We start from the raw sequence: 230,686 nt of genomic DNA, 5'->3' as shown, positions 1-230,686 counted from the left end.
ACCGTCGGCGAACTTCAAAATATAACGACCGGTTAATGATGAAAAGCGCGCACTTTTAAGCTCACTCCATTGACCACTTTGCGGTTTACGCCAGGGGGTGGAGTAGCTTATGGTTCGCTCATCAAATGAACCTTTGACTAATACTGACTCAGCAATTAAATAGCCGAGTAAGAGAACGGCCAATACTAAAAGACTAATACCGATACCGCTGTCGGTAACGAAGGCTTCAGTCACCGAGCTCATGTTCACAATCGCTAAAGCGACCACGAAGATGAGTAAACCGAGAATAACGTTAGAGACGAGGCCTGAACGGAGCTCTCCATACTTAACGCTATAACGTCGTTGGTGCGCAATAGCATGGAGCAGTGGCGTGCAGGCTATCAGGAGCAACGCTGTAATTATTAGAATCATTGTGACATACCCAGTGTGCAAGCAACGAGAAAACGATCCAGTAGAGAAAATACTACTAGTCACGGGGCGCGCTAATATACATAGCACACTTTAGTATAGCAAACATTAAAAAAAAGACTCGCTATATAATGTGTTATAAAACGAAAGTCGACGTCAAAGGTCGTCAATTTCTTGAGTTTAGGTTCTGTAAACGCCTCGCCGTTGACTTGTCGCGTTATGGCAATGATGGTATTTTGTCACGCCTTAAAATTGCTGTCGGTGGCTAGAATGAATCAAGATGCACGGGAATTCGCCTTTGAATCGTAAACTGATCCTACTTGTAGCGATTGTGACGTTATTAGGTGTTTGGTTAGTTGATGACCCTCACCCGTCATTCCAATCCGCATCTATTCCCCAACCGATCACGCCTTTTTCTGCCGAGCTTGACGCCGAATATGGGCAAGCTCCCACCAATACGATCCGTGGCTCACGTTCGGGGACGCTAGTGACATTAGCCCCAGGTCAGAACCTCACAACCTTGTTAGGTAAGCAGGGTATTTCGCAACGGCAGGTTGCGTTGTTGGCGATGGAGGCTGAATCTGTGATTGACTTGGGACGACTACAGGTTGGCATCAATATTGCGGTCGCACAGCCCGCTCCGGGTCAACATCGTGTCCGGCTGGCGCGTGAGTACGGTGAGCTGGTGCAAGCCACTTATGTCGAGGGTCAATGGCATGTCGAGCTATTGCATGTGCCAACCGAGCAATTGGCTGAAGAGCATGACTTGGTGATCCACAATAGCCTATATCAAGATGCCGAACAAAATGGCATACCGAATGGGGTGATTAATAGTTCAGTGATGGCGCTTTCGCATTTTGTTGATTTCCAACGCCAAGTGCAGCCCGGGGATCTGATGGAAGTGCGCTTTGAACGCACAGAGGTGGTGAGTTTTAAACCGCTTTTCAGCCATTTACAAAACCCGCTACTACTGACTTATTTGCGGTTTACTAATGCTGGAGAAGACTATCGTTTAATTCGCTATAAGGGCTCGTTTTATTTCCCCGATGGCCGTTTAGCACAGAGTTTCTTGTTGAAAACACCTCTTAATGGTGCGCGTCTATCATCGTATTATGGTAATCGTCATCATCCGGTATTGGGCTACGATAGGATGCACAAAGGCATTGATTTTAGTGCCCCCATTGGCACCCCTATCATGGCTGCGGGTCGCGGCGTGGTTAAGCGCGCGAGTCGATACGGGAGTTTTGGTAATGCGGTGGTTATTGACCATGGTGATGGTTACGAGACCTTATACGCTCACTTGAATGGTTTTGCCGAGACACTCAAACCCGGTGACCACGTTCAACAAGGCGATGTGATTGGCTACTTGGGGAGAACCGGTCTCTCCGCGGGTCGACATTTGCATTACGAGGTACACCATAATGGTCGAGCCATCAATCCTCTCGATATCAAAGCGCCGGCTCAAGCGCGGTTACAAGGTTCCGCGCTTGAGGGCTTCAAGCAACAGCTGGCACAACTTAAATCTTCTGACAGTCAATTGGCCAGCTTGGCGCCTTAGTAAGCGCCATCGCTGTAGGTTAACCGAGTACTTCAGTATAAAACTCTACCGCTTTATCGAGATCGGGAACAGACAATCCAATATGTGAGAAAGTTCTGGGAAATACGTTGCTCATTATTACCTCATTCATCGATTACCACGGCCCGTGACTGAACCCATCTACTGTGTAACGCGCAAAGGTCCGCAGCTGCCTAGTCGTATTTCGCGCGTGGTGCGCCATATTGAAAGAAGTTTACAACGCTAAATAAGGGTGGTACCCGCATTCGTTTGGTTACCTGCGTTGCCCCTCTCGACCATTAAAGTCGCGAGCGGTATTATAGCTTGGGTGCCACGGTGCGTGCGAAAAATAATACTGCTGCGGCGATATTAAAGCGTGCTGACGAAAATCTTTACAGCGTCAAGAAGGCTGGACGTAACCGTGTTGTATTGCGCTAGATTTTTGCTCGGTGGATAATGCGACCTCGCTTTTCTAAAAGGAGAATGTTGTGCAACTAACTGTAACGGCCCTGGTAACCACTTTAAGTCTAACTTTATTGAGTGCCTGTAGTACAAAGCCAAACCACGAGGTAAGCTCGGCGTCGGCCGTTTTGCCTCCGTCAGTAAAGTGGCAAACGCAAAGCAAAGAATACCCACTCATCACTCGAGCCATATACCGAGACGCAGCGTTACAGCTTATGCAGCGTGAGCTACCGACAAACTGGGTTGTGGTGATGGATGTCGACGAGACGGTGCTGGATAACAGCGGCTATCAAGCGATGCTGAGTCAATCAGGGCAATCGTATTCGACAGCAAGCTGGAATCAGTGGGTTAAAAGTAAACAGGCGAAACTGGTGCCTGGCGCGAGTGACTTTATTACGTCCGTGGTGAGCGCGGGAGGCAAAGTCGCGTTGGTTACCAATAGAAACAAGCAATTGGATAGTTATACCTGGCAAAACCTTGAAGCCATGGGGTTGCCGATTAACACTGACAATACGTGCCTGATGGGGCGTAGCCAAGCGGACAAGGACGCGGTCGATGGTCAGCAGATTGTGAATGACAAAGATCTGCGTCGCCAACAGCTAATGACCGGCGATGTTGATTGTTATAACCCTTCTGATGAGGCGGTCGCCGAATGGTCACAGCCGCATAACATCGTGATGCAAGTAGGCGACAATATTGAAGATATTGCGAAAACTACGCAAGCGTCTGCGGATCCGAGCGCCTTATTGCCTCGCTTTGGCAAGGATATCGTTATTTTACCTAATCCGATGTACGGCTCGTGGTAGGTCGCGCATTACGCGCGACTCCGTCGTTTAATCGATAACGCGCAGTGAACGATATTCATCATATGCAAACTGGTCGGTCATACCGCTAATATAATCTTGAATTAAGCGACAGCGATAGTAGCGTTCCCAAAGTGGCGAGACGTCGGCATCGGTTGCTTTGACATAAGCGCGCACGTGTTTACCTGATAGTTTATGACATAAACGGCTTGCTAGTGGGTAAGCGCGTTGTATTTTAGCCTCTTCACGCACCAGCCCTTGAAAGTCTTCCATAGAGAGTTTGAGTAACGGGGCATAGATATCGAGTAAGCCGAGAATAATGGTATGACCGCGTAGCTCCTGTTGCTCGACTTCGGGTTGATTAAATACTCGTTTGAGGGCGAGGTTTTGCAGCGCTTCGCTAAGCCGGTGAGCAGGGCTGTCATCCTCCAATAAAGCCTGATTAAAGTGACCATCAACTACAGCGTCAAAGTTGTCGATAAAGCGCTGCGCAGCGTGATTGACCAATATATTATGGATGTAGACGCGTAGCCAGATAAAAAACTGATTATCGGTATCAATGCTATCGTTTGCCGCGTATTGGTTGGCTTTTTTTAAAATGTCGTTTACTGAAATCGCTTTACCGTTGTACAAAAGTTCGGCTTGGTCGGGATCGCCGCCTAAGCGGCTGAAGTGTTCTCGAATGCCTTCGGCAACTTGTTCGCGGTTAAGAACGTGTTTTTCGACGGCATCCTCAAGATCCGCGATGCCGTAAGAGATATCGTCGGCCGCCTCCATTATGTAGCTTAGGAAGTGGCGGTGCCCTTGAGGAAGCTCGAGCACCTGATAGAGATCTTTAATAAGTTGTTGCTCTGCTAAGTAATAGCCGGGCTTTTTGCCCAAATAACTCAATGGGTCATTTTTACTGGGCTTCGGCTGGCTCGCTAAGCGTGTGTATTTTAAAACCGCCGCGATCTGGGTGTACGTCAGATTTAGACCCATGAGTGAGTGAATTAAACGAATCGCCTGGGCGTTACCTTCGAAACTCTGCAATTCATTTTTAATATCGGCGGCATCCGGTTCATCGAAATTGGCAAATAGTTCATCATTATGCGTCGCAAACCAGCTACTGATTGCTGCCTCGCCAAAGTGACCAAAAGGCGGATTGCCGATATCGTGCATGATACACGCCATTTCGACACAGCTCTCCATCACTCGAAATAGTTCATGGGGTGAAAAGCCTTGTTCTGTTAACGTCTCAAAGTGGCCACCTTGTTTGAGCCGCTCACCTATCTCGCGCGTAATATAACGCCCATTTTGTTGGACCTCGAGTGAGTGCGTTAAACGGCTACGTACCGCTGCGTTGCGTTCTAGCGGAAAAACTTGTGTTTTCTGTTGCAAACGGCGTACCGCCGCCGAATTAATAATCCGACCGCGATCACTTTCGGCTGCGATGACCCAGTTCCCCGCGTGGCGGGAGTAGGGGCGGTCGGCTTTCATTCGGGTGACGAGACGGGCTAAATTCACGGTGACTCCGCAGTTAAACGACTAAAGCCCCGTTTTATCAGCCCGCTTAACGCGAAGCAAGCATCGATGATTAGTTGCATACGTCCTCTACCAGCGCTTTTAGACGTTTGATACGTTTTGCATCACCTTCACTTTCCGCTTTGGCAAGGTCGATTTGTGCTTGTTGGCAGGCTTCAGATTTATCTGTTTTCATCCGCTCGAGTTCATCTTTTTGGTACTGATCCATGCCTTCGAAACCGTTGTATTCATCTCGAGACTCGACCGAGCGGTCTTTTTGATATGGCTCAGCTTGATGGCTTTCGCAAGCTGATAGACTGGCGAGCAGTGCAAATACGAAGATGACTTTTTTCATTGGACGTCCTTGATTTTGTAATCTGATTCCTACAATATGGATGATTGTTATTTTAATGTAAACACGATCTGGTTGCTCGCTCAACTATTTACTCGATGTTTACAATGGTCTGTGTGATTACAACAATAATAATGTCGTATGTTGAATTTAAAAATTTTAATGGTCGCGCTTAATGCGATAAAAGGCGAGCTGATGCTCGTTTCTTTAGCGCTGTGCTGCGTACTTACTCTGAGTGTCTACCCTTTACCACTGATTACTTTCATGATTTTGCTGCCTGTTTTAACGGCGGTCACCCTCGCTGCTTACATTTCTGTTAATATATTTTTGCTTCGACGTAAGTTGATTAAGCAAAACCTCTATCAATTGTTTTTAGCGCAAAGCGAACATGAACGAGGTGAAGAAATCGCGGGTTACTTTAAAGGCTATTAATTTAGGGCTGTTAGTGATGATGGCTTGTGGAGAGGTGGTATGGCTGACCAGGAAAAGGGTGCGTGGGTAAAACGTGCTTTGTTTGAACTATTTGTTGTTTGTTTTCCGTTGATTATTTTTGGCATGGTGGTGCTGGCCGATGGGTCTTTCCCAACGATGGCGGGCTACATGTTGGTGCAGTTGATAACGCTCATCGGCTATATTCTATTTAAAAATAAGTCGACTGCACGTGAACACGAGTAGGAGGCGAGTGAGTTAAAGTAACTTTAAAATAACCTTTTACTCATTGTAATAATTTTTGTAATAAAGGCATCAGTCGCAGTTTTAAACGTATGCTTCAAAATAATCGAAACTTGGGTGAGCATTTGGTGCCGGTGTGAAGAAACAGCAGTACATAGTTAGTATCATCATTTTTATTGTCTACATGCTCGCCGTGATACAAGCGACTGATATCATCGTCGGTTTGTTAAAAGAGCGCGAGCAGACCAAACAAAACGAGCGCCTACGCGAAGTGGTCTCGTTGGCAAAATCAAAGTTAGAAGCCGAACTTTTTCGCGATGTCTTCTTGGCCGATAGCCTCGCCACCGTTATCACCATTGACCCCCAGATTGCGATTGAAAATTGGACCTCGCTTGGTAAAAAATTAATGGGTAAGTCGACTCATGTTCGGAACGTGGGTATTGCGCCTAATGACGTCATTTTATTGAATTACCCACCCAAAGGTAACGAGAAAGCGATAGGGCTTGATTTTAGAACCGTACCTAAACAGTACCGAACGGTGCTTAAGGCGCGCCAATTACAAGACGTGTTTCTATCTGGGCCATTGGAGTTGGTGCAAGGTGGGATGGCGGTGATTGCTCGATTCCCCGTTTTCAACGACTATCCCCAAAATAAGGACTATTGGGGCAGTATCAGTGTTGTTATCGACTACCAATCGCTCATGCGCGTGTCGGGCTTTTCTGCGTTGTCTAACGCGCCTATTGCTATTCGAGGTGTTGATGCAGAGGGGGACAACGGCGAGGTGTTTTTTGGCGACAAGCAGATTTTTCAAAATGCCGACTTCACAACCTCGATTAATATCCCTAATGGTGAATGGATTGTCGGGGCCCAGTTTGATCGCGGTGTTCCTTTAAATCTCTCTCGACAGCTGTTGGCACTGCGTATTGGTTTGATTTCACTGGGTTTACTGATTTTCGCCGCCGTTTTTGCCTTATGGCGTTCATATCGCGTGGTGCGTCGATTTGCGCACGAGGATGAACTGACCGGCTTGTATAACCGTCGATATACGATGAACCACTTAAATCAGCTGACTGCAGGCAGTTATAAACGTCAGTCGTTTGCCGTATTGAATATCGATTTAAATGGTTTTAAAGCAGTCAATGATATCTACGGGCATGAAGCAGGCGATCAATTGCTTAAGTTGGTCGCTAACGAAATTTTGAATGGCGTGCGTATGACCGATGTAGTTGCAAGAGTTGGGGGCGATGAATTTATTGTAATTATGCATCGTGTAAAGCATGAGGATAGCGCACAACGTCTCGCTGATTGCTTGCGCCAAAAAATTGAACATCGCGTTTTACATTGGGGCACGGCGACGATTCAACCCTCACTGAGTATTGGCGTAGCTGTTTTTAATGCATCCGAACACACAGTTAAAGATGTTTTGATTCGCGCTGATGAAGCGATGTATCGGGACAAAGCTCAGCAACGAACCTCTTAGTCATTTTCATCTGATTTGAAGTTGCCCTGACTCTTGCCAAGCCCCGCGCTGATCGTTAATTGCAGTGCATCAGCCGGCTTCATATCGATCGATTGAACGCAATCTTTTGGCACCATAATCATATAGCCACCGACGTTGTAAGCCATTGGTAGGAATACGGCAACGTGGTCGTCTGGCATGATATTCACTAACTTATCGTTATTGTCCTTGGCTTTTTTATCACTGCGTTTGGTGACGATACCGATCAGTTGCATTTTACTGCCCGGCATCGTCACTAGCACGACCGACTCATCGGCAAAGTCTTTGCCCTGCATCATATCGAACACATCGTTAATGGTGCCGTATAAGTTGCGCAGGAGGGGTAACTTATTCATCAACTTGCCTGGTAATTGCCAAATAGACTGCAAAAACGACCACTGAGAGGTGAAACCGATGAGTACTGCAAGTAATAGAAAGCTAGCAAACGCGAGCCCCGGAAAATAATAGCTTTCGCCTAACAATGCTTTCCAAATCGGGCTCAACCAGGTTTCTACAGTGACCAGCAACCAACGCGCTAACATGATGGTCACGATAATCGGTAGCAGAATGGCTAACCCCTTGAGGAGGAACTGAAAAATACGCTTCATAATTGGGTGACTTCCTTAATTTGTAGACCATTCGATACTAATGGCTAATCAAAATCGTTCGTTATACGTAGTACACTGACACTACTTAGCTCGTTTTGGCAAATATTAAGGTGTAAATATGACACAGATTGCATTTTTAGGCTTAGGTGCGATGGGTATTCGCATGGCGCAGCATCTCATTGATGCAGGACATTCTTTGACGGTTTGGAATCGCACTGAATCCCGAGCTAAGCCGTTGCTTGAACAAGGCGCGCAATGGGCTGATACGCCGGCTGAGGCAGCACAAGGCGCCGAACTCGTGATTACGATGGTGCGTGATGATGATGCCTCTGCAGCGGTTTGGTTGGATGAGCAAACCGGCGCTTTTAAAGGTATGAGCGACAATGCGATAGCGATTGAGAGCTCTACTTTGTCAGTGGACTGGGTAAAAGAGCTGGCACAGCAGGCTCAACAACGCGGTAAACAATTGATTGAGGCGCCCGTGTCAGGTTCGCGTCCGCAAGCACAGAATGCAGAGTTGGTCTATTTAGTGGGCGGTGATGCCCATTTGGTAAACCGCGCCGAACCTGTCTTATCGCTGATGGGTAAAAAAGTCAATCACACCGGAGAGATGGGCTCCGGCGCACTTGCCAAATTAGTCACTAACACCTTAATGGGTATTCAAGTAACGACGATTGCAGAGTTGATTGGCATGCTCAAGCGACAAGGGCAAGACCCGGATGCGATCCTCGAGGCGGTATCGACGACACCGGTATGGAGCAAAACCGCAGGTATCGTGCGCAAATCCATGGTAAGCGAAGCGTACGATCCTCAGTTTCCGGTTGATTTGATTGAAAAAGATCTGGGCTATTGTTTGCAAGCAGCCGACCAAGTCGCACCGATGACCTCAGCAGCACGCACGGTGTTTAATGAGGCGCAAGAGCAACAGTTGGGCGAATGGAACATGACGGTGGTCGCCAAGCTGTATGAATAGCAGCTGTACCAGCGACTTCGGTTAAGAAGTCGCTGGTTTTTTCTGTAACGCCCAGCTTTGCCATATCAGTGGTGCAACAATCATCGCTGAGCCAATGTAAAAGTTAAGCCCTGGCTGTTCAGCGAAAAACACCATACCAATCGCAACGGCGCCAATCAGACCTGTATATTCGGCGCTGGTAACTTTTGCGCTATCGACCGCCCGATAAGCGTAGATACAGGTAGCAGCATAAATCATAATAAACAGTGTTGAGCCGGTGGCAAATAATATACGTTGCCATTCAAACGCTGCACCTTCCCAAATTGCCATCGCGATGCCGACTGGAAGCCCCAGCAGGTTGGTTAGGAACAAGGTCTGTAAAATACCGTGCTCGCGCGGTAGCTTCTTGATCAGTAGGTTATTAACGGCCAAGCTCCCCGCCACCAGTAACGCCGCGACGGCAAATGGGTTAAATTCAGTGGGGTTCACAATGACCAACACGCCCAGCATGCCGAGCCCGACAGTGACGGTACTGTGCCACGTAACGCGCTCTTTAAATGCCATGCGTGCGATGATGACCGTCAGCATGGGCGCTGCGTAAAATAACGCATTGGCGGTAGCAAGCGGCAGAGTGGTGAGTGACAGTACCATCAAGGCGGTGCCGAACAGCCAAATGTGAGCGCGCGCTGCATGCCAACGCAAACCTTTGGGTGCCAAGCTTTCGCCACGCAGTTTGATAAACGGCAGCAGGATGAGTACCGCACTGACTTGCCGTAATAAGACAAATTGAAACGGCGCGTCGAAGCTGTCCAACATCTTAATCAGTGAGTCGGATAGAATCGCTACATTATTGCCTAACACCAACCATAACACTGCAGCAATTAACGCTTTATCCATGATGAACCCCCTGATGAGTTGTTGAAGATGGGGTTAGGATAAAGTGTGTTTGATATTATTAAAAATGATATTAAAATCTAGTAACTATGAGTAATTTAGATACTAGTGTATGAGTGTACCTTTTAGAGCGATCCATTATTTTGCCATGGTAGCTCGCCGTGGCAGCTTTTCTAAAGCCGCTGAAGAGTTATTCGTATCGCAAAGCGCCGTGAGTCACCAAATTAAACTGTTGGAGGAGCGGTTAGGGCAAGCTTTGTTTATTCGGAAAGGGCGGCAATTGTTGCTCACCGCAGCGGGGGAAGCCTTTTACCAAAATATCGAGGAGCCGCTCGCGCAAATAGAGCGAGAGTTTTCGCAACTTCAGCACGGTGATGCAGGATTCGTGCGCCTTGCTTCTTATGGTTCACTGGCGGTTAAGTGGTTAATCCCAGCGGTTGATCGCTTCCGGCAACGCTACCCAAATGTGGATTTAACGCTAACCATGCTCACCGAAGACGGTGGCTTCGAACGCGCGTTAGCGGATTGCTTTATAACGACACAACCGCCTAAGAGCGGTTTTGAAGTGACACACTTGTACGACGAATATTTATATCCGTATTGCTCTTACGATATTCGTTCGCGACTCAGTGATCTGCGCGATCCAAGTGCTTTACTCGCCTTTCCATTACTCTCAGCCACTTATACGTTTGCCCATGCAACGCCTGGCTATGATTGGAAAATGTGGTTTAAACAAGGCGGGAAGCGCTTACCTAGCAGTGCCAAGGTGCATCATTTTAGTCATTTATTATTGGCCGCTGAGGCTGCTAAACATAGCCACGGTATCGCGCTATTGAATGAGTTTATGACGACCCAGCGGGAGCGTGAGCAAGAGTTAGTCAGGTTACCGATGCATGGACTTAAAACGGGCGATAGCTTCTATTTCGTGGTGCCTAGCACGCTTTCCAATCGCAGTTCTATTCAAGTTTTGAGAGACTGGCTTGTTGAACTGTGTCAGTCGCAACAAGCCATTAGTGCATCGTAATGCTTAACGACGCATTAGGTCGGGCTGTGACTCCCAATCGATCTCTTTACCGAGCTCGTTGGTTGGAATTGAGTCACGCACAGCGAAACGTTTAGGTAACTCATGCGGTTCAAGCTTATCGGCAAGCCACGTACGCACTTGTGCGATCAACGTTTCTGCCTGACCTGAGCGTTGCTCTGGGTCGGCTATCAGCAGTGCTTTGAGGGAGTGGCTCTCTTGAGCATGATTAAGCCGCACCCGTGCATCACTGATATTGGGATGTTGACGGATTACGTCAGCGATAGCTTCTGGATGGACTGACTTTCCGCAGATTGAAAGTACCTCATCGTTGCGGTTTAGCGGCTCAAATAAGCCGGGGCCATGCCATTGAATGCTGTCGGGTAAATCAATGAGTTCGCGCGAGAGATTATCCATTAATTGTTCTTTGCCTTGCTTGATCCAGCGAGGCAACAGTTGGTAAGGCTGATTGGGGTCGTTACGAATACCAACGCCCCCAGTTTCGGTACTACCATAGACCTCGAATACACTGTTGAGTCCATTACGAGTCAGTGTGCTTAGTACTGCAGGTGCGCAGGGCCCCGTTGAGCAGACTGCATTGGCGGCTGGGGGAAAGGCCGTGTCCATCTGTACAAACTGTTCAAAAGCGGCGGGAAACCCAATCAGCAGGTCATTGTTTTTAAGCTGCTGTGCTTGGGTCATTGAAAACGCCTTGAGGCCTCTTACGACCGGTATATCCAGGAGTTCGGGTATGAGTACTGAAAAGATAAAACCGTAGATATGGTGCGGTGGTACAAAACTAACGACGCGCTCAATTTCGACATCATGACGCTTAATAAAATCGACGAAAAATTGCGCTTCGGCAAGCAACGCCATCCAATCATGGCGGTGATGTGACACCTGTGCGACCGAACCCGAGGAACAAAACGTAATATCGAGTCGATGATCTTCTCGACTCGTTTCTATTACCTCTGCCCATTGTTGTAACGTTGAAAAACGCAACAGGTAATCTTCTAATCCACTGCTGTCGAGCTGAAAAAACTCAACGACGCGGCTAGCAATGGACATCCATTCAAACGAGTCAACGATGACTTCTTGTGCATCGCCCGTTGCTTTGCTGGCAAAGACTATTTGGGTGTTAGATTGCCACTGTCGACCTTTCCAAAGTTGTTCATCGCCCATGCGCAGACGTCCAAGTTCATCGGCGATAATGGCACCGAGAATATCTACGATAGAGGAAGAGGTTAGTTTTGCCATCTTGTTATACTCAGTTAAAGCGCTTCTTATTGTTCGATTTTTTTTTGAACAACTTTAAAAAAGCTTGTTGAACTTACGATTTTTAAGAACGATTGAGTAATAGTTTAGTGAGTACTACGTTTTTTAGATCACAGAAGTTAAGAAAAAATTAATGTTAGTTCCAACGGCAGCAGTTTCGACCGTCTGATTTGCTTTGATAAAGCGCCTTATCAGCCCGTTTATACGCAAGGTTAAAGCTGTCTTGCTCTTGTAATTTAGTCACACCAATCGATACCGTCGTCGTAATGATTTCGTCATCATGTTCTATTTTTAGGTTTTCTATATTCTTACGAAGGCGCTCAACGACATTTGCGATATCGACTTTGTCGTCAGCGTGGATAAGTAACATGAACTCCTCACCGCCAACGCGGGCGCATACATCATCACTTCGTAGACTATCGGTGAACTCAATGGCGACCGCTTGCAATACACTATCGCCGGCATCGTGACCAAACTGATCGTTGAGCTGTTTAAAGTGGTCAATATCGACTAATACGCAGTAGTAATGGTTAAGGCGTTCACGATTTTGATAGACCAAACGCTCAAAAAACTCATTAATGAATAAGCGGTTACTGAGTCCAGTGAGGAAGTCGGTATAGGCGAGGCGCTCTAACCTATCGGTTTTTGAGTTGTTGATAATCAACGTTTCGATGGCCGAGCAGAGGAGCCCCATGAGTTCTTTATCGAGATCGGTAAAGGGTGTGCCACGCGAGGTTTTGCTGGAAAAATTGAGCGTGCCCCACACTTTTCCGTTGATACGGATTGGTAAACCGAGATAGGTCTCTAATTGAAAAGCGGTATAGCAGGGGTGTCCGCTGAATTCCTTACTCGTTGAGGCGTGACGTGTGGCAATAACGTCACTCGCCGCCAAGGTGACTGAGCAGTAGGTATTACCGAGTTCAAACTGTGTTCCCGGGGGAATTGGATCACCGGTGGACCACGCGTATTTTACGGTGTACTCATTATCAATCACGCGGCTTACAATACCGATATCGGTATTTAAGTATTCACAGCCGAGCTTGAGTAGTTTAGTAATGCGATCGGTGGATAACCCCATGGATTGTCGATTCATCACATCATGGACGGCGCGCAATACTTCGGATGCCGATGCGTAATGAGTGACGTCGTTAATAATGGCGAAAAATCCGTTAATTTGCCCCGTACGTTGGTTTTGGTTTGGGACATACTTAATTTCAAGCTGCAACACACGTCCATTACGGAGCGTGACTTTTTCTCGCAAGGAGACATCCTCACCGGCCAAAACACGTGAGTGGATCTGCGAGATACGCGTGTAAGATTCGTCACCGAGTACTTCAGCGACACGTTTTCCTTTAATATCGGCAAACTGGATATCAAAAAACTGCTCATAGCGCTCGTTGACGAACTGATAGCGACGTTCGTTATCCACGAATGCCATCATAAAGGGGAGCGTATTCGCAAGCTTTCGGAACACACGGTCAATGCGCAACTGGATGACTCCACCAATAGGTTATATGCGCAGAGTAATCAAAACGAGCGACGTTGGCTAGTCCAATTTATATTTGTTCGCCTATCCATTGTGGCGGTAATGACCAGGACTGAACATGTTGACTACCATCCCAGTTCTGCAGCGTTAGCCAGACCTTGTCGGACGCCGAGAAGTTTGGCGATGCAATCGCATGCACATGTTGTAAGCTTTCACTGCCGTGTAGAATACCCACATCGTCTTGTTCCAATTGGTTCAATGGCAATGGGCGTGGGCCAATATTGATATAGGCTTGGCGGATATTTTTGACGGCGCCATCATTGACCCAAACTGAAAAATCTTTCACCCAGTCTTCATGGTGCGCGTAGGGTGGTTCATTGTTCATTGGCTGCAATGCCAGCTCAAGCTGCCCCACAGGTTTTGATTCCCATACTTCGGGAAATTCCGGTGGTTGTAACGACTCGTACAGAAAATAGATGGGGAGTATGAGTATCAGACCCGATAACTTGAATTTGTTACGATGCCAAAATGTATTCTTCAAACGTGCCATATCATGCTCCTTGCTCTGACAGCTTTTGCTCACGTTTAGCCGCTTTTTTAGCGCGCGCTGCCTGTACTATTTTTGAGCTCCAAATCATAAACCCTGTGATCGACATCGCTGACAAAATGAGACCGAAAACAAACCAAATCGCTTTGGTCCAGATACCGCCGATAGTGCCATAGTGCAATGGATCAACGACATGCATGACGGTTTGTAAGGTCGACATGTTGGCAGGCGAGTCGGCTTGCGCGACTTCGCCCGTCCATGGATTGATGGCTAAGCGGTAGGCATACTGATCATAGAAGATGAAGTCACCACCCCCCATGATTTTATACATATCTCGATTGTGCTCGGGCATCATGACATAACTGGGTTGTAGATCACTGAATTGTGCTTGGGCAATCTGCATAGCTTGGTCAAAGCTGACCTTTGGTTCTGTTGGCGCTTGACCTTGGGGAACGTCGTCGATATTCACGACCGGCGCATGGGGCTCAATATCAATATCGGCATGCCAAAGCACTTGTTGGGTGAAGTACCACAAGCCGGTCAAACTCATGATCATGATGAACCAGATAGACCATGCGCCTGCGTGTTTGTGTAAATCGGAGAGAATCGATTTCTTGCCTTGTTTCACGCGAATCTTGGGTTGGGTATACGCGCGCCAAAAGCGTTTGTAGATAACCAAGCCGCTGACTAAGGCACCCATCATCACAAAGGACATCGCCGATACTAGATAGTAGCCGACGCTGTAGCTACTTTGCCATGGGAATAGTAACCAACCGTGTAATGACCGCATAAAGTTGATAAAGGTAATACCTTGATTGACTTCCTGCACTTGGCCTGTGTATTGGTTGACGTAAGCAATGCCCGCTGGGACTGAATCGGCAGAAAACATCACCGCATTGGTGAGGTAGGACTCGAATGTCATGACGGTGGTGATGTGTGCGGATGGATACAAGGCTTTGACCGCGGCGACGCGCTCGGACATGGCGATAGGGGCGAGGTCGTTCGGGTTTAAGGCGCGAGCGTTCTCGTTAAACAGCCAGGTTAACTCGTGGCTAAATACCGCAATGGTACCCGTGATACAGATAAAGCAAAACAAAACCCATATCGGTAACGAGCACCACCCGTGAAGTTTAAACCATTGCCTTTGCGTCATAGGGCATTCCATTATTCATTAACATGGCCTGAATGATATTGCTAATAAGAACAATTATCAAATGTATTTGACCATATTAATGAAAAATGAGGAATTCCTAGTGACCTGAATCGCACTTAAATTGTGCAACGGAATCGCCTAACTCGCGCGCGAAGCGGCTTAGTTGCTCGGCTGTCTCTGCATTGGTGCGTGCATCCGCCAAAATGTCATTGGTTGCGTCTTTGATGCGTACAACATTTTGCGAGGTGTCATCGACTACTTTTGACTGTTCCTCCACGGCGGTGGCAATGGATGCGGACCGATCGTTAACTTTCATTAATTGCGTGTTGATATCGGTAAAGAGCTCACCTGAACGGGTTGCTTCTTGGCGACTGTCAGCGCCGAGTTCGTTGCATTCTTCAAGAGAGCGCACAATAACGGACGTTTGCTCTGTCAGCTGTGTTGCTATTTGCTCAATTTCGTTAATTGACTCTTGGGTACGTTGAGCCAAGCTACGCACTTCATCGGCGACTACGGCAAAGCCTCGCCCTTGCTCCCCAGCGCGTGCCGCTTCAATTGCGGCATTGAGTGCCAGCAGGTTGGTCTGCTCAGCGATACCATTGATGACCGCGACAATGTCTCTGATCCCTTGACTACGTTTCGCCAGTTCTGACGCGTGTTGGTTGCTGTTGGCAAGGCGCTCGGCCAAAAAGTTGACCTTTTCAACGGCTGAGTTAATCACACTGCGACCGGTTGAGGCTTGTTGCGCGATTTCATCGACTTGCTGAGCCGTACTCTCAGCATCCTCAGCGATGGTGTGTGCGGTTGAACCGACTTCATTGACGGCGGCTGCGACCTGTTCGATTTCGCTGTTTTGCTGTTCTGTTTTGTTTGATGAATGGGAGACGGTGGCTGATAATTGCTGCGAAAGCTCACCGACATTGCTGCTTGTTTGTCGGATGTTTGCTATGACCCGTCTGAAGTAAGCGAGCAATTGGTTGACATGATCAACGGCGGCTCCAAATTCGTCATCTTGGTGCTTATCGAGTTGCAGCGATAAATCATTCGTTGCTTGAATATGGCTGAGCTGTGACTTCAACGTTTGCAGTGGCTTATTGATTGACCGGGTCACCCAATACAACATGACTATCATCAGTGTGATAATCAATACAGTAATAGCGATAGGCAGCCATGTCGCCTGGCGTTGTTGTTGGAGTAGCTTTTTATTGAGATCGCGGCTTAACGCATTCAGTTCGCTATTTATTTCATCGCTTTGCGCGCTGAGCTTGCCTTTTAGCCCCTCGGTTAGCGTATAGCCTATTTTTCGTGATAAGTCAGCAAAGCGATTAAATTGTATTAAATAGCCTTCGACCTTGCTTTGGTCTGCCGTCGAGCCAGCCAATTGACTATTAAGCTGCTGAGCAATTCGCGTTACTTTTGCGACATAGTCATCCTCCCAACGCAGCATGAAGTCCTTTTCTGAGCGTCGAAGTTGAAGCAGGGTCACTAAGGTCTTGTTATCGTCGCGTTTGTCGAGCACCGCCTCGAGTTGGTGGGTCGCCTCGCGCAATGCGCCGTAAGCGCCGAGTTTTCTTGTTAAACCGCGTTCTATCATCGCCTGCTCAAGCGCTGAAAAACGCTGTTGGTACTCACTTACGGTCGTCTCGATGCGTTCTAGTCGACTCAAGACCGTGGGATAATCAACGGTCTGTTTGAGTTGTTTCAGAGTCTCTTGAATATGGTTAATTTGTTGCTTGGCTGATTCGCTGTATTTGAGGTCGCTATCGAGCAAGAAATTTTTCTCGGCGATACGTAGCTCGCTGATGAGGTGACTGAGCTTTGCCTGTTGCTGCTCGGCGTTGTTGATGGTTTTGATTTGAGCTTGGGAGAAAAGAAATATTCCCATTAACACGAGTAGGGCAACGATAACCCCGGTGCCGAGTAGGTATAACTTCTGCTTAATCGACATTGAAATCCCATTATCTAAGAGTGAACGACGCATGGCGATAGATCTAAGGGTTGAGTATTTTATAACTATCGACCGTTCATTATAAGGATTTAAATGAAACTTTTATGACAAAACCGTGCGGTAGTTCAATTCTTCTAAGCTGACAGGGGGAGAAATTAAGTAACCTTGGATCAGATGACAGCCCAGTGCTTGCAGATGATCAGCTTGCTCTTGAGTCTCGACACCTTCTGCCACTACGTCGCGATTGAAGCGTCGTGACAGGTAAATGATACTCTCGACGATCGCCTCGTCATTGGTATTTGGCTTGAGGTTGGTAATAAAACTGCGATCGATTTTGATTTCATCCACCGGTAAGCGTCTAAAGTACGTCAGTGAGGAATAGTGCGTACCAAAGTCATCGAGCGCGGTGCGATAACCGCACTCATGGCAACGGTTCAGTATTTCTACTGCTTCATCAAGATCGTCGATGGTTGTGGTTTCTAGTATTTCCAGCGTGATGCCATTGTTTCGCCCCGTGTTGGATTCTGCCATTGCTTCGAGACGACGCTTAAATAATTCACTCGTAAAGTAATCACCGCCGATATTCACGCTGAGATTCAGGTCTTGACCGGAACGCCGCCAAACGGCCTGTAACTGATGCGCTTCGTTAAGTACATAATGATCGAGCGCGATAGCCGCTTGTGAGCCCTCAACTTGAGGAATGAAGGCGCCGGGCATCAGCAAGCCGCGTTTTTTGTGACGCCAGCGACTCAGCACCTCCACACCAACCACGGTATTTGTGTTCATATCAAACTTGGGCTGGTAGACACATTCAATTTGTCGATCATCAATGGCGTACATGAGCTCTTTGATAAGTTCGATCTTGTGCTCGCGCGCCGATGCCTTCTGCGCATCGTGAATACTGACTTGGTTTTTACCTTCGCTTTTTGCTTGGTACATGGATTGATCGGCAAAACGGATGAGTTGGTCCGCATGCTGTGTATCATTGGGGTACACCGCTACGCCCATGCTTGCTGACAAGTTAATCATGATATCTTCGACGGCGTAGGGCTGAGCAAGGGTATCGATTATTTTTTGATAATTCGTCTCGTTAGCTGGCGTATCAAGAACGATGACAAACTCATCTCCGCTGATCCGTGCAACAGAGTCATGAGTGCTTATCAGATGCTTGATACGTTTGGCAACTAACTTAAGTATCTTGTCGCCGACCTCGTGACCATAATTGTCGTTGATAGGTTTAAAGCCATCTAAGTCGATGTAGCACACTGAAAATTGACGGGGTTGCTGTCGGTACGTAAGTGATTTAATTTCTTGATCGAGTTTACGGCGATTGGGCAGCCCTGTTAGTTCATCGTGGTAGGCGGCATGTTGCAAACTGACCGTAAATTGTTTGCGTTCCTGCACCATACGGTTGCGCTCGATTAATACCCCAACGACAGAGATGAGCGCATGCAGTGAATCAACGAAGGTGCTGGTGTACTCGTTGATACCGTTGGCAAGGCCGATTAAACCCACCATGGTCTCGCCCGAATAAACCGGAATCCCGACGTAGTTTTTGATTGGCGGATGGCCGTAAGGTGTGCCGCCTGAACGACTGTCTTCGGTCGCGTTATTAGTAATGACGATATCGCCAGTTACAAGCGGTTTACAGAGTAAGTTATCGAGGTTTCGAAACTCAAGTCCAACGGATTATTGACGAAGCGACTGTCAGTAAGCGCGTCATTAATAATAAAGGGTTCGTCGCTTTGAATGGTAAATTGGCAAATTGAGATATCAACGGGTGTTTCGCATAGTGAAAGCCCGATTTTGGCTTTGAACCACTGTTGGTCGTCATCGATGAGAGAAATTAAAACGATATCGGTGTTGAAGATAAGTTTGGCTAAGTAGGCGATATTATCAAAAGCGCGCTCCGAGACAGAGTTCAATAACCCGGTTTGATGTAACGTGAATGCACGCGACGATGACATAAATCACACCTCTAATACCTAGAATATAATAACTGGCGTAGTTTTATATTTAGTGATTAACAAATATAAAACAAAATGTATAAGTGTCTAGTCTAGTCGACTGTCGATTCAGCGACGCGGCGAAAGTTTTTGTAACTTACGTTGTAATGTGCGGCGGTGCATGCCCAATGTTTTGGCTGTCGCACTGATATTTCCTTGGTGAGCGAGGAGGGTTCGCTGAATGTGCTCCCATTCGAGCTGTGCGGGTGTCAGCGTGGTCTGTTCTTCGACGTCGCTGTGATACGTTTGCTCAGGCATCAACCGTTGAATAAGCGCATTAAGTTCGATGGGCTTGGCTAGATAATCAGTCGCTCCGCGCCGCATCGCCTCAACGGTTGTGGCAATGCTTGCGTAGCCTGTCAGCATGATTAAGTGAGCGGGCGAGAAGTGATGGTTAAGTCGAGTAATTGCATCCAGACCTGACTCATCTGACAGCATCATGTCGAGAATAATGCCGTGGCACGGCGTTGCCGTTTGCTCGGCGAGTGCCGCTTGCGTCGAGGCAAAGGCGAGTATCTCGAAAATCGTTTTTTGTGCCAGTCTGCGCTGTAACACACGACGATAACTCGCATCGTCGTCTATGATGATGACGGTAGCGTGATCCAAGTGATTACCTCATGGTTAACGTGTTCCCAGCGTAAAGTGCCGCCAAATTTCTCGAGCGTTGCATTGCTTATAATCGCGCCTGCGCCGTGCCCTTTACTGCTTGGTAGTAAACGTTGGCCGAGTTGCTCGAGGTTTTCTGTATGACCCGCATTACGGATTTCAATGAATACCGTGTTATTTTTATGGCTACACGAGACGCTAACGGGCTCATCATTGACACGTTTTTGAGCATCGCACGCGTTGACAATTACATTACTCAGCGCGGGTAACAACGTACGATCAGCATTGACTTTAAGTGTGTCAAGTTGCGCCTCGATATGCCAGTTGATTGCAACCTCGGGTCGCACCAACTGCATTAAATGTTGAATCTCTGACGCTAACTCACGCGCGTTCACCGCCACCGTGCGTTGGTGACGGACGTCATCAGTGACCTGCCGCCACTGTGTCAATTTGTGTGTTATGTGCGAGAGCTGTGCACTGAGCTCGCTGAGCCATGCTGGCGTTGGTTGCGTTTTCTCTACCCCCTCCTCAAGTAACCATTGCGCCGCCTGTGTCGGGGTTGCCAGTTCATGGGTCAGTTGTGCTGCCGCTGTGCCTATGGCGAGTAGTTGCTCGTTTCGCAATTGTTTTTCGCGTAAAGCATGTAATTTTTCCTCTTGCTGGGCAAGACGATGGCGTAGATAAAACACCACCGTCATGATTAACACGCTGGTGATCGTAAAGCTGACTAACATGCCTTGCGCGTGAGCCAATAGCGCATGGCTGGTATCCATGTGAGTAAATTGCCACTGCGTCCATTGCGCGGCGATACTTAATCCGACGATGGCGACGGCACCTGCATGGGGTAGCCAAACACACGCCATGATGAGCGGAATTAACAACACCGCGCTGAATGGGTTGCTTGCGGCCCCGTTAAAGGCTATCAGTAAATTGAGCAGGACGATTTCAACGAGTAAGCACGCAAACATACCCAGCAATGATAGGCGGCGATTACGTAGCGCCGCCATATAGAGAAGCAAGATCATCAGTTATCTCGGTAACGCTTAGCAAGGTATCAGCTTACTTAAAATGTATAACGAACGCCAAAGTTAATTGAGCGTCCTGCGCCGGCCACATTCTCGAAGCCTTGAGTTTGTCCGGCCTTTTGCGCTGCGATGCTCACGCCGCCTAATGGTTGTCGATAAAATTCATCAAGTAGGTTGGTGATACCCAAGTTAAGTTGCCAGTTTGCTCGAGTATAGTTCACTTGCCAATCGACAACCTGATAGGCGTCGGTACGATTTTCGAGGCGCTGCTGGTCGACACGATCTTTCTGCTCAACGTGTTCAACGCGAAGTGTTTGGCGCCAATGACCCCACTGTTGACTCAGCTCGACGCGGATGGTGAGTGGTTGAATCTGATACAGCTCACGGCCCGAGGCTTGCTCACCGTGGGTATATTTTGCGGACGAGCGTAACTGCCATTCATCGGCACCAAGTACCTGCGTCCAACGATATGCGTAGTGTGCACTGATACCTTTTAAAGTGGCATCGACATTGGTCATTTGCAGAATATTGCGCGCCGTGCTGGGTTGGGTGCCGCGATTAAATGTATCGATAACGTTGGCATCGATGTAGTCATCAACGCGTGAGTAAAAAGGACTGACACTGAATTGCCAGGCGTTGTTGGCATCGTCACGTTGGTAGGTTGCTTTTAATGTTGTCGCCGTTTCAGGTTGCAAGTCGATACGACCCACATAACCATTACCATCGCCAAACCAGCCGATCATTGTCGTGGCCATGATACCGCGACCCCAGCTGTAACGTTCATATAAATTAGGTGCACGATTCTTTCGAGCGATGCCCAACTCCAAACTTTGCTGCGGATCGATGGTATATTTTGTTGCCAGGGTCGCATCGACTAAGTTATCTGTTTGCTCTCGGTCTGCCTGATTAAAGGCGGTTGCCGCCGTAGCGTCGACATTCGGCATCCCCATCATTGGACTGTCGTTGTAGGGTTGAACTTCGTCGGCATCGGTACGTACATGTTCAATGCGAATACCGGCATTCAACACCCAGTTGTCGGCGATCTCCGTATCAGAATCGGCGAATACGGCGATGCGCTGCCGTTGTCCATTGTTGATATTGATGTACGGATTTGGACCCATCATCATTGACCCCGCCAATGCCGGCCAGTAATCATCTAATTGGTAATCGAACAGTTCATGACCCAGCGTGATTTGACTGCTATATGCGGCTATCTGTTGCGTTGGTAAGTGCCAATGAAGTTTGTAACTGCGATCGGTGGCATCGGTCACCATTGGCATCATGCCAGGTTTTTCTGGGCTGAAGAAGCCCATCTCGTGTTCAACTGACTGCCAGTTAACATAGCCGGTCAGTTGGCCGCCTGTGGCGAGTTCACGCTGATATTGAATATGTGCGCCCAGACTTTGATTATCTGTCATATCCATGTATTGGTTGGGAAAGCCTTGATACGGGATCATTTGCGCTGTGATTTTGGTGCTCAGTTGTTGCTGACTATCGCGCCATGCCATCGTCAACGCATGATTTTGTGACTCATAAAGCGTATCGAGTACTTTATCTCCGTTGCCATCATCGTAGCTTTTTGACTGCTCGTAAGCGCCTTGATAATCGATAGACCAAGTGTCACTCGCCCAATGCGCACCGATACCGGCAAGCCATTGGTCACCGTTACTTTGATACTCACCCGCGACGTAACCGCGTTGCCAAGAGAGGCTTTCGGTATCCACAAACTGTGCCCGCATTTGTTGTAAGTTGATAACGCCAGCGATGTTGTCGCCACCGCTGCGGACGGGGGTGAGCCCCGCAATCACTTGGGTTGATTTGACTTGGTTGGCGGAAACATAAGATAGAGGAGGGTTCATTTGGTTGGCACAAGCCGCAGTGAGCTCTGCACCATCGATAATGACTTTGATGCGATCGCCCATCATGCCGTTCATCACCGGTAACGCCGAGACACCGCCTGCGGCCGAGAAGTCGACGCCTTGTTCGCTCAGTTGGCGCGATAAATTGCCTAGCGCATCGTGCGGCTCGTGACCTTTTATTTTTATGACTTCGGTGGGTGCGTCCGTTGTTTGCGCTGAACTGTTGAATATGGCGAGTGCCGAAATGAGATAAGCCGTTATGCGTGTCATTTTAAACGTCGATTGCATGATTAAGGTTTCCTAGCGTCACACGTAAATTTTTGACCTAGTTTACGTCTCGGATGGGATTTGACCATGCGACAAATTGTCGCACCTAGCCAATATGAGAGAGACGGTATGTTGGTAAGTACTCACCTTTACGAACCTTTTACGCGCAACCACCTTGTTGAATACCAATTCAAGACCTATTGTTGATACATCGCTGAACGGCTCGAGTGACCCCCCGAATAGCTCAGAGCCTTCGGCGAAATTCTTTAGGCTGAGGATAACGTGATGACTATCGATTGGACCTCAATAAACCGACAACTTGATGAGACATTAAAGGACAGAGCGCACATGCGTTATTGTCATTCTCCGAAGACGCGGAATATACAGCAACTATTGACCAAAGCTGAGTTGGAAGCGTTACGTCGTGAGTTTGTGCGTAATCGAACACGTTAATCAGTCATAGCGCGCCAACAGCCGACTGAGCCACGGATGTTGGAACGGTTGTTTAATGGTAATCGCATAAAACTGCTCGAATAGGTTGGGAAGCGTGACATAGCGTTGTAAGCGCTGACTATCAAGCTCGTCTTTCACCACAACATCAGGAATGACTGCAAGCGCACCACCATCGCGCGCTAATAATCGCAACATTGCCATATCGTCAGCCTCGGCTATCACGCGAGGTGCCCATTGATACTGAGTCGCTAGCATGTCGAACCCTGATCGCAACGGCGCACTCGTTGGCGGGAGTACCCAGGCGCGTTCCTTTAGTGCTGGATCGCTGAGTGATTGAATGGGTAAGCCTGGCACACCGATAATCGATACCGGCTGGCGCGCTAATAAACGGCTTTGCCAAATATCTTCATCATGACCCGCCACATCGGTATTTGCCAGTGCAATATCAATCCGATGTTCGGCAAGTTCGGTCAGCAACTGATGAGTCGACATTGAGTGTAAACGAAAGGGTTGCGGTGAAGGACTCATGAGCGACGCAATAAATTGTTCTACAAAGTTACGTGACATGGTCGATGCGTGTCCAATACGTACGACACTGGTTTGACTGGTCTTACCTTGTTTGAGTTGCTCGACCAAGCTTTGTCCTTCTGCGAAAATGCGATCGGCATATTGCTTAGCGATGTAGCCTGCTTGCGTCAGTTTTAATCGTCTCCCTTCGCGCTCAAATAGAGTTTGTCCGAGCCACTCCTCTAATTGCTTAATTTGACTGGATAGCGCCGATTGCGACACATGCAGTTGTTGCGCGGTGTGTGTCAAATGACCTGTTTTTGCGACCGACCAAAAGTAATACAGATGACGATAATTCATGGTGAGGGCAATCGTTCTTTTAAATAGAATAGTATAATAGTATATATCTATTTTACTTAATTATGACAAGTCGAGATACTACGGCGCAGTTAAATAGAACGAGGGGAGCAACCACGTTGAACTGGATTCAAGTCGATGAATTGCGTGTGACGTTATTGGTGATGGTGGCTTTGTTGAGTTGGGTGGTGTTGCGGTACACCTGGCGAAACTTTGCGCTTGAGCCGAGTCGACCGCGCGCGATGGGATGGATGATTGGCTGTTTAGCGAGTGTGACGGTCACCTTGATTGCCAACCATTTTATTCTGTTTTGGTTAAGCTGGGTGAGCATCAGCGTGTGTTTGCACCGCTTGTTGTTGTTCTATCCGGAGCGCTCGCGCGCTGTATTGGCAACCCATAAACGCATGATTACGGCGCGCATCACTGAAGCGCTGTTGGCGGTCAGTTTTATTCAGTTATATCTATGGTCAGGCGATCCGACCCTTTCGGGGACGCTAGATTACTTCTCGGCAACGGGCGTGGTGCCACTGGGTGGCATGATAACCTTGGTCATTGCCGCGTTGCTGAGTTGTGCTCAGATGCCATTTCACGGCTGGTTGATGCAAGTTGTCGAGTCACCGACTTCGGTGTCGTCGTTATTGCACGCAGGCATCGTTAATTTGGGCGGCTTTTTGCTGCTGAGTTTTGCGCCCTTGCTGACCGAGGCAGAAGCGGCGCGTTGGTTACTTGGCGTATTGAGCGCGGTTTCGTGCGGGTTAGCCATTTTAATCATGTCGACTCGAATCAGTATTAAAATTCGTTTGGCATGGTCTACCTGTGCGCAAATGGGATTGATGCTGTTAGAAATCGCGTTAGGTTACTATAGTCTGGCGCTCCTGCACTTGGTCGCACACTCCTTATATAAAGCTTACGCATTTTTATCATCGGGTACGGTACGTCCCATTCATAATGTGTTGGTTCGTAACAGTTGGGTGACGTTGGGCTGGTTCCTGGTCAGTTTAGTCATGATCAACTTAGCGTTGTGGTTTAGTTTTGGGCACTTTAAGCCGACCGCGGCTGTTTTACTGAGCCTTTCTATTACTTTATTGATGTCACAAGCGCATAAATTTAGTTGGCCAAAGAGCATTCTGCTGGCGCTTGTCTGGGTGGCTATCTACACCGCATTGACACTGTCTGCCGCCCAAATTATGCAAGATGGACGGGTGCATATTGGACTCGATTTAGCTGTTGCTGCTTGGTTTATTATGCTGGTCGCGTTGTATTGGTGGTTAGAACAACATGTGGCTCATGCGGTGAGTCAACGCTGGTTTATTCGTTTAAACGCGGGTCTTTATATCGATGAGTGGTTTACGCGCTTGGCTTTATGGCTGTGGCCACGACCTGAGGATCGGCATCGCTATGATTCAGTAGATGAGGAGAAGTCGGCATCATGAGTGAGTTTATCCAACTGGCCCGTCAGCAGTGTGCGCGCGTTGCGCCGATGTGGCCGCTCGCCGAATCGATTGCGGTAAATCCATGCTGGTTTTTTACCGACAAGCCCGTCGAGCGCGTGTCAGCGATTTGGAAGTATGTGTCAGATATCGATTTAGTGATGGACCGCGCATTTTATCGTCAGCAACTGTTGCAAGGTCATCTTGATGAGCAGATGCTGCCCACGGATGCGACAAAATGTTTATCTGAGCCACAACGATTGCCGCGCTGGTTTAATGTCACAGACATTGTCGATCAGCTACAAGCACGGCAGCGCAAAATGCTCTGGAAAGATGAGGTGGTACTGCAAATTAGTCAGTTTTGTGGTTTACACACCGAGTTTCCTGAGCGGTTTGTCGACGAATCACAGCCCGACAATGGTTTGTATCGTGGTTGGTTGACGGTTGTACGAGAGGATAAAGGCATCGCGACGTTGATGGCAGAAAGTCAGCTACCCGATTACTTCGATCCCTTACCGGATGATATCGATGCGCTTTTTCGCATGTTGGCGGATGATTGGTTACGACATTACAGCGAAGACGCGCTGAATTATTACTTGTTTGCGCTATTGATCGATGTCCTCGGGTGGTCCTCGGCGCTGCGTTACCGTGATTGGGATCCTTCTGCGCCGCACCATAATATTGAGCCGGTGCTGTCGCTGCTGGGCATTCGTTTGGCATGGGACTACGTTTTATGGCAGTGGGCTAAGGACACTTCGACTGAGCTATTTAATCGACTCAGCCAACGCTTTGCTCAACAAGCGGCGCGTTGCCAACGCGATTGTGAGCGTGTTGAGCAATCTCAGAAAATACTTTGGCAATGTCAACGTGCTTATGAGCATAAACAGCTTCTCAATTATCGCTTGGTGTCTAAATCTGAGGGCGCGCAGCAAGCGTATCCTACAATGCAGGCGGCTTTTTGTATTGATGTCCGATCTGAGCCGCTAAGACGCGCGCTTGATGCCCAACCAGGGGTTGCCAGTATCGGGGTTGCTGGCTTTTTTGGTCTACCGATTGGCTTTCGCTCGCAAGGACAGCAGCGTCCCCAGTTACCCGGGCTCTTAACTCCACAACTCTGGGTGACTGAGAAAGACGTGGCGACCCCCAGTGCAACGATTACAGCCATCGGTGAACTGTTGGACACGCCAACCTCAAGTCTCAATGCGGTTGAGGTGCTCGGTTTAGCGAAAGGCATTGGCTTATTTAGTGCTCATAATGAGGTGGAAGCGACTGACACGCCGCAGTCGGACTTGACTATCAATTTAGCCGACAATGAGCAACCGCTGCTTGATGCATTGGCGGGTACGTTAACCAGTTTGGGAATTACGCACTTTGCAGATCACTTTGTTTGGGTTGGACACAGTTCGCATCATGAAAATAATCCGCAACGCGCAGCGATGAATTGTGGTGCCTGCGGGGGACAGAGTGGCGCCATTAATGCCCGACTCATGTGCCAGTTGTTGAATCAGCCGGACATCCGGCAAGCACTGTCGACGCGAGGCATTGATATTCCAGAACGGACGCGATTCTATGCGGGGTTACATGAGACTGTGACGGATAGAATTTTGCCCCTCAGTGAGGCGTTTCCGGACGCTGTAAGACAAACCTTTGAACAGGCGAGTGCAGCGGTTCGGGACCGCAAGCAGTATCCGCAAACGCGCTCGGGTTTGAACCGCTTGGCTGGTCTGTTTAAGAAAACGCGTGATTGGGCCGAGGTTCGACCGGAATGGGGGCTGGCAGATAACTTTATGATGATTATCGCGTCACGGCAACGTACGGCTTCGATCGACTTAGACGGACGTGCGTTTTTGCACGATTACGATGCCCAGCAGGACCCTGATGCGAGTATTTTGGCCGCCTTAATCAGTGCTCCGGGTGTCGTGGCTCACTGGATAAACTGGCAGTATCTCACGTCGGTGACTGCACCGACGCGGCTCGGTAGTGGTAATAAGTTATTACATAACCGTGTGGCGCAAAATGTCGGAGTTTTTGAGGGCAACAGTGGCGATCTGCGTATCGGCCTGTCATTGCAGTCGGTTTGGGATGGCACGCAATGGCGGCACCGGCCGTGTCGGCTTCAGGTGGTCGTTGAGGCAACAGAATCACAGATCAAGCAAGCGCTGGACGCGAGTCCGAGTTTTAAACCATTGGTTCAGAATCGATGGCTCTATTTGTATCGACTGGCGGAGGATGGTCAGCTGATTCAAATGTACGCTTGAACTTACAAATCAGTTCGCGTAAAAGGGGGGCATCACTGGACTATGGCGTTGTCCCATGCGTGTTGCCCCCATTATTATCATTTCACTGGCGTTATGGTTAACGAGTTATAGCTTTTTGGCGAGTGCACAGACGTCGGTGGACGATGTTGTTAAACAGTCCCAGTCTGGTATCTGTCATACGCCAAGTAGTCCCTACTATGATCGCACAAAGCGGTTTACCGCTTATCACAATTTAAAAGATTGCTTAGCCGATGGCGGACGATTGCCAAAAGGTTATAAGCCGGCAGCGTCTGCCAGCTCAAATGAATCAAAGGCTTATCAACGTAACGCGTTTGGCCGTTGGAACGACGATGATAACGACTGTATGAACACGCGTCATGAGTTACTCGCACGGTTATCGAGTGTCGCGGTTACCTTGAGTGAAGATGGCTGTCGTGTGGTGCGAGGACACTGGCTGGACCCGTATACGGGACGCACATTCCTAAGTGCGGACGACTTAGATGTTGACCACTTAGTACCGCTCAAATGGGCCTGGACGCATGGCGCGGATCGGTGGGATCGCGCTCAACGTGAGCGTTTTGCTAATGATCCTATTAATCTGTTTGCCGTCGATGATAGTACCAACCGTCGTAAAGGCGCTCAGGGTCCGATGGACTGGCTGCCGCCTAATCAAGCATTTCAGTGCCAATATTTAACACGATTTCAACGTGTACTCAGGATCTATTCGTTTCAGGCTGCAGCGCGACAACGCATCGACGCACAGCGACAACGCGTTTGTGCGGAGACAACCGTTGCAGAGCGTTAATGATTGAAAATCTTTGTTTGCTAATAATGCAAAAATCAGACAATCAGATATACTATCCATAATACACGGTTTTATTATTTATTTTAGCCAAGTGTCGGCTTACAATAGCGTCTCGTTGCATAAAGGGATTTTTTGAGAATTGAGGATTAAGCGTAATATGCTGGTTCAACTTTTGGCTCTGCCAAGAAATTTAAAGCGGGTGGTCGCTGCAACCGTTGATGTGCTTGGCATTATGCTGGCACTGTGGTTTGCCGTGAGTGTTGATGCTCGAGTGTTCTACTTGCCGAGCAATTGGAACGATGTTGCTTTTGCTTTTGTGCTCTCCGTAGCTTCAGTATTTTTGTTTTATAAATTAGGTCTTTATCGTTCAGTAACCCGCTATATCGGTTCGAAAGCATTGCGAGCGGTTGTATTTGGTATGCTCGCCTCTTCCTCGGCGTTGGTGCTTTTTAGTGCGCTGATGGATGCTCGCGTTAACCTCAACGTTGTTGTTATTTATAGTTTGTCAGCCTTTATTTTTATCGCCGCTTCGCGTTTTGGGGCGCGTTCTGTGTTTCGTCAGGTGCAGTCGCGACCGAAAGACAACGTCATTATTTATGGCGCGGGTGAGGCAGGGCGCCAACTGGCACATGCGCTGATACATGGGCGTGAATATCACGCGGTTGCCTTTGTCGACGACGATGAAACGTTGCAAGGTGCAATGATACAGAACTTGTCTGTATTTCCTGTCAGCAAAATTGGCGAACTGACGCACAAGCTTGACGTCAAACGGATACTGTTGGCATTTCCAAGTGCATCGCGTTCAACACGTCGGAACGCACTTGAAATGCTGTCGCACTTACCCGTAACTGTACAAACCATTCCCGGTATGGCCGATATTATTGCCGGGGATGCAAAAATTGATGAGTTGCGCGAGGTGAATATTGAAGACCTGCTCGGACGAGATGCGGTCGCGCCGCAAATGGATCTGTTGACCCAGAACATCCGCGGTAAAGCGGTGATGGTCACGGGCGCAGGAGGGTCGATTGGCTCAGAATTGTGCCGTCAAGTTGCTGCACAGAAGCCCAAGGCACTTATTTTATACGAGTGGTCAGAGCCTTCGCTGTATTATATTCATGAAGAGCTCACACAAACCTATCCAGACGTTGCTATTTTCCCATTTGTGGGTTCTGTGCAAGATGAGATTACCCTGAAATCGGTGATGAATTCGCATCGTATCGATACGATATATCATGCCGCTGCGTATAAACATGTCCCCATGGTGGAGATGAACATTATACAGGCAGCGAGAAATAATGTACTGGGTACTTTATACACTGCGCAAGCAGCGATTGACGCAGGTGTCGAGAAGTTTGTCTTGGTTTCTACCGACAAAGCCGTCCGTCCTACCAATGTGATGGGGGCGACAAAGCGTTTGGCTGAGCTGATCCTACAAGGACTCGCTAAAACGACCCAAAAAACTGCGTTTTGTATGGTGCGGTTTGGGAATGTGCTGGGTTCGTCGGGTTCTGTTGTGCCTAAATTTAGAGAGCAGATCAAGAAAGGCGGACCCATTACGCTCACTCACAAGGATATTACGCGTTACTTTATGATTATCCCTGAAGCCGCCCAGCTCGTTATTCAGGCAGGTGCTATGGGCGATCAAGGCGATGTGTTTGTTTTGGACATGGGCGAACCGATTAAAATCTATGACTTGGCGAAACAAATGATTCGGTTGTCGGGTTTAACTGTTAAAGATGAGCAAAACCCTCATGGCGACATCGAGATCAAAATCACCGGGCTGCGACCGGGCGAAAAGCTATACGAAGAGTTAATTATCGGCAATACCGATCGCCTCACTCCTCACCCTCGTATTCGTCGTGCATCTGAACATTCGCTTGCTTGGACGGAGGTTGAGTCGCTATTAAATGATGTGATTGCGTGTTGTGCAGAAATGGATGGACAGCGCTTACGTGATATTTTAAAAGACGCTCCTTTGGACTACACGCCGGATAGTCGCTGTGTTGACCTGCACTACCCGGTACAGATCACAAAAAAGATTAAACATTCTTTGAGCCAGCCTCAACAGCCTCACTAGTTTACACTTATACAACTTGCAGTCTCGCGGAATCATCGCCGCGGGATTGCAAATCTATTTTTTCTCACCATAATCGTTAAATACAGTCCAAATATGGTGAAAACAATATGAAAAAACTTTCCTCCGTGACTCTCGGTCTTGGTCTGCTATTGGCGGGTGGTGTTCAGGCTCAAGATGCTATCACATACAACGACCAGCAAAAATTACACGACATTGCCGATGCCGTAAGTGCTAAACGAATTGAACAGGATATTCGTAAGTTAGTGAGTTTTGGCACTCGTCATACCTTATCCGAAACGGAATCTGATACTCGTGGTATTGGTGCTGCAAGACGCTGGGTTTACCAAGAGTTTCAACGCATTTCCGCTGACTGTGGTGGTTGTCTTGAAGTGATGTACGTATCGGATATTGTCGAGGGCGAAGATCGTATTCCTGATGCGACCGAAGTAAAAAGTGTGATTGCGATTCAGCGTGGCTCAACGGATCCCGACCGTTATGTGATGATGTCCGGTGATATTGACTCGCGGGTCAGCGATGTGATGGATGCGACTTCCGATGCGCCAGGGGCTAATGATAACGCTTCGGGTGTGGCGGGTACGCTCGAAGCCGCGCGAGTGCTCAGTCAGTATAACTTTGATGGCTCGATAGTTTATGCGGCGCTGTCTGGCGAGGAGCAAGGCTTGTTCGGTGGTAAAATTCTTGCGCGCAAGGCAAAGCAAAATAAATGGCGCATCATGGCCGTCCTGAATAACGACATGATTGGCAATATTGAAGGTATCAATGGGGTGATCAATAACACCACCGCCCGCATTTTTGCTGAGGGAACTCGAATGGATGAAACCGATCGCGAGGCGACCATGCGACGGTTTTACGGTGGCGAAAATGACTCGCCTTCACGTAATGTAGCGCGCTATATCGATACCATGGCTGACCGTTATATTGCCAACTTAGATACCATGATTGTTTATCGCTTGGATCGCTTCGGCCGTGGCGGTCACCATCGACCGTTTAATGACCTAGGGTATCCGGGTGTACGTATTATGGAAACTAACGAGAATTATAATCGTCAGCATCAGGACTTGCGCACGGAAAACGGGATTGAGTACGGTGACACTATCGAGGGTGTGGACTTTGATTACGCGGCTAAGTTGACGGCGTTGAATGCGGTTTCATTAGCCGGTATGAGCTGGGCGCCTGAACCGCCGCAGAACGTAGATATTCGCGGTGCCGTGCAACCCTCGACCACACTCACTTGGAACGACGCTCGTGGCGAAGAAAATGTTATGGGTTACAAAGTGTACTGGCGTCTTACCTCTGAACCACAATGGCAGTGGAGTCGCTACGTGGGTGATGTGAACGAATATACGCTTGAGAACGTAGTGATTGATAACTACATTTTTGGAGTTGCCAGTGTGAGCCCCGATGGATTCGAAAGTCCAGTGGTTTTCCCGGGGCCAGCAGGTGAGTTCTCAATCGAGTTCGAGGATGACACAGACGACAACTAATCAATTTAAACCGTTGCAGCGGCCAGAAACTGATTCTGGTCAGCTGCGCACCATTGGCTTCGAAATCGAATTCAGTGGGCTATCAGTTCAGCAGACGCTCGAGGTACTGCAATCCCATCTTAAAGGTCAAGTCGATCATATATCCCTCGCCGAACGCAGTATCCAACATGAACAACTCGGTACCTTTCATATTGAGTTAGATTGGAGTTATTTAAAACGTATCGCACGAGAGCAGCCGACCAGTGGTACAGCTGAACATATTTGGCTAGAAGAATTGCACGCCTTGGCCGAGCGTATGGTTCCCATGGAAATTGTTTGTCCACCGATGACGTTACAACAATGCGAATGTTTGTTTCCGATTATTGAGGCACTCAGAGAGGCGGGTGCTAAAGGTACGGATGAATCTTGGATAGCTGCCTACGGAGTGCATATTAATCCTCAAGTAGCGAGTGAAGACAGCACTGATGTATTACGTTATTTGCAGGCATTTTCGTTACTACAGTGGTGGTTGTTTAAAGCGCTCAAGGTGGATACGACTCGTAAAATGAGCCCTTATATTGATAAGTATCCTGAGGCGTACATTCGGCATTTGTGTCAGCAATCTGAGGTCAGTGAAGGGCAATTAATTGATGATTACCTAAAATTTAATGCGTCCCGTAATCGCGCGTTAGATATGTTGCCGCTTTTTGCGTATTGGCGGCCCGAGGTTGTAAGCAAAGCCGTGGGCGATGCCAAAGTGGGTGCGCGACCTACCTTTCATTTTCGTCTACCCAACTGTCATATTGAGCGAATAGGCTGGCAACTCGACACGGCTTGGCGTAGTTGGTGGGTGGTCGAGCAGTTAGCAAATGACACGGCTGCACTGACGTATTGGAAGGATGCCTTTTTGGCGGCAGATAGGCCGTTATTAGGTGTTGATGAATCCGCATGGATCGATAGGGTAGCATCATGGCTGAACGACCGCGCGTGGTGGTAACGGGCAATGCTCGCCGCTGGTCTCCTTCATGGTGGTGTACGCAGCTCACGTTGTGGTTGTTGGGCGCACAAGCCATCCGCGTGAGTACTCGGCATCACGTATCACGTAATGCTGATGTCGATGCACTGATCATTGGTGGGGGAGATGACATCAGCCCCAATCATTATGGTCAGAGCGCAAAGCCGGATGGTGACTATGATCCGGCTCGTGATGCATTAGAAATTGAGTGGATTCGGTGGGCGTTAAAGACCGATACGCCGATGCTTGGAATATGTCGTGGCGCACAATTAATTAATGTCGTGTTGGGTGGGGAACTGAACCAAAATATCCGCTCCTTGCGTAAACGAACCTACAACCGTCCGGGTCTATTGCCGACCAAGCAAGTTTGGTTAAAGCATCACTCGAGACTGCGTCAGGTAGTGGGGCATCGTAAGTTGCGAGTGAATAGTTTGCACTATCAAGTGGTGACACGACCAGGCGACGGAATGCAGGCGGTTGGTTGGGACTTGGACGAGTTTATTCAAGCCACTGAGCATGCTGAGCGTCCTATTATCGGCGTGCAGTGGCATCCTGAGTATTTATTTTACTTATCCAGTGAACGGCGCATTTTTGCGTGGTTACTTCGCTGTATTTCTGCACGATAGGAGCGTCTGTGAAAAAGGTGTTGATCGGTGTTTTGGCGTTAATGGCTGCGGCGTGCAGTAACAACGAAGACATACATATTAATAAACAAGTGCCGCCGCATCATACCGAGGATGGCTTTAAAAATTTGCACGGTCCTGAAAAGCAAAGTGGATTTTTTGATTATTGGTACATGCGTTGGTTTGGGGAAACGGAATGGGCCGATCAATCGGAGCAAGTTGATGCGATTCCTTTTATGCAGGCCGATTTGAATAAAATCTCTAACCCTAACCCCGAGGATCGGCAAGTTACGTGGATAGGGCATTCGACATTTCTACTTCAATACCAGGGGATGGCGGTGCTTACCGATCCGATTTTTAGTGAGCGAGCATCGCCCGTGAGCTTTATGGGGCCTCAGCGTTTGACTGAACTGCCTGTACAGTTATCAGACTTGCCTCCGATTGATGCCGTGATTATTTCTCATGACCATTATGATCATTTAGACGCTGATACGATTGAAACACTGGGCAACTCGACTCATTACTTCGTTCCGCTTGCCTTGAAGCCGTGGTTTCTTGAGCTAGGCATTGCAGAAGACAATGTTACCGAACTTGATTGGTGGCAAGGCGCAGCGACTAACGACCAGCTGCGTGTTCATGCAACTCCTAGTCAACATTGGTCTGGTCGAAGTCTTTGGGATCGCTTTGAGACCTTATGGGCGAGCTACGTGATTGATATTGGCGATTGGCGCGTATGGTTTGGCGGGGATACGGGCTATAACGCCATACAGTTTAAAGAAATCGGCCATGTGTTTAATGATATTGACCTTGCGTTGATGCCTGTGGGTGCCTACTTACCCCGTTGGTTTATGAAAATGCCTCATGTTGATCCGGAGCAAGCCACTCTGATTCATCAAGATATTGGTGCTAAGCAAAGTATCACGATGCATTGGGGGGCATTTCAATTAGCGGCAGAGGGTATTCCGCAAACCATCGATGATATTAAGCACGCGCGTGAAAAGGCGCAATTGTCGGAAAACGAGTTTCGCATTATGCCAGTGGGTGCGACTGAGATTTTAACGTCCGATAGCGTGAAGTAAGTTTCGATAATACTGATCTTAAAACCTCTCTCGGATGTATTTCTATTCGAATATATTGAACAATCGTTTTTACAGGATTATTTATGACCATTGCGCAGCGGCTTTATGCGGGATTTGCCTTTATTATATTACTGATTATCGGGATTACCGTTGTTGGTACTTATCAAGTTGGCCAAATCGATCAAACGTTGAGACAGGTGAATGGAGTCGGTAGCGAAAAGCAACGCTATGCGATTAATTTCCGCGGTAGTGTGCATGACCGTGCGATAGCATTACGCGATTTTGTGTTGACTGAACAGGCATCGAAGCGACGCGAATATCGCGCGCTTATTGATAAGCTTCAAGGCGATTATGCCGATGCGCAGCAAGGACTGGATCAACTTATTGCCGATCCAAAATACGTTAATGATAAAGAAAAGCAGTTATTAGCGCGTATTAGTGAGATCCGTGAACAAGCCTTAGCCACTTCTGATCGTGTCTATCAGCTGTTGGCGCAGGATCTGCGTCAGCAAGCTCAAGATTATGTTTTAAGCGATTTATCGCCGGCCTATGCGGAATGGTTGGTAAGGATTAACGACTTTATCGATTATGAAGAGAAGATCATCGCCGACGGTGTTGATGGAGTGCTTGAACGCAGTAATGGATTTGCGGTTCTGATGTGGTGTGTGGCTGTGATTGCTGCACTTGTTGCGGCAGCCATCAGTTATTACATTGTACGTCGGCTAACACATACCTTAGGCGGCGAGCCAGAAGCGGTTGTTGAGGTCTTGGAAACCATCGCGGCGGGTGATTTAACGGTTGAGACTCGTTCGAAATACGAGGGTAGCTTGATGGCGCAGGTCAACCGTATGGTGCGGCAGCTACGAGCGCTGGTAAAAGAGGTCGATGAAACGTCCGATCAACTGCTGAATGCCTCTGGTGAACTGAGCGAAACCAGTGATAACAACACGCAGATGGTGATTCGCCAGCAGGATGAAACGACACAAGGAGCCACTGCGATCAATGAAATGTCGCAAACGGTATCTGAGGTCGCTTCACATACAAATGAGGCGGCACAGTTAGCGGATGAGACTGATCGCGAAACGCAAACAGGCAGTCGTGAGGTGGCGGCAACAATTAGCTCAATTGAGCAGCTTGCCGATGAGGTTGAGAGTGCGGCCTCGGTGATTGTTGAGTTGAGCGATAATACGGCTGAGATCGACAAAGTGTTGGAAGTGATAGAGGGTATCGCCGACCAAACTAACTTGCTTGCGCTAAATGCCGCTATTGAAGCTGCACGGGCGGGTGAGCATGGGCGTGGATTCTCGGTTGTTGCTGACGAAGTTCGCGCGCTTGCGAATCGTACACAAGAGTCCACGCAGAGCATTCAAGATCTGATTGAGACGATGCGTAACAGTGCTTCTCAGGCGGTTGATGTGATGCAACGCGGTCAGGAGCAAGCAGGTAATAGTGTTGAGCAAGCTCGCCGAGCGGGTAAATCGTTGGATACGGTCAATCACGTGGTTAAGCAAATGACCGATATGAATGCGCAAATTGCCACAGCAGCTGAGGAACAAAGCTCGGTCGCGGAAGAAATCAATCAGAACTTTCATAAAATTACCGAAGCCACTGAAGAGACAGCAGCGGGCTCTGAGCAAGTCAGTGAGTCGAGCCGTCAGCTTAACGAGCTTGCACGCAATTTAAGTGAGCGTGTCAAACGTTTTAAAACGGCGTAGATTTAGCCACTCGGTGTTTTGGCTCTTGATTTACAAGGCTAAAACACCTAGTATACGCGCCTTATGGAGAGGTGTCCGAGTGGCTGAAGGAGCACGCCTGGAAAGTGTGTATACGGCAACGTATCGAGGGTTCGAATCCCTCTCTCTCCGCCATATCCAAAAAAACCGCCTTTACGGCGGTTTTTTTATGCCCGCGTAGCTTGCGCCTTTGGCGCAAGGGCGGTGGTTGTTGTCGCGCAAAATGCGCGACGTACGGTGGGTCGGATGTGGCGTAGCTTGCGCCTTTGGCGCAAGGGCGATGGTCGATGTCGCGCAAAATGCGCGACCTACCAAAGGACGGCGATTATCCCAAGCGGTAGCGTGAGCAGGAATAACAACCATAGAATCAATGCGCGGCTCAAGGTCCGCACGAGACCAGGCTCTATCAACCACAAAAAGCTCCGGTAGCCCGACAGCTGGTGTTTGACTATCTTGAATTGGGTTAATGCAAGTGTGGTGGTGAGAAGCGTAATGACCCCTGCAAGGACGGTATTGAATAAGGTGCTTTCAGTAAACCACATCAATGACAGCATGGCTAAGGCGAACAAATAGGCTAAGTAGTGCATGCCCGCAGGGGATACTATCTGTAACATCATATGTAGGCGTGGGTGGCGCTGGACAGGCCTACTCAATTTCTCAAAACGGCGTGTAGCGGCATAGCTGTATGCGAGTACGTGAACAGCAATGACCAATAGCATGAACACCAGTGCTTTGCCAAACGACTCAGTTTTAGCGAGTCCCAGTGCGAGCAGTAGCAACGTTGGAGCCGCGAACAGCAACTGACCGCGACAATAGCCGATGTAAAAATGCCTATAACCAGCCACGTGAATTACCCAGGCCGTGTGCCTCGGTTTTACAATCGTGTTATAGATGATGAATGATAGGCTGCTGAGTCCGATGATTATCAATGCGGCCAGCCAAAAACCGGGGTTACCGATGTCAAATGTGTATAAAAGGTAACCCGGAAGTGGACCGAGTATGAGCAACACAGGTTGGATCATGAGCGCGAATACTGCGGCGATTTTTATTAGTGTGCGATTACTTTCTGAAAAAGCGCGCAGTTGATGTTTTTCACATGTGCGGTACATGTTTGCAGGGTCCCTGGGTCATCGTCATCGTCGCGCAAAATGCGCGACCTACACCAATGCAATGGATTTGTCGCCGATCTGTAGCTTGCGCCTTGGGCGCAAGTTGGTGAGCTGCTCACTGTGATCAATGACAATTAAAGGTCGGTTTGTTTCGGCCAATATATGATTCAAAGTGGCGGCACTAGTGGAATCTAAGCCGTTAAACGGCTCATCAAGTAATAGCCAGTGCCCGTTGCCTGAGAGTGCCAGTATCAATTTGAGCTTTTGCTGATTTCCTTGCGAAAGCTTGCCTACCGTTGCCGTTAAACAATCTGAAAACTGAAAAGCTTCAATCAATTGATTGCGTTGTGTTATGTCGCAACGTTGATACTTGTCGTATAGCGAAAACACTGTAGTTATGGTCATGTTGTCGGGGATTTGAATACTATCGGCAACGAGGTCGGGGCGATCGTCAACGTTCAACGAGCCCGAACTGGGCGTGATTAACCCGCTGAGAAGCTGTAAAAAGGTAGATTTTCCAGCACCGTTTTTACCTGTGAGCTGATACTGCCCTTCTGGCAGCGCGAGCGTAACGGAATCTAAGATTAAGTTATCACCGAGCTTTACGCTGACATTATTCAATTCAATGTTGGTCATTTATATGCATCTTGTAAGCGGATATCTGCCGCCATGTTACGGTAGCTTGCGCCTTTGGCGCAAGGTGCAATGCCTGATGTCGCGCAAGATGCGCGACGGTATTGAATTTTTGTTTAGAAATAGTAAAGAGACTGTTTAGCAGAAAGCATATTGTCTATTGTAACAAAGTGTTTCAAATTGAAGTTTCATTTTGTTTGGAGGTAGTTATGTTTAAACGTTCCTTACTTGTTATTGCGCTGAGTAGTGCGCTCGCCGCTTGTGGTGGATCTGACTCAAGCACCGACTCAACAACCGGTGATAATGGCGGCGGTAATGAAACCGCATCATCTACAATTGTGACCGAAGGGGTCATCACGGGTTTTGGTAGTGTTTACGTAAACGGTGAACGTTATCGTTCTGACAACGCCACCATTGCGCTCGATAATGCTCAATCTGGCACCGAGAGTGACTTAAAGGTCGGTATGGTGGTGAAAATGAAAGCCACACGCTCCGGTAATGAAACACCTGAAGCCAGTGAGATCGCGTATGAAGAAGAAATTCAGGGTCGCGTAGACTTCATCGATATCGATAATCAAGCGTTTACTGTATTAGGTCAAACCATAAACTTTGATGATGTCACGGAATTTGTAGGAGTAACCGACAGTACGCTCGCCGTAGGTAACTTTGTTGAAATCAGTGGGTATTTAAACGAAGACGGTGAATTTTACGCGACCTTGGTGGAGCTTGAGAGCGACGAGGATGAGCTTAAAGTAAAAGGCAATATAGCTGGGCTCGATACGGACGCGCAAACCTTCATGCTGGGCGAACTCACCATCGACTATTCGCAAGCGAATTTCGAAGAGATGACGGCTGATGATTTGCAAGATGGGTTAGCCATTAAAGTTGAAGGAAGTCAGTATGATTCAACCACAGATACGTTGATTGCTGATTCTATTGAGCAAAAAGATAGCCGCTTGGACGACGATGTTGATGAGCTGGAAGTCGCGGGTGTTGTCGGTAATTATGATGCTGAGGCGGGTACCTTTATCATTAAAGGTTACCAAGTTGCCCTTGATGACGATACTGAATTTGATGAGGGTGAAGAGGTCGATCTAAGTAACGGTGTTCGTATCAAAGTTGAAGCACGTAATGATGGCGAGTCTTGGATTGCTGAAGAAATAGAATTTCAAGAGTACCGTGCGGTAGGGCGCACCGAGGGTGCTGTCAGTGAAATTGACGTGGATAACGGATTGATTACTGTAAACGGCATTGAATTCTTAACCACCTCGCAAACCCGTTATAAAGATGATTCGGATGCTGATTTGCGTCAATTCACGTTCGACGATATTGCCGTCAACGACGTATTACGTGTCATTGCGCGTGAAGACCAACAGGGTCAAGCGATTGCTCTGAAGATTAAGCGTTTAGATGAAGAAGATCGTGACGGTGAGATTAAGGGCGTACCCAATGATATTTCGGAGTCGGGTTTCACGCTTGCTGGAGTTGAAGTCATTATTAATGACGAAACACGCTTTAAAACCGATGATTCACGGATTTCGCTCGATGAATTCATTGCCTTGTTCGACGGCGATACTGAGTTGCGCGTTGAGGTTGAAGGCGAGTGGGACGGTGACCAACTGATTGCGCACAAAGTCGAGGTCGACCTCGAAGACGAAGGTGATGCCGGCGATGGTGACGATGAGGGTGATGAGCGTCAGGGCTATACCGAATATGAAGGTGAGGTGACGGACGTCAATGGCGAAGCTTTTACGGTTAATGGCATCGAGGCGCGTTTAACCTCTGATAGCGAGCTGAAAATTAACGACGAAGAGGTCACATTGCAAGCGTTTGTTGATGCATTAGCTGAAGGTGTTGTGGTTGAGGTCGAAGGCCAGTGGCAAGAACAAAGCTACGTGCTTGTCTACGAGGCAGAAATCGACGATTAATCGTAGCTTGCGCCTTTGGCGCAAGGGCGGTATCTGTTGTCGCGCAAGATGCGCGACGTACGGCGGTGGGGTGTTCGATGTCGCGATGGTTGTTGTCGCGCAGAATGCGCGACCTACGGTGGGTGGGGGCCGATGTCGCGATGGTTGTTGTCGCGCAAGATGCGCGACCTACGGTGGGTGGGGGCCGATGTCGCGATGGTTGATGTCGCGCAGGATGCGCGACGTACGGCGGTGGGGGGCCGATGTCGCGATGGTTGTTGTCGCGCAAGATGCGCGACCTACGGTGGGTGGGGGCCGATGTCGCGATGGTTGATGTCGCGCAGGATGCGCGACGTACGGCGGTGGGGGGCCGATGTCGCGATGGTTGTTGTCGCGCAAGATGCGCGACCTACGGTGGGTGGGGGCCGATGTCGCGATGGTTGATGTCGCGCAGAATGCGCGACCTACGGTGGTGGGGTGTTCGATGTCGCGATGGTTGATGTCGCGCAGAATGCGCGACCTACGGTGGTGGGGGCCGATGTCGCGATGAATGATGTCGCGCAGAATGCGCGACCTACGGCGGGTCGGATGTGGCGTAGCTTGCGCCTTTGGCGCAAGGGCGATGGTTGTTGTCGCGCAAAATGCGCGACCTACGGTGGTGGGGGCCGATGTCGCGATGGTTGATGTCGCGCAGAATGCGCGACGTACGGTGGTGGGGGCCGATGTCGCGATGGTTGTTGTCGCGCAGGATGCGCGACCTACGGTGGTGGGGGCCGATGTCGCGATGGTTGATGTCGCGCAGAATGCGCGACGTACGGTGGTGGGGGCCGATGTCGCGATGGTTGATGTCGCGCAGAATGCGCGACCTACGGTGGTGGGGGCCGATGTCGCGATGAATGATGTCGCGCAAGATGCGCGACCTACGGCGGTGGGATGTTCGATGTCGCGATGGCTGATGTCGCGCAGGATGCGCGACGTACGGTGGTGGTGTGTTCAATGTCGCGATGGTTGATGTCGCGCAGGATGCGCGACGTACGGTGGGTGGGATGTCCGATGTCGGTACGGCGGGGCGATGTTTGATGTGGCTCAAGATGCGTGGCGCACTTCGACCTAAGTCGAATGTTTAATTTTTATTGGCTTGCATATGCTTAAACCAAATCTATTTGGTTGCGGAGTATGTATATGCAGGCCTATCACCAACTTTATTCTGATGCTCAGCAAGATCCAGAGGGATTCTGGCTTGAGCAGGCGCATCGTTTACATTGGTTTAAAGCGCCTCAACAGGCGGCTAATTTAAAAACCAATGGCTTAGCCGATTGGTTCCCCGATGGCGAGTGCAATATTAGCTATCAAGCACTGGATGCGCAGATAGAAGCGGGGCGAGGCGAACAAGTTGCCCTGTACTACGACTCTCCCGTTACGCAAACTAAACAGCAGTGGACATTTAACCAGTTGCGGGACGAAGTGGCGCGCTGCGCGGGTATGATCCAAGCGGCGGGTGTGAGTAAAGGCGATCGCGTGGTTATTTACATGCCGATGATCCCACAGGCAGCCATTGCGATGCTGGCGTGTGCGCGACTGGGCGCGATTCATTCCGTTGTGTTTGGTGGTTTTGCGGCACACGAACTTGCAATCCGAATTGATGATTCGGAGCCTGCATTGCTGATTACCGCCTCATGCGGTATTGAGGGGCAGCGTGTGCTCGACTATAAACCTATTGTCGATAAAGCATTACACGAAGCTGAACACCCGCCACAACATGTGATTGTGTATCAACGCTCACAAAGCCACGCGTCGATGCAGTCACCTCGCGATATTGACTGGACAAACGCGATAAAAGACGCACCTGCGGTTGATGCGGTGCCGGTGAATGCCACTCATCCACTGTATATTCTATACACGTCGGGAACCACGGGACGTCCGAAAGGGGTGGTACGTGACCATGGTGGCTATGCTGTGGCACTGAACTTCTCCATGAATTACGTTTACGGTATGCATCCCGGAGAGACCTTATTCACTGCCTCAGACGTGGGCTGGGTCGTCGGCCATTCTTATATTGTATACGGTCCGTTGTTGTTCGGTTGCAGTTCTATACTCTATGAGGGAAAGCCGATTAATACACCCGACGCGGGTGCGTTTTGGCGAATTATCCAAGACTACCAAGCATCGGCTGTATTTTCGGCACCGACGGCGTTTCGTGCCATTAAAAAAGAAGACCCTCATGGTGAGCATTTAGCCAAATACGATATTAGCGCGTTAAAGCGCATTTACATGGCCGGTGAGCGGCTCGACCCCGCTACGCTCGAGTGGACTGAGCATCTGACCGATCGTCCGGTGTATGACCACTGGTGGCAGACTGAAAGTGGTTGGCCAATGTGCGCTAACCCCGTGGGAGTAGGCGCTACCCCTGTCAAGCCGGGCTCTTCAAGCCTGCCTGTGCCGGGTTATGAATTTGCCATCCTCGATCCACAAGGTCAGCCATTAGGCGCTAATGAAGAAGGTTCCGTGTGCTTGCGTCTGCCGTTGCCGCCGGGCTGTTTACCGACGGTGTGGGGCGATGAACAACGTTTACAGGATAGCTACCTGAAGGCGTTTCCGGGTTATTACTGCAGTGGCGACGGGGGGTACATGGACGACGATGGCTATGTATTCATTATGGGCCGTACTGATGACGTGATTAATGTGGCAGGTCACCGACTGTCGACCGGTGAAATGGAAGAAGTATTAGCGCAACATACTGCTGTCGCTGAATGTGCGGTTGTTGGTCAACCTGATGAACTCAAGGGCGAGTTACCGGTGGGGCTGGTGATTTTGAAAAATGATGCGCAGATCTCAACAGAGGAATTGCAGGCGCAACTTATTGCTCAAATTCGCGAGACGATCGGTGCGATTGCATGCTTAAAAACGCTCTACGTTGTGCCCAAGTTGCCCAAAACGCGCTCAGGGAAAATTTTGCGCCGGTTGATTCGACAAGTATTACAGGGCGACACCGTGGCGGTTCCTTCGACCATAGACGACCCGGATAGTGTTGAGATGATTCAAACAGTGGTAAAGCAGCAAAATGAAGCTAGGAAAGTCAGTTGAAATCCCGTTAGAATAGAGGCTTTGTAAGTTAATTTAACGGGTATTGAATGACACTTTCTATTGTCGCAGTTGTTTTGGGTTTAATTGTCTTAGTCTGGAGTGCTGATCGCTTTGTCGAAGGTGCTGCCGCAGTTGCCAAAAACTTAGGGATGGCGCCGCTTGTTATCGGCATGGTGATCATTGGCTTCGGTACTTCAGCGCCAGAGATGGTGGTCTCGGCGTTGGCATCATCACAAGGTAACCCAGCGCTCGCACTGGGTAATGCATTTGGCTCAAATATCACGAACATTTCGCTGGTGTTGGGTGTCACGGCCGTGTTGGCACCGATTGCAGTGCAGTCGGGGGTGATTAAACGTGAGTTACCCGTGCTGATTGCGATTACTTTACTTACGGCTGCGTTCCTGTGGGACTACCAAATAACCACGATTGAAGCCTGGATCCTTTTAGCGATATTTGCTACCTACATGGGTTGGTCAATCTGGTTAGGTAAAAACAGCAGCGACGATAGCTTGGCCGCTGAGTTTACTCAGGAAGTCGACGCTAATCCGATGTCGATGAAGCCTGCGGTTATCTGGTTGATGATTGGTTTAGTGTTATTGGTTGCGAGCTCCAGAGCACTGGTTTGGGGGGCTGTAAACATTGCTACCGCGCTTGGTGTGAGTGACTTGGTGATTGGCTTGACTGTGGTCGCTATTGGTACATCGCTGCCAGAACTCGCCTCTGCCATTGCTGCGACGCGCAAAAACGAGCATGATTTGGCGTTGGGTAACGTGATTGGTTCAAACATGTTCAATACCCTTGCGGTCGTGGGTATTGCTGGTGCCATCCATCCGATTGATTTAGAACCGTTGGTGCTTTCGCGTGATTGGGTCGCAATGGCCGGTCTCACACTATTGTTGTTGCTGTTTTCTTTGCGGGTTAATCGTTTAGGTCGAATTAACCGTGTACATGGTGTGACGTTCTTAGTCCTTTACGTTGCTTACACGGTTTATCTGATAAGCACGGGGTTCACTCCCGCGTTAACCAGTTAAATAGACTGACGATAGACATGAGCCGCGCGAGTCGCGGCTTTTTTATTCATTATTGTTGAAAATCGTTCGCATTAGCATTACACTCGTTGATAGTTAATTACGAGGTGATGTTCAGTGTACGTTTGTTTATGCAAAGGCGTTTCGGATAAAACCATTGCTAAGTCAGTTGCTACTGGCGAGGTATCAAGTATGCGAGAGCTCCGTCAGCAGTACGGTGTGGCTTCGCAGTGCGGTTGCTGTAAGCAATGCGCTAAGGAAGTCTTGAATGAGGCTTTAGAAAAACGTAACGATCATGTGCTGCCAGGCACTAAAATTCCTACTACGGTGTGCTACACTTAACTGAGTTTCTAATTTTAGAACCAGCTTAAGGAGCACATCCCGCATGAAAGGTGACGCAAAAGTCATTCAGCAGCTTAATAAGGTGCTGACGCTCAAACTGACCGCTATTAACCAGTACTTCTTACATGCGCGCATGTTTCGAGACTGGGGTTTTGAATCCCTCAACAATGTTGTTTATAAAGCGTCTATCGAAGAAATGAAGCACGCTGACGTGCTCATTGAACGGTTGCTGTTTTTAGAGGGCATGCCGAACTTACAAGAGCTTGGCAAGCTTTATATCGGTGAAGACCCACGCGAGATGTTAGAAATGGACCATAAGGTTCAGTTCAACGACATTAATGCTATTCGTGACGCCGTTAAAGTTTGTGAAAGCCACCAAGATTACGTCAGTCGAGATGCGCTGAATAAGATTCTTGATAAGCAAGAAGAGCATTTAGACTGGTTAGAAACACAAATCGATTTAATGTCGCGCCTAGGTACAGAAGTATACCTTCAGTCGATGTTAAAAGAGGAGGACTAGAATGAAAGCCGAGAACAAAGTCGTCGAGCAGTTAAACCGTTTACTCGCTTTCGAACTGACCTCTATTGACCAATACACATCCCATTCGCGCCAGTATGAAGATATGGGTTTGATGAAACTGTATGAACGTATCAATCATGAGATTGATGATGAGCGGGGTCATGCTGACCTATTGATTCGTCGTATTCTATTTTTGGAAGGTAAACCTAATATGTCCAACCGCGAGCCTCACAATATCGGCTCGGACGTGCGTGAAATGTTAGAAAATGACCTACAGCTGGAATACAACAACGCTAAAACCCTGCGTGAAGTGATCGACTATTGCGAGCAAGTGGATGACTATGTCACACGTGATATGTTGGTGGGAATTTTACGAGATACGGAAGAAGACCACGCCTATTGGCTGCGTATCCAATTGAACCTGATGGATCGCTTGGGTGAGGCGCTTTATTTGCAAGGCATGAAGTAAAATTAACCTCTTTCAATCATAGAAAACGCGGCAGAGTTAGCCGCGTTTTTTGTGTTGCTTGCTCTGGCAGGGTTTACCAAAACCGCAGACGTCTTAACAATAAAAACTCGACCACGGCGATCCCCAGTAGAATCCAGCAAAAAATCTCAAAGGCACTGGTGTTCTCGACGCCTGGCATGCCACCAATGTTGATACCAAACACCCCAGTTAAAAAGCTCAATGGCAAAAATACGCCTGCAATGACTGACAGCCAGTAGGTATTTCGGTTCATCTTTTCGGCGACCGCTTGTTGTATTTGCTCGCGCTGCATCCACACTTGTTCAAGCATCAGGTCGATTTGCTCCAATAACCGCTGGGTGGTATCGCGCTCGTTCAGTAGCCATTGGTGCAACTCCGCATCAATCCATTTCTCGCTCTCACTGGTAAACTTATCAAGCGCGGCTAATTGCGGACGAATAAAGCGGTTTAAGCGTAGTAAGCGTCGGTGCATTACGGCTAGTTTCTTTTGCTGTTCAGCCGTATTGTCAAAGCCTTCTGCTTCCATTTGCTCGACGTTGAGTTCAATATCGTCAATGACATCTTCGATCTTTTGGTTTAACTGCTCGACAAGGTGCACCAAAAAGTCATTTAAGCTTTCAGGTCCTTGTTGGTTTTGCAGATCATCGCGTATATGAGCTACCGCTTTGAAATGATGCTTGCGAAACGTGTACACGGTCTCTTTATAATAGAGGATGCGTAAGCTCATCATATCTTCAGGTTGAGCCCCTTCATTGAGGTTTACGCCTCGCAATAACAGAACAAAGCCGTCTTTGAGTCGCTGAAAGCGTGGACGCGTATCTTCTTCAAGCATGGCGTCAATAATAGGCTCGGGAATATCAGCGGCTTTCAGCCATTCATTGATACCTTCCACGTCACGCTGAAAGTGAAACCAACAACCGGGGCGAGACTTAACAGTGTCGTCGTTGGTGATTGCTTGCGCAGGGTGCTGGTTAAAATCCCAAGCATCGATTAAAAAGTTCATAAAGCGCTCCAATAATAAGCGCCCAAATCACATAAGTGATTGATTGTTGAGCGCTTAGTCAGGTAATTGACATATATTGGAATCAAACACCACTAAATGGTCGAAGTCAACATTTATCCCTACCATTTGACCCGATGGCAAGGGTTGGTGTGAAGGACCGACTGCGAGTACATGTTCATGGTTGTCTAAGGCAAGCGTATACAGGTAATGCGATCCGCGAAAGCCACGCCCAACAACTTTAGCCTGCAGGCGGTGGGGTTGATCGGTTGAGACAATCAGCACATCGTCTGGGCGCACGAGGAACGTAACGTCGTGATCGTCTTGATCACAGAGAACCTCATGGTCGATAACGCCCAAAGCACTGTGCAGTTGGTGCGATTTAATCTGGCCATTCAGTAACACTCCGCGACCGATAAAGTCGGCGACCAGTTCATGCTCGGGTTGATGGTAAAGCTCGTAGGGGGTATTCCACTGCAATAACTGACCGGCATACATGACGCCCGCTTTATCCGCCATAGCAAAGGCTTCTTGCTGATCATGGGTGACTAACAGTGCGGTAATACCTTCTTCCTTTAATAAGTTACGCACATCTTGCGCTAACAGTTCGCGCAGTTCTGCATCAAGACTCGAAAAAGGTTCGTCTAACAGCATGAGTTTTGGCTTGGGTGCCAATGCTCGGGCAAGCGCAATTCGTTGTTGTTGCCCACCGGATAGTTCGTGTGGGTAACGGCTTTGGTAGCCGGCGAGGTCGACCCTTTGTAATAATTGCTGAATGCGGTCTCTTTGCTCAGTTTTAGACCAGTGATTGATGCCAAAGGCGATGTTTTCTGCCACTGTTAAATGTGGAAATAAAGCAAAGTCTTGGAACATCATGCCGATTTGACGTTGCTCAGTGGGCATTTGCACTTTCGTTGAAGCGACTTCCTCACCATAGAGACGTATGGAACCACTGGTGACCTCAGAAAAACCGGCAATGGTGCGTAGCAGTGTTGTTTTACCACAACCGCTCGGTCCCAATAAGCAGCCGATATCGCCCTCATTCAGTGAGAACGAGAGTTGCTCAACAATACGCTCCTTACCTAACTCAATGGACACTGAATCAAGTTCTACTATCGGCTTCATTTAGTCTCCCGTTTTAATCGTTTGAGTGCGCAACGCACGTGACAACATCAATACTGGAATTAAGCCCACCAGGACAATCATCAGTGCAGGAGGCCCCGCATCCGCAAGTCGTTCATCCGAGGCCATTTCGAAGGCTTTGACCGCTAAGGTATTAAAATTAAAGGGTCGCAACACCAAGGTCGCGGGTAGTTCTTTCATTACATCCACCAACACCAATATCAGTGCGGCTAGAATTGAGCTTTTAAGTAACGGCAAATGTATCCGGGTCATGATGCGACGTGAACTCGCGCCCAACGTGCGTGCGCTATCATCCATTTGGGGGGTGATTTGCTCTAAACCCGAGCTTATCGTCTGCAAGGAAATAGACAAAAAGCGCACCGTATAAGCAAATACTAACGCAACGACGGTGCCGCTTAATAATAGACCAGGGTTGACACCGAATAGCGATTTACTGAAATCGATAATGCGGTGATCAAGCCACGCGAGTGGAATCAAAATGCCAACGGCAATGACAATACCTGGAATCGCATAGCCAAGCCCTGCGGTTGTTATTGCTGTGCGGATCGCTCGGGTTGGATGACGACGGCGACCATAGGCGAGCCAAAGCGCTAAGGCGACCGTGATGGTAGCGGCTAATAAGCCCAGCCAGAGCGTATTGAGTGTCAGCGTCCAAAAAGACGCTTGGGTCCAGGTATCAGCACGTTCGATCGACCACATCAATAACTGACTTGCGGGAATAGCGAAGCCGAGCACAATGGGGAGCCAACATACCGCCGACGCGAGCCACGCCGCTTTGCCACGTAACGGTTTTCTAAAGTTATTATTTTGGCTGCGGCGCTGATAAAACTTAGCCTGACGCCTTGAATAGCGCTCAATTAGAATGAGTACAATAACAAACAGCAGGAGAATAGACGCCAATTGCAACGCGCCTTGAGCATCACCCATACCGTACCAGGTACGGAAAATACCTGTAGTAAATACGGTGACACCGAAGTACTCCATGGTGCCGTAGTCGGCAAGTGTTTCCATCAACGCAAGCGTGACGCCGGTTGCGATAGCCGGTCGTGCTAATGGCAACGCGATACGGAAGAAACTCCGGATAGGGCCTGCACCGAGCGTACGAGCGCTCTCGAAAGCGGCGGTTGATTGCTGCATGAACGCCGCGCGAGTAATCAGATACACGTAAGGGTAAAGCACTAAGCTTAATACGAAGATAGCGCCTTCGATGCTCCGGATACTGGGAAACCAATATTCACCAATGTTGAGGTCGAAGGTATCGCGTAGTGCTTGCTGTACGGGTCCGGCGTAATCGAGTAAACCGGTATAGGTATAGGCTGAAATATAGGCAGGCATGGCTAACGGAAGTAGTAGCCCCCAACTCACCCAGCGCCAACCCGGGAAATCGTATTGGCTCACGCACCATGCGGTGCTGACGCCGAGGATAGTCACGCCAAACCCCACCGATACCAATAGTATCAGTGAATGAGAAATGTACTCGGGTATCACCGTTTGCCAAAGGTGATTTAATATATCCCAATTAGGATTTAACAAAGATAAGGCCACCACAATAAGTGGTAGCCCTACCAATGCCGCAACGCCGAACAACACGAGCGGGCCGCGGGTCATAGCTGCTCCTTAACGCTTAGTGCGGAATTAACGCCAGCCTGCCGAGTTCATTAAACGGACGGCTTCTGCGTTATTCTCACCTAAAATATCCATCGAAATATCGTCTTGTTTGAAGTCACCCCATTGCTTGAGGGTTTCACTCCACTCAACGCCTTCACGTACAGGGTACTCATAATTGGCTTCAGCATACCATTTTTGTGAGGCTTCTGAGAGTAGAAATTCGATTAATTGTGTGGCTTCATCGACATGTTTCGCGTGTTTTGTAATGCCGATACCGGATACGTTCACATGGGTTCCGTTGCCATTTTGTGCTGGCCAGAATATTTTTACTTTTTCGGCCGCTTCGCGTTCTTCAGCTTGGTCAGAGTTCAGCATATGACCAAAATAGTAAGTGTTTGCTACGGCGATATCACACACGCCGTATGCGACCCCTTTAATTTGGTCACGATCGCCGCCGACGGGCGTGCGGGCAAAGTTGTCGACTAAATCTTTTGCCCAGTCCATGATTTTTTGTTCGCCGTAGTGGTCGAGCAACGCAGCGACTAATGACTGGTTATAGATGTTATTCGACGAGCGAATACAAATACGGTCTTGCCATTGGTCGTCGGCTAAACTCATATAATTTTCGAGTTGGCTCGGATCAACACGGTCAGGTGAATAAAAAATAGGGCGCGCTCGCAAACTTAAGCCAACCCATTGGTCGTCACCATCGCGGAAATGTGCAGGCACGGTTTTGTGGGCGAACTCAGAGTCGATCGCTTGAAACACATTTGCTGTGACGGCACGGTGCAGCGCGCCGGCGTCAACGGTTAAAAATAAGTCTGCGGGCGTGTTTTCGCCTTCAGCCTTTAACCGCGACAATAAGGCATCCGAGTTGCCCGTGAGCAAGTTGACTTCAATACCTGTTTGCTCAGTAAACTTATCGAGCAGAGGCTTGATCAATGCTTGCTTCCGCGATGAATAAATATTAACTTCAGCCGCTTGCGCAAAAGAACCTGCTAATGTGCTGGCACTGATAATGGCAGCCATTGCAAGCTTGAGGGGAGTAATTTTTATTGCCATATTCAAACCTCTTACTAATAATTCGCGTAGATTACATACTTAAGTGTATCAAAATTAAAATTTAATGATAGCCATTCTCATTTGAGTGGGTGTCAATGTCAAATAAAATAATAGAGCAGATGCTCATACTTTACTGGAGACCCTATGTCTGACTTATCCATGTTAGCGCTTATCGGTGTGCTATCGATTTGTTGCCAATGGTTAGCCTGGCGCATTAAACTGCCGGCGATTTTGCCGCTGCTGGTGTGTGGCCTCTTGGTGGGACCTACGTTAGGTTGGCTGCAACCCGATCAGTTATTCGATCATTTGTTATTCCCTGTGGTTTCCTTAGCCGTTGCAGTTATTCTTTTTGAAGGCAGTCTAACGCTTAAGTTTGACGAAATTCGTGGTCATGGTCGTATGGTAACCAACCTCGTCAGCATTGGGATGGTGGTTACTTGGATAACCATCAGTGTCGCGACGCACTTTATTATGGACTGGCGCTGGGAAATTGCATCGCTGTTTGGCGCATTGGTGGTGGTAACCGGACCGACGGTGATACAGCCGATGATCCGTTCAATTCGACCGATCAATAAGTTAGCTAATATTTTGCGCTGGGAAGGCATTATTATTGATCCACTGGGCGCCTTACTCGCAGTATTGGTCTATGAATTTATTATCGCCAGTCAAGATGTCGCAATGCTACACGCGTTGCAGGCTTTTGCGAAAACCATCGGGATCGGTTTCTTCTTTGGTTGGGCGGCGGCTAAGCTGCTAGGCCTCGCGCTAGGCCGTGGCTGGTTTCCACATTACTTACAGAATGTCGCGACCCTGACCATCGTTTTGGGTGTTTTTGCATTGTCGAATGCCATTCAACATGAATCAGGTCTACTCACCGTCACCGTTATGGGGATGGCGATGGCGAATACCAAAAATCTTAATCTTGATGAGATTTTGGAGTTCAAAGAAACCCTCTCTGTGCTGTTGATCTCGGCATTGTTTATTCTACTCGCTGCGCGATTGGATTTTGCTGATTTTGATGCCTTGGGTGTGCCGTCTATTATTTTACTCGCTGTCATTATGTTCCTTGTGCGTCCATTAAGCGTATGGCTGTCAGCTATCGGCACCGAGTTGCGCTTTAAGGATAAGTTGCTACTGTCATGGATTGCTCCCAGAGGTATTGTTGCCGCAGCGGTATCGGCTTTGTTTGCGTTGAAGATGGAACAGTCGGGATGGACTGATGCATCGGCTATCGTGCCCTTGGTGTTCTTAGTCATCATGACAACGGTGGTGTTACAAAGCTTAACCGCTAAACCGCTAGCGCGACTGCTTGGATTAATTGAACCTCCGGCGCGTGGATTCTTGATTTTTGGTGCCAACCAGATGGCTCGTGCGGTGGCATCGGTTCTTAAAGAACATGAAATCCCTGTCCGATTGGCTGATACCAACTGGGAGAATATCCGTCTTGCGCGGATGGATAACTTACCTGTTTACTTTGGTAATCCCGCTTCGGAGCATGCTTCGAATAATATCGACTTAACCGGTATTGGCCGCTTGTTGGTGATGTCACCGTACAAGCAGCTCAACCCACTGGTTTCTGTTTATTACCAGGACTGGTTTGGCAGTTCAAAAGTCCACGGCTTGAATAGTGGCGAGTCGGATTTCAGAGCTAGCCATCAGTTATCAGAAAACTATAAAAATACGCTCAATTTATTTGGCGATAGCATTACTTACTCTAAATTGGCGAGTTTGCACTTCCAAGGTGCCAAAGTTAAGTCAACGCCGATTACTGAAAACTTTGGTTTTGAAGAGTATCAACATCAGTATGGTGCGCGTGCGGTACCGATGTTTGCGTTGGATGATCAGAAAAAGATCCATATCTTTACGACTGAGCGCGAGCTTAAACCGGCACCGGGTTGGGTTGTTATTGCAATGATCACACCGGAGAAAAATACGGATGAGGGAGGCGAGTAACGCCGAGGATGTGCGAGTTTGTCCCGATTGCGATCAGATCAATTGGGTCAGTGGCCGCACATCCATTCGTTGTAAGCGTTGTGGCCACCTTCTTGGTGGTCACCCGCTGAGTGCTCAACACACGCTTGCGCTGATCATCGCTGCACTTATTTTACTCATCCCCGCGACAGAAATGACCTTTGTTGGTTACCGTGTTTCCGGTCAAGGTCAGCAAATCACGCTCCTTGACAGTAGCTTGACGTTATCTGCCTTTCATGAACAGTGGTTAGCGATTGTTGTGCTTCTTTCGGTCGTGATTCTACCGGCGCTTTTTTTGCTTGCTTCTGGCGTCATCCTCATTTGGCATAATCGAACTGACTATAAAATGGGACGCTGGCTGGTGCGAGCGGTTAAGTACATTCGCGTTTGGATGATGGCCGATGTGTTTTTGATTGGTGCGCTGATCAGTTTTATAAAGCTAGCGGGCTATGCCACGATTGACTTTGGTTTTGGTGTGATTGCGTTCGCTGGCTTCGTGACGTTGTTGATAATGGTGGTTGACCGTATGAAGCGTCATCCATTATGGCCTGCGGATGAACGGGCGCTTAATTACCGTGCCATCGTCGGTGAAAGTGCGCGACAACATCAGGTGGTGGGATGTCCGGTCTGTTATGCGGCGAACCCAGCGCATCAGACGACATGCTGGCGTTGTCATGAACCCCTTTGGACTGTTCAATTTCGGCGCACCTCGCTGACGTTCGCGTTGTTGCTTGCGGCAGCATTAATGCTTATTCCTGCTCAGGTGTTGCCCATTATGGAGACCGTGGCGCTGGGTTCGACACAACCTCAAACCATCGTAGGAGGCGTATTATCGTTGTGGCAAAGCGGCGATATACCGATTGCGATTATTGTATTTGTCGCGAGCCTGGTCATTCCAATCGCTAAAATCCTTATTTTGGCGACACTCGCTATCTTGGCACGACAGGATACTTCAAAGCGCCCTAAAAGCGCGCTATGGTTGTACCGTATAACCGATTGGATCGGGCGTTGGTCGATGATCGATATCTTTGTTGTCGCAGTACTTGTTGCTTTAGTAAGAAACGGCGCCTTGATGTCGGTTTACCCGGGACATGCCGCAATCGCTTTCGCGAGTACAGTCATACTCACCATGCTGGCTGCGATGAGCTTTGATACCCGACAATTTTGGGTAAGGAAATCAACTGAATGACACATTGGACACGCAAACTTGCTTCACCGATTTGGCTAGTACCGATTCTGGCCGCATTTATTGCCGGCTGGATGGTGTGGCAAGAGCGTGATCAGAGCGGGCCGGAAATTACTGTCCAAATAAAGGACGCAGAAGGCCTGCAAGCAGGAAAAACAGCGGTGAGAGTGCGTAATGTTGATGTCGGTCAGGTCACTCAGATCACATTATCGGACAATTTTGAGGCCGCTGAATTACACATTGAAATGAACGCCGGCACAGCGGACATGTTAGTCGAGGACTCGCAGTTCTGGGTGGTCAAACCGCGTATCGGGCGGCGTGGCATCTCTGGCCTTAACACCTTGCTGTCGGGCGCTTATGTTCAGCTCGAACCGGGCGAGTCGTCGCAGTCGCGCGATCAGTTTACCGCGCTTGAGCAACCGCCAGTAACGGATGCGGATACGGACGGTAAACGTATTGTATTAGAGAGTGATAGTGCCGCTAATATTGTGGTGGGAGATAGCGTTCAATATCGTGGTGTTACCGTCGGTATTGTTGAACAAGTTGACTTCTCGGTTGAGGCGCGAGCAACGACCTACCATGTGTTCATTAAGTCCCCTTACGATGAGCTGCTAACCGAAAATACCCGTTTTTGGCTACAGCGCGGCGTGTCGTTCCGTTGGAAGCCGGATGGCGTGGATGTCTCCGTGGGATCGATAGAGTCGTTATTGGGGGCGGGCATCAGTTTTGGTGTGCCTAATGGACAGCCGTTAGGAAAGCCGCTGCAAGCGATGGCTGTTTTTGAGCTGTTTGCGAGCGAGGAAGAAGCCGAACAACAAGGATACTCACGGGGTATTGATTATGTGTTGTTGTTGGATGAGTCTGTCGATGGTTTGGCGGTCGGCTCGCCGGTCATGTTCAAGGGCATTCGCGTGGGAACTGTGGTCGAAGTGCCTTTTCGTTGGCAACCGGATGAGAACTCCGGTCAACCCTTACGTTTGATTCCCGTATTGATACGCTATGAGCCTGATCGTCTAGAGGGCTTGGTCGCTTCAACGGAATTAGAGCAATGGCGACAACATTTGCAGCACTTTTTCGAACAGGGTCTGCGCGCTTCGATTCGCGCCTCGAATATTTTGACCAATACGTTGTACGTGGACTTGCGTTTCTATCCAGATGAGGAAGCGGTAAAGCAAGACACCTTCGCGGGTTACCCTGTGATGCCGACGATAGTAAGCAACTTTAGTAGGCTCGAAGAGAAGCTCAATTCGATTTTGGATACCTTAAATAGTTTACCACTGAATCAAAGTGTTAATCAGTTTACTGAAGCGATGGCATCCACGGATGAAACCGCTGAAGAAATAAAAGTGCTCACCGAGCAATTGAAAAAGATTGTTGCGCAACCAGGTTGGGAAGCGCTTCCGCAATCTTTAGCGCAGTCCGTTGAGCGGCTTAACAGTATCCTCGCTGATTTTGATGCCGGCTCAACAAACCGAGATCAGTTAGAGCGAACGCTACAAAACCTTGAGCGTATGTCACGAGACCTCCAGCCATTAGTCGAAACGCTTCGACGTAAGCCCAATGCATTATTGTTTAATACGGAAACAGAAAATGATCCAGAGCCTAAAGCAAAAGATTAATGTGCTATGCATTGCCGTCAGCACGGTGCTGCTTGTCAGCGCTTGCAGTGCGGTACCTGCCGATCAGGTAAAACACTATCGACTGCCTCATTTAAATCAGTCAAGCAACGGCTATTGCGATGCTCAGTCGCGTCGTGTGCGTATTGACGCTGGCATTGGACAAGATGGTGTGATGGTTCAAAAATCAGATTTACTGATGGTGGAAGCTAAGAATAATCGTTGGTTAGGTGGCTTGGATTCGCAGTTACAGAATAGTTTGCAGCGGAGATTAACGGAGCAATGTGGGCAGACGCTGCAACTATCGCTCATGCAGTTTTACGGTAATAATCAGGGGGAAGCCGTGGTGGCTGGCTATTGGCATTACCGTGCTGAGTCGAACGATGTTTTGAGTGGTCACTTTGAACAACGAATTCCGCTCTCGAGCGACGGTTACGATGGCTTAGTGCGTGCACTTGATCGTGCATGGTTAGCCAGTTTGGACGAAATCGAGCAAGCCATTAATAACCAGTAACCATTGATATCGGCATCAATGGAATACGGCTGAAGTATATAGGGGTAGTTGCTATACTCCTGTTAGACATATCTGATAGGAGTGTATCTGTGCATCCAGCATTGATTCGATTAGGGGTTCTCATTTTAGCTATGAACACGGTCGTGCTAACGGCCTGTAGTCCATCCTCTTCACGCACAGTCGCGCAAAATAATCCAATTGCGCAACTCGATTTAAAACAGTTACCCAATGCTGAATGGCGTTTAAGTCGTGCCGTGATTGAGGTAAGCTTCTGCCGCGATCGCACCAATGAGGCGTTATTGGCAAGCGAGTCAGAACTTAATGGTTGGCGTTTAACGGGCGATATCAGTGCTTTTCCGCCTTACCGACAAGAAGGGTTAAACGCACTGAATGAAGTCATGGGTGAGCAACCCTTTATTCTGTATCAAATTGATGGTTCGGTGAGTGCCTCTCGCTATCGATTAGCGATGCCTGCATCGAAATCCGCGGGGGCGGTGGCAGAGCAGGTGTTCCCTGCTGTTGCAACCTTAGCCGGATCCGAACGCGTGTGCTTAAGTGCAGTTGACGAAGGAGCGACGTATTAATGAGTCAAATTAAGCCAATGATTGAGAATGCGCTTAAAAGTGCATTTCGACCCAAGTTATTAGATGTTAAAGATGAGAGTTACATGCATGCAGCGGGTGCTGATGCACAGTCACACTTTAAAGTGACTATCGTAAGCGATGAATTTGAGGGTAAGCGACTGATTCAGCGTCATCGTTCAGTGAATCGCGTGTTGGCCGAGGTACTTGGGCAGATACATGCTTTGGCGTTGCATACGTACACCGAGAAAGAGTGGCAAGCGCAGGGGCAAGCGCCTGATTCTCCTCATTGTATGGGCGGAGGCGGTTCAGTTTAAGCAGGTAAGATATGTTCTTGATAGCAGAACCCGTACAATAGCGAAAAATTTAAATTAGGGAATCACTATGATCATTAAACCAAAAATTCGTGGATTTATTTGCACCAACGCACACCCGGTAGGCTGTGCAGAAAACGTTCATCGTCAAGTGGAGTTTGTTAAGCAACAAGGCTCAGTTGCTGGCGGCCCGAAAAATGTTTTGGTCGTGGGTTGCTCAACAGGATATGGGTTGGCATCACGAATCACCGCCGCTTTTGGCAGCGGTGCACATACGTTAGGTGTGTGTTTTGAGAAGGAGCCTACCGAAAAGCGTACGGGTACTGCGGGTTGGTATAACACGGCGGCGTTTCATCAAGAGGCTGAAAACGCCGGCCTGCAATACCACAGTATTAATGGCGACGCGTTTTCTGATGAAATCAAGCAAGAAACAATCGATTACATCAAGCAAAACATGGGCAAAATTGACCTGGTTGTTTACAGTTTGGCGTCGCCAAAACGTAAAGACCCAGAATCAGGTGAGGTGTACAGTTCGACACTGAAACCCGTAGGACAGGCTTATACCACCAAGACTTATCATACCGACAAAGATGAGGTGCATGATATTTCGCTCGAGCCGGCTAACGACGAAGAAATCGCCAACACCGTTAAAGTCATGGGTGGCGAGGACTGGGAACGTTGGATTAAACAATTGCATGATGCCGGTGTACTCGCCGAGGGTTGTCAAACCACCGCTTATACTTATATTGGCAAGAAGTTAACGTGGCCGATTTATGGTCATGCCACTATTGGTCGAGCTAAAGAAGATTTAGACCGTGCCGCAGCAGCGCTTCGTGAGCAATACAGTGATATTGACCTGTCTGCCTATGTGTCTTCTTTAAAAGCGTTAGTGACGCAAGCAAGTTCCGCTATTCCTGTGATGCCCCTTTATATTTCGCTTATTTATCGCGTAATGAAAGAAGAGGGGACTCATGAAGGCTGTATTGAGCAGATTTATCGTTTGTTCACCGAAGGCTTGTATCAGGACAACCCAACCTTAGATGAGGCGGGGCGACTGTATATGAATGGTTACGAAACCAACGAAAAGACCCAAGCCAAAGTGGAAGCCTTGTGGGATCAGGTGACACAAGACAACTTCCATGAGCTGGCTGACTATGCGGGCTATCACCAAGACTTCTTACGCCTGTTTGGCTTTGGTTTTGACAACGTCGATTACGACGCAGATGTAAATCCCAAAGTAAACTGGTAAGCGGAGTGTAAAAAGTGTTAAAATCCAGACGATAAGTGTGGATTACGTTTTCTAGTCACTGGTATCGGTTTTACTAGAAGTGAGCCCTTATCAGTAACTTATTGATTTCTCAGGTTTCCAGTTATTATAGCTGGTTGTGATGAATCTTCCCTAACGAGTAGTGCAAACGCATATGATTACGATCAAAAAAGGGCTGGATATCCCAATTAAGGGTGCTCCCCAGCAGCAACTATCCGACGGTAAGGCCGTGACGACGGTCGCTACCTTGGGTGAAGAGTATGTCGGTATGCGCCCGACCATGCACGTGAAAGTGGACGATCGTGTAAAAAAAGGTCAGGTGATTTTCGAAGATAAAAAGAATCCAGGCGTGAAATACACTGCCCCTGGCGCAGGTAAGGTGAAAGACATCCTTCGTGGTGCTCGCCGTGTGCTGCAGGCAGTTGTAGTTGAGCTTGATGGCGATGAGCAAGTGACCTTTGAGTCGTTTGACAGTGCCAAGCTTGATGGTTTGGGTCGCGAAAAAGTGCAAGAGATTCTAGTCGAATCGGGTCAATGGCCAGCATTGAGAACGCGCCCATTCAGCAAAGCACCTGCTTTAGACGCTGAAGCTACCGCAATCTTCATCAATGCAATGGACACGAATCCATTGTGTGGCGATCCGACTGTTTATATTAATGAGCATAAACAAGCATTCATCGATGGTTTGAAAGTGCTTTCAAACCTGACTGAAGGCAAATTGTTTGTGGTTAAAGCTGCCGATGCAGAAGTGGATATCGGCGACACTAACGCACAGTTAGAGTCGTTCAGTGGTCCACACCCAGCCGGATTGGTGGGTACTCATATGCATTTCTTGAACCCAGTCAGCTTGAAGCGTCCCGCTTGGCATATTGGTTATCAAGACGTGATTGCCTACGGTAAGCTGTTTACAACGGGTGAAATTTTCACCGAGCGCTTCGTTGCGTTAGCGGGTGAAGGTGTTAAAGAACCTCGGTTGTTACGTACCCGTTTAGGTGCTGATATCGTTGAGTTAACAGACGGTGAGCTTGCCGGTGACAACAACCGCGTTATTTCCGGTTCTGTATTGAACGGTCACACAGCAGATGATGCGCATCGTTGGTTGGGTCGTTTCCACAATCAGGTGAGTGTTATTCCAGAGGGCAATCATAAAGAATTGTTCGGCTGGATCCGCCCTGGTTCAGATTTACACTCGGTCACGCGTGCTTATGCGGGCCACTTCAATCCGAAGAAGCTATTCAGCATGACCACTTCATTGAATGGGTCTGCGCGCTCAATGGTACCGATTGGTAACTACGAACGCGTGATGCCGCTGGATATCGTACCAACGCTATTATTGCGTGACTTATTATCAGGCGATACTGATGAAGGTCAGCAACTTGGCTGCTTGGAGCTGGATGAGGAAGATCTGGCATTGTGTACCTACGTATGCCCTGGAAAGTATGAATACGGACCAGTGTTGCGAGACTGTCTCACTAAGATTGAGAAAGAAGGCTAACCATGAGCTTGAAAGATACACTCGAGCGTATTGAGCCGCAATTTGAAAAAGGCGGCAAATACGAGAAGTGGTACGCGCTTTACGAAGCGGTAGCCACTATTCTTTATACACCAGGCACGGTGACTAAGTCGACGACTCACATTCGTGATCGTATCGACTTAAAACGCATCATGATCTTGGTATGGATGATGACATTCCCAGCGATGTTCTGGGGTATGTATAACGTGGGTAACCAAGCCGCGATGGCGTTGGCTGAAGGTTATCAATTAGGTGACGCATGGCAGGTGGGCTTATTCCACTTGTTGGGTGGCGACTTTGGCGGCGATGCTGGCTGGGGCACTAAGATGTGGTACGGCGCGTGCTGGTACCTACCTATCTATGCTGTTACCTTTATTGTTGGTGGCTTCTGGGAAGTACTATTTGCTTCTGTGCGTAAGCATGAAGTAAACGAAGGCTTCTTCGTCACCTCGGTACTGTTCTCGTTGATCCTGCCTGCGACCACGCCACTGTGGCAAGTTGCACTTGGTATCACCTTTGGTGTTGTCATTGGTAAGGAAATCTTCGGCGGTACGGGCCGTAACTTCTTGAACCCTGCGTTAACAGGTCGTGCATTCTTGTACTTTGCTTATCCAGCAAGTATGTCGGGCGACTCTATCTGGACAGCTGTTGATGGCTTCTCTGGTGCCACTAACCTAGGTAAAGCTGCGATGGGTCAAATCGACTACAGCAACACCGCTCTTTGGTGGGACGCTTTCTTAGGTAACATCCAAGGTTCAGTGGGCGAAGTCTCAACTCTGATGATTTTGATTGGTGGTCTTGCACTGATTTACTTCCGTATCGCCTCTTGGCGCATCGTCTCAGGCGTGTTCCTCGGTATGGTCGTATTCTCAAGCCTGCTTAACCTGATTGGTAGCGACACCAACCCAATGTTTGCAATGCAGTGGTACTGGCACTTAGTACTGGGTGGTTTTGCCTTTGGTATGATGTTTATGGCAACCGATCCGGTTTCAGCGTCATTTACGAACAAGGGTAAGTTTGCCTACGGTTTCTTGATTGGTTTCATGACCGTGATGATTCGTGTCGTCAACCCGGCGTTCCCTGAAGGCATCATGCTGGCAATCTTGTTCTCGAACGTCTTTGCACCATTGTTTGACTACTTCGTAGCACAAGCCAACATTAAACGGAGGTTAGCACGTAATGTCTAAGAAGAATGAAAGTTTAGGCAAAACGGTCGGTGTAGTGCTGGCGCTGTGTTTGGTTTGTTCTATCGTTGTATCAGGTGCGGCGATTGGTCTTAAGCCAATGCAAGAGCGCAACGCTGCGCTAGCTATGCAGGAAAACATCCTTGATGCAGCCGGTATTCTAGAAAAAGGTATGGATGTGCCAGCTGTTTATAAAGAGCGCATTCAACCACTGGTTGTGAGTCTGAAAGACTATCAAGTCATGCAGGATGTTAACCCATCAGACTTTGATAACCGTAAAGCGGCGGGCGATCCTGAGCGTAGCACTAAACTACCAAAATCAGATGACCCTGCTGGCTTGGGTACGCGCGAAAATATGACCGAAGTTTACCTTATCAAAGACGGCAACGGTGGCACTAATGGTGCCGTGTTACATATCCGTGGCCAAGGCCTTTGGGGTACTATGTACGGCTTAATCGCGCTTGAAGACGACTTTAATACAGTTAAAGGCGTTAAATTTTACGAGCACTCGGAAACACCTGGTCTCGGTGGTGAAATCACCAACCCGGCTTGGGTTAAAACTTGGCAAGGTAAAGAGCTCTATGGCGATGACGGTCAAGTCCAATTCGACTTGGTGAAGGGCGGCGCTTCAGGCGAACACGAAGTAGACGCGCTGTCGGGTGCAACGTTAACCAGTAACGGTGTAGACGCACTGATTCAATTTTGGATGGGCGACGACGCCTACGGTCCGTTACTCGACAAATTGCGCAAAGGAGAGCTGACCAATGGCTAATGCAAAAGAAGTGAAGTCCGTACTCTTTGGACCGATATTTGCAAACAACCCAATTGCGTTACAGATCTTAGGTATCTGTTCAGCATTGGCGGTCACATCAAAAATGAGCAATACACTGGTTATGTGTATTGCTTTGACCGCGGTTGTTGCGTTTTCAAACTTTTTTATCTCGATTATCCGAAACCACATCCCTTCGAGCGTACGTATCATCGTTCAGATGACCATCATCGCGAGTTTGGTTATCGTGGTTGACCAAGTGCTGCGTGCTTACGCATACGAAATCTCGCGCGAGCTTTCGGTATTTGTTGGCTTGATTATTACCAACTGTATCGTCATGGGTCGCGCCGAAGCGTATGCAATGAAAAGCAGTCCAGGCATGTCGTTCTTAGATGGTATCGGCAATGGCTTAGGCTATTCATTAGTATTGCTCGTCGTTGGTTTTGTGCGTGAACTATTTGGTTCAGGTAGCCTGTTTGATGTGCAGATCTTACCTTTGGTTTCAGAAGGCGGTTGGTATGAGCCTGTGGGCTTGTTGTTAATGCCACCGAGCGCGTTCTTTATCATTGGCGGATTTATCTGGGTACTGCGTACCTTCCGCACTGAACAAGTCGAACCTAAGGAGTAAGCACAATGGAACAGTATATTAACCTGTTTATTCGTGCCGTATTCATTGAGAACTTGGCACTGTCATTCTTCTTAGGTATGTGTACCTTTTTGGCGGTATCTAAGAAAGTTAAAACGGCTTTTGGTCTGGGTGTAGCGGTTATTGTTGTATTGGGTATTTCGGTACCTGCTAACAATCTCATCTATCACAACATTCTTGCACCTGGCGCGTTGGGCTGGGCAGGATTTCCTGATGCAGACCTAAGCTTCTTGCGTTTCTTGACCTTTATCGGTGTTATTGCAGCGATTGTTCAGATTCTTGAAATGGCATTGGACAAATTTGTGCCTGCACTTTACAACGCGCTCGGTATTTTCTTGCCGCTGATCACGGTGAACTGTGCCATCTTTGGTGGCGTATCGTTCATGGTAGAGCGTGATTATAACTTCGGTGAATCGGTTGTTTACGGCATCGGAAGTGGCGTGGGCTGGGCACTTGCAATTGTTGCTTTGGCCGCAGTGCGTGAGAAACTGAAATACGCCGATGTGCCTGATGGCCTACGTGGTCTCGGTGCAACGTTTATGTCAGTGGGTCTGATTGGTTTGGGCTTTATGTCGTTTTCCGGCGTATCTCTATAACCAGTGTGTTGAATCGATAAAAGTTAAAGGTACGAATCGATGGATATTCAACTGATTTCACTCAGTGTAGCGATGTTCACCATCATCGTACTAATTTTGGTCGCGATTATTATGTTTGCGAAATCAAAATTGGTACCTCAGGGTGATGTGGAAATCCTGATTAACGACGACGAAGACAAGAAAATCGTGACCCAGCCTGGCACTAAATTGTTGGGCGCACTCGCCAATGCTGGCATCTTCGTTTCGTCTGCGTGTGGTGGTGGTGGTTCATGTGGCCAGTGTCGCGTAACCATTAAAGACGGCGGTGGCGATATTCTACCGACCGAGCTCGACCACATTACTAAGAAAGAAGCGCGTGAAGGCGTGCGCTTGTCTTGCCAAGTCAATGTTAAGCAAGACATGAAAATTGAATTGCCAGAAGAAGTCTTTGGTATTCGTAAATGGGACTGTGTTGTTAAATCAAATGATAACGTGGCGACCTTTATTAAAGAGTTCGTTGTACAGTTGCCAGAAGGCGAAGAAGTACCGTTCCGTGCCGGTGGTTATATTCAAATAGAATGCCCGCCGCACCACGTGAAGTATAAAGACTTTGATATCGCTCCAGAATACCGTAGCGATTGGGAACGCTTTGGCTTCTTAGATGTTGAGTCTAAAGTCGACGAAGAAGTGGTACGTGCATACTCCATGGCGAACTACCCTGACGAGAAGGGTATCATCATGCTGAACGTACGTTGCGCAACACCGCCACCGAACGATTTAAGCTTGCCAGCAGGTAAGATGTCTTCATACATCTTTAGCTTGAAGCCAGGTGATAAAGTGACAATTTCAGGACCGTTTGGTGAGTTCTTCGCGAAGGAAACTGAAGCGGAAATGGTCTTCGTTGGCGGTGGTGCAGGTATGGCGCCGATGCGTTCGCATATCTTTGACCAACTGCGTCGCTTGAACACCGATCGTAAGATCTCGTTTTGGTACGGTGCACGTTCTAAACGTGAGATGTTCTACACCGAAGACTTTGACATGCTACAAGAAGAAAATGACAACTTCGAATGGCACGTTGCATTGTCGGATCCGCAGCCTGAGGACGATTGGGATGGCGACACAGGCTTTATCCACAACGTTCTATATGAGCGCTATCTGAAAGATCATGATGCGCCAGAAGACTGTGAATTCTACATGTGTGGTCCACCAGTGATGAACGCTGCGGTCATCAACATGCTCAAAGAGTTGGGCGTCGAAGATGAAAACATTATGTTGGATGATTTCGGTGGCTAATTAATGAACGTTTCTACAGTGAAACATGCATTAGCGAGCAAACTGTGGCTAGCCCTTTTGGGGCTAGCCTTTTTGGTTTCTTGCTCTGATGCGCCGCGTGTTATCAAAATGCAGGGCGCGACCATGGGAACCAGCTATCACATTACCGTGTTTAGTAAGGATCCTCGCTATGGTAAAGAAGAGATTCAGCGTCGTGTGGATACGGTGTTGGAGCAGGTCAATGCTCAGATGTCGACTTATGATCCTACATCAGAGTTGTCGCTATTTAATCAGCACCAGTCGACTGACCCTGTTGTGATTTCTCGCGCGTTGGAAAAAGTCGTTTCTCGCGCAATTGAGATTGCCGATGAAACGGATGGAGTGCTTGATGTAACTGTCGGACCTTTGGTGAACCTGTGGGGGTTCGGTCCGCAAAATCGTCCCGAGCAAACGCCAACAGCGGCACAGCTGGAACAAATCGAAGCTTATGTGGGCTATAAAAAGCTCGCGATTGAGAACCATCAGTTGAGTAAGTCGCATCCTAAGGTTTATGTCGACTTATCGACTATTGCTAAAGGCTATGGCGTTGATAGGGTCGCGAGTTTGCTAGAAGACCTTGGGATCAGTCAGTACCTGGTTGAAATCGGTGGCGAAATCGTCGCTTCGGGTGGTAAGCCTGATAATGAGTCTTGGCGCCTCGCAATAGAAAAACCGGTTTCTACGGAACGTGCGGTGCAAGAAGTTGTCTCATTTAAAGAGGGCGCGTTAGCTACCTCGGGTGACTACCGAAATTTTTATGTTGAAGATGGACGTCGGTACTCGCATATTATTGACCCAAGAACTGGCGAGCCGATTCAACATAAACTGGTTTCAGTGAGCGTCTATGCTGATGATTGTATGTCTGCAGACGCCTATGCGACCGCACTCATGGTCATGGGACCCGAGCGCGCCAAAGCGTTTGCTCAGCAACATAAGCTGGCGGTGATGCTCGTATTTAAAACCGATGACGGTTTTCAGGAGTTTGTCAGTCCACAGTTTGAGCCTTTGCTGCAAAAAACGCACTAAGGACTGAGAAGGAGTACTCATGCAAACATTTTTACTGGTATTTGTTCTATTTGTGGTTGTCGTATTGGCAATGGCAGTCGGTTATATCATGCAGAAGAAGTCCATTTCGGGAAGTTGCGGTGGTATCGGCGCACTCGGGATGGAAAAAGCCTGCGACTGTGACGAACCGTGTGACAAGCGAAAAGATCGTATGCGTAAAGAAGCGCAATGGAAAGAAAACGAAATTCGTTGACCCTCAACAGTTATATCGTTATAACATTATGTGATTAGGGGCGCGGCAAGCGCCCTTGTTGTTTCGAAGGAGGGCTCTCAGTGAAACCGTTTGCACTAAATAGCGACAGTAAAGAAATTTATCTCGATTGCAATGCCACCACTCCTGTACTTCCGCAAATTGCGGATGCGGTGTCGCATACGATGGAGACGATATTTGGCAACCCCAGCAGTAGCCATGTAACCGGCCTCAAAGCGCGCTATATCCTCGATACAACTCGTCAGCTTGCCCGTCGTGTCGTCGGCGCATCTTCTGGTAAATTGATTTTTACGAGTGGTGCAACAGAGGGTATTCAAACGGCCGTCGTATCGGCGATTCGAGCGGCTGTCGATAACCCACAATCGCCACGTAGTTACCTCCTGTATGGCGCTACCGAACATAAAGCCGTGCCGCAGGCGCTGCAACATTGGAACCAGTTGCTCGGTCTTAATGCCGAGCTGAAAGCGATACCTGTGAATGAGCAGGGTATTCTTGACCATGAATTTATTGCGGAACATGTTGGACAGGCTGCAATGATATGCACCATGGCGGCTAATAATGAAACCGGTGTAAAGCAGGATCTGAGCGCACTTGAGCAGACTATTCGAACTCATGCGCCCGAAGTTCCTTGGATGGTCGATTGCGTACAGGCGCTCGGTAAGTTACCCCTTGCGCTCGACGATATCTCGATAGACTATGCACCATTTAGCGGACATAAACTGTATGGCCCTAAAGGTATCGGTTTCATGGCGGTGCGCGAAAGTGCGCCGTTTACACCGCTTATTATCGGTGGTGGTCAGGAGTCAGGTTATCGCTCGGGTACAGAAAACTTGCCTGGTATCGCGGCGCTTCATGCACTGTTTGAATTGATGCTGGACCCGACGCAAACCACGTTTGTTGATCCGACAACGCTGGAGCACTATCGAGAGCAATTAGCGCGTACTTTGCGACGAGCTTTCCCGAGTATCGTATTTAACCATGACTTTTCGGTGTCGGTACCGACAACCCTTAATTTTTCGGTAAAAGGTGTGTCATCTAAAGATATTATGGATGTCTTGGATGCCAGCCATATCCGAGTGAGCTCTGGCTCCGCGTGTAGCTCGAAAGTGACGCGCAGTTTTGTGTTAGATGCGATGGGCTTAAGTGATTGGCAGAGTGAGTCTGCGATTCGCATGTCATTTGGCCCAGCGACAACTCAAGCAACCGTTGATAAGGCGTGTGAGCGTATTCAATTGGTTGCTCAAGCGCTTCAACAATCTTGTTTGATCGTGGCTGATACTAATAATGATCACGATGCGCAATTGGACGGTGTGGTTCAATTGAAGTATGACGATCATTGTTGTTATGTATTGATTGATCGAGAAGCCCGAGAAGTGGCTATTATTGATCCGCATCCCGCCTTAGCGGGCCGGTTAGAAAACCTTGTACGGTGTCAGAACTATGATGTACAAGGTGTATTGGTTAGCTCTGATGACAGCGATGTTCAACAAGCAGCATCGATGCTCCGGGCGATGTTGATCGGTGCTGAGCCGAACACCGATATGTGGGGTTGGCCTGAACATGCCATTGCAGGATGCGACGCGGTGCCGGCGGAGTGTGACTGCGGTGTTCAGGGTTGCTTGTCGGTCGGTCAACGACGTTTATTTAAACTCGGTGATGAATTGCCGACATTTTTACTGAGTGAGCCCGTCAAAGCCGCTGAGAGTTTGCGTGTTGATTTTGCGTTCTTAGGTGGACATCAAGCTATCCGTGATATTCAGCATTGTATTAGCGATACGACTTTGGTGTGTCCGCGCAAAGATGGCGAGCATCAATTGGTGTTAGCAAAGTCAATGCAAAGCGGTGCGGCGAGTATAGTAGAGGATACCCAAGCGTTATGGGAACGAGATGACATCACGATTATTGATGTACGTGAACGGCAAGAGCACGTTGTCGATGACTTACCGGCGCACGCGAGCGTCGTTAATGTTCCACTCACCGAAGCGATTCAGTTTATTCATGAGCATCCGCAGCTAAAATCGTCGCCTTTAGTGTGTGTTTGCCGCTCAGGTCAGCGCAGCGGCGTGATGGCCGATGCGCTTACGCGATTAGGTTTTACTAAGGTACAACATTTGTCGGGGGGGCTTGCGCTGGCTTCCACACCAGTTTAGCAATGTAGCCTTCTTTACCCGCGAGCCAACATGCGGCATCACCGTGACACTGGATGTTCCAAATGTTGGCATCGCTGAGTTTATGCCATGTTTTACTTTGTAGATGAAATGCGGCAGCGCCCGAGGGGTTTGATGTGAGTAACCACTCTCCGTTATGGTCGACCTTATCAAGGCTGTATAACGTCCCGTCTAACGGCGGCTCTGGTAAAGCAGTAAACTTTCCTGACTGATAATGCCACAAGCGAGGCTGGTCATTTTGCTCTGCTTGCAGATGCCCACCAGCGATATAAAAGTTATCTTTACTTTCGGGATATACTGCAAAAATGCCAGCGCCAGGTCCTGATTGCATCGGCGTCTCGATAACATCAAAACGAATACCAAAACGGGCTTTAATGAGCACTCTTGCCACATCGGCATTGCCCGTCCCGATCATCCAAGTATCGTTGTGATAACGCACACAACTGCCGCTTGAGGCAAAGCCACCCTCGTTACTTTGCGGTTTTGCGCTCACTGCGCTGTTGGTTTTGATCCAGTTGCGGCCACTTGGACTGCGTACCATCCGCCATTCATCTCCTACGCTGTCCCCGGTAACCCAAGCTTCGCCCTGCGGTGAAATAGCCATGCAGTTTAAAAATGTATCGTTAGCGGCACCATAACGTAGGCGCCAATCGGCACCACCATTTTCCGTGAAGTAGATACGCGACTGACCATTGTCACCGATGCTGAGCGCGTAAGCACGTCGGTCGTCGATGGCTTCAATATCACGAAACTGCAAATCGCCGGGGCCCGGTTGTGAGTAGTCCCAACTGAAGCCCGCATCAGTTGAACGGGCGACACGGCCATCGACTCCGGATACCCAAATCGTGTTGCGACTTATCGGGCTGATGCCTATCCATTGTTGCGATTCAATCGATGTGACGACTTCAACTTTGGGCGGCTCCGGCGCATTAGACTGCGCGAAAACGGTCGTAGTAACAAAGGCGAAGGGCAACATTGATTTCTTGGCTATCGAAGCAATCATACTAACCTCAGGTTGCATTACTGTGCGTCAAAGCACAGATTATTCTCATTTTTACTATCATCGCCCATGAGATACAAATAAGTTGGCATAATATCTAACGCTGTCTTTAACGTTTTTGGATCTTCAGCCGGATACGCTTTAGAGCGCATCTTTGTACGGGTCGCTCCGGGATTTATGACGTTGGTGCGTACCGATGTGGTTTCATATTCATCCGCTATCACCTGTGCTAAGCCTTCAGTCGCAAACTTTGATACCGCATAGCTGCCCCAATAAGCGCGACCTTTACGACCTACACCCGATGACGTAAATACCACTGACGCAAATGGTGCTTTTTCTAATACCGGCATTAACGCCTGAGTCATTAGCATTGGGCCGGTGACATTGATTTGCAGCGCGTCATTCCAATCGTTTTCGTCAATATGAGTAAAGGGTGACAGAATCGAAAGAATACCTGCGTTGTGCAACACGCCGTCGAGATGGCCAAACTGCTGTTCGATGGTAGACGCCATGTCTTTATAGTGCTGTGCGGTAGCTCCTTTCAAATCGAGCGGCACAATCGCGGCCTGCGCATAACCGGCGGCTTCAATTTCGTCATAGACAGCTTCAAGCTTGGCGGTGGTGCGGCCTAGTAGAATGACAGTCGCCCCATGTTGGGCAAAACTTAATGCGGCCTGGCGACCAATACCTTCACCTGCACCTGTGACCAATATCGTTTTGTTCGCCAGTAGATCAGCCGGCGCCTGATAGTCGTGTACCGTTTTGATTTGCATATTTACTTGATTCCATTGGACTGTTTGTAGATCGTTAAGCTATTGTACGTATATTCGAGTAACTTCTCAGCAAACGAATAGAATTTCTGGAAAAAACCTTTCATATTGATTCATACAGGTGTATAAAAATCGTTAAGCTGAAAGCGAATAACAATAATGCAAAAAAGGACTGGGGAATCCACATGAAAAAATTATTACTCCCATTGGCGATAGGCAGTGCCTTAGCACTTGTCGGCTGTGGTAGCGGTGACAGTGCACCGGTTTCTGAACAAGAAGTCAGTGTCGCAGCGACGCGTGTCGCTTTTGATCCGTCTAACAGTGTTATCCCTGTACCAACAAATATCCTATTGAGTGGTACAGTTGACGGCACCTTGAACATTCCAGTTGCCGATCCATCCGACATCAGTAATCCGCAAGTTGCTTTAAATGGTCTCGATGGTTGGGGCACTCACTCAACACTCACGTTTGATTTTTCTTTGCCGGTTGACGAAAACGGCGATTCTGTCACTGTGACGCCTGCTAGTTTGGAAGCGCAGGGTTCCATTCGTATTTTTGAAACGGTGCAGGGTGGAAGCGCAGTATCAGAAGCTTGTGCGGCGGCAAGCCCTGCGGCGGCATGTGCCGTTGTTGGAGAGCTTGAACACGGCACCGACTTTACCGTAAAAGCCGTTGATAGCAATACCGTGGCTATTGTTCCATTGCGTCCACTGAAGCCTAAAACCGGTTACATTGTCGCGTTAACAAATAATATCCAAGATTCTTTAGGTCGTGATGTAAAAGCCTCACAGACCTATACGCTGATGAAGCGTAATGCTGACGAGAACCCGGTGTCTGGTGATGCGTCGGCAGTGTCACTGCAACGTCTGATCAATAGCTATGAAGGCGCGCTTGGTCAATATGGTGTCGATACCGACGGCGTTATTTATACGTCGAACTTCACCACTCAATCCGTTGGGGACGTGCTAAACGTCACTAAACAGTTGCTTGCACAACAAATCGCAGCACAGAATCCACCTGCGTTGGTTGCGCAAAATCAGGGCGTTTCGCTTGCTCAGGTATTGCAAGGGAACGGTGTGACTGATCCGCAAACCCTACAAATTGCTGCAGCTGCGCGCGTTTACGGTGGTCAGGTTACATTACCTTACTACTCGCCACTGCCTTCTCAATCGAATCCTCAGGCACCCGTTAATGGACGCTGGCGCGCGCAGTGCGATAGCCCCGCTTCAATTTTAGGTGCGATTCAACAGGGTGTGATTGACCCCGCTGGAGCGGGTATTCCAGCCGGCGCTATTGAAGATCCCAGTTTGTTGTTGCCACCCAACGCTTGCTTTGATTTCCCTGGGGTTGATGAAGAGCGCCACTTAACTAAGTTTAACCCCGTACCAGAAAAGCAGGATGATGTTGATGTACCGGCATTTGTGACTATTCCAGACCTCGCCGTTGTTAATCAAATTCGTCAGGCACGCGGTATGCCAACGCTTGATGGGGTGCCAGCGGGCGGCTGGCCTGTGGTCATCTTCCAACACGGTATTACAGGTAATAAGTCGAACGCAGCGGGTATCGCCGGTTCGCTAGCTGCTGCCGGTTTCGCGACGGTAGCGATTGATCATCCGTTACATGGTGACCGTGGCTTTGATTTGAACAATGATGGTACCGATGAAATCAATGCATCGGACAACGTGACTGCGTACATGAATCTGTCTAACTTATTAGCGGCTCGTGACAACGTTCGTCAGTCGATTGCTGATTTGATGGGTCTTCGTGTCAGCTTGAATTATTTCCAAGCAAGCGATGGCGCGCAGATAAACGGTCGAAAAGTGTTCTTCGTTGGTCACTCGCTAGGTGCTATCGCTGGTGTTGGCTTTACGGGTATCACTAATACACCGTTCCCTGAACAGTCGCCTCTCAGCGCACTGAATGGTCAATTTGCTGTACAAGCCACCTCACTGGCTATGCCAGGTGGCAGTGTTGCTAACTTCTTGCTTGCATCTCCGGCGTTTGAGAAAACAATTAAGAGCCAGTTGCTTTACTCAGGTAGCGAAGAGTTTGCCGCTGCGGTAAACGCTCAAGCAGAGCAGGCGGGTATTATTCCTGGCGGCGAAGGCTTCGACGCATTATTAGCGCAAGTTTATGATGGCTTTATTGCGCAAGCCTCTGAAGCTCAATTGGCGCAGATTAACTCAACCTTTGAACAGTTTGCTTTTGCAGCGCAGTCGGTATTGGATTCTGCAGATCCGGTCAACTACTCAGCAGCGGTTGTCGCGAATGACTCACCTGTTCACCTGATTGAGGCGGTCGGTGATAGCGTAATTCCGAATAATGTAGCTGGTAAGCCGTTAGCAGGTACTGAGCCACTGATTCGTTTGATGGGCTTGCCGAGTGTATCAGCGACAGTGACTTCAAGCGATGGAACGCCTGTATCCGGCGCGGTTCGTTTCCCAGAGGCGACTCATGGTTCAATTGTTGACCCATCTGCTTCACCTGCTTCAACGCAAGAAATGCAAACGCAGATCTTTAGCTGGTTTGGTTCGGGAATGTTACAACTTCCTGTAACCAACGAAGAAGTGGTACAGTAAGCGACTGGTAATGAGTCGACTAAACTGAACGCAGACATTTGCGTATAATAAAGGCCAGCAACTTTGCTGGCCTTTTGTTTTGGAAATAGGAGAAGTTATGGAGTTTCTCGCCGATATTGGTGGCTTTATTATAAAAGCAGGTGTCATCGTTGTCGCACTTGTAATTATTTTAGGTGTTGTGGCACAGACTGCACAAAAGCAAAAGCGCGGTAAGGGTGAGCTTGATGTCACTGACGTGTCGAAAGAACTTAATGAAATGCGAGATAGCTTGCGTATTGAGCTTCTTGACGGTAAGGCGCAGAAAAAAGCACAAAAGGCGCTGAAGAAGGCCCGTAAAGGCGAGCACAGTCCGCAGTCAAAACTGTTTGTTATTGACTTTAAAGGCTCGGTTGATGCCAAAGAAGTTGATAGCCTCAAGCGTGAAGTAAATGCGATCGTTAGTATCGCGACTGATCAGGATGAAGTGCTTGTTCGCTTAGAGAGCGGTGGTGGTGTTGTCCACGGCTACGGTTTGGGGGCTGCACAGCTACAACGACTGATTGACCATGGTTTAAAGGTGACTATCGCGGTTGATAAAGTCGCTGCTAGCGGTGGTTATATGATGGCCTGTGTGGGCAATAATATTCTATCGGCGCCGTTTGCGTTCATCGGTTCGATTGGTGTAGTTGCGCAATTACCGAATGTTAACAAGTGGCTTAAAAATCATGATATCGACATTGAGCAGATCACGGCTGGTGAATATAAGCGAACATTAACGGTACTGGGTGAGAACACCGAAGAAGGACGTCGTAAATTCAAGCAAGACTTGGAGTCGATCCATCACCAGTTCAAAGAGCATGTCCAGCGTCACCGTCCTGAATTAGATATAGAAAAAGTGGCCACGGGAGAAGTTTGGACAGGTACTGAAGCGCTTGAATTGGGTCTGGTTGATGAAGTGATTACCAGCGATGCGTGGATGTTGAAGCAATTGGACACACACCGTATTCTTAAAGTGGAATACAGTATTAAGAAACCTCTCAGCGAACGTTTTGCAAAAGGCGCCGCGACGTTGGTCAATACGCTGAAATCTTCGTTTACACGCAGCGACGTGTAACCACTCGGCAGTTGCTGTGCGTTTAACGCATGGCAACTACCCCTTGATTTGCTTTTCTGCTAGGCTATGGCGGTTTTTTTAGTCCGATAGACAACAAAAAGGACGCTTATGAGCGATAATAAAAAATTAAGTCTGACGACCCGCATTGTCATCGGTATGGTGGCAGGTATCGTGCTGGGTATGGCGCTACGCTATTTTGCAGGTGATTCGGCATGGGTCGATAGTTATTTGACCAATGGTTTGTTTAATGTCATTGGTCAAATATTTATCACATCATTGAAGATGCTAGTGGTACCACTTGTGTTGGTGTCCTTGGTAGTGGGCACGTGCTCGTTAAGTGATCCAAGCAAATTGGGACGTTTAGGCGGTAAAGCGGTCGGTATGTATTTAATAACCACCGCTATTGCGATTTCGATTGCTATTTTCTCGGCGATTTTGATTCAACCCGGTAGTGGTGTCGAACGTGCAAGTGACGCGACCTTTGAGCCCTCTGAGGCGCCTTCGTTGTCGCAAGTGATTATTGATCTATTCCCGGATAACCCAATTACTGCGATGGCAGAAGGCAATATGCTGCAGATTATCGTGTTTGCCTTATTACTGGGTATCGCGATGGCATTGGTAGGGAAGCCTGGGGAGCGCATCAAGGGACTGTTTGAGGACTTTAATGAAGTCATCATGAAGCTAGTGGTGATTTTGATGAGCATTGCGCCTTATGGTGTTTTCGCTTTGATGGCTAAGCTCTTCACCGAAACCGGACTGGGCATGATATCCAGTCTGGCGAAGTACTTCTTCTTAGTGCTCATCGTGCTACTGATTCATGGGTTTATTATTCATCCATTCTTATTAGGCGTGCTGGCGCGTGTTAAACCGGGCATCTTTATTCGGAAAATGCGTGATGCACAACTCTTTGGTTTTAGCACTGCCAGTAGTAATGCAACCATGCCGATTACGCTTGAAACCGTGACTAAGCGTTTAGGCGTGAGTAACTCTGTCGGTTCGTTTACCGTGCCGCTTGGAGCAACCATTAATATGGATGGCACTGCCATCATGCAGGGCGTGGCGACGGTATTCATCGCCCAAGTGTATGGACTGGATCTGTCAGTCGCTGATTATCTCATGGTGATTCTCACCGCAACACTCGCATCGGTGGGTACGGCGGGAGTGCCTGGGGTTGGCTTAATCATGCTCGCGATGGTTTTACAGCAGGTGGGTCTGCCCGTCGAGGGGATCGGCTTAATTATCGGTGTTGACCGCCTATTGGATATGACTCGTACCGCAGTCAATGTGACCGGCGATGCCATGGTCAGTTGTGTGGTTGCTAAGTCGGAAGGCGACTTCGACGAAGAAGTCTTCTACGACAAAGAAGCTGGCAAAAAATTGGAAGAACTCTAGGTCGCGCCATTGGCGCGACAGCCCATCTCATTTATTTAGATGGGCATACCACTATGAAACTTAAAGTCGCCATCCGGCGACTTTATTAATTCCGCCTCAATATTTGCGAAGAAAGCAATTCGCTCACTGATATCCTCACCGGCAATTTGCTGTGCCAAGGTTAGATAGTCTTGATAATGACGTGCTTCAGAACGCAACAGTGAAATATAGAACTGCCCTAAGCGCTCGTCTACGTGGGGTGCGATGGCGGCAAAGCGCTCGCAGGAACGCGCTTCGATGTAGGCACCACAAATTAACTTATCGATCAGTGCGGCAGGTTCGTATGTCCGTACGTGTGTCAGCAGGCCACGCGCATAACGACTCGAAGTAAGCTTGTCGTATTCGATACCCAGTTCCTGTGCTATCTCCAATACTTGGTAAAAATGATGCAACTCCTCCTTGATCAACATGACCATTTTGTCGATCAACTCCTGACTGTATGGACGGTCTGATTTTGGCACCATACGCTTATTGAGTTTGTTATGGTCAGCCAGTGCTCGCCAGTCACCTACAAGACGATAGGTGTAGTCTTCATAAGGTTTAAGCCATGCCAATAGCGCTTGACCACTGGCTTCATCAACCGCGTAGCGGCGGATCAACAACATGGCACTTTGGGCCGCTTTCAACTCGCACACCATGTGATCACGCAGTAGCACAGGGAGTTGTTCAGGAGCCTTTGCTTTTTCTATCCATGCTTGCGGTGTGGCGCAAGGCAGGAAAGCGTGAATCGGTTCGAGTAACTGGGCAATATCGGGACTCATGTGAGACATGTTAAAGGCTATACTTCGCTTCTGAATAAAGGTGTTATTTTACGTGCTTAGATGAAAAACGAAAACCACAACATGCGTTAAATCGGTTTTTGTTAAGAAAACGTATTAAAAAATGCGGGTGTACTCTTGACAGTATGAGAAATGTTCTTGATATTAGTGTAAAGCGTTGAATTTTTAGCCATATCAAGCGTCTGACTGTTTAGCTCAATAATAAAAGGTTAGGCACTACTAACAACGCAACAATAACAACTGGGTATGGTGCGTTTTTCGATGCAAGTTTCGAGGCCCAGCGCCTTACAACAAGGGGAAGCGATTATGTTACTTAATCATATTTGGGGCTTGTATGCTCACCCAATGGAAGAGTGGAAAACAATCGATGCACGTCATGAGAGCTTGAGTCACTCATTCACACACTTATTGTTTGTTGCACTACTGCCGTGCTTAGCGGCTTATTATTCCTCAGTCCACGTGGGATGGAGCATCGGTGCACGCGAGTCGATATCACTGACGCAAAGCAGCGGTGTGATGCTCGCTGTCGCGATGTATGTTGGCATTCTCGCAGCAGCGTTTGCATTAGCTTATTTAGTCTTTTGGATGGCAAAAACCTTTGGTGCGGATCCGAGCTTTACGCAGTCGCTTGAGCTCGCCGCGTATACGGCGACACCCGTCATTATGTCCGGTGTTGCCGCGCTTTATCCAGAGCTATGGTTCGTTTCGTTGGTCTTTTTAGCGGGCGTGGGCTATTCGGTATATCTTTTGTATGCGGGCATTCCCGTTCTCATGCATATTCCTGAAGAACGCGGCTTTCTATACGCAAGTTCGGTTGTAACCGCCGGTCTTATCTTAATGGTCATTTTGATGGTTGCAACGGCGATTCTTTGGACTAATGGCTTTGGTCCTCGCTTTATGTCTTGATGGCGATGCGACGGAAGCGTTGAATCATAAAAAAAGAGCCTGCGGGCTCTTTTTTTATGCCATATAAATACCGACGTACGTGTTTTGTTGCTGAATTTTTTGTGCGTCGTACCAGTCGCCCAGCACAATACGTTTGGCAGGACGTTCGGGTGCGAGTTCAAAACAGTGTATTGCCGCGCGGTGTGTATGACCATGAATAAGCTGTTGAACTTGGTGATTATTCATCGCTTTAACGACAGCAGCGTGCTGAGCATCCATCTGCTGCAAACGTTGATGGGACAGCGCTCGTTGAGTTCCCGAATTGGCGCGCAGTTTCTTGGCAATGCTCATGCGCGTTTTAAGCGGTAAACGTGCCAGTAAAAATCGCGTGATAGGGTGTTGAATGACGGCGCGGTAGCGTAAGTAACTTTGATCCGCCGTACAGAGCGTGTCACCGTGCATCAACAACGTGCGTACACCATTGAGCTCGATAACCGTTTTATCTTTGAGCAGCGTCAGTCCCACTTCCCGTGCGAATTTTTTACCCAGCATAAAGTCGCGGTTGCCGGGCATAAAATACACTTGCACACCGTGGTCTACCAGTTGTTTGAGCAACGACTTAATGTGCACAGCAAACTCACTGGGGTCGTCGTCACCTAACCAAGCCTCAAACAGATCACCGAGGATATAGAGTTTATCTAGACAGGCATTGCGCTCACAAAAAGCCTCGAACGCCGCGGTGATATCCGGGCGTTCAGGGCTCAAATGAAGGTCAGCAATAAACGCTGTGGTCATGCGTCCTCTTGGACGGTAACGCTTGTAATAACGACGTCTTCAACTGGAACGTCGGCGTGGAAGCCAGCCGTTGAAGTCTTGACACCTTTGATATTGTTAACTACGTCCATGCCTTCAACCACTTCAGCAAATACACAATAACCAAAGCCGTTAGGTGTTTCGTTTTGGAAATTAAGGAAGTGGTTGTCGTTCACATTGATAAAGAACTGTGACGAGGCTGAATGTGGATCCGGGGTGCGTGCCATTGCGACCGTACCAGTCAGGTTCGGCTTTGCTGTTTTGGCTTCGTTTTCGATAGTGCCACGGGTGTCTTTTTGCGACATGCCGGGCTCAAAACCGCCACCTTGCACCATAAAGTTATCGATAACACGGTGAAATAGCGTGTTTTCGTAAAAACCGTCGCGTGCATACTGAAGAAAGTTTTCGACCGTTTTAGGTGCGGTCTCAGTGTGCATGGCTAAGGTGATGTCACCATAATTGGTATGTAAAACAACCTGCATTTTGGGTTCCTTAATACTACGACTAATCGGTCGCTAGTGTACCAGAGCCGACCGTTCAGTGGTATCATTAGTGGTTGAATCATAAAAACTGAATCGGTTTGTTCGTTTTGTCGACTAAAGCCAAATTACGGAGATACTATGGCACTGACACTGTTTAATACCCTGACCCGCGAGAAAGAAACCTTTACACCAAGAGAAGCAGGCCGTGTGGGTATGTACGTGTGTGGCGTGACCACATACGATTTGTGTCATATTGGTCATGCACGCACCTATGTAGCATTTGACGTGGTGGTCCGTTATTTAAGAAAAATTGGTTACGACGTGACTTATGTTCGCAATATTACCGATTTGGATGACAAAATTATTAAGCGAGCAGCTGAAAACGGTGAGCCTTTTGATGCATTGACCCAACGTTATATTGATGAGATGCATCGTGATTTTGCTGCCTTAAACTTGCTGGAGCCCGATGTTGAGCCACGCGTTACACAGCATATGGATGACATTATTCGTATGATTGAATCGCTGGTAACTCAAGGCTACGCGTATCAAGCAGACAATGGCGATGTGCTGTTTGATGTATCGACCTTTGACGATTACGGTCGTTTAAGCCGCCAAAACTTGGAACAGTTGCAGGCAGGCGCGCGTGTTGACGTGGAAGCCAGCAAACTAGACCCGCTGGACTTTGTGTTATGGAAAAAGGCGAAGGCGGGCGAGCCGAGCTGGGATTCACCTTGGGGTGAGGGACGTCCAGGTTGGCACATTGAATGCTCAGCGATGAATAAGGCACACTTAGGTGAAACCTTTGATATTCACGGTGGTGGGTCGGATTTAACGTTTCCACACCATGAAAATGAAATCGCCCAAAGCTGCTGTGCGAATCAAACCAACTATGTAAATTATTGGATGCATAGTGGTATGGTGCAGGTGGATGACGTGAAGATGTCGAAGTCATTGGGCAACTTCTTTACCATACGTGACGTATTAAACGCGTACGATGCTGAAACTGTGCGCTACTTCTTGCTATCCAGCCACTATCGCTCGCAACTGAACTACACGCAAGATAACCTAGAGCAGGCGCATGCGGCACTTGAACGACTCTACACTGCGTTGCGCGGGCTTACACCAGAGCAGCCCGACGAAAATCTGCGTTTACCTTACTGGAATCAGTTTACCGATGCGATGAATGATGATTTCAACGCGCCCGAAGCCATGAGTGTGCTATTTGAATTGGTGCGTGAAATTAACAAGGCGCGTGATAATGATGTTGTGCGTGCTGCACAGCTTGCTCATGTACTGGTTGAGCTTGCTGATGTATTGGGACTTTTACAGCAGTCACCGGAGAGTTTCCTGCAAGGTGGCGCTGATGATGAAGTTGCGTTGATCGAGGCATTGATTGCCCAGCGTAATAAAGCAAGAGCCGAGAAAGATTGGGCCGCTGCCGATGAAGCCCGTGACCGTCTTACTGAGATGGGGATTGTGCTTGAAGATGGTGCAAACGGCACGCAGTGGCGACGTTCATAAAAAAGAGAGGAAATTATGGCATTTGCAACCTTGCATTGTGTTGATGAACTTCAGCAAGCCATTGATAACGAACAGACCGATGCACTGATTGTTATCGGTCATTTTGCACATATTGAAAACACGCAGTTGAGCGAAACGATTCGTGCTGCTCAGGGCACAGACCAACGCGTGGGCAAAGAGGCACTGCTTATCAGTGCAAATGATGTGCCTGGCAACCGCATGGTAGTTGCACCAACAGGACCTTTAAACCGTGACTATGACGATGTTCGTCAAGTCTTTGATGCAGCGCATAAAGCTGCAAAAATCGCGCAAGATGCAGGCGCACGTCATCCGGTCATTTTGCTTAACGGCGTTAACGTTGAAGACGAACGTTATCAGCAGGCTTTTCTCGCCGCTTATTTAGGCTTCTGCCAAGCGCTTTATCAACCGCTCGAAGCGCGTGAGTATCATGGTGAGGATGAAATCGAGCCAACTCGTGATGTGACTTTAGTGGGCGCATTAGATGCCGAGTGGGCAATGGCGATTGAAGCGGGCAAGCGTGTGGCTCGTGACTTAGCTGGTACTGAACCCGAGCGCATGGCTCCACCGCGTTTTGCCGAGTACTGCCGCAATGCGTTTGCGCACACGGCGGTTAAAGTGACTGTAATCGATGATTTTCAGCAGCTCGAACACGAGTATCCACTTGCAGCCGCTGTAGGACGCGCATCGGTGAGTGTTGAACGTCATCGTCCGTGTGTTATCCGTTTAGAATACAAAGGCAGCCAGCCAGAGCGTCAAGTGATGTTCGCGGGTAAAGGGATTGTTTACGATACCGGTGGCGCCGACCTTAAAGTCGGTGGACACATGGCGGGCATGAGTCGTGATAAAGGTGGTGCGGCTGCAGTCGCTGGGTTTGTGAAAACCGTCGCTGAACTTGAACCGGCTAACTTACATGTGATCGCTGAAATTGGGGCGGTCCGTAACAGCATCGGCTCAGATGCTTTTGTTGCCGACGAAATCATTACTGGGCATAGCGGCAAACGAGTACGTATTGGTAACACCGATGCCGAAGGGCGCCTAGTGATGGCCGATTTACTCTCGCACTTGCGTGAGGAAGCGGCGGCAAGTGATTTACCAAGTGAGCTATACACTGTAGCGACGTTAACGGGCCACGCTGCGTTAGCAAAAGGGCCATACACAGCGTTAGTACCGAATGGTCCTGCGCGCCGTGGTCAACTTGCGCAGCAACTGTTTGATGTGGGCGAAGTCTACGGCGATCCAGCAGAGATTTCATGGTCACGTCGTGAAGACTTTGATTTTGTGAAGGGACACACCCTGTGCGATGACCTTTTATCGTCTAACAATGGGCCTTCGGCGACCACTGCACGCGGACACCAGTTCCCAATGGCGTTCTTAGTCGGTGTGTCGGGATTGGATGCACACGGTATCGATAGCGATAAACCGCTCAGCTATGTGCATGTTGATATCGCTGGTAGCGGTGTTGAGGGAGGCGACTGGCAGCATGGTAAGCCTACCGCCGCGCCTGTGACCTGCTTATCTGCGCATTACTTGAAGCGTTAGTGACGTAGCCCTCATAGACTCGTTTTAAGGTGGACTACGGTCCACCTTTTTTGTGTCCATTAATTCATCAATTCGTCACAATTCAACGTTAGCCTCTAACCATGTTGCACATGGAGGCACCTGTAATGTTAAACGTTGAACAAGTTGTCAAAGAACGACTTCCCAAGCTAGAAAACAAACCTTGGCTCTACAAGCCGACCACCTGGCTACTTAAAAATTTACTCCACGAAAGCGATATCAAAGATTTCAGTCAGCGTTATCCCAACCTGCAAGGCATCGATTTTGTCGAGCAAGTGCTCGACTACTTCAACTTTACTTACTCTTACCGTAGTGCAGAGCTCGATAATATTCCGACCACGGGACGGGTGGTGATCATTGCCAACCATCCGATTGGCTCGCTCGATGGTCTCGCCTTATTAAAAATGGTCAGTGAAGTGCGTAGTGACGTGAAAATCGTTGCCAATGACTTGCTGATGAAACTGCCGCCACTGCAGAGTATGTTGTTACCGGTGCGGGTGTTTAACGGGCGTACGAGCCGAGACGATGTTAAAGCCATTCATCAGCACCTACATGACGAGGGTGTGGTGATTGTTTTTCCTTCGGGTGAGGTGTCTCGATTGCGCCCTCAAGGCGTGCGCGATACACAGTGGCAAGCGGGGTTTTTAAAGTTAGCTAAAGCCACACAGTCAGATATATTGCCGATCCGCCTGGAAGCACACAACTCGGCACTATTTTATACGGCATCAATGGTGTACAAGCCGTTAGCGACGCTATTGTTGGTGAAGGAGATGTTTCGCCAGCAAACCAAACAGGTCAGTTGTCGTATTGGTCAGTTGATTCCTCATAAGACTATTACGCAACATCAACACCTTGCCATGAAACAGCAAGTGAAGCTGTTTAAGAAGCACTTGTATCGTGTGGGTACGGCTAAACCGACTATCTTGCCGACCTTGACACCGATTGCGCGGCCTGAGCCTAGACAAGCGCTCAAGCAAGCGATAGAGGCATGTGAACATTTAGGCAACACGCCTTGTGGTAAAGCGATTTATTGCTACCGCTTTGATGGCAGTTCACCATTATTGCGCGAAATTGGGCGTTTGCGAGAAGTGGCGTTTCGTGCGGTAGGAGAGGGTACATGGCAGCGCCGCGATTTGGATGACCATGACTTATACTATATGCACCTTATTGTTTGGGACCCAGAAGACCTGGAAATTGCTGGTGCTTACAGACTCGGTGAGTGTGCAAAAATCATTCAGAAAGTGGGTCCCAAGGGACTTTATAGCCGTCATTTTTACCAATTTGAACGGGGCATGGATGATATTTTTGCTGAGGGATTAGAGTTGGGCCGTTCGTTTGTGCAGCCGCGCTATTGGGGGAAACGGAGCCTGGAGTATCTTTGGATGGGGATCGGAGCACTACTGAACCAGCACCCTGAGTACCGTTATCTATTTGGTTCGGTCAGTATTAGCAATACCTTGCCCGAGCCGGCTAAGCAGGCATTGGTGGCGTTTTACCGTCATTATTTCCCGGCTCAGCAGCGCTTGGCCATTGCTAATCATGCGTTTCGGGTGACCGAACATCCGGGCTTTGAGCTCAAAGGTGATCATTATGATGATGACTTTAAAGCATTAAAGTCGTATTTGGGTAGCTTGGGGGCGAGTGTACCGACGTTGTATAAGCAGTATTCTGACTTATGCGAGCCTGGCGGTGTGCAGTTCTTAGAGTTTGGTGTGGACCCTGATTTTAGTGACTCAATCGACGGTTTGGTGTTAGTGGACATCCACCGTTTAAAAGCGCGCAAACGTAAACGCTATTTGGGCGTGGGCGCATAACTCGTCGATTATTAGACACAAAAAAAGGCCTCGCATTAGCGAGGCCTTTTCATTTAGGCGACTATTTTAGTCTTTAAACTGCTTACCGAAGTAAGAGTCTTTTAACCAATGTGGACGCTGCGGATCGTTAGCGATTTCTTTACCGATTTCGTAGTTAATATCAGTAAAGCGCGTTGCTGATTCGTAGTTCACTTCTAAATTGTGAAGGTCATCACTTGGACGGTGATAGTTTTCAGCGAAGAATTTACCCCACACTTCGCCACCATCTTCACCTTCGGTGCGTGACGTAAATCCGGTCATTAAGAATACCGCAGGGATACCTTTCTTAACCAGCGTGTAGTGATCTGAACGAGTAAAGATCGCCTGCTCTGGCATTGGATCAGGGCTTTGCTCAATATTGAACTTAGCCGCTGCTTTTGAAATCGTCTCACCTAACGTTGAGTGTGATGCACCAAACGCAATGACGTCTGCAAAATCATACAGCAGTACCGGCATATCTAGGTTCACGTTAGCGACGATGCTATTAAGGGGAACTGTTGGGTTATTAGCGAAGTAATCAGCACCCAATAGGCCTTTTTCTTCTGCCGTTACTGCCAAGAACATGATAGAACGTTTGTTGTCTAAACCTGAGTCAACAAACATACGTGCTGTTTCTAGCATGACGGAGACACCCGATGCGTTATCCATCAAACCGTTATTGATGGTGTCATCGCTACTCAAGTCTTTAACAACGCCGATATGGTCAGCGTGTGCGGTGTATACCACATACTCGTCTTTCAGCTTCGGATCGGTCCCCGGTAAGACAGCTGCCACGTTAGGGCTGGTGGTTTCTTCGTGGTTAGATTCTTTCGCCAAAGAAACTGAGCCGTTAAGCGCAAAACCTTTTGGTGAAGCGTTTGGATCTTCTTCGATCTGCTTAAAGATATCTTCCAGCGGTTTCTCAGCACCTTCAAACATCGCTTTTGCGGCATCGATATTGACGTAGGCAGAACCCATTAATTGCTGTTCTTCACCTTGTGGCAGACCGTTTGGACCAATCCACGTCATACGAGGGGTTTTAGTGTAGTAGACACTGGTTTCAAACTTGCGTACTTTTTCGCGCTCTGGCGTGTGCAAGGTGATAATACCTACAGCCCCTTTTTCACGCGCGATATCGCCTTTAATGTTAGCTAAGTGAGCGCCTTCTTCACTTGGTAGATCAGCTGGACGACCTGTTAGCATAACCACGATTTTGCCTTCAACATCAAGGCCCGCATAATCGTCTAAGCCAAATTCAGGCGCTTCCATGCCATAGCCAACGAAGACCAAGGGTGCAGTGACTTCGCTACGTTGACTATAGTGACTTGGACCTGTGATAAATTGTTTACCAAAAGTGAACTCAGTGGTTTCGCCATCAACTGAGTATGACATTTTCGCACTGTTAGGTACCAAGGTACTAATTCTAAACGGAATACGTTGGAAATAGGTTCCGTCGTCGCCGGCTGGTTGTAAGCCCATTTGCTTAAACTCAGAAGCGATGTATTTTGCCGCGATTTCATGACCACGACTTCCTGTTTCGCGACCGCGTAGGTCGTCACTTGCCAAGAACTCAAGGTGCGCTTTGATGTTTTGTTTTTGCGCACTGACTTCAGGTGCTTGAGAAGTGGTTGTATCCTGACCACCACATGCCGCTAGCGACGCAGCTAACAGCGTGGGGATGAGCAAGCGTGTTACTTTCATCAGTTAGGTTCCCATAGTTGTCTTCGTTGTTACATCAGCCACAGTGTACCCCACGTTATACAGAATCACTACCACGTCAACAAACAAGAGTGTTGCAAAACGTAAACCAGGCATGTAATGTTATATTATAACATTAACCGGTTAGAGCTCTCCTTGAGTAACAATAAGAGTAGGTATATTTATGAAGTCGTTAAATGCAATCACCCTTGCTGTGTTAGCTGCTTTGCCAGCCAGCGCCCTCGCTCAAGCACAACAGCAATCGAAAGAAGATAGTCGCTCAAATAAGGTGGACGAAACTCTCGTGATCCAAGCGAGTCCGTTGAATAAGACACCGCTTGAAAGCGCTCAACCTGTGAATATTATTTCTGGTGACGAATTAAAACTCAAACAAGCACATAGTCTGGGTGAAACGCTCGCACTAGAGCCTGGTATTAATAACACGCATTTTGCCACCGTCGCTGGTAGTCCAATTATTCGGGGTCTCGGTGGACCGCGAGTGAAAGTGACACAGAATGGTTTAGATACCGGGGATGTATCTCGAGGTAGCCCCGATCATGCAGTAACGACCGAAACCAGCACCGCGGAACAAATTGAGGTCTTACGGGGGCCTGCGACTTTACTCTACGGTAGTGGTGCTATTGGTGGCGTGGTGAATGTAGTCGACGAACGTATCCCCTCGGCACCCGTCTATGGCCTTGAGGGCAGTGTTAATGTGAACTACGACAGTGTAAACAACGGCCGTGGTGGTTCATATGATATGACGGTGGGTAATGGCGACTGGGCGCTTTATGTCGATGCGCATCGCCGTTTGTCGGATAACTACGATACACCTGACTTTATCAATGATGAAGGCGAAGTATTAGACCACGTCGAAAATAGCTTTGTTGATTCGAAAGGCGGTACTGTAGGCGCTTCTTATCAGTTCGATAACGGCTATTTTGGTATTTCTTATCAAGGTCTTTATCAAGAATATGGAATTCCGGGCCATGAACATCATCATCATGACGAAGCTGGGCATGAAGAAGAGCCCGCGCACGCTGAGGCTGCAGGACCTTTTGCCGACTTAGAACAGAAACGCTGGCAAATTGCCGGTGAGCTCCGTGACCCCTTTAGCGGTTTCGAGGTAATTGAAATGCGCGCTGCGCTGACTGATTACCAACATAGCGAAATTGAGGGCGACACTGTAGGCACTCAATTTAAAAACCAGCAAAAAGAAGTTCGACTGACCGCGCGTCATGCGCCTATTGCAGGCTGGAGTGGCGCTATTGGTTTTCAGTGGGACTCTGCCGATAAAACAGCGCGTGGTGAAGAAGCCTTTACGCCAGATGCCAAGCGTCGGAGCCAAGGTATTTTCTGGGTGGTTGAGCGTGAAATAGACAATCATCATGTCGACTTGGGTATTCGCCAAGAGCGGACCGATCTGAGTAGCACTGAGCTGGCGCTTAATACGTTTAATGCCACCTCATTATCGGCGGGCTACATGTATCATATTGATGATGCAAGCTCATTTTCAGTGAATCTCTCTCATTCAGAGCGTGCGCCTAGCGCGACTGAGGTATTCTCCAACGGTGAACATTTCGCTACACGCACCTACGAACTAGGTACGCTTTACGAATTGCATGATGAAGGCAATGGTGAATACCATTTGCATCAAGAAAACACGGACATCAAACTCGAGACGTCCAACAATATTGATGTAGGTTATCACTTTGAAACCGATCGCGTTCACGTGCAAGCGAACGTTTTCTACAATCGCGTCGATGACTTTATTTACGAGCGTTTTACCGGCATTAACTCGACCGCGATTCACACCGATGAGCACCATGATGAGCATGCGGGCGAAGCCGCCCATGATCATGCGCATGATGGCGATGGCTTGATGGTGGTGCAATTTTCTCAAGCCGATGTCAACCTCTACGGCTACGAGTTAGAGGCCGATTATCGATTAACGGATGCGTGGTCGGTCCATGGTTTCAGTGACTATACGCGTGCGGAATTGCGCGATGGTGGCGATTTGCCACGCATCCCCGCGCAACGTGTAGGTACTGAAGTGCGTTATCAAGCGACTCATTGGGACGGCGCGATTGGTTATACGCGTTATTTAACGCAGGATAAAATTGCCGCTAATGAGACAGAGACGGATGGTTTTGGTCTACTCAATGCACACGCGAGCTTTTATCCGAACTGGCTAGCACAATATGGTGCGACGGTTTATTTGAAGGGCGAGAATCTGACCAACCAATTGGGTCGTGTGCATAGTTCGTTCTTAAAAGATGATGCACCGATGGCAGGGCGTAACTTTAAAATTGGTGTGTCAGTGACCTTTTAACATTGTTTATTGAACGCATCGACTGAACATTACGCAGCATCTTTGGTATTCTCTCGCTGTTAAAAAAAACAGGGAACCCATGATGCTGCGTTTTTCATTATTATCAGCCAGTGTGATTCTGGCCTCAGTGGTGATGCAACCACAAGTTGAAAGCAAAGAACTATCTATTGAGCGAATTTTTAGCTCCCCATCACTTTCCGGCGACTCGATGCGAGCGCTGCGTTTTTCACCCGACGGTCAACGTTTGACCTACTTAAAAGGTCGCGCTGATGATGCCAGTCATTATGACCTTTGGTCTTACAATTTAGCCACCGAAAAGCATCAGCGTTTAGTGAATGCGGATGACGTGTTTGCCGGTGAGGAAGTCTTATCCGATGAGGAAAAGGCGCGTCGTGAACGCTTAAGGTTGAGTGGCTCCGGCATTGTGAGTTATCAGTGGTCAGCACAGTCCGATGCGTTGCTATTTCCGTTAGCCGGTGATGTTTATTACTATTCACTTGAAACTGGCAAGGCACGCCAAATTACCCATACCGAAGCGTTTGAAACCGACGCAAAGTTGTCGCCTCAAGGACATTATGTTTCTTATATCCGTGAGCAAAACCTGTATGTTTACTCTTTGGAAACGGGTACCGAACAGGCAATCACGCGCTCGGGCAAAGACACCATTAAATATGGTATGGCAGAGTTTGTCGCGCAAGAAGAAATCGATCGTATGACCGGATATTGGTGGTCACCGAACGAACGCAAAATTGCCTTAACACGGGTCGACGAGTCTCCCGTTGATATCGCGGTACGGAGTGAGATTTATGCTGATCACATTGATATGATCGAGCAGCGCTACCCGTTTGCTGGTACACCGAATGTTGATATTGACTTAGGTGTGGTGGATGTTGATTTCAGTGGTGCGGATAATCTTGAATCTGGAATCAAATGGCTTGGACTCGACGAATTAGGTGACGGCTACTTAGCACGTGTTAAATGGCTCAAAGACAGTCAACGTTTCAGTTATCAGTGGCAAAGTCGTGACCAGCAACGACTCGACCTGCATATGGTTGATGTGAATGATACGGCCGACAATGTGATTTTAACTGAAACGAGCGATAGCTGGGTTAATCTAAACGACGATCTCTATTTTCTTGATGACAACAAGCATTTTATTTGGGCATCAGAGCGCAGCGGTTACAAGCACCTTTACCTGTATCGTGTTGATGGTGGGTTGATTCGTCAATTAACCTCGGGGGACTGGCAGGTCGATGAACTTGCAGCCATTGATGAAAAAACCGGGGTGTTTTATTTTACTGGACGCGAGAAGTCACCGCTTGAGCTGCACTTGTATCGCAATCAGCTAAATACCACATCACCTGCAACACCGAGTCGCATTACCGAGCAAGAGGGGATGCACCATATACAGTTTGCGGCCGACGGAAGCTCGTATGTGGATACCTTTGAGTCTTATAAACAGCCGCCGCAGATCAGTTTAAATGGTCCGACCGGTAAGCGTCTGACTTGGCTAAAAGAAAACAAAATCGACGACCAACATCCGTTAAAGCCGTATTGGCGTGATTGGTTGTATCCCGAGTTTGGGACGTTGGAAGCTGAAGATGGGCAAACACTCTATTACCAGCTGACCAAGCCTGCTAATTTTGATTCTAGCAAGCAATACCCTGTCATGGTCTATGTTTACGGTGGGCCGGGCGCTCAAGTCGTCACTAAAGGCTGGGGTAATTACTTAGTTCAATACATGGCTCAGCAAGGCTATGTTGTATTTAGTGTGGATAACCGAGGTTCGTTCAATCGCGGTAAGGCATTTGAGGCACCGATCTATAAGAATATGGGGACGCCTGAAATCGCTGATCAAATTCGTGGTGTTGAGTTCTTACGCACGCTCGATTATGTCGATCCTGAACGTATCGGGATTCACGGTCACAGCTATGGTGGCTATATGACGTTAATGGCGATGTTTAAGGCGTCAGACTACTTTGCCGCCGGCGTTTCTGGTGCACCGGTAACCGATTGGCGCTTGTATGATACGCATTATACTGAGCGTTATATGGGGATGCCACAGCAGGGTGATGCGTATGAGAAAGCGTCGGTATTTCCTTATACGGACGGGTTAAGCGGTGACTTGATGATTTATCACGGTATGGCCGATGACAACGTGTTATTTACGCACAGTACGAAGCTCTATAAGCAGTTGCAGGATAATGCACAGCCATTCCAAATGATGAATTACCCGGGTAAGAAGCACTCGCTTAATGGTAAGAATACGCGTATTCATCGTTACCAATTAATTGCCAACTTTTTTCAACAAACGTTGAAGCAATAATAGGTTATACTAGCGACTCTGAAACGAATTTAAACTGTTGAGGAGTCGCTATGCGCTTTTTATCTCGCCGTTTGGTCATGCCCAATGACCTCAATTTTGCAGGTTCTCTATTCGGTGGTCGTATCCTCGAGTGGATCGATGAAGAAGCCTATATTTTTGCGAGTTGCCAGCTTGGTGCTAAGAGTTTGGTGACCAAGCACATTGGCGCTATTACCTTCGAAACCTCAGCGTTTCAAGGCGATGTGGTTGAGTTTGGTTTACAGGTTAAGTCAGCCGGTCGTACTTCATTGAATATTACTTGTGTGGTTCGTAATAAGCATACTAAGCAAAATATTTGTACGGCTGATGATATTGTCTTTGTACACATCGATCCAGAGACCCGTCAACCGACGCCTCACGGCAAAACAAAAGAAGAGCTGGATGAATTTAACTTCGATAGTTAATAATGACTGAGTTAAAAAAACGGCGCATTTTCATGCACCGTTTTTTTATGTTCATCCGTTTAGTGATTAAATTGGCGAACCAGGAGGCAGTGCCGCGGGCGCATAACCTGTCGGCCACTCTCCGTCGGTGAGGTAATTGTTGAGCTGTTCAGCAAGCGCTTCAACAACACTGTGACCTTTAAGCTTATTGGTGAGCCTTACGGTCGCTTTGCGTAACGCAAGGCGAACTTCGGGGGCGACAACTTCATCCTGCATGGTGTTCACGAGCGCATTCGCTGCGGTAACTAAGACACGTTGATTAACAGGATCCTCGGGTTGTGACTGCCAATCGTTAATCAATGTGCTGAACAGTTGATTGACCACCGCAACAGGTGATGGGACGTCAGAGTTCAAAGCATGTTGTTGACTCAGACGGTTAAGTCGTTCCGGATTTAAAATCAGTGACAAGCTAAAACCAGAGGCACTTGCAGCCATGCTTACCGGATCTGGAATGAGTCCTGTGCGCCCCTCAAAGCGCTCACGGTTGTCCTGGTGGCCATAAGCGAGCGGAACGAGTAATTGCTGAATGTGCTTCGGAACGCGAACTGTGCCAGCACGTGTCGTCTCGATAAGCAGATTCAGAGCACGTTTCTGTGATGCAGGACTCACCGCGGTAAAATCGTTAGGCGAATGGTCATTGATATAGTATCGATAATTGACTCCCCCTAACCATTTAGCCGCAGCTTCAGTTTGGTAGCGATGCAGTAAGTAAATAGGAACAAATACTTCTTGCAAGTCGCTGAGCGCCGCAGTCGCGGGGAGTTGGTGTTGACCAAACTGAGCAAGTACTTGCTTACGTACATTGAGGAGCCGCTCGAGTTCAGTGACTGTATCACTGCCATTATCCCATAAATGAGCGGTAGGATGTGCGCCGCCAGTAGGGCGAGCGTCGCGGTCAGAGATAAACGTTAAGCCCAAGGATTGATTCTCTTTGAGAATTCGGCCGAGTTGCTCGCGCTCACTGGGCATGCCACCAAAATCGCTGTAACCATAGGCGATGACTTGCTTATCCCACTCGCCAATACCTGTATCATAAGCATCATTGAGACTGATTACGCCCTCGGTTGTCAGCGTAACAAGCGGGTGAGGGTAGTCCATTACAGACGCGCGATTTTCAGTGCTCGCGGCAAAATTATGGGCAATGCCGAGTGTGTGTCCGACTTCGTGGGCGCTTAATTGGCGAATACGTGCCAGTGCCATTTGCTCGATTTTTTCTTTTAGTTGTTCGCTATTTTCTTTATTGAAAGGACCTATTAGCCCTTCAGCGATTTTCATATCTTGACGCACACGTAACGAACCGAGCGTTACATGGCCTTTGATAATTTCACCTGTGCGCGGATCGATAACCGATGAACCATAAGACCAACCGCGGGTCGCACGGTGGACCCACTGAATCACATTATAACGGACATCCATAGGATCTGCGTCGGCCGGTAACATTTTCACTTGAAACGCATTTTCATAGCCGGCCGCGGCAAATGCTTGCGCCCACCATGACGCGCCCTCAAGTAAGGCAGACTTAACGGGTTCTGGCGCCCCAGGGTCAAGGTAGTATGTGATGGGCTGTTGTGCCTCACTGCTCGAAGCAATGGGATCTTTTTTGGCTAGACGGTGGCGTGGGATAACGCGCTGAACAATGGGCTCACCTAAGGGCGCTGAATAGTCGTAATAGGTTTGCGCCCAAAAGCCACTGTTGGGCGAAAATTGACGAGGACGATAGTTATCATCCGGTAAACGAATAAACGAGTGGTGCAAATGTAAAGTGAGCGCATCAGCATTGGGTAAAATGGCATTAACGTAGCGTCCCTTGCCCTTGCCGACGAATGTCACCGTCGCCTCGAACTCGGTATTGTCCGGGAAGCTTTTAGTCCGAGCGGGATAAACAACTGAGCGGTCATTATCGATGCTGTACTGGCCTTGCCCCGTCTGTTGCAAGCGCTCACTCACACCATGAACATCGGTCATTAGAAAGGGTGTGTAATCAACGAGCACACCGCTCTCGTTTGCGGCCACCACATTAAAGCCAAACAGTGTGCTATCGGCGAATGCCTGTTGGACACTGGCGTGTTCGGCTGGATTTTTATCGTCGGCACGATATTGCGTATTTTCGGCAACCAGCAAAACCCGTTGACCTTGCACGGTAAAATGGGCAAGTTGTGTTTGTCCTAGCTGCCCTCTATCTAGGCCGACATCATTTGAACCGAGCCCCCAAGGTAAACTGGTCTGGAAGATAAATGAACCTTGGTTGCTGGGCACATACAAATAGTATTTACCGCGATTGGTATCATGATAGAAATCAAAAAAGCCCTCGGCTTTTTGCATTGATTGTGTGAACTCAGCAACACGGGGTATCGGTTCAGGCGCTGCGATTACAAGGCTGGTTTGCAGCAACGCAATACTAATCCATACAACGCGAATTAAGTTTCGCATGTTGGCTTCCTTCTTGTTGTTATAGTTGTTCAGCTATTTCTTCGAGAATTTGTGTTGTCCATTGCTCGATGCGCTCTTCAGATAAGTCGTACTGAGTGTCCTCGTCAAGTGATAATCCGACGAAGTACTGCTGATCCTCGGTGAGCGCCTTAGACGCAGCAAATTCGTAACCTTGGTTCGGCCAAAAGCCGATGCGCTTACAGTCTTTATCGGCAATGGCGTCGTGCAACATGCCGAGCGCATCCTGAAACCAATCAGTATAGCCTTGCTGGTCGCCCATGCCATAAAGAGCAACGATTTTGCCTTGTAAGTTGAGCGGCGTAATATCGTCCCAATGACTTTCCCAGTCTTCTTGAAGCTCGCCAAAGTCCCATGTCGATATACCCAAAATGAGGATATCAAACTGTTCAGCTTCTTTTAGCGGCGTGTCTTTAATATCAAATATCGAGACAATGTCTTCGCCAATGGCTTGCTGAATTTTTTCAGCGGCAATTTCGGTATAGCAGGTAGTTGAGCCATAAAACAGGCCAATTTGCAACGACATAACAACCTCGTTGGATAGTTTCGATGGGTGCATTGTAGCAAAAACCTCGTTAAAATAACGTCTCAGTAATATGAAAAAAGGTGATTAGATGTCGTTTAATGCGGTTATTGAGCAGTTAGAAAGTGTCTTCGATCAGGTTTACGTTGATGGTTCCGATGATGAGTTGTTTGCGAGCGGTTATCTCCGTGGCCATTTTGACCTAGTCGTTGCCCGCATGGAAATGAACGACGAAACGGATGCCCAAGCGATCATTCCCAACCTTAAAGCGGCGGTCGAGCAGGCAAAGCATGAACTTGCACCGGCCGACCAAACGCATGTGAATAACTTAGTTGAACAGCTCGACATCGTGGTTCGTAGCGTTTAACTCACTTAATCAGACGTTGTGGTTGCAAGCGCGATCGCGCGTCTTTTGTTAACGGAACCACACCGCCACTGAGTTGCTCGGCTAACAGCTCTGCTAAGATGGGTGCTGCGGTTAAACCGCGTGAGCCAAGTCCGCTCAACAGCATAAGACCCGTGTCTAGGGCACCGGCTGCGGGCATGTGATCGGGTGTCGTGGCTCTTATACTGACACGATGCCCTGTGACCTCAAGGTGTTGGCTCCAAGTTTGCTGAGCGCAACGCGCAAGCGAATCGCAGTTCGCTGTATCGGCCTCGACGGAAGCATTCAGGTCGGATTGGCCACGTTCAAAGGTCGCACCGATACAGTGCTCGCCATTTTGTGCCGGTACCATGTAACCCTTGTAGCAAAGCACCTTGTTCAATGCTTCTGTTTCCGCGGTCGCCCGAATAGTCGAGATCTGACCTTTTACTGGCGTCATCTTCAGTTCGGACTGAAAAAGTGTCGCTGAGGCGTGGCCGCATGCGATCACGACGCGCGCTGCCGAGTAACGGGCGCGAGTACCGACCAGTGTCCAGGCTAGTGTGGGGCTGTCTAAGTTACTTGGAAAAATGCGTTCAACGGTGTCGGTCATCCAGTCGGGATCCGACTCGTTGAACATGGCCCGAACCAGTTTTGATGGATTTAACCAGCCAGCATTAGGATAGTGTAAACTCGGTTGCTCTATGGGGAGTTGAGCAAGCGTCGAACTCTGCTCGCTGGCGAGCGCCGTGACCGTCGCGGATGAATAATCGCATGCGGTAATTTTCTCGATCCTATCGATGCGGCTGGCATTAAATGCCGGTTGAATCACACCAGAAACGAACCAATAGCGATCACGCCAAGGGGTGTAATAACTGATTGCGGTCGAGCTGGCTTGCAAATAGAACCGAGTTAACGGTGTGAGTTCAGCGTGCAGCAGCGGATAAACTGCGCCTTGCGGGTTACCCGATGCGCCGTCGGCTAAGCCCTGACTTATGACACGACAGGGGATTTGCCGTTGATGTAAAGCGCGCGCTAAGCAAGCGCTGGCAATGCCCCCACCGACCAAGGTCACGGGTGCACGACAGCGGCTACTTTTTACTATCTGACCCGAGAAGTGACCGCATAACATTTCGCGTTTACGACCAAAGCCTTTGACTTTATTGACCTGGAAACCGGCTTCATTAAGCCCGCGCTTAACCAAGCCCGCTGCGGTAAATGTGGCAAAAGTGGTATCTCGATGTGCCGAATTTGCCATGGTGTTGAATAGCGCCGACTGCCACATCGCTGGATTTTTTGCCGGCGCAAAGCCGTCGAGAAACCAAGCATCGACTCGATGAGCCAGACTTGTCTGCCACTCGGCTAGGGTTTCGATAATATCGCCAATCCACAAATCCAGCACAACCCGCCCTTGATCAAAAACTAGACGGTGACAACCCGGTTCTGTTGCGGGATATTGTTCGAGTAAGGGTTCGGCCACAGCAGCGACCGCGGGTAGTGTGGCTAATGCTTGTGCTAGCTGAGACTTGGAAAGAGGGTACTTTTCAACGCTGATAAAGTGTAACCGTGTACAGGACCGAGCATGTTGACGATAGTTGAGCCATGTGAGCAAAAAGTTTAGCCCTGTCCCAAAGCCCGTTTCTGTCACAACAAAGTCATACTGAGCTGGCAAGCTGACCCAACGTTCGGGTAAACCATTGTGCTTAAGAAAAACGTATTGGCTTTCGTCAATACCGCTGTCTATAGAGAAATAGATATCATCAAATGTTTGTGAGATGGGCACGCCCGACTCGTTAAAATCGATTTTTGCATGATTTGACATGCTGAACACCATGAATTCTTGCGCAATGCTCGCTATAATAACAACTTTGCAAACAATAGTTGATGACTTTGTACTTGATGGTAAGACAACAGGCAGGGTAAAGAGAAAAAATTTTATACAAAGCAGACCACCTGTTGACCCGTTGTTCGTTACCATACAACATAAGAAAATTTTTAATTTATCGGCCCATCGCCAATACAGGAATAAGTAATGAGAAGAGCTGTGATTACCGGACTCGGTATTGTATCGAGTATCGGAACCAATCAAAAAGAAGTCCTTGAATCGCTACGTACCGGTAAGTCGGGCATAGAGCGTTCTGAATCCTTTGCTGAAATGGGGTTGCGTTGCCAAGTTTGGGGCCCGGTTCGGTTAGACGTCAAAGACCATATTGATCGTAAAGCCTTACGCTTCATGGGTGACTCAGCGGCCTATGCGTATATTGCGATGCAACAAGCGATTGAAGACGCTGGCTTAAGCGAAGATGAAGTATCTAATCCGCGTACTGGTCTCGTAGTGGGTTCAGGCGGAGCGTCAGGTGAACATCAAGTGGCGGCTGCTGATATTCTTCGCGAGCGTGGTGTTAAGCGTGTAGGGCCCTACATGGTTCCGCGATGCATGGCATCAACCACATCCGCTTGTTTGGCAACGCCATTTAAGATTAAAGGCATTAATTACTCAATTAGTTCTGCGTGTGCAACATCGGCACACTGCATTGGTCATGCATTGGAACTAATTCAATTTGGCAAGCAAGATCGCGTATTTGCTGGCGGTGGTGAAGAGTTGCACTGGACGCTCGGTATGGAATTTGACGCGATGGGCGCTCTAAGCACCAAATACAATGATACGCCAGAAAAAGCATCGCGTACCTATGACCGCGATCGTGATGGCTTTGTCCCTGCAGGTGGCGGCGGCATTTTGGTCATTGAAGAACTTGAGGCTGCGAAGGCTCGCGGTGCAACAATCTATGCCGAGATCGTTGGCTATGGTGCGACATCTGATGGCTACGATATGGTAGCGCCGTCGGGTGAAGGCGCAATTCGCTGCATGAAGATGGCGATGGAAACCGTTGACACGCCAATCGACTACTTAAACACGCACGGTACTAGTACGCCCGTGGGTGATGTTAAGGAATTAGAGGCGATTCGTGAGGTGTTCCCGGAGAAGACGCCATTTATTAGCGCAACTAAAGCAATGACAGGTCACGCGTTAGGGGCCGCAGGTGTACACGAGGCAATCTACTCGTTATTGATGATGAAAAATGGCTTTGTGACGCCGAGCATCAATATTGATAACTTAGATGAGGCTGCTGAGGGTATGAACATCGTGCGCGAACCCACGGAAGCTAAGTTACGCACTGTGATGTCTAACAGCTTTGGTTTTGGTGGCACCAATGCATCATTGGTACTGCGCGAATATCAAGACTAAGTTATTTTGAATCGGTCTAAACGTATTCACATCGTTGCCGACCAAAATATTCCTGCGTTGCCTGAGTTGTTAGGCAACGTAGGTCACCTCACATGTTATGTTGGTCGAACGCCTCCTCCCGAGCTACTCGAAACGGCCGACGCGTTGTTGGTTCGGTCAATTACGCAAGTCGACGCGGCGTTATTAAAGCAAGCGCCACAACTAAAATTTGTTGCGACGGCAACCATCGGTAAAGAACATTTAGCTATTGATGCGCTTGATGCGCGTGCGATTCAGTGGGCCAATGCACCGGGTTGCAATGCAGACTCAGTCGGTGAGTATGTGCTTACGGCGGTGCTTAAGGTACTGCAACAGCAACACCGGCTCGGCGAGGTATTGGATTTGGACGTCGCTATTGTCGGAGCGGGCCATACCGGCACGGCTGCCGGTCAACGCTTAGCGGCGTTGGGCATGAACGTGCATTACTATGATCCGCCGCTCGCAGAACAAGGTGATAGCCGAGCTCATTCACATTGGCAGCGGGTGCTGACTTCGGACATTATTAGTTTACACGTGCCGTTAACGCGTAAGGGGTTGTACCCAACGCATCATCTCATTGATATTGAAGCGCTCCAGTCATTGCACTCTGGTCAACTACTCATTAATGCGTGTCGAGGTGCCGTGATCGATAACCATGCGGTCATTGCGCGGTGCGAGCAAGGCGAATGCCCGACATTGGTGTTTGATGTATTTGAGGGTGAGCCTGAGATTAACAAGGCTATTTTACCTTACCTTGCCATTGCGACGCCGCATATTGCTGGACATAGTTTAGAAGGCAAAGTCGGTGGCGCATATCAAGTCGCTACTGCATTATGCAAGCACTTTGATATTCCTTTGCCGGTCAAATTAGCCGATGTTCTACCCGAGGTTAATTGGCGGACTTTAGGTGCCGTCAGTATTCAACGACTCCCTGACTTAGCCAAACTCGTTTTGGCACTGTACCCTATCGATGAAGATGATCGCATGATGCGTAGCCACGGGCTGACAGCATCGGGTTTTGATCAACTACGCAAGAATTATCGTAAAGATAATCCTCGTCGACAACTCAACAATCAAAGTATTGCATGTCATAATGCAGCACAGGTTATTCGATTCAAACAGCTTGGTTTTAATGCATACCAAGTTTGTTAGGCTTTAGGAGTGATTATGGCAGAAGGTTTTCGTGTCGCGGTATTGGGTGCGACAGGGCTTGTTGGTCAGCAAATGATCGAGATTTTACAGCAACGTGACTTTCCCGTTGCGCAATTGTATCCGTTAGCCAGCGCGCGTTCGGTAGGTGCGACGGTAAGCTTTAAAGGGGAAGATGTCGAAGTCATTGATGCGGAGACTTTCGACTGGAGCGAAGCTGATATCGGATTTTTTTCTGCCGGCGGTGAGATTTCAAAAGTATTTGCTCCAAAGGCTGCTGAGGCCGGTTGTGTGGTTATAGATAATACCTCCGAGTTTCGTTATCAACCGGATATTCCTCTGGTTGTGCCTGAGGTTAATGGTTGGGCGCTAGCAGACTTTAGAAACCGTAACATTATTGCTAACCCCAATTGCTCAACCATTCAAATGATGGTCGCGTTAAAGCCATTGCATGATGCGGTCGGTATAGAACGGATTAATGTCGCTACGTATCAGTCTGTTTCAGGCGCGGGAAAAGAGGCGATGGAAGAGTTGGCTAAGCAAACGGCTGAGCTATTGAACGCCAAGGAGCCAACCGTTAGCCAGTTTAGCCGTCAAATCGCTTTTAACTGCATTCCGCAAATTGATGTTTTTCAGGATAATGACTACACCAAAGAAGAAATGAAAATGGTGTGGGAAACACAAAAAATACTTAACGACCAGAGCATTCGAGTGAACCCAACGGCGGTTCGCGTGCCTGTTTTCTTTGGGCATGCTGAAGCCATCCATATCGAGACACGGCAACCGATAACCGCTGAGTACGCTAAAGACTTGTTACGTGAAGCGCCGGGTGTCACGTTGTGCGAAGACCGCCAAGATTTTCCGACTCAGGTTGGCGATGCCGCGGGTAAGGATGATGTTTTTGTAGGGCGTATTCGAGAAGATATTAGTCATCCGCAAGGTCTAAATTTGTGGGTTGTTTCAGATAATATCCGTAAGGGCGCTGCAACTAACTCGATCCAAATCGCGGAGTTGTTGATTAAAGAATACTGGTAATAACGAAGTGGCTTAAAATAAAGTTTTTATGTTTATAGCCGTTAAATATTATAGGAAATCGTGGGCAAGAGAACGAACATGAGTGATTCCCAATCAAATCACAATAAAGGGATTAAGCAGTTGATAAAACACTTAACAATGAGTGTCGTTACATCAGTAGCGATGGCTGTATTCTTATGCATTCCACTTTTTGCCCACGCGTTTTACCAGGACGGAACGATTATCAAGGGGCCGAAAGGTGCCGAGGCATCCGATGTGCGTTCTGGCGAAGAGCGTTATGGCCCGATTAAGTCGTCTGATACGCTGTGGTCTATCGCATCACGCTATCGGCCTCACTCGAGTGTGACGGTCTACCAAACGATGGCGGCTATTGTGCAAGCAAACCCACGCGCGTTCGTTGATGGCAACATGAACCGAATGCTTGATGGTTTTTATTTGCGTATACCCAGCTTGCAAGAAATTAAGATGATTAACCCAGAGGCTGCACGGCGACAGGTCTTGGCCGATGAGTCTTTACAGGATAAACAGCAGCAACTCGCTGCAATTGAGCAGCAGGCAAAGCAAACACGCACTGAGCAACAGCAGTTATTAGAGCAAGCCAAAGCGCGCGCCGAAGAAGCCATTCAACAAGTGGAATCACGTCAGCAGTCGAACTTTGCTGAGTTACAGTCGCAAGTCAATGATTCAATGAACGCGGTTAAAAAGGTCTATGCGGAAAATGAGTCAATTCAGAAGCGGCTCGATGATTTAGCCGACCGGATCGCCACTATATCCGAGCAGCTAAAAGAGTCTGATGATCTAGAGGGTCAGTTCAATCAGCTATTAGAGCAACAAAGAGCTCTCATTAATCAACAGCAGCAACAGCAAAGTGCGGATGGACTGTCGTGGTTGCAAAGCCCGCTTAATATCGCTTTGTTATCGATTTTACCTGCACTGCTCATTTTAGGATTAATTTATTGGTTTTTCTTCCGTCGCAATAAGACGGTCGCTGAGTCGAGCCAGACTGGTGCGTCAGAGCAAGAGCTTACTGAAGAGCAAGCGGCTGAGCAACTTGACCGTGAATTAATGGGTGGCGCCTCAACTCACGCTGATGATGGCCTATTCGACTTTGATGGTAATACGGCACTTGATGATGAAGAAGAAGAGGGTAACGATTTAAGTGACCTAGAAGCCGAATTAGAAAACTCGCCTGTTGATCAAGATGATGATTTTAGTATTCAGCTTGATGGTGATGATGATGAAGAAGACCCGTTGTTCCCTAACAATAACGGTGGTAGCGAAGGTAGTGATGCTGATGATATCGATCAACATGTACTTCCCGAAGAAGATGATGAGTCGTTGGTGGCGGAACCGGATAATGACAAGACTGAGCCTGAAGACAGCGATGAATCCTCTGAATTGTCTCAAGATGAATTGGACAAGCTATTTGGCGAAGCCGAAGATGACGAAGTGCCTGCACTGGATTTAGATCTGGATGAGCAAGCAAATGAGGGTGCAAACGAGAGCGAGGATGCAGACGTTACAGGTGAAGACCTGGAAAGTAACGAATCGGCTGAACAGCCAAGTGCGGAGAGTGAAGACTCCAATGACGAATTAGTCAGTGATGATATTTTTGATGAAGAAGCGGCCGCTGAAGCATCGAAAGACGAACCGGAACAAGAGCCAGAGCCAGAAGCAGAACCAGAGCAAGAAGCAGAAGAAACGCTGGATCAAGAGTCAGAAGCGGACGCGCAACAGACACCTTCATCAGATGATTCCGCCGAAGATACCGAGTTTGATGATGGGGAGCATGATAACCCGTTGGATGATGCGCTGGCGCAACTGGGAATAGAGACTGACGAAGTCGACGAAGAAGAGCCGTCCGATGAAGTGTCTGATGAACAGTTGGACGACCTGTTAAATGAAGCTGCTGAAGTGGAAAGTTCGCTGACCGAGCTGACAAAAGACAGTGATACTGAAGCCGATAAGGAAACAGAGCACGTATCAACGGACCAAGCGGGGGATGCTGACACGTCGTCCCCGGTAGACGAGTACGTGGATATAGATGAGTTGATGGAACAGGCCGATAGCGAAGAGGAGACCGACAACTATACGTCGGATAACGTCGGTCGTGTGCTGGGTGACGAAGAAAGCGAGAGTTCGCCGCAGGATGAGTTGGATACTGCGGATGAGGAGCGACTCGGTCAGCTTGATCTTGCTCGTGCGTACCTCGATATGGATGAGAAGGAAGATGCCGAGGACATTTTGGTCACTTTATCTGAAGGCGAGGATGAGGTTGCCGAAGAAGCACGCGTACTATTGCAACGTTTGCAGTCGGAATAATTGAATTCGTAAGGGAGTTGTATGCGAATTGCGCTAGGGCTTGAGTATGATGGTCGAGCTTACTATGGTTGGCAACGCCAGCGTGAAGTGGACTCAGTTCAACAAAGGCTGGAAAACGCCTTAAGTAAGGTCGCCGATCAGGCGGTAGAAACCGTGTGTGCCGGCAGAACCGATGCGGGCGTTCATGCAACCAACCAGGTCGTGCATTTTGATGTCTCTACGCCACGACGCGCAGCCGCCTGGACCTTGGGGGTTAATAGCCATCTACCACCTGATATCGCAGTGCGCTGGGCACAACCGGTTGATGATAGTTTTAGCGCACGGTTTAGTGCGACTGCGCGTCGCTATCGTTACATCATTGCTAACCACGCTCTAAGACCGGGTATTCATAGTCACGGCGTCAGTCACTATCATCACCCACTCGATGTTGATGCGATGCAGGCGGCGACTCCGGCTTTATTAGGGGAACATGATTTTAGTGCTTTTCGCGCGGCGCAATGCCAATCGCACTCTGCCCATCGTGAGATAACCCACCTCAATGTTCATCGCCGTGGCGATTTTATTATTGTCGATATCAAAGCCAACGCTTTCTTGCATCATATGGTGCGTAATATTGTTGGTAGCCTCATTGTTATCGGTCGCCATCAGCAAGATCCCAGTTGGCTCGGCGAGCTGTTAGCAGGAAAAGACCGCACCAAAGCAGCGGCGACCGCCAAGCCAGGCGGTTTGTACTTAGTCGAAGTGGATTACCCGAAAGACTGGCAACTACCTAAAGCTGAACCGGGTCCGCTTTGGTTTACAGAGTGATAAAAAACCGCGACTGTTACGACCTCTTTGCTTGACCCATTTGTGCTACCATGTAATCTAATCAAAATTTTTTATTAAAGCTGAGTAAGCGGACCATTATGAGCTGGATTGAACGTATTCTTGCTAAACCTAAAGTCAACAAACGTCGCAATGTTCCAGAAGGCGTTTGGAGCAAATGTGCTGCGTGTGATGCCATTTTGTATCGTAACGATTTAGACCGTAGTTTAAATGTTTGTCCTAAATGTGGGCACCACATGCGTTTGACAGGCCGCGAACGATTACGCATTTTTTTAGATGAGACTGGCGTCTCAGAAATTGCTGCGGATTTGGAACCTAAAGATATCCTTAAGTTTAAGGACTCGAAGAAGTACAAAGATAGAATTGCCGCAGCTCAAAAAAGCAGTGGCGAAAAAGATGCCTTGATTGCACAGCGTGGAACGGTATTAGGCGTTCCCGTGGTCGCTGTAGCCTTTGATTTTAACTTTATGGGTGGCTCGATGGCATCGGTAGTCGGCGCTAAGTTCGTACAAGCAGCTGAGCTTTGTTTAGAACATAACCTACCACTGGTGTGCTTCTCAGCATCTGGCGGAGCGCGTATGCAAGAGGCTTTGATGTCGTTGATGCAAATGGCGAAAACCTCTGCCGCGTTGGCTAAGATGAGCGAAGCGGGTCTGCCCTATATCTCGATTTTAACCGATCCGACGATGGGTGGTGTGAGTGCGAGTTTGGCGATGTTGGGTGACATCCACATTGCTGAACCTAAGGCATTGATAGGCTTTGCAGGGCCTCGTGTTATCGAACAGACGGTACGCCAAACCTTACCGGAAGGTTTTCAGCGTGCTGAGTTTCTACTAGAACATGGCGCGATCGATATGATTGTTGATCGTCGCGAGATGCGCTCAACTGTGGCACGTCTGTTAGCTAAATTCCAAAATCTAGAAAGCCCGGCACAAAGTGAAATGGAAGCCGCTGACTTGTGATGAACGAGCAAATAATGACGCCGACAGCGACTAGCTCGCTGTCGGATTGGCTGACTTACCTTGAACGAATCCATCCTACAGAAATTGACCTTGGGTTAGAACGCTCGCATCAAGTGCGAGAGCGCGCTGCAATTACTCAGCCCGCTCGTTTCACTATTACTGTCGCGGGTACTAACGGCAAAGGCAGCACCGTGGCGATGTTGTCGTCAATACTTCAACAAGCGGGCTACAAAGTCGGTGTGTATACATCACCGCATTTAGTGGATTACCGAGAGCGCGTACAAATCAACGGTGCCCTGTTATCTGAAGCCGAGCATTCTGCGGCCTTTGCAGCTATCAACGACGCGCGTCAAGACACCTCATTAACCTATTTTGAAATGGGAACGCTCGCTGCATTGTGGTTAATGCAACGCGCTGAACTCGATGTCGCTATTTTGGAGGTCGGTTTAGGTGGTCGGTTGGATGCTGTGAATGTGGTTGATCCTGATGTCGCAATAGTCACCAGTATTGGTATTGATCATGTTCAATTTCTTGGTGATAACCGTGAAAAAATAGGCTTTGAAAAGGCTGGGATTGCGCGTCGAAACCGTCCGCTCATCTGCGGCGACAGCTACCCACCGAAGAGTATTGCTGCCCAGGCTTCATCAATCGGTGCCGATCTCAAACAAGTGGGACGTGACTTTTCAAGTAAACGGTATGACGACTATTGGCATTATTACGGGCTTAACGTTAACTTGTTTAATTTACCGTCGCCTCAGCTTCCATTAGTGAATGCTGTGACCACATTAGCGGCGCTTGAATGCCTCCCATTGGCGGTCAGCGAAGTTGCCATAAAAGCAGGGTTGGTAAAGGCATCATTGATGGGGCGTATGCAGCGACTGCACCACCAGCAGGTGGAGGTATTACTAGATGTCGCGCATAACGGTCATGCGGCACAGTATGTTGCCCAGCAACTAAAGCGCATGCCACATCAAGAAATTATCGCGGTAGTGGGTATGCTGAAAGATAAAGATGCCAACGCCGTGTTTGAAGCATTAAGCCCCCACATTACTGAATGGGCGCTAGGCACCTTACATGAACCGCGCGGTAATACAGCTGAACAACTGGCTGCTTGTGAAGCGCTCAATAGTGCACAGGCCAGTTGTTTTGATAGTGTCGAAGCTGCTTTTGATTTTGCTGTAGAGCGGGCACAACAAAAAAACGCTCTGGTGTTCGCGTTTGGCTCGTTTTACACTGTAGGTCACATTTACGCACAAATTAATTCGGGTAACGAATAGGAGTTCAATGTGGCAAGTCGGTTGCAAAACAGAATTGTTGGCTCCCTTATACTGGTTGCACTCGCGGTTATCATCTTACCGGATGTTCTGGATGGTAAAAAAACGGAAGCGGTTGAAGACTTCGAAACGATCCCCCTGAAACCCGAACAGAGTGCTTCGCTGCAGGCACCGACCGAGTTTGAGCCAGCCCCGGTGGAAGTCGCTGCCGAGCAAAGTGATGAGGTCACCGCCGATGAAGCACCTACGATGGATGCACAAAAGCAAGTGCAAGCACCGGAGCGGGAAATGAAGTCGGTGACCGTGACGGGCGAGGCTTTCGTTATTCAATTGGGTGCCTTTAGCAATCGTGACAGTGTGTTGGCTTTGCAAAAGCAACTGCAAGAGAAAGGTTTTGCGGTATTTATTGAGTCAGGTGGAAGCCAAGGACAGCTAACCAAGTTAATGGTCGGTCCGGATACTTCAAAACACGCATTAGAACAACAGTTAGCGGCGCTCAAAGAGCTCACGGGGCTGCAGGGCAAAGTATTAAACTATAAACCGTAAAGAAATAAAAAAAGCCGCATTTTTAATTGGATTCTGTTAAAATCTGCTCACTTTTTCAGTGCGACTGAGTGCTTATGCTCTGGATAGATTACGCAATCATTATCATCATCACCATTTCTACCTTGGTGAGTTTGATTCGAGGCTTCGTCAAAGAAGCGGTCTCACTCGTAATATGGGTAGCCGCTTTTGTTATCTCGAGTCAGTTCTACAAAGATCTAGCCGTATATTTTACTGAAATCCAAGATCCGCTTGTCCGAAATGCGGCTGCTATCGCTGCGTTGTTTGTTGCCACGTTGATTATCGGCGCCATTCTCAACTATATCCTCTCGAAACTTGTTCAGCACACGGGCCTCTCCGGGACCGACCGTGTACTTGGATTAGTGTTTGGTGCGCTGCGTGGTGTGCTTATCGTGAGCGCTTTGCTGTTCTTTATGGACTCGTTTACCACCCTGTCAAACAGCGAGTGGTGGCGGGAGTCAGTATTGATACCGCATTTCGGTGTATTTATTCAGTGGTTTTTTGAATATCTAGAAAGCAGTTCAAGTTTTTTAGTCCCGCAATCAGTTTAAGAGGGTCGTAAAGTTATGTGTGGTATTGTTGGTATCGTCGGCAAACAGCCGGTTAATCAAGCGCTGTATGACGGCTTAACCATGCTCCAACATCGTGGACAGGATGCTGCCGGCATCATGACGGTGGATGAGTACAATACGTTGCGCTTACGCAAAGCCAATGGCTTGGTGCGTGATGTATTTCATACGCGTCATATGCATCGCCTTGCCGGAAACGTCGGTATTGGTCACGTACGCTATCCTACGGCGGGCAGTTCAAGTTCAGCTGAGGCTCAGCCATTTTATGTCAATTCGCCGTTTGGCATTGCGATGGCGCACAACGGGAATCTAACGAACGCAGCCGATGTTCATGCACACCTGTTCAAAACCGCGCGTCGTCATATTAATACCACCTCCGATTCGGAAATATTACTGAACGTTTTCGCTAATGAACTGGACAAAAATGACAGTTTAGAACTTAACGCTGATGATGTGTTTAGAACCATCACAGCGGTGCATCGTAAGGTACGCGGTGCTTATGCTGTGGTGTCAATGATTCTTGGTCATGGTTTGGTTGCATTCCGTGACCCGTGGGGCATCCGTCCGCTTGCGCTCGGAAAGCGTGAGACGGCTGAAGGTGATGAATATATTGTTGCTTCGGAAAGCGTGGCGATCGATGGTACGGGTTTTAAGTACGTGCGCGACGTAGAGCCAGGTGAGGCGATTTATATCACCAACGATGGGCAACTGTTTTCGCGTCAATGTGCAGACAAGCCGAAGCACTGTCCTTGTATTTTTGAGTATGTCTATTTTGCACGGCCTGACTCGTTTATTGATGGTATTTCCGTGTATGCATCACGCGTCAACATGGGGCGTAAGTTGGGTGAGAAGCTCAAGCGCGATTATGCCGACTTGGATATCGATGTGGTCATTCCAATCCCCGAGACGAGTTGTGATATCGCACTTGAAATTGCGAGCGTGCTGGATCTTCCGTATCGCCAAGGCTTTGTTAAAAACCGCTATATTGGCCGTACCTTTATCATGCCGGGACAAACGCAGCGCCGTAAGTCAGTGCGCCGTAAGTTGAACGCCATTAGCGCGGAATTCAAAGGCAAGAACGTGTTATTGGTCGATGACTCGATAGTTCGCGGAACGACCTCTGAGCAGATTATTGAAATGGCACGAGAAGCAGGGGCTAAGCGAGTCTATTTTGCTTCGGCTGCACCTGAAATTCGTTTCCCTAACGTTTATGGTATCGATATGCCAAGTGCCAACGAGCTCATTGGTCATGGTCGCGAAAGTAGCGAAATATGCGACATGATTGGCGCCGATGGACTCATTTATCAAGATTTAGACGATCTTGTAGGCGCGGTCGGTGAAGAGAATCCGAATGTTCAGCGCTTTGAAACGTCAGTATTTAGTGGTGAGTATATTACTGGGGATATTAATCAGGATTATCTCGACGAACTTGATGCCGCGCGCAATGATATGGCAAAAGCGCAACGCGATGGCGGCGAAGATGCTAATTTAGAACTGCATAACGACAATGATTAATGTCGTTATCAAATGACAAGGGGCGCTTAAAGCGCCCCTTTTTTATACTTTTTTGAACTTAGTCCTGCTGGAAAGGATAAACTGAACCGAGCTTCAAAATTTGCGTTAATTCATCAAGCGCTGAACGCGATTCTTCGAGTAGCGCAGGGTCACGTAGGTCGTTAACGGCAAGCTCGTCGCGATAGTGTTTATCAACCCACTGAGTTAAGCGTTGATACAAGTCATCGCTCATCAAACAGTTAGGGTTAGCGGCTTTAAGCTCTTCGTCGTTAAGCGCTACGCGTAAACGCAAACACGCGGGACCGCCGCCATTTCGCATACTTTGTTTAACGTCAAAGAACTCAACGCGCTTGATAGGATTATCGCGCTGCACCAATGACTCAAGATAGGCTTTTACACGAGGGTTCTCTTCACACTCAGTCGGTGCAATGAGAGTCATGATGCCATCTGGTGGAGTAATTAGCTGGGTATTAAACAAATAGGTTGATACCGCGTCCTGTACGCTCACCTCATCGGTTTTAACTTCGATAAAGTGCACTGGGGTATCACCAAACTTTTGTTGAATTTCAGCGAATTTCTGTTCGGTATCACGGAATGCCTGTTCGTGGTAGAACAATACGTTTTGATTACCTACTGCAATAACGTCGTTATGAAACACGCCTTGGTCGATAACATCGGGGTTTTGCTGCAGATAAACGGTGTTATCGTCAGTAAGACCATGCAAGCGAGCGATGGCTTGAGATGCTTCCAAAGTTTGTCGTGCAGGGAACTTCCGCGGTGCAGGTTGTGTACTATCAAATGCACAACGGCCGTAAGTAAAGATCTCAACACCGGCATGACCGTATTGTTCACATAAACGCGTGTGGTTTGCTGCGCCTTCATCGCCAAAGTGCTCGTTATCAGGCAGGTGAGTGTGGTGCTCGAAATAACGTTCATGCGCAAACATGGCTTTAAGAATATTGCCACTGGTCACAGGCTCGAGTGAGCGGTGAAACTTATTCGTTAAGTTAGCCGGTGTAAAATGCACTTTGCCATTTGCCGTATCGGCGCTGGGTGATACAGTCGCCGCGTTGGCGGTCCACATGCTTGATGCTGAGCACACGGCTTGGAAAATAGCTGGCGCTTCGGTTGCCGCTTTATATAATACTTCGCCATCGGTGCCGGTGAAGCCGAGGCGTCGCAACGCATAAATATCTGGACGTTCTTGTGGCGCCAAAACGCCTTGCTTCATGCCCATGTCGTGCAGCGCTTTCATCTTCATTAACCCTTGTAGGGCGGCGCTTTTAGGGCTAGAGGTAGCCTTTGCGTTGGCTAACGAGGCCACGTTGCCGAATGACAAACCAGCGTAATTGTGAGTCGGACCGACAAGGCCGTCATAATTCACTTCAAAGTGTTGCATAGTCACGTATTCGCGCTCCTTTCGGGGGGCTACTGTTTAGCCTGATATGATCGAATTAGAATTATTATACGTTGTTAATAACGGCTTGTAAGCCTTTATTTTCGTGGGCTTACCGAAAATTCGCCGAGTCTGACTGTTTATCTAAATTGTGCGAATTTTTATCAAATACACAGGTTATGGTTGTTTCTTAAGAAAATAACCGATATATCTTAAAAAAGGCAGAATCATCGGGTTGCCACTTGTATTTTTGTGGTTATGAACCTATATCGTCTGACAGTTAAAGAAAAGAGAAGCTAAACTCTATGGCGAAATCGCTCGTTATTGTCGAGTCCCCGGCAAAAGCCAAAACAATTAATAAATACCTGGGTAACGATTTTATCGTGAAGTCCAGTGTAGGGCACGTGCGCGACCTTCCTACCAAGGCGGTAGAAAAGGTACCCAGTAAATCGGCGGCCGAAGTCCGCAAAATGTCGCCGGAGGATAAGGCGGCTTACCAACAGCAACGTGATTTTAAACGTTTGGTAGCGCGGATGGGAATCGACCCTGAGCATGACTGGGATGCGCACTACGAGGTATTACCCGGTAAGGAAAAAGTAGTCAAGGAACTTACCCAACTGGCGAAAAAGTCAGATAAAGTTATCCTCGCGACGGATTTGGACCGCGAGGGGGAAGCTATCGCGTGGCATTTACGCGAACTGATGGGGGGGGACAACGACCGTTATCAACGGGTGGTCTTTAACGAAATCACCAAAAATGCGATCCAAGATGCTTTCTCGCATCCAGCCCAGCTCAATTTGGATCGCGTTAACGCACAACAAACGCGTCGATTCTTAGACCGTGTTGTGGGCTTCATGGTATCGCCTCTGTTATGGAAGAAAATTGCTCGCGGGCTATCCGCCGGTCGTGTGCAGTCGGTCGCTGTCCGCTTGGTAGTCGAACGCGAACGAGAGATTAAAGCGTTTGTTCCGGAAGAGTACTGGGACGTACACGCTGATTTAGCGACACAAGCCAAAGATGACTTGCGTATGCAGGTTGTGAAGCAAGCCGGTGAAAACTTCAGGCCGGCGAACAAAGAACAGACCGATGCGGCATTGGCACAGTTAAAAGATGCCGACTATGAAATTATTTCTCGTGAAGACAAGCCAACGTCGAGCAAGCCATCGGCGCCGTTTATCACGTCGACGCTGCAGCAGTCAGCCAGTACGCGTTTAGGTTTTGGTGTGAAGAAAACCATGACTCTAGCACAGCGCTTGTATGAAGCGGGTCACATTACCTACATGCGTACTGACTCAACCAATTTGAGTGCTGATGCAGTCAGCGCGTGTCGTGATTACATTGAGCAGAGCTTTGGAGCGAATTATCTGCCCAAACAACCGAATCGCTACGGTTCCAAAGAGGGCGCACAAGAAGCCCACGAAGCGATCCGTCCTTCGGACGTGAAAGTCAAGGCTGATAAACTGGGAAGCATGGATCGTGATGCGCAACGGCTGTATGAATTGATTTGGCGTCAGTTCGTTGCTTGCCAAATGGTGCCAGCAAAATACGATAGCACAACGCTAACTGCACAGGCGGGAGACTTCGAACTCAAAGCGCGCGGTCGCGTGATGCGTTTTGCGGGTTGGACCAAAGTACTGCCACCGTCATCGTCGAAGAAAGACGGTGACATGAGTCTGCCTGATATTGGCAAGGGCGAAATATTAGCGTTGCAACAGTTGGAGCCGCAACAGCATTTCACCAAGCCGCCGGCGCGATATAGCGAGGCGTCCTTGGTCAAAGAATTAGAAAAGCGCGGTATCGGCCGTCCTTCGACATACGCGTCGATCATCTCAACGATTCAGGACCGCGGCTACGTTAAAGTGGAGAATCGCCGCTTTTTCGCCGAAAAAATGGGTGAAATCGTTAATGATCGACTCATTGAGAACTTTACCGAGTTAATGAATTATAACTTTACCGCGGAGATGGAGCAGGCGCTCGATGATATCGCCGCTGGCAAGCGTAATTGGAAAGAAACGCTCGATAAGTTTTACGAGGACTTTAAAGCAAATCTAGAACAAGCCGAGCGCGACCCAAATGAAGGCGGAATGCGCGGCAACCAAATGGTTATGACCGACATCGAGTGTCCCAAGTGTGGACGTGAGATGGGTATTCGTACGGCATCAACGGGCGTATTCCTAGGTTGTTCAGGCTATAATTTGCCACCTAAAGAGCGATGTACCCAAACGCTTAACTTAACGCCAGGCGAAGAAGCGGTTAAGGTGACCGATGAGGATGAACGCGAGACAGAGGCGTTACGTGCTAAGAAACGTTGTCCTAAATGCGGCACTGCAATGGATAGCTACCTCATTGATGAGAAGCGTAAACTCCATGTGTGCGGTAATAACCCGACCTGTGACGGTTATGTCATTGAAAAGGGTGAGTTTCGTATAAAAGGTTATGACGGACCGACCATTGAGTGTGATAAATGCGGTTCGGAGATGCAGCTCAAGACGGGGCGTTTTGGTAAGTATTTTGATTGCACAAACGACGAGTGTAAGAATACGCGTAAGTTGTTGCGCAACGGAGAACCCGCGCCACCAAAAGAGGATCCTGTACCATTGCCGGAGCTTCCTTGCGAAGATTCTGATGCTTACTTTGTGTTACGTGATGGAGCGTCGGGGATTTTCTTATCGGCAAACACCTTTCCTAAGTCGCGTGAGACACGAGCGGTTAAGGTAAAAGAGCTTGCGCGGTTTAAAGACCGTTTGCCTGACAAGTTTAAGTATCTTGCTGAAGCGCCACAGGAAGATGACGATGGTAACGAGGCTATCGTCCGCTTCTCGCGAAAAAACAAAGAGCAATATGTAGTGACCGAGGTCAATAAAAAGCAGACCGGTTGGAAGGCTCATTACAAGGGCGGTAAATGGGTTATTGATAAGAAATAATCCATGACTTACTCAATAAAGGGGCGATGGTGTATCGCCCCTTTTTTATGCGCTTTATAAAGTTTGAGTTAATGATTTAACTTAGCTGAGTAAAGGTCATGACCCTGCAAAAATTATGTTTATATCAAGCGTTGGTTGTCACGTTAACGGTGGGTATCATTCCCCTTAGTTCGGCGCAAGATTGCTTATCACTCGATCTAGGACCGGCTCAAGTAGAGCCCTCTTTACATTGGCAATCGCAAAACCGCGGTGTCTCAGCGATGGTGCGCGCAGGATTACTCGAACCACAAGTCATTCGCTTACTCAAACAACACTTGGCGATTAAAGTGGTCGATTGGCAGGCGTCCCATCACCATCAATGGCCGACAGACTACTTGCTCGAAGCCGATTCTTGGCAGGCTTTTTTTACCCGCTTACTTAAGCCCTTTGGTCTACAACTGGTTTTGTATGCTAATCAAGGCGCTGTGGTCCGTTATCAGGAATCACCACTGTGATTTGTGCTCGAGTGATATTGGCATGGGGTGTTTGTTTGACCTGCGTAGCCTGTAGCTATGACCCTGCTGCGCTTATCGCCAAGGCGGATGCACTCAGTGAGCAACAGCATCAGCACTTAGCCTCTCAATATGATTACCAACTCACGCCTCAAACTCCGCATACGGTGATCGAGAGTGAGCAGTTTTATGTGCCAGAGCTTGCTAAAAGCACGGTTGATAAGCCTATTTGGTATAGCCAACCCTTGCAGACACAGCTACTAAAAGTACCGCTAATGCAAGCGCTTCAGACCGTATTTACGCCGTTAAATGTCACTGTTTTAGTTGACCCAGAGGTCGATGCGCAACGACTTATTTCAAGTGAATTTTCCGGCACTGTGGGTGAGTGGCTTGCTTGGCTTAGCAATGGGCAACAATTATTTGTTGAATACGAGCCCTATGCGGTTCATTTGAAACGTTACCAAGTGAAGCGTTATGACTTAGCTTTTCTTGCGGGCACGACCCAGTTTTCCTTGAATGAACAGGCCGCCCAACAAGCAGACGGCGATCAGGCTGGACAATTGGGGTTCAGCTCAAGTCAGTCATTGGCGTGGAAGGAATTAGAGCAAGCGATAACACTCATGCTGTCGGACCAAGGACATGTGGCGCTTAACGCCAATGCGAGCGCGTTACTTGTGAAAGATACGCCCAGCGTGATTAAGCAGGTCGATCGCTATATTAACCAGTTGAACAAGAGTCTGACTCGTCAGGTAGCACTCGATGTACAAGTGATCGAGGTTCGATTCGATGACTCGGAGCAGTTTACCGTGGATTGGTCGAGTGTACGACGTACAAGTCAAGGCACGCCTTGGTTAACGTCGCAAAGTGGTTCTGATAATTGGTTACAGCAAGCCGCAGGACGTTTTATTCTAAGCCCGTTGAGTGGACCGCGAAATTCCATCGACATTTTAGTGCAAGCGTTACAAGAGCAAGGACAGGTCAAAGTCAGTCATCATCCGCGTATTTTGACATTAAATCATCAAGTGGCGCAGTTATTGGTCGAGGAAGAGCAAGCTTACTTGGCTGAATCAGAAGTCAGCACGACACCTTATGTGGGACAGCAACAGCGCCTCAAGCCCGGCAAATTGACAACAGGTTTTAGAATGTTTGTATTACCCAACATTTTAAAACGCGATGTACTTTTGCATCTATCTTCGCAAATGAGCGCGTTGCAGGGGATGAACGTCGTTCAGTCAGGCGATAATATGATTCAAACACCGCACACATCTCGCAAACACTTTTTTCTAAAGGCGCTTGTGGGTCACGAAGAAACACTTCTTTTGACTGGGTTTCGTAATCAAACTGTCCAAGCGGGACGGACGCGTTCAGGGGTGAGTTGGTTACTGGGGGGCGGACAGCAAAAATCGCGGGAAAACAGCGAGACGCTTTTACTCATCACGCCGCGAATTGTCGGGGTGAACAATGAGTGAGTGGGTTACTCATAGCTTTCGATTAAGACTGGGTGTCAAGAAGCCATCAAGGAAGCAGCTTCTCGGCATCATTGCGCAATGGAATTATCCCTTTTGCGGGATAGCATTTTTCATGCAGCAGTGGTGGTTAAGTATGAGTCAACAACCGGGCGCCGATCCCTTATTCTGCCTTCGTGCTGACTGGCAACAAACCGCATCCTGTGGATGGATTATTGCCGATACTCAGCCTGCTCGTCTGGTTGTTTGGCAAAGCGGTCGCTTGGTTGCGATTGAACAAGGAGACGTCGCTGGTTTGATGAGACGTGTCGTTGAATGGAGAGAACAGCACAAGGATTTAACGTCCCCCTCGGTTTGGTGCTGGTACTCTCAACAGCCTGCGCCCGAGGCTTGGATCGGCGATAAGCGTAGTGATATGTATCGGTCGGATACGTTTTTACAATTGCTCCCCGGCGAGCAACTGACACGACGTTCAGAAACTGCGATCAAGATAGGGGTTGGAAGTCTGGGCTTATTGCTCATCCTGCTTGGTGGCATGTACTACGTGCTGAATCACACCACCACTGAGGCAATCGAGACGGAAGAAAGGGCATCTTTTCAGTTAGATAGTGTCAGTGCGATCGCAGAAATAGCGTCCCTCATGAGTCATCCTTTTGCTGCAAAGCAGCAGTTGGTTCAGATTGATTTGAGTGGCACTACACTGCGTTTATCGTGGCAATTACCCGACCAATTAACCGGCTCTCAGCAAAGTAAAACACAGGTTGAAACGCGTATACTCCCTAGCAAGAAGCGTGAAGGAACTGCTCCCACTGGAGGCGCCGCTGACGCACTGTGGGCGGCATATCAAACTACTTTTTATGATGCGCAAGTGACTCAGTTGAGTGCGACACAATGGCGCCTAGCCTATTCCATGATGTCGTATCGACACTTGCAACGATTAGCCGATTGGCTTGTCAGCCATCCGCAATTCGTTCTTTCTTCATTATCAATGAGGTACCAACATGGCTATTGGTCTGTGCAATGGACGCTGGACTCCCAAATGGCTGAGCTTATTTAGCTTTTGCCTACCGTTATCAATGCCGCTGACTGCTCAGCAAGTCGTGAGTCAAACGACCGATCCCTTGGCATTGAGCGAACAATTAAAAACCGAATTAAAAGCCTACCAGGCATGGCAAGTGGCGATGGAACAGAAGAAGCGAGACTTAGCCTTTGCTGAATTACAACTGAACTGGTTGAAGAAGCAAGTCGAGATTGCGCAGCAGCAAAAACTGCTACGACCGACCTCCGTTGCAGCGCCTCGTCCGCCTAAAAACTGTATTCGTATTGCTCAGTCTGAGTGGCGCTTGCGCGATGCCGATGGTGAGTGGTTCTGGGCAAAACAAGGGAGTTGTTTTTAATGTTAGATGCGATGCCGCACTTAGATGCAAAGGCACTTTACGGCTGTACGATTCATCCCGTTATCTTTCAATATTGTGAAATGCTTTTAAACCAGTGGCACGACGAGGGTTGCGACGATAAAGCCATGCTAGCAACAGAGTCGGGGTTGTTAGTCTGCTCGGCACGAGTGTTTGAGGAAGCAAGACTGGAACGAGAGAATCTGGAAAAGCTATTACGGGATTACACGCAGCAACCGGTGCAATTAGCCCTTGCCGATGCTCGCGTGATACGAGCAGCGTTACTGACTTATCGCACGGGGCGGCCGCCGCAAGAACAACCAACAGAGACAACGGACCAAACACATGCCCAGCAACTGCTGTCCGACCTCGTCGCCGAGGGGTTGGCAAAGGGAGCTTCAGATATCCACTTGCGATTCAGTAAACATTTCTGTCGAACCTGTTATCGAGTCAAAGGAGTTTTAGTGGACCATCATCAGCGTAATCGTGAGGCAATGACCGAAGCCATTGCCGCGGCGTTGAATACGCGCAGTGATGACTACAATCAAGTGTTCAATGAACAAAGCACTGATAGTGCGAGCCTGTTAGTGCCGCTCAGACAAGACGGCAACCATCTATCTGAGATAAAAGTACGTTTGCAAAAGTCGCCTTTAAGCGACGGCTTTGCGGTCACCTTACGATTACTGGCAACTACAATGGCGCCCAGTCTCACGCTTGAGTCTCTCGGGTTTGAGCCTGATATCATCAAAGGTGTCGACTGTATGTTGGCACAACGCAGTGGTCTGCTGCTCGTCGTCGGTCCAACGGGGCATGGTAAAACGACGACCTTGGCGGCTATTCATCAACGTTTTAGTGAGTCGGCGAAAATAATTTCGTTTGAAGATCCGGTTGAACTGAAACAACCCCATGTTGAGCAACGTTGGATCGACTCAACGCGCCATCAGGAAGGTTTTGCGACAGCCATCAAGACGGCATTACGAGAGGATCCAGACGTGATTTCTGTGAGTGAAATTCGCGATGGGTCAACCGCCGCTGCGGCTATAACGGCTGCGTTAACTGGTCACTTGGTGACCGCTACATTGCACTCAACTGACACTTTGGCTGCGTTGGAACGTCTGCGCGATTTGGGGGTAGCAATGGAGCAATTGTTAACGCCGGGCGTGTTGCGAGGGCTCATCGCACAGCGTCTACTGTATCGCGATGGCACCGCAACACTCGTCGCTGAATATTTAGTGCTTGATCAAGTCGCGCGTCAATTTGCTCTCAGTCACGATTATGCGGGCTGGCGAGAGCACCTTACGCGTTGCGGCTGGCGCGGCTTAGCCGAACGAGGTGCAGCTCAGATACTGGGTGAGACGCCTCGCGAATACCATTACTCGGTAGAAGGGCCGCTCGCGAAATGAATAAAATTGGACGACAGCGGCAGTGGCAGTGGGTTGAGGACTACTGCATCTGGTTAGAGGATGGCAGTGGACCGCAAGAAGCGGCTGAGGCGATGCGCACACAAGCGGCCTACTTTAAACTACGTGCGGAGCAGAAATTAGCGGAACGATTGCAGGCGGGCTTACGGCGAGGTCAAACCATTGGGCACGCGTTAAAGGGGGAGCTCAAGCCAGATTTATTAGAGCTCTTTATTATCGGCCAGCAATACAACTGTTTGACACCACTATTGAATGACTATCGTGACATTGTCGTCGAACTACAGCGGTTACGTTGGGCGTTTTATCGACAATTAGCCTATCCTATTTCGGTCTTATTTACTGTTCTTTTGGCTTATGCCTATGCCGCAACACATTATTTACCGCGATTGCTCAGTTATAGTCAATCGCGCTCTTCAGAAGCCGTCGTGGAATGGGTCATCAATATTGGCAACATCATTGCCAGCGGTTGGTGGTGGCTACTTGGCTTATTGACATGCTTAGTCATGGCATGGCGCTGGTTGGCACACAACTGGGTAGGGCGTCAGCGTCTGCAGGCTGAACGCTATGGTCTATTTGCTCAATTCCGAGCCATTAATGCGTTATGGCTGACACGACTGGTCGCTGTTCTCATGCATCATCACGTTGCACTCGATACTATTTTTGCTGTGTTAATTCGCGTTGCATCGCCTTACGCAGGTTGGCACTTAAAGCGAATGCAACAACGGTTAGCACAAGGTCGTGTGAGCCTAGCTACTGTGCTTGATACGGGATTACTGTTACCGAGACAGCTGTTCCGGATTAGCCATCGGCAGCAATTTAATGGGCAACGTGAGGCGCTCGTTAGTGTCGCTCAGCGAAGCTATGTTGATATACAACGCAGTATTGCGTATCAGCAACGGGTATGGATTGTGTTGTGCTATTTGCTCATCACGGCATTGATACTGATGCTTTTAAGTGCTGTAGGTAGCACCATGATGGCGGTGATGACATCGATTTAGTGTTTTTCAAGGAGTGATTAGGATGCGTTCAAAGGAACAAGGATTTACGTTTATCGAAGTTTTGGCGGTGCTGAGCATTATTGCCATAGCCTCATTGGGGACTTTGGTATTGCGTGATTGGGCGGTTGGAAATGCGCGCGTATCGGAAGCGAAGAATCTGATAACGACACTTCAAGCGGGGGCACAAATGTGGAAACCGGCCAGTGGCGAATTTACCGGTATCAGCATGACCGAGTTGAGCAGCATTGGTGCGGTTCCTGCCGATTGGGCGGATGGTATCGGTAAAAACCCATGGGGTGGTGATATTACAATTGCTGTAGATGTCGGAGATCTAAATCGATACTCGATAAACCTTGATGGAATCTCCTCGGAGGAGGAGGGGAATAGACTCGCGCGTGATTATCAGGATCAAGCTTTCTCGAGTAGCTTTTCAACAGGCACCCTTACCGTGACTTTCCAAGGCTAATGAATCAACGAGGGTTTAGCCTTTGGGAGGTCGTACTGGCGGCGGCGATACTTGCTAGTTTTTGGCAAGTATCGTTAGTCGGCTGGCGCTGGCAAGACACGGCGCAGAAGCGCCTGCAGTGGCAACAGCAACTGGTCATGCTGATCCAAGCGCAACGTGACCACTACCAACGTTATGGTGTTTTTGCACTTACCGAGGCGCAATTAGCCCGACAGGGACGTTACGTGGTGCCTGCTTGGCCGTTTTCTACTGAATGGCGATTCCTACCAGATGCCTTTTACAGCGAACAATTACTCATGCGAACACAATTAAAGAACGTTGACCCATCACTCTTACTGGGTCATTCCTTGCCATTTGAACAGCAAGGTAACGAGGTCGTTATCCGTGTTATCGGAACACGCTAATAAGCTGTGTCATCAGCGCGGGCAGAGCCTTGTCGAGGCGGTTGTGGTGTTGCCAATCATGCTGCTGTTTGCGCTACTGCTGGCGCAAGTACTTTATCTTTGGTGGGCACAGCAAACACTGTTTGTTGCAAGCCAGTATGCTGCGCGGGTCGGGGCTATCAACCATGGCAAAAAGCGGCCGATGCGCGTGACCTTGGCGGCCACCATGGCGAGTTTGACGCCTAAAGATAAAGACATAGAAAGTTGGCAAAATATATTGAAGTCAGTTGCTGCGCAGCAATTACACGGTTTGCAGTTTTCAGAGATCGACATCGTCCAACCCACAGAGGACATGGTTAATCAATTTAAAGAGCGCCGCTATAATAATGAATCGCAGAACTGGATCGAGGAAATTCCTGTTGATCACTACTGGGCGAGAAGACAGTCGGCCGAGAACGAAGAAGCGTACGTTAGTGCAACGACATTGAAAATTGAGGTCACTTGGTGCATTGAATTGAAGATACCGATCGCCGACAAAGTGTTAGCCGCGTTGGCTCCAAAGGTTTCACGATGTCAGCTAGCACAACAAATCACAGGAAGTCCGTTTTGGCCGTTAACAGCAACCGCCGAGCATCGGATGCTCAGCGGTTATCGTTAATTCGTCTAATTAGGCCTCAGTGTGGTCGTGGTATTCAACGCACGCTTGCAAGGTATTTTCAATCAATGAAGCGACGGTCATAGGACCAACCCCACCCGGCACCGGTGTGATCCAACCGGCTCTTTGTACAGCCGTGTCAAACTCAACATCACCTGTTAAGCGACCATCATTCAGTCGGTTCATGCCTACATCAATAACGATTGCGCCTTCTTTGATCCATTCACCTGGAATAAATTCGGGCTTACCCACGGCGACGACAACAATGTCGGCACGTCTTACATGTTTTTCTAGGTCATTGGTGAAGCGATGACATACGGTGGTTGTTGCGCCTGCTAACAAAAGTTCAAGGCTCATCGGTCGACCAACGATATTGGATGCGCCGACAACCACTGCATTGAGTCCGTGTAAATCAATTTGTGTACTGTCTAGCAAAGTGATGATGCCTTTTGGAGTACACGGACGCAAAGCGGGTATTCGTTGTGCTAATCGACCGACATTGTATGGATGAAAGCCATCCACATCTTTGTGCGGGTGAATGCGTTCGAGAATCGGCGTTGCGTCAAGGCCAGCAGGCAAGGGTAGTTGTAACAAAATACCGTCGACATCGGGGTTGTCATTGAGTTCATCAATTAGTTGCTCGAGTGCAGTCTGTGATGTATCACTGGGCATGTCATAATCAAACGAACGAATACCGACTTGTTCACAGGCGCGTCTTTTATTACCCACATAAACTTCTGATGCGGGGTCTTGTCCGACTAAAACGACAGCTAAACCGGGCGCACGCTTGCCCGCGCTCAGTCGTTCGTCAATTTGTGTTTTTACCGATGCTCTGATGTTTGCAGCGATTGCTTTACCATCAATTAGCTGTGCAGGCATATAGGGACCCTTGCTTGTCAATGAAATTGGAATTGAAAAAGCTTTGAATGGCTGCATAGTTTACCGCTATTTTAGGTTCATTGTCACTGATTGTCGGAATAATGGTCAGCTTGGCGTAAAAGTAGCCAAACAACCGCCGTTTGCCAAAAAAAGTTTGACGGACGGGAAACTTATGGGTAATATTCGCCCCCGTTGTCAGGCAGCATTGCTTGTCACCACCAGATGTCAAAAACGGCGAGTAGCGCAGTTTGGTAGCGCACTTGGTTTGGGTCCAAGGGGTCGCTGGTTCGAATCCAGTCTCGCCGACCATTTTGACATTAGGGTAGCAGGAATGTTCGATTGCGCCCGTAGCTCAGCTGGATAGAGCAACGGCCTTCTAAGCCGTCGGTCGCAGGTTCGAATCCTGCCGGGTGCGCCAGAACGCGCCATGAAGATTCAATACAGTGGTGGGTGTAGCTCAGTTGGTAGAGCCCCGGATTGTGATTCCGGTTGTCGTGGGTTCAAGTCCCATCATCCACCCCACTTCTTCTCTTCAAAATCCTTATTATAATCGGCGAGTAGCGCAGTTTGGTAGCGCACTTGGTTTGGGTCCAAGGGGTCGCTGGTTCGAATCCAGTCTCGCCGACCATTCGTAATTTCATCGTTAGTGCATTGCGATAAAAATCGCGTCCCTGAATACCACTTCCGTTTTACAGCTCGTGCTGTTCAGTACAGAATTCACTCTCGACTATTCGCCTCTGACCCGCTATAATGTTGCGTCATTTTTAAAGGATAACGCCGTTGTTTGCGTTAAAGTCCCTTGGGTTACACTCGACTGGTGTGAGCTGGTTGGTGTGAACTGAGTAAGCTTTTAAGGGCAAGCAACACTTCACTGATTGAAACCGAGGTAAAAAGGCAATGCAGGTTTCTGTAGAGACAACACAAGGTTTAGAACGTCGTGTGACGATTACGGTACCGGCGGACGTTATTGATAACGAAGTAAAACGTTTATTAAAAGAAGAATACCGTCACCGCCGTGTGAATGGTTTCCGTAAGGGAAAGATTCCTCCACACGTATTGCAGAAGCTATTTGGTCGCGAAGCACGCTCTCGTGCCGAATCTGGCGTAATGCAGAGCAAATACTATGAAGCGATCATGCAGGAGAAAATTAACCCTGCAGGTGCGCCGGCGATCGAGCCTAAAGTTAACGAACCAGGTAAAGACCTAGAGTTCACTGCAACTTTTGAAGTATACCCAGAAGTTGAGGTTAAAAACCTCGACAAGATCGAAATTGAAAAACCCACTGTTGAAGTCACTGATGCTGATGTCGATAGCATGTTAGAGACGTTGCGCAAGCAACACGCGGGTTGGAAAGAAGTTAAGCGTAAGTCTAAAGACGGCGATCGCGTAACCATGGATTTCGTGGGTTCAATTGATGGTGAAGAGTTTGAAGGCGGTAAGGCGTCTGACTTTGCACTTGAACTGGGTGAAGGCCGCATGATTCCTGGTTTTGAAGATCAGATCAAAGGCATTAAAGCAGGTGAAGAGAAAACCATCGAGGTGACCTTCCCAGAAGACTATCACGCTGAAAACCTTAAAGGTAAAGATGCACAGTTTGCGGTTACGGCTAAGAAAGTCGAAGAACGCGAACTGCCAGAGCTTAACGATGAGTTCGTTGCTTTGTTTGGCGTGAAAGAAGGCGGTGTTGATGCATTAAAAGCGGAAGTTCGCAAAAATATGGAACGCGAGCTGAGCAACACGGTTAAGAGCAAAGTTAAAGAGCAAGTATTGAAAGGCATCGTTGAGCACAACGAAGTCGAATTGCCAAAAGCGATGATCGATCAGGAGATCGATGCATTGCGTAAACAAGCAGCAGAACGCTTTGGTGGTAACGCCGAGCAAATGCCTAATTTACCTGCTGAATTGTTTGAAGAACAAGCAAAAGAGCGCGTGAAAGTGGGTCTATTGTTAGGCGAAGTCATTCGTACTAACGAGATGAAAGCAGAAGACGAGCGTGTTGATACGATTATCGCAAACGCTGCTTCAGCTTACGAAGATCCGCAAGAAGTCATTGAGTATTACAAGTCTAACAACGACATGATGCAACAGATTCGTAATGTTGCGCTTGAAGAGCAAGCGGTTGAGTTTGTACTTGATAAAGCTAAAGTGACAGAGAAAGAAGCGAGCTTCGATGACATCATGAACCCTAAGCAATAATCTATCCGCGAGGATAAATCGACGGAGTCCTTGACGAGCTCCGTCACTGCTTGGTTTAATGGCTCGTATGTAACTCATACGAGCCTTTTTCTTATTAGGAGCTTTATCATTCATGTCTAACGATATTCAGGATCCCATGGCACAGCTCGTTCCGATGGTTGTAGAGCAAACCTCTAAAGGTGAGCGCTCCTACGATATTTATTCGCGACTGTTGAAAGAGCGTGTCATTTTTTGCTGTGGACAGGTCGAAGACCACATGGCTAATTTGATTGTTGCCCAATTATTGTTTTTGGAATCAGACAATCCTGATAAAGACATTTATCTTTATATTAACTCTCCCGGCGGCGTTGTTACTGCGGGTATGGCGATTTATGACACCATGCGGTTTATCAAGCCGGATGTGAGTACTGTATGTATGGGTCAAGCAGCCAGCATGGGCGCATTCTTGCTTGCAGGCGGCGCACAGGGTAAACGCTATTGCTTGCCTAATTCACGCGTGATGATTCATCAACCGCTTGGTGGATTCCAAGGACAAGCTTCAGATTTCGAGATCCATGCGAAGCAAATATTGGATCTGAAAGAGCGTCTAAACCGTATGTTAGCTGAGAATACTGGGCAAGATTACGAAAAAGTGGCGCGTGATACGGATCGCGACCATTTCTTGACTGCGCCTGAAGCAGTCGATTATGGCTTAGTCGACGGCATATTGAATAAGCGCGGCGAAGAGTAGTAGGAGAGTCGAATGACCGATAAAACGCAAGGCGACGGTGAAAAGCCGCTCTACTGTACATTCTGCGGTAAAAGTCAGCATGAGGTGAAAAAGCTTATCGCTGGGCCTTCAGTGTTTATTTGTGATGAGTGTGTCGATTTATGTAACGATATTTTGAAGGAGGAAATTCAAAATATTGCTGCGGCACCTGAACACGATAAGCTTCCTGTGCCCAAAGAAATCCGTAAGCACTTGGACGATTATGTCATCGGTCAAGAGCGTGCCAAGAAAGTATTGTCAGTGGCGGTTTATAACCACTACAAACGGTTGCGTAACGCAGGTAAAGGCAAAGATGACGTTGAGCTGGGTAAAAGTAATATTTTGCTGATTGGTCCGACTGGCTCAGGTAAAACGTTCCTTGCTGAGACAATGGCGCGATTCTTGGATGTTCCGTTTACCATGGCGGACGCGACCACTCTAACGGAAGCAGGTTATGTGGGCGAAGATGTAGAGAACATTATCCAAAAACTTCTGCAGAAATGCGACTATGACGTTGAGAAAGCAGAGCGTGGCATTGTCTACATTGATGAAATTGATAAAATTTCGCGTAAGTCTGAAAATCCATCCATTACACGTGATGTGAGTGGTGAAGGGGTACAGCAAGCGTTATTGAAATTAATTGAAGGCACGGTCGCTTCTGTACCTCCACAAGGCGGACGTAAGCATCCACAACAAGAATTTTTGCAAGTTGATACATCGAAAATCTTGTTCGTTTGCGGTGGTGCGTTTGCTGGGCTTGAGCGCGTGATCGAACAACGTTTAGCGACTGGAACAGGCATTGGCTTTGGCGCTCAAGTAAAAAGCCCCAACAGTGCGGCGCAAAGTGAAATCATCAGTCAGGTTGAACCAGAAGATCTAGTTCGCTACGGCTTGATCCCTGAGTTTATTGGTCGCTTACCTGTCGTGGCAACGCTCGATGAACTCAATGAAGATGCACTCGTTGAAATTTTGCGTGAGCCGAAAAATGCGCTTACGAAACAATACTCCGCATTGTTCGAAATGGAAGATGTAGAGCTCGAGTTTCGTGAAGACGCCTTGCGAGCGATTGCTAAGAAAGCAATGAACCGTAAGACCGGTGCACGCGGCTTACGCTCTATTGTCGAGGGTGTATTATTGAGTACTATGTATGATCTTCCTTCGATTGACGGCGTATCTAAAGTGGTGGTGGATGAATCAGTGGTAGCTGGCGAATCAGACCCTATTTTAATCTACTCAAATCAGTCGGATGAAAAACACGCATCAGGCGAATAAGCGGGTGTGTATTGCCCAAAGTTGACAAAAAGGGCCATTTCGGCCCTTTTTTTATGCAAACCGTTGAACTTTGCCATATAGACCACATATTAAAGAAAGAACTAAGGTCAGGAGAATTTGATGAGCGAAGAACGTACAGAGCAACTAGATATGCCTGTTCTCCCATTACGTGATGTAGTGGTTTACCCCCATATGGTGATTCCACTGTTCGTGGGTCGCGAAAAATCTATCCGTTGTTTAGAGGCTGCAATGGATGGCGATAAACGTGTCTTTTTAGCAGCCCAGAAAGATGCATCGGTTGATGAGCCTACGGAAGAGGACATTTATCGTGTCGGCACGGTAGCGAGTATTTTACAATTGCTGAAACTACCTGACGGCACCGTCAAAGTATTAGTTGAAGGTCAGCAACGCGCTGAACTTGATCAACTCAAAGATAGTGACGACTATTTTCAGGCGAGTATTCATTACTTAGCATCTGAGTCATTGCCTGAAAAAGAGGAAGAGGTACTGGTCCGCTCGGCAATGAACCAGTTTGAAGGCTATGTGAAGCTGAATAAAAAAATTCCGCCGGAGGTACTGACCTCCTTGTCTGGAATTGATGAATGTGATCGTTTGGCTGACACCATGGCTGCACATATGCCGCTCAAGTTAGCCGAGAAACAACATATCTTAGAAATTACCGATGTCCGTGAGCGCTTGGAGTATCTGATGGCGTTGATGGAAAGCGAGATCGACATTCTGCAAGTTGAAAAGCGCATCCGTAGCCGTGTTAAAAAGCAGATGGAAAAAAGCCAGCGCGAGTACTATCTGAATGAGCAAATGAAAGCCATTCAGAAGGAGCTTGGCGAGAGCGAAGGTGGCGTTGACGAGTTTGAGCAATTACAGCAAAAAATCGACGATGCGCAGATGCCTGCAGAGGCTCGTGAAAAAGTCGAGGCAGAGCTTTCCAAGCTAAAAATGATGTCACCGATGTCGGCAGAAGCGACCGTTGTCCGTGGCTACATCGACTGGATGGTATCCATACCGTGGAAGAAGAAGTCACGCATTAAGAAAGACTTGGGTAATGCTGAACGTATTCTGGATGAAGACCATTACGGCCTTGAGAAAGTCAAAGAACGTATTATCGAGTATCTTGCTGTTCAACAACGCACATCCAAAGTGAAAGGCGCCATTCTTTGTTTGGTGGGTCCACCGGGTGTTGGTAAAACATCATTAGGTCAATCGATTGCCAAAGCGACGGGACGTAAGTACGTACGTATGGCGCTAGGCGGTGTGCGCGATGAGGCTGAGATACGTGGTCACCGTCGAACGTATATCGGTTCCATGCCAGGCAAGTTAATTCAAAAGATGTCAAAAGTGGGTGTACGTAACCCGCTATTCTTGCTTGATGAAATCGACAAAATGTCGTCTGATATGCGCGGCGACCCGGCGTCGGCATTGCTTGAGGTGCTTGATCCTGAGCAAAACGTTAATTTCAACGACCACTACATGGAAGTCGATTACGACTTATCTGATGTTATGTTCGTGGCCACTTCTAACAGTATGAATATTCCAGCGCCGTTGTTGGACCGTATGGAAGTGATTCGACTGTCGGGTTACACCGAAGATGAGAAGTTGAATATTGCTAAGCGACATTTATTGCCTAAGCAAATTGATCGCAACGGCTTGAAGAAGAAAGAAATTGACGTTGAAGATAGCGCGATTCTAGGCATTATCCGGTATTACACACGTGAAGCCGGTGTGCGTAACTTAGAGCGTGAACTTTCGCGGTTATGCCGTAAAGCGGTTAAAACGATCTTGTTGGATAAGTCGATTACGCAAGTCACTATCAATCAGGATAACTTAAGTGACTTCTTGGGTGTGCAGCGCTTTGACTATGGTAAGGCTGAAGAAGCTAACCAAATTGGTCAAGTAACAGGCTTAGCATGGACAGAAGTGGGTGGTGACTTGCTGACTATCGAGGCAACAAATGTTGCCGGTAAGGGCAAGATTACTTCAACAGGTTCGCTTGGCGATGTTATGCAAGAGTCGATTCAAACCGCACTTACGGTGGTTAGAAGCCGTGCTGATAAGCTAGGCATTGCAGAAGACTTTCATGAGAAGCGCGACATCCATGTTCACGTGCCTGAAGGGGCGACGCCTAAAGACGGTCCAAGTGCCGGTATTGCTATGGTGACCGCCTTAGTGTCATCGTTAACTAAGATACCCGTGCGCTCAGAAGTGGCTATGACGGGTGAGATTACACTGCGAGGCGAGGTGTTGGCGATTGGCGGTTTGAAAGAGAAGCTGCTAGCTGCACATCGCGGTGGCATCAAGCATGTGTTAATTCCAAAAGATAACGAGCGTGACTTGAAGGAAATCGCTGATAACGTGAAGCAAGACTTGACGATTCAGCCTGTAAAATGGATTGATGAGGTACTTGAGGTCGCTTTAGAGCGAAATCCAACAAAGACTTAATTTTTTATTCAGTTTTTTGATATAGCAACGACAAAATGCGGTCTCGAGCGCTAGAAATGCTCTACAGACCGCATTTTTTTCGTTAAAATTTTACTAAAAAAGGGTTTTCAATTGTTACGACTGTGGTAGCCTAAGGATTAAAGCTTATACGGGTGTTGTAACCAATTTCCGAGTAGCTTCTATCATCGCATCGTACTGAAAAGGGTGTTGAAGATATTGAATAAGCTTGATATAACAATTTCGGACCATCTTAATAATCCGAATGGAACCACGGAATCTTGATAATAACAATCGAAGGGGATGATACTGTGAACAAGTCTCAGTTAATTGATAAAATCGCTGCAGGTGCAGATATCTCTAAAGCTGCTGCGGGTCGCGCATTAGATTCAATGATCGATGCGGTAACTGATGCATTGAAAAAAGACGATCAAGTCGCATTGGTTGGCTTTGGTACGTTTAGTGTTCGTGAGCGTTCTGCGCGCACAGGTCGTAACCCGCAAACGGGCGAGACTATTCAGATCGCTGCGGCTAAAGTACCTTCTTTCAAAGCCGGTAAAGCTCTGAAAGACGCAGTAAACTAATTCAAGGCGCTTTTAAGCGCTTTTTATTTGCTGATACGAGTAACCCGAAGCCGATGCTTCGGGTTATTTTTTGCTTTAAAGGATGCGATTTATAGCGGTTTAGATATAATACTGCACCGTTAAAATGAGCGATTGAAGGAAGTCCTGATTATGTTAGAGCGGATAAGAGAAGGGTCGCAGAGCTTTACTGCGAAAGCCGTTCTGGTCCTGATTATTTTGACCTTTGCCTTGGCGGGCGTAGGTAGCTATGTGACTGGTGGCGCCACAACCACGGTGGCTGAGGTCAACGATGCTGAGATTAGTCAGCAAGCGTTGGAACGCGCATACGAGAACGAACGTAATCGTTTGCAAGAACAGTTTGGCGACATGTTTGAAGCGGTTAGCTCGCAGCCGGGTTACATGCAATCGGTACGCGCTAATGTGCTGGAACAACTCATTCAACAAGAGTTGTTGGTTCAGTACGCGCGTGATCACGGCATGCGTGTTTCTGCTGCACGTGTGAAACAAGAAATTCGTGATATTCCAGCGTTCCGTTCTGCGGGTCAATTTGATAACGATATTTATTTGATGGCTCTGCGTAACGCGGGATATACCCCAGAGCAATTTGCGACGGTATTACGTGATGACTTGATCAGAAGTCAGATCGCTCAAGCCATTGGTGCGACCGAATTTGCGCTACCAGCAGAGGCACTTGCATTGCAGCGCTTGCAAAAGCAGACTCGCAGCGGCGCTTACATTATTGCTGAAAACGCCAATTTCGTTGACCAGGTTGAGTTGAGTGATAGCGATATCGAAAATTACTACAACGAAAACCAACAACAGTTTCAAACGCCTGAGCAACTCAAAGTCGCATTTGTCCAGTTATCTAAAGCTGAACTTTACAATGACGTTAAAGTGAGCGATGACGAAGTCAAAGCCTATTATCAGGGTTCGATTGACCAGTATCGCACTGACGAAGAACGTCGTGTGGCTCATATTTTGATTGAAAGCGATAGCGACAATGCTCAGGAAAAAGCGCAAGAAGCGTTGGCTCAGCTCAATGACGGTGCTGACTTTGCCGCTGTCGCAAAAGAGTATTCTGACGATACATTTTCCGCCGAGCAGGGCGGTGACCTAGACTGGATTACGAAAGGGTCTATGGATGAGGATTTCGATAATGCCGCATTCGCGCTCGAAAACGTCGGAGATGTTTCAGATATCGTCGAAACCTCATTCGGGTACCATATCATTAAGCTACTTGATGTTCGTCCAGGCGAAGTCACACCACTTGAGGACGTTGCCGGTGAAATTCGTCAAAAGCTAAAAGCACAACAGGTTGATGATAAATACTTTGAGTTACAACAAAAATTGGCGGAAGTAAGCTTTGAGCAACCTGATACGTTAGAGCCAGCGGCCGATGCCATTAACTCGACGGTGCGTACTTCTGATTTGTTTACCCGACAGAACGCGCCTACTGCGCTCAGTGACGAAGCGACACTTAATCGTATTTTCGATCCTCAACTGATTGATGAGAAATTAAACAGTGATGTCATTGAAACAGCAGATGATCGCTCGTTAGTTGTCAGGGTTTTAGAGCACGAACCTCAGGCAGTTAAGCCGTTGGACGACGTTCGCGAACAAATTGTTAGCCAGCTACGTGTGCAAAAGGCACAAGCGCTTGCCTTGGAGCAAGCTGAAGCCTGGAAGAAGCAGTGGCGTGAGCAAGGTGAGCCAGACGCTGACTATATGACATTAGATGCCATTGGCATGGATAATCAAAACCATCCACGTGCAGTGTTACGCGCCTTGTTCTCTGAGGCACCGAGTGTAGGAGATGCGCCCGCATTGACGACGATTGAAATGCCGAACGGCGATGCTGCGGTTGTTGCGTTAACAAAAGTGAACGAAGCAGATATCGAGGGTGAGGAAGCGAATCAGCAAGTGGTTCAGCAGCTTCAAAACCGTCAATCGCAATTAATGCTTCAAGCATTTATTGAGACGTTAGTTGAGCAAGCCTCTATTTCACGCTCACAGTCAGATGACTAATAGCCTAAATCCTAAATAAGAGCGCAATAAAAAAACCTGGCATTGTAAATGCCAGGTTTTTTTTTACCCTCAGCAACGGTGCTGGTTTACTTAATGGGGTATAATGGAGGCAATGGTGAGGAGGCTTTGGATGCTGTATCGCTACGCTGTTGCGCTGTTCTGACAGCTTGATAAAGCTGTTTTCCTCGTTGCCAACTATCTACCTTTTGAGCCGAATACAAAGCGGCTTGAAGCGAGTTGAGTTCATCCGATAGCTGGGTATTTGCGGGTTGCGCTAGCAGCTGTTCAACCTCTTGAAGGGTTGTTATGCGTTGCGCAAAGTTTTGTCTTGCCCATCGCTTCAACGACTGTTCGGCAAGTTTAGGTTGATTACTTGCACACGCTTGTTGGAATTGACGCCAAGCTTCACTCTGAGTGACTGGTTGCGACTGAGTTGATTCGTGTGAACCCGTGTGAGCATGTTTTTCACGTTTTTTAAATAGCCAGACATTAACGGCTAAACTGGTCAATAAGGCAATGATCAACGCAATAACTAACCAAACCCAGTAATTGGTTGAATCATCTTGCTGTTGTGCCGCCGCAGTGTCGCTTGCGATGACTTCATCAGGAGCAACTGTCTTCTCGGGTTGTTGGGCTGACGGCATGTCAGGTGTTTGAGTGATCGGGGCGCCGGTGACTGTGAAGCTGAGGTCATTGGTCGAGGCGATTGAACGCCGTTGCGTTTTGGTATTAAACCAAGGCACTTTAATTCCTGGAACCGTGAGATCGCCTGGCTGCTGTGGGACAATGGCGTAATTAACCGTCTTTTGAGCGATGTTAATGCCGTTTCTTACGAACTGATCCGTACTCTCGTTATCTGGATAAACCCGCACGCTGTCAGGGTAGTTGTAGTTAATATCAGGAAGCTGTTCAGGCTTAACGCCAACCGCAGTGAGCATCAACGATACTGAAATCGGCTCGCCCACTTTATATTCCTCTTTTTCGGGCTTTACGGTTTGACTGATTGTCACTAAATCACTCGGAAGCCAGTGTCCTGTCCAATTTTTGGGGATAGGTTTAACTTGGACCTTTTTTGGCTCTGCAATGGCGCTGACAGGTTGCGTATTAGAGAAGGACGAGAAAATAGATCGCTGACCCGAGGCGTATACTTCGCCGTCGAATCGTGCGCCCTCAATTGTAAACTCGCCCGATTGATTAGGAGTAATTTGATAGGTGCGCTGATAGACCCGATACCGGCGACCATGATTCATTTCACTGTATTCTTCGTCTTTACCAATTTGTCGGATATCTGCGTTTTCCATAGTCGGGGGGACTAAGTTACCTTTGTTAAGGTCAGCGGCGAGATAGAGGCGCACAATATAATGAATCGGCTGTTGTAGAAAAACCTGTTGAGTATCTAATGTCACATCGACAAATGCCACTTTGTCGCTGCGTTTCGCAGCATCTGAGCCTGGCTCAACAACGGTCATGGTAATCGGATCTGAACTCGCCCCATCAAGGCTGATGCTCGGAATCTGATAGTCGCCCGGATCGTTTGCAACTAATACGGTGGTAAATTGCGTTAATTTTTTTAAGTCACCGTTCACAATCGAGGTTTGACGACTGACGCTCGTGCGGCCGACGACAAAATCGTTCAGTAGAATATCTGGCTGGAAGGCCGAGTTGGGGACGTCGTCATTAAAGGTCACCGTTAAAATGAACGACTCGTTTGCGATCACTGGGTTTTTGTCGACTGTACTCGTGATGTTCGTGACATCTGCGTGGGCGCTGAAAGAAACCAGAACCATGACACACGCAATACATAAGCGATACCAACGACTTACCATTTTTGTTCTACTCCTTCTGGGTCACCCACGCCTTGTTGCTGCCTGCGTTGACTCTCTAAATACATTTTCCTGCGTAACAGAATACTGGGATCATCGGGTACGCGATTCATCCATTGTTCTAACTGGCGAGCTCGCTCGGGATCAATATCGTCACTAAATTCAGTTTGTTGACTGCGCTGCTCGCGTTCAGGATCTGATGTTTTTTTCTGTTGCTGTGATTGTTGTTGCCGTTTCTGCTCTTCCTGTTGCGACTGTTGGCTATCTTTTTGTTGCGACTGTTGGCGGTCTTTGCTTGTTGAGTTTTGCTCCTGTTCACCCTCAGGATTAGATTGCTCGCCTTGCTGGTCGCCCTGTTGTTGGTCTTGTTGCTGCTCCGACTCATTTTGACCTTGTCCGCTTTGACGGTCGTCTTGATCTTGCTGACCTTTATTTTTATCGCCTGGTTTCTGACCTTGCTGTTGCTTTTGTTGTTGCAAAAGCTGCTGCATTAATTGTCGATTTGCTTGGGCCTCTTCCCAATTAGGTCGTTGAAGTAATGCTTCATCATACGCGTCGATAGCGGCTTGATACTGCTCCTGACGGGCTAAACTGTTACCTCGGTTATACCATCCCGTGGGCGTATCAAGCTGCGCGAATTGTTCTGCGGCAGCCGCATAGTCGCCCTGACGATAAAGGGCTGCACCTTTACGAAGCGGATCTCTACTCAGTTCAGCTGCCCGCCGCCATTGGTCAGACTCCAAAAGCTGCTGAGCCTGCTGCTCGTTATTTAACCACCAGCCTGGATCGGTTGTCGATTCCTGCGCAAAGGCGCTTTGCGGAACCGTCATGCAGGAGAGCCCAATAAAACCAATAATATAGCTGCCCAGCGTACCGCCTCTCCGCCAACTAAATAGCACCATGGGAATCAGTAAGAGAGCCAGAAACGGACCCATATCGAGCCATTGATCGCCTTGCTGTTGTATATCACCCTGCTTGCCCTTTCTGGATAAGGGCTCAAGCGCCATAAATTGGTCGATATCTTGATTGGTCGACGTCGAGTTAACGTAAATTCCCCCTGTCAAATGAGCTAAATCGCGGAGCCTGTCAGGGTACAGTTTGGCAACCACCACTTGCCCGTATTTGTCTTTGGCTAAAGCCCCCTCCTTATCTCGAATAGGCGCTCCGTCCGTTGTACCGACACCTAGAATTGAAACACGGTGTTCCGTGGCTCGAAGGTAATTACTCACATCGGCCATATCCTGACTATCGATACCATCGGTAATCCAGTATATATCGCCTTGTGAATAGCCTGCGTTAGTGAGTAATTGATCGGCGTGTTTGAGCGCGCTTAGTGGATTGTTACCGGCTACCGGCATAATTTCAGGTGACAGGGAGGGGATGAGGGTAAGCAGATTATTGTTATCCTCGGTCAGGGGACTAATAGTAAAGGCGTCAGCCGCGTATGCTACTAAGCCAGTGTCGCCGTCGAGTCCGGAACGAACTAAATCCATCGCCTTAAAACGTACTCGCGTCAACCGGTTAGGATTGATATCTTCAGCGAGCAGCGAGGGTGACATATCCAACAACACGACCTGTCCGCTGTCTAACTGGTATACGGGCTGCGGGAGGCGCTCCCAGGTCGGGCCGCTGAGCGCTAAGGTTGCGACGATCCAGAAAAGCCCTAATCGATGGGCGGACCAAAATGTCATTTGCCCACCACTGTTAACCAAAACATTAGAAAGATGCTTTGGTAGCCACTGATGCCAGCCAGATTGATGCTTACCAATAAACAAAAGACGTGCATAAAGAAACGCCAAAGGTAGCAGGGCAAATAACCACGCGGGACGTATAAAGTGAAAATCAGCCATGTTCACCTCTCCATGGACGATAATGCATCACGCTCAAGAGTGTTAGTAAGATCAATGCGCCAGCAAGCGGCCAGAAAAACAACGCCTTTCGTGGACGTAACTGTTGTTCCGCGCCTTGTACTGGTTCTAACTCATCCAATAATTGATAAATGCGCTCGAGCTCCTCGGTGCTGCGCGCACGAAAATACTCGCCACCTGTTTCATCGGCAAGATTTTGCATGAGAGGTACGTCTAGGTCTCGTGACGGATTGACTTTACGTCGACCAAAAACACTATCCACAACAACTTCCTCAGCACCGACAGCAATCGGGTAAATACGGACGTCATAAGCTTTTGCCAGTTCTAACGCTTGCTCTGGCGATAGATTACCTGCGGTATTCTGACCATCAGTTAAAAGCACTAATACTCGGTTAGTTTGTTGCTTACCTTTGAAGCGCTTAACAGCTAGGGCGATAGCATCACCGATGGCGGTGCGTTCGCCAACCAAGCCGAGTACCGATTCGTCGAGCATCTGTTGCACGGTGTTACGATCGTAGGTAATCGGCGTTTGAAGAAATGCGGTATCGGCAAATAGGATCAGTCCTAAGCGATCACCTTTGCGGCGCTCAATGAAGTCACCAAGTACGGCTTTGACCATTTCTAGACGGTCGACATTACGGCCATCGAGCGTCATGTCGGCAATTTCCATTGAGCCAGATAGATCCACTGCTAGCATAATCTCACGTCCCTCATTGCGAACCGGTAGTGGCTCGCCGAGCCACTGTGGGCGTGCTACAGCGATAACAAGGAGTAGCCAGCATAGCCAAAGTAGTAGCCACATGAAGGGACGGGCTCGGGCATCACGATGACCGTCACTCAGTCCATGCAGATTAGGGATACGAATTGCTGAAGCTTGTTGCTGTGCTTTGGGTAGAAAATAGCGCACAAACAATGGTAACGGCAGCAATAAAAATAACCATGGCCAGGCAAACTCAAACATGACGTGTTAACCTCCGCGGTGATTGCCCAACCCAGTCTGCCACTAACTGACGGTATTGCTCGACCCAGTCACTGTGTCCAGGTTGAAACAACAAGCGATCGGCATTGGCGAGTAGTTCGGCATGCTGTTGTTCGTTTGCACCTAAAAACTCGAGCCATGTGCGACCACTGAGAGGTGCGATTTCTTCGCGGGGAAAATAAACCAAAGCTGCACGCTTAGCAATGAAGGTGATCTCTTTTACTGTGGGTTGTTCAAGCTGGTTGAGCGCCTGTTGTGCGTAACGTAATGGTTTACGACGTAAATGACTACGCCAACCGTAAATAACAGCAATACTCAAACCCACAATCAGCACAATCAAAATAATCCAGATCGGCGTTGCGAGAGGAAGAACTGAGGCACTCGGCGGCTCTACAATATCTTTTAACTGACTTATATCTGCTTGCTGTATTAGACCGGACATCTCATCACCGTAATTCAGGCCATTGTTGTTCTAAGGCGATCGCAGAGCTTACACGTGTTAGCGGTAAGCGATACTGATTAAAGCGCTCAAACAGTTGCTCGAACTCACTCATCGCCCGTTGATGATAATCAAGCCGTTGACGCGCATTGTTTAAATTGACCATGGCTTGTCGTTCGCCATCATGAATGCTTAAGGGTTGACTGGAATAACCCGCGGGTAGTTGTTGCTCCATCGGATCAAAAAGTTTAAAACTTCTTACTGAACTTCGAGTATTTAAACGCGCCAATTGTTCCAGCGTCTTTGTTTCTATGTGTTCAAAATCACTGATTACGTTTATTAAGCTACCCGGTTTCACTAAATGTGTTAAATGTTCGATACTTTGATTCAGTGGTGCAGGGTGCGGAGGTGTTTGCTGTTGCCAACGCTGCAAACTATCTTGGTGAACTTCCGTGAGCCCGCGTAAAAAGTGCATCACTGATTTGTGTTGTAAACTAGGTTTGTATTCGTTTTGTAACCACCCATTGCTAATGATACCGCCGACTTTGTCTCCGCGTTGAAGTGTTTGCCAAGCAAGTGCAGAGGCAAGGTGGCACGCCTGTACTGACTTAAACAGGAGTTGACTGCCGAACAGTTGCGTTAGCGCTAAATCAACCACAATATATACGGGACGATCCTTTTCTTCACGGTAGAGCTTTGTATGTGCTTTACCCGTCCGTGCCGTGACACGCCAATCGATCGATCGCACATCGTCGCCTGGTTGATAATGACGGACCTCATCAAACTCCATACCGCGTCCGCGGGTTTTGCTCAGTAGCGCGCCAGACTGCGAGGACGCAGGCAGCTGACGCTGATGACGAGCAAAAGCGGGTAGCTTAGTGCGGTAGTACATCAATTCTTGCATGTTGGGCTGCAAACCATCGGTATGGAGCCTTTCCAACCACTGCTCAGTTGTTAATTTTTGCATTGGCATTAGGGCGACGGAACTAGTTCGAGTATACGTTCAAGCACCGTGTCCGGGCTAATACCGTCGGCTTCTGCTTGATAGCTAATAATGATGCGATGACGCAAGGTATTGAAAAACACTTCGCGGACATCATCTGGGGTGACAAAGTCACGATCATTGAGCCATGCGTTAGCACGAGCACAGCGCTCAAGTGCTATTGTAGCGCGAGGACTCGCACCATAGGTTAACCAACTGGCAAGTGTTTCATCGTAATTGGCCGGTGAGCGTGTCGCCATTACTAACTGCACGAGATAATGTTCAACGGCTTCATCCAAGAACAGCTGCATCACTTGGTTACGGGCTTCAAACAATTGGCGCTGAGTGAGTGGGGTCGGCATCACCGCCTGCCCATCAAGCGCTTCGCCACGTGTCAGGCGCAAAATTTTCAATTCAGTGTCGGCATCGGGATAGTCTAGGTTTAGATGCATGAGAAAACGGTCTAACTGTGCTTCAGGCAGTGGATATGTACCTTCTTGCTCGAGCGGGTTTTGGGTCGCCAAGACCATAAATAGCTCAGATAGCGGATAGCTGCGTTGGCCTACGGTAATTTGCCGCTCAGCCATCGCCTCCAACAATGCAGATTGCACTTTAGCCGGTGCACGGTTGATCTCATCAGCAAGTATCAGGTTATGAAACAAAGGACCTTGTTGAAAATCAAAGGCACCTGTCTCGGGTCGGTATATATCCGTACCTGTTAAATCGGCAGGTAGGAGATCGGGGGTAAACTGTACGCGGTGAAAGTCACCCTCAATGCCTTTGGCAAGGGCTTGCACAGCACGTGTTTTAGCCAATCCAGGAGGACCTTCAACAAGTAGGTGACCGTCGGCAAGTACCGCGATTAACAAGTTCTTGGTGAACTCAGGCTGACCTAATACCTGACTATCTAAAAATGCTTGCAGTTGTTTGAATTGTTCAGCAGCCATGGTGCTCCCGCTTACTATCTTAGTTGCGAATGATTTGTGCTCAGCTGTATTGTTATGCAGCCTAAGCATGCTATTTTCAATGGTGTTCTCTACTTTAACGAAAACCAAGGTTTTAATCTGTAGATTAAACAGCTAGAATTTGTAACATCTTGTGTGGTCAGACCAGTATTTGACGCTTAATTTTTAATGGAGAAAACATATGTCTGCAACTGAACGGTTGCTAACACCGAAAGGGGACCGCATTGCTTTTGTTGCGGGGCTTAGAACACCTTTCGCACGCCAGGCAACAGACTTTCATGGCATTCCCGCTGTCGATCTCGGCAAAATGGTCGTCCAAGAGCTTATCAATCGTACGGGAATTGACGGTAAATTGGTACAGCAATTGGTATTTGGACAGGTGGTACAGATGCCAGCTGCACCCAATATTGCCCGTGAGATCGTGCTCGGCACGGAGCTTCCCGTGTCAACAGATGCTTACAGTGTAACCCGAGCCTGCGCGACGAGTTTCCAGTCAGCGGTTAATATCGCCGAAGCCATGATGGCAGGGCATGTCGATATCGGTATTGCCGGCGGCGCTGATTCATCGTCGGTGTTACCGATCGGCGTGAGCCGAAAACTAGGCCGCGCATTGGTCGACTTGAATAAAGCAAAAAGCTTAGGCCAACGGATCGCAATTTTACGTCGTCTGGGTCTAAAGGACTTACTCCCTGTGCCACCTGCCGTCGCAGAGTATTCAACAGGTTTGAGTATGGGGCAAACTGCGGAGCAAATGGCAAAAAGCCATCATATCTCACGCGAAGACCAAGACCAATTAACGGTGAACTCTCACCGCCGCGCGCACGAAGCGTGGGAAGCAGGCTACCTTGATGATGAGGTCATGACCGCTTATCCAGAACCGTATAAAAAGCACATTGATAGAGATAACAACATTCGTGGCGATTCTTCTTTGGAGAAACTCGGCAAACTCAAACCCGTGTTTGATAAAAAACATGGCACAGTGACAGCAGCTAATTCAACACCGCTGACCGATGGTGCTTCGGCGGTATTAATGATGACGGAAAGCCGTGCCAAGGCGCTGGGTTATCCTATTTTAGGTTACCTGCGTAGCTACGCATTTGCTGCACTTGAAGTCGAGCAGGACATGTTGATGGGTCCAAGCTATGCCACGCCTATCGCCCTCGATCGTGCGGGAATGACGCTCAACGATTTAACGCTAATTGACATGCATGAAGCCTTTGCGGCGCAAACGCTGACCAACTTGAAAATGTTTGCGAGTAAGAAGTTTGCGCAAGAAAAATTGGGACGTGATGCGGCAATTGGCGAGGTTGACCCGGAGAAATTTAATGTCTTGGGTGGCTCTATTGCTTACGGGCACCCCTTTGCAGCGACCGGTACACGGATGATTACACAGATGTTGTATGAATTACGTCGTCGTGGCGGCGGAACCGCGTTGACAACGGCCTGTGCCGCTGGCGGCTTGGGCGCCGCGATGATTTTGGAGAGCGAATAATGACAGACAATAACGCATTTCACTTAGCTGTTCGAGATGATGGTATTGCGGTAATTACCATCGATGTTCCCGGCGAACGCATGAATACTTTAAAAGATAGCTTCGCTGATGAGGTGGGTCGTCTGATGAACCGCCTAGAAGATAATAGTGACCTGAAAGGGGTCGTATTTATTAGCGGTAAGCCCGATTCTTTTATCGCGGGTGCCGACATTAATATGATTAATGATTGTGAAACCGCGGCTGATACAGAGAGTTTGGCGCGCAAAGGTCAAGCCATGTTTGATCGTATCGAACAGCTGAATGTGCCAGTTGTTGCAGCCATTCATGGTGCCTGCTTAGGGGGGGGGCTTGAATTAGCGATGGCGTGCCACGTGCGTGTGTGTACCGACAGTGATAAAACGGCACTGGGGTTACCAGAGGTGCAACTTGGCTTATTGCCCGGTTCTGGTGGAACACAGCGTTTACCGGCATTGGTCGGCGTGCAGCAAGGTCTCACTATGATCCTGACCGGTAAGCAGTTACGCGCTAAGCAAGCACTTAAGGCGGGCTTAGTCGATGAGATTGTACCGCAATCAATCTTGCTGGAAGCTGCTGTAAAACAGGCTAAAAAGGCAAAAGCTAAGCCTTCAAAGGCGAACCTAAAAGGCATGAGCAAGTTGCTTGAGGCAACCGCTTATGGTCGTGGCATCATTTATAAAAAGGCAGGTGAGCAGGCGCAGGCTAAAGCGAAGGGCAATTATCCCGCCATCGATAAGATCATTAAGGCGGTCAAAACAGGCGTCGAAAACGGTCGCGATGCGGGTCTTGACTATGAGGCGCGGGCTTTTGGTGAACTGGCGATGACCCCTGAGTCTTATCAGCTTAGACAGATTTTCTTTGCCACAACGGAAATGAAAAAAGAGACCGGCGCGGATGGTGTTAAGCCAGCGGATATTAAGCGTGTGGGTGTTTTAGGCGGTGGTTTGATGGGCGGTGGTATTGCCTTTGTGACTGCGGCCAAAGCCGGTATCCCAGCGCGCATCAAGGATATTAGTCCTGAGGGTATTACTCACGCTCTGCATTACAGCTACGAGCGTTTGAATAAGAAAGTTAAACGCCGTCATATGCGTCGTGCGGAGTTAGAGAAAACCATGCTCTCGCTGAGCGGTTCGCTTGATTACTCCGGGTTTGACCGAGTTGATGTAGTGATTGAAGCCGTGTTCGAAGATCTCGACCTGAAGAAAAAAATGGTCGCTGATGTCGAGAACAATGGTAAGGATGGCGTCATTTTCGCGACCAACACCAGCTCACTACCGATCACGCAGATTGCCGAAGGCGCTCAACACCCCGATCGCGTCATCGGTCTGCATTACTTTTCGCCGGTTGATAAAATGCCACTTGCGGAAATTATTACTCACGAAAATACGTCCAAGGAAACCATTGCCACTACGGTTGCGTTGGCTAAAAAGCAAGGCAAAACACCTATCGTTGTTAAAGACGGTGCCGGTTTCTTTGTGAACCGTATCTTGGCGCCTTACATGAACGAAGCGGCGCGTTTGTTGATCGCGGGTGAACCTATTGAGCATATTGACAAGTCTTTGGTTAAATTTGGTTTCCCAGTCGGTCCGATTACGCTCTTAGATGAGGTAGGAATCGACGTCGCCGCGAAAGTTGCGCCGATTCTTGTCAAAGAGCTCGGCACGCGCTTTGAGGCGCCTGCGGCCTTCGACAAACTGATTGATGATGGTCGTAAGGGTAAGAAAAATAACAAAGGTTTCTATCAATATGGTAAAGGTGTGAAAGGCAAGCCGGTTGATAAATCAGTGTACGGTTTACTGAATATTGAACCACAGGCGAAGCATGAAGGTGATGAAATTGCTGAGCTGTGTGTTTTGCCAATGCTTAACGAAGCGGCTTATTGCCTGCAAGAGGGCATTATTCGCAGTGCGCGTGATGGCGACATTGGTTCGGTGTTTGGTATTGGTTTCCCACCATTCCGAGGCGGTCCATTCCGTTATATGGATGCCGAGGGTATTGGCAGTATTGTGAAGCGTATGGAACGCTTAGCAGAGCAACGCGGTGATCGTTATCAACCCGCGCCGCTGCTGAAGCAAATGGCTGAGCAGGGTAAGCGCTTTTATGAGTAAGCAGGCTGCTGTTTAGTAATGAATTCGATGAGCGCTTCGGCGCTCATCGGTTTTGCGAAGTAGAATCCTTGTATATATTCACATTGTAATTGTTCTAAAATATCCAATTGAGCTTTTTCTTCAACGCCTTCAGCAACCACCTTTAAACCTAAGTTATGCGCCATGCCAATAATGGATTCGACCATCTTACGGTCGCGTTCATCGAAGGTAATATCATCGACAAACTCTTTGTCGATTTTAAGGGTATGCATAGGGAAACGCTTGAGATAAGCGAGTGAAGAATAGCCCGTGCCAAAATCATCAAGTGCAAGTTGTACGCCCATATCTGCAAGATTTTCCAGCATCGCAATCGCGCGCTCGGGGTCGCTCATCACCATGCCTTCCGTAATCTCAAACTCAATATGGCGAGGATGCATTTCCTCTTCTTGTAGCACTTGTTCGATAAACAACGCTAAGCTCGATTGAGTGAACTGTCTTGCCGACAGATTAATTGCAACACTGCGAGGCGCACCTTGTAACGTCAGTAGCTGGCGCATGTCTCGACAAGCGGTACGTAATACTTGTTCACTGAGCGGAATAATCAGACCGGTTTCTTCGCACAGTGGAATAAACTGCGCGGGACTAATGAACTGACCATATTCGTCACGAATGCGGGCGAGTGCTTCAATCCCGGAAATATGTCCCGTCGCAATTTCCATTTTCGGTTGATAGTACACCTCGACTTGATGGGTGCGAATCGCGTGACGCACTTGACTCTCCAACACGAGACGCTGGATGGCATTTTCGTTCATCGACGCGTTAAAGAACTGATAGCAATTGCCGCCTCTTTGTTTAGCATGATACATCGCCGTATCTGCCTTTTGTAGAAGCTCTTGTGAGGTATGTGCATCGTGAGGATAAAGCACGATGCCAATTGAGCTACCTAAGGCGATCTCATGTCCTTTAATACGATAGGCTTTTGCTATTTCAGTATTCACCTGTTGGGCGATGGTGCTGATGACGTTAATATCCGTGTTATCTTCGATGAGAATGCCAAACTCGTCCCCGCCTAGGCGATAAAGCGTGTCCTGCCGACGACCTAATTCAGCGAGTCGATCGGCGACTCGGCATAAAAGTTCGTCGCCCACTTCATGACCAAGAGAATCATTGATACGCTTAAAGTCGTCTAAATCGAACAACAACAGTGCATGCGCGACTCGTTTGCGAACCAGATTTGAATGACTTACCTGAAAGTATGAGCGATTTGGCAACCCGGTGAGGCTGTCGGTATTTGATAACCGGCGTAATTCGTTCTCCGTATTACGACGTTCAGTAATATCAGAAAAGCTTGCGACAATTAATTTGATCTCGCCACTGTCATTGCGAACGGCATCTAACGTGAGCTCGAGGAGTAACTCGGCACCATCCGCCTTGAAGTCAGTGACTTCGCCGGACCAACTTCCTTCCCGAAGCACTGTGTGTTTGACTTGATCTGTAAAGTCTCTATCGTAATGTGGCAGTGCGAACGCCTGACCAATGACTTGTTCTCGCTGATAACCGGTAATTCGTTCGTATGCCGTGTTGATTTCACGTTTTCTAAAGAACCGATCGAAGATACAGATGCCATCTGAAATATTTGTTAGCGAGGTTGCGAGCATATCAATGCGCTCGTCACTATTGATAATATCGGAAATATCGCTCAGCGTACCCTGTACTTTGATTGGCTTTCCTGACGTTTCGGCTGCCACGAGTTCGCCACGCTCAAGTACCCACAGCCATTGTTGGCCGTTCTTAATTCGATAAGTGCATTGATAATGAGATATATGACCCGATTTTACCTGCTCCAATGCCGCAGTTAGCTCACCTATGTCGTCTGGGTGAACGTTACTTTGGTCCGATTGGCCCAGTCCAAATCTTACACCATCAAGAGGAAAATGTGGGCAGTGTGACCATATGTGCACACGCTCAACTTCACTATTGACGAGATTCCAATGCCAAACTTGTTGTTGGGTGCTATTGAGTAATTGATGCAACGACGTATGTGCTTCGGTGAGCTTATGGTAAGCACGGGCTTTTCGTTTAAGTAAAAGGAAAATGAATAAAATGGCAAGCGCAAGAAGCACGATTATCACCGATAGGTAGTGCATCGCTGTGAAGCCGTTCGCTTTGACTGTAAAGGACTGACTTGCGCTTACCCAGCTATCTTGCTCAGGTAGGTATGCTCTGACATCAAGCGTGTACTGTCCGTCCTCTAAATTTTTTAGGCTGAGTGTTTGTAAGGGCTGAAATGTTTTTTGCCAAGTTGTTTGTAGAGGTTCAATTCGGTATTCAAACATCTGCGGCTGTTCCAGATCGAATGACGCGATCGCGTAGTCGATATTGACCTGACCGGATGGCGCCGCTTCGGCACTGACCCAGAGTGCATTGTCCGAGGTGGGGGGAGCGTGTAAAACCTCAATGTATCCTTTTGTATTGAGTAGGATCTCAAACTGGCCGCTTACGTAATGCTTCGACCATGGGCCTTTGATATGTTTGGTGCGAGCCGTTTGGGTCGCGCTGAATTGACCGCTTGGTGTTAATGAGAGTTCATATAACTTTGCTTGGGTGAGCAGTTTTAACTCCCCACTTGGCATTACATTTAATTGTAACGGCAGGTCGGCGATACCAAGGTTGGTTAGCGGTGTCTCATCAATGAGCCGATAGCGTTGGTCAAGTCGAACCAGTTTATCCGTGTAAAGCAGATAGAGAACATGATCAGTTTCGGCAATATCAACGAGCTGACCGGGTGGTAACTTTTCGGTCACTGGGTTGTCGATAGTTAATTTAAATAAGTTACTCCCCAGTCCATCCCAAACATAAACTTGTTTGCCGTCACCTAACCAAGTCCAATCGCCAACCGGCTTAACGAAATGAAGATTACGTATTGGCTCGTCGTCATATTGTAATGGTTGTGGGAGTAATTCGCCTTGATGCTCCACGAGTAGCGTGTGTTTATTGACTGCCAAAAGAGGTGTTGATTGAGGTATCGCAATCTGGTGAATACGCGCATCAAGTAAGTGTTCACTGCTCAAACGCATTGAAGCTTCCAAAGCGCTAGATGCAAACGGTAGCTGATAAATACCCTTATCACTGCCAATCAATAGAGCGTCATTTTGTCTACGAGTAAGACAGCGCAATTGCGGTAAATCTTGTGGTTGTAGCACATTGCTAAATTGAACTTCGCGAAGGGTAGAACCATCAAACCGATAGAGCGCTTGAGATGTCGCAAGCCAAATAAATCCGCGTGGTCCTGTTTCTATATCAATAATGGGCGCGCTGATTTGCTGAGTCACATGAGGGTTATCATGAGCTTGACAGGTTGGATTAAACAGAGCCAAGCTAAACACGAGGCAAACTAAAGTGATGGTTAAAGCACGCAACTGAAGGACCCGATTGTTGGCTGCTACACAGCTCTTATTATTTGTTAACTCAGTGTTACAAGCTAACTTAAAGCGATTTGACTGTCAAAGCTATTATAATATCTCCTAATGGCATGACAACAGTACAATTTTACGAGGTTGTTTAATAACTAAACGCTTCACCTCACTTATCCAGTCGGACAGTTGTAGTCGCTCCAGAGCGGCGCTCATTTCAACGTTACGATCAAAATGAGTTTCGGCCATTTGAATCGCTCCCCAAAAGCGTTGGCTACGGGCGCGCAAACTGCGATCGTTTATCGTTAATTGCTCAGATAGGGTTTGTTTAGCGTGCTTCCAGCGCTGTAATGTCAGCACGTTGTCGAGCTGTTCAATTTTATCGTGCAATACGGTGTGAATGTGTTCCTGTAAGGCGGATGTGTTATGCGTCGGTGATTGCACAAACACCATGAAGCCCGGTAGGCGTCGAACAGGGAAATACTGGCTCCCAACGACATAACCCAGTTGCCGCTGGGTTCTGAGTTCGTCGAATAAACTCGCATTAAGCAACTGTTGCGCTAACATCCACGTAATTTGCTGTTCAGCACTGTCGTTATCGCCCTGAAAGTATACTAACACGGCATTGTCGCCAGTCGCTTGCTCTACGGTTCGGTGAATGTGCGTGTGAGGTTCAAGACGCTTAGGTTGTAATTGAGGAGGAGAAGCCGTTAACCGTCCTGAGGCGCTGTCACGTATCAGTTGATGTAATTCAAAAGCGGTTTTAGCTTGCCAATCACCATGTATTAAAGCCGACACCCCCATGGAGTTAAAAAGCTCGCTACTTAGTTGCGAAAAGCCTTTATAGTCTAATGAGTTCAAGCCTTCGGCCATATCGGAGAGCGAGAACAGGCACGGCTGTAGTGTCAAATTAAGCTCAGCAAACAGTCGATTGAGCGGCTGATTGTTGTGGGCGGACTGCCAGTTATGCTTAAGTTGCTGAGCGACAGAATTGAATCGACCCCGTTTAAATTTTACTTTCCAAGCCTGCTTCATTAACTGTTGTAGTAGTGGCAATTGACCCGCTGATAACCCCATTGTATGAATCGTCATACCGGACTGGGTCGGGTAAATATTAAAGTGTAAGCCAGCGACCTCAGCGTCATAAAGTGCTTCATTCAGCGAATCGATTAATAGTTCCGACCAAAGACGTGCCGCAGCGAAGTGAGTCGCCGACTGATTGACCGCTGGCGATTCGAGATTTAAATAGATATGCCCTTTGGGCACTCTAAAATCGGGGTCTTGTAAATGCCAGATGGTGACATTGTCGCTTTTTATCAACGCTACGGGCTCTCTGAGCTCGCGCTCTAGCGGGTAAGGTTCAACATGAGAAGTGATATAAGGGTTTTGCGCTGGTAGTTGATAATTAAAAGTGCCCGCTGGGCTATTAAGAGTGTTTAATTCCTCTTTTGTCAATGCACGGATACTAAAGGGTGTGTGATATAACTCTGTTTGTTGATCGGTCTCTACATCGCCATGGATCAGCGTGATACGGGCACGTTCGGGCGCCATTAAAGACAGTGTTTGTTTAGCTCGAGCAACCGACAGTCCATCCATGCGGTAGTCTCCGTAAACGACATCGTGGATGGGGTAGTGGTGTGCATTAACAGACAGTTGAGGAGCCAGTTCACCGGCGGGCGGTGTCTCTTGAAAGTGAAATGAAAGTTCGGAAGTGAGCCGTTTCTCCTCGTAGCGCCAAGCCTCGAGTCCAGAACTTGCAATCAACTGAATATAGTTGAACACCGCCTGCGCTACTTGTAGGGCGTGAACAACACCTGCCTCAGTAAGCTGAATATTTAAGTTGAAATCCTTGTAGCCGCTGCCGCTCATACCACCGCCCGCCGAGAGGCTATTAACCCATCCACGCGCCCGGAGAGTTGCATAGAGGCTATGAGGGCCTTCATAGCCAAGAATGTGAGCAATAAAGCTCGTTGTTTTATTTTTATAGTCGTCATCAATGCCAGGGAGGGGCAACGTGATGATCAGACGACGAGCCGGATTCACGGGCTTAACTTGAATGAATACGCCTAACTGGGAGGGTAAGTAAAGTGGCAGCGCCTCGAGCGATTTAGGATCATTTTCTTGACCGCTGCTGATGTCCGAAAAGTAGTGTTGCGCCATCTCGGCGAGTTCATCAACCGGTTGCGCGCCAACGATGGTAAGCCGCATGTTGTTGGCATTGAAAAAAGCACGAAAGAACTCACTTAACTGGTCTTTTAACGAGTGGCTATCGCTTTCTGCCAGCGTATCCATGTTACCTACCGAAAACTTACTAAAGGGATGCTCGGGGTTACAGGTTGTCTTGTGTACTTGATATAAACGCCGAAGTTCATCTTTCTCTTTTAAGCGGAATTCAGAGTCGATTGATTGACGTTCCTTATTGATTAAGGACTCGTCAAATAACGGCGCCATGAACATCGCGGAGAAATAATCTAATGCTCGCGAGAGTGCTCGGGTTTGACAGTCAAAGAAAAAATTACAGAATTCAGAGCCTGTCCAAGCGTTTTGTTGTCCACCGTAGGCACTCAAAAACTCGGGGAACTCGTTAGCATCCGGAAAGCGTTCGTTCCCTAAAAACAGCATGTGTTCTAGGAAGTGGGCGAGACCTTGGGTTTCAAGCGGGTCATTGAAATGACCCGCGCGCACAGCCAGCGATGCCGATGCCTTTTTACTGTGTGGGATCTGAACGCACACCACTGACAGTCCATTGGGCAGTTTTAGTGTACGGAAAGACCGCGGATCTTTTGGGCTCTTTATAACTTCACCGAGCTCTTCTATGAGCGGTTGCGTCATAGGAACTTATCCCATTAAGGTTCGAGCGGGGTATCGAAGTTTTCTGGTTTATCAAAATCACCCGACAAACGGGCGAGTTGACCGTCTTCAAAATCGAGTATCAATTCCTTGTGGAAAGGTTCACCCTCATTTGGATTCATGTCATAAACATAGACCCAACGCTCGCTGTTAAAGCTGTTTTCAGCGACCGGACGCCCTAATACGTAAGCAACTTGTTCCTGTGACATACCTACGCGTAATTTGTCGACATCGCGTTGTTCAAGGTAATTACCTTGAGGAATATCAATTCGATATACCCAATCGTTTAACACTGAGCAACCTGAGAGACCTGCGACGACCGCAACAGCGGCCAAAGTTTTTCCGATTTGTTTCATTAACTACTCTTACCGTTAAATGTTGTCACCGATGATAAACAAACAAAACCGAGTTAGCTAGCATTGGCGCAGGAAAACTTAATGAATAAGTAACTCCCGGGCGTTGTCTTTAGTTTTTTCGGTAATGCTATCGCCACCCAATAAGCGAGCGAGCTCATCAATTCGCTGTTCTTCGTTAAGCTGCCAAACTTGCGTTTCTGTTTGTGCGCCATCGGTTTGTTTGAGTACCTGCATTTGATGATGTCCCTTAGCAGCCACTTGCGGTAAGTGAGTGACACAGATAATTTGGCACTGCTCGCCTAGACTCCGTAACATTGAACCCACAACCGCTGCGGTGGGTCCACTCACACCGACATCGACCTCGTCAAACATCATGGTCGGTACCGTATTTTGATTGGCACACATGACCTGTATGGCAAGACTGATGCGTGATAGTTCCCCGCCCGATGCAACTTTACTAAGCGCTTGTAGCGGCTGCCCAGGGTTGGTGGTCACGGTAAAGCAGATTTCGTCGGTGCCCCAGAGCGTTGCTGTGGCTTTGTCATCATGATCAACTTGGATGACAAATTCACCATGGGGCATGTTTAACTTATGCATGGCGCGGGAAATTTCGGCACTCAGTTTGTCCGCTGCTTTTTTTCGGCTTGTCGATAGCTTAAGCGCCGCTTGCCGATAAACGGTACGTAATGCTTGACGTTGCTCAGCGAGTTGTTCGTTATCTTCCTCAGCGCGTTCGAGTTCATCCAATTGTTGTTGCAACTGCTGATGATGTTGATAAAGGTCGAGTGGCGCGACATGATGTTTTTTAGCGAGCGCAATCGCTTGGCTCATCCGTTGTTCAGTGACTTCGAGTTGCTCAGGATCAATATCTAATTGGTCTTGATAATTACGCAGTTCTAATGCTGTTTCTTCGATATGAACTTTAGCTTGTTCAAGCAGTGCTAAAATAGGCTGGATTTGCTCATCGAGCTCGGCTGATTCTTCCAATCGGCCGTGGGCGGCTTGAATGAGTCCCGATACATTATTGTGCTCGCCGTCATAAAGCGCATTTAGAGCAAAGGCACTGTTTTCCGTTAAGGCGCGAATATGAGTCAACCGTTTGTGGTCACTCTCAAGTTGCTCAAATTCGCCCTCTCCGATATTAAATTCATTGAGCTCTTTAACCTGATAACTTATTAGTTGTTTCTGTGCTACTAATTCTTCTTTGCGCTGCTGATGTTGGCGAAAACGCTTTTCGGTAGCCGCCCAGTTACGGTAGCTTTCTTGTACTTCTGTAATAAGTTCAGCATGCTGAGCGAACTGATCAAGTAATTCGCGCTGGTGCTCTTCTTTTACCAACAGCTGGTGTTCATGCTGACCATGAATATTGACCAATGTTGGCGCTAATGTGCGTTGCTGTGTGAGCGTCACCGGCGCGCCGTTAACCCAAGCCCGTGAACGACCATCTTTACTAATAGTACGGCGCAATACACACTCGAGGTCATCATCAAACTCGTTATCGACGAGCCAGCGGTGAGCGGGACTGTCGTGAGTGATAGTGAAGCGCGCACTGATGTCCGTTTTGTCGCAGCCCGGTCTCACCCAGTTGGCATCGGCACGTCCACCCAGGCATAGCCCGAGCGCATCCAGTGCGATAGATTTACCCGCACCGGTCTCACCGGTAATGGCGGTCATCCCGTTTTTAAACTCGATATCTAACTGCTTGACGATTGCAAAATTGCGAATGTGTAACTCAGTCAACATGGCTGGGCTCCTCACAATAAAAAGAACAGTAATACTGTTTACCTATACAGTATATACAGTAGTTATACAGTATTATTGTTCAATTGCAATGCAAAGAGTGACTTTTTTTTAGTCAGTTAGAAAAGACGGCTGCCCCAACCCAACTTGTTACGTAATACATGGTAGTAGCTGTGTGTTGTCGGATGCACCATCGTCAAGGTATGCGGGTGTTTTTCGATAATGACCTCATCACCTGGCATGACATCAAGACGCCCATGACCATCGCAACTGATTTGTAAATGATCGTTGTCCTTGGCTGCACGCAGTCGCACTCGGGAGTTTGCGTCGAGCACAATCGGACGACTACTCAGTGTATGCGGAAACATGGGGACCAAGGTAATAGCATTTAGGTTGGGGTGCAGAATAGGACCACCGCCGGACAGAGAGTAAGCCGTCGAGCCGGTGGGTGTCGCGATGATGACGCCATCGGAACGTTGCGAAAAGACAAATTGATCATCGACATAAAGTTCAAACTCGATCATGTGAGCGACTTTGTCTGAATGAAGAACAATTTCGTTCACCGCCACACCTTGTTGTTTAATTGACTCGCCTTTAACCGAGGCCGAGAGCAAGAAGCGTTCTTCTCTTACATAGTCACCCGCTAGCACATCCATCAGCGCGCTCACTGCGTCCTCTGGCGCTAAATCGGTCAAGAAGCCAAGGTTACCTCGATTCACTCCAATAACCGCCACATCATGATCACACAATGCGCGGGCAGCACCGAGCATATTGCCATCACCGCCGACGACTACCGCAATGTCGGCCCATTGTCCTAACTTCTCAAGTGAGCCCGTGTCGATGCAACTGCTTGGTTGCACCTGGGTGGCACAGCGTTCTTCCAAACAGACCTCATACTGACTTTCGCACAAGGCACTAATAAGTGCCTCAAGTGTGTGACGAGTGCCAGTATCATTAATTTTTCCTAAAAGCGCGACGCGCTTAAATGCGGGTTGTTTCATAGGGCTTACCGCTATCCTCTAGTCGTGAGTTAACGCTACGTGTTGCGTTAATTTTTATCAAGCGAAATAAAGGTCTTGAATCTTAATCGGACTATCCCCACATAACAACGCATACGTTCATTCGACATTTAAAGAGTATGGGTTATGAGTGATAAGCAACCAAATCAAACAACTGAGAACTTTGAGCAGCAAGCACAAGAAGCCGCTCAACAAGAGGCCGCAAAAGAGGCGGCTGAGCAGGCGGCTGAACAGGCGCTTGGTAGCGACGAACAACCAGAGACCCAGCAGCAAACAGCTGCGGCGGCAGACAATCAAGCGGACCGTATTGCGGAGCTTGAGCTCGCGTTAACTAAGGCCGAAGCCAAAGTGAACGAGCAAAAGGAGTCGGTATTGCGTAGTCAGGCGGAAATGGAAAACGTACGTCGTCGCGCGAGTCAAGATGTTGAGAAGGCGCATAAATTTGCGTTAGAGAAGTTTGCCAACGAGCTACTCACGAGTGTTGATAACCTTGAGCGCGCGATGCAAGCGGCTGATACCGAAAACCCAGAGTTAAAAAGCTTTTTAGAAGGTATTGAGCTGACGTATAAAAGTCTGACATCAACGCTGGATAAATTTGGCGTAAAAGCGGTCGGCGAAGAGGGCGAGGTCTTTAATCCAGACCTGCACCAAGCGATGTCGATGCAAGAATCGGCGGAGCATAAAAACAACACGATTATCGCCGTTATGCAGAAAGGGTATGAGCTCAACGGACGTTTACTGCGCCCAGCCATGGTGATGGTGGCACGTAATAGTAACGGCGGCGTGGATACAAAAGCATAATTTGTAAGAGAAATTATGTTTTAGGGCTTGTAATTTTAGATACAGCCCCCAAATAACAGTTATCGAAATCATTAACGCTCAAACCAGAGCGGTTTGAACAGAATAGAAGTAGTGGAGATTAATTATGGGTAAAATCATCGGCATTGACTTGGGTACAACAAACTCATGTGTCGCGGTTTTAGACGGCGGCAAACCTCGTGTTATTGAAAACGGTGAAGGGGATCGTACAACCCCATCTGTCGTCGCATTTACCGACGATGGCGAAACGTTGGTAGGCGCACCGGCGAAACGCCAAGCAGTCACCAACCCGAATAAAACCTTGTTTGCTATCAAGCGCCTGATCGGTCGTCGTTTCCAAGATGATGAAGTTCAGCGCGACATTGGCATTATGCCTTATAACATTGTCAAAGCAGACAATGGTGATGCTTGGGTAGAAATCGATGGCGATAAAAAAGCGCCACCGCAAATTTCTGCTGAAGTATTGAAGAAAATGAAGAAAACCGCAGAAGAGTTTTTAGGTGAGAAAGTCACCGAAGCGGTTATCACTGTACCTGCATACTTTAACGACGCTCAGCGTCAGGCAACAAAAGACGCTGGTAAAATCGCGGGCTTAGAAGTTAAGCGTATCATCAACGAGCCAACCGCAGCTGCACTGGCTTACGGCATGGATAAGAAGTCCGGCGACAACGTTATCGCTGTTTATGACTTAGGTGGTGGTACGTTCGATATCTCGATCATCGAAATCGACGAAGTCGAAGGCGAGCATACCTTTGAAGTACTGGCGACAAACGGTGACACGCACTTAGGTGGTGAAGACTTTGATAACCGTTTGATTAACTACTTGGTTGAGCAGTTCGAGAAAGATCAAGGCATCGATTTACGTAAAGATCCTTTGGCGATGCAACGTCTGAAAGAAGCCGCCGAAAAAGCGAAAATCGAGCTGTCTTCTGCGCAACAAACGGAAGTCAACTTGCCATATATCACGGCTGATAACACCGGTCCTAAGCACTTAGCGATTAAAGTAACACGCGCTAAATTAGAATCGTTGGTTGAAGACTTGATTAAGAAGTCGCTTGAGCCATTGAAGCAAGCACTGGCTGATGCTGATATGTCAGTGAGCGATGTTAAAGACATCATCATGGTCGGTGGTCAAACACGTATGCCTAAAGTTCAACAGGCCGTGACTGACTTCTTTGGCAAAGAGCCACGCCGTGACGTCAACCCAGATGAAGCCGTAGCACTAGGTGCAGCTGTTCAAGCCGGTGTTTTACAAGGCGATGTGAAAGACGTATTGCTGCTTGACGTTTGTCCGCTGTCATTAGGTATCGAAACCATGGGCGGCGTGATGACCAAGTTGATCGAGAAAAACACCACGATTCCAACAAAAGAATCGCAAACATTCTCGACCGCAGAAGACAACCAGTCAGCTGTAACGATTCATGTATTGCAGGGTGAACGTAAACGCTCAAGCGATAACAAATCGCTAGGTCAGTTTAACCTCGAAGGTATTCGTGCAGCGGCGCGCGGTGTACCGCAAATCGAAGTGACCTTTGACATTGACGCTGACGGTATCTTACATGTGTCGGCGAAAGATAAAGACACCGGTAAAGAGCAGAAGATCACCATCAAAGCTTCATCAGGTCTTGATGAGGATGAAGTCGAAAAAATGGTTAAAGACGCGGAAGCACACGCTGAAGATGACAAAAAGTTTGAAGAGTTAGTGCAAGCGCGTAACCAAGCGGACGGCTTAGTGCACGCAACGCGTAATCAGTTGAAAGAAGTCGGCGAAGCCTTGTCAGAAGATGATAAGAAAGCCATCGAAACCGCCTGCGACGAACTTGAGCAAGCTTCTAAAGACGGCGATAAAGACGCTATCGAAGCGAAGTCTCAAGCGTTGATGGAAGCTTCACAGAAACTGATGGAAGCTGCTCAGCAACAGCAAGCACAACAAGGTGGTGCAGAAGCCGGTGCAGAGCAAGCACAATCATCTAAAGATGATGACGTTGTTGACGCTGAATTTGAGGAAGTGAAAGACGACGATAAGAAGTAAGCTTAATTAGGCAACTTCGATATCAACACGGGTGTTGCCGAAAGGTAATGCCCGTGTATTTATTTTAGACAGGTGTAAAATCACAACAGAAGATTACGGTTATGGCGCAGGATTATTATCAGATTTTAGGTGTCGGCAAAGACGCCAATGAGAGAGATATTAAGAAAGCCTACAAGCGGATGGCGATGAAGTACCACCCAGACCGCACGAAAGGTGATAAAGAGTTAGAAGCCAAGTTTAAGGAAATTAAACAGGCCTACGAAGTGTTGTCGGATCCACAAAAACGCCAGATGTATGATCAATATGGGCACGAAGCGTTTCAACAAGCTCGCCAAGGTGGCGGAGCGGGCGCCGGTGGTTTTGGTGGCGGTGGTGCCGATTTTGCTGATATCTTTGGCGATGTATTCGGTGATATTTTTGGTGGCGGTCGTCGTCAGCAAGCGCGTCCTCAGCGCGGTGCGGACTTACGTTACAATCTAGAAATGTCGCTAGAAGACGCGGTGAAAGGTAAAGAAGTCGAATTGCAAATTCCGACCATGGTGGAATGTGAGGATTGCGACGGCTCAGGTGCGAAAAAAGGCACACGACCAGAAACCTGTAGTCACTGTCACGGTTCCGGTCAAATTCAAATGCGTCAGGGCTTCTTTGCTGTGCAGCAGGCATGTCCGCATTGCCGTGGTACCGGGTCTATCATCAAAGATCCATGTAATACTTGCCACGGTCAGGGCCGCGTTGAAAAAACCAAAAAACTATCGGTTAAAATTCCGGCAGGCGTAGATACCGGTGATCGTATTCGTTTAGCGAACGAAGGTGAGGCGGGAGAAAAAGGCGCGCCAGCAGGCGACTTGTATGTTCAGGTGCATGTGCGTGAACACCCTATCTTTGCGCGTGACGGCAACAATTTATACTGCGAAGTTCCAGTGAGCTTTACCAAGGCAGCGCTCGGTGGCGAAATTGAGGTACCGACGCTAGAAGGTAAAGTCAAATTGAAGGTGCCAAAAGAGACTCAAACGGGCAAACATTTCCGCTTACGTGGCAAAGGCGTTAAGTCAGTCCGTACGGGTGCTGTCGGCGACCTGATATGTAAAGTGGTCATCGAAACGCCGGTGAACTTATCATCGCGTCAACGGGAATTACTCGAGGAACTTGAGAGTTCGATGGGGCACGGCGACGAAGCGGCTAAGTTCAGACCCAAGGAAAAAGGCTTCTTTGACGGTGTTAAACAATTTTTTGATGACTTGCGTAGCTAAGACTAATATCGTTAGTACGAAGTCATTATTGTTTGCCTAAAGGAGGCATTATGCGGGCTTGGAAAATAGCGGCGTTGACGCTGGCGACTGTGACAGTAGTCAGTTGCTCAAAGTCGCCAACAGGACGTTCTCAGTTAGCTTTTTTACCCGAGGGTCAATTGAATCAAATGGGTGAGCAGTCGTATGAACAGATGAAAGCTGAAACGCCGATTAGTGACGACCCCGCGATTAATGCTTACGTCCAGTGCGTTAGTCACGCGTTGATTGATGTGCTACCCGAACCCTACAGTCAAGCAGATTGGGAAATCACTGTATTTGATCAAGACACGGTGAATGCTTTTGCCCTGCCGGGAAACAATATCGGTGTTTACCGCGGTTTACTGGATGTCGCAGAAAACCAACACCAGTTGGCTGCCGTGATTGGTCACGAGATTGGCCACGTGATCGCGCAACATAGCAATGAGCGTGTATCAAGCAACATGGCAGTCGGCGCGGGGCTTCAAATTGGTGCAATTTTTGCCAATAAGGAGCTAGAGAGCGATACTGCGGCGCTATTGATGAGTGCCTTAGGTGTGGGAGCGCAAGTCGGTATTTTGTTACCGTATAGTCGGACTCACGAGTCTGAAGCAGACCAGTTGGGTCTCGACTACATGGCAGATGCCGGGTTTAAGCCTATTGAAGCCGCTGACTTGTGGCGCAATATGGCGAAGCAGTCGAAAGGCGCTCCACCGGAACTGTTATCAACGCATCCATCACCACAAACGCGCATTGATGCCATAGAAGACTACGCACCAAGCTTGAGTGCGCGAGTACAACAAGCCCATCAACAAGGACGCAATCCTTCTTGTGAGCGACCTTCCTCGTGATTAATAAGACCAAGCCAAATTTTCGTTGGCTTGGTCTTTTAGTTATATGCTAGTCAAAAATTTTCTTTCGGCGACCGATTGATTGACGCTAAATTATCCGCATTTTTCTCGATGTGGACGTTCTATGTTTAGATTCTGGTTTAATATTCCCTTCTGGCAACGCGTACTGGGTGCATTTGTTTTAGGTGCGCTGGTAGGTGCTCTGTTCCCCGAAGCGGGACAAGCACTTAAGCCGTTGGGCGACCTGTTTATTCGCGCAATAAAAATGTTGGTGGCGCCGCTTATCTTTTGTGCCATTGTCAGTGCAATTACCGATTTAAACGATGGCCAAAAGCTAGGGCGCTTGGGAGCTAAAACGATTGGTATGTTCATGCTGACAGCCATTATCGCCAGTGCTATCGGCTTGACGCTGGGGACGCTTATCGATATGAGCCCGGCTCAGGCTCTCACCGCAACAGAACAAACCGAAAAGGTCATTCCGAGCGTCTCACAAGTGCTACTTAACTTTGTGCCAACTAATCCATTTGCTGCGCTCAGTGAAGGCAATGTACTTCAAATAGTTGTCTTTGCCGCGATTATCGGTGTTGCTATACAGAAACTGGGCGAACCTGCTGAACCGGTACGTCGAGTGATTAAATCGGGCGCAGAGGTGATGTATCAGGTCACTCGCATGGTCTTGCAACTTACACCGCTTGGCGTTTTAGGCTTAATGGCATGGGTGATCGGTGAATACGGCATTGCAAGTTTATTGCCTTTGGCCAAATTCGTGGGTGTAATCTATTTAGCAGTGCTGATCCACATTGTGGTGGTTTACGGTGGCTTTATCCGCACCATGGGGGGCATGAGTGCTTGGCAATTTTTCCGAGCCGTGTTCGATGCACAAGTCGTTGCCTTTACGACCTGCAGTTCATTTGGTTCCTTGCCAGCGGCACATCGCGCGGTCACTGAACGTTTGGGTGTATCGAAGGATTACGCGAGTTTTGTGTTGCCGCTCGGGGCGACTATCAATATGGACGGTTGTGGCGGTATTTATCCTGCCGTGGCGAGTATCTTTATCGCCAATCTGTACGGCATTCCATTGGATTGGATGGATTATGGCTTGATCATGATGACGGCAACGCTAGCATCTGTAGGAACGGCAGGGGTCCCCGGTACTGCGTTAGTGATGTTAACGGTGACGTTAAACGCCGTTGGGTTACCGCTCGAGGGAATCGCTTTTATTGCCGCTATTGATCGCATCATTGATATGGCGCGCACGATGACCAATGTTACAGGTGATATGATGGTAGCGCGCGTTGTTGCGCGCAGCGAGAACTTGTTGCAGGATAACAACCTTTATCAGGAAGCACGAGAAAGCGCATGAAATTAGGTGTATTGGGCGCCAGTGGGCGTATGGGCCAACAAATTATTGAGTATGCCGAGGCTTACGGCTTTGATGTGTCACATGCATTTGTAAGCAAGCAGAGCGACGCGCGCGGTAACCCCATTGGGCAAACTCACTATCATCATGTGTCAGAGGTGAATGATGCACCCGATGTATTAATTGACTTTAGCCTACCCTCTGCGCTGGAAGAAAACCTGGCGTATGCACAAAACCATCAGTGTCCGATTGTGGTCTGCACTACCGGGCTCGATGCCGCGCAACAGCAACTACTTCAGGACACGGCGCAAAAAGTAGCCACACTCCATGCGCGTAACACCAGCTTGGGTGTGGCACTGATGGAGCAATTAACGCGCATCGCAGCAGGCGCGTTTAAAGACGCAGACATTGAAATTTTTGAGGCGCACCATCGACATAAAAAGGATGGGCCATCAGGCACTGCTTTAGCGCTCGGCGAGGCCGCTGCGATGGGCAGAAAGGTAACATTTGAGGCCGTTAACGATGGCATTCGTGGCGATGGCTTACGTAGTGACGATGGCATTGGGTTTAGCGTATTGCGTGCTGCCGATATCGTCGGCGAGCATCAAGTTTGGCTGGCACAGGCCGGTGAGCGTATCGAACTCTCACATCGTGTGAGTGATCGTCGCATCTTTGCTGAAGGTGCATTGCGCGCGGCAAAATGGCTGACGGCTCAGGCGCCGGGTGAGTGCTATCAAATGGCCGATGTGCTGGACTTAAAAAAGCAACTGGCGCAACTATTGGATTAAAAACAGCGCTGGACGCTGCGTAAAAAAACACGTACAATACGGTCAATTTGCCTGATGTTAGTCATCTGCTAATTTCAGTGAGCAAAGAACGCGCGGTAAGGACCTTAAACGGGGAAGTCAACTTTGTATTGATTCACCCGTTTTTTTATGTACGGAGGTTGCCCTTGAGTATTTTAGCGAGTCAATCCGCTAACCGAGCCATACTGGTGTTAGCCGACGGCACCATCTTTCATGGCACAGCGATTGGAGCCGAAGGCTCCGCTGTTGGAGAAGTCGTCTTTAATACAGCCATGACAGGCTACCAAGAAATTCTAACTGACCCCTCATACACTGAACAACTCGTCACCCTGACATACCCCCACATTGGCAATACTGGCACCAACAACGAAGATGAAGAATCCCCCGAAGTTTGGGCGAAAGGCTTGATTATTCGTGATAACGCCTTGAAAGCGAGTAGCTTTCGCAAGCAAGAGACGTTGACAGAATATCTGCAACGTCAGAATGTGGTTGGAATCGCTGATATTGATACACGTAAGCTGACGCGGATTTTGCGCGAAAAAGGTGCGCAGAATGGGTGTATCATGGCGGGACCGATAGACGAAGACAAAGCACTTCAGTTAGCTCGCGAATTTCCTGGGCTGAAAGGAATGGATCTCGCTAAGGTTGTCTCCTGTGAGGAAACTCACGCTTGGAGCGAGGGCAGTTGGCAGCTTGGCGAAGGACACACCTCACCTGCGCAAGACAAATTCCATGTCGTTGCATACGACTATGGTTGCAAACAGAATATTCTGCGACTGCTCGCGGATCGCGGCTGTCGCATCACTGTGGTGCCAGCTCAAACTTCAGCCGATGAGGTGATGACGTTAAATCCGGATGGCGTATTCTTATCCAACGGACCGGGTGATCCTGAGCCGTGCGATTACGCAATCGACGCTATTAAAGCGTTATTAGAAAAAGACATCCCTATCTTTGGTATCTGTTTGGGCCATCAGTTGTTAGGCATTGCCAGTGGAGCAAAATCGACCAAAATGAAATTTGGCCATCACGGTGCAAACCATCCAGTACAAGACGTTCGCACTAAACGCGTGATGATTACCAGTCAAAATCATGGTTTTGCGATAGACGAGACGAGCTTGCCGGATAATATTGAGGTGACTCACGTGTCATTGTTTGATGGCACCTTGCAAGGCATGCGCAGAACCGATAAGCCCGCATTTAGCTTTCAGGGCCACCCTGAAGCGAGTCCAGGTCCACATGACGCTGATGCGCTCTTTGATCACTTTATCGAATTAATGCAAGCTCGCGCTTAAACGGGTGCAGCAAAGGATAGAACGACACTATGCCAAAACGTACTGACATAAAAAGCATTCTGATTCTTGGTGCAGGTCCGATTGTCATTGGTCAAGCCTGTGAGTTTGACTACTCGGGTGCACAAGCATGTAAGGCGCTTCGCGAAGAGGGTTATCGAGTGATTTTGGTGAACTCGAACCCAGCGACCATCATGACTGACCCTGAAATGGCTGACGCCACCTATATTGAGCCTATTCACTGGGAAGTGGTCGAAAAAATTATCGAGCGCGAACGCCCCGATGCGATTTTGCCAACCATGGGCGGTCAAACTGCATTGAACTGTGCACTTGACCTCGATCGTCATGGCGTATTAGACCGCTTTAAAGTCGAAATGATTGGCGCCAATGCCGATGCTATCGACAAAGCGGAAAACCGCGACCGCTTCGATAAAGCGATGAAAAAAATCGGTTTAGAGACGCCGAATGCTGAAATGGCGCATAGCATGGAAGAAGCCTTTGACGTACTTGACCGTCTTGGTTTCCCATGCATTATCCGTCCCTCGTTTACCATGGGCGGCAGCGGCGGTGGTATCGCCTACAACCGTGAAGAGTTCGAGGAGATCTGTCGACGGGGTCTCGATTTGTCACCGACCAACGAGTTACTGATTGATGAATCGCTGTTAGGTTGGAAAGAATACGAAATGGAAGTGGTGCGCGACAAAAGCGACAACTGCATTATCGTATGTACCATTGAAAACTTTGATCCAATGGGTATCCATACCGGTGATTCGATCACCGTTGCACCGGCTCAAACATTGACTGACAAAGAGTTTCAGTTGATGCGTGATGCAGCAATGGCGGTATTGCGTGAGATCGGTGTTGAGACAGGTGGCTCAAACGTACAATTTGGCTTGAATCCTGATACCGGCCGCATGGTGATCATTGAAATGAATCCACGCGTGTCGCGTTCGTCAGCGCTCGCCTCGAAAGCAACAGGCTTCCCAATTGCGAAAGTTGCCGCCAAGCTTGCGGTGGGCTATACGCTGGATGAACTCGAGAACGAAATTACGGGCGGTGTGACGCCTGCATCGTTTGAACCGGCGTTAGATTACGTTGTGACTAAGATCCCTCGTTTTAACTTTGAGAAGTTCGCTAACTGTAACGATCGCTTAACCACTCAGATGAAATCGGTGGGTGAGGTGATGGCGATTGGTCGTAACTTCCAAGAATCGATGCAAAAAGCATTGCGTGGCCTTGAACTGGGCGCCAACGGCTTTGATAGCATGGTGGATTTAAGTAGCGATGAAGCGCGCGGCAAAGTTATTCGTGAGCTGAAAGAGCCGGGTGCGGAGCGAATTTGGTACATTGGTGATGCATTCCGTTTAGGCATGACCGTGCGCGAAGTGTTTGAATTAACGCGTATTGACGAATGGTATCTGATTCAGATTGAAGAGCTTATCAAGCTTGAGGAAGAATTGGATGTATTGGGACTCGCAGGCATGAATGAACATGTTATGCGGGCACTCAAACGTCGCGGTTTCTCTGATGAACGTATTGCTGATGTACTGCATGTCAGCGAGTCAGAAGTGCGTAAGCGTCGCCATAAGTTGGGGATTCATCCGGTTTATAAACGGGTTGACACCTGCGCTGCTGAGTTTGCCTCTAGCACTGCCTATATGTATTCAAGCTATGATGAAGAATGCGAAGCCGATGTGTCTGAACGCGACAAAATCATGGTGATTGGTGGCGGTCCTAATCGCATTGGTCAAGGTATCGAATTTGATTACTGCTGTGTTCATGCGGCCTTAGCATTACGTGAAGATGGTTACGAAACCATCATGGTTAACTGTAACCCAGAAACAGTATCAACTGATTATGACACTTCTGACCGGTTATACTTTGAGCCGATCACCTTAGAAGATGTGTTGGAGATCGTGCGTATCGAACAGCCTAAAGGTGTCATCGTGCAATACGGCGGTCAGACGCCGCTTAAACTCGCACGTGCGCTTGAGGCCAACGGCGTGCCGATTATTGGTACTTCACCGGATGCGATTGACCGCTCGGAAGACCGTGAGCGATTCCAAGCGGCGGTAAACCGTTTGAAGCTGAAGCAACCAGAAAACTCGACGGTTACCGGTATTTCAGAAGCGTTGACTGAAGCCAAACGTATTGGTTATCCGCTCGTTGTGCGCCCGTCGTACGTATTGGGTGGTCGAGCGATGGAAATTGTTTACGACGAGCAAGACTTGACGCGTTATTTAACGGATGCCGTAAAGGTATCGAATGATGCGCCTGTGTTACTCGATAGGTTCCTCGATAACGCCATCGAAGTGGACGTGGATGCAATTTGTGACGGTGAAGACGTGTTGATTGGTGGTATCATGCAACACATCGAGGAAGCCGGCGTGCATTCAGGCGATTCGGCGTGCTCGTTACCTCCGTACTCGTTAAGCGATATTATTCAAGCACAGTTACGCGAACAAATTCGTAAGCTTGCGTTTGAATTAAACGTTAAGGGCTTAATGAACGCCCAGTTTGCGGTAAAAGACGATGAAATTTACCTCATTGAAGTGAACCCTCGCGCAGCACGAACCGTACCTTTTGTTTCGAAGGCGACGGGTGTTCCGCTTGCCAAAGTCGCGGCCCGTGTAATGGTGGGTCAGTCGTTAAAAGAACAAGGTTACACAAGCGAAGTCATTCCACCTTATTATTCAGTAAAGGAAGTGGTCATTCCTTTTGCTAAGTTCCAAGGTGTTGACCCGATTCGTGGACCAGAAATGCGCTCTACCGGTGAGGTGATGGGGGTGGGTGAAAGCTTTGAAGAAGCTTATGCCAAAGCCAACCTCGGCGCCGGTGCTGCGCTCGCGAAAAAAGGAAAGGCACTTATTTCTGTTCGTGACAGCGACAAGCGTCGACTGATGGATCTTGCGCGTGGCTTGCTGGCGCTTGGGTTTAAATTGGAAGCGACCCGCGGTACTGCTAAAATGTTAGCAGAAGAGGGTATCGACTGCACGGTAGTTAACAAACTACAGGAAGGTCGTCCGAATATTGTGGATGCGATCAAAAACGGTGAGTATAGTTATATCATTAACACCGTAGAAGGTCGTCAAGCCATCGAAGATTCGGTTTATATCCGTCGCGAGGCATTGTTAAACAAAGTAATTTATACCACTACACTTAACGCGGCGTTTGCGACAGTGAAAGCCAATACGGCGGACGATCGCGCGCGCGTGAGCTCGGTGCAGGAATTACACAAAAGGGTTGCATTAGTATGAACCAGATTCCAATGACGGAACGTGGCGCAGAGCAACTGCGTCAAGAATTGAAACGATTAAAAACCGAAGATCGTCCTCGTATTGTTGAGGCGATCGCTGATGCGCGTGAGCATGGAGATCTCAAGGAAAATGCTGAGTATCATGCAGCGCGCGAACAACAGGGCTTTTGTGAAGGCCGTATTCAAGAAATCGAGTCGAAATTATCGAACGCACAAATTATCGATGTAACGAAAGTGCCTAATAACGGCAAAGTCATTTTTGGCTCCACTGTGACCGTGTATAACACTAAAACAGATGAGGAAGTGACCTACCAAATCGTCGGTGACGATGAGGCGGATATTAAATCTAATCTGATTTCTGTCAACTCGCCGATAGCGCGTGCGCTGATTGGTAAAGAAATTGATGACATTGCGACGGTAACCACACCGAATGGTGAGGTTGAGTACGAGGTCGTGGAAGTTAAATATATTTAATCGCTTACATCGACCTCTAGCAAAAACCCAGTTTTTTAAAACTGGGTTTTTTTATGCTTAAAACTTGCAAAACAGTTTGTTTTTTTAGAAAGTATTACTGTTGTGTTAATAGCATGTAAAGGAGGTTTCATGGAAAGAAACGCAGTATTTGCCCCAAATTACGCGTGGGGTGAGCCTACCATCAGGGAGTTAATGGAACGTCTTAAACCGGTTGCCAAAGTGCAAACGATAAAAGGCGTCGTCGAGTGGCTCGGAGTCAGCTATCATGACTATAAAAATTGGCGTTACCGACAAGTCATTCCTTATAAATTACTCATTACCAAATTAATGAGTGAAGGGCTATCGGTCGATTGGCTTTTCGCGCCTGGTGTTAAGCTTATGTATCCTAAATCAACACCTGAACTTGCAGAGAGCTTAAGTTCCCTAACTTGTGAACAAGACTATCGCTTTTACTGGAAAGCGATGCAGATGGTTGAGCCGACTCTTAAGAAACATCAGTTGGACAACTCTGAAGCACATCGCAATGAACTGCTGAATGTTTACTTTTTAGCACAAGAGGGATGGATTAAGACTGAAGTAGCGATGGGCTGTGTGGCGCGGGCTATGAGACGTGTCTCAAACCCTATGACGCCACAATACAGCTGCGGTTAAGCTCTTGGTAATCGCATACGAGGTTCTTTAGCTGGACGGAACAAGATTTGTGTTTTACCGATGACCTGAACTTGTTCCGCACCTGTTTCACGCACAATGGCAGCCATCATTTGCTGGCGTAGCTCACGGTCTTCTTCTGGCACTTTTACCTTGATGAGCTCATGATCTTCCAACGCTTGCTCAATTTCGGCAATCACGCCTTCAGTAAGCCCATTTGCACCGAGTAAAACCACCGGTTTGAGCGGGTGCGCTTCGCCTTTTAAAAACTGTTTTTGCTTATTAGTTAACGACATACGATAATAATCCTGTAATTTGAGCTTGAATTACGGTTATTGTAACGCCATCTAATGGGTACACGCTAGTTTAATCAGACAGTCTGGATAGTATTAATGGGTAAAAAGCGCAGCGTCAGCAGCCAACGTTGGTTAAAAGAACATTTTGATGATCCGTTTGTGCAAAAAGCGCAAAAACGCGGATTGCGGTCACGTGCCGTATTTAAGATAGAAGAAATTCAACAGCGTGATAAATTAATAAAAAAAGGGCAAACTGTTGTTGATTTGGGCGCAGCGCCTGGAGGCTGGTCGCAATATGTTGCAGACTACTTCAATGGCGATGGTCAGGTAATCGCCTGCGATATTTTATCGATGGACCCAATCGCTGGCGTCGATTTTCTGCAGGGTGACTTTCGCGAACAGGCAGTTTTAGACGCGTTGTTGAGCCGAATTGGCGGTAAAAACGTAGATGTAGTGTTGTCCGATATGGCCCCTAATATGAGTGGTAATGACAACGTCGACCAGCCCCGTGCAATGTATCTTGTTGAGCTGGCGTTGGACATGTGTCACCAAGTACTGAAACCTGGCGGCAGCTTTGCTGTCAAAGTGTTTCACGGACAAGGGTTCGAAGAGTTTTTAAAAGATGTTAGAGCGGCATTTAAGACGGTAAAGACGCGAAAGCCAAGTTCGTCTCGATCACGTTCGCGAGAGGTATACTTGGTAGCGACAGACTACAAGTTGTAGTACCCTGACATCAACGATTGATTATTTAAATACACTAGAGGTAATAGGCTTTGAGCGATATGGCAAAAAATCTCATCTTGTGGCTCGTCATAGCCGTTGTGTTGATGAGCGTTTTTCAGAGCTTTAGCCCTGGCGAAAACGCTGGGTCTCGCATGGCGTATAGCGAGTTTCTAAAGCAAGTGGACAACGGCAATGTGCGACGCGCCGATTTTGGTGAAGATGGTCGCACCATCACGGTGATGACACGAAATGGCCAGTCGTATAAGACAGTCATTCCGACGCAATCCGATCCGAAGATCGTTGATCAATTGGCGAATAAAAATGTTGAGTTCTCGGGAACGCCACCGGAAGAACCTAGCATTCTCACGTCAATTTTCATTTCTTGGTTCCCGATGTTGCTCTTAATCGGTGTGTGGATATTCTTCATGCGACAAATGCAGGGCGGCGGTGGTCGCGGTGCAATGTCGTTTGGCAAGAGTAAAGCACGCTTAATGAGCGAAGATCAGACTAAAACCACGTTTCGCGATGTGGCGGGTTGTGATGAAGCTAAAGAGGAAGTCACCGAACTGGTCGACTATCTTAAGGATCCTTCTAAATTCCAACGCTTGGGCGGTAAAATACCAAAAGGCGTGTTAATGGTCGGTCCGCCGGGTACAGGTAAAACGTTGCTTGCTAAAGCTATTTCAGGCGAAGCAAAAGTGCCTTTCTTTAGCATTTCTGGCTCTGACTTTGTTGAAATGTTTGTCGGTGTCGGTGCTTCTCGTGTACGCGATATGTTTGAGCAAGCGAAAAAGTCTGCACCTTGTATTATCTTTATCGACGAGATAGACGCCGTGGGTCGCCAACGTGGCGCCGGTCTTGGCGGCGGTCATGATGAGCGCGAGCAAACGCTAAACCAAATGTTGGTGGAAATGGATGGATTTGAGGGTAACGAAGGTATTATCGTTATCGCTGCAACCAACCGCCCAGACGTACTTGATCCTGCGTTATTGCGTCCAGGTCGTTTTGACCGCCAAGTTGTGGTGGGCTTGCCGGACGTACGCGGACGTGAGCAGATTATAAAAGTACACATGCGTAAAGTTCCGTTGGGCGACGACGTGCGTGCCGATTTGATTGCGCGCGGTACACCTGGGTTCTCGGGCGCTGACCTCGCTAACTTAGTTAACGAAGCTGCGTTATTCGCAGCCCGAGGCAACAAACGTGTCGTCTCAATGGAAGAGTTCGATAAAGCGAAAGATAAGATCATGATGGGTGCCGAACGTCGTTCAATGGTAATGACCGACGATGAAAAGGCGATGACGGCTTATCATGAAGCGGGTCACGCGATCGTGGGTCGTTTAGTGCCTGAGCATGATCCGGTCTATAAGGTATCGATCATTCCGAGGGGCCGTGCATTAGGGGTTACCATGTACTTGCCAGAGCAAGATCGTGTGAGTCATTCTAAGCAACATTTAGAAAGCATGATCTCAAGCTTGTTTGGGGGTCGGTTAGCCGAGCAGATTATCTATGGCGTTGATAAGGTCACGACTGGCGCGTCAAATGATATTGAACGGGCAACAGAAATTGCTCGTAAGATGGTGACGCAGTGGGGCTTGTCAGAAAAAATGGGTCCTTTGCTCTACGCTGAAGACGAAAATGAAGTCTTTTTAGGGCGTCAAGTCACTCAGCATAAACACATGTCTGACGACACCGCGCGCGCGATTGATCAAGAAGTTAAGTCAGTGATTGATCAGAACTATCAACGTGCTAAAACGATATTGGAAGAGAATATTGATATTCTGCACGCTATGAAAGACGCGCTCGTAAAATACGAAACTATCGATGCGGGTCAGATTGACGACTTAATGAATCGTCGTGACGTTCGTCCCCCGAAAGGCTGGGATGATCGCGATGATAATGATAATGGTACCAATGGTGGTACTGCTGAAAAGGCAGGCGAAGAAGAGCGGCCGGATCGTCCTATTAACGTGGACAAACCGGGTGACGCGACGTCGTAACCAACCATTACTGAAAAGCCACCGATTGGGTGGCTTTTTTTTGTCAAACGTTTGTGTAGTCATGATGTGAGGAACGAGACCATGAGTAAGCTTGCGCGACCGTTGAGTGTCATGGGGATTTTAAATATTACCCCGGATTCATTCAGCGATGGGGGAAACTATAATAATGTTGATGATGCGCTACGGCGTGCAGAAACCATGATACAAGCTGGTGCTACATGGTTAGATATCGGCGGTGAGTCGACTCGTCCCGGCGCGCAAGCTGTCGCTGAAGCAGAAGAACTTGATAGAGTGATTCCGGTGCTTGAGGCGATTAAGCAAAGATTCGACGTGAAGGTATCTGTCGACACCGTTAAACCCGCAGTGATGAGTGCGGCTATCGAAACTGGCGTTGACATGATTAATGACGTGAATGCCTTACGCGAACCTGGAGCGATTGAAGTTGTGGCTGCCAGTGATGTTGAGGTCTGCTTAATGCATATGCAAGGTGAGCCGCGTACCATGCAACATGATCCACGTTATGAAGACGTGATATGTGAAGTAAAAACCTTTCTCGAGGACCGCATACATCAATGCGCCAAGGGAGGTATTGATGGACACCGAATTTGGTTAGACCCAGGGTTTGGGTTTGGTAAGTCACAACGTCACAATTATCAAATGCTACAGCGCTTGCAAGCCTTTCATGAGTTGCGTTGTCCCTTACTTATTGGAATGTCACGTAAGTCGATGATCGGACACGTAACGGGGAAAAATGTTAACGAGCGCTTGTCAGGAAGTATCGCAGCCGCCACAATAGCAGCTTATAAAGGCGCACGTATGATCCGTGTGCATGATGTAGCAGAAACCGTTGATGCGATGCGGATTGTGTCAGCGACCCTGGAAGGAGACTTTTTGTGACAGAAAGGAAATATTTTGGTACCGATGGTGTACGTGGGTTGGTTGGAGAACATCCTATTACACCTGAGTTTGCGGTTAAACTTGGTTGGGCTGCCGGTAAAGTGTTGGCGGCAAAGGGAACACGCAAGGTACTCGTGGGTAAGGATACTCGCATCAGCGGCTATATGCTCGAATCGGCACTTGAAGCCGGTTTGTCCGCAGCAGGGGTGAATGTTGACTTTTTAGGTCCCATGCCAACACCGGGTATTGCTTATCTGACCCGCACCTTCCGCGCGGCAGCAGGCATTGTTATCAGTGCATCGCACAATCCATACTATGACAATGGTATTAAATTCTTTGCCGATAACGGTCATAAGCTGCCCGATCAAGTTGAGTTAGATATCGAACATTTGATTGACCAACCCATGGATTGTGTCGCATCCGAACATTTAGGTCGCGCCAATCGTATCAACGACGCGGCGGGCCGATACATTGAGTTTTGTAAAAGTGCATTTCCGAGCCACTTGTCATTAACGGGGATGCACATTGTCGTCGATTGTGCCCACGGCGCGACTTATCATATTGCACCGAACGTGTTTAGAGAGCTTGGTGCCAAAGTCACTGAAGTCGGTACTCGGCCCGACGGACTTAATATTAATAAAGAGTGTGGTGCAACTCATCTAGATGCGTTACAGCAGGAAGTACTGAAACAGAAAGCACATGTAGGTATAGCGCTCGATGGTGACGGTGATCGTATTATGATGGTCAGCGACAAAGGGCGTATTCTGGATGGCGACGAAATACTCTACGTGCTCATGGTTAACGCACTTCGCTCAGGAACCCTGAAGGGGGGTGTTGTTGGTACTTTGATGAGTAACTTTGCCCTTGAACAGGCGTGCCAATCACTTGATGTTCCCTTTATTCGCGCAAAGGTCGGTGATCGCTACGTTATTGAGCAATTGAAGGCGAACGATTGGGCGTTGGGGGGAGAAAGCTCAGGGCATATTATCAATCGCGATTTCCATACCACAGGCGATGGTATACTCGCCGGCCTACAAGTACTCGCGGCCATGGTCGCGGAAGACAGTGACATCGAAACATTACTGGACGGGTTTAAAAAGTTACCGCAGACATTAGTGAATGTTCGGTATCCGTCAGGTGCTGACCCGCTTAACAGTCCTCAGGTTAAAGCCGTTGTTGCTGAAGTAGAAACCGCGTTGGCTGGAAAAGGGCGCGTGTTGTTGCGGAAATCGGGCACGGAGCCAGTTATTCGGGTCATGGTGGAAGGTGCTGACACGCGTGCCGTGAAAACGTTTGCACAGCAGATTGCGCAAGAAGTCGAGGCGGCTACAAAATAGGCAGTCAGTGCGCGGGAATGAAATTGGTGCTTGTAACTTTGGTTTGCATCAGCTAATATTCCCGCGCCTTAAAGAGAGGAGCTTAAATGTCTAACGCGTCACTGGTTATTGCCAACTGGAAAATGAACGGTAACCGAGCATTCACTCGCAATATGAGTGAAGTTTTGCGTGACAACCAAGCTGACTTTAAAGGTGTAAATGTGGTCATATGTCCACCGTACACCTTACTGTCTGAAATGGCAGGACACATCTACTACGATGATGTCGCGTTAGGTGCGCAGAACGTGAGCGAGTATGAAAGCGGAGCGCATACTGGTGAAGTCTCTGTTGCGATGTTGCAAGAATTAGGCGTCGAGTATGTCTTGCTTGGGCATTCTGAACGTCGCGCCGAGCAACACGAAAGCGACCAATTGGTTGCTGCCAAAGCGGCCACTGTAACCCAAGCTGGGTTGACCGCAGTGATTTGTGTTGGCGAAGATAAAGCACAACGCGAAGCTGACAATACATGGTCAGTTATCCAAGCTCAGCTCGAAAAGAGTCTGGCTGGACTAAGTGCAACGCAAATGGCACATGTTGTGGTAGCTTATGAGCCGATTTGGGCTATTGGTACCGGTGAGACAGCATCGCCCGCGCAGGCTCAAGAAGTACATGCAAAAATTCGTGGTTGGTTAGTTGAAAACTACCAACAAGTTGGAGCTAAAACTCCACTTTTATACGGTGGCTCAGTAAAAGCGAATAATGCTGAGTCATTGTTTTCAGAAGCAGATATAAATGGTGGTTTGATTGGTGGCGCAAGCCTAAATGGCGAAGATTTCTGCGCTATCTGTCGAGCAGCCAAGGGATAAAGTTTATGTTTGAAGTATTGATGGTGATGTTTCTCATTGTAGCCATTGTTCTTATTGGCTTCATCATGATACAGCAGGGTAAAGGCGCAGATATGGGCGCTTCATTTGGCTCAGGCGCATCAAACACGGTGTTTGGTTCGTCAGGTTCTGGTAACTTCTTGAGTCGTACCACTGCCATTTTAGCTGTCATATTTTTTGTGTTGGCTCTAGTGCTTGGCAATTTATCAACGTCGGTTTCAGATTCGTCTGAAGATTTCTCTGACTTGAGCGCACCTGAGCAGCAAACGCCACCTGTTGAAGAGCAGAATGGCCAACAGGTACCTCCGACCAACTAATAAGAGTCGAGTCGGTTAATAGTTTACGCGGATGTGGTGGAATTGGTAGACACGCTATCTTGAGGGGGTAGTGCTTTCGGGCGTGCGGGTTCAAGTCCCGCCATCCGCACCAATATTATTATTGCTCAGAGCTTGAAATGAGCACAAAAATCCCTATAATATCAAGCAAGTTTCGGACGCGGGGTGGAGCAGTCTGGTAGCTCGTCGGGCTCATAACCCGAAGGTCGTAGGTTCAAATCCTGCCCCCGCAACCAATTTCAAGTGCCAAACGGTTTGGCGGTTGAAATAGACAAAGGGTCCAGTGTTTAAAAAGCCCCGCAGAAGCTCGGGGCTTTTTGCTATGTGGCCTAAGCTATCGTTAGGATAGTCACAACACTGGGCGCTCGCGCCCTTTTTTTGTTTTAGGAGGCAATTTGGCACGTATAGAGGAACGTTTATCGGACATGCTTCGCCCAGCCGTTGAGGCCTTGGGTTTTGAATTGTGGGGCATTGAGTTTGTCCGTGCCGGCAAGTTTTCAACGTTGCGTATTTACATTGATAAGGAAGAAGGTATCAGCGTTGATGATTGCGCTGACGTCAGTTATCAAGTGAGCTCTGTACTTGACGTAGAAGATCCGATCAATACGGAGTATAACCTGGAGGTTTCGTCACCAGGTATGGAGCGTCCGTTCTTCTCTATTGCGCAAATGCAGCCTTATATTGGCGAAACGGTCGCGTTCGAATTGACCGTAGCTAAACAAAATAAGCGGAAGTTCCAAGCGGTTCTGGAAGGAATTGAAGATGACCAACTGCAACTCAGCGTTGGTCAAGAGTCGTTGACGGTGGGTATGCATGAAATTAAAAAGGCCCACTTAGTACCGTCATTTGATTAACGATTTGCGTTGGTGAGGCAGAATCATGAGTAAAGAAATCCTGTTGGTAGCAGAGGCTGTTTCCAACGAAAAGGCAGTCCCTCGAGAGAAAATTTTTGAAGCGTTAGAGTCGGCATTAGCTCACGCGACCAAGAAAAAGTATGACGGCGATATTGATGTGCGTATTGATATTGACCGTGCAACGGGCGAATTTGATACGTTTCGCCGTTGGCTAGTGGTTGAAGATACCGATACGGGCCTTGAGCACCCTTATCGTGAAATTAGCCTATCAGCCGCGCAGTATGAAGACCCATCGCTACAATTAGGCGATTACGTCGAGGAACAAATTGAGTCGATTCAATTTGACCGCATTACAACGCAGACGGCAAAACAAGTTATCGTACAGAAAGTACGCGAAGCTGAGCGTGCCCAAGTGGTTGACGAATACCGTGACCAAGTGGGTGAATTAGTCACAGGCACTGTTAAACGAGCGAATCGCGAGCATGTTATCTTAGATTTAGGCAATAATGCTGAAGCGATTATTTATCGTGAAGAAATGTTGCCGCGCGAATCAGTTCGTCCGGGTGACCGAGTGCGTGGTTTGCTTTACGATGTGCGTCCAGAAGCGCGTGGAGCTCAGTTGTTTGTCACGCGTTCGCGCCCAGAGTTCTTAATGGAATTGTTCCGTATCGAAGTACCGGAAATCGGTGAAGAGATGATTGAACTCAAAGGAGCCGCTCGCGATCCTGGTTCGCGTGCTAAAATTGCGGTTAAAAGCAATGACCGCCGCATTGATCCGGTGGGTGCATGTGTGGGTATGCGTGGTGCACGTGTACAAGCAGTATCAGGGGAGCTCGGTGGCGAGCGTGTTGATATTGTTCTATGGGACGATAACCCCGCGCAATTCGTTATTAACGCAATGGCACCTGCAGAAGTGGCTTCAATTGTAGTCGATGAAGATGCTCATACCATGGATATCGCTGTTGCAGCCGATAACCTAGCGCAAGCGATCGGTAAAAGTGGACAGAATGTTCGGTTGGCCAGTCAGCTCAGTGGTTGGACGCTTAACGTCATGACCGTTGATGACTTCAACGAGAAAAACGAAGCAGAAACGAATCGCTTGTTAAACTTATTTATAACCAGTCTCGATATCGATGAAGATTTTGCGTCGGTACTCGTGGACGAAGGATTTTCTTCACTTGAGGAAGTGGCTTACGTTCCTGTAGCTGAGTTCCTTGAAATTGAAGGGATGGATGAAGATATTGTTGAAGAGTTACGTGGTCGCGCGCGTGCCTACTTAACAACGAAAGCATTGGCTGACGAAGAGTCTCTTGAGTCAGCAGAGCCGGACGAATCATTACTTGGGCTTGAAGGAATGGACCGCCACTTGGCGTACGTTCTTGCCAGTCGCGGTGTGACCTCATTGGAGGAGCTCGCGGAGCAAGGCATTGATGACTTAGCCGGAATCGAAGAGCTGGATGAACAGCAAGCTGGCGACTTAATCATGAAAGCCCGCAATATTTGCTGGTTCAGCGAATAACCACGATCAGCGGAGGTACAACAGACTATGGAAGAAGTAACGCTCGAAAAGCTGGCCAAAGATGTCGGTACAACAGTTGATCGTCTGATTCAGCAGTTTGCTGAAGCGGGCATTAAAAAAACGCCTAATCAGGGCGTGACCGAAGATGAAAAGCAAAAGCTATTGGCCCACTTAAATAAGCAGCATGGCGGCGGTGGCTCATCAGAGCCCAGCAAAATGACCCTTAAGCGTAAAACTAAGAGTACGCTGAGTGTCGGTGGTGGTCGTGATGCCAAATCAGTACAAGTCGAAGTACGTAAAAAACGTACCTACGTAAAACGCTCTGCTGCAGAAGAGCAGGAGCGTGAAGAACAAGAGCGCCTAGCCGCTGAAAAAGAGGCGGAAGAAGCGAAGCGTCGTGAAGAGGAAGCTAAGGCTAAGGCTGAGGAAGAAAAACGTCAGCAGGCGGAGGCTGAAGCTAAAGCGAAAGCAGCGCGTGAAGCTGAAGAGAAAGAGAAAGCGGCTCGTAAAGAGAAAGAAAAGGCGAAACAGAAAGCTGAAGCCGAGCGGCGTGCCGCAATGACGCCAGAAGAGCGTGAGGCTGCCGATAAAGCTAAGCAGGAAGCAGACAAGTTACGTATGCAGCAAGAAGAAGAAGCGCGCAAGAAAGCCGAGAAAGAGGCTGAAAAGCAAGCGGAAGAAGCTCGTCGTTTGGCTGAAGAAAATGCCAAGCGTTGGGAAGAAGAAGAGAAAGAGCGTAAAAAGGCCGAGCAAGAAGAAGTGCATTTTACAACCTCTTCGACAGCCCAAGAAGCAGAAGACGCACAGGATTATGACGAGGAGCGTAAGTCGCGTCGTCGTAACAAGAAACGTCGCCGCAAGGATGAAGAGGCGGATGAGCGTACACCGCGTCGTGAAAAGCGTCGTAAAGGTGGACGCCGTGGTTCAAGCTTGCAACAAGGCTTCAATAAGCCAGCTCAGCCGGTAGAACGCGACGTTAAAATCGGCGAGACCATCACTGTGGGTGAATTGGCAAGTCGCATGGCGGTTAAAGCAAGTGACCTGATTAAAACCATGATGAAGATGGGTGAAATGGTCACCATTAACCAGATTCTTGATCAGGAAACTGCTGCGTTAGTGGTTGAAGAGCTTGGCCACAAAGCGGTAGTCGTTAAAGACAATGCGCTTGAAGAAGAAGTCTTGTCAGACCGTTCTGAAGGTGGAGAGGAAGAGCCTCGTGCGCCAGTGGTAACGGTCATGGGTCACGTCGACCACGGTAAAACCTCATTACTTGACCACATCCGTAAAGCGAAAGTGGCCTCAGGTGAGGCGGGTGGTATCACCCAGCATATTGGTGCATACCACGTTGAAACTGACCATGGCATGATTACCTTCTTGGATACACCAGGACACGCCGCATTTACCTCAATGCGTGCACGTGGCGCTGGTGCCACGGACGTGGTTATTCTTGTAGTTGCTGCGGATGATGGTGTGATGCCACAGACTAAAGAGGCTGTGCAGCATGCGAAAGCGGCGGGCGTACCTATCGTGGTCGCTATTAACAAAATGGATAAGGAAGAAGCTGATCCAGACCGTGTTAAAAATGAATTAGCACAACTTGATGTCATCCCGGAAGATTGGGGCGGTGACGTGATGTTCATTCCTGTGTCCGCGCACAGTGGTATGGGAATTGACGAGCTTCTTGAAGGTATCTTGCTACAGTCAGAAGTACTCGACTTGAAAGCAGAAAAAACAGGTATGGCGTCGGGTATCGTGGTCGAATCACGCTTAGACCGTGGTCGCGGTCCCGTTGCGACAGTATTGGTACAGCGTGGCTTGTTGCGTCAGGGCGATATCGTACTTTGTGGTCTTGAATACGGTCGTATTCGTGCGATGCGTGACGAGACCGGTAAAGAGATTAAGGAAGCAGGTCCTTCGATTCCGGTAGAGATTTTAGGTCTGTCAGGTGTTCCACAAGCAGGTGATGAAGCGACTGTCGTTAAAGACGAGCGTAAAGCGCGTGAAGTTGCGAACTACCGCCAAGGCAAGTACCGTGAAGTTAAGCTGGCGAAGCAACAGAAAGCGAAACTTGAGAACATGTTTGCCAACATGGCAGAGGGTGACGTATCTGAACTCAATATCGTATTGAAATCAGACGTACAAGGTTCTTTGGAAGCTATCTCTGATGCGCTCGTGAAGTTATCAACCGATGAAGTCAAAGTGAATATCATCGGCAGCGGAGTTGGTGGTATCACCGAAACCGATATCTCACTGGCAAGTGCATCGAACGCAATCGTTGTCGGCTTCAACGTACGTGCTGAGGCAGCGGCTAAGAAGCTGGTCGAACAAGAAAATGTGGATCTACGCTACTACAGCGTTATCTACGACTTGATTGATGAAGTTAAGCAAGCAATGACCGGCATGTTACGCCCAGAATTTAAACAACAGATCATCGGTCTTGCAGAAGTCCGTGATGTGTTTAAATCACCGAAATTGGGCGCGATTGCAGGTTGTATGGTTACTGAAGGCATTGTTAAGCGTTCAGCGCCTATCCGCGTATTGCGTGATAATGTTGTTATCTATGAAGGTGAGCTAGAGTCACTACGCCGCTTTAAAGATGACGTACAAGAAGTCCGTAATGGTATGGAATGTGGTATCGGTGTTAAGAACTACAACGATGTCAAAGAAGGCGACCAAATCGAGGTGTTTGAGACGGTACAGGTTGAACGTACACTGTAAACCTCGAAAGTTTGTTTTCGATTATGATAAAACCGCGGGCATCCTGTCCGCGGTTTCAGTTTGGAAGAGTTATGGCACAAGAATTTAGTCGTACAGAGCGGGTACGCCATCAGCTACAACGAGAAATCGCGATGATTTTGCAGCGTGAGGTAAAAGATCCGCGCGTGAGTATGGTAACGGTCTCTGATGTTGAAGTTTCTCGAGATCTGGCATACGCCAAAGTGTTTGTCACGTTTTTGCACGATGACGATGACCAGGTTAAGGCGGGCCTTAAGGTACTCAATCAGGCATCGGGTTTTATTCGCTCGTTGCTCGGTAAACGTATCAAAGCGCGCGTAGTTCCAGAGCTTAAGTTTCAACACGATGGCTCGCTTAACGAAGGTATTCGTATGAGTCGGTTGGTAGACGAAGCGCGTAAGCGGGATAAGAACGAATCTGAGGGTGAATAAATGGGTCAGGCACGTCCGCGTAAGGGTCGGCCAATAAACGGCGTACTGTTACTCGATAAACCCAAGGAAATGACATCTAACCGTGCCATTCAAGTGATTAAACGGTTATATGAGGCGCAAAAAGTAGGGCATACGGGCGCCCTTGATCCGCTGGCTACCGGGCTATTGCCCGTATGTCTAGGCGAAGCGACCAAGTTTTCCCAGTATTTGTTGGATGCGGATAAAGCCTATCGCGTGGAAGCACAATTGGGCGTGCGCACGACTACGAGTGATGCCGAAGGTGAGGTCGTTGAGCAAAATCCAGTGGATGTCTCGGATACGCAGCTGAACGACATCATTGCTCAGTTCACCGGTGAACAAGCGCAAACGCCTTCAATCTATTCGGCATTAAAGTACGAGGGCAAACCGCTTTATTATTATGCGCGTCGAGGCATTGATGTACCGCGCAAGACAAGGACTATCAGTGTTCGCGCGATTGAACTTCTTCACCGTGATGGTGATTTTGTCACCTTGCAAGTCGCATGTTCCAAGGGAACTTATATCCGGACTTTAGTAGATGACATGGGTCAAGCGCTCGGCTGTGGTGCCCATGTGCGAGAGTTACGCCGCACCCATGTTGCCAATTTAACGGATGCGCAGCAATGGTCTCTCGAAGCGTTGGAACAGTGCGATGATGAACAGCGCTTAGCGTGCCTCGAACCTGTCGATACGTTATTGAATGGATTGCCAACGCAAACTATCAGCCAGGCGGAGGCGCGCGACGTCATGCACGGTCAGCCGGTCTTTAATCGTACCCTTGATACACAGGCGGTGGGGGACGAATGCCGATTATGTGCCAAGAGCAGGGCAGGTCATAATGTGTTTATTGGCGTTGTCGTTTTGCGTAAAGACGGTAAGTTGTGGCCAAAACGAGTACTTGCGTTGGATTATTGCGGTTTCAATTTATCGGATTTGAAATAGTCATTGAAATATTTACTGAGGGCCTTATAATACGCGCTCTTTCCGCTGCTGAATTAGTGATCGGAAGCGGGTCATTTAAAACTTAAGGAGTTATTATGTCACTAACTGTTGAGCAAAAAGCAGAAATCGTAAAAGAATTTGGTCAGGGCGAGAACGACACAGGTTCTCCTGAAGTGCAAATCGCTTTGTTGACTAAAAACTTGGCGGAATTGCAAGGTCACTTTAAAGCGCACAAGAAAGATCACCACTCACGTCGTGGTTTGTTGCGCATGGTAAGTCAGCGTCGTAAATTGCTAGATTACCTCAAAAAGAAAGACCAAAGCCGTTACGTAGCGGTTGTAGAAAAGCTTGGCATCCGTCGCTAAGTCAAAAATTTCGAAAAAAGGGTCCCTCGGGACCCTTTTTTTATGCTTATTTTTTGATAAGGGGTCTTAATTCTGTCATCTATGCCTTATACTATGTGACGATTGAAAATAGATAGAAAACGAACACCAATCCGGGTGTTCACATTCAGTTAGGTAAAGGAAAGCAAAACGTGAATCCAATAACTAAACAATTTCAGTATGGTCAACACACAGTTACATTGGAAACTGGCGTTGTAGCGCGTCAAGCAACTGCAGCTGTGATGGCCAGCATGGATGATACAACCGTACTCGTCAGCGTAGTTGCCAAGAAAGAAGCGCGGGAAGGACAAGACTTTTTTCCATTAACGGTCAACTATCAAGAAAAAACCTACGCAGCGGGTAAAATCCCAGGCGGTTTTTTCAAGCGTGAAGGTCGTCCTAGCGAAAACGAAACGTTGACATCACGTCTTATCGATCGCCCCATTCGTCCATTATTCCCTGAAGGGTTCATGAACGAAGTACAAGTGGTTGCGACTGTTGTGTCGGTCAACCCACAAGTAAGCCCAGATCTCGTTGCAATGATTGGTACCTCGGCGGCGCTGGCTATTTCTGGTGTGCCATTTAATGGTCCCATCGGTGCGGCTCGCGTGGGTGTTATCAACGATGAATACGTACTTAACCCAACGCAAGATGAACTTACCGAATCTAAGTTAGACTTAGTGGTTGCTGGTACTCAGCAAGCGGTCTTGATGGTCGAATCAGAAGCCAACCTTTTATCAGAAGACACCATGTTGGGTGCAGTGATGTTTGGTCATGAGTCGATGCAAGTCGTTATCGATGCGATCAATGAGTTTGCTCAAGAAGCAGGCAAAGAAAAATGGGATTGGCAGGCGCCACAAAAAGACGCCACTTTGGTTGAGAAAGTGAAGTCACTCGCCGAAGCCGGCATCGGCGAAGCCTATCGCATTACTGACAAAGCTGAGCGCTACGGCAAGATCGCTGAAGTTAAGCAAGCGATGATTGAGCAACTCGTTGCTGAAAATGAAGAAGCCGATACCGATGAAGCGGGCAAAATCTTCCACGACGTCGAAAAAGATATCGTGCGTAGCCGCATCTTAGCGGGCGAAAAGCGTATTGACGGTCGTGACCCAGACATGGTGCGTGCTATCAGTGTAGCAACGGGCGTGTTGCCACGTACCCACGGTTCAGCTTTGTTTACGCGTGGAGAAACTCAGGCGTTAGTTACAGCGACGTTGGGTACTGACCGCGATGCGCAGATGATTGACGAACTGACCGGTACTTCGACCAGTCGCTTCTTGTTGCACTATAACTTCCCTCCATACTGTGTGGGTGAAACCGGTATGGTCGGTGCACCTAAGCGCCGTGAGATTGGTCATGGTCGTCTTGCTAAGCGTGGTATCCAGGCGGTTATGCCGAGCCACGAAGAGTTCCCATATACCGTTCGTGTGGTGTCTGAAATCACAGAATCAAATGGTTCTAGTTCAATGGCATCAGTGTGTGGTTCTTCGTTAGCATTGATGGATGCAGGCGTTCCAATTAAGTCTTCAGTAGCGGGTATCGCTATGGGACTTGTTAAAGAGGGCGATAAGCACGTCGTCTTGTCTGACATTTTAGGTGATGAAGATCACTTAGGTGATATGGACTTTAAAGTAGCGGGTAACAACGAAGGTATCACTGCGCTGCAGATGGATATTAAGATCGATGGTATCACCCGTGACATCATGGAAAGTGCGCTAGGCCAAGCTAAAGCGGCCCGTTTGCACATCTTGTCTGTGATGGACGAAGCAATCGGCGAACACCGCGATGAGCTCTCTACGTATGCACCACGTTTCACGACCATCAAGATTGATCAAGATAAGATCAAAGACGTGATTGGTAAAGGTGGCGCTGTTATCCGTGAGTTGACTGAGTCAACGAATACCAACATTGAAATTGGCGATGACGGTACGATTAAGATTGCTGCCAGCGATCAAAATGATGCCGATGCAGCCATCAAGCGTATTAAAGAGCTAACTGCTGAAATTGAAGTAGGCAAAATTTATCAAGGTAAAGTAGCACGTATCGTTGACTTTGGTGCGTTCGTTACAGTATTACCGGGTAAAGACGGGTTGGTACACATTTCACAGATCGCTGAAGAGCGTGTGAACGATGTCAATGACTACCTCAAAGTAGGCGACACGGTACCTGTTAAAGTGCTTGAAATTGACCGTCAAGGTCGTGTTCGTTTAAGCATGAAAGAAGCGGCTGAAAAGCCAGCTGAAGCGAATAGCGAACAATCGACTGAGCAATCGGAAGACAAAAGCGAAGATTAATCGTTAATCTTTACCCAGTAAAAGCCCTGTTGAGCTAGCTCAATGGGGCTTTTTTTGCTCTAATGGAATAAATTTTCAAGGGTATATTCTATGCGATTACTTTCTTTGGCAGCGTTGCTTGCTGTGACCCTAACAGGATGTGCAACTCCGCCCGCGAATCAAGCCGATGCACTCGCAGCACCCACGCCTAATGTTGTGTTAGCAGAGCCCGAACAGGCTGAGTTTCGTTATGAAATAGAGATCGCGCGTATTAGTCAATTAGTGAGTGATGAATCGTTATCTGATGAAGAACTCGCATTTGCCTTTTATCGTCGTGGTGCATTGTATGACGCGCTAGGCTTACGTACGTTGTCGCGCATGGACTTTATGCGGGCGATAGAAGTCAAACCACGGTTAGCAGATGCCTACAATTATTTAGGCATACAATACACTGAGTTGGGTGAGTTCGATTTTGCGTTTGAGGCACTTGATTCTGCACTTGAGCTTGACCCCGACCATCCGTATGCATTGCTTAACCGAGGCATCGCAGAGTATTACGATAATCGTGTTAAATTTGCGGTTAATGATTTCCAAGCACACCTTAAAAATGATCCCAGCGATCCTTATCGCGTGATTTGGTTGTTTCTGGCGCAGTATCGCGAATCACCCAATGAGGCGTTGAATGCGTTGGCACGCAACCAAAAGGGAATAGATGAAGAAGACTGGGCTAACCGAATTATTGAATTGTATTTAGGAGAACTGAGCGAAACTGAGTTTCTGCAACAACTCACGGTGCAGCTTCGGGGTGATGAAACCCTAGCAGAACGTCTGTGTGAGGCTTATTTCTATCTCGGTAAATACAGTCAACGGCAACAGCAGTGGACTAAAGCGGCCAATTATTTCAAGTTGGCATTAACGACTAACGTGCATGAATTTGTTGAACATCGTTATGCCGACATTGAGTTGGAGCAAACTCGCCGACAACTGCAATGAAAACCCTCTGTATTTTGCTAGGGGTCGCCCTAGGGGTGACCCTAATCTCCAAAGATTCTCAACCGACATCAACCCAACTGCGTTGGGCCGCAGCGCTTCACGGAGACGCCAATGCCCAGTTTGAGGTGGGCGAAGTATATCAGCAGCAACAACGTGTCAGTGCGGCACTGATATGGTGGCAACGAGCGGCTCAAAATGGCTCGAAAAAGGCGCTTGAACGCCTCCAGTCCAAATTTCCGCAACATTCTAAGCGTTGGCTCAATATTGCTGCGGAGCAGGGCGATGAGCACGCTACTGCGCAGTTAGCTGAGTTAGCATTAAATGATCCCACGATAACTTGGCCAGATTGGTATTCGCGCTTTGGTCAGTCTGAACTTTCTGGTGGAGCGAGCGCACTTATTGCCTCTAAAAATGCACCCTCGTGTACCAGGGTGGTGCCCGTAGTCGCGCGTTCTAACGCCAGTAAAGCGCGTTATGTTGCCTTGCTTGAAGCTATCAGTGGTATACAGAGTGAATCGAGTGCAGGCCAGGTATGTTTCGCCTGGCAACATAGACCTAAACAGCATTGCTCAGTGACTGATAGCCAACAAGCAGTATGTGATGAGATCGGTTTGACAGGAGACACTGGAAAAATACTATTAGCTCAGGCGGGTCGCTCCTACACTCGTCCTAATACAATGGTGCTTGGACAAAGTGCAACGCCTGAGGTTATTCGACATGAATGGGCGCACTGGCTAGGTTTTGCGGATGAATATGCGATGCGCATGCCTTATGCCCGTAATTTTTGTATGGGGCGTTATGCTCAGCAACCGGTCAATATCGTGGTCACTGAAAAGCCAACAATGAGCAGTTCTGAGCTGCAAGCGTTATGGCGTCGCTTACCTTGGTCTTCGTACATAAGTGACTGGCGCAAATTAGCACGCCCGTTGGGGGAGGATCAGTGGCAGCTAGGTTCGAGCAGTGCAGATGCAGTTGGTCTATATGCTGCGCAAACCTGTGCGGCAGTTCCGGGACGCTATGCGTGGAAACCCTTAGCGCAGGAAACTTTGATGGAACGTCATCAGTCAGGGGTGTGGCCTGACTTATATAATCTTTTACAGCAGCCGGCGTTACTGCATGATGGCGAGTTGAGCCAACATCAAAATGGGGCACAAAAAGGCGAAAAACCAAACGAGTGAACGCAATTTGTCCCAATTGAGTAAGTAAAGAATATTGTAGGCGATACGAAGCACAATAAAGCTCACTGCCAGCCCCGTTGCGTGGGGACTGATTTGTTCACTGGCGAGATTAGCCAGTACAGCGGCTGCGTAAAGCGGAAACGCTTCGTAAGCATTATAGTGAGCGGCGACAGCTCGGGCGCCAATGCCGGTGAGTCGAGATTGCTGGGCGCGCGGATGATGGTTGTCATACCCGTTCGCCCGATTTTGGAAAAACACCACAGGTGCCTTAGCCAATACGGGTAAGACACCTGCGATTAACAAGCACCACAGCAGTGTGCTCATCGTACAGTTTCACCGGCTGCTTGTAGGTCAGCATGGTAGGATGAACGTACCAAAGGTCCACTGGCGATATGGCTAAAGCCCATTTCTACGCCCGCGACACGGAGTTCTTCAAACTCGTCAGGGTGTACGTAACGAGCGACCGGAATATGGTGACGGCTAGGTTGCAGATATTGACCAATTGTCAGCATATCGCAGTCATGAGCACGTAAGTCACGCATGACCTCTAAGATCTCTTCTTTGGTTTCACCCAAGCCAACCATGAGACCCGACTTAGTGCGCACATCTGGACGTGCTTCCTTGTACTTCTTCAGCAAGTCCAATGACCACTGATAGTTTGCGCCGGGGCGCGCCGCTTTGTACAAGCGCGGAACCGTCTCTAAGTTGTGGTTGAATACATCAGGCGCTTCGCCGGACAAGATGTCCAACGCAACTTTCATACGTCCACGGAAGTCAGGCACCAAGATCTCGACCTGAATTTCTGGGGTATACTTACGAATTTCACGGACACAGTCGGCAAAGTGTTGGGCACCACCATCACGCAGATCGTCACGGTCAACTGACGTAATTACAACGTACTTTACGCCCATGTCATGGATAGTCTTACCGAGTTTTACCGCCTCTTCAGGATCGGGTGGTAATGGACGACCGTGCGCAACATCACAGAATGGACAGCGACGTGTACAGATATCACCTAGGATCATAAAGCTTGCTGTACCATGGTTAAAACACTCGGGTAGGTTAGGGCACGATGCCTCTTCACATACCGAATGTAAGCCGTGGCTACGCATGGCTTGTTTGATTTCATCAATACGTTGCGTGTTTGACGGCAACTTAACCTTCAGCCATGAAGGTTTGCGTAACATTTGGTCACGTTCAGTCGGAACGATCTGAACAGGAATAAGTGCCATTTTGTCGGCGTCGCGCATTTTAACGCCGGGTTCCACTCTAACTGGCTTTGACATAAGCTTCTGCAAGTCCTGTTTCCGATTGAGTATTTCGGTAGCCAACACGTTCGATAAAGCGTTGCGTTACCCTCTCTGCTGCTTCTTCGAAGCTCTGCGGACCGCCTAAGTCCGCCGTTTGAATCATTTTTATACCGGTCAACCCACACGGGTTGATGCGGCTAAAGGGTTCCATGTCCATATTGACGTTTAACGCCAAGCCATGAAAAGAACACCCTTTACGGATGCGTAAACCGAGTGAACAGACTTTATCTCCGTCCACATAAACACCCGGCGCGTCGCGGCGCGGTGCGGCTTCAATTCCGTAATCGTTTAATACGTCGACGATGGTATTCTCGATCTCGTTCACGAGCTGTCGAACACCGAGGCTGAGACGTCGTATATTAAGCATAAAATAAACCACCAGTTGCCCCGGACCATGGTAGGTCACTTGGCCACCTCTATCGACCGGAACAACGGGAATATCACCCGGCGCGAGTAAGTGCTCTTCTTTACCTGCCTGTCCTTGGGTAAATACTGGCGAATGTTCAACTATCCATAGCTCATCGGGCGTTGAATCGTCACGCGTATCGGTGAATGATTGCATGGCCCGCCAAATCGGCTCATAAGCCTGACGACCCAAGTCACGAACAATAATTTTATCCATCATCGACCTATTATAACGAGATGCGCTTGTGGCGGCTAGCGTTGCTTTATTACGAGCAGTTATAGCACATAGCGGACATCTTCAATGTCAGCTAGAGAACGGTAGAGAATTTCGATATGTTCCTGACTCTCGACACGAACCGAAACCGAAACGGAATGGTAGTTGCCTTTGCTACTCGGCTTGACCGAGGGACTGTAGTCCCCCGGTGCATGCTGCTGTAATACTTCAACGACTTGATCAGGAAGCGTGGCCGTAGCTACGCCCATCACCTTAAAGGTAAAGTGACACGGAAAGTCGACTAGCTGATCAAAACGAGTTTTTTGCATACGGATTGCTTATTCCTCAGAGAACTTACGTTTAATATAGTCCATTGCGCGCTTAAAGAAACCGCCTTCCTCGACACTTTGCAATGTAACGAGTGGGAAAGAAGCGACATCTTCACCTTCAAGTTGAAGGTAGACCGTGCCGACGTGTTCGCCTTTCTGCAATGGTGCTTCTAACTCTTGATTGAGTTCAAAGTTTGCTTTTAATTTGTCGCGTTGACCACGCGGCAGCGTGATAACAACATCTTCGCTAATACCTAACTCGACCTGGTCTTTGTCTCCACCCCAAATTCGTTGAGATACGAAACTCTCACCGGCTTCATACGCAGTAACCGTTTCATAATAACGGAAGCCGTAGTTAAGTAATTTTTTGCTTTCAATTTTACGTGCTTGTTCGCTACCGGTACCGATGACTACTGAAATCAGTCGAGTATCGCCGTCCACCGCAGACGTCACTAAACTATAGCCAGCTTCGCTGGTGTGACCTGTCTTAATGCCATCGACATTCATGCTTCGGTCCCACAACAACGCGTTTCGGTTGTATTGCTTTATGTTGTTATAAGTATACGATTTTTGAGAGTATATTTTATACTCTTCGGGCGTCTCATTGATAAGTGCGCTCGCCAATTTACTCATATCGCGTGCCGAAACATACTGTTCCGGATCGGGTAAACCATGACTGTTAGCAAAATGACTGCTGGTCATACCGACTTCTTGCGCGTACGTATTCATTAAATCTGCAAAAGCACCTTCGCTACCGGCAATGTACTCTGCCATGGCGACACAGGCGTCGTTACCAGACGAAATGATAATACCGTGGTTAAGGTCCGACACACTGACCTCAGTACCTACTTCGATGAACATCTTCGATGATTCGGGGAAATTTTTTGCCCAAGCATTTTCGCTGATAGTGACCATGTCCGAATTACTAATACGACCAGCTTGAATTTCTTTACCGATAATATAGCTTGTCATCATCTTGGTCAGACTCGCGGGCGGCAGGCTCTCATCTGCGTTACCTTCGGCAAGTACTTTACCTGTTTTGTGGTCAATCAGAATATACGCCTTAGCGTTGACCTGAGGAGGATTCGGGACAAGCGACTGAGCACTTGCAACACCAAAGGAAAACACAGCAACGAGTGTGACGAGTGGTTTTATCATCTTGTTAACTATCTTCATGGTTATCGCTTTAACATCTTTTATGTGTGTGGATTATATCAATTTTGATTGTTCGAGTCAGTTGCTTCCGCACTATTCGCGGTAATTTTAACTCTAAATGCGTTAGGAAAACCCTTCGCCCTAACTTGCTGTAACCATTTATTGGCTTCAACTTGTGGCAAAGGTCCTAAAAGTAGCTTATGTAGACTCTCGTTTGACTGAGTAGTTGCATGTGCTTGCCAATTTTTTGGTAACTGGTCGCGTAAGGTCGATATTTTTTGCGCATCTTCGCTGGCGAATAGTTGGACATAATAGCGATGTTCAACGGCGGGCGATAAAAACTCAATGGCTTCAACTTTAACCGGTGCTGTGCCGTGACCTACGATGTCCAGTTTATAGGCAGCCGCAAATGATAAATCGATGAGTCGATCGGAGTGAAATGGGCCACGATCGTTGACTCTTACGATCACCTGTCGTTGGTTATTCAAGTTTGTCACTCTTACGTAGGTTGGCAGTGGTAACCGGGTATGGGCGGCAGTCATACTGTACATATCATAGTATTCGCCATTAGATGTGAGGTGACCATGAAACTTATTGCCATACCACGAAGCGATACCTGTCTCTGAATAACCCTCAGCGCTTTCCATTACATCGTAAAACACGCCATTGACTTGATAATCTTGGTTACCTTGTCGACTTAAAGGCTCCTGTACCGGTGTCGCACTTTGCAACTCCGTAGCGGTAGGGATGCGTGTTGGTGCACTATCGTGTGCTTGTTGGTAACGACCTGAGGGCTGCGAGCTACAGCCCTGCAATAGCACTACACAACTGACCAGCGAAGCGCCTAAACGCACCATTTTATGAGTCATTTTGATGTTCATAAGCAGAGGCAATTTGTTCGCTCAATTGATAAGCGACCATAGCGTATAGTGGGCTGTGGTTGTAGCGTGTAATGCTGTAAAAATTGTCAAAGCCTAACCAGTATTCATGACCTGTTTCGGTTTCAAAAGCCAGCACTTTAACGGCAAGGTCATCAGCGTATTGGCTGTCGATTTGATAGCCTTGACGGCGCAACTGACCAATCGTGGTATCAGGTTTCATACCTTTTGAGGCAACCGCTGCCCAATCTTGATTTTGCTCAGGTTGGTGGGCGACCGGTGCGCCGGCTTGCCAGCGGTGTTCCGCAAAATAGTTTGCCACGCTGCCAATCGCATCGGTGGTGCTGTTAATTAAATCGCGCTTACCGTCATTATCGAAGTCGACAGCATAGTGTCGGTAGCTGGATGAGATAAATTGACCATACCCCATGGCACCGGCATAAGATCCCACGGGCTCTGTAACATCCCAACCTTGCTCGGCGGCTAAACTAAAGTATTCGGCGAGTTCCGATGAAAAGAATGAACTCCGTGGCGGATAATAAAAACCAAGGGTATATAAGGTATCTAAAACGGAATATTTCCCTAAGTACTCACCATAGAAGGTCTCGATACCGATAATGGCAACAATAATGCGCTCGGGTACACCAAACTTCTGTGCTGCACGCTCTAGCTCATCTTGATGAGCTTGCCAGAACCGGACACCCGCGGCACGGCGCTTATCGGTCAGGAAAATAGGGTAGTATTGATACCAAGGTTTAGCCTCCCATGGCTTTTGGATGGCAGCGAGCACATCCTCGTTACGTCGCGCCTTAGCTAACCACTGCTGTAGCTTTTCCGGCGCGATTCCTAATGCCTCACTTTGTTCGCTCACAAAGGCATCGATTCGTTGTTGTGCTTCAGTTTCGGTGCGTTGCGTTTGCGCGCTCGCGAATGGTCCGCTAAGCGCGGCCAACATGATGGAGGAGGTTATTATCGCTGATTTAATCATACTGCACCTACATAATCGTTACTATTGATAGCCATCGCGGATTACAAGCCTATGATGGGTTGCCGCTGACATAATAATCCCAAAACCAGCCATCAAGGTTACCATGGATGTGCCACCATAACTGATTAGCGGCAACGGTACCCCGACAACGGGAAGTAATCCAGAAACCATACCAATATTTACAAAAACATACACAAAAAATGTCAGAGTCAGCGATGCTGCGAGGAGTTTAGCGAACATATCTTGTGTTCTTAACGCGATGATTAACCCACGAATAATGACAAAGGTATAGAGTGCCAGCAATAAGGTGACGCCGATGAGCCCGAATTCCTCACTAATGACGGAAAAGATGAAATCGGTGTGACGCTCGGGTAAAAACTCAAGTTGAGATTGAGTGCCATGGAGCCAGCCTTTGCCATCAATGCCACCGGAGCCAATGGCTATTTTGGATTGGATAATATGATATCCGGAACCTAAGGGGTCGAGCTCTGGGTTTAGAAAAGTGAGTACCCGCTGACGCTGATAGTCATGCATTAAGTAGATCCACAAAACGGGTAGGAAGGCTAGTATGAGCATGACGGCAAAGACAATTAAGCGCCAACTCAAACCGGCAAAGAAGATAACGAAAAGTCCGGCGCTTGCGACTAACAACGAGGTACCTAAATCAGGCTGCTTAGCAATCAGAAGGGTCGGTAACAACACCAATGCGAGCGCTGCGGCTATTCTTAACAAGCGCGGCGGCAGGGCGCGTTGATTGATGAACCACGCAATCATCAGCGGCATCGCTAACTTCATAATTTCTGAGGGTTGAATCGTCACAGGACCGAGATCGAGCCAACGTTGGGCGCCTTTGCCGACTTCGCCAACCAATAATACGGCGATGAGCAACAATACGCCTAATCCATAAATTAACGGTGAGATACGTTCGTAGAATCGTGGTGGCAGTTGCGCGACGACGAAAAGGGTGGCCAACGCAGCACCAATACGAATAGCCTGTCGTACGACCATATCCATGTTTTGCCCACTTGCCGAGTAGACGATAAACAGACTGGCGATGCAGAGGCTCAGTAAGCCGAGTAGTAAAGGGCCATCCAAGTGTAGCTTTTTGAGCAACGGGTGACGCTGACGTTCTTCAGTCGTTAGCACTTTCGACCTCCTCATATTGCTCAGGATGATAGCGCTTATGCCATGTATCTAATAGTCGACGAGCGGCTGGAGCGGCAATGCTACCGCCACCCCCAACCACGTTTTCAATTGCAACAGCGATGACAACTTCAGGTGATTCAGCCGGTGCGTAGCCTACATACATTGCATTATCGCGATATTTTTCGGCGACCTCTTCTGCAACATATTCCTCGTCTTCACCCAAGTTAACAACTTGTGCCGTTCCGGTTTTACCTGCGGATGTGTACGGCGCATGTCGAAACGCTGAGTGAGCGGTTCCGTGAATGCTGGAAGTGACTTCGACCATGGCGTCGTGCACCACTTGCCAGTAGCTTTGTTTATCGACTTGTACGGGCTGATTGTATTTCGGTTCTACCACCTGCATATCGTCTAACGTTCCATAACCTCGCAGCAACCTCGGAATAACGAACTCACCGTTATTTGCCATCACACCCGTTGCAGCTGCAAGTTGCATTGGTGTAGCGGTCCAATAACTTTGTCCAATACCCACCGATAGCGTTTCTCCTGCATACCATGGCTGACCGTAACGGGCGCGTTTCCAGCCGCTATTGGGCATAATCGCGGGAATTTCTTCAGCAATATCGATGCCGGTTTTTTCGCCAAAGCCAAACTGATGCATGAAGTCAGAAATTTGATCGACACCGAGTTTGAGAGCCAAATCATAATAAAATGTATCGCAGCTCTCTCGTATAGCTTTACTGACGTTGACCCAACCATGACCCCAAGCAAGCCAGTCGCGGTAGCGCCGGTCGACCCCTTTAATTTCAAACCAACCGGGGTCCCAAATGCGAGTCGTCGGTGTAATCTCACCTGATTGTAAGCCTAGTAATCCGAGTTGAGGTTTAATAGTAGAGGCGGGCGGATAGCCGCCCTGGGTTGCACGATTCAGCAAAGGACTGTGTCGGGAATTCAGTAATGAACGATAGCGATCGACTGAAATGCCGCTAACAAACCAATTGGGATTGTAACTAGGGGTGCTCGCCATCGCGAGAATGCCCCCCGTTTGCGCGTCCATCAGAATGATCGAACCGCGATTTTCTCCCAGTATTTCAGTTGCTTTACGTTGTAGTTCGATATCCAGCTCGAGCACAATATCTGAGCCCGGTGTGGGCGGCTCAGTGTTCAGCGTACGCACTACACGTCCACGATTGTTCACTTCAACGCTACGATATCCCACCTCACCATGAAGTTGTTCTTCATAGTATTTTTCGATACCCAATTTACCGATGGTTCGACTCGCCGCATAGTTGGGTAGACGTTCTTCCTCATCTAAGCGCTGCACATCACGACGGTTAATTTTAGCGACATAACCTACGACGTGAGTCAACAGATCGTCGAATGGGTAGTGGCGTACTAATCGTGCTTCGATTGAAAAACCGGGAAACTTATGTTGTTTGGCAGCAAAGCGAGCAATTTGTTGCTCGTTCATATCATCGAGTACGGTGACATGATTGAAACGACGCTGAGTTTTCACATTCTGCTCAAAGTCTTCAATCGCTTCAGGTGGGATTTCCAGTAAGTTAGCAATACGCGCAACTTGTTGTTCGAGGTCGGTAACTTCCTCAGGAATGACTTCTAAGCTATAAACGGGTAAATTCTCAGCCAGTAATGTGCCATTACGGTCGTAAATCAAGCCTCGATTCGGCGCGATTGGAACGAGCTTGATACGATTATCATTTGAACGGGTTTGCAAGTCGTTATATTCATCGACTTGTAAGTGATAAAGGTTACCAAGAATAACCGCGAATAAGCCGATAATAACAACAATCGCAAAAATCACTCGTCCAGCAAACAGGCTGGATTCAGCATCATGATCTCTGATCGGCGTACGAGTGCGCATTTAGCTTCATTACCTTTATATCGTTATTCCCGATGGTACGGGTGATTATTATTAAGACTCCATGCACGGTACAAACTTTCAGCGACAATCACGCGTACAATAGGGTGAGGCAATGTGAGCGGTGACAGTGACCAGCGTTGTTCGGCGGCTGCTAAGCAGGCATCTGACAATCCCTCAGGTCCACCAATCAGTAATGACACATTGCGACCATCCATTTGCCAGCCCGCCATTTGCTGAGCTAATTGTGGTGTGGTCCAAGGTCGGCCATGAACCTCAAGTGTCACGATACGATGACCTTTGGGTACCGCTGCTAGCAAGGCTTCACCTTCTTGGCTTTTGATTTTACCTAGCTCAGCCTTCTTTCCCCGCTTTTGAGGCGTGATCTCGACAAGATCCAAGCTCATGTCACGGGGAAACCGTTTTTGATATTCTTCAAAGCCGCTGCTAACCCAGGTTGGCATTTTATTACCAACAGCGAGCATCTGAATGTGCACTTATTGGCTCCAGAGCTTCTCAAGTTGGTAAAAGTCGCGTATAGACTCTTGCATCACGTGTAGCACCACGTCACCTAAGTCAACCAGTACCCACTCGCTTTGCTCACCACCTTCGATACCTAATGGAGGGATACCTGCGTGTTTAGCTTGGGTCGCAACATATTCAGCAATACTTTTAACATGTGTTTTAGAGTTGCCAGAACAAATAACCATGTAATCAGCAACGTCCGTTTTACCATGCACATCAAGGACCTGAATGTCACGTCCTTTTAAATCATCGACTTTATCAATGACAAATTCGCGCAGTTGTTCAACTTGCAAGTTTTATTACTCCCATCGACTTTGACAAAAGTTAGAGTGTATCAGATTATCGCGCTATAAACAGCATCACAATGGGCTTGAATACAATCCGTGATGACGAATGTATGTCATTACCTGAGATGGTATTTCTGCACTGTCACCTGATGCTAAAGCGTCCCTAACCGCAGTTGATGACACATCAGTCAGGGTGGTATTAGCAATATAAATACGACCACTTGAACCCTGATAGAGTTCATCGGGCGAAGATACTTGTCGGTCATGCAGTAATTGAGTCACCGTTGAGTTAGCCGTCCTGAGCTGATAACCGGGGCGAGGCAGGACAACCAGGTGAGCACAAGCGAGGATGGACTGCCACTCAAACCATTGGTCAAAAGTAAGTAACGAGTCCATACCCATAATAAAAGCCAGGGTATCATTAGGGTAGTGTTCACGCATTGCGGCGAGTGTTTTGGCAGTATACGACGGACCGTTTTGGTTTAGCTCGAAAGGTTCGGCACACATGTGTGCATGAGATCTGATAGCGCATTCGATCATGGCGAGACGGTGCGCGCCATTAGCACGCGGTTGGGGCCTGTGCGGTGGTACCGCGTTGGGCATTAAATGAATAGTAACGTAATTAAGCTCTTCGACTAGCGCCTTTGCAGCATTAAGATGGCCACAATGGATAGGATCAAAAGTACCGCCAAAAATCGCTCTCAACATGACTATACACACCTAATTGTTGGCTGATGGGCGCAGGTAATTGGGGCGAGGACAATAACACAACGAGATGATAAAGCAGAACATCAAGTGGCTCGTCGCGGTCTCCTTTTATTGCACGCTCAATGCGCTCTGCCAATGCAATCATTTGCTTGATGGAATTATCACTGTGGGTGCTAGCACGTGCTGAGTAGGCAGACTGTTGCGAGCTCCATACTGCAAATTGTTTAAATACGGTTTGGTGATCCAATCCATGCTGCGCGTTGACATGTAATTGGCTGATAATCTGCACTTCGCGCTGTAGCATCCAATTAAGAATATTCAGTTCAATATCGTTATCAAGTAACCGCTCCAAACGATGAATTGCTTGACTCAGATCCTGTGCTGCAATGCTCTCTTGTAATCCGAATACATCAAATTGACTGCTATCTGCGACGCGCTCGTAGATTTGCTTCTCGTCTATTTGTGGTGAATTTGGTAGCAATGACCATTTGATAAACTCTTGTTCGAGTGCAAAGAGATTGCCTTCAAACCAGTTACTTAAAACCTCAGCCGCTGTTTGTGATAACTGCAGTTGATGGCGCTGCGCGCGTTGCATTACAAAACGTGGTAACTGACTGCGTTTGGGGGTGAAAATTTTAACTTGCAGTGCCTGTGCTGCAAGCGCTTTGAACCAGCGACTATTGAGTTGTTCCTTTTTGAGCCGAGGGCCCTTTAAGATAAGCAACTGGTCAGGATTCGGTTGTTTAACGTAGTCGACTAACGCATCTGAACCCGGTTTACCGGGTTTAGCTTCGGGCAACTCAATATCGAGTACTGTGAAGCTACCAAATAGGCTCATTGATTGTTGCTGTAGGGAAAGTTGACCCCAATCAAATTCGGCATCGGCACGCCAACGCTGATACTCCGGCGCACTTGATAATTGTTGATTGAGGCTGTGGCGGATTATTTCGTCGCAATCTTGCTGCAACAGAAGCTCGTCCCCAAACAGCAAAATGACAGGCGGAATGCGTTGTTGCAAACTGCTCGCGAGCTGTTCAGGGAAAATGGCTTGCATGGTTAGTCCGAGAACTCTGAGATCAGTTGACGCACTAAACGGCGAGTCGCTTCATCTCGCATTTCTGATACCAAGAGTTCACGCTCTCGCGTTTTGGCGAGAGCAAAGTTCGGATCATCTTGGTAGTCGCGAGCAACTTCGACTTGGCCGTTATACTCGGTTTCGCCATCACGGATGACCTGATAATTGATTTGGTATATCAGTTCATATTCCGCGACTTGTCCACTTTCAAATAAAGAGAGTGTACGGCGTTCAAGCTGATCGGAAAGTATACGCACGATAGTGGTGGAGTTGCTTGTGCCCCCATCTACTACCTGAATACCTGCGGTAAGTAACCGTTGCGTCAAGCTCGCCTCGAGTTCTAATGAGTCAATACTATCGAGTCGAACGGCCTGAAGATTAGCAGGAAGCTGATAGCTATCTCTTAGTTGGAAGCTACAGCTATTAAGCCCGCCTAAAAAAAGCAGGCTTAATAACACAGCGGTTACTGGTCGTAGGTACGCCATATTAACTCACCACAATATTGAAGATTTTGCCTGGCACATAGATCTTCTTGCGAATGGTTTTACCATCGGTGTATTTTTGTACAGATTCATCGGCTAATACGAGCGATTGTACTTCTTCTTCGCTCGCGTTAGCAGCGACGGTCAGCTTGGCACGTACTTTTCCATTGACCTGAACAACAATGAGCTTTTCTTCTTCGACCAACGCACTGTCATCGACACTCGGCCAGTCTGCAGCGATCAGGCTATCTTGATGACCGAGTTGCTCCCATAAATGCTCGCAAATATGCGGTGTAATCGGTGCCAACATACGAATCATGGCATCAATCGCTTCACCCATCACGACACGGTCGGCTTCAGTCTCAACAGGCGCCTTTTGTAGGTGATTAAGTAGCTCCATGATTGCCGCAATTGCGGTGTTAAAGTGTTGACGACGACCCATGTCATCACTCACTTTGGCTATGGTCTTGTGAAGCTCGCGGCGCAGTGCTTTATGCTCCTTATTGAGCTGAACGTCACTTTGATGATAGCCACCCGCTTCGATGAAGTCATAGGTTAATTTCCATACACGACGCAAGAAACGTTGAGCACCTTCGACACCTGAATCCGACCACTCCAAGGTCATTTCAGGTGGCGCGGCAAACATCATAAATAAACGAACCGTATCGGCGCCGTAACGTTCGACCATAGTTTGTGGGTCGATACCGTTATTTTTCGACTTTGACATTTTGCTCATACCCGCGATTTCGACAGGTTGACCATCTGCTTTGTGGCGTGCTGAGACTACGGCACCTTTGTCGTCTTTATCGAGTTCAACGTCGAGCGGAGAAATCCACTGTTTGCCGCCTTTGTCATCCTCACGGTAGAAACTGTCAGCCAATACCATACCTTGGCATAGCAGGCGCTTAAACGGCTCATCGGATTCAACGAGACCTGTGTCACGTAGCAATTTGTGGAAGAAACGCGCATACAACAGGTGCAAAATAGCGTGCTCAATGCCGCCGATATACTGATCCACTGGGAGCCAATAGTTGGCTTTTTCTGGATCGAGCATGGCGTCATCCGTTTGTGCGCTGCAATAGCGCGCGTAGTACCATGACGACTCCATAAAGGTGTCGAAAGTATCGGTTTCATGTTCTGCCGGTTGTCCTTGATATTCTGTTTTGCGCCACTCAGGATCAGCTTTAATGGGCGATGTAACACCGTCCATTGTGACATCTTCAGGCAAGCGGACCGGTAGTTGGTCTTCTGGCACGGGCACTGATTCGCCATCGGCAAGATTCAGCATCGGGATAGGTGTCCCCCAGTACCGTTGACGAGAAACACCCCAGTCGCGCAATCGGTAATTCACACTACGCTGACCCACGCCACGTTGCTCCAGCAAATCAGCAATCGCGTCGAAGGCTTGCTGTGACGACATGCCGTTGTAGTCACCTGAGTTAATCACTTTACCTTTTTCGGTAATCGCCGCGGCTTTAATATCACCTTCGCCACTAAACGGCTCGATAACAGGAACGATAGGCAGTTCATATTTGGTCGCGAACTCCCAATCACGCTGATCGTGACCTGGCACTGCCATAACGGCACCTGAACCGTAATCCATTAAAACAAAGTTAGCGACCCACACGGGAATCTCTTCGCCGGTCATTGGATGAACCGCGCGGATCCCCGTATCCATGCCGAGCTTTTCCATCGTGGCGATATCTGCTTCAGCCACTTTGCTATTTTTGCACTGCTCGATAAAGTCGGCGAGTTCAGGGTTACTTTTTGCAGCTTCACGTGCGAGCGGATGCTGTGCGGCTAGCCCCATGTAAGTAACACCATAAATCGTATCAGGGCGGGTGGTGTAGACACTCAGCGACTGGTCGCTGTTGGCCACTTTGAATTCAATTTCTAAGCCTTCAGAACGACCAATCCAGTTACGCTGCATCGCCTTAACTTGTTCTGGCCAACCATCCAATTGGTCTAAATCGTCAAGCAACTCATCTGCATAATCGGTAATTTTGATAAACCACTGCGGAATTTCTTTTTGTTCAACTTTAGCACCGCTGCGCCAACCGCGACCATCGATTACTTGTTCGTTAGCAAGTACGGTTTGGTCAACAGGATCCCAGTTAACGGTGGCGTTCTTTTTATAAACCAAGCCCTTTTCATATAACTTTGTAAAGAACCATTGCTCCCAGCGGTAGTACTCGGGTGAGCAAGTGGCGACTTCGCGTTGCCAGTCATAGCCAAAACCTAAGCGCTTAAGTTGCTCGCGCATATATTCGATGTTTTGGTATGTCCACTTGGCTGGCGCGGTTTTATTTTGAATGGCGGCATTTTCTGCCGGTAGACCAAATGCATCCCAACCCATCGGCTGAAGCACGTTCTTGCCTTGCATCCGTTGATAGCGAGAGACCACATCACCCAGCGTGTAGTTACGCACGTGACCCATGTGGAGCTTGCCGCTTGGGTACGGGAACATCGAGAGACAGTAGAATTTCTCTTTCTCTGGCTGTTCAGTGACTTCGAACACTTTATCTTCTTGCCAACGTTGCTGAATGGCTTGTTCTATCGCGGACGGGTTGTATTGTTCTTGCATAGGTCGTTTTATATCCGATATTGGTTACTGCATAGTCAGGCGGCAAAGCCGCCTTCGAATTAGCTAATGGCGTACCACATTACAAACATGATGACTAAGCCAGCCACACCAAAGAACGTAAATTCAAAACGCTGGCGCTGGCGAACTTCAGAATCATCGGTTGGTGCTGCTAAAAAGAACATTGCTAAGCTGGTGAGGCCGAGTCCACCAGAGGCAACCAGAACTGCAAAGAGAATGGCATCGAGAATGTTTTCCATGACTACTTTTCCTATTTACCCAATTAACACGATTATTGTACTGATTTTTCCTGCGACTGACCACGGTCAGTGCGATTAAATAGCCTGATTAAAGGTAGTAACGACAATACAGCAAGCAGGTCAGCAGGCCAGTTTCCCCATTGCTGAAATAACGTTGTGCCGTGTACCACGGGAAGTTCTGCAGAAACCGTTGTCGCTTTAAATTGGGGCGCGATAGCGATGATGCGACCTTGTTCATCAGTCATCGCACTCACGCCGTTATTGGTCGAGCGGATTAACGGTCGACCGAGTTCCATTGCACGCATGCGTGCGATTTGCATATGTTGCCAAGGACCATGAGAGTCACCAAACCAAGTATCGTTGCTGACAGTAATTAGGTAGTCAGTATCGGCGCTTACGTTCGCACGTACCTGATCGGCAAAGACAATTTCATAGCAGATGGCAGCTGCCAAGCGGTGACCGTTGGCTAATAAGTTAGGTTGAATATATTCACCGCGTTGAAACGATGACATCGGCAAATTAAATAACGGAGCGATAGGGCGCAACAGATTCTCAAAAGGGACAAACTCGCCAATCGGTAATAGGTGGTGCTTTTGGTAACGGTTGCTGCTGCCATACTGATAAGGCGTATCAAATCCATCAATACCCGATTCGTCGCCCAACACAATCATCGTGTTGTAGAACTGATCACGGGTACTTTGATAATCAATAATACCGGATATTAATGCAGCGCCGTTCATTGCCGCCGATTGATCAATGGTGCTCAGTACGTCATCTGCGTAGGGTTCAAGTGCTGTGATGGCGGACTCTGGCCATACGATAATATCGTGTTGGTAGTTCGGACGGGTAAGATCTAAGTAACGCAATATATTAGGCCACTGCTGATCAGCCTGCCATTTAAGCGTTTGTGAAATATTGCCTTGTACCAATAACACAGATGTTTTGGTGTCAGTACGGTGCAACGGTTGCAATTTAGGCAGTATATAACTTGCGGTAAAAAACACCAGTAGCATCAGTGCCGCGTAAATTCGGCACCGTAGCGACCCCACGACTGCCGCTGCGATAGACAATGCTATAAACCACAGTACGGCAGTAATGCCTCGCTGACCGATAGTCGATGCTAAACCGCCCAGCCAAGCGTCCGTTTGCGTATAGCCGAGCTGTAACCACGGAAAGCCGGTAAATAACCAACCTCTTAGCCACTCGGATAGGAACCAAAACAACACCAAGCTAAAATACGCGTAAGGCACTTTGAGACTTAATTTACGCCAGCTGTAAAAAGCCAGCGCAGGGAAGAGCGCAAGATAAGCGATTAACAAACCGAGTACCGCGATATCTGCTATCAGCGGCATACCACCATAGGTATCAATGCTGACTAAAATCCAACTTAAGCCGGCGCCTAACCAACCAAGACCAAAGAAAAAGCCAGCTCTAAACGCCTGTTTAGGCTTGAGCGGTTTTATAAGAAGCACCACGCAGGGCAGTACTAACAGCGGCAAGTACGTAAGCGTGTAAGGTGAATAAGCAAACGTCAGTGATGTACCCAGTAAAACCAGTACGATGTGACGCAACCAACCCACCTGATTGAGTGCTTCAAGCCGCTTGTGGATCACCCCTGCGATTCCTCGGTATATGTATCCGATGTCGGTGGTGTCACCTGTAATTGTTGAATTCGACGCTTGTCCGCACTGGTGACCTTAAATGTGAACCCAGATAGCGTGATTTGCTCTCCGGGTTGTGGCAGGTGACCGAAGCCGTGCGCCACTAGACCACCCACTGTATCGATTTCATCGTCAGCGAATTGGCTGTTAAAATGGTCATTAAAGTCTTCAATGGTAGTGAGTGCTTTAACAGAGTATCGAGATGCACTTAAGCGTTTAATATCGGCTTTATCGTCATCATTGTGATCGGTTTCATCCTCGATCTCACCCACGATCTCTTCTAAGATATCCTCGATGGTGACCAAGCCCGATACACCACCATACTCGTCGACGACGATCGCCATATGATAGCGGTTAGACCTAAACTCTTTAAGCAACACATCAACCCGTTTGCTCTCTGGCACAATGACTGCTGGACGCATGACTTCGGATAACGAGAAGCTGTCTTCAGTGAAATTAAAGCCGTAACTGAGTAAATCCTTCGCTAGAAGAATCCCTTCGACATGGTCTTTATTGTCGGTGACGACGGGGTAGCGGCTGTGTTGTGATTCGATCACGATAGGCAGGAACTCCTCAACGCTTTGGTGAATATCAATGGTCACCATTTGCGAACGAGGAATCATAATGTCACGCACTTTAAGTTCAGCGACATCGAGTACACCTTCGATCATTTCCTTCGTATCGTTATCGATCAGGTCCCGCTCTTCAGCGTCCTGAATTAAATCGACAAGTTCTTCTCGGCTTTTCGGCTCTCCAGCGAATACCTGTAACAGTTTGGCTGCCCAAGATTTTTGCGAAGAGCCGCTGGCTGAGTGGGGATTGTCGTCGCTCATTCAGAGTGTTGCTCCGTGTTAATGATTAATTTGGTAAGGATCAGGAATATCGAGCCGTGCCAGTGCATCTTTCTCGATGCGTTCCATGTGCTCGGCTTCGGCATCTTCAATGTGATCGTACCCTAAAAGGTGCAGAGTACCGTGTATCACCATATGCGTCCAGTGATGCATGAGCGGTTTCTGCTGCTCATCCGCCTCACGCTCTACCACCTGTGCGCAGATTACCAAGTCACCGAGTAGGGGAATTGGCATTTCGATAGGCGCTTCAAACGGGAAAGACAAGACATTGGTCGCATAGTCCTTACTACGAAATTCATGATTCAGACTGCGTCCCTCAGCTGGATCAACGACACGAACCGTTAATTCGGCTTCAGTATTGTCATAGCCAGCGAGTGCTAACGCAGTCTCTACCCAAAGCTCAATATCCGCTTGTTGAGGGAGTTCACTCGCTGTCTCGCAGGCGACTTGATAATCAGCTTGAACCTTCACGGCGCTCCTGTCCTGTATCAAACTCCTCGTAAGCTTGCACAATGCGTTGCACCACCGGGTGACGCACAACATCGCCGGCTTGGAAGAAGGTAAAACTAATATCCGGTACTTTACTAAGGACTTCAATCGCGTGGCGCAAACCAGACCGTTGCCCTCGCGGTAAGTCAATTTGAGTAATGTCGCCAGTGATTACTGCCTTGGAATTAAAACCAATACGGGTGAGGAACATCTTCATCTGTTCCATCGTGGTGTTTTGGCTTTCATCTAAGATAATAAAGGCATCGTTGAGCGTGCGCCCGCGCATGTATGCTAACGGTGCGACCTCAATCACATTACGTTCAATCAGCTTTTCGACTTTCTCAAAGCCAAGCATTTCGAACAAAGCATCGTATAAAGGACGTAAATAAGGATCGACCTTTTGAGCTAAGTCTCCTGGTAAAAAGCCCAGTTTTTCGCCGGCTTCTACCGCTGGACGTGTCAGCAAAATACGACGGATCTCCTGGCGTTCGAGCGCGTCAACGGCACAGGCAACAGCCAGATAGGTTTTACCTGTACCTGCCGGTCCAATACCAAAATTGACGTCGTGCGCGAGAATCGAACGCACATAGCCCGCTTGGTTATGATTGCGTGGCTTGATAAGACCTCGTTTGGTCTTGATATGCGTCATTTTCTCCGCCGCCGGATCCGTGTCGTCTTGCTCAAGTACTTTGGCTTGCTGAATAGCCAAATGAACCTGCTGCGGTTCGACATGACCCTCTTGACCTTTGACGGTGGCAGTCTCGACATAGAGGTCGCGCAGAATATTCTGCACTGCAGCAACGGTGTGCGCGTGTCCAATTAAACGAAAATGATGACCGCGGTGGGTAATTTCCACACCCAAGCGGCGCTCGATGTGTTTGAGGTTCTCGTCAAATGGACCACAGAGATTAGAGAGCCGACGTAAATCCGTCGGCTCTAGTTCAAATTCAATAGTTTCGGTACGTTGATTCAATCGAATCCTCTTCTTTGCTAGTACTAAGGTACGACTCGAGCAACACCTAATGGATCGGGTTCTTCCGCCTTGTTGCGTTGCAGAATCGTTTCTGGCGCGGTGTCAATCCGAAGGCCCATATCGGCTTCTTCACGAATTAACTCACCTCGGAGTGAGTTAGGTAATACTTCGGTGATTTTGACATCGACAAACTTACCAATCATATGGGGTTGCCCAACGAAATTTACAACCCGGTTATTTTCGGTACGACCGGTTAACTCCATTGGATTCTTTTTCGATGGCCCAGTCACTAAGATACGTTGTTCAGTATCCAACATCCGGCGTGCATGTGCCATTGATTGCTGGTTAAGTCGTTGTTGAAGCAACTGTAAACGCTGTTTCTTGGTCGCTTCAGTGACGTCGTCAGGTATATCGGCAGCAGGTGTACCAGGACGCGCACTGTAGATAAAACTGAAGCTCATATCAAAGTCGATGGCTTGAATAAGATCCATCGTCGCTTGGAAATCTGCATCGGTTTCACCGGGGAAACCGATAATAAAGTCCGATGACATGGCAATATCAGGACGCGCTTTCTTTAAGGCGCGAATTTTTGATTTGTACTCTAACGCGGTATGGCCGCGTTTCATCATCGTTAACACGCGATCCGAACCACTCTGTACCGGTAAGTGTAAATGACTGACCAGCTCAGGAATCGTTGTGTAAGCCTCGATAATATCGTCCGTAAATTCGACCGGATGCGAGGTGGTGTAACGAATACGATCAATACCATCAATGGCAGCAACAAGATGCAATAACTCGGCGAAGCGGCATACAGAACCATCAAAATGCTCGCCACGATACGCATTAACATTTTGACCGAGTAGGTTGACCTCACGCACGCCTTGCTCCGCCAGTTGTGCGATTTCATAGATCACGTCATCGACCGGGCGGCTGACTTCTTCACCACGCGTATAAGGCACGACGCAGAACGAGCAATATTTTGAGCAACCTTCCATGATAGAGACAAAGGCACTCGCGCCCTCGGCTTTTGGATCGGGTAGGCGGTCAAATTTCTCGATTTCTGGGAATGAGATGTCGATCATGGGTTGGTGGTCTGAACCGACCTGCTTCACCATTTCAGGTAAGCGGTGCAAGGTTTGTGGACCAAACACGATATCAACAAACGGTGCACGGGCGCGAATAGCGTCACCTTCTTGCGATGCGACACAACCGCCCACACCAATTAACAAGTCGGGGTTAGCTTGTTTTAAATGCTTCCAGCGTCCGAGCTGATGGAACACCTTCTCTTGAGCTTTTTCACGGATCGAGCACGTGTTTAGCAGGATAAGGTCAGCCTGTTCGGCTTCTTCGGTCAGTTCATAGCCGTGTGTCGAGTTGAGTAGATCGGCCATTTTGGTCGAATCGTACTCGTTCATCTGACAACCCCAGGTTTTTACGTATAACTTTTTGCTCATGGTGACTCAATCAATTGCTGGAATTTGGAAACTTCAAATCGGGCGCATATTTTACCTGTTATATTGGGTAAAAGCCAACCATACCGCGTTAACTTTTACGGCGGGTGCGTATTGCGAAGTAGCCCGCAATAATAATGATGATAGCGCCCCAAAACATATGCCAAGCGACCACCTCGTCGAAGAACAGATAGCCGAGCAAAGCGGCAAACATCACAGAAGTATACGTGAAGACACCCACTTTTGCAGGCGGAGCGATTGAAAATGCTTTGGTCATTGCGAGTTGCCCATAGACCGCAAGCGAGCCCATGGCAATAACGCCTAGCCAGTCTTCGTAAGGCATGGGCTGCCATAACCAAATTAAGGGGATAGCGCTGGCAATGGTGGCATAGGTAGAAAAATAAAAGACAATCTTACTGGTCGATTCTGTGACCGACATTTTTCTAATCACGGTTTTAGTGAATGCAGCAAACACCGCCGCGATAAATGCAACTCCGACGATGGGCGATATACTCGCTTGCCAGGGACTCAAGAAAATGAACACACCGACAAAGCCTAATAAAATAGCTAACCAAGTTTGCCGCGCGACATATTCTTTTAACCAGACCCGACCAATAATAGGAATCAAAAAAGGTGACAGCAATAACACCAGTGTTGCTTGGGCGAGCGGAATGGTGGCTATTGCAAAAAAGAACAGGTACATCGCGGCAACACCTGCTGTGCCGCGTAAAAGGTGCAGGCCCAATTTTTCCGTTCGCAGCGCACTTGGACCTTTACGTAGGAGCCAAGGTAGTAACACGATAAAGGCCATGACGTTTCGAAAAAACACCAGTTGCGCAAATGATTGGTCGTCGCTCAAGTGCTTCACTAATGCGCTCACACCAGCAAAACTTGCTTCTGCAGAGAGAATGAAGCAAGACGCGATGACGACATTTCGGGTTGATACGGCGTTTGAATGCATTGAGCTAGCGCAAATTGGTAATTGGATAATGCATATAGTAACGGAAAACGGCGCGCTTTTATGTTAAAAATAACGGCAATCGAAACAATCAATCGTGGGTACAGGAGTTACAGCGGTGACAATCTCCGTCGATTATCTAATTAATGGCGCTGGAATGGTGGGAGCGGCGGCAGGTTTAGCGTTGGCTCAACAGGGCTACCGCGTGTTACTTGTGGATAACGCTGAAGCACCAGCGAAAGCAGAGCGTTGGGATATACGCATTTCGTCAGTGAATGACCACCACTGGCGTTGGCTGTCTGAGCTAGGTGTTGCGAATTGTGTAGATCATGATCGGGTATTGCCCTACACGAAATTATCGGTTTCGTCGATAAACGGTGCACGCGCCGACTTTGATGCGAAAGAGGTGAATCGCGACCAACTGGGTGTGATGGTTGAAAATAACGCACTTCAGCGCGCGTTGTGGATGTGTTTGGCAGACAACGAAAAGGCTCGAGTGTTTGGCAATAGTGCCATCGTTGAACTTGAGATCGAAGCTCACAAAGCTCGACTCACAAGTGGTGAGATTATTGAGTTTGATTGTGTATTAGGCTGTGATGGCGCCGACTCACAAGTTGCGAAAGCGGCTGGGATTGGTTATCGAGGTTGGGATTATGGACAAACGTGTGAATTAACCAATGTCGAAACTGAGCGCGCTATTCCCGCGTCAACATGGGAATGTTTTAAACCGGGGGGACCATACGCGTTACTGCCGCTGGGCACTCATGAGGCCTGTTTAATTAATTACCGGCCGCTCGGAACCCATCAATCAACCGATCTTAAGGCGCTATTTGAGCCTTCTATTGGACCTTTTCATGTCTACGCCTCGGGCCAGTTTCCATTGCAACGAAAGCATGCTTTGCGCTATTGCGCGGGAGCGGTGGTATTGATGGGCGATGCAGCCCACAGTATTCACCCGTTGGCGGGGCAGGGCGTCAACCTAGGTTTTGCTGATATCCGCTGTTTTATTGAGCAGCAAGGTGATACTCAGCGCTATGAACATCAGCGTCGAAGAGCGAATGCGCAAATGATGCGTGCAATGGATATGATTCATTGGCACTTTGAAGATTCTAATCCGTTAAAACAGCGCTTGGTTGCGGCGAGTTTAAAGTTGGCTCGTGTGAGCGTGATAAAACAGGCGATCATTAAACAGGCGATGGGATTGAATTAGCGTTAGAGAGGCTATTAAAAGCCAAAAACAAAAAAGCCACCGTAAGAGGTGGTTTTTTTTTATGCTGAGTGTCCTAACAACTTGGTGCGGAGGGAGGGACTTGAACCCTCACGTCCTTGCGGACACTAGCACCTGAAGCTAGCGCGTCTACCAATTCCGCCACCACCGCAAGTGGTCATGTTGGCTGGGGCACCAGGATTCGAACCTGGGAATCGCGGGATCAAAACCCGCTGCCTTACCACTTGGCTATGCCCCAACAACATATGGACGAACTCAAGCAACGCGTGGCTGGGGCACCAGGGATCGAACCTGGGAATCGCGGGATCAAAACCCGCTGCCTTACCGCTTGGCTATGCCCCAACATAGTGTTGGTTCAGAGAGTTGGTGCGGACGGAGAGACTTGAACTCTCACGCCGTGAGGCACTGGAACCTAAATCCAGCGTGTCTACCAATTCCACCACGTCCGCACATTTTTAAGATTGGTGGCTACGGCGGGATTCGAACCTGCGACCCCAGCATTATGAGTGCTGTGCTCTAACCAGCTGAGCTACGTAGCCTAATCTTTGTGTTGCGCCTCTCTGTGAGTGCGGCGCGTATTATGCAAATCGCTTGGCTTACCGTCAACCTCTTTTTAAGAAAAAATCACTTAATTGAGTTCGATTGGTTAAAAAAACACTGATTCGAGTGAAAACTAGACGGAAAAGCCACAAAAACATCTCTTTACCAGGGTAGTTCATCTCCATTACTGTGAAAGAACCGGCCTGAGGTTTCTATCGTAAGCTCATCAATACGTTGCATGAGTCGTTCAGCCGCTGTTGCTGGAGAAATATCACCGCGCCCACCGACCATATCCGTTTGCACATAACCGGGGTGCAGTAAGACGACCGCTATTTCTTTATCCTTTAAATCCAATGCCAGAGATTTACCGGCGGCATTGAGTGCGGCTTTTGACATCCGATAACCATAGCGGCTACCTGAACCATTGTCGGCTATGGAACCCATTCGACTGGTAATTAAAGCGACCTTGCTTTCGCTTTCGAGGTTATCCAATAGGGTTTCCGTAACCCGTAGCGGTGCTATCGCATTTACTTCATATTGAGCACGTAACATACGTGCGTCTAAGTCACCGAGCTCATCATGGTTAAGTAAACCCGCGTTATTGATAAGTATATCGATACGAGTGTTGCCTAAGCCTTCTTTCATACGTAAAAGGTCAGCGGTTTTCGTAACATCAATACCTTCTATGATATCTACATCAAGCTCGGTGAGTTGTTTTGAGTTGTTACGGCACACGGCAGTGACTGAATAGCCCGCCTCTGAGTACCGTTTGGCTAACTCAAAACCGATGCCACGGTTGGCACCGGTAATGACGACATTCGACATATTAACGTCCTTTAATCAGATTGTGTGAGATCTTTGGGGTCGAGCAGGCGCTCGAGTTGATTACGGTCCATATCGGTCATCTCTTCAGCGACATCGATAATAGGACGCTTCTCTTTGTAAGCGCGCTTAGCGATATCAGCGGCTTTGCTATATCCAATAACTGGATTCAATGCAGTTACTAAAATAGGGTTTTTAGCTAAGGCCTTCTCTAAATTATCGTGATTCACCTCAAAATCCATAATGGCTTTATCCGCTAAGACTTGGCAGCTTTGCGTGAGCAACTCAAGTGACTGCATCAAATTATAGCCGATCACAGGTAGCATGACGTTAAGCTGAAAGTTACCTTGTTGGGCGGCCGTTGTGATGGTGGTATGGTTTCCATTAACCTGTGCTGCAACCATCGCAACCGCTTCGGGGATCACCGGATTCACTTTCCCGGGCATAATGCTACTACCCGGTTGCAATGGGGTCAGTTGTATTTCACCTAAGCCGGCGAGTGGGCCGCTGTTCATCCAACGTAAGTCATTGCTTATTTTTAATAGCGTGGTTGCAAGCGTATTTAATTGCCCATGCAATTGCACATTGAGCTCTTGTCCTGCTATGCCAGTAAACGGGTTACGTGATGCTTTAAAAGCAATGCCCGTTTGCTTGCTGAGCGATTGCGCAAACAAGTCGGCGAACTGTTCGGGCGCGTTAATACCGGTACCAATCGCTGTTCCGCCTTGCGGCAGTACTTGCGAGTGCTCACACAGTTGCGGTAACTGCTGAGCCGTCAACTCGAGCTGTCCGGCCCATGCGTTCAATTCCTGAGCCATAGTTAATGGCATCGCATCCATTAAGTGGGTACGACCGGTCTTTACCACATCACGTAATTCAACTGCTTTTTTTCTGATGGTGTCAATCAGGTGCTTGAGTGCTGGCTGTAATCGCTGTTCGACGGCCACGACACTAGCGATTTGAATCGCCGTTGGAATCGTATCATTACTTGATTGGCTGCGATTGACATCATCATTTGGATGAACATCAATCCCTTGCTGCTGGGCAATATGGGCAATGACTTCATTGACGTTCATATTCGAACTCGTTCCTGAACCTGTTTGAAAAACATCAATCGGGAACTGGTCGACGTGCTGGCCATCAATAATTTGTTGAGCGGCTGCTTGAATGGCGACTACTTTGTCTTTATCGAGGTCTGCACATTGTTGATTCGCAGCCGCGGCTGACCATTTTATGCGCGCGATGGCTTTGATGAGTTCGGATGGCAGTGTAAGTCCACTGATGGGAAAGTTATTAATAGCGCGTTGTGTCTGGGCGCCATAAAGTGCACTTTTCAAGACTTCAACTTGCCCCATACTATCTGATTCAGTCCTTGTCTCGCGGCTCATAACCTGTTCCTCCTAAGCCAAAAAATTGGGTTAATTTGAAATACGGTCTTATACTCCTAAAGATCAGTTCTAAACGAGCGTCGCTTGTATTAAGCTAGCAACATGAGCGCTTGCGCTTCATTATCTCTAACAGCTATATGATAAGGCGAACCATGATTAAACAGCTAGCTTTGAGCCTGATCATGATTGTGTTCTCTGCGACCTCATGGGCGGATACGCAAACTATTCGGGTTCTCGATAAAAACGGTAATCCCGTTAATAACGCAGTTATTCTGATTAATAAGTCGGTGCTAGCAAGCCCCCACGGCGCGCAAGACAACGTTATTATTGACCAAGTTGATAAGCAGTTTGTACCCAAAGTCTCTTCGATTCAGGAGGGCAGTACGGTGGTCTTTCCAAATAGTGATAATATACGTCATCATGTGTACTCTTTCTCAAAAGCGAAGCCTTTTGAGTTAAAACTTTATTCAGACCAAGAGCGTCCCAAGGTGACTTTTGACAAGCCGGGGGTGGTGACGCTCGGCTGTAACATTCATGACGATATGATCGGCTACGTTGTGATTAACGACGCGTTGCAGGGATTCGTGTCCGATGCGTCGGGAAAGGTCAGTATTGAGTTCAATGACGCGGTCAGTAAACAATCGCAAGCGATAACACTCCGCGTTTGGCATCCATGGATGGGGGATGACCTTAATGCGAGCGAACTCATCGAACTAAAAATGCCAATCAAGAATAGCGATATAAAGCTGGATGTGGCACCACCGGCGCCAAAGAAAGAAGAAAAGTCGCGATTAGAAAAACGCTTTAATCGCTTAGGAGCTTGATGTTTAAACAGTTTAAAGTCCGACTCGCGGTCATTTTTGGTATCCTCATTGCTATTGCATTGAGTGGTGCGGTATTGGCCGTACTGCTCACAACTTCTAATCAAGTTGAACGTACCTTGCAGCGTGAATTAACTGTCAGTGAACGATTATTCCGCGAGTTGATGGATAGTCGAGCTGAGCAACTGCGGCGTGCCGCTGAAGTCCTTACCGACGACTTTGGCTTCAAACGTGCGGTTGCGACTGAAGACCGCGATACCATTGTTTCCGCGCTCGTTAATCATGGTGACCGTATTGGCACCGATCTCATCGCGTTGCAGAATCCAGATGGCCAAGAGATTGCTTCGACCCATAGTTTAGATTTAAAGCAGTTGATTAGTGGTGAGCAGGGTGGCAAGGCGCTACTTGTATCTGAAGGGCAGCTTTATCAGGTGGTCACTGTGCCCGTTACAGCCCCCAACTTAATTGCTTGGGCGACGCTGGGTTTCGAGGTCAACAACACGTTAACCGAGCAACTGAAAGAGTTAGCCAACGCAGATATTACATTATGGCTTGAACAACCCAGCCTGTTACTGGCCTCGAGTTTACCCGCTGCATTGCGCGAGGGGTTTGCACAGGCATTATCCTCTGAGCAACAGGGTTACGATGGTTGGCTTCAACAAAGTGGGCTGGCGCTGCAAGAGACCACATTAACGACGGTCGGAGGCGATGTGGTGCATGTTTCTCTGACAACGTCACGCGCTGAAGCCATGCGGCAGTTTGATGAGTTGCTCGTTCAGATTTTACTGATTGGTGCCATAGCGCTTGTTATCACCTTAATTGTCGCGCTCTTCGTTGCAAAAACCATTTCTACGCCGGTTGCGCTATTATCTCAGGCTGCCAGTAAACTAAAATCAGGTGATTATTCACCCACTAACTTACAATCACGTAAAGATGAGTTCGGTCAATTGGCCGATACCTTTGAGTCGATGCGTTCTGCTATCGCATTACGTGAGCGTAAAGTGAGGTTCCAAGCCACTCATGATCAGTTAACAGAACTTCCTAATCGACGGGAGTTGCAACGACTATTGAATGAAAAGCTCGGTGACTCAGCCTCGTCGGGGTGGTTGCTGCTTATCAACATACGCAATTTTCGTCGTTTAAACGATAGCGTGGGTCAGCGAATGGGTGATGACGTCTTGAAACAGTTAGCAGGGCGCTTGCTTTCTGGATGTCAATCGAATGATATCTTGGCTCGCTTCGGCGGTGATGAATTTGCGCTGGTCACGGAGGGCGAGACTGAATCAAGAATAGCTCGTCGGTTAGAAGATTTGAGCGCTCGTCTTAACGCACCTTTTGTGGTTGGGGAGAGTCAGTTTGAACTTAAATTTAATTGTGGTGCTGTGCAGTTTCCGCAGCAAGCGAGTGAGTTAGATAGTCTTATCCGCCGTGCTCAGGTTTCGGTAAAGCATGCTAAAGAGCACAATCAGTTTAATGCTTTCTATCAAGAAGGGTTTGATGAAGCGCACTTACGTCGGCTTGCGATCGTCGAGCAACTCCCAAAAGCGATTGCGCGAGGTGGCTTCACGCTTGTTGCGCAACCGAAAGTGTTAGCGACTAACGGACGCACCGTAGCGGCGGAGATGCTCATCCGCTGGCAAGATGAGCAACTCGGTTGGGTCGGTCCGGATGAATTTATTCCGCTGGCGGAGCAGTCGGGCATGATCACCGAAATAACCCACTGGGTCGTGGAGCAGGCCGAACAATGGGTGAATCAATTACGAACGTTCAAGGATGATATTAAGTTAAGTATTAATATCTCAGCGGTTGATTTGATCAACGATAAGCTCGCCAATGATTTAGTCGCGCTCAGTCAACGCAATATGCAACGCTATTTGATATTGGAAGTCACGGAAAGTGCATTGATGAATGAGCCTGAAAAGTCGATTGCTTGCTTAAAAATGCTAAGTGAGCTCGGCTACGAGATTTCTATCGATGACTATGGTACGGGGTATTCGTCGCTATCGCAGATACGTCGCTTACCGATCAATGAGTTAAAAATTGACAGAGCCTTTATTCAGTATTTAATGATTCAACCCGACGATCAGTCAATTGTGCGTTCGACCATTCAACTTGCGCATGAGTTGAACTTACGTGTTGTCGCCGAAGGGGTTGAGGACGAAGCCAGCTGGCATTGGCTGTTAGCCAATCATTGTGATGTGCTGCAGGGCTATTATTTTAGTAAGCCGATTTCATTTGAAGAATTACATTTACGACTATTGAAGGAAAAAGAGCATGCCTAAACGCATTTTTTATGGCTTATCCGCACTCTTGCTGAGTGCCGTTCAGCCTGCGCTGGCGCAACAATTTGAAGCACCGGGATCGCGTCTATTGGCGACCGGCGGCGCAAGCACTATCGAGGGGAGTGGCGGCGGTGGAATCGTGCCATGGGCAACCCTCAGCAGTTACGCCGATGAAGGTGAGTGGGGCGCGACTGTACAGATGACCGAAGTACAAGTTGATGATTTTAGTTTAAGTGTGCAAGGCGCTAGCTTTAACTGGAATAACCGAGTTGAAGTTTCCTATGCACGCCAGCAGTTCGACTTAGAAACGATTGGTGGCGAACTCGAACAATCTATTTGGGGTGTTAAAGCGCGACTCAGCGGTGATTTGGTCTATGGGGTGATGCCGCAGGTCAGTGCCGGCATCCAACACAAAAGCAATCAGACCTTCGCCTTACCTCAGGCGGTGGGTGCAACTGACGACTCTTCAATGGATTACTATGTGAGTGCTGCCAAAGCTTGGCTTGCGGGACCGTTTTCGCGTACGTGGGTGGCTAATGTTACGTTACGTAATACAGAAGCGAATCAACTCGGGTTACTTGGCTTTGGTGGTGATAAGGAGAATAGCCGCGAGTGGGTGGGAGAAGCGTCTATTGCTGTTTTTCTCGATCGCTACTGGGCGGTAGGTGTTGAGTACCGTCAAAAACCGGATTTACTGAGCTTTGCCAAAGAGGACGATTGGAAAGATATTTTCGTTGCTTATTTTCCCTCGAAGCATGTGTCCGTGGTTGGTGCATACGCAGATTTGGGGTCTATTGCTGGATTAGCGTCACAAACCGGTTGGTATCTTTCGGTTCAGGCAAGCTTTTAAGGAGTTCACATGAAAATTTGGGTGAGTGCAGCATTAGTGGTGCTAGGTAGTATGATGTCTGGGGCGGTACAGGCACAATCGTCAGAGCTATATCAACAGTTAGGCGAACGAAGCGGTATCGAAACGATCGTCGAAGAAATGCTACTTGGAGTGGCTGATGATGAGCGTATTGCGCATTATTTTGCTGATGTTGATATTCTACGTCTGCATAAGCTGATCAGCGAACAAGTGTGCAATGTCAGCGGCGGTCCGTGCGAATATACGGGCGAAAGTATGGCCGTTTCACATAACAACTTAGGGATTAATAACGCTGATTTTAATGCGCTAGTGGAGCATTTAATTGCCGCAATGGAACAGGAGAATGTCCCCGTTGCTGCGCAAAATGAGTTGCTCGCATTACTGGCACCGATGCACCAAGATATTGTGGAATAGTTAGACATCAAGTTAAGCATAAAAAAACCGGCAATGATTGCCGGTTTTTTTGTCGTAGAAAGGTTTATACGTTGAAGCGGAAGTGAATGACATCACCATCTTTAACGATATATTCTTTACCTTCAAGACGCCATTTACCGGCATCTTTTGCACCTTGCTCACCGTTATACTCAACGTAATCATCGTAGCCGACTACTTCGGCGCGGATAAAGCCCTTTTCAAAGTCAGTATGAATGCGTCCTGCAGCTTGCGGCGCACTGGCACCAATTTTTACCGTCCACGCGCGGACTTCTTTAACGCCCGCTGTGAAATAGGTTTGCAAATTAAGCAACTGGTAACCACCGCGGATCACACGATTGAGTCCGGGTTCTGCTTGGCCAAGCTCTTCTAAGAAGGCCGCTTTATCGTCGTCGTCAAGTTCAGCAATTTCTGATTCGATAGCCGCACATACTGGCACAACGACAGCGTTTTCTTTTGCTGCGATTTGACGCACAGTTTCTAGGTGAGGGTTATTCTCGAAGCCATCCTCGTTAACGTTAGCGATGTACATCGTTGGCTTAAGCGTTAATAAGTTATATGAACGAATAACCGCTTTTTCGTCGTCTGTTAAGTTAACAGAACGCGCCATTTCGCCTTCATCTAACGCCGGCTTGAGCTTCTCTAATACAGCAATTTCTGCTTTCGCTTGCGCATCGCCGCCTTTTGCTTTTTTGCCCAAGCGGTGAAGCGACTTATCGACTGAATCCAAATCGGCTAGTGCTAATTCAGTATTGATGGTATCGATATCATCCGCAGGGTTAATACCACCGCTGACGTGTACAATGTTATCGTCTTCAAAACAACGAACCACATGACCAATCGCATCGGTTTCGCGAATGTTGGCCAAGAATTGGTTGCCAAGACCTTCGCCTTTTGATGCCCCCTTAACTAAGCCCGCGATATCCACAAACTCCATCGTAGTGGGAATCACTTTTTGCGGGTTCACAATACTTTCGAGCACATCGAGGCGTGGGTCGGGAACCGCAACGACACCGGTATTAGGTTCGATGGTACAGAAAGGAAAGTTAGCCGCTTCGATACCGGCTTTGGTTAAAGCATTAAATAACGTGGATTTTCCGACGTTTGGTAAACCAACAATACCACAGCGAAATCCCATGAGATAAACCTCTATTTACTGGCACGAAAGCTGTGCAACTGCTGTAAAGCAGGGCCCCAACCTTCATCGATTAAAATATCAACAGCACGACTGGCTTCATCGATACACTCGTCGAGGAGCACGCGTTCGGACGCGGGCGGCTTGCCCAGTACGAACCCGGTCACTTGTGAACGGTGTCCGGGGTGACCAATGCCAATTCTTAAACGCATAAAGTCTTGAGTGCCCAGTTGAGCAATCGTATCCTTGATACCGTTATGACCGCCTGCGCCACCCCCTCGTTTGAATTTTGCTACGCCGGGATCGAGATCAAGTTCATCGTATGCGACGAGGATCTGTTCGGGAGCAATCTTATAAAAGCGTGCCATTGCAGCAATTGAAAAGCCGCTTTTATTCATAAAGGTCTGTGGTAATACAATGCGGAGATCACGAGTGGCGGTTTGATGTCGACCAATCAATGCTTTCGTTTTTGTATCGGCAGTGAGGGTTACGCCGTGACGACGGCAATAGGCCTCAACTAACCAAAAACCCGCATTATGGCGGGTTTTTTCGTATTCGGGGCCTGGATTTCCCAGGCCCACAAGCAATTTAACGTCTGTTCCCATTAGGGTTACCTAACGCTATTACTCGTCAGCGTCTTTTTCGTTCGCTGCAGGGACTTCGTCAGCTGCTGGTGCTTCGTCTTCAGACTCTTCTTTCTCTACGCGAGGCGCAGTGATTGAAACAACAGCTTGGTCGTGATCTTCACCTTTGGTTAACTCAACCAACTCAACGCCTTCTGGTAAGTTAAGGTCAGTTAGGTGAATAGTATCGCCTACTGACAAGTTAGCGATGTCAACTTCCAAGTACTCTGGTAAGTCTTTTGGTAAGACCATGATTTCTACGTCGTTCACGTGGTGAACAACAACACCGCCTTCATCTTTAACGCCTTTAGCTGTTTCTTCGTTTAAGAAGTGCAGTGGCACGTGAGTGTGCAACTTGTGACCTTTTTCAACACGTTGGAAGTCTAAGTGAGTTAACTTAGGCTTGTACGGGTGACGTTGCATGTCTTTCAAGATTGCTTGGTGTTTTTTACCATCAATCTCAAGCGTCAAGATGTGCGAATAAAAGGCTTCGTAGTCAGCCATGTTATTCACTTTGTTGTGGTCTAATTCAAGTGCGATTGGCTCATCTTTACCACCGTAAAGAATAGCAGGTACTTTGTCCGCATGACGCAGGCGGCGGCTCGCACCTTTCCCTTTGTCCGTACGAACGGTAGCTTTGATATTAAAATCTAATTTAGCCATGTGATTGGGCTCTCATCTGTTTATAAGTTAAAAATGTCAAAACTCGCGACCAAGTCTTGACCCAAAACTTGGAAACCGACTCAAAAGCCGGTTTCCAAGGGCGCGGAATATTACCACTGTTACCAAGTTAAAACAAGCGTTATAGCCAAGCCAACCTAGTAATCAAACATGGCTGAAATCGACTCTTCATTGCTAACGCGTCGCAATGCTTCTGAGAGCATGCCAGATAACGTGAGTTGATGTACTTTGCCGGTTGCTTTCATTTCTTCGCTCAGTGGGATACTGTCAGTGACTACGAGCTCATCAATGGCTGACTCTTTGATATTGCTGACAGCATTACCAGAGAATACAGGGTGAGTAGCATACGCAAACACGCGTTTCGCACCGTGTTGTTTAAGCGCCTCAGCAGCCTTACATAAGGTGCCACCGGTATCGATCATATCGTCGACGATGATGCAGTCACGATCTTTAATGTCACCAATAATATGCATAACCTGCGAAACGTTCGCTGATGGGCGGCGTTTGTCGATAATCGCGAGATCGGTATCGTCCATTAATTTGGCGAATGCACGGGCACGCACAACGCCACCAATGTCGGGTGATACGACGACCGGGTTATCGAACTTCTGGTTACGCATATGTTCGAGCAGTACGGGCGTGCCAAACACATTATCGACAGGTACGTCGAAAAAGCCTTGGATTTGCTCAGCGTGCAAATCAACCGTTAGCACGCGATCAACACCGACGCTCGATAAGAAGTCGGCGACAACTTTTGCCGTGATCGGTACTCGCGCTGAGCGCACTCGGCGATCTTGGCGCGCATAGCCGAAATAGGGCATAACAGCAGTAATACGACCGGCAGAAGCGCGACGCAGCGCATCAACCATGACGATAAGCTCCATCAGGTTGTCATTGGTGGGCGCACAAGTTGACTGCAATAAAAAAACGTCCGCACCGCGGACGTTTTCATTGATGGCGACACTGATCTCACCGTCACTAAAACGACCTACAGAGGCGTCTCCGAGTTTAATATATAGGCGGTCAGCGATTTTCTGCGCGAGTTCTGGCGTGGCGTTACCAGCGAAGAGTTTCATGTCAGGCACAACAAACCTCGACTAAATTTGGGTTAATGTCCGGATAAGCGATGAACGGTTCTGGCCCCGCACAACATAACTTTCGGGTAGTGAAAGTTGCGCTTGTGCAGCAATAGCTTGTTGCTGATTCGCAAAGCGAGTAAATAAGCAAGCACCTGTGCCAGTAAGCCGAGTCGGTCCATAGTTTAGCAACTGCGCGTGTAGCTTGGCAACTGCGGGATACTGCTTAAGCACCACGGATTCGAATACATTGTTGGTGTTTTGCCAGTCCCATTGCGAGGGAGATAAAGGCTTGCAGTCGCGTTTTAAGCCCGCATCAGCGAACAACGCTGCGGTTGAAATATTGACTTGAGGTTTGACCACTAAATAATAGCTTTGGTCGGGTTCAACGTCGGTGAATTGATCACCAATACCTGTGGCGAAAGCGCTGTGCCCATGAATGAAAATTGGCACGTCAGCGCCAAGTTCGGCACCGATGGTAAGCAATTGTTGTTTAGTAAAAGGTTGACCCCAGAGATAATTTAAGCCGACCAGCGTTGTGGCGGCATCGGATGAACCGCCACCTAATCCTGCCCCTTGGGGAAGTCGTTTTTCAAGCGTGATGCGTACGCCGAAGTACGACACCTGGTGCTGCTGACACTGATTAATGAGTCGCTGCGCCGCACGAAATACCAGGTTATCTTGGACGTTAATGGCGCTCTGTGTATCGATCAACTCAACTTCGTGTCCTGCTACCGATTCAAAAGAGAGCGTATCTTCGATATCAATAAACTGAAATAGCGTTTCTAGGTTGTGGTATCCATCATTACGTTTGCCAGTGATATGTAAAAATAAGTTTAGCTTTGCGGGCGCAGGTAGAACCAGTGAAGTCTGTGAATAGTTCATGAAACGACTCTACAATACCAAAGTGTTTAAAGAAGGTTGAGTTTGCCAGTTTTGCGCCTGAATTTTGAGTTTCAATTGGTCGGTTTCGGCATGTATTTGCTCAGGTAAAAGCTGCTGAGGTTGGTAAAACCATGTGAGCTGCCAATGATCACCTGCACTTGTTTTGTAATGTGCATTAATGAGCCGACCTTGTTTATCAAAGTGAAATTGCGTAAACCTCGGGTCGAGACGACCCAACAGCCAATGGGGCAACTCCTCTACCGGCAGCCGCATCCCAGTATATTGATAAAGCAGGTCTCGCGCTGAGCGGCTTTGTACCTGTTCGCCATCGACTTTTATCGTTGCAACCTGAGCGCTTATATTCAAATGGGCTAGTTCCCCACGTAAGGGATGTGTAATCACAATATCTTGCTGTTGAGGCGACGAACGCCAACTGAGATAAGCACTGTCTTTACTGTTTGATTTGATTTCTGTCAAGGCAAAGCGACCCGATAGCTGCCATCTATTTATTCGTTGCAAGCGTGTTTGGTGCGCTTGAACTTGCTGATTGGTAATATTAGTACCGACACTTTGTTGCGGTGGTTCGGGTATGCTACAGGCTGTTAAAACGAGGCTGCATAATAGCGTCAGCAATGTCCAACGAGAGATTTTTAACACCACAGGGGAATTCGCCTTTATCAATTAAAGAGGATAGAACATATCGTTTTGCGTAGTTGACCAGAATTGTCTGTGACTTTCAATAATCCCTCCGATCACGTACAATCCGCTCAGCGTTTTCAACCCTCTGTTAGAGTAAACCGCGACTCCCGATGACCATTTCAATTTTAGGCATAAACCATAGAACAGCACCTGTAGAGTTACGAGAGCGCGTAGCTTTTGGTCCGGTGCAATTAGAACAGGCGTTGACTGAGCTTAAGCAGTTACCTGGAATTGAAGAAGCCATCATTGTATCGACCTGCAATCGTACTGAACTTTATTGTCATGGTCATGCCGAACATCAGCCGATGCTGCATTGGTTGTCACAATTTCATGGCATCACGCCGAGTGAACTTGAGCAACATCATTATTATCATATTCAAGAAGATGCGGTTGCACATTTGATGAGTGTCGCTAGCGGTTTAGATTCATTGGTGCTTGGAGAGCCGCAGATACTGGGACAAGTGAAACAAGCATACCAGCAGGCGAAGCATTTTAATGTGGTGGGTGGTATTCTCGAGCGACTTTTTCAAAATACGTTCCGTGTTGCTAAAGCGGTTAGAAATGAAACCGAAGTTGGTCAAAATGCGGTGTCTGTCGCCTTTGCTGCTGTTAGTTTAGCTAAGCATATTTTCGGTGATTTAAAACATTCGAATGTACTTCTGGTGGGCGCTGGTGATACGTCTGAACTGGTTGCTCAACATCTTGTGCAGCAAGGTGTTAGCTCTTTAAACGTTGCCAACCGCACTTTGCAGCGTGCCACCGAACTGGCTCAACGTGTAGGCGCCGAGGCACACAGTTTGAGTCAGTTAGGTGAGTTATTACCGAATGCAGATATCGTAGTTAGCTCGACCGCCAGTACTTTACCGATTATTGGTAAAGGACGTGTTGAAAAAGCATTAAAGCAGCGTCGCCATAAACCCATTTTACTCATCGACTTGGCGGTACCTCGCGATATTGAGGAGCAAGTGAATGAATTGGATGACGCGTACCTCTATACGGTTGATGATTTACAAAATATAATCAGCGAAAATATTAAGAACCGCGAGCAAGCCGCGCAGCAAGCTCGCAAAATTATTGCTCGGGAAGCCAACCAATTTTTAGATTGGTTACGCTCCCTAGATAGCGTTACGTTAATTAGGGACTATCGGCAACACACACAGAAAGTTGCGCAGCTCCAGCTAGAAAAGGCGTTGGCGATGTTGCAACAAGGCAAGCCAGCCGAGCAAGTCATGCAAGTTCTCAGTCACAAACTAACGCAACAACTCGCGCACCGACCCACGCAGCTGTTAAAACAAGCGGGCGAGCAGGGTGACCAAACGACTTTGTCAGTGCTTCAGCGATTGTGGCTTGAGGATGATAATCAGAATAAGGAAACCAATTAAGCATGAATCCATCGATAGAGCGCAAGCTTGAGGGATTAATTGAGCGCTATGAGGAAGTGCAAGCACTACTGGGCGAACCTGATATTATTTCAGATCAGGATAAGTTTCGTTCATTATCAAAGGAATACGCTCAGTTAGAAGAAGTAGTCAGTGCGTTTAATTCTTATCGACAGGCGCAATCTGATCTAACCGCTGCACACGAAATGGCTGATGACGATGATCCCGAAATGCGTGAAATGGCAAATGAAGAGATTGCCGATGCTAAACAGCGGGTGGAAAGCCTAGAAAACTCATTGCAAGTACTACTGCTGCCTAAAGATCCAAACGATGATCGCGCATGTTACCTAGAAATCCGTGCGGGCGCAGGGGGTGATGAAGCGGCGATTTTTGCCGGCGATTTGTTCCGCATGTACAGCCGTTATGCTGAACAACACGGATGGCGCGTAAGTACTGTCAGTGCTAACGAAGGCGAACATGGCGGTTATAAGGAAGTGATTGCGCAGTTAAGTGGCGATGGTGTCTATGGTCGTATGAAATTTGAATCCGGTGGGCATCGTGTTCAACGCGTACCTGAAACGGAATCTCAAGGGCGGATTCATACGTCGGCATGTACGGTGGCGGTGTTGCCCGAAATTCCAGAGGCAGAAGCCATTGAAATAAATCCAGCTGACTTGCGCGTTGACACCTTTCGAGCGTCGGGCGCAGGTGGACAACACGTTAACCGAACGGACTCTGCGATTCGTATTACTCACTTGCCGTCGGGGGTGGTCGTTGAGTGTCAGGAAGAGCGCTCACAGCACAAAAACCGTGCCAAGGCGATGTCGGTACTGCAATCACGATTACAGCGCATGGAAGATGAGAAGCGCGCGCAAGAAGAAGCCAGTACCCGACGCAGCTTGGTGGGAAGCGGTGATCGTTCAGAACGTATCCGTACCTACAATTACCCACAAAGCCGCGTCACAGATCATCGTATAAACCTCACTCTATATCGCTTAGATGAGGTACTTGAGGGCGGGCTTGACCTATTGCTGGACCCGATTATCACTGAACATCAAGCTGACCAGCTCGCTGCATTGTCGCAAGATAATTAATGAACTTAAGTATCGAAGACGCGCTCAAGTGGGCGCGTCAACAGCTTGCAACGGATTCAGACTCAGCCGATGCTCAGGTTGACAGCCGCGTATTGTTATCTTACCTCCTCGATAAGCCATTGAGCTATTTCATGACGTGGCCGGAACGTCGTTTAACGGATGCACAATTTCAACAATTGCAAAACTGGGTTGCGCGACGTTGCCGAGGTGAACCCGTTGCTTATATTGTTGGTGAGCGAGAATTTTGGTCACTCTCTCTTGCGGTGGACAACAGTACACTGATCCCCCGGCCGGATACCGAATGCCTTGTAGAAACAGCACTGTCACTATCCTTACCGGCAGATGCACGGGTTTTAGATTTAGGTACTGGAACGGGCGCGATCGCACTGGCGCTGAAAAGCGAGCGTCCAGATTGGCAGGTGACCGCAGTCGATTGGTCAGCACCGGCAGTGTCGCTTGCTCAACGTAATGCGCGACGCCTTGGGCTTGCTGTTGAAGTTTTGCACAGTAATTGGTTCGACAGTTTGGCAGAGCGAAGCGCTTACGATCTAATCGTTAGTAATCCTCCCTACATTGCTGAGGATGATGCGCACTTAGCTCAAGGTGATGTGCGTTTTGAGCCCCGTTCGGCACTTGTCGCAGAACGCGCTGGGATCGCTGATCTTCATCACATCGCAGAACAAGGTCACGCGTACCTGAAACCGAACGGTTGGTTGCTAATGGAACATGGTTGGCAGCAAGCGCAAGCGGTTATAACTTTATTACGTGAATTCGGTTATAAAAACGTTAACATATGGCGAGATTATGGTAATGTCGAACGAATCACTGGCGGACAGAAAGTGAAATAAGAGAGAGACCATTATGAGCAATCAGTTCATGTTTGCTGATGAGCCGCAACACTCGCAACCTGCACTCCTAAAAGACAAATGGAAGGTGCTTATTGTTGATGATGAACCCGAGGTTCATGCGGTGACAAAATTGGCATTAAGCGATTTTGAGTTCCTCGGTCGAGGTCTTGATTTTTTCAGTGCTTTTTCGGGTGAAGAAGCGCGTCAATTGGTGGATCAACATCCTGATGCTGCCATTCTATTACTCGACGTGGTGATGGAATCTGACGATGCGGGCTTGAAAGTCGCTCGTTATATTCGTGAAGAAGCGGATAACCACTACACTCGGATTATTCTTCGCACAGGTCAGCCAGGGCAAGCGCCCGAGCGTACAGTGATTGTCAATTATGATATCAACGACTACAAATCTAAAACTGAGCTTACTGCGCAGAAACTGTTTACTGCGGTGATGTCGTCGTTACGTTCGTACCGCGATATCATGTCGGTCGATCAAAGCCGTCAGGGCCTCGAGAAAATCATTGAAGCATCGGCCAACTTATATACATTGCAACCTATGCAACAGTTTGTTGACGGTATTGTCCAGCAGCTCAGTTGGGTGATCGGCGGAGCCAGGCAAACGTTGTATGCAACGGCGACCGACGATGGCCGTGCTTACCGTGTTGTCGCCGCCAATGGCGAGGATAGCGACGTTGCGATGGGGCAAACTTTGCGTGCTGTATTGCCGGGCAAGGCGCTCTCCGAGCTCGATAACGTCATCCGTGATAATAGCCATTATTATGGAGATGATTTTGTACTGATGTATTGTCGGAGCCATTGTCGTCCTCAAGGCTCTGTGTTGTTTATCGGTGGTATGTCGCGTGCGCTCACCGATGATGATCATCATGTCTTAAAGCTATTTGCTGAAAACGTGCAGAAAGCGCAAGACAATGTAGTGTGTATCGAAGATACAGACGTTCTTATGGCGGGCATTGCTGACCAACTGGTGCGCCTGCAAGCAGTGCACTTTGATAGCAGCACCGTTGGCGGGTCTGAGGCTATTGCTTATCGCATCGGCACTAGGTTATTCGATGAGACCACCGCCATCAATATAAGTTGTGCGTTGACGCTATATACACGCGCTAAACCTTTGTTGTCGTGTATTGAGCCTAACGCAGCCGCTCACGAAACCAGTTGCCAACAACGAATTGCGACGTCACTGCGAGGACTGAAAAATGGTCAAGAACAAGCAACACAATTTGCTTTTACGGCGTTAATGGATCGATTGGAGCGTTGGGATGGATTAGGCTTACCGGATGGCAAAAAGGGAAGCTCGATTGCTCAACCGACTCAAGTCATCTTGGTATCGGAACAAATCGCCGATTGGCGCGCGCAGGGATTGGCAGAAAGTGATATGATTACGCGTTTGCAAGACGAACGCGGGCGTTATTACTCTCCCGACTTTTTAGATAACGTCATTAAACACCTAAGCGGTGTCCTGGCGTAGTCATGATTAGCGCGTCTACTATGCAATTTTTTGACGGCAAGGAGAATTAATTTTGTATATCGCATTTAAACATTTGCACGTGCTATTTGTCGTGATTTCCGTGGCTTTATTTATGCTGCGTTTTTTCTGGGTGTTGAAGTCCCCTCAACAGTTACAGAAGAAGTGGGTGAAAATTGTGCCGCATGTGAACGATACTTTTCTTCTGTTAAGTGCCATCGCGATGATTATTATCGTTGGTGGGGCGCCTATTGGCGCAGCATGGCTGTCTAATAAAATTATTGGCCTTGTCGGCTACATTATTTTTGGTCTAATTGCTTTTAAGGCGTCGAGTGCTGCTTGGCGTTGGGTTGGATTTTTAGGTGCTGTGGCTTGGTTATTGTTTCTTTTCCATGTCGCTTATTCAAAAATGCCCGTACTGTTTGCGTAAAATACGCAAAACGCATTCATACACTCAATTTTACTTAGGTGACCATGTCGTATTCTTTTCTTGAGTCCAGTGAACAAGAATGGCTACCAACAATTGATATTATTTGGGAAATCAGTCGTCAACTTGGCTATCGAAAGGTAGCCGATATTGATGAATTTTGGCAACAAGTGGACAACTTTGGAGGTTTCGAGGAAGACGCCTCCGCGGCAGATAAAATGGCTCAGTTGGGACGTCATTTTTATCGCCAATTGGGTTACAGCGATGCGCCTGAATCATGGGTTAAATCCCATCGAATTTTAATCCATGATGTGTGTATGCAACGCACGGGTGTGCCCTTGGTGTTAGCAATGCTATTACACGCAGCGGCGCACCGTCATGGCTTGCATGTTCAACTGATTGACTTTCCCGGTTATCCGCTACTTAAATATGAAGCGCACAACCAAGCGTACTTTTTTGATCCTCATACGGGCGAGTCAGTGCGCTACGAAGATATTGTTCATCGGTTCGATCACCTGATGGACGGAGATGCTGAATTCTGTTGGGAGTGGGCAGAAGCAACACCGCAGTCAGCGCTTATCGAGGCGTATCTGACTGAATTAAAACAATGCTTCATGGCTGAGGCTCGCTTCGAGAAAGCGTTGCGTTGTATTGAGATGTTGCTCGTTTTACGGCCCAATGATCCCTATGAGATTCGAGATCGTGGTTATTTGTACGAAGAATTAGGTTGTCAGCATATTGCAGCAGACGACTATCAATTTTTCGTTGAGCAATGTCCCGATGACCCCAGCGCTCAGTTGTTAAAGTTACAATTGGAAAATTATGCTGGACCGTCGCATATTGTTCATTGATAAAAACAGTTTAATAAGAATGATTAAAATTAAGGAGTATCCAGATGCTGGCAGCTGCACCTAAGGTTGCAGAGACGACCGCTTTGATCACCAATGATGGTGTGATTATTGGCTTGCTATTAGCCATTTTAGGGTTGGTTTTTTATACCCACTCGAGCAAACATCCTGCGTTTGAAAAGTTTTATAAATACGTTCCAGCATTGTTGCTGTGTTATTTCATTCCATCACTGCTGAACACATTTAATATTGTCGATGGCAATGCCACTGCTGTGACAGATATCACCATGGATTATCTCTTACCTGCGTGTATGGTGCTATTGACTCTGAGCTTAGATCTGAAAGCGGTTGTAGGTTTGGGATCAAAAGCGCTTATTCTATTTTTAACAGGTACGTTGGGTATTGTTATAGGGGGGCCTATAGCGTTGCTGTTGGTCTCCTTAGTCTTCCCAGAACTACTGGGTGGTGCAGGACCGGATGCGGTTTGGCGCGGTATGACTACGATTGCAGGTAGTTGGATAGGTGGTGGTGCAAACCAAGCGGCGATGAAAGAAGTTTACGAAGTCGGCGGCGACATCTTCTCTGCAATGGTTACAGTCGATATCATTGTTGCCAACCTTTGGATGGCTGTACTGCTTTATATGGCGGCAAACGCTAAGAAAATTGATGCGCGCACGGGTGCGGATACCTCGGCGATTGACGCAATTCGCGCGAAAGTTGAAAAATACGAGGCTGAACACGTGCGTAATCCCAGTTTACGCGACTTGATGTTGATTTTAGCTGTTGGTTTTGGGGTAGCGGGCTTGGCTCATTTACTGGCCGATTGGATAGCACCCGCCATCGGAGAGCATGCGCCGTACTTAAGTCGTTTTAGCTTAGATAGTTTGTTTTTCTGGGTCATCGTATTAGCAACAGCAGGCGGGATCGCATTATCGTTCACGCGTGCCCGGTCTCTTGAAGCGGCTGGCGCCTCTAAAATTGGTTCAGTTTTCGTTTATATTCTAGTCGCCAGTATTGGTTTACATATGGACGTCACCGCAATCGTTGATGCCCCTAAATATTTCTTGATAGGTGCTATTTGGATGATGATTCATGCAGGCTTGATGCTACTTGTTGCTAAGCTCATAAAAGCCCCTGTCTTTTACATGGCTGTGGGAAGTCAAGCCAATGTTGGCGGTGCTGCGTCCGCGCCCGTGGTTGCATCCGCTTTTCATCCTTCGCTAGCTCCGGTTGGTGTATTATTGGCCGTGATGGGTTATGCATTGGGTACCTATATGGCTTATTTAGCCGGTCAAATCCTGCGTGTTGTCGGTAGTTAAGGAGCGTTAGTATGCAATCCGTTGATATGGGTAATATTACGTTTGATAACCAGCGTCCGTTTGTTTTATTTGGCGGGCTCAATGTACTCGAATCTCGGGATCTCGCGCTCCGCACCGCTGAGCACTTTATGAAGGTGACCGAGGCATTAGGTATCCCTTATGTCTTTAAAGCATCTTTTGATAAAGCAAATCGCTCATCGATTCATTCGTTTCGAGGGCCCGGATTAGAGGAAGGCTTAAAAATATTTGAAGCTGTAAAACAGGCTTTTAATGTACCCATTATCACGGATGTACACGAACCTTATCAGGCCTCGCCGGTAGCTGAAGTCGCTGACATTATTCAGCTACCCGCCTTTTTGGCACGTCAAACCGACTTAGTTATGGCTATGGCAAAAACGGGCGCGGTGGTTAATGTTAAAAAACCGCAGTTTTTAGCGCCGCATGAGATGAAACATATCATCAAGAAGTTCAATGAAGCAGGCAACGAACGTATTTTGTTATGCGAGCGGGGGAGTTGCTTTGGCTATAATAATCTAATTGTTGATATGCTGGGCATGGATGACATGAAGTCAATGGCACCGGTCGTGTTTGATGCGACGCATGCTTTACAGCGGCCTGGCGGTCGGCTCGATTCGGCGGACGGTCGTCGGGCGCAAGCTGCCGAGTTAGCGCGTTCGGGAATGGCGCTGGGATTAGCCGGTCTATTTATTGAGGCACACCCAAACCCAGATGAAGCAAAGTGTGACGGTCCTTGTGCGCTACCATTGGCAAAACTCGAACCCTATTTGCAGCAAATGAAAGCAGTTGACGACTTGGTCAAATCATTTGCCCCCCTCGATACTACGAACTAAACCGTTGCCATGTTAAAGCCGTCACATATGCAGGCGCCAACTAAACTTACTGGCGTTGATGCGGCAAAAATTTTGTCGCGAGCAGTCGGCGGCTTGTTAGCATTGTTGTCCGTCGCAATGCTATTACCGTTTGCGGTAGCCGTCGCAAACAGCGAAAAAGAACAATGGACCTACCTCACGTTAGCTGTTATCGGAGTGGTAGTCGGTACCGCGTTGTTTCTACAAAAATCGGGTGATGCCAAATTACGAGCTAGACAAGTGTTTTTGCTGACATCACTCTGTTGGTTATCTGCAAGTCTATTCTCGGCATTGCCATTTATTTTCGCGCAACCCTACTTGAGCTTCGCAGATGCTTGGTTCGAATCAATGTCCGCCATCACCACGACAGGGGCTACGGTGATTGTTGGGCTTGATAACCTCCCTCGCGCGGTGCTGCTTTGGCGTGGCATGCTGCAATGGTTAGGCGGCATCGGTATCATTGTTATGGCGATGGCGATATTACCGTTTTTGCAAGTCGGTGGTATGCGACTTTTCCAAGCTGAATCCTCAGATATTTCCGGTAAATTTATGCCTCGTTCGAGCAATATGGTATTTGCGATTGGGCGAGTCTATATTCTTTTAACGCTTCTGGTGATGTTGCTGTATTGGTTTGGCGGGATGCACACCTTTGACGCGATTGTACACGGCATGACTACAATTGCGACGGCTGGCTTCTCCAATTATGATGCCTCGTTCGGACATTTTGCCGATAGCCCGTTTTTGATGATAACGGGAACACTCTTTATGGTCGCCGGTGCTTTGCCCTTTGTTTTATATATTCGTGCGCTGAAGGGGGATGTTGGTCCGCTGTATCAAGACTCCCAAGTACGTGCTTTTCTGATTTTTCTTGCCGTCGCAATTACCTTTATCACACTGGTGCACGGTACGCGTGGTCGAGATGTCTTTGATGCATTAATTCATACAGCCTTTAACGTGGTATCGGTCGTAACGACGACCGGCTACGCAAGCGAAGATTACGGACAGTGGGGAAACTGGGCATTAATGGTGTTTTTCTACTTGATGTTTGTCGGTGGTTGCACGGGCTCAACCGCTGGCGGTATGAAGATCTTTCGTTTTCAGCTCTCACAACTGCTACTCAAAAAGCAGTTTAGTCAGCTAATACACCCGAACTTAGTTAGGGTTCAAAGTTACCAAGATCGCCGTGTCAATGATGCCTTACTGGGTTCTATGGTCGCCTTTTGTTTTATGTATTTTCTCCTCGTTGCATTCATCGCGCTAGGACTATCTTTGTTTGATCTTGATTTCCTAACGGCGATCTCGGGTGCCGCTTCTGCCGTAAGTAACGTAGGCCCCGGTTTGGGTGAAGTAATCGGTCCCTCGGGTAGCTTCGCGAGTTTAGAGAGTGGTGCTAAATTATTACTGGTGTTTGCCATGTTAGCCGGGCGTCTAGAAATAATGACCGTGCTGATATTGTTTCATCGCCACTACTGGCGACACTGATACCTTTTTATCAAAACGTAGGACTAATTTATGGATCCTTGGTTGCTTGCCTTTTTTGTAAGCGGGGCTAGTGGCTTGATGACAGCACTAGGTTCCAGTGTTGTTCTTATTGGCTGGCAACCGAGTCAGCGTCATACCAATATTCTGCTTGGCTTTGCTGCTGGCGTGATGTTGGCTGCAGCGTTTTTCTCTTTGATTGTGCCGGCGCTAGAGATTGCCAGTAATCTCTATGGCGATGGGATCATTCCTCCGTTAATGGCGGTTACGGGTATCCTCGCTGGCGCTTTACTCATTGCTCTTATTGATAAGACCGTACCTCATGAGCATTTTATCAAAGGCACTGAAGGCCCCGTCAATTCACGTCTAAGTCGCTTGTGGCTATTCATTATCGCGATCACGATTCACAACATCCCAGAAGGCTTAGCGGTCGGTATAACGGCTGCTGGCGAGGACTGGGACGCAACTATAGCGATTGCCTCCGGTATTGGTTTACAAAATGTGCCAGAAGGGTTGGCCGTTTCTTTGGCCTTGTTAGCCCTTAACTATTCGCGATTTAAGGCGTTTTTAATTGGTGCTTTGACAGGGTTAGTTGAGCCGATAGGTGGTTTGTTAGGTGGGATTTTTGTTGGCTTAACGGAGTGGCTGTTGCCTTGGGGGTTATTGCTTTCAGCCGGAGCGATGATTTACGTCATTAGCCATGAAATTATTCCTGAAACTCACCGCGAGGGTGAGCATTCTAAAGCCAGTGGCGGGTTGATGGTTGGATTGGTCATAATGCTGTTTCTAGACGTATGGTTAGGTTGAGTTCATTCTATAGAGGATAAAAAACCATGTTTAAACGTTCAGTTTTAACCTTAACGTTGGCTACCACTTTGAGTGTCAGTGCGATTGCAAGCGCTCCTCAGCAAAAGACTTCGGCGCCGGGCTATTACCGTATGATGTTAGGTGATGTCGAGGTAACGGCTATATCTGATGGTACGACAGAGTTACCGGTGCATCAGCTGTTACAAATGGATGCGGACAAGGTGCGTGAAAAACTCGCCGAATTTTATCGTCAGTCACCGTTGGAAACCTCGGTCAATGCTTACCTTATTAATGACGGTGAGTCTCTCATTTTGATAGATACCGGTGCGGGCTCAATGTTCGGCGCATCTTTAGGTAATCTCGTCCGTAATATCGAGGCAGCTGGCTATAGTACCGATCAAATCGATGAGGTGTATATTACTCACATGCACTCAGACCATATCGGCGGGCTGATCGATGATGGAGAACGCGTGTTTAAAAATGCGACCGTTCGCGCGGATAAACACGACGCGGACTACTGGCTATCAAAGCAACAAATGCAACAAGTGCCTGAAGCACAACAGGGTGGTTTTAAAGCTGCGATGAAAGCCTTGGGTGCTTACGCAGAAGCCGGTCAGTTTAAACCTTTTGTTGCGGGCGAAACGCTCGCCGGAAATATAAAAAGTGTGGAAGCCTACGGCCATACGCCAGGACACACGATGTATCGGTTGGATGCAGGTGACCAAACCTTAGTCTTTTGGGGCGATATTATGCACGTCGCGGAAGTGCAGTTTGATCAACCGAAAGTGACGATTGCGTTTGATAGTAATCAAGATGAGGCGCGAGAGCGACGCATCAAAGCCTATGCTGAGGCAGAGAAAGAGGGTTATTACGTCGCGGGCGCGCATTTACCATTTCCTGGTGTGGGCCAAGTAAAAAGCGATGGCGATGCCTATGACTGGGTACCTGTAAATTACTCGCCGATGTGGTAACTTGCCATAATATTTCAGCGAACACTTGATCGCTGAAACGACATCGATTAAATTAAACGCATGTTTAAAATGTGTGTTTCTAATCATGTCTAATCTTAAAAGTCATGCTAGCGACGCCCCGTCATCAGTGCGGGCGTCGTCTAACAAGCCCTCAACACAGAAGCGGATACTCGATACCGCCGAGCGATTGTTTGCGAAAGAGGGGTTTGAACAAACGTCTTTACGCCAAATTACCCAAGAAGCGGATGTTAATTTAGCATCCGTCAACTATCACTTTGGTTCTAAGAAAGCACTCATTCAGGCTGTGGTAGCACGCTACATGGATGTGTTCATGCCTGCGCTGGATGAGGAGTTACGTGGTCTTGATGATGAATCAGCGCTAACAACATTGCAGGTGTTTGAAGCCTTCAAGCTGCCATTATTTTCGTTGAACGGTATTCATAAACGCGGCACCGAGCGCTTCCTTCGGCTACTCGGTTTTGCTTACTCAGAAACTCAGGGTCATTTACGACGCTATACGCAATCGGCATTCGGCAATGTGTTACAGCACCTTTTGTCGCTGTTACACCGAGCCAACCCAGAGCTTTCTGATGAAGAAATGTTTTGGCGCTTACACTTTGTACTTGGTGCGACTGTGTTTGCGCAGGTATCTGGGCAGGCACTGATTGAAATCGCCCGAGCTGAGTTTAATTATGAAGTGAATATTAAAACCGTCATTGAACATTTGATCGTATTTATAGCAGGTGGACTTGAACGTCCTTAAAGGCAGACAGCTCTGCTAGGTTGTTCTAGACTGACTGTAAGTCCCATTGTTTGGAGAGTTGAATGGAAATCTTGATATTAATTATCGTGCTGTTGGTCATTGTACTCGCAGTGGGTGATATTCGTCGCAGCTTAATTACTAAGCCTGTGTTCAAATTATTTAAACGCATTCTTCCGCCGTTGTCAGACACTGAACGTGAGGCAATGGAGGCAGGTGATATCTGGTGGGACGGCGAGTTGTTCAGTGGACGTCCAGATTGGCAGAAGCTACTAGAAACGCCCGAGCCGAAGTTGACCAGTGAAGAGCAGGCGTTCGTCGATAATCAGCTGGCTGAGTTATTGGATATGTTGGATGATTTTAAAATCGTTCAACAAGATAGGGATTTGCCTAAACCTGTTTGGGACTTTTTACGCAAGGAGCATTTCTTTGCCATGATTATTGGTAAGGAATATGGTGGTTTAGATTTCTCTCCAGCGGCTAACTCATACATTGTTTCGCGTATCGCGTCACGCTCTATCAGTGCTGCGGTATCGGTGATGGTGCCGAACTCTCTCGGTCCAGGCGAGCTGTTAACGCATTACGGTACGGATGAACAGAAAAACTATTGGCTTCCGCGTTTAGCGGACGGTACGGATATCCCATGTTTTGCATTAACGGGTCCCGAAGCAGGCTCTGATGCAGGTGCTATTCCCGATGAAGGCATTATTTGTAAAGGTGAACACGAGGGCAAAGAAGTCGTTGGTATTCGTCTAAATTGGTCAAAACGTTATATCACGCTGGCGCCCTCAGCAACGGTGCTGGGTTTGGCATTTAAGTTGTACGACCCTGAAAACTTATTAGGTGATAAGAAAGAGCTGGGTATTACCTGCGCTTTGATCCCGACATCACACAAGGGGGTGGTCACTGGGGACCGTCACTTCCCGCTGAATCAAGCGTTTTTAAATGGGACCACCTACGGTGAAGATGTTTTCATTCCTTTAGAGTGGATCATTGGCGGTGCAGATTATGCAGGTAAAGGCTGGCGTATGTTGGTTGAATGCCTATCTGCTGGCCGTGGTATTTCATTGCCCGCATTGGCAGCAGCTTCCGGTCACGTCACGCAACGTATGACCGGCGCTTACGCCTACGTACGTCAACAGTTTGGTTTACCGATTGGTGTGTTCGAAGGTGTGCAAAGCGCTATGGGTAAAATTGGTGGAACAAACTACACCTTAGAATCGATGCGCCGACTCACCGTATCTGCGTTATGTCAGGGCAAATCACCTTCGGTTGTTACCGCTATGACGAAGTACCACATGACAGAGATGGGACGTGAGGTCATAGAACATGCGATGGATATTCATGCAGGTAAAGGGATCCAGCTAGGTCCACACAACTACCTGGGCCATAATTATATGGCGACGCCGGTCTCGATTACGGTCGAGGGCGCGAACATTCTTACTCGTAACCTGATGATTTTTGGTCAGGGGGCAACACGCTGCCACCCGTACGTCTTGGAAGAAATGAAAGCCGCTTCGAACCCAGATGAAGAGCAAGGCTTACTGGCATTCGATGGCCTGCTGATGAAACATGTTGGCTTCGCGGTCAGTAATGTGTTCAGCAGCCTTTGGATGGGGCTGACAAGTTCGCGCTTTAATGAAACACCGGTCAGTGGCGAAACCGGTCGTTATTATCAGCACTTAACACGCTTTAGTCGTGGCTTAGCCATGGCTGCGGATGTGTCGATGTTAATGCTCGGTGGTGACTTGAAACGTAAAGAAATGATCTCTGCGCGTTTAGGTGATGTTTTGAGTCACCTGTATATGGCGTCGGCGGTGTTGAAGCGTTTCGAGGACGAAGGACGGCAAGCAGCTGACTTACCTTATGTGCATTATGCGGTGCAAAGCCACCTGCATAAGATTGGTTACGCATTTGACGGATTCTTCCGTAACTTTCCTAAACGCTCAGTGGCGGTACTCATGCGTGCAATGGTGTTCCCACTAGGTAATCACTTTGCCCAGCCGTCGGATGAGTTATTACAAGATATTAGTACTGACATGATGAAGCCGGGTATCACTCGCGATCGTCACACGTTCTTATGCTACTGGAAAGACGACGAGAACGATATGACAGGTCATATGGAGAAAGCATTCTTAGCGATGTTGGATATGAAAGACGTCTATAAGAAGCTTCGTAAGGCCGAAAAGCGCGGTGAGCTATCGGGTAACTTGAATGGTCAGGCGTTAGCCGATAAGGCGAAAGAGCTTAATATTATCAGTGCAGAAGAAGCCGATAAGCTGGCTCATACTGAAAAACTTCGCATGACAGCGATTGGTGTCGATAGCTTTGCCCCCGGTATTATCGAAAACAATCAGTTCTATACCACGAAGGGTGATTTACGCAAACAAGCCGTGCGTGATTAACGCACGGCTCTGGGCGTGGTATTTACTGTAATGTGGCGCGCTTATCTTTCATGGTAAAGATAGGCGCGTTTTTGTAAGTCGGTGTTGATATTCGCTCCATAGCGGCCGTACTAACTGGACACTGACCGTTGACAATGAAATCGCGTGCAGCACCGGTTAGCGGATCGGCAAACTCGCCCCAATCAGCGACAATCGCATCATTTACCTGGCAGTCAGGTGATAGACCGTCGTAGTACTGACCTTGCCCCTCCGAGTTCACAGTTTCAAAATTAATAGCAAAGGTAACCTTATCGCATAGCTCTTGCGGCTGTTGGCCTACAGGTTTACCACAACTGGTTTCACCGATCGTGGTCACATTAACGTGCGGTCGTAATGAGTTAATCACCAGCTCAGAGGACGAGCAACTCGCTCCTGTGGTGAGTACAATGACTTGATCCAGATCGAGCTGACGGATGCCATCAACCAAACTAAAGGGCACCGTCTCATTTTGCGCCGCGTTATTATCATTGAAGCGATATTGAATGAAGGTTTTGCCCTGTACTTGCGTACCTGCGGTCTGGGTGGCAAGTTGGTTAGCATAACGAATTAACCCTCCGCCGTTGTATCGCAGATCAATCACTAAACGGTCGATGTTGTTGGCATCCAGTTCATTGAATACTTGATTGAGGTCGTTACCTGTCCGATTGATAAACGCATCAAGGGTAAAATAACCAACACTTTGACCATCAAGCTGCCAAATCGTTTGACCCATTACTGTGTTCGTTGCCACTTCATCCTTGGTAATCGTCGCGCTTTGCTCGTCCCCGGTCGGAGTTCGCCAGGTAATATCCCTTGTGATGCCTGACTCGGCAGGTCCCAATGCATTGTTGTAGGTCCCATTCGCGAGGAGTTGTGAAACGGGAACGCCATCGATCGCAATAATTTCGTCTGCACGGCGCATGCCAGCGTCCCATGCGGGTGAGTCTTGGTAGACGAAACGTAGTTTCACACGTTCAGCACTAATCTGTTGCTGAGAAAAGCCAAAGCCTGCGTATTCAGCTGAGACAAACAGGGCGTCATATTCATCTTGCGTCAAAATATAACTGTATCGATCTTCTGGCGCACGCAATTCGTCAAGTAGTTGATAAACATCGTCATAGGCCTCAGGGTCAATGGTTTGCGGTAGGCTGTCGTTCCAAAAATAATCTTCTTGCATGTATTCGAAGAAGCGTTGGTTTTGATCCGCGACAGAACACGTGGCAAAACCATCGCCGCTACCCGCGCTATTATCTCTACTGCTCGAAGATGAACCGCCGCAGGCTGCAAGCGCAGCGCACATTGAAAGTGACAAGAGCGTACGTACTGTCTTCATTTGAATCACCATTGTTAACAGTGTGTTAATCATCTTATTACATGCTTATTTTTTACATCGGTCAAGCTGTACAATTCAGCCACCTCTGGCAAACTAGCGCTTATTATTATGAAGAAATGAGATGATGGCATGGCACAGGTAATGATCGATATCGCGGGTACTGAGTTAACCGCCGAAGATAAGCAACTATTAGCGCATCCGGATGTTAACGGACTGATATTGTTCACTCGCAACTTTGTCAGTATTGAACAAGTGGAAAGCCTCGTGGCGGCTGCTCGCGCCGCGTCTGAAACACCCTTGTTAGTTGCTGTTGACCATGAGGGTGGGCGAGTACAACGGTTTCGCGATGGTTTCAGTGCTATCCCAGCTATGGCCCGTATTATTGATCTGCCGAGTGATGAACAACTGACTGCGGCGCAAGACTTAGGGTGGCTCATGGCGAGAGAAGTTCGAGCCGTAGGGATTGATATCAGTTTTGCGCCGGTATTGGATATTAATGGATGTAGCGAAGTGATTGGTGACCGTGCCTTTGCGAGCGACGTTCAGCAGGTCGCGCATATCGCGCAAGCATTTATTGAGGGCATGCATGAAGCAGGTATGGGTGCAACAGGTAAGCATTTTCCCGGACACGGCTCGGTAGCAGCGGACTCACACTTTGCAGTGCCAGTTGACAGCCGCTCAAAAGAAGCCATTTTTAGTACAGATCTCCCTGTTTTTGACATGTTGGCCGATCGACTTGCAGGCATGATGCCTGCGCATGTGATTTACGAGCAGGTTGATCCGCAGCCAGCGGGATTTTCTCATTATTGGTTACAAACCATACTGCGCGAACAACTGGGCTTTAACGGGCTGATTTTTAGCGATGATTTGTCGATGCAAGGTGCGACAGTGGTTGGCGATATGCGTCAGCGTGCACTGGCAGCACTGGAGGCGGGTTGCGACATGATACTGGTATGTAATGATCGCGATGCGGCCTTTGAACTACTGCAACAGCCGTTACCTGATACTTCGGCTCGCAGTCGTCAGCGCTTACAAGCGATGTTGGGCGCTGCTAATTACGAGCGTATGGATGAGCTACAACGCTCGAACCGTTGGCAGGAAGTGCAACGCTGGATCGAGCGTATCAGCGGTTAATTAAGCTTCGTAGGGAAGGGGGTCGGTGACGCCATTGGCGGCAAAGGCCTCTAACCGCTCGACACAGGCACCGCATTTGCCACAGGCTTTATCGCGTCCGTTGTAGCAGGTCCACGTATCTGCGTAGTTCAGGTCCATACGCAAGCCGTCAGCGAGAATGGCATTTTTATCAACATCAAGGTAAGGCGCAACCACTTCTACAGGTTCGTAGTTTGCTAACTGACTGACCACGTTCATCTGGCGTACAAATTCGGGGCGACAATCAGGATAAATTGCGTGGTCACCCGAGTGAGCGCCATAATAAACGGCACTTGCGCCCTCGGATACGGCGTAACCGATCGCTAGTGACAACAAAATCATGTTGCGGTTGGGTACGACTGTCGACTTCATTGAGGATTCTTCGTAATGCCCCTCAGGGATCTCAATGTCGTCAGTTAAAGAACTGCCCGCTAGCAAGGTGTTAATTGCGGTTATATCAACGATTTTATGAGGAATATTGAGTGCTTCGCAAACTTTAGCGGCCACATCCAGCTCGCGCACATGGCGTTGACCATAATTAAAAGACAATGCCGATACTTCATGACCTTGCTCTAATGCTCTATTCAGTACTGTAAATGAATCCATTCCACCTGAATAAATGACAACCACCTTTTGCGACATTCGCTGACTCCCCGTATAATTAAGCTTCCAATCATTTTAGCGAAAATCATGACTTACCGCATTAACGAAATTTTTGAAACTCTGCAGGGTGAGGGGACCTTTACGGGTGTGCCTTCAATTTTTATCCGCTTACAGGGGTGTCCTGTTGGTTGCCCTTGGTGTGATACGCAACACACATGGGACGTGAAGCAAGAAGACCAAGTGTCAGTTGCAACGATGATGGCAAAGTCTGAGGCAACGTCCGAGTGGGCGGATATGTCCAGTGCTGATATTGTCGAACTGATAAAGCAACGCGGCTATCGTGCTAAACATGTCGTGATTACCGGTGGCGAGCCTGCAATGTATGATTTGCGAGAACTGGGTGAGGTACTGGAAGCCCAGGGTATGCGATTACAGATAGAGACAAGCGGTACTTATGAGTTGCTCATTACAGCCGGTACATGGGTGACAGTATCGCCTAAGCT

The 230,686-nt window shown here is 48.2% G+C and carries 203 protein-coding genes, 12 tRNA genes and 1 pseudogene (2 of these 216 running past the window's edge); 132 read left to right on the top strand and 84 right to left on the bottom strand.

Features of this window, described 5'->3' with window-relative positions; all coding sequences use genetic code 11:
- Window positions 1-411: the 5' portion of a hypothetical protein gene (locus AC3AP5_RS08345; protein WP_487326483.1), read on the bottom strand. 84 nt of this gene lie to the left of the window's left edge; 411 of the gene's 495 nt are visible here — the first part of the coding sequence; the start codon lies at window positions 409-411; its stop codon lies beyond the left edge, outside the window.
- Window positions 412-539: 128 nt separating this feature from the next.
- Between AC3AP5_RS08345 and AC3AP5_RS08340 the strand changes: the two genes are divergently transcribed.
- Window positions 540-677, top strand: coding sequence for a hypothetical protein (locus tag AC3AP5_RS08340; RefSeq protein WP_487326482.1), 138 nt, complete (start codon window positions 540-542; stop codon window positions 675-677).
- 29 nt (window positions 678-706) lie between these two features.
- Complete coding sequence (locus AC3AP5_RS08335) at window positions 707-1,966, top strand: peptidoglycan DD-metalloendopeptidase family protein (RefSeq protein ID WP_487326481.1); 1,260 nt, start codon at window positions 707-709, stop codon at window positions 1,964-1,966.
- Window positions 1,967-1,988: 22 nt separating this feature from the next.
- Here AC3AP5_RS08335 and AC3AP5_RS08330 read toward each other — a convergent pair.
- Window positions 1,989-2,081: pseudogene (locus tag AC3AP5_RS08330) on the bottom strand (VOC family protein); the annotation flags it as partial.
- A 370-nt stretch (window positions 2,082-2,451) separates the two neighbouring features.
- Here AC3AP5_RS08330 and AC3AP5_RS08325 point away from each other — a divergent pair.
- Window positions 2,452-3,231 carry a 5'-nucleotidase, lipoprotein e(P4) family gene (locus AC3AP5_RS08325; protein ID WP_287831005.1) on the top strand — a complete coding sequence of 260 codons (780 nt, stop codon included), beginning with the start codon at window positions 2,452-2,454 and terminating at the stop codon, window positions 3,229-3,231.
- A 27-nt stretch (window positions 3,232-3,258) separates the two neighbouring features.
- Here AC3AP5_RS08325 and dgt read toward each other — a convergent pair whose 3' ends face one another.
- Window positions 3,259-4,707: a dGTPase gene (dgt, locus tag AC3AP5_RS08320; RefSeq protein ID WP_487327307.1), complete on the bottom strand. Its 1,449-nt coding sequence runs from the start codon at window positions 4,705-4,707 to the stop codon at window positions 3,259-3,261.
- Window positions 4,708-4,804: 97 nt separating this feature from the next.
- Window positions 4,805-5,086 (bottom strand): hypothetical protein, encoded by a 282-nt coding sequence (locus AC3AP5_RS08315; protein WP_006955031.1) that lies wholly within the window; start codon window positions 5,084-5,086, stop codon window positions 4,805-4,807.
- A gap of 138 nt (window positions 5,087-5,224) precedes the next feature.
- Here AC3AP5_RS08315 and AC3AP5_RS08310 point away from each other — a divergent pair, with 138 nt between their 5' ends.
- The 3 genes from AC3AP5_RS08310 (at window position 5,225) to AC3AP5_RS08300 (ending at window position 7,235) form a co-directional block, all read left to right on the top strand.
- Window positions 5,225-5,515: a hypothetical protein gene (locus tag AC3AP5_RS08310; protein ID WP_487326480.1), complete on the top strand. Its 291-nt coding sequence runs from the start codon at window positions 5,225-5,227 to the stop codon at window positions 5,513-5,515.
- Between the two features lie 39 nt (window positions 5,516-5,554).
- A complete protein-coding gene (locus AC3AP5_RS08305; protein ID WP_006955033.1) occupies window positions 5,555-5,758 on the top strand; it encodes a hypothetical protein in 204 nt (67 codons plus the stop codon).
- A 133-nt stretch (window positions 5,759-5,891) separates the two neighbouring features.
- The gene (locus AC3AP5_RS08300; RefSeq protein WP_006955034.1) at window positions 5,892-7,235 is read left to right on the top strand and encodes a diguanylate cyclase domain-containing protein; all 1,344 of its coding nucleotides are present in this window, start codon (window positions 5,892-5,894) and stop codon (window positions 7,233-7,235) included.
- Here the strand turns inward: AC3AP5_RS08300 and AC3AP5_RS08295 are convergent.
- Window positions 7,232-7,861 (bottom strand): DUF502 domain-containing protein, encoded by a 630-nt coding sequence (locus AC3AP5_RS08295; protein ID WP_006955035.1) that lies wholly within the window; start codon window positions 7,859-7,861, stop codon window positions 7,232-7,234. The genes AC3AP5_RS08300 and AC3AP5_RS08295 overlap by 4 nt on opposite strands.
- A gap of 118 nt (window positions 7,862-7,979) precedes the next feature.
- Here AC3AP5_RS08295 and AC3AP5_RS08290 point away from each other — a divergent pair, with 118 nt between their 5' ends.
- Entirely contained in the window at window positions 7,980-8,834 is an 855-nt protein-coding gene (locus AC3AP5_RS08290; RefSeq protein ID WP_286682371.1) for an NAD(P)-dependent oxidoreductase, read from the top strand.
- 21 nt (window positions 8,835-8,855) lie between these two features.
- Here the strand turns inward: AC3AP5_RS08290 and AC3AP5_RS08285 are convergent, their stop codons facing one another.
- On the bottom strand, window positions 8,856-9,710 hold the full coding sequence (locus AC3AP5_RS08285) for a DMT family transporter (protein ID WP_487326479.1): 855 nt from the start codon (window positions 9,708-9,710) through the stop codon (window positions 8,856-8,858).
- Window positions 9,711-9,819: 109 nt separating this feature from the next.
- Between AC3AP5_RS08285 and AC3AP5_RS08280 the strand changes: the two genes are divergently transcribed.
- Window positions 9,820-10,731 carry a LysR family transcriptional regulator gene (locus AC3AP5_RS08280; RefSeq protein ID WP_487326478.1) on the top strand — a complete coding sequence of 304 codons (912 nt, stop codon included), beginning with the start codon at window positions 9,820-9,822 and terminating at the stop codon, window positions 10,729-10,731.
- Between the two features lie 3 nt (window positions 10,732-10,734).
- On the opposite strand, the gene AC3AP5_RS08275 is transcribed toward AC3AP5_RS08280, so the two are convergent.
- From AC3AP5_RS08275 to AC3AP5_RS08230, 10 genes are all read right to left on the bottom strand, one after another.
- A complete protein-coding gene (locus AC3AP5_RS08275) occupies window positions 10,735-11,985 on the bottom strand; it encodes a hypothetical protein (protein WP_487326477.1) in 1,251 nt (416 codons plus the stop codon).
- A gap of 154 nt (window positions 11,986-12,139) precedes the next feature.
- A complete protein-coding gene (locus tag AC3AP5_RS08270; protein WP_487327306.1) occupies window positions 12,140-13,477 on the bottom strand; it encodes a sensor domain-containing diguanylate cyclase in 1,338 nt (445 codons plus the stop codon).
- 82 nt (window positions 13,478-13,559) lie between these two features.
- Window positions 13,560-14,039, bottom strand: a complete 480-nt coding sequence (locus AC3AP5_RS08265; RefSeq protein WP_487326476.1) for a hypothetical protein — start codon at window positions 14,037-14,039, stop codon at window positions 13,560-13,562.
- A 1-nt stretch (window position 14,040) separates the two neighbouring features.
- Window positions 14,041-15,189 carry a PepSY-associated TM helix domain-containing protein gene (locus tag AC3AP5_RS08260; RefSeq protein ID WP_286682376.1) on the bottom strand — a complete coding sequence of 383 codons (1,149 nt, stop codon included), beginning with the start codon at window positions 15,187-15,189 and terminating at the stop codon, window positions 14,041-14,043.
- 97 nt (window positions 15,190-15,286) lie between these two features.
- Complete coding sequence (locus AC3AP5_RS08255; RefSeq protein ID WP_487326475.1) at window positions 15,287-17,170, bottom strand: methyl-accepting chemotaxis protein; 1,884 nt, start codon at window positions 17,168-17,170, stop codon at window positions 15,287-15,289.
- A 69-nt stretch (window positions 17,171-17,239) separates the two neighbouring features.
- Window positions 17,240-18,757 (bottom strand): bifunctional diguanylate cyclase/phosphodiesterase, encoded by a 1,518-nt coding sequence (locus AC3AP5_RS08250; RefSeq protein WP_487327305.1) that lies wholly within the window; start codon window positions 18,755-18,757, stop codon window positions 17,240-17,242.
- A gap of 14 nt (window positions 18,758-18,771) precedes the next feature.
- Window positions 18,772-19,104 carry a GAF domain-containing protein gene (locus AC3AP5_RS08245; protein ID WP_487326474.1) on the bottom strand — a complete coding sequence of 111 codons (333 nt, stop codon included), beginning with the start codon at window positions 19,102-19,104 and terminating at the stop codon, window positions 18,772-18,774.
- Between the two features lie 108 nt (window positions 19,105-19,212).
- On the bottom strand, window positions 19,213-19,749 hold the full coding sequence (locus AC3AP5_RS08240) for a response regulator transcription factor (RefSeq protein WP_487326473.1): 537 nt from the start codon (window positions 19,747-19,749) through the stop codon (window positions 19,213-19,215).
- Window positions 19,722-20,774, bottom strand: coding sequence for a sensor histidine kinase (locus tag AC3AP5_RS08235; RefSeq protein ID WP_487326472.1), 1,053 nt, complete (start codon window positions 20,772-20,774; stop codon window positions 19,722-19,724). The genes AC3AP5_RS08240 and AC3AP5_RS08235 overlap by 28 nt, the downstream gene beginning before the upstream one ends.
- A gap of 38 nt (window positions 20,775-20,812) precedes the next feature.
- On the bottom strand, window positions 20,813-22,921 hold the full coding sequence (locus tag AC3AP5_RS08230) for a TonB-dependent receptor (protein ID WP_487326471.1): 2,109 nt from the start codon (window positions 22,919-22,921) through the stop codon (window positions 20,813-20,815).
- Between the two features lie 264 nt (window positions 22,922-23,185).
- Here AC3AP5_RS08230 and AC3AP5_RS08225 point away from each other — a divergent pair, with 264 nt between their 5' ends.
- Entirely contained in the window at window positions 23,186-23,353 is a 168-nt protein-coding gene (locus AC3AP5_RS08225; protein ID WP_006955048.1) for a hypothetical protein, read from the top strand.
- On the opposite strand, the gene AC3AP5_RS08220 is transcribed toward AC3AP5_RS08225, so the two are convergent.
- Window positions 23,354-24,220, bottom strand: a complete 867-nt coding sequence (locus AC3AP5_RS08220; protein ID WP_006955049.1) for a LysR family transcriptional regulator — start codon at window positions 24,218-24,220, stop codon at window positions 23,354-23,356. It abuts the gene before it with no gap.
- Between the two features lie 116 nt (window positions 24,221-24,336).
- Here AC3AP5_RS08220 and AC3AP5_RS08215 point away from each other — a divergent pair, with 116 nt between their 5' ends.
- The 10 genes from AC3AP5_RS08215 (at window position 24,337) to AC3AP5_RS08170 (ending at window position 36,856) form a co-directional block, all read left to right on the top strand.
- Window positions 24,337-25,650, top strand: coding sequence for an NADH-quinone oxidoreductase subunit L (locus AC3AP5_RS08215; RefSeq protein ID WP_286682382.1), 1,314 nt, complete (start codon window positions 24,337-24,339; stop codon window positions 25,648-25,650).
- Window positions 25,647-27,905 (top strand): putative inorganic carbon transporter subunit DabA, encoded by a 2,259-nt coding sequence (locus AC3AP5_RS08210; protein WP_287830481.1) that lies wholly within the window; start codon window positions 25,647-25,649, stop codon window positions 27,903-27,905. Before AC3AP5_RS08215 ends, AC3AP5_RS08210 begins: the two co-directional genes overlap by 4 nt.
- A 55-nt stretch (window positions 27,906-27,960) precedes the next feature.
- The gene (locus AC3AP5_RS08205; protein WP_286682384.1) at window positions 27,961-28,710 is read left to right on the top strand and encodes an HNH endonuclease family protein; all 750 of its coding nucleotides are present in this window, start codon (window positions 27,961-27,963) and stop codon (window positions 28,708-28,710) included.
- 157 nt (window positions 28,711-28,867) lie between these two features.
- Window positions 28,868-30,787 (top strand): polysaccharide biosynthesis protein, encoded by a 1,920-nt coding sequence (locus AC3AP5_RS08200; protein WP_487326470.1) that lies wholly within the window; start codon window positions 28,868-28,870, stop codon window positions 30,785-30,787.
- 107 nt (window positions 30,788-30,894) lie between these two features.
- Window positions 30,895-32,292, top strand: coding sequence for a M28 family metallopeptidase (locus tag AC3AP5_RS08195; RefSeq protein ID WP_272977527.1), 1,398 nt, complete (start codon window positions 30,895-30,897; stop codon window positions 32,290-32,292).
- Entirely contained in the window at window positions 32,273-33,268 is a 996-nt protein-coding gene (locus AC3AP5_RS08190; protein ID WP_487326469.1) for an amidoligase family protein, read from the top strand. The genes AC3AP5_RS08195 and AC3AP5_RS08190 overlap by 20 nt, the downstream gene beginning before the upstream one ends.
- Complete coding sequence (locus AC3AP5_RS08185; RefSeq protein ID WP_487326468.1) at window positions 33,241-33,912, top strand: gamma-glutamyl-gamma-aminobutyrate hydrolase family protein; 672 nt, start codon at window positions 33,241-33,243, stop codon at window positions 33,910-33,912. Before AC3AP5_RS08190 ends, AC3AP5_RS08185 begins: the two co-directional genes overlap by 28 nt.
- Window positions 33,913-33,920: 8 nt before the next feature.
- Window positions 33,921-34,988, top strand: a complete 1,068-nt coding sequence (locus tag AC3AP5_RS08180) for an MBL fold metallo-hydrolase (RefSeq protein WP_287830483.1) — start codon at window positions 33,921-33,923, stop codon at window positions 34,986-34,988.
- Window positions 34,989-35,071: 83 nt separating this feature from the next.
- On the top strand, window positions 35,072-36,703 hold the full coding sequence (locus AC3AP5_RS08175) for a methyl-accepting chemotaxis protein (protein WP_487326467.1): 1,632 nt from the start codon (window positions 35,072-35,074) through the stop codon (window positions 36,701-36,703).
- 65 nt (window positions 36,704-36,768) lie between these two features.
- A tRNA-Ser gene (locus tag AC3AP5_RS08170) sits at window positions 36,769-36,856 on the top strand.
- 173 nt (window positions 36,857-37,029) lie between these two features.
- Here AC3AP5_RS08170 and AC3AP5_RS08165 read toward each other — a convergent pair.
- Both AC3AP5_RS08165 and AC3AP5_RS08160 read right to left on the bottom strand, forming a co-directional pair.
- Window positions 37,030-37,830 (bottom strand): hypothetical protein, encoded by an 801-nt coding sequence (locus tag AC3AP5_RS08165; protein ID WP_487326466.1) that lies wholly within the window; start codon window positions 37,828-37,830, stop codon window positions 37,030-37,032.
- A gap of 48 nt (window positions 37,831-37,878) precedes the next feature.
- Window positions 37,879-38,466, bottom strand: coding sequence for an ABC transporter ATP-binding protein (locus tag AC3AP5_RS08160; RefSeq protein WP_487326465.1), 588 nt, complete (start codon window positions 38,464-38,466; stop codon window positions 37,879-37,881).
- Between the two features lie 206 nt (window positions 38,467-38,672).
- Between AC3AP5_RS08160 and AC3AP5_RS08155 the strand changes: the two genes are divergently transcribed.
- Window positions 38,673-40,391, top strand: a complete 1,719-nt coding sequence (locus AC3AP5_RS08155) for a DUF5666 domain-containing protein (protein WP_487326464.1) — start codon at window positions 38,673-38,675, stop codon at window positions 40,389-40,391.
- A 553-nt stretch (window positions 40,392-40,944) separates the two neighbouring features.
- Here AC3AP5_RS08155 and AC3AP5_RS08150 read toward each other — a convergent pair.
- Window positions 40,945-41,280, bottom strand: coding sequence for a hypothetical protein (locus AC3AP5_RS08150; RefSeq protein WP_487326463.1), 336 nt, complete (start codon window positions 41,278-41,280; stop codon window positions 40,945-40,947).
- A 79-nt stretch (window positions 41,281-41,359) separates the two neighbouring features.
- On the opposite strand from AC3AP5_RS08150, the gene AC3AP5_RS08145 reads away from it, so the two are divergent.
- The 6 genes from AC3AP5_RS08145 (at window position 41,360) to bfr (AC3AP5_RS08120) (ending at window position 45,813) form a co-directional block, all read left to right on the top strand.
- Window positions 41,360-41,497: a hypothetical protein gene (locus AC3AP5_RS08145; protein WP_487326462.1), complete on the top strand. Its 138-nt coding sequence runs from the start codon at window positions 41,360-41,362 to the stop codon at window positions 41,495-41,497.
- Window positions 41,498-41,552: 55 nt separating this feature from the next.
- A complete protein-coding gene (locus tag AC3AP5_RS08140; protein ID WP_487326461.1) occupies window positions 41,553-43,454 on the top strand; it encodes an acetate--CoA ligase in 1,902 nt (633 codons plus the stop codon).
- A gap of 47 nt (window positions 43,455-43,501) precedes the next feature.
- Window positions 43,502-44,485: a calcium/sodium antiporter gene (locus AC3AP5_RS08135; protein ID WP_272977306.1), complete on the top strand. Its 984-nt coding sequence runs from the start codon at window positions 43,502-43,504 to the stop codon at window positions 44,483-44,485.
- Between the two features lie 114 nt (window positions 44,486-44,599).
- Window positions 44,600-44,824 carry a (2Fe-2S)-binding protein gene (locus tag AC3AP5_RS08130; protein WP_083773232.1) on the top strand — a complete coding sequence of 75 codons (225 nt, stop codon included), beginning with the start codon at window positions 44,600-44,602 and terminating at the stop codon, window positions 44,822-44,824.
- Window positions 44,825-44,867: 43 nt separating this feature from the next.
- A complete protein-coding gene (bfr, locus tag AC3AP5_RS08125) occupies window positions 44,868-45,344 on the top strand; it encodes a bacterioferritin (protein ID WP_006955064.1) in 477 nt (158 codons plus the stop codon).
- 1 nt (window position 45,345) lies between these two features.
- Window positions 45,346-45,813 (top strand): bacterioferritin, encoded by a 468-nt coding sequence (gene bfr / locus AC3AP5_RS08120; protein ID WP_006955065.1) that lies wholly within the window; start codon window positions 45,346-45,348, stop codon window positions 45,811-45,813.
- A 73-nt stretch (window positions 45,814-45,886) separates the two neighbouring features.
- On the opposite strand, the gene AC3AP5_RS08115 is transcribed toward bfr (AC3AP5_RS08120), so the two are convergent.
- From AC3AP5_RS08115 to AC3AP5_RS08100, 4 genes are read right to left on the bottom strand one after another with little or no spacing between them, the layout of a single operon-like run.
- Window positions 45,887-46,834 carry a zinc transporter ZntB gene (locus AC3AP5_RS08115; RefSeq protein WP_006955066.1) on the bottom strand — a complete coding sequence of 316 codons (948 nt, stop codon included), beginning with the start codon at window positions 46,832-46,834 and terminating at the stop codon, window positions 45,887-45,889.
- Between the two features lie 54 nt (window positions 46,835-46,888).
- Window positions 46,889-47,956 carry an ABC transporter ATP-binding protein gene (locus tag AC3AP5_RS08110; RefSeq protein WP_006955067.1) on the bottom strand — a complete coding sequence of 356 codons (1,068 nt, stop codon included), beginning with the start codon at window positions 47,954-47,956 and terminating at the stop codon, window positions 46,889-46,891.
- Window positions 47,957-49,582, bottom strand: coding sequence for an ABC transporter permease (locus AC3AP5_RS08105; RefSeq protein ID WP_487326460.1), 1,626 nt, complete (start codon window positions 49,580-49,582; stop codon window positions 47,957-47,959). It lies immediately after the preceding gene.
- Between the two features lie 27 nt (window positions 49,583-49,609).
- A complete protein-coding gene (locus tag AC3AP5_RS08100) occupies window positions 49,610-50,644 on the bottom strand; it encodes a Fe(3+) ABC transporter substrate-binding protein (protein ID WP_487326459.1) in 1,035 nt (344 codons plus the stop codon).
- A 144-nt stretch (window positions 50,645-50,788) separates the two neighbouring features.
- On the opposite strand from AC3AP5_RS08100, the gene AC3AP5_RS08095 reads away from it, so the two are divergent.
- From AC3AP5_RS08095 to AC3AP5_RS08020, 16 genes are all read left to right on the top strand, one after another.
- Window positions 50,789-52,597, top strand: a complete 1,809-nt coding sequence (locus tag AC3AP5_RS08095; protein ID WP_487326458.1) for a cation:proton antiporter — start codon at window positions 50,789-50,791, stop codon at window positions 52,595-52,597.
- Complete coding sequence (locus AC3AP5_RS08090) at window positions 52,581-53,804, top strand: PqiA/YebS family transporter subunit (RefSeq protein WP_487326457.1); 1,224 nt, start codon at window positions 52,581-52,583, stop codon at window positions 53,802-53,804. The genes AC3AP5_RS08095 and AC3AP5_RS08090 overlap by 17 nt, the downstream gene beginning before the upstream one ends.
- A complete protein-coding gene (pqiB, locus tag AC3AP5_RS08085; protein WP_287831047.1) occupies window positions 53,801-55,420 on the top strand; it encodes an intermembrane transport protein PqiB in 1,620 nt (539 codons plus the stop codon). The genes AC3AP5_RS08090 and pqiB overlap by 4 nt, the downstream gene beginning before the upstream one ends.
- Window positions 55,392-55,931, top strand: coding sequence for a PqiC family protein (locus AC3AP5_RS08080; RefSeq protein ID WP_487326456.1), 540 nt, complete (start codon window positions 55,392-55,394; stop codon window positions 55,929-55,931). The genes pqiB and AC3AP5_RS08080 overlap by 29 nt, the downstream gene beginning before the upstream one ends.
- An 89-nt stretch (window positions 55,932-56,020) precedes the next feature.
- Window positions 56,021-56,515: a hypothetical protein gene (locus tag AC3AP5_RS08075; protein ID WP_487326455.1), complete on the top strand. Its 495-nt coding sequence runs from the start codon at window positions 56,021-56,023 to the stop codon at window positions 56,513-56,515.
- Entirely contained in the window at window positions 56,515-56,829 is a 315-nt protein-coding gene (locus AC3AP5_RS08070) for a BolA family protein (protein ID WP_006955075.1), read from the top strand. The genes AC3AP5_RS08075 and AC3AP5_RS08070 overlap by 1 nt, the downstream gene beginning before the upstream one ends.
- A gap of 67 nt (window positions 56,830-56,896) precedes the next feature.
- Complete coding sequence (fabV, locus tag AC3AP5_RS08065; protein ID WP_006955076.1) at window positions 56,897-58,075, top strand: enoyl-ACP reductase FabV; 1,179 nt, start codon at window positions 56,897-56,899, stop codon at window positions 58,073-58,075.
- Window positions 58,076-58,247: 172 nt separating this feature from the next.
- The gene (locus AC3AP5_RS08060; RefSeq protein WP_006955077.1) at window positions 58,248-59,588 is read left to right on the top strand and encodes a Na(+)-translocating NADH-quinone reductase subunit A; all 1,341 of its coding nucleotides are present in this window, start codon (window positions 58,248-58,250) and stop codon (window positions 59,586-59,588) included.
- A gap of 2 nt (window positions 59,589-59,590) precedes the next feature.
- Entirely contained in the window at window positions 59,591-60,793 is a 1,203-nt protein-coding gene (locus AC3AP5_RS08055; protein ID WP_006955078.1) for an NADH:ubiquinone reductase (Na(+)-transporting) subunit B, read from the top strand.
- Window positions 60,786-61,562 carry a Na(+)-translocating NADH-quinone reductase subunit C gene (locus AC3AP5_RS08050; RefSeq protein ID WP_006955079.1) on the top strand — a complete coding sequence of 259 codons (777 nt, stop codon included), beginning with the start codon at window positions 60,786-60,788 and terminating at the stop codon, window positions 61,560-61,562. The genes AC3AP5_RS08055 and AC3AP5_RS08050 overlap by 8 nt, the downstream gene beginning before the upstream one ends.
- Window positions 61,555-62,187: an NADH:ubiquinone reductase (Na(+)-transporting) subunit D gene (locus AC3AP5_RS08045; RefSeq protein ID WP_006955080.1), complete on the top strand. Its 633-nt coding sequence runs from the start codon at window positions 61,555-61,557 to the stop codon at window positions 62,185-62,187. The genes AC3AP5_RS08050 and AC3AP5_RS08045 overlap by 8 nt, the downstream gene beginning before the upstream one ends.
- 5 nt (window positions 62,188-62,192) lie before the next feature.
- A complete protein-coding gene (gene nqrE / locus AC3AP5_RS08040; RefSeq protein WP_006955081.1) occupies window positions 62,193-62,801 on the top strand; it encodes an NADH:ubiquinone reductase (Na(+)-transporting) subunit E in 609 nt (202 codons plus the stop codon).
- Between the two features lie 45 nt (window positions 62,802-62,846).
- Entirely contained in the window at window positions 62,847-64,073 is a 1,227-nt protein-coding gene (gene nqrF, locus AC3AP5_RS08035) for an NADH:ubiquinone reductase (Na(+)-transporting) subunit F (protein WP_487327304.1), read from the top strand.
- A gap of 3 nt (window positions 64,074-64,076) precedes the next feature.
- A complete protein-coding gene (locus tag AC3AP5_RS08030; RefSeq protein ID WP_487326454.1) occupies window positions 64,077-65,117 on the top strand; it encodes an FAD:protein FMN transferase in 1,041 nt (346 codons plus the stop codon).
- A gap of 19 nt (window positions 65,118-65,136) precedes the next feature.
- Window positions 65,137-65,349 carry a (Na+)-NQR maturation NqrM gene (nqrM, locus tag AC3AP5_RS08025; RefSeq protein ID WP_006955084.1) on the top strand — a complete coding sequence of 71 codons (213 nt, stop codon included), beginning with the start codon at window positions 65,137-65,139 and terminating at the stop codon, window positions 65,347-65,349.
- A gap of 80 nt (window positions 65,350-65,429) precedes the next feature.
- Window positions 65,430-67,517: an aminotransferase class V-fold PLP-dependent enzyme gene (locus AC3AP5_RS08020; protein ID WP_487326453.1), complete on the top strand. Its 2,088-nt coding sequence runs from the start codon at window positions 65,430-65,432 to the stop codon at window positions 67,515-67,517.
- Here AC3AP5_RS08020 and AC3AP5_RS08015 read toward each other — a convergent pair.
- Window positions 67,465-68,556 carry a WD40/YVTN/BNR-like repeat-containing protein gene (locus AC3AP5_RS08015; protein ID WP_242603650.1) on the bottom strand — a complete coding sequence of 364 codons (1,092 nt, stop codon included), beginning with the start codon at window positions 68,554-68,556 and terminating at the stop codon, window positions 67,465-67,467. The two genes, AC3AP5_RS08020 and AC3AP5_RS08015, sit on opposite strands and share 53 nt — an antisense overlap.
- Window positions 68,556-69,308: a YciK family oxidoreductase gene (locus AC3AP5_RS08010; protein ID WP_006955088.1), complete on the bottom strand. Its 753-nt coding sequence runs from the start codon at window positions 69,306-69,308 to the stop codon at window positions 68,556-68,558. The genes AC3AP5_RS08015 and AC3AP5_RS08010 overlap by 1 nt, the downstream gene beginning before the upstream one ends.
- Before the next feature lie 182 nt (window positions 69,309-69,490).
- Between AC3AP5_RS08010 and AC3AP5_RS08005 the strand changes: the two genes are divergently transcribed.
- The 3 genes from AC3AP5_RS08005 (at window position 69,491) to AC3AP5_RS07995 (ending at window position 74,369) form a co-directional block, all read left to right on the top strand.
- Entirely contained in the window at window positions 69,491-71,884 is a 2,394-nt protein-coding gene (locus AC3AP5_RS08005) for a VolA/Pla-1 family phospholipase (protein ID WP_487326452.1), read from the top strand.
- A gap of 97 nt (window positions 71,885-71,981) precedes the next feature.
- A complete protein-coding gene (gene sohB / locus AC3AP5_RS08000; protein WP_272977292.1) occupies window positions 71,982-72,977 on the top strand; it encodes a protease SohB in 996 nt (331 codons plus the stop codon).
- Between the two features lie 108 nt (window positions 72,978-73,085).
- Complete coding sequence (locus AC3AP5_RS07995; RefSeq protein ID WP_006955091.1) at window positions 73,086-74,369, top strand: dicarboxylate/amino acid:cation symporter; 1,284 nt, start codon at window positions 73,086-73,088, stop codon at window positions 74,367-74,369.
- A gap of 35 nt (window positions 74,370-74,404) precedes the next feature.
- On the opposite strand, the gene miaE is transcribed toward AC3AP5_RS07995, so the two are convergent.
- Complete coding sequence (gene miaE, locus AC3AP5_RS07990; protein ID WP_488301209.1) at window positions 74,405-75,178, bottom strand: tRNA isopentenyl-2-thiomethyl-A-37 hydroxylase MiaE; 774 nt, start codon at window positions 75,176-75,178, stop codon at window positions 74,405-74,407.
- 315 nt (window positions 75,179-75,493) lie between these two features.
- Between miaE and AC3AP5_RS07985 the strand changes: the two genes are divergently transcribed.
- A complete protein-coding gene (locus AC3AP5_RS07985) occupies window positions 75,494-76,093 on the top strand; it encodes a Yip1 family protein (RefSeq protein ID WP_272977290.1) in 600 nt (199 codons plus the stop codon).
- Between the two features lie 54 nt (window positions 76,094-76,147).
- On the opposite strand, the gene AC3AP5_RS07980 is transcribed toward AC3AP5_RS07985, so the two are convergent.
- Both AC3AP5_RS07980 and AC3AP5_RS07975 read right to left on the bottom strand, forming a co-directional pair.
- A complete protein-coding gene (locus AC3AP5_RS07980; RefSeq protein WP_487326450.1) occupies window positions 76,148-76,867 on the bottom strand; it encodes a UDP-2,3-diacylglucosamine diphosphatase in 720 nt (239 codons plus the stop codon).
- A complete protein-coding gene (locus AC3AP5_RS07975) occupies window positions 76,864-77,367 on the bottom strand; it encodes a peptidylprolyl isomerase (RefSeq protein ID WP_006955099.1) in 504 nt (167 codons plus the stop codon). The genes AC3AP5_RS07980 and AC3AP5_RS07975 overlap by 4 nt, the downstream gene beginning before the upstream one ends.
- 138 nt (window positions 77,368-77,505) lie before the next feature.
- Between AC3AP5_RS07975 and cysS the strand changes: the two genes are divergently transcribed.
- The 3 genes from cysS (at window position 77,506) to olsF (ending at window position 82,280) form a co-directional block, all read left to right on the top strand.
- Window positions 77,506-78,888, top strand: a complete 1,383-nt coding sequence (gene cysS / locus AC3AP5_RS07970) for a cysteine--tRNA ligase (protein WP_487326449.1) — start codon at window positions 77,506-77,508, stop codon at window positions 78,886-78,888.
- 15 nt (window positions 78,889-78,903) lie between these two features.
- Window positions 78,904-80,448: a M17 family metallopeptidase gene (locus AC3AP5_RS07965; RefSeq protein ID WP_272977286.1), complete on the top strand. Its 1,545-nt coding sequence runs from the start codon at window positions 78,904-78,906 to the stop codon at window positions 80,446-80,448.
- A gap of 125 nt (window positions 80,449-80,573) precedes the next feature.
- Entirely contained in the window at window positions 80,574-82,280 is a 1,707-nt protein-coding gene (olsF, locus tag AC3AP5_RS07960) for a bifunctional ornithine lipid synthase OlsF (protein WP_006955096.1), read from the top strand.
- Between the two features lie 66 nt (window positions 82,281-82,346).
- Here olsF and AC3AP5_RS07955 read toward each other — a convergent pair whose 3' ends face one another.
- Window positions 82,347-83,999, bottom strand: coding sequence for a M28 family metallopeptidase (locus AC3AP5_RS07955; RefSeq protein ID WP_487326448.1), 1,653 nt, complete (start codon window positions 83,997-83,999; stop codon window positions 82,347-82,349).
- Window positions 84,000-84,180: 181 nt separating this feature from the next.
- Here AC3AP5_RS07955 and AC3AP5_RS07950 point away from each other — a divergent pair, with 181 nt between their 5' ends.
- The 3 genes from AC3AP5_RS07950 (at window position 84,181) to AC3AP5_RS07940 (ending at window position 89,097) form a co-directional block, all read left to right on the top strand.
- Complete coding sequence (locus AC3AP5_RS07950; RefSeq protein ID WP_487326447.1) at window positions 84,181-86,328, top strand: TonB-dependent receptor; 2,148 nt, start codon at window positions 84,181-84,183, stop codon at window positions 86,326-86,328.
- A 79-nt stretch (window positions 86,329-86,407) separates the two neighbouring features.
- On the top strand, window positions 86,408-88,654 hold the full coding sequence (locus tag AC3AP5_RS07945; protein ID WP_083773235.1) for a S9 family peptidase: 2,247 nt from the start codon (window positions 86,408-86,410) through the stop codon (window positions 88,652-88,654).
- Window positions 88,655-88,704: 50 nt separating this feature from the next.
- Window positions 88,705-89,097 (top strand): acyl-CoA thioesterase, encoded by a 393-nt coding sequence (locus AC3AP5_RS07940; protein WP_006955104.1) that lies wholly within the window; start codon window positions 88,705-88,707, stop codon window positions 89,095-89,097.
- 66 nt (window positions 89,098-89,163) lie between these two features.
- On the opposite strand, the gene AC3AP5_RS07935 is transcribed toward AC3AP5_RS07940, so the two are convergent.
- Together AC3AP5_RS07935 and fldB are read right to left on the bottom strand one after the other, a co-directional pair.
- On the bottom strand, window positions 89,164-91,566 hold the full coding sequence (locus AC3AP5_RS07935) for a zinc-dependent metalloprotease (protein WP_487326446.1): 2,403 nt from the start codon (window positions 91,564-91,566) through the stop codon (window positions 89,164-89,166).
- A gap of 19 nt (window positions 91,567-91,585) precedes the next feature.
- On the bottom strand, window positions 91,586-92,110 hold the full coding sequence (fldB, locus tag AC3AP5_RS07930) for a flavodoxin FldB (protein WP_207328202.1): 525 nt from the start codon (window positions 92,108-92,110) through the stop codon (window positions 91,586-91,588).
- A gap of 88 nt (window positions 92,111-92,198) precedes the next feature.
- On the opposite strand from fldB, the gene AC3AP5_RS07925 reads away from it, so the two are divergent.
- Window positions 92,199-92,474, top strand: coding sequence for a YfcL family protein (locus AC3AP5_RS07925; protein WP_006955107.1), 276 nt, complete (start codon window positions 92,199-92,201; stop codon window positions 92,472-92,474).
- A gap of 1 nt (window position 92,475) precedes the next feature.
- Here AC3AP5_RS07925 and mnmC read toward each other — a convergent pair whose 3' ends face one another.
- Window positions 92,476-94,293: a bifunctional tRNA (5-methylaminomethyl-2-thiouridine)(34)-methyltransferase MnmC2/FAD-dependent 5-carboxymethylaminomethyl-2-thiouridine(34) oxidoreductase MnmC1 gene (gene mnmC / locus AC3AP5_RS07920; RefSeq protein WP_487326445.1), complete on the bottom strand. Its 1,818-nt coding sequence runs from the start codon at window positions 94,291-94,293 to the stop codon at window positions 92,476-92,478.
- Between the two features lie 210 nt (window positions 94,294-94,503).
- Between mnmC and fabB the strand changes: the two genes are divergently transcribed.
- The 10 genes from fabB (at window position 94,504) to purF (ending at window position 105,951) form a co-directional block, all read left to right on the top strand.
- Window positions 94,504-95,718 (top strand): beta-ketoacyl-ACP synthase I, encoded by a 1,215-nt coding sequence (gene fabB / locus AC3AP5_RS07915; protein ID WP_487326444.1) that lies wholly within the window; start codon window positions 94,504-94,506, stop codon window positions 95,716-95,718.
- 24 nt (window positions 95,719-95,742) lie between these two features.
- Complete coding sequence (locus AC3AP5_RS07910; protein WP_353851519.1) at window positions 95,743-96,888, top strand: 4-phosphoerythronate dehydrogenase; 1,146 nt, start codon at window positions 95,743-95,745, stop codon at window positions 96,886-96,888.
- 15 nt (window positions 96,889-96,903) lie between these two features.
- Complete coding sequence (locus tag AC3AP5_RS07905) at window positions 96,904-97,920, top strand: aspartate-semialdehyde dehydrogenase (RefSeq protein ID WP_006955131.1); 1,017 nt, start codon at window positions 96,904-96,906, stop codon at window positions 97,918-97,920.
- Window positions 97,921-97,998: 78 nt separating this feature from the next.
- The gene (locus AC3AP5_RS07900; protein ID WP_487326443.1) at window positions 97,999-100,242 is read left to right on the top strand and encodes a FimV/HubP family polar landmark protein; all 2,244 of its coding nucleotides are present in this window, start codon (window positions 97,999-98,001) and stop codon (window positions 100,240-100,242) included.
- Between the two features lie 21 nt (window positions 100,243-100,263).
- Window positions 100,264-101,049, top strand: coding sequence for a tRNA pseudouridine(38-40) synthase TruA (gene truA / locus AC3AP5_RS07895; protein ID WP_272978107.1), 786 nt, complete (start codon window positions 100,264-100,266; stop codon window positions 101,047-101,049).
- Window positions 101,050-101,147: 98 nt separating this feature from the next.
- Window positions 101,148-102,029: an acetyl-CoA carboxylase, carboxyltransferase subunit beta gene (gene accD / locus AC3AP5_RS07890; RefSeq protein WP_006955128.1), complete on the top strand. Its 882-nt coding sequence runs from the start codon at window positions 101,148-101,150 to the stop codon at window positions 102,027-102,029.
- 14 nt (window positions 102,030-102,043) lie between these two features.
- On the top strand, window positions 102,044-103,306 hold the full coding sequence (gene folC / locus AC3AP5_RS07885) for a bifunctional tetrahydrofolate synthase/dihydrofolate synthase (RefSeq protein WP_487326442.1): 1,263 nt from the start codon (window positions 102,044-102,046) through the stop codon (window positions 103,304-103,306).
- Window positions 103,307-103,315: 9 nt separating this feature from the next.
- Window positions 103,316-103,849 (top strand): SPOR domain-containing protein, encoded by a 534-nt coding sequence (locus tag AC3AP5_RS07880; RefSeq protein WP_272978105.1) that lies wholly within the window; start codon window positions 103,316-103,318, stop codon window positions 103,847-103,849.
- Between the two features lie 74 nt (window positions 103,850-103,923).
- On the top strand, window positions 103,924-104,418 hold the full coding sequence (locus AC3AP5_RS07875; protein ID WP_272978104.1) for a CvpA family protein: 495 nt from the start codon (window positions 103,924-103,926) through the stop codon (window positions 104,416-104,418).
- A gap of 15 nt (window positions 104,419-104,433) precedes the next feature.
- A complete protein-coding gene (gene purF / locus AC3AP5_RS07870; protein ID WP_487326441.1) occupies window positions 104,434-105,951 on the top strand; it encodes an amidophosphoribosyltransferase in 1,518 nt (505 codons plus the stop codon).
- A 58-nt stretch (window positions 105,952-106,009) separates the two neighbouring features.
- Here purF and astB read toward each other — a convergent pair whose 3' ends face one another.
- A complete protein-coding gene (astB, locus tag AC3AP5_RS07865) occupies window positions 106,010-107,350 on the bottom strand; it encodes an N-succinylarginine dihydrolase (RefSeq protein ID WP_487327303.1) in 1,341 nt (446 codons plus the stop codon).
- 302 nt (window positions 107,351-107,652) lie between these two features.
- Between astB and topA the strand changes: the two genes are divergently transcribed.
- The 10 genes from topA to AC3AP5_RS07815 all read left to right on the top strand — a co-directional run bounded on the left by topA (window position 107,653) and on the right by AC3AP5_RS07815 (window position 117,548).
- The gene (gene topA / locus AC3AP5_RS07860; RefSeq protein WP_487326440.1) at window positions 107,653-110,271 is read left to right on the top strand and encodes a type I DNA topoisomerase; all 2,619 of its coding nucleotides are present in this window, start codon (window positions 107,653-107,655) and stop codon (window positions 110,269-110,271) included.
- Window positions 110,272-110,369: 98 nt separating this feature from the next.
- Window positions 110,370-110,765 (top strand): hypothetical protein, encoded by a 396-nt coding sequence (locus AC3AP5_RS07855; protein WP_006955121.1) that lies wholly within the window; start codon window positions 110,370-110,372, stop codon window positions 110,763-110,765.
- Entirely contained in the window at window positions 110,762-112,231 is a 1,470-nt protein-coding gene (locus AC3AP5_RS07850) for a hypothetical protein (RefSeq protein WP_287830899.1), read from the top strand. Before AC3AP5_RS07855 ends, AC3AP5_RS07850 begins: the two co-directional genes overlap by 4 nt.
- Window positions 112,224-113,285, top strand: coding sequence for a hypothetical protein (locus AC3AP5_RS07845; RefSeq protein ID WP_487326439.1), 1,062 nt, complete (start codon window positions 112,224-112,226; stop codon window positions 113,283-113,285). Before AC3AP5_RS07850 ends, AC3AP5_RS07845 begins: the two co-directional genes overlap by 8 nt.
- The gene (locus tag AC3AP5_RS07840) at window positions 113,230-113,625 is read left to right on the top strand and encodes a hypothetical protein (RefSeq protein ID WP_487326438.1); all 396 of its coding nucleotides are present in this window, start codon (window positions 113,230-113,232) and stop codon (window positions 113,623-113,625) included. The genes AC3AP5_RS07845 and AC3AP5_RS07840 overlap by 56 nt, the downstream gene beginning before the upstream one ends.
- Window positions 113,625-115,025 carry an ATPase, T2SS/T4P/T4SS family gene (locus AC3AP5_RS07835; RefSeq protein WP_487326437.1) on the top strand — a complete coding sequence of 467 codons (1,401 nt, stop codon included), beginning with the start codon at window positions 113,625-113,627 and terminating at the stop codon, window positions 115,023-115,025. Before AC3AP5_RS07840 ends, AC3AP5_RS07835 begins: the two co-directional genes overlap by 1 nt.
- On the top strand, window positions 115,022-116,041 hold the full coding sequence (locus AC3AP5_RS07830) for a hypothetical protein (protein WP_487326436.1): 1,020 nt from the start codon (window positions 115,022-115,024) through the stop codon (window positions 116,039-116,041). The genes AC3AP5_RS07835 and AC3AP5_RS07830 overlap by 4 nt, the downstream gene beginning before the upstream one ends.
- Before the next feature lie 22 nt (window positions 116,042-116,063).
- Window positions 116,064-116,507, top strand: a complete 444-nt coding sequence (locus tag AC3AP5_RS07825; RefSeq protein ID WP_272977935.1) for a type II secretion system protein — start codon at window positions 116,064-116,066, stop codon at window positions 116,505-116,507.
- Window positions 116,507-116,911 (top strand): hypothetical protein, encoded by a 405-nt coding sequence (locus AC3AP5_RS07820; RefSeq protein ID WP_290573246.1) that lies wholly within the window; start codon window positions 116,507-116,509, stop codon window positions 116,909-116,911. Before AC3AP5_RS07825 ends, AC3AP5_RS07820 begins: the two co-directional genes overlap by 1 nt.
- Complete coding sequence (locus tag AC3AP5_RS07815; RefSeq protein ID WP_487326435.1) at window positions 116,892-117,548, top strand: TadE family protein; 657 nt, start codon at window positions 116,892-116,894, stop codon at window positions 117,546-117,548. The genes AC3AP5_RS07820 and AC3AP5_RS07815 overlap by 20 nt, the downstream gene beginning before the upstream one ends.
- A 9-nt stretch (window positions 117,549-117,557) precedes the next feature.
- Here AC3AP5_RS07815 and folD read toward each other — a convergent pair whose 3' ends face one another.
- Complete coding sequence (gene folD, locus AC3AP5_RS07810) at window positions 117,558-118,424, bottom strand: bifunctional methylenetetrahydrofolate dehydrogenase/methenyltetrahydrofolate cyclohydrolase FolD (protein WP_286681706.1); 867 nt, start codon at window positions 118,422-118,424, stop codon at window positions 117,558-117,560.
- A 232-nt stretch (window positions 118,425-118,656) separates the two neighbouring features.
- Between folD and AC3AP5_RS07805 the strand changes: the two genes are divergently transcribed.
- The 10 genes from AC3AP5_RS07805 (at window position 118,657) to AC3AP5_RS07760 (ending at window position 127,703) form a co-directional block, all read left to right on the top strand.
- A tRNA-Pro gene (locus tag AC3AP5_RS07805) sits at window positions 118,657-118,733 on the top strand.
- A 32-nt stretch (window positions 118,734-118,765) separates the two neighbouring features.
- A tRNA-Arg gene (locus AC3AP5_RS07800) sits at window positions 118,766-118,842 on the top strand.
- Window positions 118,843-118,870: 28 nt separating this feature from the next.
- A tRNA-His gene (locus tag AC3AP5_RS07795) sits at window positions 118,871-118,946 on the top strand.
- Window positions 118,947-118,975: 29 nt separating this feature from the next.
- Window positions 118,976-119,052, top strand: a tRNA-Pro gene (locus AC3AP5_RS07790).
- A 269-nt stretch (window positions 119,053-119,321) separates the two neighbouring features.
- Window positions 119,322-120,620 carry a trigger factor gene (gene tig, locus AC3AP5_RS07785; RefSeq protein ID WP_487326434.1) on the top strand — a complete coding sequence of 433 codons (1,299 nt, stop codon included), beginning with the start codon at window positions 119,322-119,324 and terminating at the stop codon, window positions 120,618-120,620.
- Window positions 120,621-120,732: 112 nt separating this feature from the next.
- Window positions 120,733-121,350, top strand: a complete 618-nt coding sequence (gene clpP, locus AC3AP5_RS07780) for an ATP-dependent Clp endopeptidase proteolytic subunit ClpP (RefSeq protein WP_006955134.1) — start codon at window positions 120,733-120,735, stop codon at window positions 121,348-121,350.
- A gap of 12 nt (window positions 121,351-121,362) precedes the next feature.
- Window positions 121,363-122,640 carry an ATP-dependent protease ATP-binding subunit ClpX gene (gene clpX / locus AC3AP5_RS07775; protein ID WP_006955133.1) on the top strand — a complete coding sequence of 426 codons (1,278 nt, stop codon included), beginning with the start codon at window positions 121,363-121,365 and terminating at the stop codon, window positions 122,638-122,640.
- Between the two features lie 120 nt (window positions 122,641-122,760).
- Window positions 122,761-125,097 carry an endopeptidase La gene (gene lon, locus AC3AP5_RS07770; protein WP_272977607.1) on the top strand — a complete coding sequence of 779 codons (2,337 nt, stop codon included), beginning with the start codon at window positions 122,761-122,763 and terminating at the stop codon, window positions 125,095-125,097.
- A gap of 308 nt (window positions 125,098-125,405) precedes the next feature.
- Window positions 125,406-125,678 carry a nucleoid-associated protein HU-beta gene (hupB, locus tag AC3AP5_RS07765; RefSeq protein WP_011234253.1) on the top strand — a complete coding sequence of 91 codons (273 nt, stop codon included), beginning with the start codon at window positions 125,406-125,408 and terminating at the stop codon, window positions 125,676-125,678.
- Window positions 125,679-125,828: 150 nt separating this feature from the next.
- Entirely contained in the window at window positions 125,829-127,703 is a 1,875-nt protein-coding gene (locus tag AC3AP5_RS07760; protein WP_272977608.1) for a SurA N-terminal domain-containing protein, read from the top strand.
- Window positions 127,704-127,789: 86 nt separating this feature from the next.
- Here the strand turns inward: AC3AP5_RS07760 and AC3AP5_RS07755 are convergent, their stop codons facing one another.
- The 6 genes from AC3AP5_RS07755 to AC3AP5_RS07730 are packed head-to-tail and all read right to left on the bottom strand — an operon-like array spanning window position 127,790 to window position 134,741.
- Entirely contained in the window at window positions 127,790-129,529 is a 1,740-nt protein-coding gene (locus AC3AP5_RS07755; RefSeq protein ID WP_487326433.1) for a BatD family protein, read from the bottom strand.
- Window positions 129,523-131,376: a vWA domain-containing protein gene (locus AC3AP5_RS07750; protein WP_487326432.1), complete on the bottom strand. Its 1,854-nt coding sequence runs from the start codon at window positions 131,374-131,376 to the stop codon at window positions 129,523-129,525. Before AC3AP5_RS07750 ends, AC3AP5_RS07755 begins: the two co-directional genes overlap by 7 nt.
- Window positions 131,369-132,355: a vWA domain-containing protein gene (locus AC3AP5_RS07745; protein WP_006955140.1), complete on the bottom strand. Its 987-nt coding sequence runs from the start codon at window positions 132,353-132,355 to the stop codon at window positions 131,369-131,371. Before AC3AP5_RS07745 ends, AC3AP5_RS07750 begins: the two co-directional genes overlap by 8 nt.
- The gene (locus tag AC3AP5_RS07740) at window positions 132,348-132,815 is read right to left on the bottom strand and encodes a DUF4381 domain-containing protein (protein WP_487326431.1); all 468 of its coding nucleotides are present in this window, start codon (window positions 132,813-132,815) and stop codon (window positions 132,348-132,350) included. The genes AC3AP5_RS07745 and AC3AP5_RS07740 overlap by 8 nt, the downstream gene beginning before the upstream one ends.
- Before the next feature lie 4 nt (window positions 132,816-132,819).
- Window positions 132,820-133,779: a DUF58 domain-containing protein gene (locus AC3AP5_RS07735; RefSeq protein ID WP_040487790.1), complete on the bottom strand. Its 960-nt coding sequence runs from the start codon at window positions 133,777-133,779 to the stop codon at window positions 132,820-132,822.
- Between the two features lie 5 nt (window positions 133,780-133,784).
- Window positions 133,785-134,741, bottom strand: a complete 957-nt coding sequence (locus AC3AP5_RS07730; RefSeq protein WP_487326430.1) for an AAA family ATPase — start codon at window positions 134,739-134,741, stop codon at window positions 133,785-133,787.
- Between the two features lie 199 nt (window positions 134,742-134,940).
- Here AC3AP5_RS07730 and fadI point away from each other — a divergent pair, with 199 nt between their 5' ends.
- Window positions 134,941-136,251, top strand: coding sequence for an acetyl-CoA C-acyltransferase FadI (gene fadI, locus AC3AP5_RS07725; protein WP_006955144.1), 1,311 nt, complete (start codon window positions 134,941-134,943; stop codon window positions 136,249-136,251).
- The gene (fadJ, locus tag AC3AP5_RS07720) at window positions 136,251-138,377 is read left to right on the top strand and encodes a fatty acid oxidation complex subunit alpha FadJ (protein ID WP_272977614.1); all 2,127 of its coding nucleotides are present in this window, start codon (window positions 136,251-136,253) and stop codon (window positions 138,375-138,377) included. Before fadI ends, fadJ begins: the two co-directional genes overlap by 1 nt.
- Here fadJ and AC3AP5_RS07715 read toward each other — a convergent pair.
- From AC3AP5_RS07715 to nadK, 5 genes are all read right to left on the bottom strand, one after another.
- Window positions 138,368-141,733 carry an EAL domain-containing protein gene (locus tag AC3AP5_RS07715; RefSeq protein WP_487326429.1) on the bottom strand — a complete coding sequence of 1,122 codons (3,366 nt, stop codon included), beginning with the start codon at window positions 141,731-141,733 and terminating at the stop codon, window positions 138,368-138,370. The two genes, fadJ and AC3AP5_RS07715, sit on opposite strands and share 10 nt — an antisense overlap.
- A 147-nt stretch (window positions 141,734-141,880) precedes the next feature.
- Complete coding sequence (locus tag AC3AP5_RS07710; RefSeq protein WP_487326428.1) at window positions 141,881-144,601, bottom strand: insulinase family protein; 2,721 nt, start codon at window positions 144,599-144,601, stop codon at window positions 141,881-141,883.
- Window positions 144,602-144,615: 14 nt separating this feature from the next.
- Window positions 144,616-144,975 carry an outer membrane protein assembly factor BamE gene (locus AC3AP5_RS07705; RefSeq protein WP_006955148.1) on the bottom strand — a complete coding sequence of 120 codons (360 nt, stop codon included), beginning with the start codon at window positions 144,973-144,975 and terminating at the stop codon, window positions 144,616-144,618.
- A 78-nt stretch (window positions 144,976-145,053) separates the two neighbouring features.
- Window positions 145,054-146,718: a DNA repair protein RecN gene (gene recN / locus AC3AP5_RS07700; RefSeq protein WP_487326427.1), complete on the bottom strand. Its 1,665-nt coding sequence runs from the start codon at window positions 146,716-146,718 to the stop codon at window positions 145,054-145,056.
- A 116-nt stretch (window positions 146,719-146,834) separates the two neighbouring features.
- Window positions 146,835-147,716 carry an NAD(+) kinase gene (gene nadK / locus AC3AP5_RS07695; protein ID WP_006955150.1) on the bottom strand — a complete coding sequence of 294 codons (882 nt, stop codon included), beginning with the start codon at window positions 147,714-147,716 and terminating at the stop codon, window positions 146,835-146,837.
- A 144-nt stretch (window positions 147,717-147,860) separates the two neighbouring features.
- Between nadK and grpE the strand changes: the two genes are divergently transcribed.
- The 10 genes from grpE to AC3AP5_RS07645 all read left to right on the top strand — a co-directional run bounded on the left by grpE (window position 147,861) and on the right by AC3AP5_RS07645 (window position 160,537).
- The gene (grpE, locus tag AC3AP5_RS07690; protein ID WP_006955151.1) at window positions 147,861-148,535 is read left to right on the top strand and encodes a nucleotide exchange factor GrpE; all 675 of its coding nucleotides are present in this window, start codon (window positions 147,861-147,863) and stop codon (window positions 148,533-148,535) included.
- A gap of 124 nt (window positions 148,536-148,659) precedes the next feature.
- Window positions 148,660-150,585: a molecular chaperone DnaK gene (gene dnaK / locus AC3AP5_RS07685; RefSeq protein WP_006955152.1), complete on the top strand. Its 1,926-nt coding sequence runs from the start codon at window positions 148,660-148,662 to the stop codon at window positions 150,583-150,585.
- 101 nt (window positions 150,586-150,686) lie between these two features.
- Window positions 150,687-151,835 carry a molecular chaperone DnaJ gene (gene dnaJ / locus AC3AP5_RS07680; protein ID WP_272977894.1) on the top strand — a complete coding sequence of 383 codons (1,149 nt, stop codon included), beginning with the start codon at window positions 150,687-150,689 and terminating at the stop codon, window positions 151,833-151,835.
- A 50-nt stretch (window positions 151,836-151,885) separates the two neighbouring features.
- Complete coding sequence (locus tag AC3AP5_RS07675; RefSeq protein ID WP_286681715.1) at window positions 151,886-152,701, top strand: M48 family metallopeptidase; 816 nt, start codon at window positions 151,886-151,888, stop codon at window positions 152,699-152,701.
- A 124-nt stretch (window positions 152,702-152,825) separates the two neighbouring features.
- A complete protein-coding gene (locus AC3AP5_RS07670; RefSeq protein ID WP_487326426.1) occupies window positions 152,826-154,064 on the top strand; it encodes a dicarboxylate/amino acid:cation symporter in 1,239 nt (412 codons plus the stop codon).
- Entirely contained in the window at window positions 154,061-154,849 is a 789-nt protein-coding gene (gene dapB / locus AC3AP5_RS07665) for a 4-hydroxy-tetrahydrodipicolinate reductase (protein ID WP_487326425.1), read from the top strand. Before AC3AP5_RS07670 ends, dapB begins: the two co-directional genes overlap by 4 nt.
- 164 nt (window positions 154,850-155,013) lie before the next feature.
- Entirely contained in the window at window positions 155,014-156,159 is a 1,146-nt protein-coding gene (gene carA, locus AC3AP5_RS07660; protein ID WP_487326424.1) for a glutamine-hydrolyzing carbamoyl-phosphate synthase small subunit, read from the top strand.
- Window positions 156,160-156,188: 29 nt separating this feature from the next.
- The gene (gene carB, locus AC3AP5_RS07655) at window positions 156,189-159,413 is read left to right on the top strand and encodes a carbamoyl-phosphate synthase large subunit (RefSeq protein WP_487326423.1); all 3,225 of its coding nucleotides are present in this window, start codon (window positions 156,189-156,191) and stop codon (window positions 159,411-159,413) included.
- A complete protein-coding gene (gene greA / locus AC3AP5_RS07650; protein ID WP_006955159.1) occupies window positions 159,410-159,886 on the top strand; it encodes a transcription elongation factor GreA in 477 nt (158 codons plus the stop codon). The genes carB and greA overlap by 4 nt, the downstream gene beginning before the upstream one ends.
- A gap of 129 nt (window positions 159,887-160,015) precedes the next feature.
- Window positions 160,016-160,537, top strand: a complete 522-nt coding sequence (locus AC3AP5_RS07645; RefSeq protein WP_006955160.1) for a hypothetical protein — start codon at window positions 160,016-160,018, stop codon at window positions 160,535-160,537.
- Here AC3AP5_RS07645 and yhbY read toward each other — a convergent pair.
- Window positions 160,534-160,830: a ribosome assembly RNA-binding protein YhbY gene (yhbY, locus tag AC3AP5_RS07640; protein WP_006955161.1), complete on the bottom strand. Its 297-nt coding sequence runs from the start codon at window positions 160,828-160,830 to the stop codon at window positions 160,534-160,536. The two genes, AC3AP5_RS07645 and yhbY, sit on opposite strands and share 4 nt — an antisense overlap.
- Before the next feature lie 96 nt (window positions 160,831-160,926).
- Here yhbY and rlmE point away from each other — a divergent pair, with 96 nt between their 5' ends.
- From rlmE to AC3AP5_RS07555, 17 genes are all read left to right on the top strand, one after another.
- Window positions 160,927-161,553, top strand: coding sequence for a 23S rRNA (uridine(2552)-2'-O)-methyltransferase RlmE (rlmE, locus tag AC3AP5_RS07635; RefSeq protein ID WP_006955162.1), 627 nt, complete (start codon window positions 160,927-160,929; stop codon window positions 161,551-161,553).
- Window positions 161,554-161,603: 50 nt separating this feature from the next.
- Window positions 161,604-163,550 (top strand): ATP-dependent zinc metalloprotease FtsH, encoded by a 1,947-nt coding sequence (gene ftsH, locus AC3AP5_RS07630; protein ID WP_272977901.1) that lies wholly within the window; start codon window positions 161,604-161,606, stop codon window positions 163,548-163,550.
- Between the two features lie 81 nt (window positions 163,551-163,631).
- Window positions 163,632-164,447, top strand: coding sequence for a dihydropteroate synthase (folP, locus tag AC3AP5_RS07625; RefSeq protein WP_487326422.1), 816 nt, complete (start codon window positions 163,632-163,634; stop codon window positions 164,445-164,447).
- Window positions 164,444-165,784: a phosphoglucosamine mutase gene (gene glmM, locus AC3AP5_RS07620; protein ID WP_006955165.1), complete on the top strand. Its 1,341-nt coding sequence runs from the start codon at window positions 164,444-164,446 to the stop codon at window positions 165,782-165,784. Before folP ends, glmM begins: the two co-directional genes overlap by 4 nt.
- An 86-nt stretch (window positions 165,785-165,870) precedes the next feature.
- Window positions 165,871-166,629, top strand: coding sequence for a triose-phosphate isomerase (gene tpiA, locus AC3AP5_RS07615; protein ID WP_487326421.1), 759 nt, complete (start codon window positions 165,871-165,873; stop codon window positions 166,627-166,629).
- Between the two features lie 5 nt (window positions 166,630-166,634).
- The gene (secG, locus tag AC3AP5_RS07610; protein WP_286681721.1) at window positions 166,635-166,964 is read left to right on the top strand and encodes a preprotein translocase subunit SecG; all 330 of its coding nucleotides are present in this window, start codon (window positions 166,635-166,637) and stop codon (window positions 166,962-166,964) included.
- Window positions 166,965-166,991: 27 nt separating this feature from the next.
- Window positions 166,992-167,076 (top strand) — tRNA-Leu (locus tag AC3AP5_RS07605).
- Between the two features lie 65 nt (window positions 167,077-167,141).
- A tRNA-Met gene (locus AC3AP5_RS07600) sits at window positions 167,142-167,218 on the top strand.
- Between the two features lie 159 nt (window positions 167,219-167,377).
- Window positions 167,378-167,836 (top strand): ribosome maturation factor RimP, encoded by a 459-nt coding sequence (gene rimP / locus AC3AP5_RS07595; RefSeq protein ID WP_286681722.1) that lies wholly within the window; start codon window positions 167,378-167,380, stop codon window positions 167,834-167,836.
- Between the two features lie 25 nt (window positions 167,837-167,861).
- Entirely contained in the window at window positions 167,862-169,355 is a 1,494-nt protein-coding gene (gene nusA, locus AC3AP5_RS07590) for a transcription termination factor NusA (RefSeq protein ID WP_006955198.1), read from the top strand.
- Window positions 169,356-169,382: 27 nt separating this feature from the next.
- Window positions 169,383-172,073 carry a translation initiation factor IF-2 gene (infB, locus tag AC3AP5_RS07585; RefSeq protein WP_287830918.1) on the top strand — a complete coding sequence of 897 codons (2,691 nt, stop codon included), beginning with the start codon at window positions 169,383-169,385 and terminating at the stop codon, window positions 172,071-172,073.
- A 71-nt stretch (window positions 172,074-172,144) separates the two neighbouring features.
- Complete coding sequence (rbfA, locus tag AC3AP5_RS07580; protein ID WP_006955196.1) at window positions 172,145-172,522, top strand: 30S ribosome-binding factor RbfA; 378 nt, start codon at window positions 172,145-172,147, stop codon at window positions 172,520-172,522.
- Window positions 172,523-173,482 (top strand): tRNA pseudouridine(55) synthase TruB, encoded by a 960-nt coding sequence (truB, locus tag AC3AP5_RS07575; protein ID WP_487326420.1) that lies wholly within the window; start codon window positions 172,523-172,525, stop codon window positions 173,480-173,482.
- 95 nt (window positions 173,483-173,577) lie between these two features.
- Window positions 173,578-173,847, top strand: coding sequence for a 30S ribosomal protein S15 (rpsO, locus tag AC3AP5_RS07570; protein WP_006955194.1), 270 nt, complete (start codon window positions 173,578-173,580; stop codon window positions 173,845-173,847).
- Between the two features lie 170 nt (window positions 173,848-174,017).
- Window positions 174,018-176,159 (top strand): polyribonucleotide nucleotidyltransferase, encoded by a 2,142-nt coding sequence (gene pnp, locus AC3AP5_RS07565; protein WP_006955193.1) that lies wholly within the window; start codon window positions 174,018-174,020, stop codon window positions 176,157-176,159.
- A 90-nt stretch (window positions 176,160-176,249) separates the two neighbouring features.
- Complete coding sequence (gene nlpI / locus AC3AP5_RS07560; RefSeq protein ID WP_272978170.1) at window positions 176,250-177,131, top strand: lipoprotein NlpI; 882 nt, start codon at window positions 176,250-176,252, stop codon at window positions 177,129-177,131.
- A gap of 35 nt (window positions 177,132-177,166) precedes the next feature.
- Window positions 177,167-178,309, top strand: coding sequence for a hypothetical protein (locus AC3AP5_RS07555; RefSeq protein ID WP_487326419.1), 1,143 nt, complete (start codon window positions 177,167-177,169; stop codon window positions 178,307-178,309).
- Here AC3AP5_RS07555 and AC3AP5_RS07550 read toward each other — a convergent pair.
- From AC3AP5_RS07550 to AC3AP5_RS07445, 22 genes are all read right to left on the bottom strand, one after another.
- A complete protein-coding gene (locus tag AC3AP5_RS07550) occupies window positions 178,241-178,633 on the bottom strand; it encodes an MAPEG family protein (protein ID WP_083773237.1) in 393 nt (130 codons plus the stop codon). The genes AC3AP5_RS07555 and AC3AP5_RS07550 overlap by 69 nt on opposite strands.
- Window positions 178,630-179,595: a lipoyl synthase gene (lipA, locus tag AC3AP5_RS07545; RefSeq protein WP_006955189.1), complete on the bottom strand. Its 966-nt coding sequence runs from the start codon at window positions 179,593-179,595 to the stop codon at window positions 178,630-178,632. Before lipA ends, AC3AP5_RS07550 begins: the two co-directional genes overlap by 4 nt.
- Window positions 179,579-180,244: a lipoyl(octanoyl) transferase LipB gene (gene lipB / locus AC3AP5_RS07540; RefSeq protein WP_040487720.1), complete on the bottom strand. Its 666-nt coding sequence runs from the start codon at window positions 180,242-180,244 to the stop codon at window positions 179,579-179,581. Before lipB ends, lipA begins: the two co-directional genes overlap by 17 nt.
- A 56-nt stretch (window positions 180,245-180,300) precedes the next feature.
- On the bottom strand, window positions 180,301-180,567 hold the full coding sequence (ybeD, locus tag AC3AP5_RS07535; protein WP_006955187.1) for a DUF493 family protein YbeD: 267 nt from the start codon (window positions 180,565-180,567) through the stop codon (window positions 180,301-180,303).
- 9 nt (window positions 180,568-180,576) lie between these two features.
- The gene (locus AC3AP5_RS07530; protein WP_006955186.1) at window positions 180,577-181,743 is read right to left on the bottom strand and encodes a D-alanyl-D-alanine carboxypeptidase family protein; all 1,167 of its coding nucleotides are present in this window, start codon (window positions 181,741-181,743) and stop codon (window positions 180,577-180,579) included.
- A 38-nt stretch (window positions 181,744-181,781) separates the two neighbouring features.
- Complete coding sequence (locus tag AC3AP5_RS07525; protein WP_272978173.1) at window positions 181,782-182,591, bottom strand: septal ring lytic transglycosylase RlpA family protein; 810 nt, start codon at window positions 182,589-182,591, stop codon at window positions 181,782-181,784.
- The gene (gene mltB / locus AC3AP5_RS07520; RefSeq protein ID WP_487326418.1) at window positions 182,581-183,588 is read right to left on the bottom strand and encodes a lytic murein transglycosylase B; all 1,008 of its coding nucleotides are present in this window, start codon (window positions 183,586-183,588) and stop codon (window positions 182,581-182,583) included. The genes AC3AP5_RS07525 and mltB overlap by 11 nt, the downstream gene beginning before the upstream one ends.
- 21 nt (window positions 183,589-183,609) lie before the next feature.
- The gene (gene rodA, locus AC3AP5_RS07515; protein WP_207328210.1) at window positions 183,610-184,749 is read right to left on the bottom strand and encodes a rod shape-determining protein RodA; all 1,140 of its coding nucleotides are present in this window, start codon (window positions 184,747-184,749) and stop codon (window positions 183,610-183,612) included.
- A complete protein-coding gene (gene mrdA, locus AC3AP5_RS07510; protein WP_286681728.1) occupies window positions 184,721-186,613 on the bottom strand; it encodes a penicillin-binding protein 2 in 1,893 nt (630 codons plus the stop codon). Before mrdA ends, rodA begins: the two co-directional genes overlap by 29 nt.
- 23 nt (window positions 186,614-186,636) lie before the next feature.
- Window positions 186,637-187,107, bottom strand: a complete 471-nt coding sequence (gene rlmH, locus AC3AP5_RS07505; protein ID WP_006955181.1) for a 23S rRNA (pseudouridine(1915)-N(3))-methyltransferase RlmH — start codon at window positions 187,105-187,107, stop codon at window positions 186,637-186,639.
- A complete protein-coding gene (gene rsfS / locus AC3AP5_RS07500; protein WP_006955180.1) occupies window positions 187,108-187,428 on the bottom strand; it encodes a ribosome silencing factor in 321 nt (106 codons plus the stop codon).
- 66 nt (window positions 187,429-187,494) lie between these two features.
- On the bottom strand, window positions 187,495-188,130 hold the full coding sequence (gene nadD / locus AC3AP5_RS07495; protein WP_487326417.1) for a nicotinate-nucleotide adenylyltransferase: 636 nt from the start codon (window positions 188,128-188,130) through the stop codon (window positions 187,495-187,497).
- The gene (gene holA, locus AC3AP5_RS07490) at window positions 188,099-189,184 is read right to left on the bottom strand and encodes a DNA polymerase III subunit delta (RefSeq protein WP_487326416.1); all 1,086 of its coding nucleotides are present in this window, start codon (window positions 189,182-189,184) and stop codon (window positions 188,099-188,101) included. Before holA ends, nadD begins: the two co-directional genes overlap by 32 nt.
- 2 nt (window positions 189,185-189,186) lie before the next feature.
- A complete protein-coding gene (locus tag AC3AP5_RS07485) occupies window positions 189,187-189,690 on the bottom strand; it encodes an LPS-assembly lipoprotein LptE (RefSeq protein WP_006955177.1) in 504 nt (167 codons plus the stop codon).
- Between the two features lies 1 nt (window position 189,691).
- The gene (gene leuS / locus AC3AP5_RS07480; RefSeq protein ID WP_487326415.1) at window positions 189,692-192,271 is read right to left on the bottom strand and encodes a leucine--tRNA ligase; all 2,580 of its coding nucleotides are present in this window, start codon (window positions 192,269-192,271) and stop codon (window positions 189,692-189,694) included.
- A 59-nt stretch (window positions 192,272-192,330) separates the two neighbouring features.
- Window positions 192,331-192,528 carry a hypothetical protein gene (locus tag AC3AP5_RS07475; protein WP_348671236.1) on the bottom strand — a complete coding sequence of 66 codons (198 nt, stop codon included), beginning with the start codon at window positions 192,526-192,528 and terminating at the stop codon, window positions 192,331-192,333.
- Window positions 192,529-192,560: 32 nt separating this feature from the next.
- Entirely contained in the window at window positions 192,561-194,141 is a 1,581-nt protein-coding gene (gene lnt, locus AC3AP5_RS07470) for an apolipoprotein N-acyltransferase (protein ID WP_487326414.1), read from the bottom strand.
- Window positions 194,138-195,022: a CNNM family magnesium/cobalt transport protein CorC gene (gene corC / locus AC3AP5_RS07465; protein WP_006955173.1), complete on the bottom strand. Its 885-nt coding sequence runs from the start codon at window positions 195,020-195,022 to the stop codon at window positions 194,138-194,140. The genes lnt and corC overlap by 4 nt, the downstream gene beginning before the upstream one ends.
- Window positions 195,023-195,040: 18 nt before the next feature.
- Entirely contained in the window at window positions 195,041-195,511 is a 471-nt protein-coding gene (ybeY, locus tag AC3AP5_RS07460) for an rRNA maturation RNase YbeY (RefSeq protein ID WP_006955172.1), read from the bottom strand.
- The gene (locus tag AC3AP5_RS07455; RefSeq protein WP_006955171.1) at window positions 195,495-196,502 is read right to left on the bottom strand and encodes a PhoH family protein; all 1,008 of its coding nucleotides are present in this window, start codon (window positions 196,500-196,502) and stop codon (window positions 195,495-195,497) included. The genes ybeY and AC3AP5_RS07455 overlap by 17 nt, the downstream gene beginning before the upstream one ends.
- A 23-nt stretch (window positions 196,503-196,525) precedes the next feature.
- Window positions 196,526-197,956 (bottom strand): tRNA (N6-isopentenyl adenosine(37)-C2)-methylthiotransferase MiaB, encoded by a 1,431-nt coding sequence (miaB, locus tag AC3AP5_RS07450; RefSeq protein WP_006955170.1) that lies wholly within the window; start codon window positions 197,954-197,956, stop codon window positions 196,526-196,528.
- Window positions 197,957-198,044: 88 nt separating this feature from the next.
- Complete coding sequence (locus tag AC3AP5_RS07445) at window positions 198,045-198,914, bottom strand: DMT family transporter (RefSeq protein ID WP_006955169.1); 870 nt, start codon at window positions 198,912-198,914, stop codon at window positions 198,045-198,047.
- Between the two features lie 115 nt (window positions 198,915-199,029).
- Here AC3AP5_RS07445 and AC3AP5_RS07440 point away from each other — a divergent pair, with 115 nt between their 5' ends.
- The gene (locus AC3AP5_RS07440; RefSeq protein WP_487326413.1) at window positions 199,030-200,121 is read left to right on the top strand and encodes an FAD-dependent monooxygenase; all 1,092 of its coding nucleotides are present in this window, start codon (window positions 199,030-199,032) and stop codon (window positions 200,119-200,121) included.
- 82 nt (window positions 200,122-200,203) lie between these two features.
- On the opposite strand, the gene AC3AP5_RS07435 is transcribed toward AC3AP5_RS07440, so the two are convergent.
- The 7 genes from AC3AP5_RS07435 to AC3AP5_RS07405 form a co-directional block, all read right to left on the bottom strand.
- Window positions 200,204-200,290, bottom strand: a tRNA-Leu gene (locus AC3AP5_RS07435).
- Between the two features lie 12 nt (window positions 200,291-200,302).
- A tRNA-Gln gene (locus AC3AP5_RS07430) sits at window positions 200,303-200,377 on the bottom strand.
- A gap of 29 nt (window positions 200,378-200,406) precedes the next feature.
- A tRNA-Gln gene (locus AC3AP5_RS07425) sits at window positions 200,407-200,481 on the bottom strand.
- A 22-nt stretch (window positions 200,482-200,503) separates the two neighbouring features.
- Window positions 200,504-200,588: transfer RNA gene (locus AC3AP5_RS07420), tRNA-Leu, on the bottom strand.
- A 13-nt stretch (window positions 200,589-200,601) separates the two neighbouring features.
- Window positions 200,602-200,678: transfer RNA gene (locus tag AC3AP5_RS07415), tRNA-Met, on the bottom strand.
- A 163-nt stretch (window positions 200,679-200,841) separates the two neighbouring features.
- A complete protein-coding gene (locus tag AC3AP5_RS07410; RefSeq protein WP_006955210.1) occupies window positions 200,842-201,504 on the bottom strand; it encodes an SDR family oxidoreductase in 663 nt (220 codons plus the stop codon).
- 11 nt (window positions 201,505-201,515) lie between these two features.
- Window positions 201,516-202,889, bottom strand: coding sequence for a class II fumarate hydratase (locus AC3AP5_RS07405; protein WP_006955209.1), 1,374 nt, complete (start codon window positions 202,887-202,889; stop codon window positions 201,516-201,518).
- 152 nt (window positions 202,890-203,041) lie between these two features.
- Here AC3AP5_RS07405 and AC3AP5_RS07400 point away from each other — a divergent pair, with 152 nt between their 5' ends.
- The 4 genes from AC3AP5_RS07400 to AC3AP5_RS07385 are packed head-to-tail and all read left to right on the top strand — an operon-like array spanning window position 203,042 to window position 207,274.
- Window positions 203,042-203,713, top strand: a complete 672-nt coding sequence (locus AC3AP5_RS07400) for a methylamine utilization protein (RefSeq protein WP_487326412.1) — start codon at window positions 203,042-203,044, stop codon at window positions 203,711-203,713.
- A complete protein-coding gene (locus AC3AP5_RS07395) occupies window positions 203,713-205,992 on the top strand; it encodes a bifunctional diguanylate cyclase/phosphodiesterase (protein WP_487326411.1) in 2,280 nt (759 codons plus the stop codon). Before AC3AP5_RS07400 ends, AC3AP5_RS07395 begins: the two co-directional genes overlap by 1 nt.
- Window positions 205,985-206,842 carry a DUF3034 family protein gene (locus tag AC3AP5_RS07390; RefSeq protein ID WP_487326410.1) on the top strand — a complete coding sequence of 286 codons (858 nt, stop codon included), beginning with the start codon at window positions 205,985-205,987 and terminating at the stop codon, window positions 206,840-206,842. Before AC3AP5_RS07395 ends, AC3AP5_RS07390 begins: the two co-directional genes overlap by 8 nt.
- 9 nt (window positions 206,843-206,851) lie before the next feature.
- Window positions 206,852-207,274 (top strand): group I truncated hemoglobin, encoded by a 423-nt coding sequence (locus AC3AP5_RS07385; RefSeq protein ID WP_487326409.1) that lies wholly within the window; start codon window positions 206,852-206,854, stop codon window positions 207,272-207,274.
- A gap of 64 nt (window positions 207,275-207,338) precedes the next feature.
- Here the strand turns inward: AC3AP5_RS07385 and ychF are convergent, their stop codons facing one another.
- From ychF to lolB, 6 genes are all read right to left on the bottom strand, one after another.
- Window positions 207,339-208,430, bottom strand: coding sequence for a redox-regulated ATPase YchF (gene ychF, locus AC3AP5_RS07380; protein WP_071463587.1), 1,092 nt, complete (start codon window positions 208,428-208,430; stop codon window positions 207,339-207,341).
- 11 nt (window positions 208,431-208,441) lie between these two features.
- On the bottom strand, window positions 208,442-209,032 hold the full coding sequence (pth, locus tag AC3AP5_RS07375; RefSeq protein WP_487326408.1) for an aminoacyl-tRNA hydrolase: 591 nt from the start codon (window positions 209,030-209,032) through the stop codon (window positions 208,442-208,444).
- An 18-nt stretch (window positions 209,033-209,050) separates the two neighbouring features.
- The gene (locus AC3AP5_RS07370; protein ID WP_006955202.1) at window positions 209,051-209,713 is read right to left on the bottom strand and encodes a 50S ribosomal protein L25/general stress protein Ctc; all 663 of its coding nucleotides are present in this window, start codon (window positions 209,711-209,713) and stop codon (window positions 209,051-209,053) included.
- 155 nt (window positions 209,714-209,868) lie between these two features.
- On the bottom strand, window positions 209,869-210,816 hold the full coding sequence (locus AC3AP5_RS07365; RefSeq protein WP_040487723.1) for a ribose-phosphate pyrophosphokinase: 948 nt from the start codon (window positions 210,814-210,816) through the stop codon (window positions 209,869-209,871).
- A 12-nt stretch (window positions 210,817-210,828) separates the two neighbouring features.
- Window positions 210,829-211,692 (bottom strand): 4-(cytidine 5'-diphospho)-2-C-methyl-D-erythritol kinase, encoded by an 864-nt coding sequence (ispE, locus tag AC3AP5_RS07360; RefSeq protein ID WP_286681737.1) that lies wholly within the window; start codon window positions 211,690-211,692, stop codon window positions 210,829-210,831.
- Window positions 211,693-211,701: 9 nt separating this feature from the next.
- Window positions 211,702-212,352 carry a lipoprotein insertase outer membrane protein LolB gene (lolB, locus tag AC3AP5_RS07355; protein WP_487326407.1) on the bottom strand — a complete coding sequence of 217 codons (651 nt, stop codon included), beginning with the start codon at window positions 212,350-212,352 and terminating at the stop codon, window positions 211,702-211,704.
- Window positions 212,353-212,501: 149 nt separating this feature from the next.
- Between lolB and hemA the strand changes: the two genes are divergently transcribed.
- From hemA to AC3AP5_RS07290, 13 genes are all read left to right on the top strand, one after another.
- A complete protein-coding gene (gene hemA / locus AC3AP5_RS07350) occupies window positions 212,502-213,773 on the top strand; it encodes a glutamyl-tRNA reductase (protein WP_006955213.1) in 1,272 nt (423 codons plus the stop codon).
- Between the two features lie 2 nt (window positions 213,774-213,775).
- Entirely contained in the window at window positions 213,776-214,864 is a 1,089-nt protein-coding gene (gene prfA / locus AC3AP5_RS07345; RefSeq protein WP_348671221.1) for a peptide chain release factor 1, read from the top strand.
- Complete coding sequence (gene prmC, locus AC3AP5_RS07340; protein WP_487326406.1) at window positions 214,864-215,712, top strand: peptide chain release factor N(5)-glutamine methyltransferase; 849 nt, start codon at window positions 214,864-214,866, stop codon at window positions 215,710-215,712. Before prfA ends, prmC begins: the two co-directional genes overlap by 1 nt.
- A 13-nt stretch (window positions 215,713-215,725) precedes the next feature.
- Window positions 215,726-217,195, top strand: a complete 1,470-nt coding sequence (locus AC3AP5_RS07335) for a DUF3369 domain-containing protein (RefSeq protein WP_487326405.1) — start codon at window positions 215,726-215,728, stop codon at window positions 217,193-217,195.
- 52 nt (window positions 217,196-217,247) lie between these two features.
- Complete coding sequence (locus AC3AP5_RS07330; protein ID WP_006955217.1) at window positions 217,248-217,622, top strand: SirB2 family protein; 375 nt, start codon at window positions 217,248-217,250, stop codon at window positions 217,620-217,622.
- Window positions 217,623-217,666: 44 nt separating this feature from the next.
- The gene (locus AC3AP5_RS07325) at window positions 217,667-218,470 is read left to right on the top strand and encodes a SirB1 family protein (protein ID WP_006955218.1); all 804 of its coding nucleotides are present in this window, start codon (window positions 217,667-217,669) and stop codon (window positions 218,468-218,470) included.
- A 44-nt stretch (window positions 218,471-218,514) separates the two neighbouring features.
- Window positions 218,515-219,786 carry a DUF819 family protein gene (locus AC3AP5_RS07320; protein WP_272978257.1) on the top strand — a complete coding sequence of 424 codons (1,272 nt, stop codon included), beginning with the start codon at window positions 218,515-218,517 and terminating at the stop codon, window positions 219,784-219,786.
- Window positions 219,787-219,797: 11 nt separating this feature from the next.
- Window positions 219,798-220,637, top strand: a complete 840-nt coding sequence (kdsA, locus tag AC3AP5_RS07315) for a 3-deoxy-8-phosphooctulonate synthase (RefSeq protein ID WP_286681741.1) — start codon at window positions 219,798-219,800, stop codon at window positions 220,635-220,637.
- A 27-nt stretch (window positions 220,638-220,664) separates the two neighbouring features.
- Window positions 220,665-222,137, top strand: a complete 1,473-nt coding sequence (locus AC3AP5_RS07310; protein WP_487326404.1) for a TrkH family potassium uptake protein — start codon at window positions 220,665-220,667, stop codon at window positions 222,135-222,137.
- Between the two features lie 30 nt (window positions 222,138-222,167).
- Window positions 222,168-222,941 carry a ZIP family metal transporter gene (locus tag AC3AP5_RS07305; protein ID WP_006955222.1) on the top strand — a complete coding sequence of 258 codons (774 nt, stop codon included), beginning with the start codon at window positions 222,168-222,170 and terminating at the stop codon, window positions 222,939-222,941.
- 26 nt (window positions 222,942-222,967) lie between these two features.
- The gene (locus AC3AP5_RS07300; RefSeq protein ID WP_487326403.1) at window positions 222,968-223,912 is read left to right on the top strand and encodes an MBL fold metallo-hydrolase; all 945 of its coding nucleotides are present in this window, start codon (window positions 222,968-222,970) and stop codon (window positions 223,910-223,912) included.
- Window positions 223,913-223,997: 85 nt separating this feature from the next.
- Window positions 223,998-224,675, top strand: coding sequence for a TetR/AcrR family transcriptional regulator (locus AC3AP5_RS07295; protein ID WP_272978259.1), 678 nt, complete (start codon window positions 223,998-224,000; stop codon window positions 224,673-224,675).
- A 62-nt stretch (window positions 224,676-224,737) separates the two neighbouring features.
- Complete coding sequence (locus tag AC3AP5_RS07290; RefSeq protein WP_487326402.1) at window positions 224,738-227,077, top strand: acyl-CoA dehydrogenase; 2,340 nt, start codon at window positions 224,738-224,740, stop codon at window positions 227,075-227,077.
- A gap of 22 nt (window positions 227,078-227,099) precedes the next feature.
- Here the strand turns inward: AC3AP5_RS07290 and AC3AP5_RS07285 are convergent, their stop codons facing one another.
- The gene (locus AC3AP5_RS07285) at window positions 227,100-228,428 is read right to left on the bottom strand and encodes a S41 family peptidase (RefSeq protein ID WP_487326401.1); all 1,329 of its coding nucleotides are present in this window, start codon (window positions 228,426-228,428) and stop codon (window positions 227,100-227,102) included.
- A gap of 129 nt (window positions 228,429-228,557) precedes the next feature.
- Between AC3AP5_RS07285 and nagZ the strand changes: the two genes are divergently transcribed.
- Entirely contained in the window at window positions 228,558-229,562 is a 1,005-nt protein-coding gene (nagZ, locus tag AC3AP5_RS07280; protein WP_487326400.1) for a beta-N-acetylhexosaminidase, read from the top strand.
- On the opposite strand, the gene queC is transcribed toward nagZ, so the two are convergent.
- The gene (gene queC / locus AC3AP5_RS07275) at window positions 229,563-230,222 is read right to left on the bottom strand and encodes a 7-cyano-7-deazaguanine synthase QueC (RefSeq protein WP_006955228.1); all 660 of its coding nucleotides are present in this window, start codon (window positions 230,220-230,222) and stop codon (window positions 229,563-229,565) included.
- 48 nt (window positions 230,223-230,270) lie between these two features.
- Here queC and queE point away from each other — a divergent pair, with 48 nt between their 5' ends.
- Window positions 230,271-230,686, top strand: the 5' portion of a protein-coding gene (gene queE / locus AC3AP5_RS07270) for a 7-carboxy-7-deazaguanine synthase QueE (protein WP_487326399.1). Its footprint extends 256 nt past the window's final position; 416 of the gene's 672 nt are visible here — the first part of the coding sequence; the start codon lies at window positions 230,271-230,273; its stop codon lies beyond the right edge, outside the window.

It is taken from the genome of Idiomarina sp. D18, assembly GCF_057748155.1.
Note: the sequence above shows the minus strand (reverse complement) of the source record. Positions and strands in the feature narration are given on the sequence as shown.

Bases quoted from the DNA above. Each gene is read 5' to 3' on its own strand.
- AC3AP5_RS08340 (WP_487326482.1), top strand. From the start codon at position 540: ATGTGTTATAAAACGAAAGTCGACGTCAAAGGTCGTCAATTTCTTGAG.
- dgt (WP_487327307.1), bottom strand. From the start codon at position 4,707: ATGAAAGCCGACCGCCCCTACTCCCGCCACGCGGGGAACTGGGTCATC.
- AC3AP5_RS08315 (WP_006955031.1), bottom strand. From the start codon at position 5,086: ATGAAAAAAGTCATCTTCGTATTTGCACTGCTCGCCAGTCTATCAGCT.
- AC3AP5_RS08310 (WP_487326480.1), top strand. From the start codon at position 5,225: ATGTTGAATTTAAAAATTTTAATGGTCGCGCTTAATGCGATAAAAGGC.
- AC3AP5_RS08305 (WP_006955033.1), top strand. From the start codon at position 5,555: ATGGCTGACCAGGAAAAGGGTGCGTGGGTAAAACGTGCTTTGTTTGAA.
- AC3AP5_RS08295 (WP_006955035.1), bottom strand. From the start codon at position 7,861: ATGAAGCGTATTTTTCAGTTCCTCCTCAAGGGGTTAGCCATTCTGCTA.
- AC3AP5_RS08290 (WP_286682371.1), top strand. From the start codon at position 7,980: ATGACACAGATTGCATTTTTAGGCTTAGGTGCGATGGGTATTCGCATG.
- AC3AP5_RS08285 (WP_487326479.1), bottom strand. From the start codon at position 9,710: ATGGATAAAGCGTTAATTGCTGCAGTGTTATGGTTGGTGTTAGGCAAT.
- AC3AP5_RS08280 (WP_487326478.1), top strand. From the start codon at position 9,820: ATGAGTGTACCTTTTAGAGCGATCCATTATTTTGCCATGGTAGCTCGC.
- AC3AP5_RS08275 (WP_487326477.1), bottom strand. From the start codon at position 11,985: ATGGCAAAACTAACCTCTTCCTCTATCGTAGATATTCTCGGTGCCATT.
- AC3AP5_RS08265 (WP_487326476.1), bottom strand. From the start codon at position 14,039: ATGGCACGTTTGAAGAATACATTTTGGCATCGTAACAAATTCAAGTTA.
- AC3AP5_RS08260 (WP_286682376.1), bottom strand. From the start codon at position 15,189: ATGACGCAAAGGCAATGGTTTAAACTTCACGGGTGGTGCTCGTTACCG.
- AC3AP5_RS08255 (WP_487326475.1), bottom strand. From the start codon at position 17,170: ATGCGTCGTTCACTCTTAGATAATGGGATTTCAATGTCGATTAAGCAG.
- AC3AP5_RS08245 (WP_487326474.1), bottom strand. From the start codon at position 19,104: ATGTCATCGTCGCGTGCATTCACGTTACATCAAACCGGGTTATTGAAC.
- AC3AP5_RS08235 (WP_487326472.1), bottom strand. From the start codon at position 20,774: ATGATCTTGCTTCTCTATATGGCGGCGCTACGTAATCGCCGCCTATCA.
- AC3AP5_RS08230 (WP_487326471.1), bottom strand. From the start codon at position 22,921: ATGCAATCGACGTTTAAAATGACACGCATAACGGCTTATCTCATTTCG.
- AC3AP5_RS08225 (WP_006955048.1), top strand. From the start codon at position 23,186: ATGACTATCGATTGGACCTCAATAAACCGACAACTTGATGAGACATTA.
- AC3AP5_RS08220 (WP_006955049.1), bottom strand. From the start codon at position 24,220: ATGAATTATCGTCATCTGTATTACTTTTGGTCGGTCGCAAAAACAGGT.
- AC3AP5_RS08210 (WP_287830481.1), top strand. From the start codon at position 25,647: ATGAGTGAGTTTATCCAACTGGCCCGTCAGCAGTGTGCGCGCGTTGCG.
- AC3AP5_RS08205 (WP_286682384.1), top strand. From the start codon at position 27,961: ATGCGTGTTGCCCCCATTATTATCATTTCACTGGCGTTATGGTTAACG.
- AC3AP5_RS08200 (WP_487326470.1), top strand. From the start codon at position 28,868: ATGCTGGTTCAACTTTTGGCTCTGCCAAGAAATTTAAAGCGGGTGGTC.
- AC3AP5_RS08195 (WP_272977527.1), top strand. From the start codon at position 30,895: ATGAAAAAACTTTCCTCCGTGACTCTCGGTCTTGGTCTGCTATTGGCG.
- AC3AP5_RS08190 (WP_487326469.1), top strand. From the start codon at position 32,273: ATGACACAGACGACAACTAATCAATTTAAACCGTTGCAGCGGCCAGAA.
- AC3AP5_RS08185 (WP_487326468.1), top strand. From the start codon at position 33,241: ATGGCTGAACGACCGCGCGTGGTGGTAACGGGCAATGCTCGCCGCTGG.
- AC3AP5_RS08175 (WP_487326467.1), top strand. From the start codon at position 35,072: ATGACCATTGCGCAGCGGCTTTATGCGGGATTTGCCTTTATTATATTA.
- AC3AP5_RS08165 (WP_487326466.1), bottom strand. From the start codon at position 37,830: ATGTACCGCACATGTGAAAAACATCAACTGCGCGCTTTTTCAGAAAGT.
- AC3AP5_RS08160 (WP_487326465.1), bottom strand. From the start codon at position 38,466: ATGACCAACATTGAATTGAATAATGTCAGCGTAAAGCTCGGTGATAAC.
- AC3AP5_RS08155 (WP_487326464.1), top strand. From the start codon at position 38,673: ATGTTTAAACGTTCCTTACTTGTTATTGCGCTGAGTAGTGCGCTCGCC.
- AC3AP5_RS08140 (WP_487326461.1), top strand. From the start codon at position 41,553: ATGCAGGCCTATCACCAACTTTATTCTGATGCTCAGCAAGATCCAGAG.
- AC3AP5_RS08135 (WP_272977306.1), top strand. From the start codon at position 43,502: ATGACACTTTCTATTGTCGCAGTTGTTTTGGGTTTAATTGTCTTAGTC.
- bfr (WP_006955064.1), top strand. From the start codon at position 44,868: ATGAAAGGTGACGCAAAAGTCATTCAGCAGCTTAATAAGGTGCTGACG.
- bfr (WP_006955065.1), top strand. From the start codon at position 45,346: ATGAAAGCCGAGAACAAAGTCGTCGAGCAGTTAAACCGTTTACTCGCT.
- AC3AP5_RS08115 (WP_006955066.1), bottom strand. From the start codon at position 46,834: ATGAACTTTTTAATCGATGCTTGGGATTTTAACCAGCACCCTGCGCAA.
- AC3AP5_RS08110 (WP_006955067.1), bottom strand. From the start codon at position 47,956: ATGAAGCCGATAGTAGAACTTGATTCAGTGTCCATTGAGTTAGGTAAG.
- AC3AP5_RS08105 (WP_487326460.1), bottom strand. From the start codon at position 49,582: ATGACCCGCGGCCCGCTCGTGTTGTTCGGCGTTGCGGCATTGGTAGGG.
- AC3AP5_RS08100 (WP_487326459.1), bottom strand. From the start codon at position 50,644: ATGGCAATAAAAATTACTCCCCTCAAGCTTGCAATGGCTGCCATTATC.
- AC3AP5_RS08095 (WP_487326458.1), top strand. From the start codon at position 50,789: ATGTCTGACTTATCCATGTTAGCGCTTATCGGTGTGCTATCGATTTGT.
- AC3AP5_RS08090 (WP_487326457.1), top strand. From the start codon at position 52,581: ATGAGGGAGGCGAGTAACGCCGAGGATGTGCGAGTTTGTCCCGATTGC.
- pqiB (WP_287831047.1), top strand. From the start codon at position 53,801: ATGACACATTGGACACGCAAACTTGCTTCACCGATTTGGCTAGTACCG.
- AC3AP5_RS08080 (WP_487326456.1), top strand. From the start codon at position 55,392: ATGATCCAGAGCCTAAAGCAAAAGATTAATGTGCTATGCATTGCCGTC.
- AC3AP5_RS08070 (WP_006955075.1), top strand. From the start codon at position 56,515: ATGAGTCAAATTAAGCCAATGATTGAGAATGCGCTTAAAAGTGCATTT.
- fabV (WP_006955076.1), top strand. From the start codon at position 56,897: ATGATCATTAAACCAAAAATTCGTGGATTTATTTGCACCAACGCACAC.
- AC3AP5_RS08060 (WP_006955077.1), top strand. From the start codon at position 58,248: ATGATTACGATCAAAAAAGGGCTGGATATCCCAATTAAGGGTGCTCCC.
- AC3AP5_RS08055 (WP_006955078.1), top strand. From the start codon at position 59,591: ATGAGCTTGAAAGATACACTCGAGCGTATTGAGCCGCAATTTGAAAAA.
- AC3AP5_RS08050 (WP_006955079.1), top strand. From the start codon at position 60,786: ATGTCTAAGAAGAATGAAAGTTTAGGCAAAACGGTCGGTGTAGTGCTG.
- AC3AP5_RS08045 (WP_006955080.1), top strand. From the start codon at position 61,555: ATGGCTAATGCAAAAGAAGTGAAGTCCGTACTCTTTGGACCGATATTT.
- nqrE (WP_006955081.1), top strand. From the start codon at position 62,193: ATGGAACAGTATATTAACCTGTTTATTCGTGCCGTATTCATTGAGAAC.
- AC3AP5_RS08030 (WP_487326454.1), top strand. From the start codon at position 64,077: ATGAACGTTTCTACAGTGAAACATGCATTAGCGAGCAAACTGTGGCTA.
- nqrM (WP_006955084.1), top strand. From the start codon at position 65,137: ATGCAAACATTTTTACTGGTATTTGTTCTATTTGTGGTTGTCGTATTG.
- AC3AP5_RS08015 (WP_242603650.1), bottom strand. From the start codon at position 68,556: ATGCAACCTGAGGTTAGTATGATTGCTTCGATAGCCAAGAAATCAATG.
- AC3AP5_RS08010 (WP_006955088.1), bottom strand. From the start codon at position 69,308: ATGCAAATCAAAACGGTACACGACTATCAGGCGCCGGCTGATCTACTG.
- AC3AP5_RS08005 (WP_487326452.1), top strand. From the start codon at position 69,491: ATGAAAAAATTATTACTCCCATTGGCGATAGGCAGTGCCTTAGCACTT.
- sohB (WP_272977292.1), top strand. From the start codon at position 71,982: ATGGAGTTTCTCGCCGATATTGGTGGCTTTATTATAAAAGCAGGTGTC.
- AC3AP5_RS07995 (WP_006955091.1), top strand. From the start codon at position 73,086: ATGAGCGATAATAAAAAATTAAGTCTGACGACCCGCATTGTCATCGGT.
- miaE (WP_488301209.1), bottom strand. From the start codon at position 75,178: ATGTCTCACATGAGTCCCGATATTGCCCAGTTACTCGAACCGATTCAC.
- AC3AP5_RS07985 (WP_272977290.1), top strand. From the start codon at position 75,494: ATGTTACTTAATCATATTTGGGGCTTGTATGCTCACCCAATGGAAGAG.
- AC3AP5_RS07980 (WP_487326450.1), bottom strand. From the start codon at position 76,867: ATGACCACAGCGTTTATTGCTGACCTTCATTTGAGCCCTGAACGCCCG.
- AC3AP5_RS07975 (WP_006955099.1), bottom strand. From the start codon at position 77,367: ATGCAGGTTGTTTTACATACCAATTATGGTGACATCACCTTAGCCATG.
- cysS (WP_487326449.1), top strand. From the start codon at position 77,506: ATGGCACTGACACTGTTTAATACCCTGACCCGCGAGAAAGAAACCTTT.
- AC3AP5_RS07965 (WP_272977286.1), top strand. From the start codon at position 78,904: ATGGCATTTGCAACCTTGCATTGTGTTGATGAACTTCAGCAAGCCATT.
- olsF (WP_006955096.1), top strand. From the start codon at position 80,574: ATGTTAAACGTTGAACAAGTTGTCAAAGAACGACTTCCCAAGCTAGAA.
- AC3AP5_RS07955 (WP_487326448.1), bottom strand. From the start codon at position 83,999: ATGAAAGTAACACGCTTGCTCATCCCCACGCTGTTAGCTGCGTCGCTA.
- AC3AP5_RS07950 (WP_487326447.1), top strand. From the start codon at position 84,181: ATGAAGTCGTTAAATGCAATCACCCTTGCTGTGTTAGCTGCTTTGCCA.
- AC3AP5_RS07945 (WP_083773235.1), top strand. From the start codon at position 86,408: ATGATGCTGCGTTTTTCATTATTATCAGCCAGTGTGATTCTGGCCTCA.
- AC3AP5_RS07940 (WP_006955104.1), top strand. From the start codon at position 88,705: ATGCGCTTTTTATCTCGCCGTTTGGTCATGCCCAATGACCTCAATTTT.
- AC3AP5_RS07935 (WP_487326446.1), bottom strand. From the start codon at position 91,566: ATGCGAAACTTAATTCGCGTTGTATGGATTAGTATTGCGTTGCTGCAA.
- fldB (WP_207328202.1), bottom strand. From the start codon at position 92,110: ATGTCGTTGCAAATTGGCCTGTTTTATGGCTCAACTACCTGCTATACC.
- AC3AP5_RS07925 (WP_006955107.1), top strand. From the start codon at position 92,199: ATGTCGTTTAATGCGGTTATTGAGCAGTTAGAAAGTGTCTTCGATCAG.
- mnmC (WP_487326445.1), bottom strand. From the start codon at position 94,293: ATGTCAAATCATGCAAAAATCGATTTTAACGAGTCGGGCGTGCCCATC.
- fabB (WP_487326444.1), top strand. From the start codon at position 94,504: ATGAGAAGAGCTGTGATTACCGGACTCGGTATTGTATCGAGTATCGGA.
- AC3AP5_RS07905 (WP_006955131.1), top strand. From the start codon at position 96,904: ATGGCAGAAGGTTTTCGTGTCGCGGTATTGGGTGCGACAGGGCTTGTT.
- AC3AP5_RS07900 (WP_487326443.1), top strand. From the start codon at position 97,999: ATGAGTGATTCCCAATCAAATCACAATAAAGGGATTAAGCAGTTGATA.
- truA (WP_272978107.1), top strand. From the start codon at position 100,264: ATGCGAATTGCGCTAGGGCTTGAGTATGATGGTCGAGCTTACTATGGT.
- accD (WP_006955128.1), top strand. From the start codon at position 101,148: ATGAGCTGGATTGAACGTATTCTTGCTAAACCTAAAGTCAACAAACGT.
- folC (WP_487326442.1), top strand. From the start codon at position 102,044: ATGACGCCGACAGCGACTAGCTCGCTGTCGGATTGGCTGACTTACCTT.
- AC3AP5_RS07875 (WP_272978104.1), top strand. From the start codon at position 103,924: ATGCTCTGGATAGATTACGCAATCATTATCATCATCACCATTTCTACC.
- purF (WP_487326441.1), top strand. From the start codon at position 104,434: ATGTGTGGTATTGTTGGTATCGTCGGCAAACAGCCGGTTAATCAAGCG.
- astB (WP_487327303.1), bottom strand. From the start codon at position 107,350: ATGCAACACTTTGAAGTGAATTATGACGGCCTTGTCGGTCCGACTCAC.
- topA (WP_487326440.1), top strand. From the start codon at position 107,653: ATGGCGAAATCGCTCGTTATTGTCGAGTCCCCGGCAAAAGCCAAAACA.
- AC3AP5_RS07855 (WP_006955121.1), top strand. From the start codon at position 110,370: ATGACCCTGCAAAAATTATGTTTATATCAAGCGTTGGTTGTCACGTTA.
- AC3AP5_RS07845 (WP_487326439.1), top strand. From the start codon at position 112,224: ATGAGTGAGTGGGTTACTCATAGCTTTCGATTAAGACTGGGTGTCAAG.
- AC3AP5_RS07840 (WP_487326438.1), top strand. From the start codon at position 113,230: ATGGCTATTGGTCTGTGCAATGGACGCTGGACTCCCAAATGGCTGAGC.
- AC3AP5_RS07835 (WP_487326437.1), top strand. From the start codon at position 113,625: ATGTTAGATGCGATGCCGCACTTAGATGCAAAGGCACTTTACGGCTGT.
- AC3AP5_RS07830 (WP_487326436.1), top strand. From the start codon at position 115,022: ATGAATAAAATTGGACGACAGCGGCAGTGGCAGTGGGTTGAGGACTAC.
- AC3AP5_RS07825 (WP_272977935.1), top strand. From the start codon at position 116,064: ATGCGTTCAAAGGAACAAGGATTTACGTTTATCGAAGTTTTGGCGGTG.
- AC3AP5_RS07820 (WP_290573246.1), top strand. From the start codon at position 116,507: ATGAATCAACGAGGGTTTAGCCTTTGGGAGGTCGTACTGGCGGCGGCG.
- folD (WP_286681706.1), bottom strand. From the start codon at position 118,424: ATGCCTGCACAGCTAATTGATGGTAAAGCAATCGCTGCAAACATCAGA.
- tig (WP_487326434.1), top strand. From the start codon at position 119,322: ATGCAGGTTTCTGTAGAGACAACACAAGGTTTAGAACGTCGTGTGACG.
- clpP (WP_006955134.1), top strand. From the start codon at position 120,733: ATGTCTAACGATATTCAGGATCCCATGGCACAGCTCGTTCCGATGGTT.
- clpX (WP_006955133.1), top strand. From the start codon at position 121,363: ATGACCGATAAAACGCAAGGCGACGGTGAAAAGCCGCTCTACTGTACA.
- lon (WP_272977607.1), top strand. From the start codon at position 122,761: ATGAGCGAAGAACGTACAGAGCAACTAGATATGCCTGTTCTCCCATTA.
- AC3AP5_RS07760 (WP_272977608.1), top strand. From the start codon at position 125,829: ATGTTAGAGCGGATAAGAGAAGGGTCGCAGAGCTTTACTGCGAAAGCC.
- AC3AP5_RS07755 (WP_487326433.1), bottom strand. From the start codon at position 129,529: ATGGTAAGTCGTTGGTATCGCTTATGTATTGCGTGTGTCATGGTTCTG.
- AC3AP5_RS07750 (WP_487326432.1), bottom strand. From the start codon at position 131,376: ATGGCTGATTTTCACTTTATACGTCCCGCGTGGTTATTTGCCCTGCTA.
- AC3AP5_RS07745 (WP_006955140.1), bottom strand. From the start codon at position 132,355: ATGTTTGAGTTTGCCTGGCCATGGTTATTTTTATTGCTGCCGTTACCA.
- AC3AP5_RS07740 (WP_487326431.1), bottom strand. From the start codon at position 132,815: ATGTCCGGTCTAATACAGCAAGCAGATATAAGTCAGTTAAAAGATATT.
- AC3AP5_RS07735 (WP_040487790.1), bottom strand. From the start codon at position 133,779: ATGCAAAAATTAACAACTGAGCAGTGGTTGGAAAGGCTCCATACCGAT.
- AC3AP5_RS07730 (WP_487326430.1), bottom strand. From the start codon at position 134,741: ATGGCTGCTGAACAATTCAAACAACTGCAAGCATTTTTAGATAGTCAG.
- fadI (WP_006955144.1), top strand. From the start codon at position 134,941: ATGTCTGCAACTGAACGGTTGCTAACACCGAAAGGGGACCGCATTGCT.
- fadJ (WP_272977614.1), top strand. From the start codon at position 136,251: ATGACAGACAATAACGCATTTCACTTAGCTGTTCGAGATGATGGTATT.
- AC3AP5_RS07710 (WP_487326428.1), bottom strand. From the start codon at position 144,601: ATGACGCAACCGCTCATAGAAGAGCTCGGTGAAGTTATAAAGAGCCCA.
- AC3AP5_RS07705 (WP_006955148.1), bottom strand. From the start codon at position 144,975: ATGAAACAAATCGGAAAAACTTTGGCCGCTGTTGCGGTCGTCGCAGGT.
- recN (WP_487326427.1), bottom strand. From the start codon at position 146,718: ATGTTGACTGAGTTACACATTCGCAATTTTGCAATCGTCAAGCAGTTA.
- nadK (WP_006955150.1), bottom strand. From the start codon at position 147,716: ATGAAACAACCCGCATTTAAGCGCGTCGCGCTTTTAGGAAAAATTAAT.
- grpE (WP_006955151.1), top strand. From the start codon at position 147,861: ATGAGTGATAAGCAACCAAATCAAACAACTGAGAACTTTGAGCAGCAA.
- dnaK (WP_006955152.1), top strand. From the start codon at position 148,660: ATGGGTAAAATCATCGGCATTGACTTGGGTACAACAAACTCATGTGTC.
- dnaJ (WP_272977894.1), top strand. From the start codon at position 150,687: ATGGCGCAGGATTATTATCAGATTTTAGGTGTCGGCAAAGACGCCAAT.
- AC3AP5_RS07675 (WP_286681715.1), top strand. From the start codon at position 151,886: ATGCGGGCTTGGAAAATAGCGGCGTTGACGCTGGCGACTGTGACAGTA.
- AC3AP5_RS07670 (WP_487326426.1), top strand. From the start codon at position 152,826: ATGTTTAGATTCTGGTTTAATATTCCCTTCTGGCAACGCGTACTGGGT.
- dapB (WP_487326425.1), top strand. From the start codon at position 154,061: ATGAAATTAGGTGTATTGGGCGCCAGTGGGCGTATGGGCCAACAAATT.
- carB (WP_487326423.1), top strand. From the start codon at position 156,189: ATGCCAAAACGTACTGACATAAAAAGCATTCTGATTCTTGGTGCAGGT.
- greA (WP_006955159.1), top strand. From the start codon at position 159,410: ATGAACCAGATTCCAATGACGGAACGTGGCGCAGAGCAACTGCGTCAA.
- AC3AP5_RS07645 (WP_006955160.1), top strand. From the start codon at position 160,016: ATGGAAAGAAACGCAGTATTTGCCCCAAATTACGCGTGGGGTGAGCCT.
- yhbY (WP_006955161.1), bottom strand. From the start codon at position 160,830: ATGTCGTTAACTAATAAGCAAAAACAGTTTTTAAAAGGCGAAGCGCAC.
- rlmE (WP_006955162.1), top strand. From the start codon at position 160,927: ATGGGTAAAAAGCGCAGCGTCAGCAGCCAACGTTGGTTAAAAGAACAT.
- folP (WP_487326422.1), top strand. From the start codon at position 163,632: ATGAGTAAGCTTGCGCGACCGTTGAGTGTCATGGGGATTTTAAATATT.
- tpiA (WP_487326421.1), top strand. From the start codon at position 165,871: ATGTCTAACGCGTCACTGGTTATTGCCAACTGGAAAATGAACGGTAAC.
- secG (WP_286681721.1), top strand. From the start codon at position 166,635: ATGTTTGAAGTATTGATGGTGATGTTTCTCATTGTAGCCATTGTTCTT.
- nusA (WP_006955198.1), top strand. From the start codon at position 167,862: ATGAGTAAAGAAATCCTGTTGGTAGCAGAGGCTGTTTCCAACGAAAAG.
- infB (WP_287830918.1), top strand. From the start codon at position 169,383: ATGGAAGAAGTAACGCTCGAAAAGCTGGCCAAAGATGTCGGTACAACA.
- rbfA (WP_006955196.1), top strand. From the start codon at position 172,145: ATGGCACAAGAATTTAGTCGTACAGAGCGGGTACGCCATCAGCTACAA.
- truB (WP_487326420.1), top strand. From the start codon at position 172,523: ATGGGTCAGGCACGTCCGCGTAAGGGTCGGCCAATAAACGGCGTACTG.
- rpsO (WP_006955194.1), top strand. From the start codon at position 173,578: ATGTCACTAACTGTTGAGCAAAAAGCAGAAATCGTAAAAGAATTTGGT.
- nlpI (WP_272978170.1), top strand. From the start codon at position 176,250: ATGCGATTACTTTCTTTGGCAGCGTTGCTTGCTGTGACCCTAACAGGA.
- AC3AP5_RS07550 (WP_083773237.1), bottom strand. From the start codon at position 178,633: ATGAGCACACTGCTGTGGTGCTTGTTAATCGCAGGTGTCTTACCCGTA.
- lipA (WP_006955189.1), bottom strand. From the start codon at position 179,595: ATGTCAAAGCCAGTTAGAGTGGAACCCGGCGTTAAAATGCGCGACGCC.
- lipB (WP_040487720.1), bottom strand. From the start codon at position 180,244: ATGATGGATAAAATTATTGTTCGTGACTTGGGTCGTCAGGCTTATGAG.
- ybeD (WP_006955187.1), bottom strand. From the start codon at position 180,567: ATGCAAAAAACTCGTTTTGATCAGCTAGTCGACTTTCCGTGTCACTTT.
- AC3AP5_RS07530 (WP_006955186.1), bottom strand. From the start codon at position 181,743: ATGAAGATAGTTAACAAGATGATAAAACCACTCGTCACACTCGTTGCT.
- AC3AP5_RS07525 (WP_272978173.1), bottom strand. From the start codon at position 182,591: ATGACTCATAAAATGGTGCGTTTAGGCGCTTCGCTGGTCAGTTGTGTA.
- mltB (WP_487326418.1), bottom strand. From the start codon at position 183,588: ATGATTAAATCAGCGATAATAACCTCCTCCATCATGTTGGCCGCGCTT.
- rodA (WP_207328210.1), bottom strand. From the start codon at position 184,749: ATGAGGAGGTCGAAAGTGCTAACGACTGAAGAACGTCAGCGTCACCCG.
- mrdA (WP_286681728.1), bottom strand. From the start codon at position 186,613: ATGCGCACTCGTACGCCGATCAGAGATCATGATGCTGAATCCAGCCTG.
- nadD (WP_487326417.1), bottom strand. From the start codon at position 188,130: ATGTTGAGAGCGATTTTTGGCGGTACTTTTGATCCTATCCATTGTGGC.
- holA (WP_487326416.1), bottom strand. From the start codon at position 189,184: ATGCAAGCCATTTTCCCTGAACAGCTCGCGAGCAGTTTGCAACAACGC.
- AC3AP5_RS07485 (WP_006955177.1), bottom strand. From the start codon at position 189,690: ATGGCGTACCTACGACCAGTAACCGCTGTGTTATTAAGCCTGCTTTTT.
- leuS (WP_487326415.1), bottom strand. From the start codon at position 192,271: ATGCAAGAACAATACAACCCGTCCGCGATAGAACAAGCCATTCAGCAA.
- AC3AP5_RS07475 (WP_348671236.1), bottom strand. From the start codon at position 192,528: ATGGAAAACATTCTCGATGCCATTCTCTTTGCAGTTCTGGTTGCCTCT.
- corC (WP_006955173.1), bottom strand. From the start codon at position 195,022: ATGAGCGACGACAATCCCCACTCAGCCAGCGGCTCTTCGCAAAAATCT.
- miaB (WP_006955170.1), bottom strand. From the start codon at position 197,956: ATGAGCAAAAAGTTATACGTAAAAACCTGGGGTTGTCAGATGAACGAG.
- AC3AP5_RS07445 (WP_006955169.1), bottom strand. From the start codon at position 198,914: ATGCATTCAAACGCCGTATCAACCCGAAATGTCGTCATCGCGTCTTGC.
- AC3AP5_RS07410 (WP_006955210.1), bottom strand. From the start codon at position 201,504: ATGTCGAATGTCGTCATTACCGGTGCCAACCGTGGCATCGGTTTTGAG.
- AC3AP5_RS07405 (WP_006955209.1), bottom strand. From the start codon at position 202,889: ATGAGCCGCGAGACAAGGACTGAATCAGATAGTATGGGGCAAGTTGAA.
- AC3AP5_RS07400 (WP_487326412.1), top strand. From the start codon at position 203,042: ATGATTAAACAGCTAGCTTTGAGCCTGATCATGATTGTGTTCTCTGCG.
- AC3AP5_RS07395 (WP_487326411.1), top strand. From the start codon at position 203,713: ATGTTTAAACAGTTTAAAGTCCGACTCGCGGTCATTTTTGGTATCCTC.
- AC3AP5_RS07390 (WP_487326410.1), top strand. From the start codon at position 205,985: ATGCCTAAACGCATTTTTTATGGCTTATCCGCACTCTTGCTGAGTGCC.
- AC3AP5_RS07385 (WP_487326409.1), top strand. From the start codon at position 206,852: ATGAAAATTTGGGTGAGTGCAGCATTAGTGGTGCTAGGTAGTATGATG.
- ychF (WP_071463587.1), bottom strand. From the start codon at position 208,430: ATGGGATTTCGCTGTGGTATTGTTGGTTTACCAAACGTCGGAAAATCC.
- pth (WP_487326408.1), bottom strand. From the start codon at position 209,032: ATGGGAACAGACGTTAAATTGCTTGTGGGCCTGGGAAATCCAGGCCCC.
- AC3AP5_RS07370 (WP_006955202.1), bottom strand. From the start codon at position 209,713: ATGGCTAAATTAGATTTTAATATCAAAGCTACCGTTCGTACGGACAAA.
- ispE (WP_286681737.1), bottom strand. From the start codon at position 211,692: ATGAACTATTCACAGACTTCACTGGTTCTACCTGCGCCCGCAAAGCTA.
- hemA (WP_006955213.1), top strand. From the start codon at position 212,502: ATGACCATTTCAATTTTAGGCATAAACCATAGAACAGCACCTGTAGAG.
- prfA (WP_348671221.1), top strand. From the start codon at position 213,776: ATGAATCCATCGATAGAGCGCAAGCTTGAGGGATTAATTGAGCGCTAT.
- prmC (WP_487326406.1), top strand. From the start codon at position 214,864: ATGAACTTAAGTATCGAAGACGCGCTCAAGTGGGCGCGTCAACAGCTT.
- AC3AP5_RS07335 (WP_487326405.1), top strand. From the start codon at position 215,726: ATGAGCAATCAGTTCATGTTTGCTGATGAGCCGCAACACTCGCAACCT.
- AC3AP5_RS07325 (WP_006955218.1), top strand. From the start codon at position 217,667: ATGTCGTATTCTTTTCTTGAGTCCAGTGAACAAGAATGGCTACCAACA.
- AC3AP5_RS07320 (WP_272978257.1), top strand. From the start codon at position 218,515: ATGCTGGCAGCTGCACCTAAGGTTGCAGAGACGACCGCTTTGATCACC.
- kdsA (WP_286681741.1), top strand. From the start codon at position 219,798: ATGCAATCCGTTGATATGGGTAATATTACGTTTGATAACCAGCGTCCG.
- AC3AP5_RS07310 (WP_487326404.1), top strand. From the start codon at position 220,665: ATGCAGGCGCCAACTAAACTTACTGGCGTTGATGCGGCAAAAATTTTG.
- AC3AP5_RS07305 (WP_006955222.1), top strand. From the start codon at position 222,168: ATGGATCCTTGGTTGCTTGCCTTTTTTGTAAGCGGGGCTAGTGGCTTG.
- AC3AP5_RS07300 (WP_487326403.1), top strand. From the start codon at position 222,968: ATGTTTAAACGTTCAGTTTTAACCTTAACGTTGGCTACCACTTTGAGT.
- AC3AP5_RS07295 (WP_272978259.1), top strand. From the start codon at position 223,998: ATGTCTAATCTTAAAAGTCATGCTAGCGACGCCCCGTCATCAGTGCGG.
- AC3AP5_RS07290 (WP_487326402.1), top strand. From the start codon at position 224,738: ATGGAAATCTTGATATTAATTATCGTGCTGTTGGTCATTGTACTCGCA.
- AC3AP5_RS07285 (WP_487326401.1), bottom strand. From the start codon at position 228,428: ATGAAGACAGTACGTACGCTCTTGTCACTTTCAATGTGCGCTGCGCTT.
- nagZ (WP_487326400.1), top strand. From the start codon at position 228,558: ATGGCACAGGTAATGATCGATATCGCGGGTACTGAGTTAACCGCCGAA.
- queC (WP_006955228.1), bottom strand. From the start codon at position 230,222: ATGTCGCAAAAGGTGGTTGTCATTTATTCAGGTGGAATGGATTCATTT.